The sequence below is a fragment of the Leptospira limi genome, assembly GCF_026151395.1.
GTDB lineage: Bacteria > Spirochaetota > Leptospiria > Leptospirales > Leptospiraceae > Leptospira_A > Leptospira_A limi.
Genome location: NZ_JAMQPV010000001.1, coordinates 2,727,571 through 2,892,476, shown reverse-complemented (window position 1 = coordinate 2,892,476; position 164,906 = coordinate 2,727,571). Strand labels below are relative to the sequence as shown.

Annotated in this window: 157 protein-coding genes and 1 pseudogene (1 of these 158 running past the window's edge); 106 read left to right on the top strand and 52 right to left on the bottom strand. The window is 37.8% G+C overall.

Annotation, left to right across the window (positions count from 1 at the left end):
- The 6 genes and pseudogenes from ND812_RS18450 to ND812_RS13530 form a co-directional block, all read right to left on the bottom strand.
- Positions 1-217 (bottom strand): annotated as a pseudogene (locus tag ND812_RS18450) (hypothetical protein); the annotation flags it as partial.
- A gap of 222 nt (positions 218-439) precedes the next feature.
- Entirely contained in the window at positions 440-1,342 is a 903-nt protein-coding gene (locus ND812_RS13550; protein WP_265375875.1) for a GDSL-type esterase/lipase family protein, read from the bottom strand.
- 388 nt (positions 1,343-1,730) lie between these two features.
- Positions 1,731-4,340 carry a DNA polymerase domain-containing protein gene (locus ND812_RS13545; RefSeq protein WP_265375874.1) on the bottom strand — a complete coding sequence of 870 codons (2,610 nt, stop codon included), beginning with the start codon at positions 4,338-4,340 and terminating at the stop codon, positions 1,731-1,733.
- A gap of 53 nt (positions 4,341-4,393) precedes the next feature.
- Positions 4,394-4,651: a DUF8156 family protein gene (locus tag ND812_RS13540; RefSeq protein ID WP_265375873.1), complete on the bottom strand. Its 258-nt coding sequence runs from the start codon at positions 4,649-4,651 to the stop codon at positions 4,394-4,396.
- Between the two features lies 1 nt (position 4,652).
- Positions 4,653-5,261: a hypothetical protein gene (locus ND812_RS13535; protein ID WP_265375872.1), complete on the bottom strand. Its 609-nt coding sequence runs from the start codon at positions 5,259-5,261 to the stop codon at positions 4,653-4,655.
- 303 nt (positions 5,262-5,564) lie between these two features.
- Positions 5,565-5,942, bottom strand: coding sequence for a hypothetical protein (locus ND812_RS13530; RefSeq protein ID WP_265375871.1), 378 nt, complete (start codon positions 5,940-5,942; stop codon positions 5,565-5,567).
- A gap of 276 nt (positions 5,943-6,218) precedes the next feature.
- Here ND812_RS13530 and ND812_RS13525 point away from each other — a divergent pair, with 276 nt between their 5' ends.
- Complete coding sequence (locus tag ND812_RS13525) at positions 6,219-6,905, top strand: penicillin-binding protein activator LpoB (protein WP_265375870.1); 687 nt, start codon at positions 6,219-6,221, stop codon at positions 6,903-6,905.
- On the opposite strand, the gene ND812_RS13520 is transcribed toward ND812_RS13525, so the two are convergent.
- The 3 genes from ND812_RS13520 to ND812_RS13510 are packed head-to-tail and all read right to left on the bottom strand — an operon-like array spanning position 6,893 to position 10,947.
- Positions 6,893-8,179: a hypothetical protein gene (locus tag ND812_RS13520; protein ID WP_265375869.1), complete on the bottom strand. Its 1,287-nt coding sequence runs from the start codon at positions 8,177-8,179 to the stop codon at positions 6,893-6,895. The genes ND812_RS13525 and ND812_RS13520 overlap by 13 nt on opposite strands.
- A gap of 32 nt (positions 8,180-8,211) precedes the next feature.
- Positions 8,212-10,458 (bottom strand): phosphoribosylformylglycinamidine synthase subunit PurL, encoded by a 2,247-nt coding sequence (purL, locus tag ND812_RS13515; RefSeq protein WP_265375868.1) that lies wholly within the window; start codon positions 10,456-10,458, stop codon positions 8,212-8,214.
- Between the two features lie 9 nt (positions 10,459-10,467).
- Entirely contained in the window at positions 10,468-10,947 is a 480-nt protein-coding gene (locus tag ND812_RS13510) for a flavin reductase family protein (RefSeq protein ID WP_265375867.1), read from the bottom strand.
- 106 nt (positions 10,948-11,053) lie between these two features.
- Here ND812_RS13510 and ND812_RS13505 point away from each other — a divergent pair, with 106 nt between their 5' ends.
- From ND812_RS13505 to ND812_RS13490, 4 genes are read left to right on the top strand one after another with little or no spacing between them, the layout of a single operon-like run.
- Positions 11,054-11,428 carry a Fur family transcriptional regulator gene (locus ND812_RS13505; protein WP_265375866.1) on the top strand — a complete coding sequence of 125 codons (375 nt, stop codon included), beginning with the start codon at positions 11,054-11,056 and terminating at the stop codon, positions 11,426-11,428.
- Positions 11,429-11,471: 43 nt separating this feature from the next.
- Positions 11,472-13,292, top strand: a complete 1,821-nt coding sequence (mutL, locus tag ND812_RS13500) for a DNA mismatch repair endonuclease MutL (protein ID WP_265375865.1) — start codon at positions 11,472-11,474, stop codon at positions 13,290-13,292.
- 60 nt (positions 13,293-13,352) lie between these two features.
- Positions 13,353-13,958, top strand: coding sequence for an RNA polymerase sigma factor (locus tag ND812_RS13495; RefSeq protein ID WP_233440819.1), 606 nt, complete (start codon positions 13,353-13,355; stop codon positions 13,956-13,958).
- 4 nt (positions 13,959-13,962) lie between these two features.
- The gene (locus ND812_RS13490) at positions 13,963-14,517 is read left to right on the top strand and encodes an LIMLP_12425 family protein (RefSeq protein WP_265357548.1); all 555 of its coding nucleotides are present in this window, start codon (positions 13,963-13,965) and stop codon (positions 14,515-14,517) included.
- Positions 14,518-14,531: 14 nt separating this feature from the next.
- On the opposite strand, the gene ND812_RS13485 is transcribed toward ND812_RS13490, so the two are convergent.
- Positions 14,532-15,404: a hypothetical protein gene (locus tag ND812_RS13485; RefSeq protein WP_265375864.1), complete on the bottom strand. Its 873-nt coding sequence runs from the start codon at positions 15,402-15,404 to the stop codon at positions 14,532-14,534.
- A 6-nt stretch (positions 15,405-15,410) separates the two neighbouring features.
- Positions 15,411-15,698 (bottom strand): ribosome hibernation-promoting factor, HPF/YfiA family, encoded by a 288-nt coding sequence (gene hpf, locus ND812_RS13480; RefSeq protein ID WP_100719583.1) that lies wholly within the window; start codon positions 15,696-15,698, stop codon positions 15,411-15,413.
- A gap of 104 nt (positions 15,699-15,802) precedes the next feature.
- On the opposite strand from hpf, the gene ND812_RS13475 reads away from it, so the two are divergent.
- The 3 genes from ND812_RS13475 (at position 15,803) to ND812_RS13465 (ending at position 18,412) form a co-directional block, all read left to right on the top strand.
- Positions 15,803-16,552: a hypothetical protein gene (locus tag ND812_RS13475; protein ID WP_265375863.1), complete on the top strand. Its 750-nt coding sequence runs from the start codon at positions 15,803-15,805 to the stop codon at positions 16,550-16,552.
- On the top strand, positions 16,552-18,138 hold the full coding sequence (locus tag ND812_RS13470) for a glycoside hydrolase family 57 protein (RefSeq protein ID WP_265375862.1): 1,587 nt from the start codon (positions 16,552-16,554) through the stop codon (positions 18,136-18,138). Before ND812_RS13475 ends, ND812_RS13470 begins: the two co-directional genes overlap by 1 nt.
- 67 nt (positions 18,139-18,205) lie before the next feature.
- Positions 18,206-18,412, top strand: coding sequence for a hypothetical protein (locus tag ND812_RS13465; protein WP_265375861.1), 207 nt, complete (start codon positions 18,206-18,208; stop codon positions 18,410-18,412).
- Positions 18,413-18,494: 82 nt separating this feature from the next.
- On the opposite strand, the gene ND812_RS13460 is transcribed toward ND812_RS13465, so the two are convergent.
- Complete coding sequence (locus ND812_RS13460; protein ID WP_174705010.1) at positions 18,495-18,938, bottom strand: SET domain-containing protein; 444 nt, start codon at positions 18,936-18,938, stop codon at positions 18,495-18,497.
- A 100-nt stretch (positions 18,939-19,038) separates the two neighbouring features.
- Between ND812_RS13460 and ND812_RS13455 the strand changes: the two genes are divergently transcribed.
- The 13 genes from ND812_RS13455 (at position 19,039) to ND812_RS13395 (ending at position 32,148) form a co-directional block, all read left to right on the top strand.
- Positions 19,039-19,191, top strand: a complete 153-nt coding sequence (locus ND812_RS13455) for a hypothetical protein (protein WP_167396496.1) — start codon at positions 19,039-19,041, stop codon at positions 19,189-19,191.
- 23 nt (positions 19,192-19,214) lie between these two features.
- The gene (gene ribH / locus ND812_RS13450) at positions 19,215-19,682 is read left to right on the top strand and encodes a 6,7-dimethyl-8-ribityllumazine synthase (RefSeq protein WP_100719588.1); all 468 of its coding nucleotides are present in this window, start codon (positions 19,215-19,217) and stop codon (positions 19,680-19,682) included.
- Complete coding sequence (nusB, locus tag ND812_RS13445) at positions 19,679-20,101, top strand: transcription antitermination factor NusB (protein ID WP_100719589.1); 423 nt, start codon at positions 19,679-19,681, stop codon at positions 20,099-20,101. The genes ribH and nusB overlap by 4 nt, the downstream gene beginning before the upstream one ends.
- 8 nt (positions 20,102-20,109) lie before the next feature.
- Entirely contained in the window at positions 20,110-22,212 is a 2,103-nt protein-coding gene (locus ND812_RS13440; RefSeq protein WP_265375860.1) for a tetratricopeptide repeat protein, read from the top strand.
- The gene (locus ND812_RS13435) at positions 22,209-23,051 is read left to right on the top strand and encodes a class I SAM-dependent methyltransferase (protein WP_265375859.1); all 843 of its coding nucleotides are present in this window, start codon (positions 22,209-22,211) and stop codon (positions 23,049-23,051) included. The genes ND812_RS13440 and ND812_RS13435 overlap by 4 nt, the downstream gene beginning before the upstream one ends.
- A gap of 8 nt (positions 23,052-23,059) precedes the next feature.
- Positions 23,060-24,670 (top strand): DEAD/DEAH box helicase, encoded by a 1,611-nt coding sequence (locus ND812_RS13430; RefSeq protein WP_265375858.1) that lies wholly within the window; start codon positions 23,060-23,062, stop codon positions 24,668-24,670.
- A complete protein-coding gene (locus ND812_RS13425) occupies positions 24,634-25,746 on the top strand; it encodes an N-acetylmuramoyl-L-alanine amidase family protein (RefSeq protein ID WP_265375857.1) in 1,113 nt (370 codons plus the stop codon). The genes ND812_RS13430 and ND812_RS13425 overlap by 37 nt, the downstream gene beginning before the upstream one ends.
- Positions 25,721-26,548 carry an LIC_10740 family protein gene (locus ND812_RS13420; RefSeq protein WP_265375856.1) on the top strand — a complete coding sequence of 276 codons (828 nt, stop codon included), beginning with the start codon at positions 25,721-25,723 and terminating at the stop codon, positions 26,546-26,548. The genes ND812_RS13425 and ND812_RS13420 overlap by 26 nt, the downstream gene beginning before the upstream one ends.
- Positions 26,549-26,877: 329 nt before the next feature.
- Complete coding sequence (locus tag ND812_RS13415) at positions 26,878-27,723, top strand: flagellin N-terminal helical domain-containing protein (protein WP_265375855.1); 846 nt, start codon at positions 26,878-26,880, stop codon at positions 27,721-27,723.
- A gap of 174 nt (positions 27,724-27,897) precedes the next feature.
- The gene (locus ND812_RS13410; RefSeq protein WP_135576302.1) at positions 27,898-28,746 is read left to right on the top strand and encodes a flagellin N-terminal helical domain-containing protein; all 849 of its coding nucleotides are present in this window, start codon (positions 27,898-27,900) and stop codon (positions 28,744-28,746) included.
- An 849-nt stretch (positions 28,747-29,595) separates the two neighbouring features.
- Positions 29,596-30,888 carry an adenylate/guanylate cyclase domain-containing protein gene (locus tag ND812_RS13405; protein ID WP_265375854.1) on the top strand — a complete coding sequence of 431 codons (1,293 nt, stop codon included), beginning with the start codon at positions 29,596-29,598 and terminating at the stop codon, positions 30,886-30,888.
- The gene (locus ND812_RS13400; RefSeq protein ID WP_407658525.1) at positions 30,872-31,744 is read left to right on the top strand and encodes an alpha/beta fold hydrolase; all 873 of its coding nucleotides are present in this window, start codon (positions 30,872-30,874) and stop codon (positions 31,742-31,744) included. The genes ND812_RS13405 and ND812_RS13400 overlap by 17 nt, the downstream gene beginning before the upstream one ends.
- The gene (locus ND812_RS13395; protein WP_265375852.1) at positions 31,741-32,148 is read left to right on the top strand and encodes a DoxX family protein; all 408 of its coding nucleotides are present in this window, start codon (positions 31,741-31,743) and stop codon (positions 32,146-32,148) included. The genes ND812_RS13400 and ND812_RS13395 overlap by 4 nt, the downstream gene beginning before the upstream one ends.
- On the opposite strand, the gene ND812_RS13390 is transcribed toward ND812_RS13395, so the two are convergent.
- The gene (locus tag ND812_RS13390; RefSeq protein WP_265375851.1) at positions 32,123-33,763 is read right to left on the bottom strand and encodes a VTT domain-containing protein; all 1,641 of its coding nucleotides are present in this window, start codon (positions 33,761-33,763) and stop codon (positions 32,123-32,125) included. The two genes, ND812_RS13395 and ND812_RS13390, sit on opposite strands and share 26 nt — an antisense overlap.
- A 57-nt stretch (positions 33,764-33,820) precedes the next feature.
- Between ND812_RS13390 and ND812_RS13385 the strand changes: the two genes are divergently transcribed.
- Together ND812_RS13385 and ND812_RS13380 are read left to right on the top strand one after the other, a co-directional pair.
- Positions 33,821-34,363, top strand: coding sequence for an NAD(P)H-dependent oxidoreductase (locus ND812_RS13385; protein WP_265375850.1), 543 nt, complete (start codon positions 33,821-33,823; stop codon positions 34,361-34,363).
- On the top strand, positions 34,356-36,212 hold the full coding sequence (locus ND812_RS13380; protein WP_265375849.1) for a monovalent cation:proton antiporter-2 (CPA2) family protein: 1,857 nt from the start codon (positions 34,356-34,358) through the stop codon (positions 36,210-36,212). Before ND812_RS13385 ends, ND812_RS13380 begins: the two co-directional genes overlap by 8 nt.
- Before the next feature lie 210 nt (positions 36,213-36,422).
- On the opposite strand, the gene ND812_RS13375 is transcribed toward ND812_RS13380, so the two are convergent.
- Positions 36,423-36,935 (bottom strand): peptidylprolyl isomerase, encoded by a 513-nt coding sequence (locus ND812_RS13375; RefSeq protein WP_135638381.1) that lies wholly within the window; start codon positions 36,933-36,935, stop codon positions 36,423-36,425.
- A gap of 106 nt (positions 36,936-37,041) precedes the next feature.
- On the opposite strand from ND812_RS13375, the gene ND812_RS13370 reads away from it, so the two are divergent.
- On the top strand, positions 37,042-37,596 hold the full coding sequence (locus ND812_RS13370) for a rhodanese-like domain-containing protein (protein ID WP_265375848.1): 555 nt from the start codon (positions 37,042-37,044) through the stop codon (positions 37,594-37,596).
- A 133-nt stretch (positions 37,597-37,729) separates the two neighbouring features.
- On the opposite strand, the gene ND812_RS13365 is transcribed toward ND812_RS13370, so the two are convergent.
- Positions 37,730-38,956, bottom strand: a complete 1,227-nt coding sequence (locus tag ND812_RS13365) for a lipoprotein LipL46 (RefSeq protein ID WP_265375847.1) — start codon at positions 38,954-38,956, stop codon at positions 37,730-37,732.
- 51 nt (positions 38,957-39,007) lie between these two features.
- Here ND812_RS13365 and ND812_RS13360 point away from each other — a divergent pair, with 51 nt between their 5' ends.
- From ND812_RS13360 to ychF, 6 genes are read left to right on the top strand one after another with little or no spacing between them, the layout of a single operon-like run.
- Positions 39,008-40,252, top strand: a complete 1,245-nt coding sequence (locus ND812_RS13360) for an exo-beta-N-acetylmuramidase NamZ family protein (protein ID WP_265375846.1) — start codon at positions 39,008-39,010, stop codon at positions 40,250-40,252.
- A gap of 9 nt (positions 40,253-40,261) precedes the next feature.
- Positions 40,262-40,858 carry an LIC_11883 family protein gene (locus tag ND812_RS13355; protein WP_265375845.1) on the top strand — a complete coding sequence of 199 codons (597 nt, stop codon included), beginning with the start codon at positions 40,262-40,264 and terminating at the stop codon, positions 40,856-40,858.
- A 3-nt stretch (positions 40,859-40,861) separates the two neighbouring features.
- Positions 40,862-41,737 carry a DUF2797 domain-containing protein gene (locus ND812_RS13350; RefSeq protein WP_265375844.1) on the top strand — a complete coding sequence of 292 codons (876 nt, stop codon included), beginning with the start codon at positions 40,862-40,864 and terminating at the stop codon, positions 41,735-41,737.
- Positions 41,721-42,440: an RluA family pseudouridine synthase gene (locus ND812_RS13345; RefSeq protein ID WP_265375843.1), complete on the top strand. Its 720-nt coding sequence runs from the start codon at positions 41,721-41,723 to the stop codon at positions 42,438-42,440. The genes ND812_RS13350 and ND812_RS13345 overlap by 17 nt, the downstream gene beginning before the upstream one ends.
- Positions 42,430-42,921 (top strand): hypothetical protein, encoded by a 492-nt coding sequence (locus tag ND812_RS13340; RefSeq protein ID WP_265375842.1) that lies wholly within the window; start codon positions 42,430-42,432, stop codon positions 42,919-42,921. The genes ND812_RS13345 and ND812_RS13340 overlap by 11 nt, the downstream gene beginning before the upstream one ends.
- A gap of 49 nt (positions 42,922-42,970) precedes the next feature.
- Positions 42,971-44,068 carry a redox-regulated ATPase YchF gene (gene ychF / locus ND812_RS13335; RefSeq protein ID WP_265375841.1) on the top strand — a complete coding sequence of 366 codons (1,098 nt, stop codon included), beginning with the start codon at positions 42,971-42,973 and terminating at the stop codon, positions 44,066-44,068.
- A gap of 140 nt (positions 44,069-44,208) precedes the next feature.
- Here ychF and ND812_RS13330 read toward each other — a convergent pair whose 3' ends face one another.
- The 6 genes from ND812_RS13330 to ND812_RS13305 are packed head-to-tail and all read right to left on the bottom strand — an operon-like array spanning position 44,209 to position 50,076.
- Positions 44,209-44,739, bottom strand: a complete 531-nt coding sequence (locus ND812_RS13330) for a hypothetical protein (RefSeq protein WP_265375840.1) — start codon at positions 44,737-44,739, stop codon at positions 44,209-44,211.
- A gap of 18 nt (positions 44,740-44,757) precedes the next feature.
- Positions 44,758-45,327, bottom strand: coding sequence for an RNA polymerase sigma factor (locus tag ND812_RS13325; protein ID WP_265355956.1), 570 nt, complete (start codon positions 45,325-45,327; stop codon positions 44,758-44,760).
- Positions 45,324-46,352, bottom strand: coding sequence for a hypothetical protein (locus ND812_RS13320; RefSeq protein ID WP_265375839.1), 1,029 nt, complete (start codon positions 46,350-46,352; stop codon positions 45,324-45,326). Before ND812_RS13320 ends, ND812_RS13325 begins: the two co-directional genes overlap by 4 nt.
- The gene (locus tag ND812_RS13315) at positions 46,349-47,704 is read right to left on the bottom strand and encodes a CHAT domain-containing protein (RefSeq protein WP_265375838.1); all 1,356 of its coding nucleotides are present in this window, start codon (positions 47,702-47,704) and stop codon (positions 46,349-46,351) included. Before ND812_RS13315 ends, ND812_RS13320 begins: the two co-directional genes overlap by 4 nt.
- Positions 47,705-47,711: 7 nt before the next feature.
- Complete coding sequence (locus ND812_RS13310) at positions 47,712-48,842, bottom strand: cysteine desulfurase family protein (RefSeq protein ID WP_265375837.1); 1,131 nt, start codon at positions 48,840-48,842, stop codon at positions 47,712-47,714.
- Positions 48,820-50,076, bottom strand: coding sequence for a hypothetical protein (locus ND812_RS13305; RefSeq protein ID WP_265375836.1), 1,257 nt, complete (start codon positions 50,074-50,076; stop codon positions 48,820-48,822). The genes ND812_RS13310 and ND812_RS13305 overlap by 23 nt, the downstream gene beginning before the upstream one ends.
- Before the next feature lie 38 nt (positions 50,077-50,114).
- Between ND812_RS13305 and ND812_RS13300 the strand changes: the two genes are divergently transcribed.
- From ND812_RS13300 to ND812_RS13290, 3 genes are read left to right on the top strand one after another with little or no spacing between them, the layout of a single operon-like run.
- Positions 50,115-52,109, top strand: coding sequence for a tetratricopeptide repeat protein (locus ND812_RS13300; RefSeq protein ID WP_265375835.1), 1,995 nt, complete (start codon positions 50,115-50,117; stop codon positions 52,107-52,109).
- On the top strand, positions 52,106-52,894 hold the full coding sequence (locus ND812_RS13295) for a hypothetical protein (protein ID WP_265375834.1): 789 nt from the start codon (positions 52,106-52,108) through the stop codon (positions 52,892-52,894). The genes ND812_RS13300 and ND812_RS13295 overlap by 4 nt, the downstream gene beginning before the upstream one ends.
- 3 nt (positions 52,895-52,897) lie before the next feature.
- On the top strand, positions 52,898-54,040 hold the full coding sequence (locus ND812_RS13290) for a CapA family protein (RefSeq protein ID WP_265375833.1): 1,143 nt from the start codon (positions 52,898-52,900) through the stop codon (positions 54,038-54,040).
- Here ND812_RS13290 and ND812_RS13285 read toward each other — a convergent pair.
- The gene (locus ND812_RS13285) at positions 53,995-54,717 is read right to left on the bottom strand and encodes a hypothetical protein (protein ID WP_100727243.1); all 723 of its coding nucleotides are present in this window, start codon (positions 54,715-54,717) and stop codon (positions 53,995-53,997) included. The genes ND812_RS13290 and ND812_RS13285 overlap by 46 nt on opposite strands.
- Positions 54,718-54,868: 151 nt before the next feature.
- On the opposite strand from ND812_RS13285, the gene rpsF reads away from it, so the two are divergent.
- From rpsF to ND812_RS13215, 14 genes are all read left to right on the top strand, one after another.
- Complete coding sequence (gene rpsF / locus ND812_RS13280; protein WP_265375832.1) at positions 54,869-55,144, top strand: 30S ribosomal protein S6; 276 nt, start codon at positions 54,869-54,871, stop codon at positions 55,142-55,144.
- Positions 55,137-55,574: a single-stranded DNA-binding protein gene (locus ND812_RS13275; RefSeq protein ID WP_015678373.1), complete on the top strand. Its 438-nt coding sequence runs from the start codon at positions 55,137-55,139 to the stop codon at positions 55,572-55,574. Before rpsF ends, ND812_RS13275 begins: the two co-directional genes overlap by 8 nt.
- A gap of 72 nt (positions 55,575-55,646) precedes the next feature.
- Complete coding sequence (rpsR, locus tag ND812_RS13270) at positions 55,647-55,931, top strand: 30S ribosomal protein S18 (protein WP_174705011.1); 285 nt, start codon at positions 55,647-55,649, stop codon at positions 55,929-55,931.
- A gap of 9 nt (positions 55,932-55,940) precedes the next feature.
- Positions 55,941-56,387 carry a 50S ribosomal protein L9 gene (gene rplI / locus ND812_RS13265; protein ID WP_265375831.1) on the top strand — a complete coding sequence of 149 codons (447 nt, stop codon included), beginning with the start codon at positions 55,941-55,943 and terminating at the stop codon, positions 56,385-56,387.
- A gap of 21 nt (positions 56,388-56,408) precedes the next feature.
- The gene (dnaB, locus tag ND812_RS13260) at positions 56,409-57,752 is read left to right on the top strand and encodes a replicative DNA helicase (RefSeq protein ID WP_265357580.1); all 1,344 of its coding nucleotides are present in this window, start codon (positions 56,409-56,411) and stop codon (positions 57,750-57,752) included.
- An 11-nt stretch (positions 57,753-57,763) separates the two neighbouring features.
- The gene (gene aspS / locus ND812_RS13255; RefSeq protein ID WP_265375830.1) at positions 57,764-59,569 is read left to right on the top strand and encodes an aspartate--tRNA ligase; all 1,806 of its coding nucleotides are present in this window, start codon (positions 57,764-57,766) and stop codon (positions 59,567-59,569) included.
- 1 nt (position 59,570) lies between these two features.
- Positions 59,571-60,578 (top strand): PhoH family protein, encoded by a 1,008-nt coding sequence (locus ND812_RS13250; protein WP_265375829.1) that lies wholly within the window; start codon positions 59,571-59,573, stop codon positions 60,576-60,578.
- Positions 60,575-62,941, top strand: coding sequence for an HD family phosphohydrolase (locus ND812_RS13245; protein ID WP_265375828.1), 2,367 nt, complete (start codon positions 60,575-60,577; stop codon positions 62,939-62,941). Before ND812_RS13250 ends, ND812_RS13245 begins: the two co-directional genes overlap by 4 nt.
- Positions 62,938-63,402 carry an rRNA maturation RNase YbeY gene (ybeY, locus tag ND812_RS13240; RefSeq protein WP_265375827.1) on the top strand — a complete coding sequence of 155 codons (465 nt, stop codon included), beginning with the start codon at positions 62,938-62,940 and terminating at the stop codon, positions 63,400-63,402. Before ND812_RS13245 ends, ybeY begins: the two co-directional genes overlap by 4 nt.
- Entirely contained in the window at positions 63,403-64,152 is a 750-nt protein-coding gene (gene recO, locus ND812_RS13235; RefSeq protein ID WP_265375826.1) for a DNA repair protein RecO, read from the top strand.
- Positions 64,149-64,403, top strand: a complete 255-nt coding sequence (locus ND812_RS13230; RefSeq protein WP_265375825.1) for a hypothetical protein — start codon at positions 64,149-64,151, stop codon at positions 64,401-64,403. The genes recO and ND812_RS13230 overlap by 4 nt, the downstream gene beginning before the upstream one ends.
- Position 64,404: 1 nt before the next feature.
- Positions 64,405-66,180 (top strand): arginine--tRNA ligase, encoded by a 1,776-nt coding sequence (gene argS / locus ND812_RS13225; RefSeq protein WP_265375824.1) that lies wholly within the window; start codon positions 64,405-64,407, stop codon positions 66,178-66,180.
- Positions 66,181-66,185: 5 nt separating this feature from the next.
- Positions 66,186-67,439 (top strand): nicotinamide-nucleotide amidohydrolase family protein, encoded by a 1,254-nt coding sequence (locus tag ND812_RS13220; RefSeq protein WP_265375823.1) that lies wholly within the window; start codon positions 66,186-66,188, stop codon positions 67,437-67,439.
- A 3-nt stretch (positions 67,440-67,442) separates the two neighbouring features.
- Positions 67,443-68,510 (top strand): hypothetical protein, encoded by a 1,068-nt coding sequence (locus tag ND812_RS13215; protein ID WP_265375822.1) that lies wholly within the window; start codon positions 67,443-67,445, stop codon positions 68,508-68,510.
- Positions 68,511-68,516: 6 nt separating this feature from the next.
- Here ND812_RS13215 and ND812_RS13210 read toward each other — a convergent pair whose 3' ends face one another.
- From ND812_RS13210 to ND812_RS13170, 9 genes are all read right to left on the bottom strand, one after another.
- The gene (locus tag ND812_RS13210; protein ID WP_265375821.1) at positions 68,517-69,509 is read right to left on the bottom strand and encodes a response regulator transcription factor; all 993 of its coding nucleotides are present in this window, start codon (positions 69,507-69,509) and stop codon (positions 68,517-68,519) included.
- Positions 69,506-70,624, bottom strand: coding sequence for an LIC_12097 family sensor histidine kinase (locus ND812_RS13205; RefSeq protein WP_265375960.1), 1,119 nt, complete (start codon positions 70,622-70,624; stop codon positions 69,506-69,508). The genes ND812_RS13210 and ND812_RS13205 overlap by 4 nt, the downstream gene beginning before the upstream one ends.
- A gap of 37 nt (positions 70,625-70,661) precedes the next feature.
- Positions 70,662-71,330, bottom strand: coding sequence for an LIC_12096 family protein (locus ND812_RS13200; RefSeq protein WP_265357590.1), 669 nt, complete (start codon positions 71,328-71,330; stop codon positions 70,662-70,664).
- Complete coding sequence (secG, locus tag ND812_RS13195; protein ID WP_100727228.1) at positions 71,290-71,622, bottom strand: preprotein translocase subunit SecG; 333 nt, start codon at positions 71,620-71,622, stop codon at positions 71,290-71,292. Before secG ends, ND812_RS13200 begins: the two co-directional genes overlap by 41 nt.
- A gap of 9 nt (positions 71,623-71,631) precedes the next feature.
- The gene (gene tpiA, locus ND812_RS13190; protein WP_265375820.1) at positions 71,632-72,381 is read right to left on the bottom strand and encodes a triose-phosphate isomerase; all 750 of its coding nucleotides are present in this window, start codon (positions 72,379-72,381) and stop codon (positions 71,632-71,634) included.
- 1 nt (position 72,382) lies between these two features.
- Complete coding sequence (locus tag ND812_RS13185) at positions 72,383-73,573, bottom strand: phosphoglycerate kinase (protein ID WP_265357592.1); 1,191 nt, start codon at positions 73,571-73,573, stop codon at positions 72,383-72,385.
- Position 73,574: 1 nt separating this feature from the next.
- On the bottom strand, positions 73,575-74,582 hold the full coding sequence (gap, locus tag ND812_RS13180) for a type I glyceraldehyde-3-phosphate dehydrogenase (RefSeq protein ID WP_265375819.1): 1,008 nt from the start codon (positions 74,580-74,582) through the stop codon (positions 73,575-73,577).
- A 186-nt stretch (positions 74,583-74,768) separates the two neighbouring features.
- A complete protein-coding gene (gene lepB / locus ND812_RS13175; protein ID WP_265375818.1) occupies positions 74,769-75,299 on the bottom strand; it encodes a signal peptidase I in 531 nt (176 codons plus the stop codon).
- The gene (locus ND812_RS13170) at positions 75,292-77,787 is read right to left on the bottom strand and encodes a methyl-accepting chemotaxis protein (RefSeq protein ID WP_265375817.1); all 2,496 of its coding nucleotides are present in this window, start codon (positions 77,785-77,787) and stop codon (positions 75,292-75,294) included. Before ND812_RS13170 ends, lepB begins: the two co-directional genes overlap by 8 nt.
- A gap of 75 nt (positions 77,788-77,862) precedes the next feature.
- Between ND812_RS13170 and uvrC the strand changes: the two genes are divergently transcribed.
- The 4 genes from uvrC to ND812_RS13150 are packed head-to-tail and all read left to right on the top strand — an operon-like array spanning position 77,863 to position 85,636.
- Complete coding sequence (gene uvrC / locus ND812_RS13165) at positions 77,863-79,707, top strand: excinuclease ABC subunit UvrC (protein WP_265375816.1); 1,845 nt, start codon at positions 77,863-77,865, stop codon at positions 79,705-79,707.
- 36 nt (positions 79,708-79,743) lie between these two features.
- A complete protein-coding gene (locus ND812_RS13160; RefSeq protein ID WP_265375815.1) occupies positions 79,744-82,569 on the top strand; it encodes an LIC11755 family lipoprotein in 2,826 nt (941 codons plus the stop codon).
- A 17-nt stretch (positions 82,570-82,586) separates the two neighbouring features.
- Positions 82,587-84,002, top strand: a complete 1,416-nt coding sequence (locus ND812_RS13155) for an LA_2168 family protein (protein ID WP_407658549.1) — start codon at positions 82,587-82,589, stop codon at positions 84,000-84,002.
- A gap of 2 nt (positions 84,003-84,004) precedes the next feature.
- A complete protein-coding gene (locus ND812_RS13150) occupies positions 84,005-85,636 on the top strand; it encodes a phospholipase D-like domain-containing protein (protein WP_265375813.1) in 1,632 nt (543 codons plus the stop codon).
- Here the strand turns inward: ND812_RS13150 and ND812_RS13145 are convergent, their stop codons facing one another.
- The 5 genes from ND812_RS13145 to ND812_RS13125 form a co-directional block, all read right to left on the bottom strand.
- Complete coding sequence (locus ND812_RS13145) at positions 85,637-85,822, bottom strand: hypothetical protein (RefSeq protein ID WP_100727218.1); 186 nt, start codon at positions 85,820-85,822, stop codon at positions 85,637-85,639.
- A gap of 43 nt (positions 85,823-85,865) precedes the next feature.
- Positions 85,866-87,107: an MFS transporter gene (locus ND812_RS13140; RefSeq protein WP_265375812.1), complete on the bottom strand. Its 1,242-nt coding sequence runs from the start codon at positions 87,105-87,107 to the stop codon at positions 85,866-85,868.
- 61 nt (positions 87,108-87,168) lie between these two features.
- Complete coding sequence (locus ND812_RS13135; protein ID WP_265375811.1) at positions 87,169-88,152, bottom strand: LBF_2017 N-terminal domain-containing protein; 984 nt, start codon at positions 88,150-88,152, stop codon at positions 87,169-87,171.
- Positions 88,153-88,159: 7 nt separating this feature from the next.
- The gene (locus tag ND812_RS13130; protein WP_265375810.1) at positions 88,160-88,948 is read right to left on the bottom strand and encodes a FecR family protein; all 789 of its coding nucleotides are present in this window, start codon (positions 88,946-88,948) and stop codon (positions 88,160-88,162) included.
- A gap of 158 nt (positions 88,949-89,106) precedes the next feature.
- The gene (locus tag ND812_RS13125; RefSeq protein WP_265375809.1) at positions 89,107-89,649 is read right to left on the bottom strand and encodes an NUDIX hydrolase; all 543 of its coding nucleotides are present in this window, start codon (positions 89,647-89,649) and stop codon (positions 89,107-89,109) included.
- A gap of 132 nt (positions 89,650-89,781) precedes the next feature.
- Between ND812_RS13125 and ND812_RS13120 the strand changes: the two genes are divergently transcribed.
- From ND812_RS13120 to ND812_RS13100, 5 genes are all read left to right on the top strand, one after another.
- Positions 89,782-90,378 (top strand): glutathione S-transferase family protein, encoded by a 597-nt coding sequence (locus ND812_RS13120; RefSeq protein ID WP_265375808.1) that lies wholly within the window; start codon positions 89,782-89,784, stop codon positions 90,376-90,378.
- A gap of 67 nt (positions 90,379-90,445) precedes the next feature.
- Positions 90,446-92,461, top strand: a complete 2,016-nt coding sequence (locus tag ND812_RS13115) for an ATP-dependent helicase (protein ID WP_265357605.1) — start codon at positions 90,446-90,448, stop codon at positions 92,459-92,461.
- A complete protein-coding gene (locus ND812_RS13110; protein ID WP_265375807.1) occupies positions 92,461-93,150 on the top strand; it encodes an LIC12587 family lipoprotein in 690 nt (229 codons plus the stop codon). The genes ND812_RS13115 and ND812_RS13110 overlap by 1 nt, the downstream gene beginning before the upstream one ends.
- Before the next feature lie 6 nt (positions 93,151-93,156).
- Complete coding sequence (locus tag ND812_RS13105; RefSeq protein ID WP_265375806.1) at positions 93,157-95,346, top strand: LIC_12586 family protein; 2,190 nt, start codon at positions 93,157-93,159, stop codon at positions 95,344-95,346.
- Positions 95,331-95,693: a hypothetical protein gene (locus ND812_RS13100; RefSeq protein ID WP_265375805.1), complete on the top strand. Its 363-nt coding sequence runs from the start codon at positions 95,331-95,333 to the stop codon at positions 95,691-95,693. The genes ND812_RS13105 and ND812_RS13100 overlap by 16 nt, the downstream gene beginning before the upstream one ends.
- Here ND812_RS13100 and lpxB read toward each other — a convergent pair.
- From lpxB to ND812_RS13040, 12 genes are all read right to left on the bottom strand, one after another.
- Positions 95,676-96,890: a lipid-A-disaccharide synthase gene (lpxB, locus tag ND812_RS13095; protein WP_265375804.1), complete on the bottom strand. Its 1,215-nt coding sequence runs from the start codon at positions 96,888-96,890 to the stop codon at positions 95,676-95,678. The two genes, ND812_RS13100 and lpxB, sit on opposite strands and share 18 nt — an antisense overlap.
- Positions 96,859-97,725 carry an LpxI family protein gene (locus ND812_RS13090; protein WP_265375803.1) on the bottom strand — a complete coding sequence of 289 codons (867 nt, stop codon included), beginning with the start codon at positions 97,723-97,725 and terminating at the stop codon, positions 96,859-96,861. Before ND812_RS13090 ends, lpxB begins: the two co-directional genes overlap by 32 nt.
- 11 nt (positions 97,726-97,736) lie before the next feature.
- Entirely contained in the window at positions 97,737-97,967 is a 231-nt protein-coding gene (locus ND812_RS13085; protein WP_265375802.1) for an FmdB family zinc ribbon protein, read from the bottom strand.
- Positions 97,968-97,977: 10 nt separating this feature from the next.
- A complete protein-coding gene (locus ND812_RS13080; RefSeq protein WP_265375801.1) occupies positions 97,978-99,432 on the bottom strand; it encodes an SH3 domain-containing protein in 1,455 nt (484 codons plus the stop codon).
- Positions 99,433-99,453: 21 nt separating this feature from the next.
- Positions 99,454-100,995: a TolC family protein gene (locus ND812_RS13075; protein WP_265375800.1), complete on the bottom strand. Its 1,542-nt coding sequence runs from the start codon at positions 100,993-100,995 to the stop codon at positions 99,454-99,456.
- A 57-nt stretch (positions 100,996-101,052) separates the two neighbouring features.
- Positions 101,053-101,943, bottom strand: a complete 891-nt coding sequence (gene sucD, locus ND812_RS13070; protein ID WP_100727205.1) for a succinate--CoA ligase subunit alpha — start codon at positions 101,941-101,943, stop codon at positions 101,053-101,055.
- Positions 101,944-101,955: 12 nt separating this feature from the next.
- Positions 101,956-103,125 carry an ADP-forming succinate--CoA ligase subunit beta gene (gene sucC, locus ND812_RS13065; RefSeq protein WP_100727204.1) on the bottom strand — a complete coding sequence of 390 codons (1,170 nt, stop codon included), beginning with the start codon at positions 103,123-103,125 and terminating at the stop codon, positions 101,956-101,958.
- A gap of 171 nt (positions 103,126-103,296) precedes the next feature.
- The gene (locus ND812_RS13060; protein ID WP_265375799.1) at positions 103,297-105,204 is read right to left on the bottom strand and encodes a sensor histidine kinase; all 1,908 of its coding nucleotides are present in this window, start codon (positions 105,202-105,204) and stop codon (positions 103,297-103,299) included.
- 87 nt (positions 105,205-105,291) lie between these two features.
- Positions 105,292-106,563, bottom strand: a complete 1,272-nt coding sequence (locus ND812_RS13055) for a Vgb family protein (RefSeq protein ID WP_265375798.1) — start codon at positions 106,561-106,563, stop codon at positions 105,292-105,294.
- Positions 106,564-106,690: 127 nt separating this feature from the next.
- A complete protein-coding gene (locus ND812_RS13050) occupies positions 106,691-107,365 on the bottom strand; it encodes a hypothetical protein (RefSeq protein ID WP_265375797.1) in 675 nt (224 codons plus the stop codon).
- A gap of 15 nt (positions 107,366-107,380) precedes the next feature.
- Positions 107,381-108,787, bottom strand: coding sequence for an Lcl C-terminal domain-containing protein (locus ND812_RS13045; protein WP_265375796.1), 1,407 nt, complete (start codon positions 108,785-108,787; stop codon positions 107,381-107,383).
- Positions 108,788-108,825: 38 nt separating this feature from the next.
- Complete coding sequence (locus ND812_RS13040; RefSeq protein WP_265375795.1) at positions 108,826-111,138, bottom strand: SpoIIE family protein phosphatase; 2,313 nt, start codon at positions 111,136-111,138, stop codon at positions 108,826-108,828.
- A gap of 134 nt (positions 111,139-111,272) precedes the next feature.
- On the opposite strand from ND812_RS13040, the gene ND812_RS13035 reads away from it, so the two are divergent.
- The gene (locus ND812_RS13035) at positions 111,273-112,031 is read left to right on the top strand and encodes an SDR family NAD(P)-dependent oxidoreductase (protein ID WP_265375794.1); all 759 of its coding nucleotides are present in this window, start codon (positions 111,273-111,275) and stop codon (positions 112,029-112,031) included.
- A gap of 45 nt (positions 112,032-112,076) precedes the next feature.
- Positions 112,077-114,725, top strand: coding sequence for a PAS domain S-box protein (locus ND812_RS13030; protein ID WP_265375793.1), 2,649 nt, complete (start codon positions 112,077-112,079; stop codon positions 114,723-114,725).
- Here ND812_RS13030 and ND812_RS13025 read toward each other — a convergent pair.
- Entirely contained in the window at positions 114,719-115,135 is a 417-nt protein-coding gene (locus ND812_RS13025) for a response regulator (RefSeq protein ID WP_265375959.1), read from the bottom strand. The two genes, ND812_RS13030 and ND812_RS13025, sit on opposite strands and share 7 nt — an antisense overlap.
- A 79-nt stretch (positions 115,136-115,214) precedes the next feature.
- On the opposite strand from ND812_RS13025, the gene ND812_RS13020 reads away from it, so the two are divergent.
- Positions 115,215-117,230 carry an NADPH-dependent 2,4-dienoyl-CoA reductase gene (locus tag ND812_RS13020; RefSeq protein ID WP_265375792.1) on the top strand — a complete coding sequence of 672 codons (2,016 nt, stop codon included), beginning with the start codon at positions 115,215-115,217 and terminating at the stop codon, positions 117,228-117,230.
- 33 nt (positions 117,231-117,263) lie between these two features.
- Positions 117,264-118,124: a TrmH family RNA methyltransferase gene (locus ND812_RS13015; protein WP_265375958.1), complete on the top strand. Its 861-nt coding sequence runs from the start codon at positions 117,264-117,266 to the stop codon at positions 118,122-118,124.
- Here the strand turns inward: ND812_RS13015 and ND812_RS13010 are convergent.
- The 3 genes from ND812_RS13010 to ND812_RS13000 are packed head-to-tail and all read right to left on the bottom strand — an operon-like array spanning position 118,121 to position 119,617.
- Entirely contained in the window at positions 118,121-118,306 is a 186-nt protein-coding gene (locus ND812_RS13010) for a hypothetical protein (protein WP_265375791.1), read from the bottom strand. The genes ND812_RS13015 and ND812_RS13010 overlap by 4 nt on opposite strands.
- 5 nt (positions 118,307-118,311) lie before the next feature.
- The gene (locus ND812_RS13005) at positions 118,312-119,433 is read right to left on the bottom strand and encodes a lysophospholipid acyltransferase family protein (RefSeq protein WP_265375790.1); all 1,122 of its coding nucleotides are present in this window, start codon (positions 119,431-119,433) and stop codon (positions 118,312-118,314) included.
- Complete coding sequence (locus ND812_RS13000) at positions 119,423-119,617, bottom strand: hypothetical protein (RefSeq protein WP_265375789.1); 195 nt, start codon at positions 119,615-119,617, stop codon at positions 119,423-119,425. The genes ND812_RS13005 and ND812_RS13000 overlap by 11 nt, the downstream gene beginning before the upstream one ends.
- Positions 119,618-119,852: 235 nt before the next feature.
- Between ND812_RS13000 and ND812_RS12995 the strand changes: the two genes are divergently transcribed.
- The 46 genes from ND812_RS12995 to ND812_RS12770 form a co-directional block, all read left to right on the top strand.
- On the top strand, positions 119,853-120,191 hold the full coding sequence (locus tag ND812_RS12995; RefSeq protein ID WP_135663333.1) for a MarR family EPS-associated transcriptional regulator: 339 nt from the start codon (positions 119,853-119,855) through the stop codon (positions 120,189-120,191).
- 84 nt (positions 120,192-120,275) lie between these two features.
- A complete protein-coding gene (locus tag ND812_RS12990; protein ID WP_265375788.1) occupies positions 120,276-121,223 on the top strand; it encodes a GDP-L-fucose synthase family protein in 948 nt (315 codons plus the stop codon).
- A gap of 6 nt (positions 121,224-121,229) precedes the next feature.
- Positions 121,230-122,306, top strand: coding sequence for an NAD(P)/FAD-dependent oxidoreductase (locus ND812_RS12985; protein ID WP_265375787.1), 1,077 nt, complete (start codon positions 121,230-121,232; stop codon positions 122,304-122,306).
- Between the two features lie 42 nt (positions 122,307-122,348).
- Positions 122,349-122,906 carry an SIS domain-containing protein gene (locus ND812_RS12980; RefSeq protein ID WP_265375786.1) on the top strand — a complete coding sequence of 186 codons (558 nt, stop codon included), beginning with the start codon at positions 122,349-122,351 and terminating at the stop codon, positions 122,904-122,906.
- A gap of 5 nt (positions 122,907-122,911) precedes the next feature.
- A complete protein-coding gene (locus tag ND812_RS12975) occupies positions 122,912-123,898 on the top strand; it encodes an SDR family oxidoreductase (protein WP_265375785.1) in 987 nt (328 codons plus the stop codon).
- Complete coding sequence (locus tag ND812_RS12970; RefSeq protein ID WP_407658548.1) at positions 123,879-124,682, top strand: nucleotidyltransferase family protein; 804 nt, start codon at positions 123,879-123,881, stop codon at positions 124,680-124,682. Before ND812_RS12975 ends, ND812_RS12970 begins: the two co-directional genes overlap by 20 nt.
- Positions 124,679-126,214, top strand: a complete 1,536-nt coding sequence (locus ND812_RS12965) for a PfkB family carbohydrate kinase (RefSeq protein WP_265375783.1) — start codon at positions 124,679-124,681, stop codon at positions 126,212-126,214. Before ND812_RS12970 ends, ND812_RS12965 begins: the two co-directional genes overlap by 4 nt.
- A complete protein-coding gene (locus ND812_RS12960; RefSeq protein ID WP_265375782.1) occupies positions 126,211-127,203 on the top strand; it encodes an NAD-dependent epimerase/dehydratase family protein in 993 nt (330 codons plus the stop codon). The genes ND812_RS12965 and ND812_RS12960 overlap by 4 nt, the downstream gene beginning before the upstream one ends.
- A 6-nt stretch (positions 127,204-127,209) precedes the next feature.
- Positions 127,210-128,316 carry a DegT/DnrJ/EryC1/StrS family aminotransferase gene (locus ND812_RS12955; protein WP_265375781.1) on the top strand — a complete coding sequence of 369 codons (1,107 nt, stop codon included), beginning with the start codon at positions 127,210-127,212 and terminating at the stop codon, positions 128,314-128,316.
- 9 nt (positions 128,317-128,325) lie between these two features.
- On the top strand, positions 128,326-129,429 hold the full coding sequence (locus ND812_RS12950; RefSeq protein WP_265375780.1) for a DegT/DnrJ/EryC1/StrS family aminotransferase: 1,104 nt from the start codon (positions 128,326-128,328) through the stop codon (positions 129,427-129,429).
- A 16-nt stretch (positions 129,430-129,445) separates the two neighbouring features.
- Positions 129,446-130,405 carry a thiamine pyrophosphate-dependent dehydrogenase E1 component subunit alpha gene (locus tag ND812_RS12945; protein ID WP_265375779.1) on the top strand — a complete coding sequence of 320 codons (960 nt, stop codon included), beginning with the start codon at positions 129,446-129,448 and terminating at the stop codon, positions 130,403-130,405.
- 2 nt (positions 130,406-130,407) lie between these two features.
- Positions 130,408-131,466, top strand: coding sequence for an alpha-ketoacid dehydrogenase subunit beta (locus ND812_RS12940; protein WP_265375778.1), 1,059 nt, complete (start codon positions 130,408-130,410; stop codon positions 131,464-131,466).
- Between the two features lie 26 nt (positions 131,467-131,492).
- Positions 131,493-132,290 (top strand): sporadic carbohydrate cluster 2OG-Fe(II) oxygenase, encoded by a 798-nt coding sequence (locus ND812_RS12935; protein WP_265375777.1) that lies wholly within the window; start codon positions 131,493-131,495, stop codon positions 132,288-132,290.
- Complete coding sequence (locus tag ND812_RS12930) at positions 132,287-132,691, top strand: LIC12192 family sporadic carbohydrate cluster protein (protein ID WP_265375776.1); 405 nt, start codon at positions 132,287-132,289, stop codon at positions 132,689-132,691. The genes ND812_RS12935 and ND812_RS12930 overlap by 4 nt, the downstream gene beginning before the upstream one ends.
- 1 nt (position 132,692) lies before the next feature.
- Positions 132,693-133,355: a class I SAM-dependent methyltransferase gene (locus tag ND812_RS12925; protein WP_265375775.1), complete on the top strand. Its 663-nt coding sequence runs from the start codon at positions 132,693-132,695 to the stop codon at positions 133,353-133,355.
- A gap of 55 nt (positions 133,356-133,410) precedes the next feature.
- The gene (locus ND812_RS12920) at positions 133,411-134,268 is read left to right on the top strand and encodes a sugar nucleotide-binding protein (RefSeq protein WP_265375774.1); all 858 of its coding nucleotides are present in this window, start codon (positions 133,411-133,413) and stop codon (positions 134,266-134,268) included.
- An 18-nt stretch (positions 134,269-134,286) separates the two neighbouring features.
- On the top strand, positions 134,287-135,525 hold the full coding sequence (locus tag ND812_RS12915) for a TIGR04372 family glycosyltransferase (protein WP_265375773.1): 1,239 nt from the start codon (positions 134,287-134,289) through the stop codon (positions 135,523-135,525).
- A gap of 42 nt (positions 135,526-135,567) precedes the next feature.
- Positions 135,568-136,797 (top strand): class I SAM-dependent methyltransferase, encoded by a 1,230-nt coding sequence (locus tag ND812_RS12910; RefSeq protein ID WP_265375772.1) that lies wholly within the window; start codon positions 135,568-135,570, stop codon positions 136,795-136,797.
- The gene (locus tag ND812_RS12905) at positions 136,794-137,891 is read left to right on the top strand and encodes a DegT/DnrJ/EryC1/StrS family aminotransferase (RefSeq protein ID WP_265375771.1); all 1,098 of its coding nucleotides are present in this window, start codon (positions 136,794-136,796) and stop codon (positions 137,889-137,891) included. The genes ND812_RS12910 and ND812_RS12905 overlap by 4 nt, the downstream gene beginning before the upstream one ends.
- 15 nt (positions 137,892-137,906) lie before the next feature.
- Complete coding sequence (locus tag ND812_RS12900) at positions 137,907-138,683, top strand: methyltransferase, TIGR04325 family (RefSeq protein WP_265375770.1); 777 nt, start codon at positions 137,907-137,909, stop codon at positions 138,681-138,683.
- A gap of 4 nt (positions 138,684-138,687) precedes the next feature.
- Entirely contained in the window at positions 138,688-139,218 is a 531-nt protein-coding gene (gene rfbC / locus ND812_RS12895; protein ID WP_265375769.1) for a dTDP-4-dehydrorhamnose 3,5-epimerase, read from the top strand.
- Between the two features lie 6 nt (positions 139,219-139,224).
- Entirely contained in the window at positions 139,225-140,151 is a 927-nt protein-coding gene (locus ND812_RS12890) for an NAD-dependent epimerase/dehydratase family protein (RefSeq protein ID WP_265375768.1), read from the top strand.
- A gap of 7 nt (positions 140,152-140,158) precedes the next feature.
- Positions 140,159-140,560: a sugar 3,4-ketoisomerase gene (locus ND812_RS12885; protein ID WP_265375767.1), complete on the top strand. Its 402-nt coding sequence runs from the start codon at positions 140,159-140,161 to the stop codon at positions 140,558-140,560.
- Positions 140,560-141,495 (top strand): SDR family oxidoreductase, encoded by a 936-nt coding sequence (locus ND812_RS12880; protein ID WP_265375766.1) that lies wholly within the window; start codon positions 140,560-140,562, stop codon positions 141,493-141,495. The genes ND812_RS12885 and ND812_RS12880 overlap by 1 nt, the downstream gene beginning before the upstream one ends.
- Positions 141,482-142,567: a glycosyltransferase gene (locus ND812_RS12875; RefSeq protein ID WP_265375765.1), complete on the top strand. Its 1,086-nt coding sequence runs from the start codon at positions 141,482-141,484 to the stop codon at positions 142,565-142,567. Before ND812_RS12880 ends, ND812_RS12875 begins: the two co-directional genes overlap by 14 nt.
- Positions 142,568-142,579: 12 nt before the next feature.
- A complete protein-coding gene (locus ND812_RS12870) occupies positions 142,580-144,355 on the top strand; it encodes an ABC transporter ATP-binding protein (protein WP_265375764.1) in 1,776 nt (591 codons plus the stop codon).
- A gap of 10 nt (positions 144,356-144,365) precedes the next feature.
- Positions 144,366-145,049, top strand: coding sequence for an acylneuraminate cytidylyltransferase family protein (locus tag ND812_RS12865; protein ID WP_265375763.1), 684 nt, complete (start codon positions 144,366-144,368; stop codon positions 145,047-145,049).
- Between the two features lie 2 nt (positions 145,050-145,051).
- The gene (locus ND812_RS12860; RefSeq protein ID WP_265375762.1) at positions 145,052-146,044 is read left to right on the top strand and encodes an NAD-dependent 4,6-dehydratase LegB; all 993 of its coding nucleotides are present in this window, start codon (positions 145,052-145,054) and stop codon (positions 146,042-146,044) included.
- Entirely contained in the window at positions 146,045-147,208 is a 1,164-nt protein-coding gene (locus ND812_RS12855) for a LegC family aminotransferase (RefSeq protein WP_265375761.1), read from the top strand.
- Entirely contained in the window at positions 147,201-147,827 is a 627-nt protein-coding gene (locus ND812_RS12850; protein ID WP_265375760.1) for an acetyltransferase, read from the top strand. The genes ND812_RS12855 and ND812_RS12850 overlap by 8 nt, the downstream gene beginning before the upstream one ends.
- The gene (gene neuB / locus ND812_RS12845) at positions 147,824-148,825 is read left to right on the top strand and encodes an N-acetylneuraminate synthase (RefSeq protein WP_265375759.1); all 1,002 of its coding nucleotides are present in this window, start codon (positions 147,824-147,826) and stop codon (positions 148,823-148,825) included. Before ND812_RS12850 ends, neuB begins: the two co-directional genes overlap by 4 nt.
- Positions 148,822-149,988, top strand: coding sequence for a UDP-N-acetylglucosamine 2-epimerase (gene neuC / locus ND812_RS12840; protein ID WP_265375758.1), 1,167 nt, complete (start codon positions 148,822-148,824; stop codon positions 149,986-149,988). The genes neuB and neuC overlap by 4 nt, the downstream gene beginning before the upstream one ends.
- Positions 149,989-149,994: 6 nt before the next feature.
- On the top strand, positions 149,995-151,062 hold the full coding sequence (locus tag ND812_RS12835; protein WP_265375757.1) for a nucleotidyltransferase family protein: 1,068 nt from the start codon (positions 149,995-149,997) through the stop codon (positions 151,060-151,062).
- Positions 151,062-152,204: an LA_1612 family putative O-antigen biosynthesis protein gene (locus ND812_RS12830; RefSeq protein WP_265375756.1), complete on the top strand. Its 1,143-nt coding sequence runs from the start codon at positions 151,062-151,064 to the stop codon at positions 152,202-152,204. Before ND812_RS12835 ends, ND812_RS12830 begins: the two co-directional genes overlap by 1 nt.
- Before the next feature lie 39 nt (positions 152,205-152,243).
- Positions 152,244-152,924, top strand: a complete 681-nt coding sequence (locus ND812_RS12825; protein WP_265375755.1) for an acylneuraminate cytidylyltransferase family protein — start codon at positions 152,244-152,246, stop codon at positions 152,922-152,924.
- A gap of 33 nt (positions 152,925-152,957) precedes the next feature.
- Positions 152,958-153,803, top strand: a complete 846-nt coding sequence (locus ND812_RS12820; protein WP_265375754.1) for a class I SAM-dependent methyltransferase — start codon at positions 152,958-152,960, stop codon at positions 153,801-153,803.
- Between the two features lie 8 nt (positions 153,804-153,811).
- On the top strand, positions 153,812-156,061 hold the full coding sequence (locus ND812_RS12815; RefSeq protein WP_265375753.1) for an N-acetylneuraminate synthase family protein: 2,250 nt from the start codon (positions 153,812-153,814) through the stop codon (positions 156,059-156,061).
- Between the two features lie 12 nt (positions 156,062-156,073).
- Positions 156,074-157,846 (top strand): LIC12162 family transferase, encoded by a 1,773-nt coding sequence (locus tag ND812_RS12810; RefSeq protein WP_265375752.1) that lies wholly within the window; start codon positions 156,074-156,076, stop codon positions 157,844-157,846.
- 58 nt (positions 157,847-157,904) lie between these two features.
- Complete coding sequence (locus ND812_RS12805) at positions 157,905-158,741, top strand: FkbM family methyltransferase (protein WP_265375751.1); 837 nt, start codon at positions 157,905-157,907, stop codon at positions 158,739-158,741.
- Complete coding sequence (locus ND812_RS12800; protein WP_265375750.1) at positions 158,738-159,424, top strand: cyclase family protein; 687 nt, start codon at positions 158,738-158,740, stop codon at positions 159,422-159,424. The genes ND812_RS12805 and ND812_RS12800 overlap by 4 nt, the downstream gene beginning before the upstream one ends.
- 22 nt (positions 159,425-159,446) lie before the next feature.
- A complete protein-coding gene (locus ND812_RS12795; RefSeq protein ID WP_265375749.1) occupies positions 159,447-160,190 on the top strand; it encodes a class I SAM-dependent methyltransferase in 744 nt (247 codons plus the stop codon).
- A gap of 29 nt (positions 160,191-160,219) precedes the next feature.
- Positions 160,220-161,308: a pyridoxal phosphate-dependent aminotransferase gene (locus ND812_RS12790; RefSeq protein WP_265375748.1), complete on the top strand. Its 1,089-nt coding sequence runs from the start codon at positions 160,220-160,222 to the stop codon at positions 161,306-161,308.
- Positions 161,301-162,404 carry a Gfo/Idh/MocA family protein gene (locus ND812_RS12785; protein WP_265375747.1) on the top strand — a complete coding sequence of 368 codons (1,104 nt, stop codon included), beginning with the start codon at positions 161,301-161,303 and terminating at the stop codon, positions 162,402-162,404. Before ND812_RS12790 ends, ND812_RS12785 begins: the two co-directional genes overlap by 8 nt.
- 29 nt (positions 162,405-162,433) lie before the next feature.
- On the top strand, positions 162,434-163,201 hold the full coding sequence (locus tag ND812_RS12780) for a 3-deoxy-manno-octulosonate cytidylyltransferase (RefSeq protein WP_265375746.1): 768 nt from the start codon (positions 162,434-162,436) through the stop codon (positions 163,199-163,201).
- 21 nt (positions 163,202-163,222) lie between these two features.
- Positions 163,223-164,266 carry a Gfo/Idh/MocA family protein gene (locus ND812_RS12775; RefSeq protein ID WP_265375745.1) on the top strand — a complete coding sequence of 348 codons (1,044 nt, stop codon included), beginning with the start codon at positions 163,223-163,225 and terminating at the stop codon, positions 164,264-164,266.
- Between the two features lie 9 nt (positions 164,267-164,275).
- On the top strand, positions 164,276-164,906 hold the 5' portion of the coding sequence (locus ND812_RS12770; protein ID WP_265375744.1) for an SDR family NAD(P)-dependent oxidoreductase. It continues 101 nt past the right edge of the window; 631 of the gene's 732 nt are visible here — the first part of the coding sequence; the start codon lies at positions 164,276-164,278; its stop codon lies beyond the right edge, outside the window.

The window sequence follows — 164,906 nt, the reverse complement described above, 5'->3', positions numbered from 1 at the left end:
TCAAAAGTACGTTTAAATCGAAATCTTCCGTTCTTGTTCTAAAAGAACTGTATTTGTATCTATTTAAAGTATAAGGAGTTGAATATATATGAAGTCTTTTTCGGCTTTGTTTATCTTCTTTAGTTTCGATGTTTTCTTCTGAAAAAATTTGATATGGTAAAAGAAGTAGAAGTAGAAATATAAACAGAATTTGAAAATTCTTCTTATTTTTTTTCATTTTTTGGTTTCCTAATAAAATTTTAAAATATTTCGCATAACGAACTAGACTTACCGAAGTTCCCTGCCCCTGAGTCCCGGAACGGGACGTTAGGGACTGGCATGTAGCTTGCGTAAGCAAGGCGAATGCCAGAAAGGGAATTTGCCGTAGGCCGAGCGAGGCCTTGTGCCGAAGCGAAGCGGTAAGTCGCTGTTATACGACGTTCGGAGTTAGAGAGGGGAACTACAGTTCTCCTTTTATAAGTTTTTCTATTTTATCTTTTGGCGAATTATAATCATTGTCATCAAAACCTTTAGAATTCATTTGCATTTTTAATTTTTCGAAATTTAATCCAGTACATGGTCCAGAAGGATTTGAATTGTTTATTCCCGCCATCCAATTACATGCCATTTTGAAATATCCGCTGGCATTTGGATGAATGCCGTCTTGAGAGTAATCATTTTGATCATTTAAGAGGTTAAACATATTTACTAACCTGACTCTAGCTTTTATGATTGGCGGTAGAGCGTTATATTTACTATCAATAAGACTATTGTATAATTGTATTTGCGAATTTAGATTTGAAAACTGTTGATTAATGGAGGAAATTTGAATTATTTTTGCAACAACAACTGTAGTATTTGTATTTGCTGCTAGAATGTTATTAATAATAATAAATAAGTTATTTGCAGCTGTTTCGTAAGACTTATTTTGTAGAATGTCATTTGTACCAGCATGTAATAATGTGAAGTTTGAAAAACTAGCGAAGGTTGAGATTTGAATTAGCTGGTCTGTTCGATATCCTGGATAACCATCATGAGTTTGAGTATTAGTTATCCATTGTAAATAATAGGATCCACCGCTTTGGTAACCTTCAGTAGTAAAATATAATCCTAAGCCTTGAGTAGCAAGTAAAGTCAACCATCCTCTATATCCACCTCCAGCCAATGCAGGAGGCATACAAAGTTGTTGGTTAATTTGTGAAACGTAACAATTACCCCAATCAGAAAAACCAACACCATAAGTGATAGAATCACCGAAAGGTCGAATAAGAATGGGCTGTAACGATTGTGCAGTTAAACTAGTTAAGTTGGAATAGATGACTAATAGACCGGCAAATAGGATTTTTTTAATATTTTCTTTCATATTTTTCTCTTTTTTTAAAATTTATTCCGACGAATGTCGTATAACGAACAATATCTGTATGTCGTTTATTAAGCGTAGTTGTTGTATATTTCTATGTTTAATATATTTATTTCGTTTAACATTCGTGATCGGTGTTTTCTTTGCATTGTATTTTTGATTCTATTTTTGTATAAAATTAGCGTCTCTTGTTTAATGGGACATAATAAACTGATCGTCGGCCCTCTGGTTTTTCTGGGATTGGCATAGCTTCGCCCCCTCAGTCCCATTGAGTAAAAAGTGAATCTGATTCTTATTTCGAACATTTTGAGTTCAAATATTTTTTTGTTTGGTGGTCTTTTTTTCGTTTAACAAGAAAATATTTTGAAATTTTTTTTAAAAAATTTATGATTTATGCAATAAAAATGGAATTTGTTTTATTGATGGTTTTGCTATAATTTTCATCTTTTTGGAATGAGAAAGGTAAAAATGTTTCTTCGCTAATTAGTATATCAAAGTTTTTGAAAGTGGAGATTCCGATCCAAATTTCTTTGAAACATTTGACTAATAGATTTCTGTAGTATTTTTCATCATATTTTGGCGTTTGGTTGCTCATTTGTTTTAAATTCGGTATCCAATTAGTAGATTTGTTTTGTGGATTGCTTAGAATCTGATCAATTCCATTTGAATGTGAGATTGTAGTATTCGCGCTTATTCTATTTTTCTTTTCTCTTGTTTGGGAACTAGGATGAGTTGCAATTTCGTCTGCTTTCTGTGTTTGGTTCGTGAATCGATTTATTTCAGAATTGATTGTTGGGGGAGGCTCCATTTTGGTTTCTTTTCTTGTGGAATTGGTTTTTTCATTATGATTTATTTTTTTTTCCATTCGTTCTAAGGTTAGATAACGTTCTCCTTTTTTTTCAGATTTTTGGTTGATTACAATGTATTTGATTTTTTCTCCAGCTTGGACACGAACACCCATACCAAGTAGGTCTTTAACGGCAATGGTGCTAGGTGCATCAACGCTATAATCTTCTGGTTCCATTGAAGTCGATTTTTGGATAACCAAATCTTTCCAGTTAAGATCACCTGTTACAAGTTTGTTGTCGTGACGATAAAAGATTTTCATGATTTCAGATTCTTTTTTTTGCATTTCAGCAATTGTTTTGAATTGGCACATCCATTGGATCATTTGGTTTTGTGCATCACGAATTAATTTTGGAAAGTCTTTCCTTCTTGTGATGATGCCTCTGCCTTTGAATTGACCATTGGTAAATCTTCCCATATAACGGTTTGCTACTGGTAGTTTTTCATCTTGTGTAGAAGGTGGAAAACATATCCAAGAATAAATTCCTTCTACTTCCATCCGTATCTTCGTGCGCTTTTCAATTTCTAAACAAAGGAATGTTAGGTCTTCTTTTGTAATGGAACTATGATCCTTTTTCTGAATGAAGATACTATCTGTGATTCCATGTACAACCTTGTAATTATATTCTTCTGATACTTCTTTGGCGGTGATCAGTTTTTCTCGGCCAAAAGCGGTAACAGCTTCATGGCTTTCGAGTTTCCCAAATTTTGCATTTCGATAACCTAAATAACCAAAGGAGGTAACTAACATCCATTTTAAACTTGATTGTTTTGATTGGATGTTAATGGCATTGGGATGATTGTTTTTTTTTTGTTCTTTATAGTGATTACGTCTTTGGACTATGTGAGCCAATGCTTCCGAAACGATGCCTTTCCTTTTCGAACAAATTCGATAACCAAGTGAAGGAACCCTTTCTATGTCGGTTGAGTTTTCGCAACAGAGACAGTTGATGGTTTCAGGCGAGATGTTATGAGTTACCATGATACTGGGGTACATTTGGGAAAAATCAAGTTGGGCTACGTTTTCTAACACAAATCCATTTGATATATCGGCTTGGAAAACAAGACCTCCTTTATCAGCATTTAACAACTGCAAGGCAGATTTTTCTGATTCAAGAGCACTTTTTTGCCAAGGAACAAGGTAGTTCATACGAAGGGCAACATCAACCTCAATGTAAGTGAGTGCTTTTCCTGTGGAAGCTCTTGCCATTTTTTGAACAGGTAATCTAGAAATACGAGAAAGCTCAATGATTCCGATTAGTTCGGCTTCTTTGTATACAAAACTATTTCGGGAATCGATATGCCATCTACCAAACAATGGATAGGAAGGTGCTCTATACACTATGGTTCCGTAAGTATTGAAACTTGTTCCCTGTGTTTGGATGGAACGCCGAATCAAACTTGTTTTATCTCTATCGAATTCTGTTGTTAGGTGGTTTTCTTGAGCTGTTTTGAATAAATAGGGAAAAATGACTTGGTCACCAAAAGATGATAAAACAATATCTGGATTGTGTTTTAGAAAGATTTCGTTTAGCTTTTTGATGAGTGTGATTCCATTGCTTGTGGGGATTTTGTAGTTTTCATTGGAAGTTTCGATGATTAAGTTATTTTCACAGAAGGGATGTCTATGGCTTTTTTCTAAGTAAAGAGAAATTGCGCGTAGTTCTGGTACTTCATAGTCCAATTCGTTTATGTCGGTGAGGGACGTAATGGTTTTGATTTGATTTAATCTATTTTTAGAAACTTCATATTCTATTGTAACATAACAAAGAGGATAAATTTTTTTTTCTACCATGTATCCTGTGGTAATTTCAATATCGGAATGGTAGATATCATATTTACCGTACAGGTTAAAAAGTTTGTTTGTGATTTTTGGAAGGAGTTGTGGTTTTGAGATGACAAGTTTTAAAACGGGTATTTTTTTGTTTTGGTAAAACAGTATTTTTTCTGTGAAGTTTGGAATTTCTGCTAAGGCATCTAATTCATACAATCGTTTGACTAGTTTTTTTAAAATAGTAGGGGAAGCATTTGCATAAATGACGGGAAAGTATTCATCAACAAATAGTTTTAATTCACCTGAGTTAGATTTGATCCAAATATAGATTTTTTGTTCTGAATGATAGATATCAAATAGATAACCATTGTAAGTTTCCATTTTGAGTTGGACTTTAATTTATTTCAGAAGTATGTTTTGGGATTTAATATTCCCTAAAGTTTAGTTTCTTCCGGAATTTTCTTTTTTAATTCATTTAACTCTTTTTTTAATTCAATCATCATTGATAAAAGCATGGAATCGATTGGGTAGGGGAGTGATGCCATCACACCAGCTTGCACCTGTAATTTGGCGATTCGAATGAGATCATCATAAATCTCTTGGTCCACTTTTCTGAGTGCTCTTCTGAAATCAGATAAGTTTTCTTCGATTTGTAACATTTGGCGTGAATAAGGGGAAATGGTTCTGCCCATTTTATGCTCCAGTGATAGATGTTTTTCTTGTGCGGATCCTTGAGAGTCCTTTTTCTGTTTTGAGTTCCCATAGGGTTTGAGAAGCCCGTAAAAGTTTTGGGAAAAAAAGTTTAAAATTTTTATGAGAATAAGTCCATGATTCAATGATAAGGAGAGGGACATTTTCTGTTGGAAATTTTTCAATAAAACCAAGCATCAAATTTAATAAATAAATTCCTTCGTCATCTTTTACGTCCCCATCCAGAAATTGTTTACAAGGGGCTAACAAGAAATAGATGGTGTTTTCTCTTTTTTCTTTCAAAATATGTTGCAGAGCGTCTAGGATTTGGTAAGGAGTGAAGGCCCTTTGGATCTGAATTTGTTCTAAAAAAGGTTCTGGTGCGAGGTTTTGTTTTCTTGTTTCTTCTGTGATGGTGAAGGGATTGAAGCGGATGGCACAATCCAAGTTAAACACCTGGAAACCTGAACAAACCAGTGCGTATTGCCAATAGTGGGCAAGTTTGTACATTCCCCTTTCTCCCGTCAGAAGTCCCAAATCCTTTTGGTTCCAATTTTGTATTGGTTCGTAGATATTTGTGGAAGAGTAGTGGGTTTGTTCCGCGAGATCCATAATACTATTTATATGTATAGTAAAAATATGTAAAGTGAAATTTCCCTCGTTATCTTTTTTCACTCCCTGTAAAAATCCGAAGAACAGGATTTAAAGAGACATAATTCGAAAAAAATATTTAAGATCGGTTCTAAAACCATAGCGAATCCAACGGTTACTCAATGAAAATCAAATGTTGGAACGGTAGTAATCGAGTAGAGGGAGGAATGGAAACATTCAAATAAACGTTGGATACAAAAAAAAATGGAAAACGACCAACATCAATGAATGCACGTTTGGTGGTCGTTTGTTTGTGAGGGAATTTTAAAGAGGAGGAACTTCTCCAACCGTTTTTACACCAGTCACAAAATACCTGGTTTCGGCAAAACAACTGAAGGGAACACCAATGTGTTCTTCATATTCTAATACCACACGTTTGCCAATAGAACCATTCAATTGTTCGGCAATCGATTCATCACGAATACTGAAATAAAATTTTTCGGTCATAGTGCCTGGCATGGTCACTAGTGCCATTTCACCTTCCCAAGTTTTACAAACCCAACCCTTTTTGGAGAGTTTTTGGATGTAACCTGCACGGTCCCCTTCCGAATAACTCCAAGTGAGAGTAAGCCAAGTATAACCCGCAAACAGAATCGCGAGTAGGATGAGGAATAAACTGAAACGAAAGAGGAATTTGCCCATATATTAATGCTGAAGTATGCCACTGGAAGTAAAACTTTCAAGACAATATTTCTTCGAAACTTGGAAACAAAAGTTTGGAAATTGAGTTTGCGCCAAGGATACGGAGGGCTTGGTCTGCCTATGGCAGACGGGAGCGAACGCGCACCCCGGAGTAGCCTGGTCCTTTCACGGGAATGGTTTGGTGGTGGATCGAATGAGGCGCCAAAACCATACGCCAACCAAAAGATGAACAAATTTTCAAAAAAATAGGGAATTGAAGGGAAACGATTGTAAAAAATGGAACTTCGTGGTAGAGGAGACTCATTGGGTGGCGGGTCCAGTTCCCCACCCAAATCGGGCGGGGATACCACCGCAAACTTCTTGCCAAACTCCAATTCCCATCCCAAACTAACACCTATGCATCATAAATTTTTGATTTTTTTCATTTCGTTTATTCTTGTTAGTTGTTCGACTGGGGCATCTTACCAAAAACCAGAAAACGCCAAGGCCACCAAACAATGGGGTGTTGTGGAAGTAAAAGAAACTGCAAAAAGTATGAGTCATTCTTTATCAGTATATTATAAAACAGAAATGAAGACTGGTTTTTTGGAATGGAGAAAGTTACAAAATAGTACTTCGGAACATATTGATACAAAACTCATTACAAATGAAATTCTAAACCAACTTACGAAGGACAAGGTTCCTTTTGTTGATACCTCTGTTCGTGAAGATGCAACCAGGGAAATAGCATTTGGAAAAACAGGAATGGTTTTTTCCGATTCTCGTTTGGCCGTTGGAAAGTTTAAATCACCATCCCACCAAATCAAAGGTGAAATCAATGAGGTCGTTAATTTTGAATCAGGAACAAAAATTCAATACATCACAGTGACTCTATTTCTTGTGAGTTTGGAAACAAATCAAATCGTTTGGAGTGAACAAACTAACTTTCTTAAAAAAAGCAGAGTAGAAGGTTATGGGTTCTGAACATCTGGTACAAATCCAAACCTAACTTTGATTTTTCCCATAGCGGGCGTAAGGTGGTATGTGACGGGGCCTTGGTTAGAAGTTAGGATTGGTTCGTTTAGTTTTGATTTTGATTTACCAATCCAAACATATTCAGGGAAAAATCGGACGTATCTGTATTCATTGGATACATCTAAATCTTCTTTGATATTTTCTTTTGTTTGTCGAATTGATGTTTTCACCCATTCGCTTCCAAGTTGAAACCCAACAATCATTGTGATGAATCCAAGACCAACAACATGCTCAGAATGGACTTCTCCACCCACATAAACGAGTCCTGCACCTAATGCAATGATGCTGGCGCTCGCTAGGATGGAACCTGTGACCTTTAATGTTCCATTGGTCCCTTCCTTAATTGCAGTAGCAGATATCAATTGGAAGTATTTGGAATCTTCGACAAGTTCTGAGATTTCATTGTCTCGGATGAGATGACGTTCGTACCATCCTATAGTTCCTTTTTCTAAATTCAATTGTATGGATTTGGATTTGTCAACAAGTAGGAGGGAACTTTGTTTTCCGGAAGTTGTAAACTTAAGATTCCTTAGTCCTCGGATAAAGTTGAGATTGGCTGAAGGGTCCATTTCTGGTTCGGCACCTGGGCCTCCAAAAACAAAAATAAACTCACCGTCTATTGGAACCATCTCGTTTGCAAACGAACGAATTGCCGAAGATTGTGGTTTGATTTGAGTGGCTCTTCGAAAATCCACCATTGCTTCTTCTCTGGCCCCAGTTGAAAGCCAAAGAGATGCAAGTAATAGCCGTAAGGTGGGATCATCAAACTGGCCTTCCGCGCTCCATTCTCCACTTAACAAATTGCCTGCATACCTTGCTTGGATTTTTGCTTCTTCGTACTGTTCGACTCGTGAATAGTAGAGTCCAAGTAAAATGTGTAAGTAGATGATTTCTGCTTCTGATGCATAATATCCATCTTCTGATTCCATGTAAAAAAAAGATTTTAGAGTTCTAGAAGCACTAAATCTTAGGCGTTCTTTACTTGTTTCCGCGAGAGATTCCAGGTCACGGAATTCTCTTCCTCCAGAAAGAAAGGAAAGATGAGCTTTTTCTAATACGGCAATAAAACCTTTTCGTTCGTTTTGAGGTAATGTTGTGAGTGCATTGTCAATCGCTGCTTTTTTGTAGGAACGAAGGGAATCTTCATAGTCTTGGCGTTTCGCAAGACTTGTACATTGGATTGTGAAAATGAGAAAAAGGAACCAAACAGGAAGAATACGCATCAGGCATATCCTTCCTGCAATTTGAAACTTGTCTATTCGAAATACGATTTTAATCCAGTTTCAAATTCCACTTCTAGTGATTTGGTTGTCCATTCCCAATGGAAACCCTCTCCTTTGACGGAAAGGGAATTTTTAGAACTTGATGTTCCCAAGGAATAAAATGACAAACCATTCTTTTCAAACGATTCTTTCGCTTTTGCTTCATCCTTTGGTAGATAACTCACGATAAAACTAGCACCTGTTTCACCAAAACACAAAGTATCTAACCTTGGAATTTTTGTTTGTAATTCATTTAGGTTGGCTTCGATACCTTTTTTCCCAACAATTACAATCTTTGCGAGTGCTACAAGGAGACCACCAAGTGACAAGTCTTTGGCGGACGTCAAAAGTCCTTGTTTGCGGCATTGGATCAGGGCATCAATGGTTTGTTTTTCCTTTGCTAACGAAATTTTCGGAATGGCTCCTGTATCAAGGCCTTGGGATCTATACAAATACTCAGAGGCAGAAATCGTGGGTATAAAATCACCAACAAGTGCATACTTCACCACTTCGTTTGTTTTGGGGTAAGTGCGTAGTCCCTTTGATACATCGTCGATCACTCCCACCATACCAATGGTAGGTGTTGGAAACACAGGTCCTTCGGGGGATTCGTTGTAAAAGGAAACGTTTCCACCCGTAACGGGGAGTCCGAGGAAACGACATGCATCCCCAAGGCCTCTCACACATTCACTGAACACATAATAGTTCTCCGGGATGTAGGGATTTCCAAAGTTGAGGTTGTTTGTCACTCCATAAGGTTCAGCACCAGTCGCGGCAACGTTTCTTGCTGATTCACAAACTGCAATTTGTGCCCCTTCGTATGGGTTTAAATACGTATAACGCGAGTTACAGTCGGTTGCAACTGCAATTCCTTTTTTGGTTCCAGGGATTCGGACAAGACCACCGTCTTCACCAGGTTCTACTACTTTGACAAGACCCACTTCTGTGTCGTATTGTTCGTAAAGTGGCCTTCTAGAACTGATGTTTAGGGAAGATAGTAGACTATTGAGAGATTGAGGGACTGTGTCAGGTTTTAGATCGGGGATTTTGTTTGGATCAAATTGTACCACCTCATCTAAGTAAGATGGTCTTTTTTCTTCCCTCACATACCTTGGGGCGCCACCTCCGAGTACAAGGGATTCCGCTGGGATTTCCGCTTTGAGAGATCCGTTTTTACGGATGCGCAAAATTCCGTCACCCGTGACCGTTCCGATCTCAACTGCATTTAACCCCCATTTGTGGAAGATGGAAACGAGTTCTCCTTCTTTGCCCACTTCAGGGATCACAAGCATCCGTTCTTGGGATTCCGATAACATGATTTCATATGCATTCATATCTTGTTCACGGAGTGGGACTTTATCAAGATCCACATCCATTCCCGTTTTCCCTTTGGCACTCATCTCTGATGTGGCACAAGAGATTCCTGCTGCACCCATATCTTGGATTCCGACAAGGAGTTTCTTTTGGATGGCTTCGAGGGATGCTTCCATCAGAAGTTTTTCCATAAACGGATCACCCACCTGTACTGCAGAACGTTTTTCTTCTGATTCTTTGGTGAGGTCTTTGGAGGCGAAACTCGCACCATGGATCCCGTCACGACCAGTGGTCGCACCCACGATGTACACTTTGTTTCCCACTTGGCCTTTGGTCGAGGCAGAAGCCATTTCATCGTGTTTGGCGATTCCCACAGTCATTGCATTCACAAGTGGGTTTTTGGTAAAGGTAGGGTGGATAAAAAGTTCACCACCACCCACAGCGATTCCAAGTGAATTCCCATAATCACCAATCCCTTTGACCGCACGAGTGAGTAAGTATTTATTGCGAGGTTCTTTTGGATCACCAAACCGAAGTGAGTTGAGTGACGTAATGGGACGAGCACCCATCGTAAAAATATCACGCATGATCCCACCAACGCCAGTTGCGGCACCTTGGTATGGTTCCACAGCCGTTGGGTGGTTGTGGCTTTCAATTTTAAAAACAACCGCAAGGCCATCCCCGATGTCCATAGCTCCTGCGTTTTCTTCACCCGCTTGTGCCAAGAGTTTGTCTGATTTTGTAGGCAGTGTTTTTAGTTTTAAAATAGAATTTTTATAAGAGCAGTGTTCCGACCACATGGCGGAAAAAATTCCGAGTTCTGTTGAATTGGGAATCCTTCCTAAGATTTTTTGAATTTCAACAAATTCAGTTTCGGTAAGTCCGTGTTCTTTTGCTTCTTCCAGACTGACTTTCTCTTTTTCCATGGTATATCCTTAAATGAGTTCTCTATAATTGCGATTGAAATAGAGAAGGGGTGAACCTTCCTTTGTGGCCACAGCTTCCACAAGTCCGAGGAAAATCCAGTGGTCACCTGCATCGATGATTTGGTGCACCAGGCAATCCAAAGAAGCTAAGGAACCCTCTAAGATGGGGGCTCCGGTGGAAAGAGTTCCTGGGTTTAGGCCTTCCAAAACAACCGCTTTGTCCAGAGAACCAGAAGCAAAATCAGCGGAAATTTGTTTTTGTTCGGCAGAAAGAATATTCACCGCAAAGTTTCCAGCCGTTTCGATGGCTTCTTTTGCCTTGGAATGTTTTGCCAGACAAAATAAAACTAACGGTGGTTCTAAGGAAACAGAAGAAAAACTAGAAACAGTCACTCCCCCTTTTATGGCCTTTGACGCATAGGTAATGACGGATACTCCTGATGCCCAATGGGAAAGAGAAGATTTGAATTGGTCTGTGGCTACTGGCATAATGGCTCCGTATTGACAAATATCAATTTCTGGAAGGATTCTAAAATCGAAATTCCAATTGACCCCACACTATTTTTGAGAGTCTCATTAGGGAAAGGGATTTCCTATGAAAGCACTGACAAAACACAGAGAATTGATTTTACAAGACTTGAAAGAAAGACACGACCATCCAACTGCAAAAATGGTATTTGAGTCGGTCAGGGACAAAGCAGATAAAATTAGTTTTGCCACTGTTTACAATTCTCTCGAGTATTTAGTAGGCCATAAACTCGTGAACAAACTCAATATTGAATCGGAATCCGTTCGTTATGATGCCTTCCTTGACGACCATTCGCATTTGATTTGCCATTCTTGTGGGATCATCCTTGACGTTCCTGCACTCAAACTAGACGAAAGCACAGACTGGAAAGCGATGGGATTTGTGGCAGACCATATTGACATTGTGGTTTCTGGCACTTGTTCTTCTTGTAAGTCCCACTAAAATGTAATAGAAAGGGAGGTTTCCCCTCCCAAGCTTGCCCTATATGGGCATCATCCATTCCCTTTCTCCCGACCTCATCAACCAAATTGCGGCGGGAGAAGTCATTGAATCCACACATTCCATCTTAAAAGAACTCATCGAAAATTCCATCGATGCAGGTGCTTCCAAAATTGAAATCGCAACAGAAAGTGCTGGCCTTGGCCGTATCCTTGTTTCCGACGATGGACATGGGATATCAAAAGAGGATTTGCCTCTTGCCATCAAACGGTATGCCACAAGTAAAATCCAAAACTTCCATGACTTAGAACACCTCTTTACCTTTGGGTTTCGAGGGGAGGCACTTGCTTCGATTGCTTCCGTGGCAAGGCTTGTGATTGAGTCTGGAACGGAAGGAAACCGCACTGCAAACCGTGTGGTGGTTGAAGAGGGGAAAATTGTTTCTGAAGAAGAGATCCCGTTTTTCCAAGGAACAAAAATTGAAATTAAAGATTTATTCTATAATACACCCGTTAGGCGGAAATTTCTAAAAACCGAATCAGGGGAAGAGAAAAAAAATAGAACTCGAGTGCAGACAATGGCACTCGGAGAACCGAGTATCAGCTTTCGGTACGTACAAAATGGGAAGGAAGTATTTTTTGTCCAAAAAGAAGAACCTTTGGAGCGAGTGCTTTCCATTTATGGTGAAAATCTCCGTGACCATCTTTTGCCTGTTCATACAAGTCGGAATGGGATGACCTTACGAGGATTTATCTCCCATCCTGATTTTTATAAATCCTCAAGGACAGGTCAGTTCTTTTTCGTGAACAACCGTTCGGTGGAACTCAAATTTTCAGCACAGATATTAAAACGTTGTTATGGGGAGTTATTACCTAGTGGTGCCTTTCCCTATGCATTTTTGTTTTTTGACCTCCCTCGTGAGTTTGTGGATGTGAACGTCCACCCTCAAAAAAAAGAAGTTCGGTTTTTATCAGAAGAAACCATCACAGGGATCCTTTTCCAAGGAATCACAGAAGTTTTACGCTCATCCACTCCCGTTGAATTTTTAGAAATGCGCCGAAGGCTTTCCATGCCAATCCCGTATGAAAATCGGGGAGGAGAGTCTTCTTTTGGATCTGGATTCGGTGGCCCAGGATTTGGTGTAGGCCAAGGGATGTTTGGCAATCTCCAAACAGAGGGTGAGTCTCTCATTGGCCCAAGTTCCATTGAAGGCAGACAAGGATTTTCTTTGGAAGGAATTGGGGCTGGGACAAACTTACATTTATTAGGTGAAAATGTATCCAAACACCATTTGTTTGTTCCCAAAAAACACTTCGGTGTGATTTTTGAAACCTTTATCCTAGCCGAAGCGGAAGATGGTCTCTACATCATTGACCAACACACGGCCCACGAACGGATCCGATACGAGGAAGTATTACGGGATCTTAAATCCAAAGCCTATAAATCCCAAAGCCTACTCACTCCCATCCGTCTCGAACTCACAAAAGAAGAAGCCGAAGAGATGATCGCAGAAAAACAAAGGTTTAGTGAACTTGGGATCACCCTCGAACCTTTTTCCGGAGGTACAATCCTCATCCGTGAGGTCCCTTCTTATATTGATCCCGGGAAAGAAACGGAAACTATCCTCGACCTTTGGGAGCGGTTCAAGTCCAAAGACCCAGAAGAAAGAGAGTTGTATGACGAAATGGCAAAATGTGTGGCTTGTCGCTCCGCCATCAAAAAAGGGGACCAAGTCTCAGACCCCATCATTGGGGAACTCTTACAAAGGCTTTCGTACTGCGAAAATCCTTCCCTTTGCCCTCACGGCAGACCCACCCTCATCAAACTGACACGAAAAGACCTAGAGACCATGTTCCACAGGATCTAAACTGCCAAACGAATCCGAAAAACATTGATTGATTTATCGCTTTCGAAATTCTAGGTTCTGATGCCAAGACCCTTAGAAGGCAAAAACATGACCCTGCGTGAGAAGGAAAAAATCCTACTCCAAAAAATCAAAGCAGGGGATCCGACTGCCTATATGACACTAGTCTCTCCTTTCCGAGAGAGACTCTTCCGAAAAGCAGTTTCCATGGTCAAAGACGGCGATGACGCCGAAGACATTGTCCAAGACGCTCTCATTTCTGGTTACAAATCCATCCAAAACTTCCGTGCCGAGGCAGGCGTTTACACTTGGCTCTACCGCATTGTGGTCAATAAGTCCAAAGACTTACTTGCCAAAAAGAAACGCGGGCGTGAAAAACCCATGGATGACTCAGGGGATAACCAATTTGTGGATTCCCGTGTCGGATATGAAAAAAAATTGGAACTTTCTGAAGAATCGAGTTATCTAATGAGTAAGATTGCACTCTTAGAAGATTCCTACAAACAAGTCCTCGAACTCCGTTATTTTGAAAACCTTTCTTATAACGAAATTGCCGAGATTATGGAATGTAATGTAGGAACGGTTAAGAGTCGTCTCTTTAAGGCGAAGGAGTTTTTAAAGCACCTCATCCAGAAAGACGAAAAAGGAGAAGGTTTCTTTGAAAAATAGGTTTATGAATTTAAAAGATTGGTTTCGTGCTCAATACCCAGGTCTTTTCCCAGAAGACACGGATTCAGTGGTTTTAGAGAATAAAATTTGTTCTCTGTTCCAACACATCAAGGAAAAGGAAGATACCATCCTACCTCGAATGTCAAATGACTTTGATGTCCGATTGCTGAACCTCTTAGAATCAGTTTCCATTGATCGTCCCACAGAAAAAACCTCCTTCTCCTTCCGGGATCTCATTGAAAACCGCACAGTTCAGTATTCTTTTTCTGCAGTGATGGCTGTGAGTTTGGTATTTGTTCTCTTGAACCGTTCCCAATCGGAAACTACCTTCACAAAAAATGATTCTGCTGGAGTTGTGATTGAACAAAACAATTACCAATATGAACCTACAAGCATTGATTTAAGTGAACCTTACCAAAAACGAGTGTTACTCGATCATTTACGTTCGGCACCAGGTTCCGTCTATGGACTTCGCGAACTAGAACTATACTACGAAAAAACAGGTAGGGATGCTGCAGCTGAAGAGCTCCATCTCCTCATTGAATCCGTAGAAAAATAATTTAGAAACTAAAATTAAACTAAGTTTTTAGCAAACAAAACGGCATCCCGTGAACGGATGTCGTCAGCAGTTTTGAGGATAGCAAGTGCAAATTGTTCAATCCTTGCTTCCAATCGAAAACTCCCTCCACTCCTTTCTTTACTCTCTGTAAGGCGTTTTAATTCACTAAACCAAATCTGAATGGTGGCTTCTTCCTTTTTGCCACCGGTGACAAAGAGTCCTTCTCTCCATGCAAGTACAGGCACGAGTTCTTTCATATCTTCTTCTTTTTGGCTAAAGGAATTTGCTTTTTCGATGAGTTGGAGTAAAGGTGGCCAGCGTACAATGGTATAGGGAAAGAGTTGTGGGTCATTTAAAAAGGCAATGCGGTAATTATCGATACCTTCTTTTTCTTTTCCAGTCATCACCTGGGATTCTGCTAGATAATACAAAAGGACAGGAGATTGTTTGTTTCCACCATATAAAAGTACTTCAATGGCCATCGAATAGTCTTGGATTTTGATGAGACTTCGGGCGAGGTCACCTAGCAACTCTTTGTCGAGAGCATTTGATCCTTCCCATTGGTAAGCAAGTTTGAGATGGTCTCTTGCTTCTTTTAAGATACAATCTTGTGTGACAATAAAACTGTCTGTGTTTTGAAACCCACGTTTTCGCACTTCCGTTTCAAAATCAGAAAAAAGTTGGAGGAGTAATTTACCCCGTTCCTTTCCTTCCCTTGTTTTTAATATGAGATCGAGTCTGTGATCCCAAAAACTTGCGATATAAAATCCACTGATGGTGGCAATGTCCTCGGGATCACGATCCAGAAGTACAGAAAAGATAGATTTAGCAGTTTGAAACTCACCATTTCCAAGATAGGTGAGTGCTTCTTCCGACTTCTGGATCATAAGAGATTAGTGTTGGCTTTTTTTGTCGTGGTGTTTGCTTGTTTGGGAGATGATTTTGTCTTCTAAACCATCGATACACACATAAATGTCTTTGTCTTGGTTATGTGCGTTAAAATTATTTCCATCAGCGTGTAACTTGAGGTTAGCGTTGATTTCTCCATGGATGGCTTCAAAGGAAACTTCACAAGATACAACTTTTTGTACGAATTTTGTCACTCGTTCTAGTTTTTCATCTGCATATTTTTCAGCAGCTTCGGATCGGTCTAAATGTTTCCAAGTATAATTGATTTTCATAGTTTGTCCCAATTTGGTATGGAATGATTGTATTTTGGAAAAAAAGCTAACGTCAAATAAAAAAGAATTGAAGGTGGGTGTTTCGAGGCATACTCCTTGTATGCATGGCAGAGGAAGAAAAGAAAGAGAAAGCCGCCAAAAAAAAAGTGGCCAAAAAAAAATCAGCATCTCCTGCAAAACCTAAGGCAAAAGATGAATCCAAGGTACTATCTAAAAATGAACTCGTAAAACCACCTGGTGAAACACGATCTTTGCTACCAAACAAACTTCCTAAAATTTACAATGATTCCAAATATACAAAACATCCCAGTTACCCAACTGAAGATTTAATTAAGGTACTAGTTCGGTCGCCAAAAGAAGCCTTTGTATTTTGGAAATTTTCAGAAAACACCATGGAACGAATGACCAAAGAATTGGAAGTGCAAACTACCGATGTTTTAAAGTTTCGTTTGAAAGTAGAATACCAAAACGTTTTTGGGAGTGACCGTATAGAATGGTACGACCTTCCACCCTTTACAGAATCTTACTATTTAAAGTTTATGTTTCCTGTGAAAATGATCCAATGCACTATTTTTGTTTCTTATTTAGAAAAGGAAATTCCTTCCTTACATTCCACCGGAAAAGACTTACCCCTAGGCACTGAGTCTTTTCGGTTGGACAAAGAATGGATCCACCCTGAATGGATTAGCGCAGGTCTTGTCACCCAAAGCCCGAGTGGTGAATTTTACTTTCGAGAAACAAACGCAAGTGGATATTATGTAAACCCAAGAAACAAACAGGCAAACCAAGATTCTTTGCCTAATGAAAATTTTCCTTTTGTCAATGGGTCGGGTTCTGGAAAGGGAATTCTTTGATGAACCATTCGATCAAGGGGCATTTGGTTTTTGTATTACATGCCCACCTACCATTTGTTAGACACCCTGGTTATGACACTCCGTTTATTGAAGAAAATTGGTTAAACGAAGCGATCCTCGAAACCTATATCCCTCTGATCAGAGTGTTTCGAAATTTAAAAAAGGAATCAGTTCGGTTTCGGATTACCATGTCGTTTACACCGACTCTCTCACAAATGTTAGTGGACCCATACTTACAAAATCAATTTCGTAAGTACATCAAAAACCTAATCTCACTTGCAAACCATGAAACCAAACGAACAAAATCGGATCCGCATTTACACTATTTGGCAACTCGGTATCTGGAACATTTTTTAGATACGGAATCAATCTTCGAGGAATCTAACGGAGATTTGACGAAATTGTTTTTGCCGTTTATCGAATCGGGTGAACTCGAAGCGATGACAAGCCCTGCCACTCATGCTTTTTTACCATTTTATGATTCTGAAAAGTCGGTCTTTCGTTCCCAATTGAAAAATGGACGCAGGACTTTTCGTAGGATTTGGGGTAGGGACCCAAAAGGGATTTGGCTTTCGGAATGTGGTTATACGGAATCATTAGAAGAGGAACTCGACCGAGAAGGGTTTCGTTATTTTTTTGTGGACACACATGGCATTACCCATGCAAGCCCAAGACCCAAGTTTGGAGTCTATGCACCCGTGGAAGTGGGGTATGGAGTGTTTGCATTTGGCCGAGACCCCGAGAGTAGCAAACAAGTATGGAGTTCGATTGATGGGTACCCAGGGGACTTCCGTTACCGTGAATACTACCGTGACATCGGTCACGACCTTCCTTGGGAAGATATCTCTCCTTACCTTCATTCGAATGGGATCCGCATCAATACGAGTATCAAATACTACCGCATCACAGGAAAAACGGGGGACAAAGCATACTACCACCCTGATTGGGCAATGGAAGCTTGTGGAAACCACGCTGAAGATTTTTTACGCAATCGAATCAAACAAGCAGAACATTTGTTTGCAACAAACAAACAACCGTCAGTGGTAGTTTCTCCGTATGACGCCGAGTTATATGGTCACTGGTGGTATGAAGGCCCACAGTTCATCGAATTTTTATTTAAAAAAATCCACTTCAACCAAAACACCATCCAACTTTCCCATCCACTGGAAGCGGCACGAGTGTTACCAAGGATACAATCTGTGGAAATGAAGATGTCGAGTTGGGGAGAAAATGGGTATGGTGATGTTTGGTTAAATGAAACCAATGATTGGATTTATCCCCTCATCCATGACCTTAGCATTCGGATGCACAAACGGGTTCATGAATTTGGATCGGGAACAGAAACACAAATCCGCATCCTAAAACAAATGGGAAGGGAACTCCTCCTCTTACAAAGTAGTGACTGGGCCTTTATTATGAAAACGGGAACCATGGTGGAGTATGCGGTTCGTCGTACCAATGTGCATACCAATTTGTTTCTCACTCTCGAGGCCATGCTCACAGGTCCCATTGACCTGACCATTTTGGAGGCAGCCGAAGCCGAAAATAACGCCTTCCCGGACATCAGACCCGAAGATTTTCGCTAGAATCATTCTAAAAGAAATTGCCTAGAGAAACTAGGTTTTGGAAACTGGAAGAGATCGGAGGGTATGTATGACGAATTTTTACCGTTTTCCCTTAGTTCTCATCGCATTGTTCGTATTGGCAAATGTTGTGTTCTGCCAATGGAACCACCGCGAAACCCAGGAAGGAGTTTTCCGTATGGATGATTCGGTCATTCGGTATGTGGAAACTCTGGAACGAGCTGATAAAACCCAGGTGACACGAAAACCTTCTGGATTTGGCCAAGGCATATTATAATACAAAATCGATCTTAGATTCACCCGCAAAATAAAAACTGTTTTTGCGGGTTTTCGTTTTTGTTCACAAGCGAAACACCGAATCACTTCGGTTTGAAATCTACATTATCCCAATAATCCTTTCCATAATCAAAAAAGATCTCTTCGCCTTCTTTGATGGTTTTTAAGACCTTGAACCTTGCAGTTTTCCAACGAACAGACGTGATGAGTTCAGCATTGGGTTTGGAAGAGTGGTTGATATAACGAGTGTAATTTGACTCACGTCCTTCCCCGTAAATCCACCAATCCTTACAGATCCAAAGTAGGTATTTTGAATCTACATATTTATTCGATTCCGCTTGTTCATCGGTAATGATTTTACCCATGTAATAACCAACGGTATCACCCTTATATAATGTTTGTTTGGTGAAAAGTCCCATACCAATATTGGGAACAGAAGACGGTTTTACGATAAAATCCTTTTCGGTGTACACAACCGGTTTTCTCTTTTTGGCCTTCTTAACAGATTTCTTTTTCTTCATTTTCATCCTATATGACATAAGAGGAAAACAATTCTCGCTTGTAAAGTCATTGGTATTTAAGATTCACTATGACCGACTCCGAACTTAAAGAGTAAGAGGGGGGCCTATGAAACGGGAACCACAAAAACAAACGGAAGACAAAACCAATGTTGTGAATTTGGCCATTTACCGAGCCAAAAAGGCACTGGAACGAGATGGTTTTGAAGTCGTGGAAAATCCGGATGGCAAAATTACCCTCGTCATTCGTCTTGCGAAATAACCCCTCTTTAGGAACTTGGATACATGACAGCTTTATTGGAAGGCACACGAATCGGAAACGGACAAAAACATTGTGTCATTGTTTCAAAGTTCAATGAATTCATTACCGAGTCCCTCTTAAAAGGGGCAAAAGACGCTTACAGACAACATGGAGTAGCAGACTCTGATGTGACCGTCATCTATGTTCCAGGAGCATTTGAGCTCCCGCAAACTGTCAAACGAGTCTTACAATCTAAAAAGTACCAATTCTCTGCCATCGTTTGCCTCGGTGCTGTGATCCGTGGAGCTACCTCTCACTATGACTTAGTCTCTGGGGAAGCAGCAAAAGTAGGATCCGTAGCAGATGGATCCGTTCCTGTGATCTTTGGTGTCATCACCACAGAATCCATCGAACAAGCGATTGAACGAGCAGGGACCAAAGCGGGAAACAAAGGATACGAAGCAGCAACTACAGCCATAGAAATGGCAAATCTTTTCAAAGAGATCGGATGAGTTCTAGACACCGTGGGCGTAGCCTTGCCCTCATGTGCCTCTACCAAATTGATTTAGTGGGAACAGACCCCGATCGTGCCATGAAATTTGATTGGTACGACAAAAAAATCACCCGAGAAGAAAAGGATTATGCTGTCTTTCTTGTGAAAGGAGTGGTCGAAAATCGAAAAGCGATCGATACTCTTATTAAGAAGTATTCGGAGAATTGGGAACTTTCGCGTATTTCCGTTGTCAATCGTTGTATTTTGCGTTTATCAATCCTAAGTTTGCAAAAGGAACCTTTCCTTGCTGCTCCCGTTGTCATCAATGAAGCGGTGGAACTCACAAAGGAATTTGAAACAGACGAATCTGCACAATTCATCAACGGACTACTCGATGCCTTCTATAAGAAGGAGATCTTAACAAAAGAGTCCCACTAACAAAAGAAATGGATCCTATCCAAAAAAACCGCTTTCGCATTGAGGAACAAACCTCCAAGCCAAGTTATTACCAGGAAGATCCATACTTAAGGAACCTGGGAAAAGAAAAAGAAACGACGTATGAATCAGAAACAACGGTAAGGCGACCAGTTTTATCGTTTTTGTTTTGGTCGTTTCTTGTTTTATTGATCCTTGGGTTTTTAACCGCCGCTTACTGGTGGTATTTACAAAAAAAACAAAATCCTGAAGAAATTGCCAAAGTCCTGAAAGACCTTCCCACAGACAAAAAAGCACTGAGCCTTCTTGTCGATAAACCGTATCTGCCAGATGATTCGGTGAATCCGAAACTTGCAGCCTGTCTCAATGCCTATCACAACCGTTATGTGAACCGAGTGGGCACGGTTTGTGAAGAGTTTCTCAATTCCCCTGGCAGTGACGAAGACAAATCCATTGCCCTGACTGTGCTTGGGGTGATGTATGATGAAGCAGGGCGTTACATCAATGCCATCGAACGATTGGAAAAAGCCATCCAATACGATTCCAAAAACTATTTTGCCTTTTATAATTTGTCCCTCGCTTTCAAACACGCAGGGAAATTTGAAGAAGCAAGGCGTGCCGCCCAGCGTGCCAAAGAAATTGCACCTAACGACTACCGTGTGGCCCTCTTACAAGGAAACCTGTTCCAAGAAATTGGGGACCCGACAAGTGCCATTGAAGCTTATAAAGAAGGACAAGCCCTTGCTCCAAGTGATGTCACACTTACCTATAACCTTGCGATCAGTTATCTAAAACAAGGGAATATGGCCGAAGCTATCTCCGAGTTCCAAAAAGTGGTACAAACGGCACCGAATTCCCAAACTGCTGTTTTGTCTTATGGCCACTTGGGAACTATCTTTTACCAAAGAGAAGACTATGACCGTGCGGAGTATTACTTCCGAGAAGTGATTCGCCTGAAAACGGGAGATGCCAAAGCTTACTATAACTTAGGTTTGGTGTATTTGAAGAAAAAAGTCCCAGAAGAGGCGGCCAAATACTTCCAAAAGGCACTCGATTCGAATGCAAACGAACCAGAGGTGTATCGTTACATCGCTGATGCGTTTTTGTCCATGGGACAAACCAATATGGCAATCACTGCTTTAAAAAAAGCGTTACTCTTAAAACCTTCGGATGTGGATTCCCTTTTTGCTCTTGCTGAGCTTTATTATAAAAAAGGGGAACTTGTGGAAGCGGAGAGTTTATTTCGTAGGATCATCCGCCTTACCCCTGGGGATACGTATTCAGAAACAGCCTATGTGAATTTAGGGATCATCTTGGATGAAATGGAACGGTACTCGGAAAGTATAGCGGCCTTTGAAGGAGCCCTTGCTTTAAATCCCAAAAACCAATCAGCCTATTACAATTTGGGTCTTTCCTATTTACACGCGGGAAAACCAACGATGGCAATCGAGTCCTTACGAAAGTCCCAAGCCCTGGATCCGAATCATGTTCCGTCAAGACTTGCCATCGCCGATTATTATTTAGAAAACCGTTTTTATAACGAAGCCATTTCCGAATACGAAGAAGCCATTGCATGGAAACCCGAACTCTATGAAGCAAGACTGAAACTGGCAGATGTTTACATCCAAACCAAAAATTACCCTGCTGCCGAGAAGATGTTAGTGTATGTGTTGGAAAATGCCAAAGACCCAAAAGAAATCAAACTCGCTCATAGAAAACTTGCCTTAAGTTATGCGAGTAGTGGAAACTCAGGGTTATCACGAAAAGCAAAAGAAGAAGCCTTTCGTGCCACTCACATTGATCCAGAGGATATGGAATCAAGGTTAGTACTCGCCAAAATCCTCATCGATTCGGGTTCCCTTGTGGACAGAGAAAAAGCAATTGAAGAGTTAACTGTCATTACACGCTCGGATGTGACACCTACCATTTCCTCCAAAGCACATAATTATTTGGGTGTTTGTTATTTTAAAAACGGGGAATTCAAACGAGCACTTTCCAGTTTCCAAACGGCCATTGATCTAAATCCCAGTTTGTCAGAAGCCTATGAAAACAAACGAGCCGCTCGAGCTCAGTATGAAAAATCTTTAGAATCCAAAAAGAGAACTTTTTATTGAGTTTGTTTGATTTTATCCCTCATCCTAAATTCCCGGAATATTACGAAATCTGCCGGCATACGGGCGTTCTGCGATTTCTTCCCGCAAAACAAAGAGAATACGGGGACAGTTATTTTATGGAAGAATACAAGTCCCAATACAAAAAGTCCTATTACGAAGATGAACCCAATCTTCGTGCTATGGCAAAACGCAGGCTCGCAAACTTGTCAAAGTTTGCTCCTGTCCCTAAAGTAGAAAAAGTTGATTCCAAGAAGAGTTCTCCCTTCTTAAACCAAACACTACTCGAGATTGGTTCGGCTGCTGGATTTTTTTTAGACGAAGCAAGGATTGCCGGTTACCAAACGAAGGGCCTCGAACTCTCTCCAAAAGAAGTGGAATATTCGAGAAACACTCTTGGGCTCGATGTCGAAAGTTCATCTGTTCTCTCGATAGAAGAGGGGGAATGGAAAGAATCCTTCTCTGTGGTATCTGCTTTTTTTGTAATCGAACACATTGATGACATCGAAGGGATTTGGAAGAGGTTGCAGACTTGGCTGAAACCTGGTGGGTTTTTGTATTTGGCAGTTCCTTCTAGTTTTGGGCCAAGTTTTCAGACCAATCCTAAGGAATGGTTTAGGACCCATCCCTCAGACCACTTTTTTGACTACTCAGTCCACTCCCTGAAAAAACTCTTGTCAATCCTTGGCTTTGAAGTGAACTATGTTAGACCTATGTCGTATCACTCCTACCGGGATTTAGGCCTCCGAGGCAAACTCCCTGAATGGCTGTATCGGCTATACGCAAACCAATTTGCCTATGGTGATACCATCGAACTGATTGCCAGAAAAAGAACACACTGAAATCCAATATGAAATTTAACGAATTACCTTTCCACGAGTCTCTAAAGAAAGCCTTAGACAAAATCGGCTACACAGAGCTCACACCCATCCAAGCCAAATCCATCCCGTTCGCCATGGAAGGACATGACCTCACTGGTCTTGCCCAAACTGGTACCGGAAAAACGATGGCCTTTTTACTTCCCACTTTGCATAGACTTCTCTCTGCAGAGGAAGAGGAAGCACTTCCGTATGCACTTGTCCTTGCACCCACAAGAGAACTCACGATCCAGATCGCAGAAGAAGCAAAAAAATTACTAGAGTTTACCGACCTCGGTGTGGCTACCATCATCGGAGGAACTGATTACAAATCGCAAGAACAAGCCCTTGGAAACAAAGCTTGTATCATCGTGGCAACTCCAGGACGACTCATTGACTTTGTGAAAAACCATGGACTTTCTTTGGAAAACATCAAAGTGGTGATCCTCGATGAAGCGGACAGAATGTTCGATATGGGATTTGTGCAAGACCTCAAGTACATCTTCCACAAATGTAAAAACAGAAAACAATCCTTACTCTTTAGTGCCACCCTCAGTTACGAAGTGGTACGACTTGCCAGCAGGTATTTGAACGAACCCATTGAAGTTCACATCAATCCGGAAAAAGTCATCACAGAACGGATCGACCAAACCCTCTTACACTTGGGGAGGGAAGAAAAACTCCCTTACCTCGTCAATTCTTTGTTAAACTATCAGATCGAAGGCCTTGGGATCATTTTTACAAACTACAAAATGAATATCCCTAAAATTGTTTCTGTATTACGAAGATACGGAATCACTGCCACGGGACTTTCCTCCGAACTGGACCAAAAGAAACGGATACGTCTCCTTCGTGATTTCAAAGCGGGCAAGTACAAATACCTCATCGCAACAGATGTTGCTTCTCGTGGGATAGACATAGAAAATATTGATGTGGTTTATAATTATGACCTTCCACAAGATGCAGAAAACTATGTGCACCGAATTGGTCGTACCGCTCGTGCAGGTAGGAAAGGTCAATCGATTGGCCTTTGTTCCGAAACAGATTATACAGAACTGGAACGCATTGAAAAGTATCTTAACTCGAAAATCCCTGTGGGTGAAATCCGGGAAGAGTATCTAGAATTCCCAACTGGTGAATTCACTCCTGTGTTTGCCGACGAAGTGATCCCTGGTGAAAAAAAATACCAAGACCGCGAACGAGGTGGAAGGGGTGGAAAACCAAGACGGGGAGACCAGTCTGGGCGAGGGGATCGCACAGAACGGGGTGGCGAGAGAGGCGAACATCGGTCAGGTGACAGGAATCGCCATAAAGGAAAATCGGGTGGACACCTACCTGCAAAGATGTCCCATCCAGAAGGCCATAGTCATGGACACCCAAGTGATCACAAACACCCAGCGAAGATGACCCACCATGAATTCAAACATGGACACCAAACGAAAGATGGTAAGGGCAAACCTGGGCATAAGAAAAACCAACAAGGGAAATCTTTCCAAAAGAATGACCCAAGACGGAATCTCTTCGATATCAACGAAGTGAAACAATCCAAAAAACAGAAACAATCGATTTGGAAACGAATCCTTTCTTTTTTCAAAAAAGATTAATCCTTCTTTTACTGATTGTTTTCCCGTGTCTCGTAAACGCTGAAGTCACAAAACTTCCGCTTTACGGGAAAGGGAATTATGTTGGTTTTTCAGATTTAAAAACCATATTACCTGAACTTTCCACCAAACTAAAGAAATACACAAATGTGGGTTCCATTTACACACCACAAGGGAATATCCAATTCAGGATTGGCAGTAGTTTTTACACTTTGGATGGTAAGATTTATAAAATCCCAAAAGCTATTTTAAAGAAGGAGGATGAAGTTTACCTTCCTCTCGATTTAGTGGAAGCGATTTTACTCAATTTAATCGCGTATGATGTTCGTTACCAATTCAAAGAAACTGAACTCATGGTTCTTGTTCCCAAGGAAAATACCCCCAAACGAAACTTAGGTGTAAAAGCCATCATCATAGATGCTGGGCATGGAGGAAAGGACCCAGGGACTTCGGACACGACGGGGTATTTTGAAAAAGAAGTAAGCCTTGGTGTTGCCCGTTATACCTATTTGTACTTACGTAAATACTATCCAGAAATTCGAGTAGAGATGGTAAGAAAGGACGATCGATTTGTGGAACTCGAAGATCGTTCCAAATTTGCCAATCGTGTATTGTCTGATACAAGAGATGTGATTTTTATCAGTTTCCATTGTAATGCCTCTCTTTCCGAAAAAGCAGCTGGGTTCGAAGTGTATTACTTATCGCAAAGCCCAAGTACAGAAAACGCAAGGGAAACGGCTCTCATCGAAAATCGGTATATCGGAAAACACAAAAATCCTGTGGTTTCACAAATCCAGTCCCAAATGTTATCGAGTGTGACCCAAAGGCGTTCCAAAAAATTGGCAGATTCCGTCGCAAACCAATACGAAAAAGCCCTTAGCCCTGAAATTCCCGCAAGAGGAGTGAAAAAGGCCGATTTTTCCGTCTTGCGAGGAAGCCTTATGCCTGCTGTACTTGTGGAAATGGGGTATCTCACAAACCCTGAAGAAAGTAAAAAACTGCGAGATAAAACCTTCCAAAAGAAAATTGCTCGGAGTGTGATTAAAGGAATTCATGAATACGCATCTGCAAAAGATTAAAGAGTTACTTAAGAACTATTGGGAATTTTTAAAAATCGTTTCCATTCGGTTTTATAAAATTGGAACAGGCGAAACCAAACTCACTCGTGATTTTATTTTTTTATTTGGTTCATGGTTTAGTTTACTTTTGTTTTTTAGTTTTTTCATCTTGGCGGAACAAAATCCATTCCGTCTGTTAGTTCCCTTCCAATTGTATTCCTATCCTTCTTTGGACCATAGGGAATCCATCATTGTCTATATTTCCAACGGAGAAGGGGAACAAATCCCAATTCACAGAAAGGTATTAAAACAAGAAGAACCTACGGCTCTCATTTACCAAATTGTTGGTGAGGTTGGTGCACCACCTTATTTTGATTCGGTGGAAGCATTGGCAAAAGATGGGAAACTTTTTTCCCCTAAAAAACTTTTGGACATTCGGTTTGCGATCAAACAATCTTGGTTTCTTGATCAAAATCAAAAATTGGTAATTGATTGGAATACAAATCGTTTAGAGTCCATCATGGAAAAATACCGATTACCACGTACCAAATCAGAAGATGATTCGGCCGATGCCGACGAAGAAAATTCCAATGCACCTGTTGACACCATCACTTATTACACTGGTGGTATGGAAACTGGTCCCAAAGAATCCGAAGAAGTATTAAACAAACGAAGGATCCAAGCAATGGATCAAACCTTACGTGCGTTAAATGCAAGTCTTTTTGAAAACTTCAAAGAAGTCAAAACCATCGAACATAAATTTTCAGGAAATTCCAATCCCGTATACCAATGGGAAACCATTTCTCCTCTCGCCACTCGTTAATTTAGGGCTTTCCCTCTGGATTTTCTCCATTTTTCAAAATTTGCTCATGGAAAATGGAGAAATACCGATGATCGTATCGGGAAAAATAGAATTTTTTTTAAAAAAAATAAAACGCTAAAGTAGCCAAAAATTGCCAGAAACAGGCAATTAACCCCAAAAATCTCCGAAAACTACTCAATTTCTTCGAATTAATTTCTTCTATCCAAGCACCGACATACTAAGGGAATAAATAGAGATTTTAGGCACCTATGGGGCCTGAAAGCCAGACACAAAAAAAGCGAGAGAAGGGATTCTCTTGTTTGCCAGATCAAGTTTCAAGGAGGAAACCAATGATCATAAACCACAATTTAGCCGCGATCAACTCACATCGCGTCCTCAAGTTCCAAAACGAGGAAGTTTCCAAGAACATGGAAAAACTATCCTCTGGTATGCGAATCAACCGAGCAGGTGATGATGCATCAGGCCTTGCCGTTTCGGAAAAAATGAGAACGCAAGTGAATGGTCTTAGACAAGCAGAAAGAAATACCGAAGACGGTATGAGCCTTATCCAAACAACGGAAGGGTATTTGCAAGAATCGAATGATATCATTCAAAGAATTCGAACTCTTGCAATTCAATCGTCTAACGGTATTTATACTGAAGAAGACAGACAAATGATCCAAGTTGAAGTTTCACAACTTATCGACGAAGTGGACAGAATTGCTTCTCAAGCTGAATTCAATAAAATGAATTTACTTCAAGGGGATTTTGCACGTGGATCTAGAACAACCTCCATGTGGTTTCATTTGGGACCAAACATGCACCAAAGAGAAAGAGTGTTCATTGCTACAATGACAGCACGTTCACTTAATCTTAAAGGTCAAAGTGGAGAACTCTTGTCTTTGTCAACTGCTGATAAGTCAAATGATGCGATCGGAACTTTGGATGCTGCGTTAACACGTATTAGCAAACAAAGAGCAAACTTAGGTGCTTACTTTAACCGTCTTGAGCATACTGCAAAAGGGCTCATGAACGCTTATGAGAATACCCAAGCTTCCGAGTCTAGGATCCGTGATGCGGATATGGCAGAAGAAACTGTGGCTTTCACAAAGAACCAGATTTTAGTTCAATCTGGAACTGCTATGTTAGCTCAGGCGAATGTTCGTCCACAAGGAGTTCTTTCTCTCCTTCGTTAACATTAGTTAACGAAGAGGGTGGTTAGTGTAACTGAAGAGTTGTAATTAGATAATCAGCCGGCTTTCCCCTGCCAGGTGGCAAAATGAAAGCTCATCCTTGACACCGGACAGGGATTGTCCGGCTAAGAACGAAAGACATACCGTTCTTGGTTATACACAAAGGAGTGTAGGCCAATGATTATCAATCACAACATGAGTGCGATACAATCACATCGTGCTCTCAAGTTTACACAATGGGATGTAGATAAGACCATGAGGAACCTCTCCACTGGGCAAAGGATTAACCTTGCCGGTGATGATGCTTCTGGTCTTGCTGTTTCGGAAAAACTACGAACACAAATTCGTGGTTTACGTCAGGCGGAAAGGAATACGGAAGATGGACTTAGTTTCATCCAGACTGCAGAGGGTTACCTTGACCAGTCGGCTGAAATCATCCAACGAATCCGGACCTTAGCGATCCAGACTTCGAACGGAATCTACACACCTGAGGACAGGCAACTCGTGCAGGTAGAAGTATCTGCGCTGGTGGATGAGATCGATCGAATCGCTTCGCAAGCAGAGTTCAACAAAATGAAACTGTTTGAAGGAGACTTCGCTCGAAAGTCAACGAAAGCATCGATGTGGTTTCACATGGGAGCAAACGCAAGGCAAAGAGAGCGTTTCTACATTGGAACTATGACTTCGAAAGCTCTTAAGATGTCAGAAGGGGCAATTAAAATTGCACTCTCTACACCTGGAAAAGCAGACGAAGCGATTGCAAAAGCGGACTTCGCCTTGAACAAGATCATGAAGCAGAGAGCAGATATGGGAGCTTATCAAAATAGGCTCGAAAGTACTGCAAAAGGCCTCATGGGTGCATACGAAAATATGCAAGCATCCGAATCAAGGATTAGGGACGCAGATATGGCTGAGGAAATGGTAGCGCTCACGACGAAACAAATTCTCGTGCAAAGCGGTACGGCAATGCTAGCGCAAGCCAGCCTCAGACCAAATTCTGTACTACGACTTTTGAATAACGCTTAAGTTGTAGAAGGCAAGAGTTGCCTTAAGACGGTTGCCTCTTCTCGAAGGAAACTTTGAGGAGGGGCTTTTTTATTGTTTCCCTTATCATGAGAATCATGATTGGGATGAATCTACTTAGATTGTAATTCTAAATCCGTATAAATATTGTTTGGTTGTCCAAAGACAAAAAGTCTTTTACCGATCAAAACTGCCCGATTGGCGATGGGATTGAATCCAGAATTAAAACTGATATTTGGATTGGAACAAGTCCATTTTTCCCATGGAGTAAATAGACTTTTCCATTTGCATATAGACAGGGCCAGGACGTTCGTGAAGGATATGCGGGGGTAGTGATGAGTGTATTAGTGCAAACTCCAGAATCAGTGGTTCTATCGACAAGACCATCTCCCATTATATACGCACTTGTGCTATTGTATTTCACCATACAATAACCTTGGATCAATACAGTTGAATTCCAATTTAATCCATTGTCTAGTGAATTTTAATGCGACAATTGGAATCGACCTGTAAAAGCTACAAAAATATTTGTATTGGCATTGTTGATCAAGACACCTAATAGAGAGTAAGTGGTTCCATTCGTACTGGAATAGAGTCCTGTTGTTAAGTTTGAATTCCTAATATAAACCGCATAGGTTGTTAGGCTATTTTGGTCAAACACCACTGAATCAGTTGGATCGGTAGTCCCAAAGGGAGATGTAATAGTTGTCGAATCTTGAATGGTACCATTGTTGATGAAATCGTTTAAGAGGAGGGACGGTATAAATCGTTGGAAATCTTAAAAATCAAAAAGAATCATTTTGAAAAAAGGTTGAATTCGTTTGGTTTTTAAGGTGATACTGATCAATTACAATGAAATTGATATACCTCTTACTCGGAGACCCCAAAAAACATTCACTCGAACATCGACTATTTAATACAGTATCCCTCATAAATGGAGTATTAAATTTACTGGGAGTTTTTGGTGTTTTGTATTTAGAGAATTATTTGGTTCTCATCTGTTTGAATGTAGGTTCTGGGTTTCTCATGCTTGTCATGTACTACTTAAGCCGAGTCAAAAGTATCTACTTCATATTGTATTGGCCTTTTAACTTAACGATTTTATTTTATCTTGCATCAATGTGGTTTTTTAATGGAGGTTCTATTGGTGGAAATCATTATTATTTGATTCCTTCGCTTGTGATTGCACTGATCCTCATTCGGAATCATAATATATGGATTGTTTATTCCATTTATATTGGTGTCTCTGCTTCTCTTTATATAGTGGAATACTTTCACAAAGATTGGGTCACAGGGTATGCCACTGAAATGGATCGTTACATGGATGCTGGTGGAAATTATTTATTCGTACAAATCCTGACAGGGATTTTAATTTTTATCCTAAGTCGTAATTTGAATATAGAAAGAAAAAAATCTGAAGCTTTGCTCCTCAATATCCTTCCCGAACCCATTGCCGATGAATTAAAAAGAGAAGCAAGAGTGGTACCAAAACGATATGAGAAATCTTCTGTCTTATTTTGTGATATGGTTGGGTTTACCAAAATTGCAGAAACAATGAATGCTGAAGTTTTAGTCCACGAACTCGATCAAATCTTTCGTGCCTTTGATCGAATTTGTAAAGAAAATCGAATGGAAAAAATCAAAACCATAGGTGATGCCTATATGGCAGTTGGGGGAATTCCAAAGGAAAATTCTACCAATGCCGTAGATGCAGTGTTATGTGGCTTGGGATTCCAGTCATATATGGCTGAACAAAAAGAAATCCATCAATTACATGGTAGAGCATTTTGGGAAATCCGATTGGGAATTCATATCGGACCACTTGTTGCGGGTGTTGTGGGAAGTGATAAATTTGCCTATGATGTTTGGGGTGATACAGTGAATACCGCAAGTAGGCTTGAGAGTAGTGGTGTTGTTGCCGAAGTGAATATTTCGCGTTCCGTGTATGAAGAAGTTCAAAAAATCTTCGAATGTGAACCAAGAGGATTTGTTTCAATTAAAAACAAAGCTGACATTGAAATGTATTTGGTGAAGGGTTTTTTACCTGAATATGCAAGTCCCATCGACTCCAAACTACCCAACGAATTATTCCAAAGACTTTATAAAACCGGTGCTTTGTTTTATACAAATGAAGTTGAATCATAACCGAATCCATTTGCTCCTGGTGGGTACTAAAAAATGGATCCAAATGGTAATTTGGATCCAGGTAATGTTTCTCCAATGTGTTCCGCATCTAGAAGGAAAGGAGAAGATCGAGAAATTTACAATTCAAACGAAAGAAGGAAACATATTCACGTTAACGAATGATTGCCGATCGAAGTCAAAATTAATGGTCTTTGTTCATGGGTCTCCAGGGAATGGTTCCGATTTTTTGCCGTATTTAAAAGATAAGGATTTCCAAACTCATTTTTGTATGTTGTCTCCTGATCGGCTTGGATTTGGTTTATCAGAACAAGAGAAATTTATTCCCAGTGTGAATGCCCAAGGCAAAGGAATTTCGGAAATGATCCAATCCTTTATAGAGAACCAAAAACTTTCAGTGACTTCCATTATCATTGTTGGACATTCCTATGGAGGACCCGTTTCTATGAAGTCCTTCCACTTACTAAGTGAAAACTTGAAGAAGAATGGAAAGGTTTTTTTACTCTCGGCACCAATGGATCCCAAATATGAAGAACTTAGATTTTATAACCACATTGCTAAGAGTGTTATGATTGAATGGATTTTGCCCAAGTCTTGGGTACGAAGTAACGAAGAAATGTTTCAATTAAAACAAGACTTAATCGATTTGGGATTTGAATTGAAACAATCTCGGTTTCCGGTTGTCATGGTACACGGTGATTCGGATGGGCTTGTCCCTTGGGAACACACAAATTATTTAAATCATGAATCATACAAAGGTGAATCGAAAGTGTATCTTCTTTCGGGAGGGAGTCATTTTATCCCTTGGACAAGGTTTTCTGAAATCAAATCAATTGTATTCAAAGAGGTCTCCATATGAAATTAATCCTATTCCATCCTTATAGTTTTTATATCGCTAGAACATTGATTGTTCTGATCATCGGGCAAACTTTATACTTTAAATTTACTGGTTCAGAAGAATCTAAATACATCTTTACCGTTCTTGCGATGGAACCGTGGGGGAGAATTGGTTTGGGGATTTTAGAAACCATTTGTATTATCCTCCTATTGTTCCCACGTTTGGTTTGGTTAGGTGCTCTATTGGCATCAAACCTGATGTTCGGTGCAATTTTATCTCATTTAGTGTTTTTGGGCATTGTTGTCCAAAATGATGGTGGATTACTCTTTATTTTGGCCCTTTTGGTATTCCTATTGTCTCTGTATGTTGTGTATTATGAGAGAAAAAAAATTCCTTATCTTAGGGACTTATTTCCAATCGACTGAATTTTTTTCGGTATTGGTTGTGTTGTCGAATCAATTGAACCAATTTCCCATATGGGTATAAATGAATTCCTCTTTGGTAGTTTTGGTACCCAATTTCAAAGATGAATTTCCATTGTTTCCATAAAATGGAATAACTTTGTCTGATCGAAAACTTGGGATCATATAGATTGGTAGATTCACTTGTCACTCCATTCAGTTCGATGATTTTAAATCCATTTCCTTCTTGGAATTTTTTTACATCTTGGAACCGTATATCAAACCTTCCGAAATAGAATCCTTTGGTATTGTCTCCTATTTTGATCAATTCTGTTTCTAGTTTATTTGTGAGGAGATAACCTCCGTCCTGGAACATACAACCTTGGATATGGTTTCCTATGGAACCTATCCTTCGTTTTTCTCCAAGTGGTATGATTTGCTGTAATTTTCCAAGATTGTGTTTTTTATGAGTTTCCATTTGGAAACGGAATCTAGGATGAGTTTCAATCAATGATTCTAAGGTTGAAATTCCATCTCCGATGATTTCAGGAAACACTTTGTCAGTCACAGAAAAAATCACTCCCTGCGATTCATTGGGATACCTGCAGTAAAAGATACCCACTTCAAATGGTCCTTCTATCCATTCTTGTAATAACCAATCGATAGGATATGTTTGTAAAACGTTTGTGAGTTCACTCATAGTATGGATTTTTTGTACCAAAAAGCCTCTTTCACCTTTGTCTGGTTTTGCGATGATTGGAAACTTAATTTTGTTTTTGGTGAGCCACTGTTTGATCAATGTTTCTGGTTCTTGTGTGCCAGACGAAACCAAACAAGATTTGGCTATGTATTTGTTTGGAATGAGGTTTAAGATATCATATTTCGATTCACCAGCGATCCCTGAGGCGATGATTCCTGGATTTGTTGCTGTGAGATATCGTATTCCTCTATACCGAATGGACAAATAGAAGAGATAAGGTATGAGTGGAAGATAAAAGATTGTACTTGGCCAAAATTCCATTTGGGATAACTTGGTCCATTGCAGTGTAACCCTTTTTCTCTTTTCGGGAATGAGAATGGTTTGGAAAAGAAGATAGAACCCGTAAAAACTTAGTCCAATTCCAATACTTGTCCACAAATTGGATTGGTTGAAATAATATTCACTGATCCACTTTCCATAATAAAATACCAAGGATACGAATAGAGTGGTCCAAATCAAAACAGCTAAAAAACTGCTCCATACAAAAACGAGAAATGGCATTTTAAAATACCCACTCATGAGGTAGAGGGGTAACCTAGTGCCCGGTAAAAAACGAGAAATCATCACCGAAAGACTAAACTTTGATTGCCAATGTTTGTAAAGAGTTTGGGAACTAATTTTGGATTCCCAGTTCTTCATTGGTTTCCATAATTTTAAATACGATCCAAAAAAGAATCCCACAAAATAAAGCAGTAAATCACCTACGAAGATTCCAAGTCCAGTCACAAGGATTGCAGGTAATAATAGAAGTTTCCCTTCTTTCGCAAGTAAACCAGAGCTGATACAGGTTAAGTCTTCTGATACAAAGGTAGAAAAAAAGAGAATTAGAAATAAATTTCCCACTACAGACGAATTTAGTATTTTTTTGGAATTGGTCAATTGAAATCATATTTTTAATGTTTGCAACCAAACTTCTGATTTGATGACTTAATCCAAATGCCAAAAATATTGATCCAGTTGTTCCATCCATTTTTGGAAAAATCGAAAGCAAATCAAATGTTATTAGATTCCATACCCATCTCAGATCATATCACCTTACGAGACTTATATGAAATTTATCCTAATTTTACGATTGATGTCAAGTTAGAGCAAAAGATTCTTTTGGAACATGATGTAATCCTCTTCCAACATCCTTTTTATTGGTACAGTTGCCCGCCACTGATGAAACAATGGTTCGATTTTGTTTTGGAAGATGGTTGGGCCTATGGTAAAAATGGAAATTCATTAAATGGTAAAAAATGGATCCAAACCATTACCACAGGTGGATCCGAAATGGCATATAAGGAAGACGGCTTTCATAAACATCGTATTGAGGATTTTCTTTTACCTTTTCGAAGGACAGCAGAGCTTTGTAAGATGGATTACCAACCTCCTTTTTTAGTCCAAGGGACATTCCAATTAAAAGAAGGAGATTTCCAAAAAGAATCCCTTCGTTATCGAAATTTCATTCTTTCATTCTTAGAGGCAAAACATGGGTGAGGTCAATTTTTTCATTCAAGCAATCATTTATCTTACAAGTGCCATCATTATGGTTCCCATTGCCAATCGATTGGGACTTGGTTCAGTCCTTGGTTATTTGGTTGCAGGTATTGTCATCGGGCCATTTGTTTTTGGTTTTGTGGGAACGGAAGGAAAAGACCTTTTGCATTTTGCAGAATTTGGTGTTGTGATGATGTTATTTGCAATTGGTTTAGAATTGGAACTAAACCTTTTATGGAGGTTAAAGTTCTGGTTACTCGGCTTAGGTGGTCTTCAGTTAGTATTGACTACTGTTTTTGTATTTTTATTTTCCATAGGTTTTCAATTTTCTTGGAAATCCTCAATTGCGCTCGGATTCATCTTATCTCTCTCTTCTACAGCGATTGTTTTACAAACATTAAAAGAGAAAGGATTGATGAAATCCATCTCAGGGCAAGCTTCGTTTTCGATCCTTCTTTTCCAAGATATGGCAGTGATTCCGATTCTTGCCATCTTCCCAATGTTAAGTGAAGGAGATGTGATCACAAACGACCATGGACATTCTCTTGTAGACCATTTACCTGGTTACCAAAAAACACTCGTTGTCCTTTTTGTGGTAATTGGGATTATCTTAATCGGTAGGTATATCTTAAGTCCTATTTTCCGATTGATCGCCAAGTCTGGAAGCCGTGAGATTTTTACAGGTGCAAGTTTGTTACTTGTGATTGCCATCTCAGTCCTCATGACTTCTGTGGGGGTTTCTGCAGCACTTGGAACATTCCTTGCGGGAGTTGTGCTTGCGAGTAGCGAATTTCGTCATGAATTAGAAAGTAATATAGAACCTTTTAAAGGTTTGTTACTTGGTTTGTTTTTTTTAAGTGTGGGTGCTTCCATGGAACTCCCTGTCGTTTTCCAACACCCGATGAAAATTGTTGGCATTGTTGTTGGTATTATCTTTCTAAAAGCTCTCGTCTTACTCCTACTTGGTTTTTTGTTTAAACTTCCCTTGGACCAAAATTTATACATGGCTTTGGCATTATCACAAGTAGGAGAATTTTCATTCGTTTTATTTGGTTATTCCGAAGGATTGGGAATTTTTGATAAGGACACAATTGTCATCCTTGTTGCTTGTGTGGCTCTCAGTATGGCATTTACACCCATATTATTATTGTTATATGAGAAAACAATTTTTGAAGCCTTACAATCGAAGGCACCAAAGAAACAAACAAACCAAACCTTAGAAAAAGAAGAAAATCCAGTCATCATATGTGGATTTGGTCGTTTTGGAAATATGGTTGGTAGATTTTTACGATCAAATGGGATTGGAATTACAATTTTAGATTATGATGCGGATCGAGTGGAGATGCTTGGACGATTTGGATTTAAGGTTTTTTTTGGAGATGCAACACGCATTGAACTATTGGAGAGTGCTGGTTTAGAACATGCAAAAGTTTTAATTGCTGCCCTTGACCATCCTGAAAAACAACACGAACTCATTCGTAATGTAAAACACCATTATCCAAATTTACAAATTGTTGCCAGAGCCGGCGATCGAGAAGAAGCATATGACTTAAAAGAAATGGGACTTTCCTTCATTTACCGCGAAACCAGAGAAACCGCTGTGAAACTGGGAGGAGATGTTTTAAAATTACTGGGAACGAGATCCTATGCAGCGGAACGTGCTAAAAATTTATTCTTAGCACATGATGATGAAACCTTCCATGAACTATTTGACTTACGCAAAGACCGAGTCCAGTACATTAGCCTTGCCAAACAAAGGAATTCAGAATTAGAACGATTGATGTTTGTTGATTTAGGAAAAGAAGACGAATTGGATTTGGATTCTTGGAGTGAAATGGAACGAATGTAACTTGGTTAGAAAAAGAATGGTTTAAAAAAAAGAATTCCCGAAAGGTCATTTTTACCTTTTCGGGAATAAATTTTTTTCGATGGTTTGATTTTCGTTGGCTTCAGGTTAAAAATTGTACGAGAAGCCAATTTGATTGGGACGATAGGGTTTGGTTTCCGTTTCTCTTTCATAATCTTTAGACTAAAAAGAAATTAGAAACGAAAACAACCTTTATTTTTTAGAATCTAAGATTTGGTTCCACTCATCCAAATATGGTTTTGCCACTTCCAATACAGAAGAGGCATCTCCTTCAATCGTAATGGATTCAATTTTATCCCCTTGTTGGATGGAATTCACAACTTCTTGGTCAGAGGCATCAACCACGGAACCAAACACTGAATGTTTTCCATCAAGCCAAGGTGTGGGAACATGTGTGATAAAAAATTGACTTCCATTGGTTCCAGGGCCTGCATTTGCCATAGAAAGGATACCTGGCTTGTTGTGTTTTAAACTGGAATCAAATTCATCGCGGAATTTATACCCGGGTCCACCCGTTCCAGTTCCCTGTGGACAACCACCTTGGATCATAAAATCAGCAATGACTCGGTGGAATTTTAATCCATCGTAGAATTTCCTTTGTGCCAAATTCACAAAGTTGGCAACCGTATTCGGTGTTTTGTCAGGAGTAAGATCGATTCGGATTTCACCTTTATTGGTTTTGATAACAGCGCGTAAAGTACTCATACCTTTCACTCAATTTCTTTAAATTCCCCTGGCAAGTCGAAAAAAGGTTTGAGTTCTGATAGAAATAGAAGTTATACTTTTAGCGATTTTGGAAATGGGTAAAGTTATGAATCGAACCATCATTGTTTCTCTCCTACTGATCACAGTTTCACTAGTGGCAAAACCCGTTGAAAAACAAAAAAAACAACCAAAAGGAAAACCCATTCCAAATCGGCTTATCGACTATGGTGAATTCAAAAAAATTGTCAATCGATCTGAGTCAGAACGCGAAAACCACCGCCTAACGGAGGATCAGTTTTTAAAGATGATGTCAGAAGATGGTGTTGTTGTCCTTGATGCAAGGAGCGAAAATCGGTTTCGTTTATTGCATATCAAAGGTGCAGTGAATTTACCTTTTACCGAATTTACCAAAGACAGTTTGGCTACAGTGATCCCAGAACCAAAATCCAAAATTCTCATTTATTGTAATAATAATTTTGAAGGCAACGAACAAGCGTTTGCAGCCAAAAGCCCAGCGGCTTCCTTAAATTTATCGACTTACAATTCTCTAAAAGCGTATGGTTATTCAAATATTTTCGAATTGGGTCCACTACTGGATGTGAACCAAACCAAATTACCTCTAGTGAGTGAACCAAAAGAAAACCAAGCTCCCGCGGAATGAACCAAATCGAAATCTATACTTGTGAGTTTGGATCCTAGTTGATTGGATTTGAGATTGGAAATGGGTGAGAAGGTGGGATAAGCTGCAGAGAAAAACATTCGATTCTCTGCAGGAAAATCTGATAAAAGAAAATTTATTTATTTTTGAATTCGATTTCCACAACTCCACGTTTGGAACTGTTGATGTTGAGAGTTTTGCTACTCAAAAAACGGAAACTAGAATCCTTTTTATACATGAGCTCTTCTGCAAACATTGATTCCTTTCCTGGATAAGTAAGTTCCCATTCAGATCCATTCATTTCTGTTTTACGATCATTGATTTGTTTCACCGATGTGTATTCCATCAAATCGTTTTTGAAATTGATTGCATCTTCCAAAGCAAGTCCTTTGAACTTTAAGATCACAGTGTTTTGTTCTGTGAGTTTAAACCATTCGTCTTTGATTTGTTTTCCCACTTTTACAGAAACAAGGTTTGCCCAGTCTTTCACAGCTTGTTCTCTGGAAACTTCTTGGGTGATGTCAGCACCTCGGCCTTCCAAACTCCCTGATCCAAAAATTTTTCCATCACCCCATAATTGGATGATACGGTAAGGGCCTGTTGCCGCTGAACTTAAAAAATCAGTTTTTTTACCGCCAGGTAAAACTACAGGTTTTTGGTCAGTGGTTGTAACTTTTGCTACAATCAAAACTTCCGCACCTGAATCTTGTGCCAGTGTGAGAAGGGGGCTACCTTCTTCTACAGAGGTAAGGTCAAGTTTTGCAAGACTTGGATTTTTTTTGAGAAGGGCAGTGAGTTGGGAACTATCGACAACTTTATTCCCTTTGGTACGGAGTTTTTCAATGAGTTCCGCCTCTGCAATGTTAGTTGCTGATCCAATGGGAAAGGATTTTCCATTCACAACGGTTTGGACAAGGACAGCGATCCTTGGGTTCCCTACATCATCGAGGAGAGCATCCACAGCTGTAGAAAGTTTTGTTGCTTCTACTTCACAACGGACATTGAGACGGATCATGTCTTGGGTATCCAATTTCCATTGTTCTTCACTGATGATGTCGTATTTTTTGACAAAACTATCGGTTTTCCCGTAGAGTTTGGATCCTAGGGATTGCCCATCAGAGACTCCCGACTTTTCTGTGATTTGTTCGCCCACTAGTTTACGGATGGCATTGAGTTTTGCATCTTTGAGTGCCTTGTTACGAGCTAGGGCCAAGTCTCCTTGGTAAATGGGAGCCTCTCCCATAGCAGTGACCACATTGTCAGGTAAAGACGGGTTTTTTTGCGCGGAATTGGACCCAGCACATGCCAAGATGGTGAGGACTAGAATCCCAGTATAGGGAGCAATTCGAAGTCGATGAAGCATGAAGGACATTTCTCCTTGAAGATTTGCTATATTATAGAAACATATACTTACATGACCAATTACTTTTTTAGGTTTTCTCTCTCGTTTCTTGTCCTTGCTTGCCATGGGAACACGGTTCCGCAGTTTCGTGTCCACCCTGCTGATTCCAAAGTTCGATTGTCCCAGGACATTTTTTACGAAAAAATCCTTCCTACCATGGCGGGAAAAAAATTGATGCTTGCGACAAACCCTTCTGGAATTGGAACAAATCCAAAAAAGATCATCTCATCTCTCGAAAAACATAAAATAACATTAGAACATTTGATTGGTTTGGAACATGGATTTCTTGGTTTAGAAGAAGAGTTTAGCCAAACTCCTGTTACTATGGACTCAACTTTTAATCGTCCACTTTATCATATTTATCGAATCAAAGATTCCGAACTAAGAGACTTAGTGAAGGAAGTGGATTTTGTTTTATTTGATGTACAAGATGTGGGAATGCGTTGTTACACTTATTTAAGCGTACTCAAACGTTTGATGGATGCATTAAAAAATACAAAAACCAAACTCATCGTTCTTGATCATATCCATGTGGCGATGCACCTCCCACCCATGGGAGAAAAGATGAGTCCTAAACACCTAAACTTTGCAGGAGAATTTCCTTCCTTACTCATTACGGGGATGACAACAGGAGAAGCTGCACTATTTTATAATAAAGAATACTTAAAAGAATCTGTGGATTTGGATGTGATTCCAGTGGAAGGTTATAAACGTGGGATGTACTTTGAAGATACCGGAATCCCTTGGACAACACCTTCACCTAACTTACCAATGGTGGATTCTGCAAGGAATTATTTATCCCTTGTGTTACTCGAAGGTGTGAATGTATCAGTCGGACGAGGAACCCAAGCTCCTTTTGTTTATTTTGGTGCACCATGGATGACAAATCCTGAAGAACTTGCTTCAAAACTCAGTGCCATCGGCAACAAATCGTATTATTTTTCAACTGTGTATTTTAAACCTACCTTTGGTCCCCATAAAGGAAAAATTTGTTCTGGTTTACGGATGAATTTAGTTAGACCCGATTATGATCCTATGTTACTTGCATATGAACTCATTCGGCTTATGAAAGAAACGTATCCAAACGATTTTAAATGGAGTAAAGGTTCAACAAACCACTGGGTTGACCAATTATGGGGGAATGATCATTTTCGTTCTGCCATCAACGATGGAAAAACCTATATTGAGTTTCATAATACGTATCTTAGTGATGAAGAAAAAGAACGAAAAAAAATTGAACCCTATTTAATCTACTAAGGATCCAAAATGAAGTTTAAATTTACTTTTTTATTATCCATTACTGTTTTGTTAGGTGTTACTTACGCATCGGAAACCAAAATCAAACAAATACCCAAACAAAAAACCGCAAAAGTATTAAAGTCTGTCGCCTATGCAACCATACGATCCACTGTAATGGCAACTCATACTAAATTTGATGAAAAAGAAGCCACTCACCAAACCTGTTCCAATGATTTTCCGAATATGCCAGGTGACTTTCCATGTAATTTTTTGGATGTAACAGGGTCTACCGACCAAGTGCACACTGAGTCCGAAGTGAGTGATGCAGAATTTGCAACAGGAAGGGATCCTGAAGATTTGAATCCAAGTGGAAAAATCCACATCAAAGTATCCAAGGAAAAATCACGAAATTTAAATGGGACTGTGATTTACCTTGGTGAAGGTGAAAACCAGTTATCTCTTTTTTATTCACCCAAAGGACAGATCTCACATTATCTGTACCAAAAAATGATAGTGATCTTTGTATGGAAAAAAATAGAAGAATCACCTTCATTGGCCCAACTTTATTTTGTGAAAGTGAACGATGAATTTTTTCCAGAAGAAGTGAAGGAATTTACCTTTTAGTCCATGCCAAGTTTCCAAGGTTATGTTCGAAAGATGTCCCATAAAGGGACAAAACCTGTTTCCTATTTTTGGGAATATGCAAATTATACTGAGGACAAAAAAACAAAAACAATTGAAGGTAAAGAACTAACTTCAGATGTACCAATCGAATCCTTTCTAGGCAAAAAAATTTCACTCACCACAAATGATGAAATTCGATGTATGCACTGCGGAAAAAAAACAAAAAAGTCATTTAACCAAGGTTATTGTTTTGTTTGTTTTTCAAAATTAGCAGAAAATGATCTTTGTATCATGCGCCCAGAAACATGCCACCATCACAAAGGAACTTGTCGTGATCCTGAATGGGGGAGTACTCATTGTTTTAAAAAACACATTGTATACTTTGCCAATTCCAGTGGCATGAAAGTTGGAATCACAAAAGAAAATCCTGTCACAAACCGATGGGTGGACCAAGGTGCAAAGTTTGGAATCCCAATTTTGGAAGTGAGTTCCAGAAGGGACGCAGGTATTTTAGAACATTTTCTCAGTCAATTTTTACCAGATAAAACATCCTGGCAAAAAATGGTAGCAGGAGACCCTGGAATCATTGATCTCAAAAAAGAAGCTGTCAAATTTTTAAACCATTTAGAAAAAAATGAATTTTTTTCTCCTATCGAAACCAAACAAAAGTTAATCTGGAAACCTATCCTTACAGAAGAAATGATGGAAATCGAGTATCCGATTTTATCTTATCCTTCTAAAATTAAATCTCTAAAACTCACAAAAGAAACACCAGTTGAAGGAACCCTTGTTGGAATCAAAGGTCAATACTTATTATTTGATACTGGTGTCATCAATATACGAAGTTTAGGTGGTCTTTGGATTGAATTCTCCGCCTAACCTCATTCCATTAGGAAATCAGTATACCACCCGTATCTTATTTGAATGTGAGGATTTTTTACTCGCAGAAAAACCAGAAGGAATTCCTGTCCATGAAACAAAAGACCCAAATCGTCTGGACTTTACTCGTTTACTTGCAAATCATTTACAAATTCCTGAACTAAGGACTGTCAATCGATTGGATCTTGGTACGAGTGGAATTGTCTTACTCGGAAAAAATAAAGACAAAAACCTGGAACTAGACCAGTTATTAAAAAATGCAGAGAAAACCTATATTTTTTTATGTGATGGGATTCCAAATTGGAAAGAATACCGAATGGAATGTTTTATAAAAGATGGGAATAAACAAGTAAGTATCGTAAGGAGTGGAGGTAAAAAAGCAATCACGGAGTTTACCATCCTCGAATCTGATGAAAAAAAGAATATATCTTTTGGGCTTGCAAAAATTTTAACAGGAAGAAGGCACCAAATTCGTGTTATGCTTTCTTCTTTGGGTTTTCCTGTCCTAGGAGATACTTTGTATGGGAAAAAAGAAAAAGGAGAAAAACGAATGTATCTCCATTCGTTTCGATTTTCCTTTACTGACTTACAGGGCCAAAATCATATGGTAGAGACAGGTGTTCCTTCTGATTGGATGGGAAGAATGCCATCAATATCTAAATCTCAAATTCCAATGACAAGTCAAATTCGCTATGAATCGTGAACCATTTATTTTGTTTCTAAAAGAACAAAAACTTTATAAAAATCTTACATCAGTTTCCAAATTGATCTCGATTAGTTTTTTAGCCATCTATTTGTATTTATTGTTTAGCTCACGTTATACGGCAAGTCCCTTGATTGTAGTAATTAATTATTTGGCTATTTTTACTGGATTTTCTGGACTTATTCGGTTTAAATACTTTGAAATTCCTAGTATATTATTGTCTGTTTCTGAGTTGGGTTTGGATTCTCCTTTTTATCAATTGAAGTTTGATGAAAAAAAACATGTTTGGAGAAAGTCAGGGAAAGAAGTTGAGTTACCCTTAAATCCAAGTCCCGATTGGATTGTCAGTACTTTGCAATTGGATGACAGATTTCCTTGGAAACGGATTGGAAAATATTATTTGGGTTTTTATCTCATTGTCATCAGTATTTCGGTGTATTATCTCACTTCTATTTATTTAGAGACAGGATTTCAAAACTAAGACAACATTTTTCCTTGTCCCTTAGGCTTGGTTCAAAAAACCTATCCTTATGGCTTTGAATTGTGGCATTGTAGGTCTCCCGAACGTCGGTAAGTCGACTATTTTTAACGCACTCACGAAGGCAGGCGCTCAGGCTGCGAATTATCCTTTTTGTACCATCGAACCAAATACTGGTGTTGTGGAAGTTCCTGACGAAAGGTTAAACCGCCTGGCTGAGATCTACAAACCAAAACGTACTGTTCCCACAATGATTGAGTTTGTGGACATTGCAGGCCTTGTAAAAGGGGCAAGCCAAGGAGAAGGGCTTGGAAACCAATTTTTATCCCACATCCGGGAAGTTGATGCGATTTGCCATGTTGTGAGAGCCTTCCAAGATGAAAATATAACACATGTTCATGGGAAAGTTGATCCTATCGAAGACATTACTGTCATCAATTACGAACTCATCCTTGCCGATTTGGACAGTTTAGAAAAACAACAACAACGAGTTTCAAAAACTGCCAAAACTGGAAATAAAGAAGCAGCAGAAATTTTATCAGTGATGGATAAAATTTTGGAGGCACTTAAAAAAGGGAACAGGGCTTCTACTGTTGAATTAAACGAAGAAGAAGTAAAAATCGCAAAAAAATTCAATTTAATCACCATTAAGCCCGTGTTATACGTAGCTAATATTCTTGATTCGGATGTAAAATCAACAGACAACCCACTTGTTAAAACCATCACCGACTTTGCAAACAAAGAAGGAGCACCAGTTGTCGTTTTATGTGGTCGTTTTGAAGAAGAAATCTCTGGACTTGAAAAAGAAGACCAATTGGCATTTTTAGAAGAGATTGGAGAAAAAGAATCAGGCCTTTCTCGTATGATTCGTGCTTCTTACCAACTCTTAGGCCTACTCACATTTTTTACTGCGGGAGTGGAGGAAGTAAGAGCTTGGACAACCAAACAAGGTAGTTCTGGTCCCGTTGCTGCTAGTGTTATCCATTCTGATTTTGAAAAAGGTTACATCCGTGCGGAAGTGATGCGTTACGAAGATTTAGATCGTACGGGAGACGCTGCAAAAGTAAAAGAAGAAGGGAAACTCCGCGTGGAAGGAAAGGAATACATTGTCCAAGATGGAGATGTGATTTATTTCCGAGTGAATGCTTAAAAAAAAAATCCCGACTTTCGCCGGGATGTCTTTAAGTGTGAACTAGTTTGGAAAAAGAAAGTAGTTACCGAAAGGTAGATCCACTTCTCAAACTATCAATTGCTTATTGTTTCCAGTTTATTGCACACCTTCCAAAAAAATTACGATTGTAGCATAAAATGATACCTACCAATTTCTTTGCCAGATTCAAAAATGGCAAGTTCTGGGCTGGAATCCAAGGTGATGGGTGAGTCAAACATCGATTGGGTACCTAGTTTGGTTAAGGTTTCCACTGGAGTTCCATCCAAAAATAATTTGGCAGACAACCTTTCTGCATTGGATGCTTCCACTGATAAAAAAACTTGGTTTTTTTCTGGATTTGGTTGGAAAACAAAATCCAGATCCCTTCCTGCTACCTGTCTGTGGACTCGGAAAGCACCAAGGTTTCCTTGCCCTCGGAGAGCCAATTGGGAGGTATGTAGGATGGTATTTTCCCAGTCACTCATGAGTACCTTCCAGGAATCGTTTAAAAACTGTAAGTAAATCCGAATTTTGGAATCAGGATTTGGGACTACCGTTTGTAAGATCCTACTGAGAGTGGAAGGATCAACTTCTTCCCCTTGGGACATGAGATACATGGCTTCTTTCAGTTTGAGTCGGTTCATAAATGGATTCGGATCTTTTGTCTCCATACTATTGATGTCCCCCCATTACGGCTTTATTTCCTTGGTTTGTAATTTTTTTATCTTTTCTTTGGCGCGATTGGCTCTAGCTAGTACTGTTCCGATAGGAACTTCTAAAATTTCAGCAATTTCTTTGAATTTATACCCTTTCAGTCGTAAGATGAGGATTTCCTTATGGGGTTCATCTAATGATTCAATGAGATCGTAAAACTCCTTTTTTTCTTCCCATTCGAAATAAACATCCTCTTGGGTTAACCTTTCATCCAGAATATCAATGCTCAAATCGAGAGAAATCCCTTCTCTGTATTCGGTTCGGCGAATGCTCCGTGTTTGGGACATACTGATGTTTTTGGCAATTTCGTTTAAATAGATAATAAAGGCGGGTAAACTTTCTCCCTTGAACTTACGCAATAATTGGTAGTCATTTTCGGTGAGTTTTAAATACACAAGTTGCGAAGTATCTACCACTTCTTCTCTTGGTACGTAATGTGCACAAGTTCCGATGATTAGGCGATGGAATTTTTGGATGAGTGTTTGCCATGCCTCTCTTTTCCCGAGTAAACAATTATCGATTAAACTCCGTATCTCATCACTCATAGTTCTTTCTTCGATTCGACGGAATTTTTGCAATTTATCATTACATTTTCTAATCTTTTTTGAAAATGATGGGATTGGAATAACGTTTGGCGGATGTATAACAACTTTGTTAGGTTTTCTTTCGTTTCAAAACTTGGGTTTTCTACTGAGAATCTTCCATAATCGGAGAAAAAACCAAAAAAACCGAATATTCGAATTTTCTTTTCCTCCGTTGGGAGTTTTTCTAAACAAATTTGTAATTCGTTCAGTTGAAGTTTTTGCCAATCGGAAAACAGAGGGTCAATTTTCCATGAGGAAAGGATTTGTAAAAAATAGGATTTAGACTTCTCATTTTCCGATTTTAAGTCTGCGAGATTCCAAGGGTTTTGTTTTGAATAGTAAAACAGTTGGTAGGTGGATTTTTGATTTGTTTTGATGTCTTGTAATAAGCGAAGTAAAGAGGATCTTCTTTTGGATTCTGGCATATCGGAATACAGAATACGATTGAGACTTAACGTATATTCTCGTTCTTTTCCAAACAATAGAACCTCGTGAGGTTTATAAAAATTGGAATAGAGATAAACTGTTTTTTCCCATTCAGATTGTAATTCACGAACTAAATTTAAATTTTCCGCATTGGAAATCTCGGATGATAAAATTTCTAATTTGGGAAATACTGTCAGTTCAAATAGTTTTTTTTTGATCTGCTTTTCTAAGTTCGCTGTTTCATGTTTAGTTATTTCTGTACATCGTTTGATTTGTAATAATGCATCATAAAAGGAAAGGTAGGAAAGGATTTCTGTGAGTTCTCTGATTTCTTGGAATTTACAAAGTTGAAAATAATAATCATACTCTTCATTTTCTTTGGTTTCTACTTCCCGTAAAATGGGAAAACTCGAAATGGTATAGGCTTCCGAAACGATATTTGGAGTTATTTGGAAGTTTGACCAGATGGATTCAAAAGTCGCTGATTTTGTAAACCATTGGGGTAAAATTGGATTTAAAAAAAAGAAAAACCCAAAAACAAAGAAACCCCTATATTTCAAAACCCACTCCTTGTTTTGAATTCATAATACATTTTTTCTTCAGAAGATCCTTCTGAAAGGATCGACTCTAAGATATCTCGTTTTTGAGTTTCGTCAAGTAACTCATGTTTTGTTTCCAAAAAGAGAAGTGCTTTTTTTCGAAATTCTGGATGAGTGATTTTTTGGATTCTTAATACCAATGGGTCTTTGGGCTGGTTTTTTGGTTGGGACACCACCGAGTTCTCGTTTACAGAATTTCCCTTTGTGTTTTCCATTTGCATTGGAGTTCCAACTGGGTTTTCATTTTGAGGTTCTTTTGTGAAAAGAAGAAAACATAAAATCAGTAATAAACTTGAGACAATGCTTACTATCCTTTTTGGAAGTGGGTTTGGTGCCAAAGTAGAAAATTGCACCAAACTAATGGCTGTTATGATCTCTTTTCCAGATCCTTTTTGTAATTGTTTCCTTATTTTTTCTAAACTTTTTTCTGCATTTTTAGATTCTAAAAAATATTTCCAAAAGGAAATTCCAATTTCCTTGGCTACATTTGTTTCCACCGGATATAAAAATCCAATGACTTGTTTGGCACCAGCTTTTAGAAAACTGGTTGTTAGACCCGCTTGCTTTATGGAGTCAAATGACGAGTAACAGCTATTAAAGAATACTAAGTCTAAATGACTAAATGATCTTGATGCAATTTCATTCATGGAAATGAATTGATCTTTTCCAATAGGGATTCCTTTTTTTTCAGAATGGCCTGCATAGTGTAAATATTTAACAGAATTTAGTTCTTCGATGAAACGAATTTTAGTTAGGTGATTTTGTTTTAGGATTCTGAGGGGAAGTTTTTTTTCGAAAATTGGATATAGGCTGACACATTCTTCATTTACAGTGTTTTCTAAACTGGGAATGACTGGATTACAGATGATCAAGGCAACATTTGTTTTTTTTGAGATTTCCCTTTGGTTTTTTTGAATCCGAATCCCTCGTTTGAAATTTTTATCTTGGAATAAAAATCCATTTGTAGATCTTAAGATTTCCCAAGGAATTGGAGAAAATTCTGGATCAACTAACAACTCGATGGTGCCCCGAAATCCAGGAGTCCTCCAAAAGGGAAGGGATTCACCAAATACGATTTGTTCTAAACTATCCGACTTTTTACCTAGTTTGTCTAAAAATTCCTCCTTTTTGGGATTTTGAGATAAAATTCGTTCTACAAAAATGGACCAATCATTTTGAAATTCCTTCAGTAATTGCCCTGAAAATGGAGTCGTTTTTTCGACGGACCCAAATTGGGACTGTTTTTCTTCCCAAAAACATTCACCATCAGAGATACCTTGGTCAGAGTATTTAGAAATGATTCGGATTTTCATTAGGGTGTCATTTTAGTTTTTGGATGAGGATTTTGATTTGGTCTATCAGTAAATTCACATCTTCTAAAGTTGTAAAACTGCCAGTAGAAATCCGAATTGCTCTAAGGGCTTCTTCTTCAGAATAACCCATTTGAAGTAGAGATTTAGAAGCTTCTCTGGCTCTTGATTTGCAGGAACTTCCCGTAGATACAATGATTCCCTTTTCTTCCAATCCCAGAAGGAAAAAATCAACAGTTTGGATGGGTAAAATGAGAAAGGTTGTATTGGGTAGTCTCGTTTCATTTTTCGCAATGATTTCACAGCCAAAGGATTCTAACTGGTCTTCTAAAATTTTTTGGAAACCTTTTAGTTTTATATTTTTTTCTTCTAAGTTGGTGAGTTGATTTTCTGTTACTTTCTGTAGGCAATTAATTGCAAATGTATTTTCAGTTCCAGCTCTATGTTCATTTTCTTGGTTTCCACCACCAAACAGACGAAAGTTTTTGTTTTCAGTTGGTAAGTAAGTGACGGCGGCACCCATACCTGCACCAATTTTATGACCAGAGAATGTATAACCATCAAACAATTCAAATGGTACAGGGATTTTGCAGAATGCTTGCATCAAATCACTATAAAAAAGTTGGCCATGTTCTTTAGTCAAAGAATGAATTAACTTTGCAGGTTGAATCACTCCTGTTTCATTGCCAGCATACAAACAAATGACAGGTTTTGGATTTTCTTTTAATAACCTTTCCAAATGATTCAAATCGATAGTTCCCGATTTGTTCGTGTGAACCAATAGGGGTGAAAATCCAAAGGAATCTAAGGCAGCGTACATGCTCGCATGTTCAAAGGGGGACACAATCACAGACTCTAAATTTGGGTATAAAATTCGTATACTTTGGATGAGTAAAAAGTTTGCCTCAGTTCCAGTGGAGGAAAAGATAAATTGTTTTTCCTTACCTTTTGTTACTTGGCTCAGATACTTTCTCGTTTGTTCAATTTTGCCTTGGTTTTTAAGAGAATAACGTGTAATTCCCGAAGGATTGTAAAAGTTTTCTAAGTATTCTTTTAAACACGACTCTAAAATTTCTTGGTAGGGGGGGTGAGTCGCATTATAATCAAAATACTTTATATCATTCGCTAAATGGGATTTCATCTGCTTCTTCGTAACGTCCGAGTTTGCGGAGAACGGACCTGGTTAGGTTATGGTATGCCTTTAAGATTTCATCTTTTTTACCACCAACACTTCGTTCGTCGACGTTTCGCAGTTTTGGTTTTAATGAATCGAGAATGGTCAAACTTTTGTTATTTTCTTTTAGTTTGTGGTAACTTTCTGCTTGTTTAAGTTTGGCCTCAAACTCATGAACAAGTAACGCAGGTAAATTGATATCTTCTATTTCAGAAGCTAGTTGGATGTTTGCAGATTCCTTAAATTCAATGGCTGCTTTTTGGTAATAGTTTTCTTCTTCACTGCCTAGTTGGAAATACAGTTCAGCGCGACGAAATTTAAATTTTAAATACTCTCTTTCATCTGCACCAACGAAGTATAAAATTCGTTCGTAAATATCGTCCATTTCTCTCGGAGAAAAATTTTTCATTCCTGTGAGAAGGATTTGCCTAAGCAAGGATTCCAAATAATCATTTGCCGAAACTTCTGAAAAATCACTTCTTTTGATGGAAGATAATACCACACTTCGTTTTTGGACTGCACTGAGGCCACTCGGAACTTTTTCAAGCTCTGTTAGTTTTTTGAGAACATAGGTTTCTGTTTCGACCATATGTGTTTTGTAGGCGAGTAGGATCTCACTTGGCCTACAACTTGCCCATGCGACAGATTCTATTTTTTTTGGTGCGATGAGTTCGGGACCTGAAAATCGTAAGGCACGTTTGTAATAATCAAGAGCCGTTAAAACGGCTTCAATGTGTGAGTTCCAATACTCTTTGGGATTGGGACCGAGTGTTAATTCCCCTTGTGGTGCCATTCTTTGGAAAAGAGGAGACTCCCAATCACTTGCTTTTTCCCGCCATGTGAGTTCTAAAAAATGGTCCTCCACATGTTCTTTGCTACGAAAGTAGAGGCAGGCTTTTTCCATGAGGGTCAGGTCTAGTGGCAAAATGGTGCCTTTTCCATTTTCTTCTGCACTAAAAAATTGGCTAATGGTTTGGAGGAGGTTCGTACCACCTTCCTTTCTGCCTTCGAGAACTGCATCCCCTTTGGCAATCAGAGAGTGGGCGATCCGTGGATTGGGATAACCAAAAAACGAATTGTAAGTGAGGGTGATTTTGGCAAGGATCGTGTCCTTGTTTCTCAGAATCCATGGGAAAGTGATTGCCCACACGAGGAGAACAGCCAGAATGTATTTTAAATTTTCTCGGAAGATTTGGTTCAAGGATTGTCCCTGTACCCGATCTTTGCCGGAATCTACTGATGTTTCAAGCAATTAAAACTCTAAACTACCAATTCCTCTTTGTTTTCTTATGTTTTCTTTCTGTTTTTCCAAACCAGGCAGATCCAACCTCCAAACAGAAAGATTGTTCCCTCCTTGAACCTGGTGTTCCAAGTGAATACTTACTCTCTCGCGCCATCTACGAACAAATTGATGGTTACCAAGCAAACAACCGTAAAAAGACAGCAGAGGCAAAACTTGGCTTTGAAAACTCCGTGTCGTTTTTAGACAAATACCACTCTTGTTTAAAAGAAAAAGGGCAAGGTCCAAGTGCCCAATCAGCGGAAATCCAAGCACAAAATTATTTGGAGTTAGGAAATCCAGGCAAAGCTTGGGAATGGTCTGAGATTGCAAAACAAAACACGAAAGAAGTCACAAAAGAACTTGTTATTTTACAAATGAGGATTCGCCTTCGGGAACAAGACTTAACGAAGGCAACTGAAGTATTGGAACATGATTTGGTCTCTTTTCCCAATGATCCTGATTTTTTGTATTTACTTGGAAATTTGTACTTTGAACGAAAAATGTGGAACCAATCCTTATTGTACTACACCGCTCTTTCTTTTGTCATTGAAAGAAGGGACAATCATTCCAAATACAAATACATCACAGCAAAATCGTTAGGTGAACTGAATTATAAGTTAGATTACCCAAAAATTGCCATCAAACGTTATAATGAATACAATTCAGTTAATAAAAATGATATGGAAGTATTGTTTCGTTTGGCACAAATTTATTTTGTTTTAGGTGATTTTAAGATGTCCAAATTTTATTTGGAACAAATTAGGGAAAAAAATTCGAGAGACATTGACGCCTCTCACATGTTAGCTGAAATTTATTTTTTAGAAGCCCGTGATTTAGCACCTCAGTTTTTTGATACTTTAAAAAATGAGAAAAAAATTCCAAAAGACGGCATCATCCCCATTTTATACCAATTGGTGAACGGCCGTACCACTGGCTTAGATGAAAAACTACGAAATTTTATCAAATCAAATCCAGGTAGATTGTCACCACGTGTCGCTTTCCTTGAGTTAGCTGATAAACTGAATGACCCCGATTACGAACAAATTAATGCAGAAACAGCTCAGTATGCTTACGAATATAGACAATACGGGCTTGCTGAAAAAATCCTCAAACGAGGGAAACATAGACTGAACTCAACCCGATTGGAAGAACAGGCAAGTTACTTAGAAAAAATTGCAAACTGCCAAGAGATGTTAGGACAGTGGAACCATGCAATCCTTTCCATGAAAGAAGCAATTGTTTTGAGTTCGGACCTTGAAAAAAAATTCCGTATGCGATTCCGTTTGGCTTATTTGTATCTGCAAGGTAATTTAAAAAAAGAAAAAGTTTCTGTAGATATTTTGTCCGAAACCATTTCTGAAAATCCGAACCCAACTCATTATTATTTGCGTGGATTGTCTTATTTCCAATTGGAAAAGTACAAAGAAAGTATTAATGATTACACGCAAGCCATCCAAATGGATCCAACCAATCCTAATTTTTATTTTTATAGAGCGACTGCTTACGATAAACTCAAACAATTTCCTGAAACAGAATCAGATCTTAAAAAAACCATTTCTCTCAATCCAAATGCATCCAATGCTATGAATTATTTAGGTTATTTGTATGCTGAAAAAGATATGTTTCCTGAAGAAGCCAAACAATTGTTAACTCAAGCTGTTACATTAGAACCAGATAATCCCGCCTACCAGGACAGTTTGGGTTGGGTGTACTACCGAAAAAAAGACTTTAATTTGGCTTTATTACATCTAAACTTTGCAGCCTCATTGGCTTTGGAACGAGGGTTTGAGGACCCAGTGATTTATGAACATCTGGGAGATGTGTATTTAGCAAAAAAAGACCCAGTCAATGCCGTCCAATTTTTTAAACTTTCACTATCCAAAGACAAAGAGACGTCTAACAAAAACTTGGTGTCAAAAATCAAACGAGTGGAAAAGGAAATTTCAGAATGATTTCTCGTTATCTAACAATTGTTTCCATTTTACTTTTACTCAGCTGCCAATCGGCAGAAGTAGAAGATCCTAATTTTTTAGGAAAAGCAAATGGAAAGTATTTACCCGCAAAGGATAATTCCTCTCAGTCTTTTTTAAAAGAGGTTTTGGACAAAAATCCCGATTTCCCTAGTTTTAAATCAGAATTTTCAATGCAGATCCAAACTTTTGTCCCTAAGAAAGAAAATGTAAATTTGGATGGAAAGGTATTTTTTGCCAAAGATTCAAAACAAATCAAAATCCAATTAATGGATAGTTTTTTTGGAATGGTTTTTACTGAACTCATAGCAAACGAAAACCAAATCCAAATCAAACCAACCAGTACAAAAGAAATCCAAACTTTACCAATGGGTGATATCCTCATCCAAGATCCAAATTCGGGCAAAAAATATACAATTCCCTTTCCTGTGATTTATGCATACCTTACAGGTAATTATTTAAATGAAATCCAGAACCCAAAGGCAAAATTCAATCTAAGTGAAACTAGAGTTGCCCTTTCCAAAGCAGATGGGGATTACGAATATTTTTTTAAAGATGGTAATTTGGACCGATTGGAGTTATCAAGTGGTAAACGGGGACTAAAGGCCATCGCCATTGTGAAAACAAGTGTGAACCAAATTCACCCACCTAAAGAAATCACAACCAAAGTTGTGAGCCTTGATACGGAAAAGGAAAATGTTCTCATCCAAATCAAATTGAAAAAATCACAAATCACCGAAGTATCCCCACAAGTATTTCGTTTTTAAGAGATGAAACATAAGTTTTTTGTTTCGCTTCTATTATTTCCGATCCTTCTTTTTTCTGCGGATTTTCCAGAACATTTGGAAGATCCATTGGAATTACCAATCAAATACTTATATCAGTTTCAAACAGAAACTGGTGAGTCTCTACAAATTTCAAACTCCACTAAACTTTGGTTTGGTGGTGATGTGATGTTCAATTGGGGAGTTCGAGATTCCATGCGTTCTGAGGATGTGTTTTTTCCCTTTCGGAGTTTTTTTCATTACCTCGACCAATTTGACTTTCGCTTTATCAATTTAGAAACACCTATATTACACAAAGCACCTACAGCAGACCAAAGAAAATCCTATGTGTTTTATGGGGAAAGAAGGGATCTTACTGTCTTACGTGCTCTCGGCATCAATGGAGTTTTCCTTGGAAACAATCATACAATGGATTTTGGTGAAAATGGACTTTTTGAAACCTTAGATCTGTTAGATGAATTTAAAATCCTCCATACAGGTGCAGGGAAAAACACCGACCATGCGCTGTTACCTATCCTTGTGAAAAAGGGAAATACCGAATTTCGATTGTTTTCCTTTTCTGATACAGGTGAAACCAGGTTATTTTCTGGAACCAATTCCCCAGGTGCCGCTTATTTCCGTGTGGCCACAGCAGAAAGGATCATCAAAAAAACAAAACCTGGGCAAGTGAATGTATTATCTGTACATTGGGGAGTGGAATACAATCCCACACCCATGGACACGGAACGAAATGCTGCTAAATATTTGGTGAATGCTGGTTATAAGGTGATCATTGGCCACCATCCCCATGTGCCGCAAGGGATCGAGGTATTCCCTAAAGGGATTGTGGTGTATTCACTTGGTAATTTTTTCTTTGGATCCAAAAACCAATACTTAAAACACAATATTTCTGTTGTGACTCATTTTGATGGCGACAAACTTTTGTTTGTGGAAGTGATTCCTGTGTTTGGAAAACACCAAAACCTCCCAGGGGATCATTACTTTTTTCCATTGGGTCCAAAAGAAGCAGAAACGTTTTTAAAAGAATATGCCATTCTTTGTAAACAACTGGGAACAGAACTTGTGATTTCAGGGGGAAGGGGTTATGTTTTTTTTGAAAAGGAACTAAAAGCCAAACTGAAACCGTAGTGGAACCAACTGCACACCATTCCCAATGCAAAAAAGGGAAAACTGAGTTCGAGTAAATTGGTGCGGATGATAGAAAACACCTGCAAAAAAAAACCTGTAAAAAAGAGAAGGGCCGCACTCCTTAAAATCCAACCTTTTTCGTATAACCAAAAGTATACGGAAACAATCGCCACATAAGAAAACAAACAAAACCATTTGAGTTGGGAAGTGGGTTTGAGATACTCCAAAGAAGGTGTCATTTCCTCTGCAGTTTTTGCATCTAAGATATTGAGGATGAGAATGTTTTCGATGAGGTCAGCAAACCCTGCAATCACAAGGAGAAGGATCATTCCCATAAAAATTTTGAGAAAAATGGGACGCACTTTCCGTCCCGCATAATGGCCCGTATACGTTAAAAACGCTAAATAACAAAAGATAAAACCAAAGTCAAAATAGTGAACCCTGCGGTATTCTGTGGATAGGTGGAAAAAATCGATAGTGTCGGGGATACCAATGAGGTCCTGGACTTGTTTTGGTGTTTCAGCCATCTCCAGACCGAGTAGTGTGGATTCAAATCCAGAATGGTTGTCGAGAGCGGGTTCTTTGGGAGTGATGTGGTTTAAAAAACCAGCATATAGTGCTAAAAAGAGACCTAGGCCCAGGCCCCAAACTTCTGGAAAATTTGATTTTTCACCCATAAACTGTCAGAAATTACATAGAATGCGAAGGGATTCAAGGCTCCAAGAAGAAATTCCATTGACCCAAGGCCCCATAACCAAAACCCTAGTGGAAACTAACAAATTCTTCTACCTACAAGTGTTTCTATGTAGGTATACCCATAGGAGAAATATGAGAAACTACGAAATCACGAATATTCTTCGTGAAGGGAATGTAGAAGAGACGAAGTCTGCCGTTAAGGAACTTCTCTCTAAATACAACTTCACGATCCAAGGCGAAGAGGATTGGGGTTCTAAAAGACTCTGGCATCCCGTTGGACAAGACGAACAAGGTCACTTTATACTCACTAAGTGTTCTGGATCTCCCGCAGAAGTTATCAAGATTGAGCATGAATTTAAACTCAATGGCAACATCTTAAAAACCCTCGTAATTAGGGCAAATGGCTAACGATCTAAACAAAGTACTACTCATCGGTCGTATGACTCGTGATCCGGAATTTAAATCGGTGAACGGGAGTTCTGTTGTCAATTTTTCAATTGCAAATAACAGAGTTTATGTGACGAACGGCGAAAAAAAAGAGGAAACTCATTATTTCGACTGTGTTGCATGGGGCCGACTTGCTGACATTTTAAAACAATATGCAGGCAAGGGTAAACAAGTAGCAATCGAAGGTAGACTCCAACAACAGTCATGGGAAACTCCTGAAGGCAAAAAAGCCTCAAAGATCCGCGTATATGTCGAGACCGCACAACTATTAGGTGGTCAAGGACAAGGTGGTGGATCCGGAGACCGATCTGACAGTTCCAATTCTTATGATTCCGGCGTAAGTAGTGGTTATGATGATTATCCAGCCGGTGATGACGACATTCCTTTTTGATAGGTGATGACAATGAGCGAAACAGCAAATATTGATGATACAAGAATAGATTCCCGTGACAGTATGGACGGGATGGATGACGACGAAAAAGGTGGTTTCCGTGGTAAAGACGGAGAAGGTAAGTTCGGTCGTAAAAACGCAAAATACAAAAAGAAAGTATGTAAGTTCTGCGCTGACAAAGCGTTACTTGCAGGTCTTGATTACAAACGAGTTGATATCTTAGAAAGATTTGTTACCAACCGTGGTAAAATCATTCCAAGAAGGATCACAGGAACTTGTGGCAAACACCAAAGAGCCCTTGCTCGTGAAATCAGAAAATCCAGATCCATCGGTTTATTACCGTTTAAAGTTCTGTAGGAGTTACGGATGAAAGTTGTATTACAAAAAGACGTATTAAATCTTGGTGATGCTGGGGATGTAAAAGAAGTTGCTGATGGTTATGCACGTAACTTCCTCATTCCAAGAAGACTTGCCGTACGTGCAAACGACGGAAACACAAAAGCAGCTATCCACCAAAAAAGACTCGCTGAATTAAAACGTGACAAACGTGTAAAGGTGATGAAAGAACTTTCTTCTTCGATTGATGGTAAAACATACGAAGTGAAAGTGAAAGTGGGTGAGAACGACAAACTTTTTGGTTCTGTAACAGCGAATGATATTGCTCTTGCAATTAAAAACACTGGAGTAGAGCTCGACAAACGTAAGTTAGATTTAGGCGAACCAATCAAATCGGTTGGTGAGTTCAAGATCAAAGTTCGTTTGGCTGAAGGTGTTGTGCCTCAAATCGTAGTGAAAGTCGTCGGCCAAGCATAGTCTTACACTAACGCTTTTTCGATGAATTCTAACCCCCTTCAGGAGATAGAGTCTGAGAAGAACTTAATCGGTTACCTACTCATGCGAGGGGTAGCCGGGCAGGAAGACTTAGGTCTAAGCCCAGAAGACTTTTACATGGATACCCATAGAAGAGTCTTTGAAGCAGTCACAGACCTTATCAATGAAGGGACAAACATTGACCTAGTTACGGTCACGAACCAAATGCGAGAAAAACGTCTATTTAAAGACGAATCTCGCGACTTGGAATACATTACCTCTCTCTATAAAGATACTGTCCCCTTTCAACCGTTAGACTATTATGTGCGTCGTGTGAAACGTGTTTCTGACAGACGGAAGTATGTCGAAGCATTAAACCAAGCCATTGACAAAGTAAAAATTGAACCTGGCGAAAACGATTCCGTTTTTAGTCTTGTGGAACAGTCCCTTATGGACATCTCTCGCCAAGAGAGATCCAAAGGTTTACGGAAAGTCAAAGACGATGCCAATGCCCTTATCGATTACATCAAAAATGTGGTGGCGGCAAGCCAAAACGGAACTGGCGGAATCAATGGTTTAAAAACACATTTTACTGGTCTTGATATGGCTACCACTGGTCTTAAGTCACACGAACTTATGATCCTTGCGGCCCGTCCAGGAAATGGGAAAACAACATTTGCTTTGAACATCGCAGCAAATGCTGCTTTGAAAGAGCGTAAAACAGTTGTTATTTTTTCGTTAGAGATGAGTCGGATCGAACTCCTTCTCAAACTCATCAGTGCTGACGCAAGGATTGATTCCTATGCTTTAAAAGCGGGAACACTCACGTCCGCACAGATGACACAATTAAAAGACAGTATTGGAAATATCACTTCGGCAAGTCTTTACATCGATGATTCAGGGTATTTGACGATCCAAGAATTTTCGGCAAGGTTACGCCAACTTCGAACCACAGAAGAAGTGGGACTTGTGATTGTGGATTACTTGCAGCTGATGAGTGATCCGAAAGCTGCGATGGGTGGACGCCAACAAGAGGTTGCCAATATTTCCAGAGGGCTCAAACAAATGGCACGGGAAGTGGGATGCCCCATCATCGCTTTATCGCAGATGAACCGTTCCATTGAAAATCGCTCCAAAGACCAAAGACCACAACTCTCCGACTTACGAGAGTCAGGTGCTATTGAGCAGGATGCGGATATTGTATGTTTTATTTATCGGGAAGAAATGGTGAAACCTCCCGAAGAGCTTGACCCAAACAAAAGGGGGATGGCTGAGATCATCATCGCCAAAAACAGAGCGGGAGCAACGGCCGATTTTCCATTGATGTTCAATCCGAAAATCAGTCGTTTCGATAACGTTCCATTATAAGAGGTTTTCAATTGAATCACTGGGTAACATCAGAATACAAAAATAGAATTAGCGCAACGAGTGTCTCAGATGCTTCGGTTGGTAAAACATTATTCCTATCAGGTTGGGCTTTCCGTTACCGCGACCAAGGGGGGGTGATCTTCATCGACCTTAGGGATCGTTCTGGAATTTTACAAATTGTTGCAAGAAAAGAAATCTTGGGAGATGACTTTTCCAAAGTCGAAAAAATTCGTTCTGAGTATGTGATTGCCGTCAAAGGAAAACTTTCCCTTCGTGATGCAGAATCCATCAATCCCAAAATGGAAACTGGGAAATATGAACTCATTGCTGAGTCTATTGAAATCTTAAATACATCCAAAACTCCTCCATTTACTTTAGATGAGTTTGATCCATCGGGCGAAGAAATTCGTTTGAAGTATCGTTACCTGGATATGCGCCGTGAGGAACTTCGGGATCGTTTGGTATGGCGACACAAACTAACTTTTGCTCTGCGAGAATACTTGGACCAACATTCCTTTTTGGAAATCGAAACTCCCATTCTCAATAAATCCACTCCCGAAGGAGCCCGTGACTTTCTTGTGCCTTCTCGTTTGAATGCTGGTGAGTTTTATGCACTCCCACAATCACCACAACTTTTCAAACAGATCCTCATGATTGGGGGGATGGAACGATACTTCCAAATCGTAAAATGTTTTCGGGATGAAGACTTACGTGCGGACCGCCAACCTGAATTCACTCAGTTAGATATGGAATTTTCTTTTGTTACGGAAGAAGACATCCGTCGTGAAATCGAAGCTATGTGGGCATATGCTTTAAAAAAAGTATTCCAATTAGAAGTAAACGCACCCTTTATGACCATGCCTTACCATGTGGCGATGGAAGAATACGGGTCCGACAAACCAGACATTCGGTTCGGAATGAAACTTGTGAATGTATCGGAACTTGTGAAATCATGTGACTTTCAAGTGTTCACGGGTGCCATCGCTGGTGGTGGTGTGGTGAAAGCCATTTCTGTACCTGGTGGTTCTACCATCTCACGAAAAGAAATTGAAGACCTCACTGCATGGCTTTCTCGGGACTTTCGTGCCAAAGGACTTGCTTACATGAAACATGGAGCAAACGGACTCGAATCAACGATCACAAAACGTTTCACTCCTGAAACCTTAGAGGCCATCGCAAAAGCAGTTGGTTCCAAAGAAGGGGATATGGTATTTTTTGGGGCAGATTCGTCTAAGATTGTGAATGCCTCTCTTGGTGCTTTACGTTTGAAATTATCAGAAAAATACGATCCACCTAAGGTCCCTTATAGTTTCCATTGGGTAGTTGATTTTCCTATGTTTGAGTTGGATGAAACCACAAAAACTTGGACCTTCCTCCACCACCCATTCACATCTCCGAAAGAAGAAGACTTCCAAAAACTAAGAGATTGGAAAGCTGGGAAAGAAGTTGACCTTTCTTCGATTGGTGCGAAAGCATATGATCTAGTTTTGAATGGAACAGAAATTGGTGGTGGTTCGATTCGTATTCACAACCCAGAAATCCAAAGCCTCGTACTTGAGGCAATTGGGATTGGAGAAGAAGATGCAAAATCCAAGTTTGGATTTTTACTTGATGCGTTATCGTTCGGTGCTCCTCCTCATGGTGGGATTGCCTTTGGTGTGGACCGCATCATGATGTTACTCACAGGTGGCACTTCCATCCGTGATGTGATTGCCTTTCCAAAAACTCAAAAAGGAACTTGTATGATGAGTGAAGCTCCAGGTCCAGTGGAAGCAAAACAATTAGAAGAACTCAAACTCAGGGTAGTCACAATTTAGTATGGATGAAAGTTTTACATTCCAGGAAGAATCCCTCTACCAAACGGTCTGTGGGATTAGCGACAGCAAACTCCCGTTATGGGAAAGCAGACTGAATGTAAAACTCATCCCCCGAGGAAAATCTCTCATCATCCAAGGGAGTGAAGACCACGTACAAGTGGCCCTTGACACCTTTCAGAAAGTAGAAGAAAACTTCAAACGAAGACCTGACAAATCCGAATATTCTTTTTTTGACATCGATTACTTGGTGAATAAGGTAAAAGATTCAAGTGGTGGATGGCCAACACCTGGTTCCTCTGACTTCCAAAAGGAAGGAGAATCTTGGACACCGAAAGACAAAATTTTTGTTACCTTCAAAGGAAAACCAATTTTTCCAAGGACCAAAAACCAAGAAAGTTTTGTCGATAGCCTTCATAAAAACTACATCACCATTGCCATGGGACCTGCGGGAACAGGAAAAACCTTTTTGTCCATCGCCACAGCTTGTCGTATGATGCAAACGGGAGAAGTGGACAGGCTCATCCTCACAAGGCCTGCTGTGGAAGCAGGAGAAAACTTGGGTTTTTTACCTGGTGACCTGACACAAAAAGTAAACCCGTATTTACGTCCCATCTATGATGCGTTACACGAATGTATCGGTTTCGAAAAAACAAGTGAATACTTACAAGTGGGTAAAATTGAAATTGCACCGATTGCCTTTATGAGAGGCCGAACCCTTTCCCATTCCTTTATCATTTTAGATGAAGCCCAAAACTGTACTTTGCCACAACTTAAAATGTTCCTCACTCGGTTTGGGAAAAATTCCAAAATGGCAATTTCGGGAGATGCCACACAAATTGACCTTGCCCATGGTCGGTCAGGCCTTGAAAAAACAGTTTACACTCTTCGAAATTTGAATGGAATAGAGACAATTTTTTTCGGAAGGGAAGACATTACCCGTCACCCGATTGTGGAATCGATTGTCCGACGATTTGAAGAAAACGAAAGCTTATTTAACAAAAAACAATGAAAGCGATCTTTGATTCCTCTATGACGAGTGTGACTGACTTTTTAACAAAAGTTAGACCTGTCTCTGTCGTTCGTAACATCCAAATCATTTTGGTTTCGCTTACGTTATTATTTGTGACCTATGTCCTTTCGATTCCTTTTTTTGGGCAATCCAAAGTGAATACGGATCCAGATGGTCTTTTTTCAGAAGGAAAAATTGCACCAGAAACCATCCAATCGGTAAAAGAATTTTCCTACGAAGATATCGAAAAAACCAATTTAGAAAAACAAAAAGCAAAATCGAATGTTCCCTTTGCTTTTGACAAAGATTTTGGAGTACTAGTTGCTGGGATTGACACCAATTTATCAGAAGATTTAGAAATCCTTCGGATCTTACTCCAAGAAGGAAAATCCAATCCTGCTATTGTGAAAGACCGTATCCCACGATGGCGTAATCGTACAAACGAAGAAATCCAAGCGATCTTAGAGTATCCGAGAAAAGACAAATTAAAAAACTTCATCCAACAATACACCAATCTGATATTTTCAAAGTATTGTATTGTCAAAGAAGATTTACCATTTGCGAAGGAACTAGACAAAGCAGGAGCTAAAATTCGTAACATTGGAACACAAGACCATACCACCATCATTGATGGAAATTTAGTGATTCCGCGTTCCCAAATCTACAAAGATGGGCCTGTTACTGCCGTCTTATCTAAGTTAGCCTCTGAAAAATTACCAAACGTTTCTGACTCACTTCTTAAGGCAGTTTCAAGGATTGGATTGTACTATGTGTATTCTTATCCTGCTTGTAATTATAACCCAGAAGAAACAGAAAATGCAAGGGTAAAAGCGGCAAGTGCTGTCGTTGTACAAAAAAGCAGAATCCAAGCAAATGAAATCATCGTTAGAGCAGGGGATGTCATCACTCCAGAGGTGAAGTTAAAACTGGATATGATGAATTTATATGCGACTCGGGCAAACCTTGCTTCTATCATTTCTATTTTTCTCACTCAATGTGTTCTCATCGTAATTGTAGGCTTTTATTTGATTCGTTATAGGCCAAACAGATTGAATGACCTTTCGAGTAACCTTATCATCTTTTTTACACTTTGGATTGTGATTGCTTCGATTTATTTGTTATCGAAAGTATTTTATGCAACTGACAGTGATTTGTCGGCAGTGTATTATTTTGGAATGTTTGTCCCCGTAGGAATGCTTTGTTTGTTACTTGGATTTGTTTACGACGAACAACTTTCCATAGCGATTGGGTTTTTCTTAGCCTTTGCAGTGTTTTTTGCTTCGAGATACAATCCAACTTCGTTTATGTTAGCATTCACGGTAGCTGTCATGAGTTCCATTTATGGCAGAAGGTTACTCAAACGAATCGATTTTTTAAAAGCAGGGTTTTTACTCACATTTGTTCAAATCCTTGTGACAACTGCGGGTTATCTATTTGATGGTAGAGAGTTTTTTGTATCCAGTGGTGCTGGATTTTTTAAGGATTTAACAAATTCCAATCTCTTCCGAATCACTGTGATGTGTTTCGTGAATGGATTTGCAAGTGCCACTGCGGTTCAGTTTTTACTGCCTTTGTATGAGTACATTTTTAATATCCCAACACGATTTAAGTTGATTGAACTGGCTGATACGGGCCACCCATTATTACAACAACTTCTCACCAAAGCTCCTTCTACCTATACTCATACGTTTATGGTGGCGGCACTCTCCGAAAGAGCAGCCCAAAATCTTAATTTAGATAGACTTCTTGTGCGAGTGGGAGTGTACTTCCATGACATTGGTAAAATTCCAAATGCTGGTTTTTTTGTGGAAAACCAACATTTAATCCCAAAACCAGAACACATTGATAAAAATAATCCGGCACTTGCTGCAAAAACTGTCATCGACCACGTGTTAGATGGGATTGAAATGGCGAAAAAAGCAAGGCTTCCACGGGAGATCATTAGTTTTATCCCAGAACACCATGGAACTTCCACTATGGCATTCTTTTATCATAAAGCATTACAAGAAATCTCTAGTAGCGCACGAAAAAATATAAACAAAAAAGATTTCCAATACCCAGGACCAAAACCTCAAAGTAAGGAAACTGCAATTGTGATGATTGCCGATTCATTAGAAGCTGCATCACGTTCGTTAGATGAGGTTTCTCAGGAAAGTTTGGATGAGTTAATTCGTAAAATCATCAATTCAAAATTAGCAGAGAACCAGTTAGATGAAAGTGGTCTAACTATTGGTGATTTAGAGATCATCAAAGCAAGTTTTAAAGAAGTTTTACTTTCCAGTTTACACCAAAGACCTAAATATCCGAAACCAGAAGATACAAAGGCATTGGAAACAGCGAATACTAAAAAACCAAAATCATGAATCCTAAACTTCAGGTTTTCACAAATTGGAATGACGAAACAGACCAAGAGGAAATCGATCCAGAGTTAGTCATCCAAAACTGTGAACTCATTTTGCAGCACATGGCTCCCAAATTTTTACATTCGTTGGAACTTTCCGTGTTCGTTGTGAATGACCAAATGATGTTAGAAATTAATGAGGAACGTCGAGGAAAACCAAAAACAACAGATGTGTTGTCGTTTCCATTGTTTGACGAATCATTAAAAATTCCGGTCCAAATTTTAGGCGAAGTTGTGATTTCTATGGAGACATGCAAAAAACAAGCAATTGAAATAGGTCATTCAGTTATTGATGAATTTTATCGTTTGCTTGTGCATGGGATCTTACATCTATTTGGTTATGATCATGAAACTAATGAAGCGGATGCTGTTTTAATGAGAAAAATGGAAGATGAATGTTTGGATTTGGTATTTGCAACGTAAATGGCAATACGAAAAGAAACAGGAATCATCATCCAAAGTAAAGACATCGGTGATAGTGACCGAATGATTAGTCTTGCCGGGGAATCCCAAGTGCGGATGAATTTTATCAGTAAAGGGATTCGTAAATCCAAACGACGTGCTATCATTTCAACAGAAATAGGTTGTTTAGTGGAAGTGGATTTTTACGACCAAGCAGAGAAGGACTGGAAATCGACAAAAGAAATCCATTTGATCAAACGTTTTGATGAACTAAAGTCTGATTATATTGGAACCCTTTTTGTTTTGTACATGACGGAACTTACTTCTCATTTGTATCCCGAAGGGGAAAGTCATCCTTTTTTATTCCAGTTACTTTCTGGGAGTTTGGAATCAAGTAATACAAATGGTTTTCGAAAGGAAATTTTGCCATTTTTTAAAATCAGAGCACTTACTCATATGGGACATTTCCCTTCGGAATTTTATTGCCATACTTGCGGGGAGGAAGTCCTCACAAAATCCAAGGCTTATTTTTCTGTTGATTCCCGAGAATTTTTGTGTTCGGATTGCCATCCCATTTCCAAAGATCATTTGCCTGTTTTAAAACTATTTCATACAATGTTATCTAAGAAATTTTCAAATGTTTTGGCTATTTTTCCGAGAGAGTTTGAATACAGAGAAGGTGATATGATCCTGAATCAATTTATCCGTTCCCTTTTTGGAAAAGAATTAAAATCTTATTTTGAGTTTTATCGAACGATTGGGGATTTATGAATTTTATTACTAAAACTACCTTACTTGTAATGACCTTCTCGGTTTTCCTCGCATTGTTCCAAATTTTACTCAAATCAGAGAATCTAAAACAGAATTCCTTTAACCCTAAGACAAAACCAAAGAATGAAGTGTTCCAAGTGATCCTCCGAGAGAAAGCAGAATCCATTCCCAATTTTGTATCCCGATTTAAAATCAAAAGTTTTGAACTATGGGAAAATTCAGACAAATTAAAAATGGAAATTAAATATTAAAATGAAAGCCAATCAATTATTAAAGAATATTGTCCTCGCAGAATTAGAATCTGCAGTTAAGTCTTATATACAAAAGCTGAATGTCGAGATCCCATTTGAAGATTTTAAAATTCGAATTGAATATTCGAGAGACGAAAAGTTTGGAGATTACTCCTCTCCCTTTGCCTTAGAGAATAAAAATCTTTTAAAATTGAACCCAAAGGAGATTGCCGAAGGAGTACTTTCTGAAATCAAAAATGATTCACTTTTTGATTTTGTTTCTTTTTCTCCGCCTGGTTTTATCAATTTTAGAATTCGTCCTTCTTATTTAATTGGGTATGTTGCAAAAGTCATGTCACCTGTTGTTTCCTTTGCAAAAACAGATAATTTGGAAACAATATTATTAGAATTTGTTTCTGCTAACCCAACGGGTCCCATGAATATTGTATCGGCTCGTTCTGCTGCATATGGTGATGCATTGGCAAACTTATTATTGAGTTTGGGCCATACCGTCAAACGAGAGTTTTATGTAAATGATTATGGAAACCAAGTGTATTTACTCGGGGTGGCTGTTTTACTTCGAATTTTTGAATGTAAGGGTGATCATATCACCTTCCAAGAGGAAGAATCTGACGAGGCCGTATTTTCACTGATAGAAAAACGTGTATTACCCAAAGAAAGTTACAGAGGGGAATACATTAAAGATATTGCCAATGAATTACTAAAAGACTCAGAGCATTCAAAACAAGTTTCTGATTGGATCCAAAATAAAAATTGGGAAGATTGTATCCAGTTTTTATCCAAGTATGCAGTTGAATACAACCTGAGCCGACAAAAAGAAGACTTAAATCTCTTTGGTGTTCAATTTGATAAATTCTATAGTGAAAGAAGCTTACACGAATCAGGTGAAGTGGAAAATGTGCCTTCCCTATTAAAAAAAGAAGATGTAACCACCATCGATGGTAAACTTCATTTTTTATCAACCCACTATGGTGATGACAAAGACCGTGTGATCCGAAGGGAAGACGGAAGGCCAACTTATCTTATGGCTGATATTGCCTATCATTTTGATAAATACAAAAGAGGATTTACTAAACTCATCGATATTTGGGGGCCTGATCATTATGGTTACATTGCTCGATTGAAAGGGGCAGTGGAATCCTTCGGAAAATCAAAAGAGAGTTTTATGGTTCTCATTGCCCAACAAGTGAATCTGATCGAAAACAAAGAAAAGGTTAAGATGAGTAAACGGTTGGGAATTTTCCAAACGATGCGGGATTTGTTAACCTATCTAGGTAAAAATGGAAAAGATGTGGGACGATATTTTTTCCTAATGAGAAGTTCGGATGCACCACTCGATTTTGATTTGGATTTAGCCAAAGATGAATCAGATAAAAATCCTGTATTTTATATCCAATATGCCCATGCAAGAGTTTGTTCCATCTTCCGTGAATTACAAATGAATATTACGGAATGGAAGTTTCCTGCTGAATTAAAAGTGGAACAATTCCAACAAGAGGAACGAGTTCGCCTTCTTTTTTGGGTTTCCCGTTTTCAGGAAGAAGTGTATGATACAGCAACGCATCTCGAACCGCATCGCCTAACAAACTATCTCCAATCACTGAGTAAGGCATTTACTAAATTTTATTCTCATAAAGATAACCGCATCAAAGAGAAAGTAGGTGAGGAAAGAGAACAATTATTGTTACTGATCTATGTTACAAAATTGGCAATTGCTTCTGGTTTAGAACTTCTTGGAATCTCTTCACCTGAAAAAATGTCCAAAGAAGAAGTATAAGGATGATGTCACCTTTTATTGTAATCCTTTCCACTGGATCTGAGTTAACCGCTGGTCGTAGTCTAGATACAAATTCTGGATGGATTGCGAATCAATTGTTTGAACTTGGTTGGAAGGTTAAAAAGTTTATCACTTTGCCTGATGATCCAAATTTGATTTTTTCTGAATTACAATCACTACAAACTCTCGCAAAAGAAAAACCGGTGCTTGCAATCATGACAGGTGGCCTTGGCCCAACAGAAGACGATTATACTTTGGAAACGGTTTTGAAATTAACCGGAAAAACTTCTTATTCTGTCGAAAAAGCAAAACTTCGTCTCACAAAAATTTATGAATCAAGAGGAAAGGAATATAAAGATATCCTTCCCAATGTATTTCGCCAGACATTTGTTCCCGAAGGATGTAAAACTTTAGACAACTCAGTCGGCATTGCTGTAGGATTTGTAGAATCCATAGGAGAAAATTCCTATTTGGTATGTATGCCAGGAGTTCCTTCCGAGATGACTGAAATGTTTAAACGTAGGTTAGTTCCTGAACTGAAAAAACTTTACCCTCGGGAAAACTTACTCCAAAAAACAAAATGGTTGTGGAACATTGGCGAATCATTATTCCAAAATGATTTTATAGAACCCAATCGGGATGAATTCTTTAAGGAAGCGGAATGGGGTGTTACGGCTAACCGAGGTTATATTAAATGTATATTCCAATCTACAAATCAAAATTTACTGGATCAAATCATCAATCGATTGGAAACTCAATATCCAAAAATCATTTCAGACGATGTGTTTAGTAATGTACATGATCGCTTAGTAGCTCTTCAATTGACAATCTCTGTTGTGGAAAGTTGTACTGGTGGATTACTCGGCAAAAAAATGACAGAACAACCTGGTTCTAGTTCCTATTTTATGGGTGGTTTTTTAACGTATTCGAATGAGATGAAATCCAATTTACTTGGGATTCCTATCGAGACGATTAACACATATGGTGCCGTGAGTGAAGAAGTGGCAAAAGCGATGGTGGATGGACTTTGCCAAAAAACAGGAACACATTATGGAATATCCATCACAGGGATTGCGGGTCCAGATGGCGGTAGTGATGGAAAACCTGTAGGCACAGTTTGTATTGGTATCAAAGAACCAAATGGTCAGATCACAGTGCACCGTTATGTGTTTCCTGGTAACAGAGAAGCAATTCGTGAAAATGCAAGTAATACTGCAATATTTTTGATTTACCAATCTTTAAAAAGTAAGGTTATATAATTTATGCTTCAAAACATATTCTATTCCATCGGTTTTTTTCTATTGTTCTATTTTAGTTGGGATGTGGATTTGAATTTTGTTCCGAGTATTCGTGAAACTTGGATTTGGAATTTGGAAGGAAAATTTGGTACCAATCCTCCGAAGCTCGGAGAAGATCCAGTCAAATCAATCAATGGTTATTTATACAACAAACAGTTTTATTCCTTCAAAACAAGTTCCCGCCCAGAAATTGACCCTAAATACCTAATCGATTTCCCATTATTAGGGAATGGGTATTTGTTGTATGAAAAAATTGGAGATGAAGTTAACTTTTTTTCAGATAGCAGCGAGTTGTTTTGGAAAAAGCCAATCAATTCATACCCTCGTAGTGGTTATTATGCATCACCTGTTTTGTATCTATCAGGAGATAATAACACAGTATTTTTACTCGATGAAAGCGGAAATAGAATCGGTAAACAAGAATTAAATGGCAGGTTTTTGACTGATTACCGATTTGATACTAAGAACAAAGGTTGTGTTGTATTGTTTTCTGGTGGAGAAATTTACAGATTGGATGAAAAGGCCAATTTAAAATATGGATTTGATTTATCGAAAGAGAAAGAAAATTCATTTTTTAAATCTTTGTCTATCTCACCCGATGGTCGATTTGTATCGGTTCATTTTTCGGTGAATGATAAAGATTGGATCCTAATCTTAGATGAAAAAGGTAAAGTTGTAGAAGAATTTCCACTGGCCAAATTTTACCCACATCAATTGTATTTGGCTACAAGTAACGATGGGAATCTATTTTTGCAAACACCAGACTCATTTCAGTTTTATAAAGATGGGAAATTGGTATGGGAAAAAATCAAAACAAAACAAGTAGGTGTTTACCAATCCATTTTTGCGAGTGATCAATTTGTTGTGGCGGCTGTGGATTCAGAACTTCAGTTTTATACTACGAATGGAAATTTGATTCGTAAAAAGAGAATTTCACCATCTGAATTTCCCGTTCGATTTTTCCCAGGAAAAACAGAATCTGTTTTTTATATGGAAACAAAAACGGACTTAGTACAGTTTCAAATGTTATAATCCTATTTATACTTCGTAAATGGACAAAGACTTAAAACCAGTTCTGCCTTCTCTGTTGATCATGGCAATGGTTTCTGTACAAACACCTGGTTTGATATTAAAGATCAATTGGTCTGAAATTTCTCTACAGATATAAAGTCCACGTCCATGGCTGTCTTCTAAACCTTTTGGAAATCCAGTGGTTTCATCAATACTGATATGGCGATCCAAACGGTGTAAAATTTCTTCCTTACGTAGGGATCCAAATTGGTCGCGAACCACTATAAAAATCGTACTTTCAGTGGATCCATACCCAATTAAAAAATAATCATCTGGCATCAGTTGGATATTATCGAGTGGAACTACCATGTCATGGCTCGGTATTTCAAATTGGTATTTGTACTCTCCTTCGTTTGTGCGAGGGGCGCGGATCATTGCATTGGAAGTGAGTTCTTCTAACACCTGTTGGATCGCTTTTGGAGCTCCCAATTGGATTAAATTTTTGGAGATTTTACCACATAGGATGGACCTGTCTTGGTCTGATTTTATTTGTTTATAAACAATTCCATTGTTAGGTGCTTCTTCAAATTCACTATTAATGTTTTGGTCTAATACTTGGAAATCTTTTGCAAAATACTTTTCAATTCCAAAGATATCGTTTGATAATAATTTTTCTACCATCACTTCAATCAGATGGATATCCAAAAAACTATACTTGGGTATGATGTTCCAAATTTGAAGGTCTTTTGCATATTTGATGTATTCATTGATATTGTATGCGGTCATCAATGCATATTGAACACTGGGAAACTCTTTTTGGATAAGTTTCACAAGGTCAATGCCAGATTTACCAGGTAGTCGAATGTCGGTAATGGTTAAGTCAATTTTTTCATTTGATAAATACCAAACGGCCTCTTCAAAATGTTCTGCACCAAACACATTGAATTTTACACTTAATAAATCCATGATGGCTTCACGTATCGAATGGATATCTTCAACAATAAGAATGGACTGTTTCATGAACTTGGCTCCGTGATGTCGTTTGTGAGCGGGAAAGAGATCGTAAATCTTGTTTTTTGTTCCACTGATTTAACAGAGATATTTCCATCATGTTCCTTCACAATGGAATGGCAGATCGAAAGTCCAAGTCCAGTACCAGTTCCCGATTTATTACTCGTGAAAAAAGGATCGAAGATCTTTTGGATGATCGCATCAGGAATTCCTCCTGCATTATCTTCCACGATGATATGAAGCCAGTTTTTGGTTTTGCGAATTTCGATTGTGATTTCGCCAGGCCTGTAATCAAACGCTTGCAGTGAGTTGCGAAATAAATTCATAAATAACCTTTCCATCTTTCCTGGATGAAAAGGGAATTGGTATTCATGATCACATGTTATGCGCCAGTTGATGTTTTTACTTAGATGTGGATAAAGCCGAATGACTGTATCTTTCGCGCGGTTAATGGTTTCAACGATATCACCTAAAGTGACTTTGACCTTATCTGTTTTGGCAAAGGAAATAATATCCGATACGATGATCGCTGCACGAGAGATATCATTCCTAATCATATCCAATCTTTTTTCAATTTGTTCTGGTGGTTGGTTTTGCCAGTTTGCTTTTAAATTTTGTAATGTAAGGCTAATCCCGGTTAAAGGGTTATTTAATTCGTGAGCAATTCCTGAAATTAAGATTCCTAAGGAGGCGAGGTTACGCATTCGGAAAGATTCTTCTTCTTTGTCCCTTTGTTTGGTAACATCCGATATTTTTTCCACCATCCAAAACAAATCTTCTTGTTTCGGGTAGGGGTAAAATTCCAAAAGTAGTGTTTGTTTTTTGTCTTCAGAACGAAAAAAAATTTCTCTGGTGATAGGAGCAGACGAAGTATGGTTTTTGTCCTTTGATTTTACATTAATTTTGGGGCAATATGGACAAACGTCTGTTCGTTGGTATAATACTTCGTAACATTTTCTGTCTAACAGCTCGTCATATTTATTGTTCTTTGCAAACAAAATGGTAGCAAGATTGGCTCTTTGGATGTTGAAATCGGAATCGATAAGAACGAGTGGGTCTTGTACAACATCATAAATGGCTTCCAATTCTCGGGCTTTTTCTGCTACTTTTTCGATGTTTTCCATCGATTGAGAATCACCATTGTTTCTGTTTTCTGACAAATTAGTATCCCAGTGATTGGTTCAATTGTTTGAACATTTTCTTTTGGCTTTGGTTTCCGTTTGTTTTCTGGAGTGCACTAATCGAGATGAGTTGGCTATGGAAATCTAATAAAAATTTGATATAAAAATCTTTTTTGAAATCATTCCTTTCCTGTTTAATGGAATCATTTCTGAGAGAGGAAAGTGGGAAACTTTCTGATCCATCAAGACCTGAGAATTGGATGACCATATCATTTACGGATTCATCAAGTGGGGTAGAATCAGTAATTTTTGTTCTCGTTTTTTGTTCGATTTCCGTGTCTTCTGAAGTGATTTGGATTTCTACTTTGGATAGAACGGATCCATTAAATTCAAGTAGGATAGATTTTTCTTCCGAATGTTTGATTCGGTTTTTGTTCTGAGGGTCTGGATCGACTTTGAACTTACGAATCCGGATACCTGTTCGATTTGGATAAGATCCAATGAATTGAATGGTGGTATTGGCTGGTAAAGACGAAAGTTGTTCGTAGGACAAAAGTTCCCTAGCCTTGGCGATGTCTCGGTAAAGGCTAAGGATTTCCTTGTCTAATCGGTTTTCTTTTTCGGTAATGTCGACCTCAGCGAAGAGACCGACACTCAGTAAAAAAAGACTAAGGAGTGCTAGGTGCCGGAACTTCGGGAGTTGTTCCATCAGTTTCTACCGGAGTTTCCAAACTTGGTTCCACATCTGGTACCAATACTTCATCTTTCTTTGCAAAAACAAAGGAAAGAGCAAGTGATAAAACAATAAACAAAATTGCCGCAACTCTTGTTGTTTTTGTCATCACGTCAGCTGTTGAAGCTCCAAACACGGATTGGCTAGCGGTTGATCCGCCAAGCATTCCCGCACTTCCACCTTTTCCCGTTTGGATCATCACAAGAAGGATGAGGAAAAGTGAAAGTAAAACAAATAGAGTGAGAATGGTTCCTGCAAAAAATCCCATATAATTTCCTTATTTTAAAAGTCCTAAAAATGATTCTAATTTTTGACTGGCTCCACCCACAAGGCCACCGTCAATGTTTGGTTTGGCGAGAAGTTCTTTGATGTTATCTGGTTTCACAGATCCACCATAAAGAATTTGGATGTTTTCAGCCACGTAGTCTGCACCCACAAAGAGTTTGCCAATTTCTTTACGGATAAATGCATGAGCTTCTTCTGCTTCCGCGGGAGTTGCCACTTTTCCAGTTCCAATCGCCCAAACAGGTTCGTATGCGATGACAAGATTGGAAAAGAGGTCACTTGTAATGTCTTTGAGACCTTTTTTGATTTGGTCTTCTAACACAGAGAAAGTTTGGCCTTTTTCTCTTTCAGCCCAAGTTTCACCCACACAGTAGACAACACGAAGTCCTGCTTTTAAAAAGTAGGAAATCTTTGCATTGTCAAACTCTGATGTTTCTCCGAGGAATTGTCTTCTTTCGGAATGGCCAACAAGGACAGTTTTGATCCCGAGTTCTGCGAGTTGCACAGGCGAAATTTCTCCCGTCATGGCAGTAAGACCTGATTGGTATGCATTTTGTGCCCCAACGATGAGTTTGGATCCATTGGCGAGGGAAGAAACCGATTCCAAATGGAGAGCACTTGGGAACACCATCACTTCAAAGGAAGAAGAATCACTGGCAACTTTGAGACCAGACGTGATGGTTTTCGCCTCAGAAAGAGTCAGATTCATCTTCCAGTTTCCGGCTATGATTTTCTTTCTCATCTTATTTATCTTCCTTTGGGAGTAAACATTGAACTCCTGGGAGAGTGCGTCCTTCCAAAAATTCTAAGGAAGCACCACCACCAGTGGAGATATGAGTGATTTTATCAGCAACCCCTGCTTTATTCACCGCAGCGATGGAGTCTCCACCACCCACAACGGTTTTTGCTTTGGATTTACTAATGGCTTTTGCAATTTCAATCGTTCCTTTGGAGAACTTATCCATTTCAAACACACCCATCGGTCCGTTCCATAAGATGGTCTTTGCTTCTTTGATGGCTTTTACATAATTGTCGATGGTTTTTGGCCCGATGTCCATTCCCATCCATCCGTCCAAAATCCCCATTTTGTCCACAGACTTGGTTTTTGCATTGGGATCAAAATTGTCAGCAATGATGTGGTCCACAGGGATTTGGAGGTCAACTCCTTGTACACCTGCACGGTCAATGAGTTGGAAGGCTTGGGATTCAAATTCAGGTTCTACAAGGGATTTACCCACAGGTACAGCTCTGGATTTGAGAAAGGTATATGCCATACCGCCCCCGATGAGGAGGTGGTCCACTTTTTCGAGAAGGTTTTTTAAAATTGCGAATTTGGAACTGACTTTTGATCCACCAACGATCGCCACAAATGGACGTTCTGGTCTTGCAAGAAGCCCACTTAATACTTCAATTTCTTTCCGCATCAGAAGTCCTGCAAAGGCAGGAAGAAGATGAGCCACACCTTCTGTCGAAGCGTGGGCTCTATGTGCGGTTCCGAATGCATCGTTGACATATACGTCAGCGAGTTTTGCCAGTTCCTTACAGAAACCGGCATCATTTGCCTCTTCTTCCTTATGGAAACGAAGGTTTTCTAAAAGTAAAATTTCACCTTCCCCAAGTTCATTTGATAACTTCACAACAGGAGCCCCAATCACAGCTTCTGAGAAACTGACTTTGGTTTTTACGAGTGTAGATAAAACATCAAACACAGGTTTCATGGAATATTTTGGTTCCGGTCCACCTTTTGGTCGGCCCAAATGGCTTCCCAAAATGATCTTTGCTCCTTTGGAAATGAGTAATTCCAAAGTAGGGAGGGTTTTTTCAATCCGAGTTTTGTCCGTGGCGATTCCGTTTTCCACAGGGACATTGAAGTCCACACGAACAAAGACTCGTTTTCCTTTTAGATTTTGTTCTTCGAGAAGAGGTAATTTCATCTTAGCCTTTTTTTGCCATGTAACGTACGAGGTCGAGAACTCGGTTGGAGTATCCCATTTCGTTGTCATACCAAGACACGAGTTTGAAAAAAGTAGGGCTTAGTTCTATACAAGCATCTGCATCAAAGATAGAAGAACGAATGTCTCCGAGGAAATCGTTTGAAACCACCATATCTTCTGTATAACCAAGGATTCCTTTCATAGAACCTTCACTCGCTTCTTTCATTTTCTTTTTGATTTCGGCAAGGCTTGTTGGTTTTTCCGTGCGAACAGTTAAGTCAACAACTGATACGTCTGGAGTCGGAACTCGGAAACTCATACCTGTAAGTTTTCCATTGACTTCTGGGATACATAGTCCTACCGCTTTTGCAGCTCCAGTGGAGGCAGGGATGATGTTTTGTGCAGCACCACGACCACCACGGAAATCTTTTTTAGAAGGTCCGTCTACCGTTGGTTGGGTTGCTGTCATCGCGTGGATGGTAGTCATGAGTCCTTCCACGATTCCGAAGTTGTCAAGAACCACTTTGGTGATAGGAGCAAGGCAGTTTGTTGTACACGATGCATTGGAGACAACATTGTCTTTTCCTGCATCATATTTCTCGTGGTTCACACCCATGACAAAGGTAGGGATGTCTTTGTCCTTTGCAGGAGCTGAGATCACCACTTTTTTGGCACCAGCTTTGATGTGTTTTTCAGCACCCACTCGGTCTGTGAAAAGACCAGTTGATTCGATCACAAAGTCCACTCCGAGTTCTTTCCATGGGAGTTTTTCTGGGTCTCTTTCGGAGAAAGTTTTTACTTTTTTGCCATCGATGATGATTTCATTTTCTGTGTGAGAAACTTCCCCATTGAAACGACCATGAGTTGAGTCGTACTTAAAAAGATAAGAAAGGTTGTCTGGGGTGACTAGGTCGTTGATTGCGACAAATTCTAAATTGGGGTCTTTGATTCCGGAACGAAGCACAAGTCGTCCGATGCGACCAAAACCATTAATTGCGATTTTTACCATTGAGTTTCTCCTAAAAGGCTCGTATCTAGAGATAAAACGATTTTTTAATTACAGAATTTCGAGTTCGGGGTCTATGTCACTCATTTTAAAGGGCATAGGAGCAAACGAAAAGCTAGAAATTGACATTTTTGATGGAAAACCCAAACACCCGGATTGTACGAATTTTTGCCATTTTACAGGCAAAAATCACCACATAACAGCAATAATTTGGGATTCTTGGATGGTGCCGAGGGTTCTCGAATCCACTCCTAATTCGCGATTGTCAGTGAGTAAAAAGAAATGTTTTTCAGGAACTGTCACTGGGTTCATATCATCATGTTCCGTTTTCCCTGCTGGGATGAGAGAGATCGATTGTGTACTTGCTTCAGGAAACATGGTGGGATCTAAGATGGTCCCATTCCGAAAAACCATTCGTTTTTGGATGGAAATGGAATCTCCAGGTTTGCCAATGATCCTCGCAATGATGGTTGCATTCGGGTCAAGTGGGGAAGTGGCTATGACCACATCTCCAATTCCCAGTTGGCTTTTACGGTAAAAACGATTGAAGTAAGCGGTGTCCCCTTTTTTCAAAGTAGGTTCCATATAGGAATTGGGAATGGCGACAGGAAGGAGAACCTTGTACTTCACAAACAAAGCAGAGACGAGACCGATTCCCATCGGAAGTAAAATCACAATGAGTTTTGTTTTGAGTGGGACTTTATTTTTTGGCTTAGACATGGAAATAATTGATCTCTTTTCGTAAACTTTCTGTTAGTTGGTTCATGTTTTGTGAATTGGATTTTGTGCCGTCACTGGAAACCGCTGTGGTTTGAGCATGGTTATTGATTTCGGCAATGGAACGTGAAATTTCCATCATCGCTGTTTTTTGTTCTTCTGTTGCTTCTCGGATCATTTCAGAAAGTTCTCGGATTTGAGACACACCTTCGTTAACCTCTTCGTTGGTCTCAATTTGTTTTTGGACTACCATGCGGATTTCTTTTGTCATTTGGTTGATCGAATTCACACCAGTAATGGTTTTACTCAAGATCGAAATGGATTGGTCAATTTTTTCTTGGCCTTGGCTGATTTCGACTTCATTCTGTTTGATGAGTTCTTCGATGTCTTCGATGGATTTTGCTGTTTTGTCAGCAAGTTTTGAAATCTCATCGGCAACGACGGCAAACCCGCGCCCACTGGCACCAGCCCTAGCAGCTTCAATGGCTGCATTTAGAGCCAGTAAATTGATTTGTTCGGAAATGGTATGGATGATCTCTACTACATTTGTCATCTCAGAAGATGACTCATAAATTTTATCCATGGAAAGTTTCATCTCGCCAAGAGATGATTCCCCTTTTTTGGCATCCTTTGTGATTTCTTCTACTCGTACGTCTGCAATCTGGAATTTTTTATCAATTTCGGAAACAACTTGGTTGAGTTCCGTCATCTTTTTCATGAGAGAAACCAAGGTAAAGGATTGGGTTTCCGTACGTTGTGCTACACTTTCAATCCCGGCAGTGATTTCTTCAATGGAAGCAGAAATTTCTTCGCTACTAGCTGCTTGGTTTTGTGCGGCATCCGAAAGGGTTAACATGGATTCGTAAATATCGGAACTTGTATTGGTAAGTTCATTGGAAACCGATTGTGTTTGGTTAACAATTTGGCGGAGTTTGGATTGGAATTCAAACATAGCATTTGCCATACTTCCAATTTCATCTCGGCTCGGGTCATAAAAATCGGACTTTAGATTTCCTTTTACCATTTCACTGATGCGTACTTTGATGCGCTCTAATGGTTTTAATTTGGATTCAATCACAAGTACTGTTACAATTCCGATAATGACAACAACCAAAATCGATATCCCAAGTGTCATCATAAGGCTTGTTAATGTTTTTTCATACAATTCAGAATTTTCAAAAATGCAGTAGATGAGATAATTGAACTCAGGGTTTTTAACAAAAAAGATTCTTTTTTGAGTTCCATCTTCTGTGGAATCAATAAACCCAAGTGCTTCATTAGTTTTGAACGGAGTATCAAAAACTAACATTGATTTGGCGTTATTGCCTATGTCTCGTTTGTCCGTGAAATAAACTATGGTTCCGTCACCATCAAAAAATCCAACTTTTCCTGATGTTCCAATTTTTAAATTTCCTAAGATAAAACTAGATAATTTGCCTATGTTCAGAAATCCACCTACATAACCTTGGAATTGGTTGTTTTCGTAGACAGGTAAGGTGTAAGGGGAAACAATATCTCCTGAAATTTTGGAACGAATGCTTGTATGTCTGACTGGCCCTTGCCTTGCCAAGTTTCCATCTTCAATGTAAAAAATGGATCCGGTTTTGGAGCGATCATATTCATTGGTTGAGATAAAAATTCCATCATCAGGTTTATAATAAAACAATGCCTCAACTGCATGGTTTGTACTTTTTAATTGGATTTCGTTTAGGACATTTCGAATTCCATTCAAATTGCGTTTCACAATTTGATCTTTTAGTTTGTTCTCTGTAAAAATAGAAAGGGTAAGGCGATCACGAAAATCAACTAAAGTGAGGCGCATGAGGGATTCCGAATCCATTACGGATTGTTGCATACTTGAGTTCACAAGATCTAACTCTTGTTTGAAGTTCATGCGGTAGTTGATGATAAAAAGTAATAAAATTGCTGCTAAAAACGAAAGTACAGTTTGGAAACCTAAATTCCTCGATAACTTTCTTGTATTGATCCTCGAGTTTTTATCTAACCGAATGGAAAGTAAAATTCCTTTTGTGTTAAATTTTGTTTCTACATATCCAATAAAAATTGATTGGAACAAAATCGTAAAGGCGACTGTCATGCCAAGTCCTATGGCAAGTTCACTGAGTAGAACAAAATTTTTGGTTTTTTGGTAAAAGAGAAGGGCACCGAGAACAAAAAGATACCCAACGGAATAACGGACGATGACATCGATCATCGAGACTTTTTCTAAATGATCGAGCCAAAAGTAAGCTTTGTGGTTGTCTTTGTTGGAAGCGGTTCCATTGAAAATTCTGTAAACGGGTGAAAAACGTATCCAATAAAAAGAAATAGCAAAACTTATAATGAAAAAGACAACAACTGCGGTAGAAATTAGAATGATTTGAAGTTCTTCACTGGTCCATTGTGTGAAAAAATAAATATATGACAGTAAAATCGGGAATCCAATTAAATAGTTAAATCCTTCAAGACCAAAAATTATAAATTTGATCATTTTCCGTATGTCCATACCCTAGGGATACAGATTGTCTAAGAATTGTAAACGTAAAATTCCCGACGGTTCCTCTTTATGAAAGATGCCCTGATACTCAAAACCATCCAAGAAAAAATAAAAAACTTAGGCAGTTTACCAGGGTGTTATCTTTGGAAAAACCAATTGGGGCAAGTAATCTATGTGGGAAAAGCCCTGAAACTCCAATCACGAGTTAGGTCCTATCTCAATCCCAACCAAAAAGACAGAAAAACAAGAGCACTTTATGTAGAATTGTATGATTTAGATTGGATTGCAACAAGAACAGAAAAAGAAGCCTTATTACTCGAAGCGACACTCATCAAAAAATACAACCCTAAGTTCAATGTTAGGTTAAAGGATGATAAAAAATATCCCTTCTTATGTGTCTCCACAAGTGAAGACTATCCAATGGTCTTTTTGACAAGGAAGGTAAAAGACAATGGAGACAGATACTTTGGACCATTTACGGATGTCAAAGCAGCAAGGGATACGTTAGAGCTTATCCATCGCATTTTTCCTGTTAGGAAAACGAAATTAAAACTTCCTCTTTCAAAACCACAAAGGCCATGCCTTAATTTTCATATGGGACGTTGCCTTGGTCCTTGCCAAGGAAATATCACAAAAGAAACCTATGCCGAGTTAGTGGATGAAATCCTTCGGTTTTTAGAAGGTAAAAAAGATCGCCTTGTTGCGGATTTAAAATCTGCGATGTTAGATGCTTCGACCAAAATGGAATATGAGCGAGCAGGATTTCTCAAACAAAGGATTGAAAAAATCAATCAAATTCGAGAAAAACAAACTGTTGTCAGTTTAGATGGTGGAGATGAAGATATTTTAGGGATTAGCAAAAGAGATGATGAAGGTCAGATTGTCATCCTCGAAGTGAGAGGAGGTAGGTTAGAAGGTAAAAAATCTTTCCCATTAACAGGACTTTCTTTTTCAGATGATGAAGAAGCTTTTAATTCTTTCCTACGTGATTATTATCTAAACGTCACTATATTGCCAAGTGTTGTGTACTTACCAACTTCGGCAAAAGGCAATCACGATGTATTTTTAGAAACAATTCTGGAGAAATACGGAACATCCATTAAATTAAAATTCCCTGAGATGGGTCCGAAAAAATCCTTACTTCGCCTAGCAGAAAAAAATGCGGAATTGAGTTTAACAGAAAGGATCCTTGCGACAAAACTTCGTGACCAAACTGTCGCCATGAAGGAGTTACAAGAAAAGTTAAATTTACCAACTTTACCTAGGACAATTGAATGTTATGATATCTCTCATTTCCAAGGGAGTTCCCCTGTTGCCAGTGGTGTCATGTTTGTGGAAGGAAAACCTTTTAAATCCGGGTATCGGCATTATAAGATGAGAGGTTATGATGGGATCAACGATCCTGGTATGATCCATGAAGTGATTGCAAGAAGGTTAAGCCACTTGGTGAACGAAGAAGAACCACTCCCTGATTTGATTGTGATCGATGGAGGACTTACCCAATTATCACGTGCTGCAGAAGCGGCGAATGCTCTGGATCTAGGCCATATTCCAATGGTAGGCCTTGCAAAAAAACGAGAAGAGATTTATTTTCCAGGGGAAAAACACCCTTATAGTTTTGATATCCATTCACCCATGATGAGACTCCTTCGTAATGTAAGAGACGAAGCCCACAGGTTTGGTGTTACCTTCCAAAGATTACAAAGGAAGAAAAAAGCACTCAAATCCATTTTGGATGATATCCCCGATATCGGAGCAAATAGAAGGAAAAATATCCTAATGTATTTCCAATCGAAAAAGAAAGTCACTGATGCAACAAAGGAAGAATTGGAAAATGTACAGGGCATAGGTCCTGTTCTTGCTGAAAAAATTTATAATAACATTCAATCTTTAAAAAAAATAGAACCGAAATAAAGATTCTTAACTCCTTCTTTGACAAGGAGTGGTTAAGTGAAAAAATGTTTACTCATCTTTATTATCTTCGTAGTTTCTTGTTCTTCACAGAACCAATCTCCGTTTTATTTTTATGATGATTCTTTAGGAGAGATTCCTGAATTATTTTTTGAATATGGAACGAAGGATTCTTCACTCAGTTTGCCAGATTCAAATGAAATATTCCATTATGAAAATGGGATTTTTTGTGTGTATTCAATTCCTATCTCTTTATACAAACTAGAATTAGGTGCAAAATTCAGAATTTGTTCCAAACTGGATGAAGAGAGTTCCAAACGTTGGAAAACAGGGTTTTCTCTCTTAAAAAATCAAACATTAGAATATCCAACTTTTTTAGAATCTGGCAAGGGATGGAATCTCTCCTTCACGACATTTGCGAAATGGAAAGAAAAACGAAAGGAGATTATACCTATTCTAGAGTGGAAGGAACAAGTGTTCTCAACAGGCCTTGTGACATACCAAAGTTTTGCAATCCCTCATCCCATTTTTTTGCAAAAATCAAATACAGAGTGTGAGGTTGTTTACCGTTCGTATTCGCTCTCTGTTTCGGAAAACCAAACCCCAACGATTGTATTCGAAATTCCTTGCCCTCATGTGGAGAAAGTTCTCGATATAGTCTTAAGCCAGAACCAAACCTGGATTTCCAATTGTGAGATTGATTCACCTAACATCTCTGAGATCTTCCGTCATTCCGAATCTGATTACATACGTTATTTAGAATGGGAGAACACAAAAGACAAGGTCATTTGTCCTTATGCGGAAACAATCGAAAGGGAAAAGGATGGAGTCACAATCACATTCCAATCGGAAGACTTTCGAAAACGTAGCCGTGTGATGTTACCCAACGGAATTTTACTCTTATCCGACCATCCAAAATACCAAGGAATATACATTCCCAAACAATTTTTATCACAGCTGGGATCTAAGGAAACCATCCGATTTGGGGAATCGATTTTGAATGATACCTCGTTTGATTTCCACCAAGGAGGGGAATATTTTGCAAAACAGTGGAGAACCAATTCTTGCCGTGACCAAAAAAAACTATGGGAGAGTGAAACATCCTTTTGTGGGAATCCTGGTTTACCTAACAACCTAGAACAAAATATGGAACCAAATACAATCCCTCAGTGTATTCCAAGTCAAATCCAACTCACGGAATTTTATCCGGGAAATGATTCTGATCCAAACTTCCCTTTCCCTGCTTATTTTGAATTTCGCAATGAAGGAAGTTCTTGTGATTTATCTTCTTTAAATTGGATTTTGAATGGAAATCTTTATCCATTTTCAGCAAAAGAGGAAATTTTAAAACAGAATGGAATATTCCTATTCACGAGGGAACTTTGGTTAGGTTGGAATCATTTAGAACGAGAAAAACCATTTTATATCCCCAAACAAGTGTTCCAAATCCCTTCTTTTCTCATCCAAAATCGAAAAACGGAAGAAAGTATTTCCTTTCAGTTTGATCCAAGTCGTTTCCATTTGCTCCGGAAAGGAAACCAAAATCGTTTTTCCATCCTTGTCCAAGAGAAAGAATACCCTCATCCCCGAATGACGAGTGATCCAAGATTACTCAATTATGGATTTCAGCTTAGCCCAGGTGTACATGAAACAAACCAAATACAAATGATTGGCAGTTCCCTATTAGAATTTGCACAAAACCCATATCCATTTCTTGATTTCGGATTCTTTGAAGGGGAAGAGGGCATTGGTTTCTTTCAATCGAGTGAAAAGAAAGACTATTTCTATTGGAAGCAGAGTGGCAGAAAAACGGAAACGTTTGGTTACGAACCAAATCTATGTAACGGTGAAAATATTTACCATTTACCTACTGGTTTTTTTGGTGAATCATTTAAATCTTTGTTGTATACCGATAAAGATACATTTAACAACCGTTTAACTGTCTGGAATGATTCCCTCTTAAAAGAAAAATCATACGATGGTTCTCGTTCCCTTCACCCCGAAATTACACCCATTCTTTTTTCATCCTCAATGGTGAGTTCGATTCCTTGTCCAGGGTTATGGAGGAGTCCAGGTTCTGAAAAAATTTCCAGTTTGGAAATTGTAAAATTAAAAGACCAAGCAGGTTTCTTGGCAAATTCAACGTTAGGAAACCTTGGTTCTATTTATTTTGGAAACCAAAGACAGAAATCGGTAATTTCTGTGATACCGATGTTTAGTTTACAGTTTAACTTAGATTTGACGAATCTTCTCTTTGGTCATCCCGAAGAACAGATGTATGTTTATTTCACACATCCCAATCTTATCAAACCAGTTGGATTTTTGGAGAAAAAAGGACCAATACAAATTGAAGCTATTTATCCGAATCCTTTTCTTTCGCAGAATGAATGGGTTTACGTATGCAATCGCTCTGGAAACACAGAGGATTTAAGTTTGTATAGTATAGAAGATGAAACTTCAACGGATGATTTGGTTTCTTACCAATCACGGTTTCCGAATGAATCTCCTATTGGTAAAAATGGGAAAGGATTTATCACAAACGATACCGTTTTACCACCTTCCAGTTGTGCCTGGATAGTAGATCCTGATGGTAAAGATTGGTATTTGCCGATCTTTCATTCAGAATCGGATCGATTGTTCACGGTTGTCACAACACAGACTATCGGAAATGGAATCTCTTCTGGTGAATTCCTCCAACTGAGAAAAAAAAATAATGGGGTTCCCATCCTCATTTCTTCCTTCGGACATAAGGAAAGTCCATCAAACTTTCGTAAAACGGTGAATACAGGAGAATACCTTTGGTTAAAAACGAATGCAGATGGGACATCTCCAGATGACTTTGAAGTTTACCGTGAGGAAAATTGAAACCGTTTCCTTGTTTAATGCGAGTTATACTCTATTTTCTTGTTTTGACTTCTATTCCTTTGACAAGAGTTTATGGAGTTGGCCTTGAGTTTGGTATATATGGATTCGAATTATTCTTAAAAGAAAAACAAAATACCAAACCATTGGAAGTTCCCAATTGGGATTTTCATAACCAAAGATGGGGGCAAGTATTTCGTAACGATGCCTATTTGAATCGAAGCTCGGGAGAGTCAGGTTTTGTTGGTTTAAAAGATAAGAATAACCGAAACCAAATCCATTGGGATCTGGATGCCAAGCTCACAACAGGACCAGAAACTGGATTACGTAATTATTACTTAGGAAAAAATCATTTTTTAGGTTACCAATCCAAATTGTTTTTTTTAGGTGTGGGCCGAAGGGAACACTTGTTTTCACCTAAAAGTTTTTCCACTCAATATGATGGAAGTGAAGGATTATTTTTAGAAATAAAACCTGAATCAAATCTTACATTTCAATTGATGATTTGGGATTTTTATTCTGGTTCACTTCTCCTCTCGAAAGACCAATTTCATGGTTTACTTCGTAAGGAATCTTCTTCCGAATTTTTGACATCCGAAAAAAAGAATGAAGGGTTTAGTCGTTCCCATCATAGGAGGCATAGTTTTGGAATCCATTATGGTGAATCTAATTCTTTACGATTCGGTGTTCATTACTTGGAACTAGGAAGTTTTGGGCCTAATACAAAAGACCATCCAAGTGAAACAAAGAAGAATTCTGCAGATGGGGATTCTCTCTTTTCGGGGAATTTTGGATTTGGAATTCAATTTGAAACCTTATCCTTTGCATTTGATTTTTTGTGGTGTAAGGGGAGTGATAGGACTCGTTCCCAAATCGCAGAGAAACCAGGAACTATTCCAATTGCAGGTGAGGCAATCCAAATTGGCACTGAATTAAAGTTAGGTGATTTTAAAATAAGAAGTTCTCATTTTCTCTCCGATACTGCAGAAACAAATCAAAACCATCAAATTGTAAAAGAAGGTTATATATCCATGGGAACACACCCAAGCCAAACTCCCTATTTATCCCAGATCTTTCGAATGTTTCCGTCGGCCGCCGTCACTGAATCTGGGTACGAAAAAAACTTTGCCCTGATCGAAGGAAGAGCCTTTGGGTATTTAACGGAATTGGTCCTTTCTTACCAATACCAACAAGTCATTGTTAAGTTAATCGGAAATTATTTTGTGCCTTACCACCAAAATGGTTTGCTAGATGGTCGGATCCATTTTCAAAAAAGACAATTTGAGAAATTTTTTGTGGCAGAAGGAATGTTGGAAGTGGCACTCAAAACTGAGGAAGGGTTTGAATTAGGAGTTGGGCTTTCTCAGTTATATCTACCGGAATCCATGGGTATCAGCTCTAATTTTGGATATGTCTATGGAAGGTACCAAATTTGAAAATGGATAGAGATATAAAGTTTGTTCCTTTCGTTTCATTTCTGAGTGTATGGTTTGTTTTGAATTGCCATCCGTCAAAATCAAAACTAGATTTATCTGCATTTTTATTTCCAAGTCCACTGAGTGAAATTTATTTCTCTTATCCAGGTCGGAATGTAGCAAAAGAAAAAAAAAGAATCGTAAGAGATGTGATTCTTTCTGAAATTCAAAAGTCAAATGAATCCATTCGTATGTATCTATATTCGATTGATGACTATGAAATCATCTCTGCCCTTTATTCCAAAAAAAGAGCAGGAGTGAATATCCAAATTTATGGCGACAAAGATGAGGATTACAAGGAACTAGAATCGTTTGGATTCCAAGTACAACGTTGGGAAGGTTCAGGGATTCACCATACAAAGATTATGTTATTCGATCGAAAAAGAATGTTCCTTGGTACAGGAAATTTTACCTCGCATGGATTGGAAACAGATCACAATGTCTATTGGATCCAAAATTTAAAACTTCCAGAATACGATGCACTTGTAACCACATTGGAAGGTAAAAATCCTCTGGGAACGGTCGAAGTAGGTGATTTAAGATATATATTTGCACCAGACGCAGGGTTTGAAATCCAAACTCAGATCCTTGAGGCAATTGATTCGGCAAAAGTATCCATACAATATTTGATTTATTCTCACTACGATCCGGTCATAAGTTTAAAGTTATTAGAAGCATCAAAACGTGGTGTGCGGGTTTGGGGAATTTATAACTCACCAAAACAAACAAATCCTGAGGCAATTTATCTAAGCCAACATTTGCCTTTCCCTTCTCAAATCTGGGAAGACGGTAATGTCGACTTTGTGTATGAAGAGAATACATACAAAGGTGGACTCTTACACCACAAAACAATGATAATCGACGAAAGGGATGTTTATGTTGGGTCTTATAATTATTCTGTATCAGCAAGGGACAATAACAAAGAAGTTTTTGTCAAAATGAGTCACCCTCTCATTACGAAAGAATTTTTACAGGAATGGAAACGGATCGAAACAAATGCCATTCCACTCTCAGTGGACAATGTTTCTCCCAATACAGACCAAACTTGGGAGTTACATTCTTTTAAGATAAAACGATTTTATAATCCCTTGTACGAAACAAATTTGTTTTTCCAAGAAACAGGAAATTTTGACTCTAACTCCAATGCCCTTGCAAAACCATACGAACAATCGTTAGGTTTGGTTGGGATTCCAAAAAACAATGGTTTGGAAAAGGAGTGGGGAAGGTTTGATAGGGAAAGTGTCGAAACAGATCCAATTTGGGAAACGAGTGAAGGAACGGATATAACCTTACGTTTACAAAATTACTTCCTTGGAACACGTGTGAGTCTTTCCAATGGAGAAAAAATCCAATCCATTTCCATTTGGGACGGAAGTAATCCAAAAGAATTGATTCCAATCGATCCTAACTCCATAGCAGTGGGAAGGTCAAACTTTAGGCAGGGTAAAAATCTTTGGATGTGGGTTCGTACAGAAAAACGAACCATATCCTTTTGCCATACCAAACAAAAAAATACCATTCCAAGATGGATGGTATTTCTGTTAAACCGTTTGCAGGTTAAACAGAAGCAATCTTTAGTATGTTCTAATGACTAGTCATTCCATTTTATCTTCAATGATGGGAACCAAAATTTTGGCGATATCCTCTTGCAATTTCATGTAGTTATTGATTCCTAAATGTGTGATCTGTTTATTCACATCATTTAACATCGTTTGTATGAGAAGGATAAGAGTGTGTTTTTTATCTTCGGGAAGTTTCGAATCATGGATCAAATCAGACATGGCTTGTCCAATTTGTCATGGAAATGAGAATTTCCAAGCATTTTTAAACCCAGTTTTTAAGCTCTAGTTCTTTTAGTTTGGGTGCCATCCGATACGTAAACATCACAATGAATACCGTCATCGTGGCTCCAAACACAACAGAACCAACTGTCCCTAAAAATTTAGCAGAAATACCTGATTCAAAGGCACCAATTTCATTGGAGGAACCAATGAACACTTTATTGATAGCACTCACTCGACCACGCATATCTTCCGGAGTCATCGTTTGCATGATGGTCGAACGGACTACGACCGAAACACTATCGAATACACCTGATAAAAATAAAGCGAATAGGGAGAGATAAAAAGAATGGGATAAACCAAATACCAACATACAGATCCCAAATCCAAACACACACGAGAGTAAAACCTTTCCTGATTTTTCTAGTGGTGGTTTGTAAGTTAGGTAATAGGCCATAATCAAAGCACCAAAAGAAGGTGCTGCCCGCAAATACCCAAGTCCTTCCGAACCAACAAATAAAATATCCTTTGCAAATACAGGAAGAAGGGCAACGGCTCCACCAAATAAAACAGCAAACATATCGAGTGCCATGGCACCTAACATGATCTCATTTTTTAAAACAAATTTTAAACCTTTGAGTAAGCTATCTTTTAGTGGTTCTTTCACTTTTGATTCAGGTAAACTTCGTTTTTTAATCCAAAAGAATAACAGGAAGGGTAAACCAATGCAAATGGAATCTAGTCCATAAGCCCAATGAATCCCCAAACTCCCATACACAATTCCACCAAGAGCAGGACCAATCACAGCACCAGCTTGGAAAGATGTTCCCATCCAAGCTGCTGAATGTGGGTAATGTTCTCTTGGCACAAGTTGGGTAACAAAACTAAATATAGCAGGGGAGATAAACCCTCGAGCAATCCCGGAAACCAAAATCACTAAAAATATCGGATATGCTTTATAAGTTTCCAAGAGATAAAACAATGGACCCGTAAATGCAAATAAGGTAAGGGAACAAACGAGTAAAAAAAACAGACAGACAACAATGATATTTCTGCGGTCTCTAAGGTCTGCTAGGTGGCCAGCATAAAGAGAGACAAGGATTGAGGGAATGGCTTCAAATAATCCAACGAGACCGAGATCCAAAACACTCCCAGTGAGTTCATAAACCTGCCAACCAACAATTGTTGCTTGGATATTGATCGCAAGGACCATAAAAAATCTTGCGACAATAAAAAACCGAAAGTCTTTATGTTGGAAAATGGCTAAAGAAAGATTTTTTTTCATCTCTATTCAGCCAATGTTTTCTTACAAAATCAGGGTGCAATTCACAAATTGTGGACTAGGATTAATTCGATTCACTTCCCAATTGGAAATTTAAAGTTTTTACTGGTTCTTCATTTCCTACATTATCCACTGCATAATAAAACAATTGGAAGGAACCTTTACATTCCGATTTTAAACCCAATACCGAAACATCCGTTGTAAAAGATTTAAACTCAGATTGGGTTCCTGATTGGCAGGTGACCGAATACAGAATGTCTTTGACTCCACTTCGATTGTCTTTTGCTACCAATCGGATGGCAGAAGTTGGGGATAAAAAGTTTGTATTCCCTTTTCCTTTGGTCATCGTACCCATCCATTCTACATTGGAAGTTGGAGGAATCGTATCTCTAATAAATTCAACGATTTGAATTGGTTCCTTGTTTCCCGCCATGTCCACAGAGAAGTAAAATAATTTGTATTCTCCTTCTTCTGTAAAAGGAATCGAAGCTAAGGATTTCGCAGAATTCCATTGTCCATCATTCACTCGGTAACGAACTTCTGCAATTCCCGATGCATCATCGGTAGGTGATACATTGATATGGTCTCTCGTTAAATACCGAGAACCAACTTCCTTTTCTTTGATAATCACAAAACTATCGTTAGAGATGACGGAGACTTGTTTTTTCGGAACTGGTTTTGGTTCAAATGTTTTTTTGGTTACAAATTCTTTTGGAACAGACAAAGGAGAACCAGGGTCCACATTTGTAGAGAACACTTGGGTCCAGAATCCTTTTGCTCCATATTCACCTAACCTGCGAACACGAAAGTATTCGAAGTCATCTTTCGGAGTTATAGTGATTCGGTTCCCTTTGAACTGAATCACCTCTGGTGGTTTTGGCGCAATTGATGCTTCCGTTTCACTTGGTTTTTCTTGCCAAAGTTCCAATTCAAAATTGGCATCGGCTTCCGCATCGATCAGGATTCTTAGTTCCCTTTTTGGTTTAGAATCTACGGAACTAAATATCAGTAATAATAAACTGAGGACTAATGTTAATTTTTGTTTCATATCCCTTCTATTCTTCTTTGATACGAGGTGCTTCTGGAATTTTATAAGGTTGTACAGGTGACTTTCCTTTTTCGACGAAGGTTGCCATTCCTTGTGTGAGTTCTACTGTTTTCCCTTGTGCATTTACATCCACAACACCTTCGAAACAAGAGATTGTGGAACTTAATTTTTCATCGAGTTCTACTCTGAACTCAGTCCCTCTCACACCGGCAGTAGAAGAAGGGCTAACAATATTGAATTTATGGTTGGCAGTTGGTGGATCACTTTTCGTCACTTTTGCATCGAGGCTTCCTTTAAAGAGAGCCACTGTAACAGGACCACCTTTTTTCTCTTCACCTCTCACTTCAAAATGGCTATTGTTTAAGATGCGAACCATTCCAACTTGGTTGATGTGGATGTCCGTTTTTCCTTTTCCATTTGTTTTGATTTGATCATTCGGATGTAATTCTTGGCCAAGTTTGAGTGGAGTCCAAGGTCCTTTTCCACCAGTACCATTCCATTCCACTTGTCCCATCACAAATTCCGTCACACCTACAACTGCCTTTCTTAAAAAAACAGGCACCACAAGAGAAAGACCTGGTTTGATCAAATCAGGATTGGGGATTTTATTGTATTTCAGAAGTTCTGGCCAACGTTTCGGGTCTGATAGGTGGCGTTCCGATATGAGAGAAAGAGTTTCTCCCTTTTGGACGGTGATGGTAATGGGTTCCAATGCCGCATCTGGTTCTGCCATCACTGGGAATTGGCATAACATTATGATAAGTACTAGGATAGTTTGTACGATGGACTTTCTCATATACATACTCTCTCAAACTTCTGTTTAAATTTCCAGCGATTTCGTAAATCTTGGGGATTTTTCTAAACGAAGATTTCCATCAAAGGATTCGAATGATCTAAAGAATCGAACCAAAATTTCCGAATCCAATGAAAATGTACCCTTATCGAAGTTAGTTTCTAGCCTTCTTGTAAAAAATAAATTCCAAGTGCAGCGGCCATATGAGGGTGATGGATTATTCCATCAAGTAACAGTTGTTTGACTTCGTCTGGAGATTTTAAAACGATTTCAATGTCTTCTCCTTCATCAAACTCAACATCGTGGAGTTGTTCCACATCATAGGCTACGTAAGAATACGACCAGTTGGTGAACATTGCCGGATTGCCAGAAAATTTTGACAATAATTTGATTTTCTTTGGATCAGTTGCATAACCTGTTTCTTCTCGTAACTCTCGGATGACGGATGTTAACTCACTATCTGGTCCTTCTTCATCCACGATGCCACCTGGAATTTCTAAACTGTCTTCACCAATCCCATGTCTGTATTGTTTGATGAGTAAAATTTCACCAGATTTGGTGACGGGAACCACATTCACCCAGTTTTTTGATTTTAATACATAATAGGTTTTTTCTTGTTCCGAACGTGGCAGTTTGATATCGAAAGATGCCAGAGTGTAAATGGGAGTAGGGAATAGGTCTTTCCAATTTTTTCGTTCTTTCAATTGATTTCGTTCCTTAGTTTCAATTTGGTACCACCTCCAATGCAATCTTGTGTTCAAAGGATTGACTAGCTTTTTTTAGAAGTTCCAATCTTACTCCTTGCTAGAAGAAGCATAGTTTGAAAACCTTTCCTTATGAAATTATACGGTAGCATCACTTCCCCTTACGTCAGACGCATTCGTTTCCTTTGTTTAGAACTCGGGATTCCTTTCCAACTGGTTGATACGATGACAGAATCTGGGCAAAAAGAACTCAGGGAAAAAAATCCACTTTGGAAAGTGCCATACTTAGAAACAGATGATGTCAAAATCTGGGATAGCCACACCATCACTGATTATATTTTGGAAACAAAAGGACCTGGTAAGTTTCGTCCGAAAGCAGGTGACCATTTTTACCGAGAGGCAAATCTACTCACAGCCATTGACCAAGCTCTTGACAATGCCATTCTCCTCTTTTATTTGAATAAGGAGGGGATCAAACCGGATGCCGCTCCTTACCTAACTAAAAATGCACTTCGGATCAGTTCTATTTTGGAATTCATTAAACGGGAGTTAAGTGGTAACTATTTCTTTTCCGATGGGAAAGTGGGTTTATCTGAGATCGCACTGTATTCCACATTGGATTGGATGCGATTTCGTTCTGTATTGCCTATTCTCGAAGAGGAAATTTTTGTCAATTTTCTGAATTTCCATGGTCCTAACAAATCTTGGATGGAAACGGCACCTAAGTAAACTTCTCAAACCTTTTTTACTCGACCCCATTTGATTTCACTGGATTATGTCCCTTACTGGACTCCCTATGAAATTGAATGCGGCACAAATGGAAGCTGTTTCCACCATCCAAGGTCCCCTTCTTGTCTTTGCCGGAGCAGGGTCAGGGAAAACCCGCGTCATTACCAACCGGATCGCCCATATGGTGGAGGGAGTGAAAATTCCAGCGAGTAAAATCGTCGCTCTCTCTTTTACCAATAAAAGTGCAAAGGAAATGGCTGAACGTCTGCGAAAGATGGTTCCAAGGGAAAAACTGAAAGGGATCACACTTTCTACCTTCCATTCGTTAGGCCTAAAGATCCTAAAAGAACACATCACAAAACTAGGTTACAACGAAACGTTTTTACTCTTTAACGGGACTGACCAAGAAGCCTTTGTTTCCGACCTTTTAAAATCCAAACGCCTGGATCCGAAAAAAGTTCCCCCGAAAGAAATCCTGCGACGTATCTCGTATGCTAAAAATACGCAAGTCCACCCCAAGGACAATGGCCTCACAGGTGAGTTTGATTTAGTAGCTGCTGAAGTTTTTTCCCTGTATGAAGAGGGACTCAAAGAAAAAAATGCCATCGACTTTGACGATTTGATTTTACTTCCCAAACGGCTGTTAGCTGAATTTCCTGAAATTGCAGCCTATTACCAAAGAAAACACGAATACTTCCTTGTGGATGAGTTCCAAGACACAAACCAACTCCAATATGAATTTTTATCTCTCTTTCGTGGGAACAGTGATAACCTTTGTGTGGTAGGCGACGATGACCAAAGTATCTATGCTTTCCGCGGATCCAATGTGCAACTCATCCTCAATTTTGAAAGGGAATTCCCTCATGCAAAAGTGGTGAGGTTACTTGAAAATTATAGGTCAACATCACTCATCATCCAAGCTGCAAACTCTCTCATCCAAAACAACAAAGGCAGAAAGGAAAAAACCTTGTACAGCCGGATTCCTTCCGCCGAACGAGTGGAATACTATGAAACTGCGGATGAAAGGGAAGAAGCCATCTTTGTAGCAGGCAGAATCCAAACCTTACTCATCAAAAATGAATTTAAGGGAAAAGAAATTGCCATCCTCTTTCGTACGAACTTCCAATCACGCCCGTTTGAGGAGGAACTTCGTAACCGTAGTATCCCTTACAAAGTAGTGGGTGGTTATAATTTTTTTGATCGGAAGGAAATCCGCGATTGTATTTCTTACCTTCGTTACGTGGCAAACCCAAAGGATGATTATTCCCTCCTTCGCATCATCAACTACCCAAAACGGGGGATTGGTCCAGGAACCATGCAAAAACTCCAGGAAGAAGCCTTTACCCACAAACTCTCATTGTATGAAATCTTCCATAAAATGATTGAGAGTCCCGACTATTTGCCCGAAGTAAAGGCTAAGGTCAGACAAGAAATTTACCAATTTGTGGAACTAGTGGATGCTTTCAAAAAGAAGTTTGCCATGTCTCCGAAACTAGCTCCAGTCCTTCGGGAAATGATCACCCAGATTGGCTTCGAACGGGAAATTTCCATGGAAGAGACCGAAGAGAAGGTGGTCAAAGCCCGGATCTATAATTTGAGTGAACTTGTGAACATGTTGTCCTTTTTTGAAGAAGAAGAGGGCAGGGAAGGAAAGGCCACGATTTTTGACTTCCTACAAAGGTTAGTCCTCCTCATGGAAGACGAACCGAAAGAAGATGAAGAGGACAGACGGGTGCAACTCCTCACCATGCACCAGTCCAAAGGACTCGAATACGATTTAGTATTTTTAGTGGGACTTGAAGAGGGAATTTTACCGAACTCACGTGTTATAGAAGAAGAAGGGGAAGTTGTCGATGAAGAACGACGCCTTCTCTACGTGGGTATGACTCGCCCAAGGCGAAAATTGTACTTGACTTCGGCTCGTACAAGACGCAAATTTGGGGAGCAAATCGAGAGTGCCCCCTCTCGGTTTTTAAACGAGCTGTCTCAGGACGCTGTTCTTTTTTTCCCAATGGAAACGAAGGATAGAGACACGGAAACTAAGAATTTCTTAGAGGAATTAGACAAACTAAAGGTAGGCTAATGAAATCGATTCTCCCACTCACCCTCCTATTGTTGGTAGTGGCATTTGAAAATTGCGCATCAAACAAGGAAACCATCCGCCCAGGAGTTTCCAAAATCAACACAGGGTCTCATTTGGCCCAAATCGAAGCAATCGATGCTGATCTCAAATCCTCTACACTATCTGACGAATCCCGTGACAAATTAATCATCAAAAAGGGAAAGTTATTACTCGATTTAGGTCGTTATGAAGAAACGATCACAACCCTCAGCCAAGTGAACCAGGCAAAAGCAAATCCTGTGCAATTGTCTGAGTGGAATTTGGCAATGGGAAAAGCCTATATTGGAAAAAACGAATATAGCAAAGCCATCCAATTCTTAAACCAATCGGAAAAACTCGATAAAAACACGAACCTAATGGAACGTAAAAAACTTGTGGTGCAATCCCTTGTGGCAGAAAGAGAGTATTACCCCGCACTTGCGACTCTTACCAAAACCTACACAAAAGGGAATCAGAAAAAAGACGAATTCTATTATGAAACGGCTGCAAAGACCTATCTCAAAATGGGTTTCGAATACAAAAACACTGGTTTTTACCAAAAAGGATTACAAGTAGCAAACCTTGGTTTGGAAGAATTTCCAAACAATGAAACCTTAAAGTCCATTCAAAAAGAATGTTTGGAAGTGTTACAGCCGGAGGGCAAACTCTAAGATTTTTTGGAACGTTTTTTCCCAACACATCGTTTCCTTGAATGGAAACAAAACTTAGAATTCGTACTCAATAGAATCCGTGAAAACAAACGGGTTCTATTTTCATTTATAGCTCTTGGTTTTGTATTTTTTCTTTTTGTCCTCTCATACTATGGTTTAGAATTTTACCTTCGTAACTACAGGATTCCACTCGTAAAACTTCGTAAGGTTGTGGCGGCAACCATCAACCAAGAATTAGGCAAAGCCGTTGACATCGGTGTACTCGATTTTTCGTTAAGGGAAGGTCTGATCATTGAAGATTTGGTTGTTTCAAACGAAGAAGACTTTTCGTTTAACGACCATATGTTGAAGGTTAAAAAGGTAACCTTTCGACTCTCAAGTTATTTCAAAGAATCTCCTACGGTGGAACGGATTGATTTTTACAGTCCACAATTAGTTTTAAACGAAGATACCAGTTTAAGGAATCGGTTAATCGAGTATGCACAAACGAGTCGGATCAAAGACATCCGATTCCACGATGCAAAACTCACAGTTAAAAAATCAGATACAACTTTGGTGGATTGGAAAGAAGGTTGGGATATCGATTTACTTCGAAAAAACAAACGTCTTTATCTAAAATATACAAATGGTTGGTTTTGGGTTCCGAATACAACTCGAATCAAAGGTGAAGGTGAGTTTTCCGAGACCAATTTGAATGAATATCAATTTGAATTTTTTTGGAAAAATTATCCTTCAGAGGAAGCAATTTTACTCACCAATTATTTGTTTGGTGCTAATGTTCAATCTGCAGTTTTATCGGGGGAAGGTAAAATATCTTCCAATCCAAATTCTGGTTTTGTGATGGATGGGGAGGTTGAATTCGAAAACTCATTCATCATCATTCCATTTTTTGAAAACTATCTCCTGGAAGGTTTCCGGTTTCGTGAGAAGTTCCATTTTACCGAAAATTTAGAAGAGCGAGAATTCATTGGGAATGAGTTCCAAATCAAATCACAAGTATTGTCTCAGATGGCGAAGGAAACTTTGCTTTTTCGCAAAATTGAATTTCAGATTGGGGCTTTAGAAGATATATTTGAACATGTTACTGACATTTCTGGATTTGTTCGTTTCCCATTGTTTGGTGAATTGCGTGGAAATATTGAATTAAAGGAAACGGGTGAAAAAAACAAATGGTTTTCTCTTTCTGGGGAAGTGAATGGAAATGAGATTAAACTTGATTCTTCACTTGTGCAAATTGAAAATACAAAACTTTCATTCAAATTTAAACCAAACCAAGAATGGGATTTAAACTTAGATGCTGAAATATTTGGGAAACCTTCTCATTTAGTAGGATCTGGATCTTCTGATTGGAGTCGTTCCAAAAAAATAGATGGATCTTATTATTACCCAATGACTTCCAAATCCAAACTTAGTTTTCAGACTACGGAACTAACGGCGAATGATTGGAAACCATTATATGAAGATTGGAAAAAAGAAACTTTAGAAGAAATTCGAGAAAGGCAAGAAAAACTAATTCCAGAAGAGTATTTTTACCAAACAAAACTCTACAAATACTTTTTAGAATCCATGAATTTTGATTTAGGTATCCACATTACAAATTTTTATCCTTACCGAGGGGCAAAATCTTTAGGAGAATCAAAAGGTAATTTTACAGTCAAAGATGGTAGGTTTAATTTCAACTTAGGTTTGGGAAATGTAGATTCGAAAGTTTCCATGGTTTCTTATTTCGCAAGTAAAACACCTAACTTTAGTTTGAACTTACTATTAAAAGAATACCCATGGTCGGAACCTTGGATGGTCATGTGTGGCACCGAACTTAAACCTACCAATGTGAGTATGGATTTTAGTTTCAATAGCATTGGAAGTGATTATTATATGTTGCATAAGGATGCTAGGACATCCTATTCCTTAAAATTATTTGGAATCAATTTAAAGGATGGAGATTTGATTGTAAAGGGCAATGTGGATTTAAAACCATTACAGTCACCATTTGATATGGAATTTACTCTCAATCGATATTCCGATTTGGATTATTTATCCGATGTTGTTGTCACCAGTGGAAGTGGGGCCATCGATCTAAAAGGGTATGGTAATAATAAAAATGGCAATTACCAGATGACAGTGTATGGCCTGATTGGTGATACTAGAGGGAATTTTTCGATTTCAGAGGAGGAGAACAAATGCTTGTTCAAATGAGATTTTTAGTATTATTTTCCATTTTGATCTTAGGTATGTTTCAATGTTCTGAAAAGTCAAACCCAGCTGACACTGTCCCGAGCCTAAGCAGTTTACCAAATTTTAAAGGTGAGTGGACCCTGGAATGGGAAAACAAAATCCACCAACTCCAAATTGATCCAGAAGAGAAAAATGTATTCATCGATGGGAAGGAAGGTTTGGAACTTGATATGGATTCGGTTGGGATTCGGATTCGGGCTTTCGACGAAGAGTCAGTCAAAGGTTATTTTTTGTATTCTGATATCAAACCAAAATCATGGATTGGCACTTGGGAAAACCGTGTTGTTCGATTAATCCGAAGGAATTGATTTTAAAAGATTTTGGATTTCTCTTGCCGCTTTTTTCGAAGCATTATTTGTTCCCAGTTCTCTTTCTTTAGCCTCTCGTAAAATACCTTTGATTTTATTTCTGAGTTTTGTATTGGAAAGGATTTTCCAAGCCTCAGAAACAATGTATTCTGGTTTACACTCATTTTGAGTGATTTCACGGCAAACTTCTTCCCCACTCAGAATATTGGCAAGACCTATGAACTTGGACTTCATGAGTAGTGAACCTAAAAAATAGGTAAATAAACTGACTTTATACAAAATCACCATTGGAGTTTCAAAATACAAACCTTCTAATGTTGCTGTCCCTGAAGCAATGAGGAGTAGGTCACTTGCTTCCATCACACGAAGAGAGGAATTCCAAAGATAGTGGATTTGGATATCTGGATGTGTTGTTTTGACAAGATTGATTTTATCTAAGATAAAACTTTCTTCCTTCTGGTTGATATTCGGAAGTAAAAATACAATTTTCTTTTTTTCTACCTTACATTGTTCGTGGAGTAAAACTGCGGTTCCTAGAATGGGATCTATGAGTCGATGGATTTCTCCTTTTCTGGATCCAGGTAATAAACCCACCGTATAACCATGGTGAGGGTCCGGAAGTTTTTCTGGAATCACTGGCTCTTTTTTTAATTTTTCTGGAATCCTTTTGGTAATGGGGTGGCCTACAAATTTTGCATTCACACCATACTCATTGTATATCTCTTCTTCAAATCGAAAAAGTGTTAGCATTAATGCAATGTGTTCTTTGATAAAAAAGATTCGTTTGAATTTCCAAGCCCAAATTTGTGGAGATACATAAAATACGGTTGGAATCCCACGTAATTTTAGCTCCTTCGCCAAACGTAAGTTAAATCCAGGGTAATCGATTAGGATGGCAAGCTGAGTTGGTCTGTGTGTGGTTTCGTCTAACAATCGATAAAAAACTTTTTTTAGAAAACTGTACTTTTTAATCGCTTCAGAAAATCCAATCACACTGAGATTTTCCATTTCTTCCAATGACTCAAGGCCATTTTGGATCATTCCTTCTCCACCTATCCCATAAAAATGGTAATCAGGTTCGATTAGTTTTAATTCTTGCAAAAGATCTGCGCCAATGAGGTCACCTGAATGTTCTCCTGCGATGACTAGAATGTTTTTTTTAGAATTAGATCGATGTGACTTTTTTTTGGCTACCATTGAGAACCTTACTTCCATTTTTACCGAGGACACAAAAGTTTAATTTGTGTTTTGTGGCAAATTCGATTGTTTCTTTCGGATTGACAACAAGCGTTTCACCTTCCCTGATGCACAATGTTTTACATCCACTTTCTAACATCACTTGGAAGGTGTGAATTCCGATGGTTGGTAAATCAAATCGTTCGTCCTGTTTTGCTTTTGGACTTTTGCAAACAACTGCATCACCTTTTTTTTTGGTGTAATGGCCACCACGACGAATGGTTTCGTCCGTTCCTTCCACTGCTTCCACAGCGATGACCGATTCATCACTCACAACAACCATTTGGCCGATATCCAAATCAGCCATTTTTTCAGCGTAGAACATTCCAAATTCAATGTCCTTTAGTTCTTGGGTGCTGAATTTTTTGGGTGTGTATCTTCCTTCTTTGAGGAGGAGAGACTGTAAGTAGATCTTTTGTGAAATCACTTTTACTCCCATCGCTTCAAACTCATCGGCAATCGCAAGGAAAATGGGGTAATCATTTCGGTTGATAGTTTTGGCAAGGATGGAAAGTGCTTTGAGATCAAATTTGAGTTTTTGGAAAAGGAGATCCTTTCTCACTTTTCCAAGCATCAGGATTCGCGAGATTTTTTCTTTCTGGATGGTTTTTAAAATTTTCCCGACTTGGGTGATGTGGACGGGAATGGTCCTAGACTCGTGTCCTCGTGGAGAAAAATCTGATTCGATGAGTCCCAAAAACAATGGATCCTCGCCGCTAGCGAGAGCTTCCAACATTCCTATATGGGGGAGCTCTCCACCACCAGCGATGATTGCCAATCTACCTTTTGAAGCCAATGCTGGTCCTTTTATGCGTTACCAGAATCGCTAGTAGAAGGTGTGGATGGGGTACTTTCTTTTTTGTAGTCTGTGACGTAAAATCCTGATCCTTTGAAAATGATCCCTGCACTTGCCGAGATTCGTCTTTCTACAGAACCTTTTTGTCCACAAAGGCATTCCGTTAAAGCATCTTCCTTCATGGATTGTACGTGTTCAAAGTCTTTTCCGCATGTGTTACAGTGGTAGTCGTAAGTTGCCATAGTATCTCCTCTAATGGATTCCTGTTCTCACTTCAAATAATAAGACATGGTCTCTGTTTGGTTTGGTCGCAAGCGGAAGGCAAATCTCCCAAGAATACTTGCCTGCTTCAAGCATGGTTTCAGAGAGAGGATAGGATCGAATGGATTGGATGAGGCCAGTATTCCTCCTCCAGAGGCTTGCGCTCCATTTGTCACCTTGCCTGTTTTCTATATGTAAGGACAGATTTTCTCTCCTTTTGGCACCGTCGAGGACATAACGGTTTTTATTGACCCAAATCGAAGTTTGGTCGAGAGAGATTGAGTATGCTAAATGTTCTAAGTGGTTGTATTGGACGTGAATTTCGATAAAGGGAATGGGAGTCTCTGAATCGGTTGGCATAAAAGAGAATTCAAAATAGTTTTTGTTCCCGGAAAGTTTTTTACAGATCCTTTGTGAACTTGGGTTTTTGGTGTCTGATCCATAAATGGGAAATCCTGTTTCTCCATATACGCGAATGGATTCCCTCGGAATGTAATTTCCAAAAAAAGTTTGTGGGATTTTTTTCCCGTCCCATCCTTCAAAATCAATCCGAATCTCATTGTCTACCGCTTTGAAACGTTTTTCAAATTCACTTGTGAGAGTTTCATCCGCTAAGGTTTCCTTTAAAAACCCAGAAAAAACCCATGCTGTTTTTTGTGTGTTTGGAAAATAACATCGTTTCCAATGTCCTTCGTTTCCGGCGATGGTTTCTTCTGCACCATCTTCTTCCAAACAGATTGTAGGTTCTGGTTCACTTACTTTTCCCACTTCACTATTTTCCCTTCCAGGCCCACTACGAAGGTTTACATTTTTTCCTCGAATGGTGGCTGTTTGGTGGTAAAGATTGGTCCCTGAAACTTGTGATAAAAAATGTAAGGTTTGTAAGAGAAATCCTGTTTCAATTTCGCCTATCGGTTCAAAAGGAAAGGTAAGTAAGTGTGATAATGCATCACTGAAACTTTCTTCCATACCTCTCGGATCTTCTAAAATCAATAAAAGTAGGAAATGTGTGACTTCCGCCTTAGGTATGGGTTTGATGATGGAATTGATTTTTGTGATGAGTGCACGTTTGTAACCAGTTCCATGTTTTTTCAAATGAGAAAAATATGGATCTTCAATATGGTAATAAGTCCCTCTTGTGGTGTCCCATTCTAAAAGTTTCGTATCATTTCTTTTTTGGAAAAACTGTAAGAGTTCTTTTTGGTTGTCTTTCCCATTGATTTGTTTTTCCAATTGGGATAAGGATTGGGATAAAATCGTTAGTTCTAACTCACTTGTTGGAATTTCGGATTCCTTATACAGTTTTAAAACTTTTAAATAAGAACCTGATTGGTGGAGATCGTAAGCTTTATCATCTCGTTCTCGGAAATCAACAAAGGTGTAAGTGAAAAGGATAACGAGTAAAAAAAGGAATCCAATAACAAAAAAAACACGGGAGCGAATCAAACGTTACCTCCCGTTTTTCTCTTAAAGATTTTCAGGAAGGAGTTTGGCTCGGTCCACTCCGTATTCTTCGAATAATGCATTTTTTGCCACATAGTATCTGTGTAAATTGATGTTGTAGTCAACTTTTGCTCTTACAAGTGATAACTGGTCTTGTACCAATGTGTCCAGTGCATTTTTTACGGCAAGTGCATTGAACCTGCCTTGTTGGAAGGAACGTAAAACACCATTATAGTATTTTTTAGATTCCTCTTCCGTACGTTTTGCATTTTCCATCACTCGGAAAGATGCTTTTAAAATATCAATTCTTGTTTTGACATCATCCGAAACGGCTTTGACCAAATCAGCTTCCTCTAACGAAACCTGTCTTTTTTGGATTTCTGCATCACGGATTCCAACTTTGACCCCTTTGTCCATGATGGGGTAACTCAAGTCAAGAGACCCTTGCATCACTGGGTACTGGTAGGAAAAAACGCCATGGCGGCTGTCTGAATAATTATTTTGAGGGCTAATGGTATTTTGAGCTTGGTAACCATACGTTCCCGCTGCTTTTAACGATGGTAGGGCTTCGTTTTTTGCCATCTTCATAGCAAGTTCTGCGTTTTCTTTTTTCCTTTGGATGGCACGGAAATCAGCTCTGTGTTTGTAGGCGTAGTCGATATCAGATTGGTAGTCCAATTTGTCTGGTAAAGTTTCAGAAAGTGGAGTTGTCTTTTGGAACACAGTGTCTTCAGGAAGGTTCAGGGAACGAATGAGTTTTCGTCTCGCTTCTTCCTTTTCGGCACTTGCTTGGGCCATTTGGCCTTCCACTTGGGAAAGTAGGGCATTCCATTGGTTCACTTCGAAACTTTCCGAAAGTCCAAGCCCTTGTTTACGAATCGTTAGATCCCTTACATTTTTTGTATTTTTTAACAATTGTTCGAAGGTTTGGTATCCCGATTCTTTTACAGAGTAATTCCAATAATCAACAAGAGTAGATACCACTTTGGAAGCAACTTGGTCTTCCATTTGTTCCCGCATGATTTCTGTTTGGTTTTCTAGGATTTTTTCCATATTCCTTTCATTGGCACCAAACGCATTTTTAAGTAAGTCTTGGGCAATGGTAACAGATAAGGAATCCGTATAAAGAGGAGGGAGGCCTAAAGCTGTAAATCCAGCAGGAGTTTGGTTTGGATTTTCAAACGCATTTGAGTCAAAACGTTGTGACCTTGCTTCTAGTTTGAAGTAAGTTCCTGTTGTGAAGAGTTTTTCAAGACCAGCACTGTATGTGTTGGTTTGGGTTTTTGTTCCCGTGAAGATGTTGTTTTGGTTAAAAGGAAACTTCTTTTGGTCGATTTCTGCTTTGGAAATCGCACGCCAAGAATACTTGGCTTCAAATTTCATCAAATTGGTATCAGCTTTTGCTAATTCCAAACGTGCTTGTAACACTTCGCGGTTGTTTTCAATGGCATACCGAACCGCATCCTTTAAACTTAAGGTAAACCCTTTTTCGTCCGATTCGGCAGCGAGAAGGCCGAAGGAAATGAAGAGAACCAATGCACTAGAAACCCATGAACGTTGTTCCATACTCTTAATTCAGACTCCTCATTTCCCCTGCAAAGTTGTTTTTTTTGAAAAAAGCCCTTATTTTTTAAGGGCCAATTTCATTTTATCTCCTACTTCCCCAATATGAGCACAAATACTCACACCAGCATCTTGCATTGCTGCAATTTTGGAAGTGGCAGTTCCCATTCCCCCTGAAATGATCGCACCGGCATGGCCCATACGTTTTCCTGGAGGAGCAGTTTGACCTGCAATAAAACCTACAACTGGTTTTTTCACATGAGCTTTGATGTAAGCAGCAGCTTCTTCTTCCGAAGTTCCACCAATTTCACCAATCATCACAATCCCTTCTGTATCTGGGTCTTCGTTGAGGAGACGAACCGCTTCTACGTGGTTCATCCCTGGAACTGGGTCTCCCCCGATCCCAATACATGTGGACTGGCCAAGGCCTGCCGCTGTGAGAGAAGCAACGGATTCATATGTTAAGGTTCCTGAACGGGAAACGATTCCGATGTTTCCTGGAGTGTGGATAAATCCTGGCATAATTCCCATCTTTACATTATAACGAGGGTTAATGACACCTGGGCAGTTAGGTCCCACAAGTTTTGTTTTGGAATTTCGTAACACACTGTACACTTTTAACATGTCGTGAGTTGGGATTCCTTCTGTGATACAAACCACAAGAGGGATTTCAGCAAAGATTCCTTCTAGGATGGCATCCGCAGCAAATGGAGGCGGAACAAAAATGACAGCAGCGTTTGCTCCGTCTTCCTTCATTGCGTCTTTGATGGTATTGCGTACTGGTGCAGTTTTTCCGAACTCAGAAGTCCAAATTTGTCCACCCTTTCCTGGTGTAACACCTGCTACCACTTTGGTACCATATTCTAACATTTGCGTTGCATGGAAGGATCCTTCTTTTCCAGTGATCCCTTGTACAACGACTCTTGTATTTTCATCTACTAATACAGCCATGTTTTTAGTTTCCTATTTTTTGATTAGGGAGACAATTTTGTCTGCCGCGTCACGGAGTCCTTCTACTCCCACAATGTTCATACCAGATTCGTTCAGGATTTTTTTCCCTTCTTCTGCGTTGGTTCCTTTCAATCGAACCACAACTGGTACCGATACGTTTACTTTTTTAGTAGCTTCGATGATACCAACCGCAACACGGTCACATCGAACAATTCCACCAAATACGTTCACAAAAATTCCTTTCACATTTGGATCGGAAAGGATGAGTCTAAATCCGTTTTCCACAGTAGTAGGGTTTGCTCCACCTCCCACATCGAGGAAGTTAGCAGGTTCTGCACCAGCAAGTTTTACGATGTCCATAGTTGCCATTGCAAGACCGGCACCATTCACCATACAACCGATGTTTCCATCTAACTTCACGTAGTTGAGGTTGTATTCTTTTGCTTTTACTTCGTAAGGATCTTCTTCCGAAATGTCACGGAGTGCTTCGTTGTCTGGGTGACGATAGAGTGCGTTTTCATCCAAGTCCATCTTACAGTCACCTGCAATGATTTCGTTTTGTTTGGTAAGGATGAGGGGGTTGATCTCTAAAAGTGCTGCATCTTCTTTGATGTAAGCATTGTAGACAGAATTCACAAGGGCAGTGAATGATTTTTGTGCTTCTGCAGGGATTCCAAGAGCAAATGCAAGTTCTCTGACTTGGGAACCTTGGATTCCAATTCCTGGATCAATTTGGATTTTGATGATTTTTTCTGGGTGGGTTTCCGCAACTTCTTCAATTTCCATACCACCTTCAGTGGAAGCCATGATAATGGTTTTGCGAATTGCTCTGTCGAGGAGGATGGAAAGGTAATATTCTTTTGCGATTTCAAGTCCTTGTTCTAAATACACCTTGAGGACTTTTTTCCCTTCTGGACCCGTTTGTGGGGTGATGAGTTGCATTCCGAGAATTTTCTCAGCTGCTGCTTTGGCATCGTCTTTTGTCTTCGCGACCTTAACTCCGCCACCTTTTCCTCGTCCACCTGCGTGGATTTGGGCTTTTACCACCACTACTGGTGATTTTTGGACAACTTCGCTGTATGCCTTTTCGAAATCACCGACTGTGTCGATGACCTTTCCGAATGGAACGTTGGCATTGTGTCTACGTAGGATTTCTTTGGCCTGGTATTCGTGGACTTTCATGGATTTCCTTATGTCATTGGTTCGTCCGAAAGCTTTCGCCAACGGATCACTAGGGTAAGCCTCAAGGGTTGGGTGAGATTGTCAAGACGGATTGAAAGGAAGTGAACAAAGAGAAAAGTGGGAACGCAAGAAGTGAGATGTGAAAGCTGATGGATGAATCCGATTTCCTTTTTACACCCGAAGAGTTTCCTCTGGGTTTTTGGGGAGCCTTACAAAAAAACGTGAACCTTTCTGTTCTTCACTTTCCACAATGATCTCACCACCGAGAACTTCTACTTGTGATTTGGTGATAAAAAGGCCAATTCCTCTCGCATCTTCATTACGGTGGAATGTTTTGAACATCCCAAAGATTTTGTTCCCATGTTTCTCCAAATTGATCCCAAGACCATTGTCTTCGACCAAAATGGTGATTTGTTCATTATTTTCTTCGATTCCTACTTTGATCCAAGCACCCTGTTTCAAACGAACATATTTTACGGCATTCGATAGAAGGTTGAGTAAGATGCTTTCTAAATAAGCAGGGATAGTTCTTATGGTAAGCCCTTCTGGAATTTGTACATCCACTTGGATCTTTCGTAATTCAATGGAACCGCTGAGGATCGAAAGCGTTTTATCCACTTCTTTTTTTAAAGAACAATCTTCCATTGGTTTATTCAATGTTTGGTTGATGGAGATGATATCATTCAGATGGGAAATGGTTTCTTCTAATTGGATGGAGGAAACATGCAACATCTCGATCAGATTCTTTTTATCTTCTTCTGACTTGGATTCTTCCAATAACTGGATGAGAGAAGTGAAATTGGATGAATGTTGTCTGATGTTGTGAGATATAATGTAAGCAAAGTTTTGTAATCGATTGTTTTGGATCCCGGTGAAATGTAACATCCGATTGGTATTTTCCAAGGCTTCAATTTCTTCAGTGATATCAAATCGTATGGATAGATATGCTTCAATTTCATCTTGAAGATTGTATAAAGGGTGGATAAAGGTTTGAAGCCAAAAATAATTACCATCTTTGGATTTGTTTTTAATGACCCCTTCCCAGGTTTTTCCTTTTTTGATTTGTTCCCAAAGCCCTTGCCAAAATTCTTTTTTATGATAATCTGAACTAAGGATTTTATGGTCCGATCCAATGATCTCGGATTCTGTAAACCCAGAAATTTTAATAAATTTTGGATTTGCTCGTATGATGATCCCTTCGGGATTTGTGACACTCACAATGGCTGATCTTTCAATTGCATTTAAAATAGAGGTTAGTTTACGATTTTGTTGTTCGATTGTATTTTGTGTGTTTTTTAATTCGGTGATATCTAAAAAACTAGCTGTGGCTCCTTCTAAATTTCCATGTTCATCAAAAAGCGGAGTCGCATTCACATTTAGCCATTTTACATGACCATCTTCCGATATGATTCCATGTTCACAATTGTAGACTGTGATTTGTTTACCAAGAGCTAATGCTAACGGTAGTTTGTCTGCGGGGAATGGGCTTCCATCTTCACTGATTTGTTTCCATTCCTTTGAACTGAAGTATCGGTTTTCAATTTTTTCTAATTCCAAATCTAAAATTTCGGATGCACTCTCATTTGCGTAAAGGATTTGTCCTTCCAAATTCACTACAACCACACCGTTGATCATTGTCTTTAGTAAACGATCAAGTTTTGTTTCTTTTTGTCTTAGGATTTTTTCTGCAAGGATGGCATCTGTTAACTCTTCCAACGAAATTGTATAATGGATAGAATCCAGTCGAGTTAGTTTGAGTAAGTAAGTTTGGTTTTGGAATCCAAAGTACTGGAACGTATTTTTTGTGATCACTTCTTCCCATTGTTTGTATTCGTTCCAAACAGCTTGGATATTTTTAAATAATTCGGATTCGAATAAAAATGGAAATAGAGATCCAATGTTTAAATGAGTACTCCCAAGTTTAGGAGTTCTTTGGAGTTCCATCGCTTTGGAGTTTGAAAATAATAAAGAATTCTCTTTTGCAAACGTTTGTGATTTTGATTTAAATAAAAAAACAGAATAGGGCAATTGGTTTGCGAAGGAATAGAAGAACTCTGATTGATTGATCGTTTCTTTCATAAGGAATCAGTAGCCATTCCAAATGAATCGCTATCTTCTCAAGAACCATGAGACGAAACAATTGGTGAAGAATTGTGATTTTTTCGACTAAAATTTATTCCAATAAGGCGAAAGCCGGACGGAATCACAAAAACTTCCATTCGATTTTGTGTCGAGTAAATCAAAACGATTTGCATTGTGGGGCGAGAGGTAAATTTCTCCAGTTTGCCCAATGACTCCACCCCGGTAGGAATTTGAACTTGGATTTGCCATTAACAGTTTGATTTCGGAGCTATTGGAATCGATAGAGAGAAAATTCGCATAATTCAAGGGAATAGGGTAGAGTTTTCCGTTGGGTGCCAGTACGACTCCGTTAAACATTGCGGAGCTCGCACTTGGAATGGTTCCTACATTAACAACATTGTTGTTATCTTTTGTGTCTACGTAATAGACTGTCGAAGCATTATATGGTATGATATAAATACGCCCGTTAGGTGTATAAATTCCTGAAATATAATTGGCAGCCCCACCAAAAGAAAATGGAATCGTAGTGACTGATTCTGTAACTGTGTCGAGGATATGTATGTTGGTTGCCGTATGTGGAATAAAGTAGATTTTACCTTCGGGAGTTAACACACCATTGGCGAAGATTCCTCCACTCACAGGAGTTGCAACAGAACCAATGGTTCCTGTGATTGTATTATAATACCGGATCGTGGTTTCCCCACTTGGTACGTAATATATTTTTCCATTGGGAGCAAAAACTCCTCCATTATAGGCAGCCCCTCCCATCGAAATACTCGTGATACTCGCCAACGTATGATTGGATGTATCAAATTTATAGAATGTATTATTGGTGTGAGGGGAAAGGTAAATGATTCCACTTGGACCTAAGGTTCCTCCAATAAAATCAACGGCTCCAGGAACAGTTGCTGCTAGTTCATAATTTTTTGTTTTTGGGTTAATCGCGACAATTTTAGTTGAGTTATAAGGTAAGAGGTATACATTTCCATTTGGTGCACTGAGAGCACCTTGGAATGCAGTTGTGCCCGTACCTACTGCCGTCGCAATAGAAGTAAGATTGTATTGTACTAATGTTTCTGACCCACTGGAACCAAGTGCAAATTGAGTTTCTACTTCTTGTTTGACCTGAGTCCAGTTTTCAGGTAAATGTGTTTCCTCATATTTTAAGGAACAGGCAGGGATTTTAGGAGGGTTAATCTTGTAACCACATTGGTAACTTTTGTCCTGTACCGAGATTCGGAATAGTAATGTACTTAAAAAAGTATCCGAGCCCACATCACAATTGTTAGAGATATTTCCATTTGTACAATGGGATAAAAAAATGACAAAAATGAACAGAGTGAGATTTCGGAGCATAAACGTTCTGAATTGGACGTTACTGGCAACCGCATTCGAATCGCAATCAAGTTTAGAAAAATCCCCAAAGATTACTTGCGGAATTGTCCGCATCGCAGTTGGTAAAGTTTTTGACATTGTGACGAACTCAATTTGGTCTTTTTAAGATCTTTTTTCCAGAAGTATTTATGACGGGAAAAAAGGTGGGATCTCTATTTGGATCAGATAACAAAAGTTTAACGTCTTTTATCCTTTCATAACATTCTTTCATGAATAATTGGTGGCCACAACCAAGCAAATGGTAACCTTCATGAACCAAAGTGGAATTTGGACTTGTGAATAACAACTGTATGGTGGATATGTATTTGGCTTTGATATATCCTTTTGTATTGGTCTCCGTTTCGACCGCACCTTGTAATTCTAATTTGATACCAACTCCAACAAAAATTCCAAGTGTGACAATTTCAAAAACAATGTCCCCCCAAGTTCGGCCTTTTAAATACAAAAGTCGGTCACATCCATCAGGCATTCTCATATTCATCATGTATTCGAGTATGTCTGTACCATAAAAACCAGGTCGTTCCATTGCAAAAAGAACTACGGGAATTGCCTTTAATTGGTAAAGTTTTAATTCCTCGTTCCAATTTTCAAAAAGATTGGCAACATCTTTGTCCAAAATTCCTGTTTCTTTGACAACACAGACGCGAAAGGTTGTCTGTTCTCCAAAAGACATAGATTCTCGAATGGAGTTTTGGTGGAATCCAACGGTTGTGCAAGTATTGAGAATCAGAAGTAAGTAACAAAATTTGAGTTTGGAAAACAATGAAATACGTATCCTTTAATAATCTGTGACACATCGAGTTCGATTGGTTGTATCCGATTTTAGAGCTGGTCCACCACCGGAACCTCCAAAATCAGTCACATATGCTTGTGTAGATGGTGATCCAATGACAGGGCTTGAAGACCAAAATGAGGCAGAGGCAGTATTGGGAAAGAAGAGAGAATTAAAACCAGGAGTTCCGAAATTAAATCGGTAATCCTTTAGTGAAATTAATTCTGTAGCGTTGGGAAGTCTCCACGTTTTACCAGCAAGTGATAAAGTTTGGCAGTAATTAATGGCCGCAGACCATTGCAATGCACTATCAGTTCCACCTGAACAAGTAGCAACATTGGGTTGGCCTGCTGTACATTTTTGCCAAACAAGAGCAGTATCTAAATCCAAGATAGTTCCATCGGATTGGTCGATGAATCGTTTGATAAATGTATTTCTCGGTGTGGCCACACATCGAAGGTAATGTAAGTCTGAATAATTTCCAAATCCAATCGAAGATTGGATATATGTAGGATAAAATGCACCTGTATTTGCTGCATTAGAAGTATTGGATTTATAATTAAAACTGGCTGTTTGTGGAAAGTATGTCGAATTAATCGAAGGGTTTTCTGTGGTGTGATCAAAGGTAGTTAAGTATTCTTCCATCTCGGGAACACGCCAATCCGTTCGATCTGCAAATCCAGAACCTGCATTCAAACTAGTACATTCAGTTTGTGCATCAGAATAAGTAAAGGTATCGGTTCCTACAGTTCCACAACCAATTCCTGTTCTTCCTCGGTTACAACTTGTCCAAACGAGACCAGTCACTAAATCGGTTGTGATCTCAACTCCAGAGACAAGAGTTGGTCCCACAAAACTCGTGTTAATTCCTTTTTGCAGTTGGCCATCTTGGCCTGGAATCACAGTACAAGTTGCATCAATATTACCCGAACCATCATAACACACTGTGATATTGGTCTTAGGAGGGGTTTTCCCCATCCATGCTGGTTTGTAAACACAACTTGCACTTCCTTTTGGGTTACTGGCTGTGATTGTGAATTGGACTTGGTTTGCCTTCCAACCATTATAAGTGCCTTCGAGTGAATTTGAAAAAAAAGAAAAAACCACACCAGGAGGAAGAGGAGGATTACTTGAAAAACTTAGCCGATTCCCATCTGTTTCAAATGCTTCCAAAAAAAAGGTTCCATTTCGTTTTGGTATGAGTGGGGGACAAATCAAGTAGGTTGGTGGATTTACTTTTAAAACGACACCACAATGAGGTGACTCATCAAAGCTAATGTAACGTAAAAGTAAACTGTTTTTGTATAAGTCCGATTTTGGATCACATAAGTTTTCTAAATCAGACCTTTTACAAGAGAAGAATGTAATCACACAGAGACAAAGTAGAGATAACCAAATTTGGAACTGTGTCATAATATGAATGCTAAATGGTAATTCTGATAATTCCCCCTTTAGGTCGGAATTTCATCAACAATTTTCTGTCTAAAAGTCTCAATTTGCGATTTTAATTGCTCAATTCGAATTGTATCTGAAGGGATAAACGATGTTAGTTGTAACGTCTTTTCCGCTTTGGGCAAATTGCCAATGATGAGGTACAATTGAACAAGTTGTATCAAATTTGATAAATGACCAGGGTTACGTAATCGGATTCTCTCACCCATATCAATGGCCTTACCGTACTCTTTCGTTTGTTTGTAAGTAAAGGATGCCAAATAAATTAAATCTGTGTCACCAGGGTATTCTTCGAGATAGGTGTTTAAGTTTTCCGCAGCTAAATTGTATTCTTTCATTCGTACAAGGAGGCGTATCAATGCCCTTTGGATTTCTCTATTTTCTGGGTTGATTCTGTTGGCATCTAAAAGACTGGTTTTTGCTTCTTCCAATTGGTCTAATTTAATTTGCGACTTTGCCTTTCGCATCAATTCGTAGGATTCTTTTCGAATGGCTCTTGGTGGTTGGCTGAGATTTTCTTTAAACGTAATCCGCATTAGGCTTAAATCATCAGTGAGTTCTCCCATGGACAAAATGGATTGGTAAATTTCTTTTAAGAGGCCATTCCCTCGTTCCACGTGACGCAAAAATAATTCCTCATCATGGTTGATTTTTCTAGCTGTGGTTTCCGTAACAAACTCGATATCATCCCTTCCATCGGATCCGAGGATGAGTACATCTCCTGGAATCAATTGAAGAGTAGAGATTTCGAGTGATTTTTCGGAAAAGGGAGTTCCTAACTTGCGGAGCTCCGAATTGTTTTTAATAAATTCTGCAGTACCTTTTCTGTACAATACCGACCATGGATGTTCTGCGTTTAAGTAATACATAAGGCCAGTTTCGTCATCGATCAGTCCCATTACCATGGAAACTAACATAGAACAGTCGAAGCTCTCAAATATATGATGGAGTTCTTGGTATGCGTTTTTAATCCAACGTTCCGCATACAATAATTTAACAGACTCAACTGCATTGGATCGTTCCAAGATGGATTGTACAGCCGCTCCAAGTACAAGAACCCCACCGGCACCTTGTAACGATTTTCCCATGGCATCTGCATTGAGAAAAAATGTATAATCTTTGCCTCGCAATGTAATGGTGCGTGTGATACAGATATCACCACCAATTTCATTTTCCCTTCCATGGAACAAAAACGTCTTTTTTTGTTTGATCAAAAAATCTGTTTTGACATGAGTACCAATGGTTTTGTTCAAGCTAAGAGGTTTGATTAAAAGGGAAGTGAGAAAATAATCTCCATCTTGTTGTTTTTTTAAGGATTCAACAGTTTCTAAACTGTTTCTTAATTCTGATGTTTTTGCCTCAACTAATTCTTGTAAGTTTTCCCTAATCCTGCCAACTTCCCTTGTTGCCTTTTCGTAATTTTCTGCAAACAAAATAAATTCTTTGTCAATGGATAAGATGGGAAGGGCACCTCTACCTCCAGTAGCAAGGCTATTGGCTGATTCATTGATTTGTTCCAATGTCAAATTAATAGATTGAAAAAACATATAAATCAAAATCACTGCTTCAACAAATGTCATTCCAATGAAAGCGGTAATTTTGAATAAACTTGCATTCCCAAAGGAAATAAATACTGAAAGTACACTGAGCGATAATAAGATTAAAATTAATAAAAAAACAAATTTTCCCTTTAAACTTAGGATTCCATAGTTTTTATGAATCGATACATCTCGGTATGCTAAGATTTTTTTGATCTCAACTCTTTTGTTACCAGTAAAATAATCGGAGATGATGTATGAAAATCCTCCGTAAACAAAGACTGCCGAAAGCCAACCAATGGAAACTAATACTAACTCGTACATGGGGTGGTGGCAAATGATATGGGTAATGGAAACAGAAACAAAGACCATGACCGCATAACGAATGGCAGCATACATGTTTTCCTTTGGTAAATGGATCAGTGTATTCAAATTGTTTTCTAATTCTAAAATATCTTTGTGGCGAATGGTGTCGTTGTATCGTAAAAACAGATTTAGTTTTTTTAAGTCATTACGGAATCCACCATAACCAAGAGGAGTGAGGATTCCAAACTCAATGCTATGTCCGACAGCTGCAAGGAAGGTAGCAAAGACAAAAACGTACACAACTTCCGGATGGTTCTCGATGGAAAAATCGGGGATGAGTGCTGATCCAAAAAAATAGGCATAAAAAGCGCCAAAAAAGGCACCTTGGAGAGAGAAGAATACAATAGCAAAACTGTAAGAAATGAATCTGTGTAAGAATTTGAATAATTGATCAAAGAATCGACTCATTGTGATCCCCAAGGAAGACAAAGTATACGGTTGTCTCGAACCTAAGTAAAGATATTTTTAACGAATGTGAAAAAAAGTTAGATATCTCATTAAAAAAAACTTTCAACAAGATCCATACAAGTTAGGTTTCGCCAATGGAATTAAAAAACAAAAGAATTGTAGTTACGGGTGCAGGATCAGGTATTGGAAAGGAAACCGTCTTGCAGATGTTAAAACATGAAAACGTGAAAATTTTAGCCTGTGACTTGAATGAAAAAAATGTAGTGTCTCATCCCAATGTAATTCCTTATAAATGTGATGTTTCAAAACCAGAAAATTTAGATAAACTCATTAAAGATGCTAATAAAAAATTAGGTGGGATTGATATTTTTTTTGCGAATGCAGGTTTTGCCTATTATGAAATCATCCAAGAGGCAAGTTGGGACCGAATCGATCGAATCTTTCGAACGAATGTTTATTCTCCATTTTATACGTTAGTGAGTTTGAACAAACACAGAAATTCTCCTTGTTTATTTGTTGTCACTGCGTCTGCAATGAGTCACTTGCCTCTGCCTGGTTATGCTTTGTATTCGGCTACCAAAGCATCGGTTCGCTCCTTTCTGGATGCCTACCAAAGTGAACTAAGACCAGGAAATCGTACGATGATCGTTTACCCAATCGCCACTAGGACACAATTTTTTGACTCAGCTGGGAATAAAGTCCCTGTACCATTTCCAAGCCAATCGGCTGAAACAGTAGCAAAACAAATTGTGAATGGGATTTTAAGAGACAAAAGGGAAGTTTTTCCGTCCTTTTTGTTTCGATTCATTCAAATCTTGGATCGATTTTTATTTTTTCCGCTAAAAATTTACCAAAAAATAGAGGCAGTAAAATTGAATTCGCATAAATCCTAAGTCTACTGCATAGTGGACACTATGCAGTCTTCTCAGGAAGGATCAATGCCTAATATTTCGAGAGAGGTGGGAGACCATCTGAATGTCGAAGTTGATCTTTTGAAAACAATCATGGATGTAAGTTCCACGGCGATTGTTTTGCTGAACCCACAAGGACAGATTCTCTATGCAAACCCAGCATCAGAGAATGTTCTTGCCATTAAACTGAAAGACATACTTTCCAGAACATATGATGCACCGCAATGGAAGAATACTTCTCTTGATGGTGGTCCATGGCGAGAAGAAGACCAACCTTTCAATATTGTATTAAAAACGAAAAAACCGGTCACAGACATTCGGCATGCGATCGAAGATTCGTTTGGTGTCAAAAAATACTTATCCATTAATGGTTCGCCTGTTTTTGACGAAGTAGGAGAACTTCGTTCCCTTGTATTTTTAATCACTGACATTACGGAAAATGTTTTAAAACAAAAAGCGTTAGAAGATAGCGAAGCAAAATATAGATCGATCACCGAACTTTCGTTAAGTATGGTGTATGATTTGGATATCCAAACTGGCGTGAACCAATGGGCTGGTGCCATCCAAGAAATTACTGGTTTTACTCCGGAAGAATATAGGGCCATTGGTTATGAAGCTTGGATGGTCCTGATCCATCCAGAAGATAAAGAACAAGCCATCCAATTATTTAAAGAGGCGATGGCCAAAAAGACAAAATTTTCCTGTGTGTATCGGTACCGTACCAAAGATGGAAAATATGTATATATAGAAGATAATGGAATCTTTTTATATGATATAAATGGTAACGCCTATCGAATGTTTGGTGCAATGGTCAACAGAACAGAACAAATTGAAGCAAACTTAGCTCTAAAAGAATCTGAGTCTAGGCTTCTTATGTCTTTGGATGCTGTCAAAATGGGGATATGGAGTTGGGATATCGACCTACGAAATATTTATTGGTCACCCCAAACCTATGAAATTTACGGACTTGATCCAGATGGCCCTGCCATCACTGTGGAAAAGTATCTCACTTTAAATGATCTAGATGATTTACAAAAGGTCTCAGCTGAAATCCAACTCCTAAAAGACGATCCCTCAAGGTCTGGATACAAAATCCAACAACGAATTTTTCATGCGGATGGATTTGTACATTGGGTAGAGTCTCGTGGAAATTTAATCCGAGATAAAGATGGAAAACCAGTTCGATTGATGGGAACCATACTCGATGTCACGGAATCAAAATTGGCGGAGGAAGCACTCCGAACTTCTGATGAAAGATTTCGTGCCTTTTACCAATTTTCGACGGAAGCGTTTTTGATCTTTGATGAAAATTCTCTCAGAGCTAAAGACTCCAATTTTGCCTTTCAGAATTTATTTGGATATTCAAGTGATGACACAAAAAATTTAAAAGTTCGTTCTTTACTCACACCTGACTCACTCCAAAAAATTAGAGAGAAAATTGCAGACAATTCGAGTGATTCAATTGAGATCCTATGTAAAAGAAAAAATGGGGAAGTGTTTCCTGCTTTAGTCTCTATCAAACGATTTAAATACAACCAAACAAATTCAATCGCGTATAGTATTTTTGATTTGAGTCCTATCAAAGAAGTGGAAGAACTCCGCCAAATCAATTCGGAGATACGTGAAAAAAACAAACTCATAGAGAAACAAAAAATCGAACTTGAGATGGCGTTTGAGAATTTAAAGCGCACCCAAGAACAACTTGTACAATCCGAAAAACTGGCAGCACTCGGGCAGTTGATTGCAGGGATTGCTCACGAAATTAATAATCCGATTGGTGCGGTAAAAGCATCCAATCAAAATATGCTGGATTGGCAAAAACGATATGGGATTGCATCACAGTTGTTTCGAGAAGCAATCCTGAGTGTTCCCAGAGAAGAACAAGTGATTCTCAAAACGATTCTTTCGAACCTAGACCATCCAATCGAATTTTATACAGGAAAAGAAGAAAGGTTACGGAAAAAGAGGAACAAAGAAATTTTGATCCAAAATGGATTTAAATCAGACGATGCTGACGAATTTGCAGAAGCATGGGTAGAATTAGGGATCGGAGAATTAGAAGATAAATACATACCACTTTTCAGGTCTCATTATTTAAGAGTTTTCCTCGACTATTTAGCACTTGAAATCCAATTCCGTCGGAATACACGTTCCATCCAATTGGCGGTTGATCGTGTATCGAAAATCATGTATGCATTGAAGAACTTTTCGCATTTTGATTCCACAGGGAAAAAAATCAAAGCATCCATTCAAGAAACCATTGAGACAGTTCTCACAATTTACCAAAATCAATTGAAGAGGGGAATCACCTTAGTCAAAAATTATGATGAAATTTCACCTATTGATTGTTATCCTGATGATTTATTGCATGTCTGGACGAATCTAATTTATAATTCCTTACAAGCCATGTCTTTTACGGGAAATTTGATGATCACAATCAAAGATTGTGATAACGAAGTTTTGGTATCCTTACAAGATTCTGGACCAGGGATTGATCCTGGGATACGTTCCAAAATCTTTGAGCCTTTTTTTACAACGAAACCTCCTGGAGAAGGAAGTGGACTTGGTCTAGACATCGTGAATAAAATTGTAAAACGCCATGGTGGTAGGATTGATTTGTCTTCCAAACCAGGGGAAACTATATTTTCGATTTATTTACCAAAAGGTTCTTATTGATCGACGGCTTGTGTGATGGCTGTAATGAGTTCTATTTCGTCCCAAGGTTTTTTCAAACAAGTGACTAGCCCTATCTCTTTTTCCAAAGCTGTTATTAATTTTTCATCGGCAAAACCTGTGATGATGACTTTTTCTATAGCTGGAAATCGTTTGTGAACTTTTCGTAAAAATTCATCACCATTCATTCCTGGCATCGACCAATCGGAAATGACAACTGCAACAGAATTTCCTTCTTCTTCTAATTCTAAAATTAAATCCCAGGCTTCGTTGGCATTTTCTGCCGTTAGGTATTTGAACCGTTCTCCGAAATGGTGTTTCACTTGGGATTTCATGCTCAGTAAAATGATGGACTCATCATCTACGAAGAGAATTCCCTTTTTCCCATTTTTATTTTCCGTGAGAATTTCCACAGGACAAAGTTTTATCCGTTTTCTTTTAGATTGCAAGTAAATCTTGCCAAAATCCTAGAATTTCTACACTTGGGTCTTTATGACAGCTTACCCAACTTTACTTTCTCCTTTATCCCTTGGATTCACTACATTAAAAAACCGAACCATTATGGGTTCCATGCACACAGGCCTCGAAGAGGCTCCGAATGGATACGAACGTATGGCGGCTTTTTATGGGGAAAGGGCAAAGGGTGGAGTTGCTCTCATTGTGACGGGTGGTATTGCACCAAATGAGGCCGGACGTGTATCGAAGGGTGGCAGTGTGATGGACACGGAAGAAGAAGCAATGCACCACCGTGTTGTCACAGAAGCAGTCCACAAAGAAGGTGGAAAAATTGCCATGCAGATTTTGCATACAGGCAGATATGGATACCATGATAAAATTGTAGGTGCTTCTAATTTACGGGCGCCCATCAATATGTTCAAACCTCATCCCTTGACAGAAGAAGAAATCTTGAAAACCATCGACGACTTTGTTAGATGTTCCGAATTAGCTAAATTAGCTGGTTATGATGGAGTCGAAATCATGGGCAGTGAAGGTTATCTCATCAATCAGTTTATTGCCAAAAGAACCAATAACAGAACTGATGATTGGGGAGGGAGATTTGAAAACCGTATCAAATTCCCAATTGAAATCATAAAAGCAGTTAGAAAACGAGTGGGAACTGATTTTATCATCATCTACCGTCTGTCGATGTTAGACTTAGTGGATGAAGGTGGTAATATTGATGAAGTTTTACACCTGGCTAAAGAAATTGAAAAAGCTGGTGCCACTATCATCAACACTGGAATCGGTTGGCATGAAGCAAGAATTCCAACAATTGCGATGATGGTACCAAGAGCTGCCTTTACTTGGGTCACTGCAAAAGTGAAAGGGCATGTCTCCATTCCTCTCGTAACATCCAATCGAATTAATACTCCTGAAGTAGCAGAATCAGTTTTATCTCGAGGTGATGCTGATTTGGTATCAATGGCACGTCCATTCCTTGCCGATTCCTTTTTTGTCGAAAAGGCAATGGCAGGAAAACCAGAAGAGATCAATACTTGTATTGCTTGTAACCAAGCTTGTTTAGATCATATTTTCCAAGGAAAAACTGCAAGTTGTTTGGTGAACCCAAGAGCTTGTCATGAAACCGAATTAAACATTCAAAAAACGGATCGCGTAAAAAAGGTAGCGGTTGTCGGTGCAGGTCCTGGAGGAATGTCTTGTGCCAAAACACTGGCGGAACGTGGACATTCTGTAACACTTTTTGATGCACAACCAGAGTTAGGTGGTCAATTGAATATTGCTAGGCGTATCCCTGGTAAAGAAGAGTTTAAAGAAACCATTCGCTATTTTGGCACGATGTTAAAAAAATATGGAGTGGAAGTAAAACTCAATACTTATATCTCCAGTGAAACATTGATCGAACAAGGATATGAAGAAGTGGTCCTTGCAACAGGTGTGATTCCAAGAATTCCTGAGATTCCAGGTATCAACGGACCAAATGTTCTTAGTTATGTGGACGTTGTTTTAAAAGGGAAACCTGTTGGAAAACGTGCTGTGGTGATGGGTGCAGGCGGGATTGGATTTGATGTGAGTATTTTACTCACTGATCCTGGTCATGCTTTTACAACTGATAATTACTTAAAAGAATGGGGAATTCGCAAAACCATTGATAAAGATGGGGGTCTTGGTTCCAAGGAAACGCCAACGGGTGTTAGGGAAGTGACCATGTTAAAACGTTCCAATAGTAAATTTGGAGCAACACTTGGGAAAACAACTGGTTGGATCCATAAAACATCTTTAGAGGACAGAAAGGTAAACCAAATTTCCGGAGTTACTTACAAGGCAATTGAATCAGATGGAATTGTGATTGAGGTCAAAGGGGAAACTAAAAAAATTCCATGTGATACCGTTGTGATTTGTGCAGGCCAAGACCCAAACCGTGCTTTACTCGAACCCTTACAAAAAGCAAAAATTCCTGTACACTTAATTGGGGGTGCCGACCTTGCTTCTGAATTAGATGCAAAACGTGCGATAGACCAAGGAACAAGGCTTGCCGTTTCCATTTAGAGAACTATAGTTCTTTATGGAACTTGGAATCAAATTATAAAATTGAAACCTTTAAAGATGTCGGTTCGGAATGCAGAATTTCAAATCATTTCTGCACTCCAAACAAACCGAACCAAACGGAGTCAGGAAAAAGAAGTTTTTGTTGAAGGTACTGAACCCATAAAGCAGTTGTTAACTGCAGGTTGGAAAATCACACGGATTTTGTTCCGAGAAAACAGTAACTTATCTTCTTGGGCGAAGGAAGTGATCCAAAACCAGAGAGATGCACTCGTATTTGAAGTGAAAGATGAATTGTATGTAGAACTTTCAGAAAAAGAAAATCCATCTGAACTCATTGTAACTGCCAAAATAAAAAACCAATTTGATCTCAGTAAACTCAGTAAAGAAGTTTCCATATTACCAAAAGAGAAACCATTTTATCTCTTATTTGATCGGCCCAGTGATTATGGCAATTTTGGAACTCTGTTACGTTCCGCAGATGCATTTTTAGTCGATATCGTGTTTGTCATTGGGCATTCCATTGATGTGTATGATCCTAAGGTCATTCGTTCTAGTTTAGGCAGTTTGTTTCACACAAAACTTGTGTTTGTTCCCAATTTTGAAACTTTGGTTCGTTTTGTGGATTCGGAAAAAAAACGTATCGGAATCAGAGTGATTGGAACCGATTCTAGTGGTGAATTTGATTTACGAGAAACAACACTTAAGTCCCCGATATTTTTGGTCCTAGGAAATGAAAAAAAAGGGATGAGTGTACAATTACAATCCCTCTGTGACCAAAGGGTTAAAATTCCCATGTTTGGTGTTGTGAATTCATTAAATGTTTCTTGTGCTGGATCCATCCTACTTTGGGAAGTCACCAAAGGTAGGTTAGACACCAAATCAAATGAGTGTTAGCGACAAGTCGCGATCGTTCCATCGGGATTGTATTTGACGCTTGCACCTGAAGTAAACTGGATGTAACGAACTCCATCCACACAAACTTCATCATATCCAAAGTATTTAGCACACCCTCTGGAAATCGAACCACAACCGATGAAAAAAAGTGTGGAAACTAAAATGAGTTTTATTGGTTTCATTGGCCTCATGTTTTTACTTCAAATCCTTTTTCTAATGGCAGTTGGTTCCAAATGGTTTCCAATTTTGCCAAGTGTGCAGTGAGTTGGTTTTTATGATACAGTACGATATTGGATTTTTTTAAATTGTGTAAAGATTTGGGAATATGATACAAAACTTCTTTTGTGCGAATGATCTCGTCTTCCCAATCAATCAAATTTACTTTTTTCAGTTTGGCAAAAAGAATTTCTAATTGTGACACAAACGTTTCTTTTTGTAATTCGGAAGCAATTGTAATTTCTGGAAATTGGTTTTCGATATGCGATTTAAATTGGGATAATAATTGGATGATTTGTTGTTTTTTGATTTTGGTTTCTTTTTCTAATTTGAGTAGTAAGAAGGATGTTAGATTTCCAATTGTCACTGTGTAGTGTTTTCCTAATGTATCCGCAACGAGTTTCACCACTTGGTCCGCTGGCATCTCATTTGGAATTTCAAAAGGTTTACCATACTTAATGTATAGTTTTGTTTTTTGGTAAGACAAGTGGTCATAGGTAAGTGTAAAACTATTAAAATGAAGTTTATCTATCTTTGATTTGATGTGGTAAGCACCACGTTTGACTTGGTTTAGAAATCCATCATGGTTGTATGTTCCCTCAGGAAACATAAACAAATTTCGACCTTTTCGAATGTGAGTTACCATTTCGGTCCATTCACTATCTACTTTGTCACGAAGTTCTCCTTTTTTAATGAGTTCTCTAGCATTGTCACGAAACGGACGTTTGATGGGAACTGCTCCAATATAACGTAATAAAATTGGGATGATATTTGTGGCATCAATGAATTTGAAAATCCACTTCATGAGTCCTTTTGCACGAAATTCTTTTTGTAAAAACCCGGGTTGGAGGATATCTTCTCTAGCAGGAATGATCATTTTGATTTTCGGATTGAGTCTTGGGTATACCATGGAAAGGGAAACAACGTCTGCTTCTGATACATGGTTACAAAGGAGAGCTGAAGGATAAGGGGCTTCTAATTCTTCTTTTGTTTCTGGGAAGTTTTCTTCTATCGAATGGAAAACAAGTCCTTTTGCTAAACTTACGAGTTTGATGAGAAAGTCATATGGGATCGTATGTTTTTTAGGTTTCATTGAGGTAGATTTCAATTGAAAAGGAAGAAAAGTCAATAGCATTCTCTTTGGATACAACAGGGTTTGTTTTTTTGCCTTTGGTAGAACCATCCTGAATATGAGAACGAAGCCAATCGCATGTATTGAGTGGAAAGAGCATTTTGACATTGAGCAATTCATATCCCACATGTTTGATTCTTCTCACATATCCCCGAAGTGGTTTTGTTTTTTGTTGGTAGAGTTAGCCTTTTGCAACAGATTATGGAAGGCGTTGACAGTTTTTTTAGTTCATAAAATGAACAAAAAATTCTTTACTTTGTTCAAAGACTGAACACATTTTGACAAAGAATGGGACTCAGGGGGCGAAGCTATACCTGGGGTCCAGTCTGAACGTGACATTCCTTTTCCACTTTGGTGCGCAAACGGACACAGATTCCTCCATGAAAGAACAATACGAATACAGTGACCACCACCTCAAGTTACTCCAGTTACTTGATGAGAATCCGCATTTATCACAACGAGATGCATCGGATGTGTTGGGACTTAGTTTAGGAAAGGTGAATTATATTTTGAAAGCATTCCTCGACAAGGGGCTTATCAAAATGAATAATTTTCGTAATAATAAAAACAAACTTGCATACACATATTTACTCACACCACAAGGAATCGAAGAAAAAGCTAGAATGACTCTTCATTTTTATGAAAAGAAAAAAAGAGAATACGAAGCACTTCGAGCTGAGGTAGAGAAGTTGGGTGAAAGTTTAGAAAGTTTAGGCTAAATCAATCTAATTTGAAATCTAACTGATTTAAAAATACTCTGAAACTATCTCTTCAAGAAATATTAAAATAAATACAAAATAATGATGCATAAACAATCCAAAATCTATGTAGCAGGCCATAAGGGACTCGTTGGATCTGCGATTGTAAAAATTCTAAACCAAAATGGATTTATGAATGTAATTGGTAAATCTCATGCAGAGATGGACTTACAAAACCAATCTCAAGTATTAGAATTTTTTCAAACTGAAAAACCTGAATATGTATTCCTTGCCGCTGCAAAAGTAGGCGGCATTCATGCAAACAATACCTATCCTGCTGAATTTATCTTTTCAAATCTACAAATCCAAAACAATATCATCGATGCATCTTACCGGTATGGAATCAAAAAACTTTGTTTTTTGGGATCTTCTTGTATATATCCAAAATTTGCCAAACAACCCATGGACGAAGGCCAACTCCTCGATGGAAAATTAGAACCAACAAACGAACCGTATGCGGTTGCAAAAATTGCAGGGATTGTAATGTGTCAATCTTACAACCGTCAGTATGGTACAAATTTTATCTCGGTGATGCCAACAAATTTATATGGCCCAGGGGATAACTACCATCCAGAGAATTCACATGTGTTACCAGCACTCATCAGAAGGTTCCACGAGGCAAAAGTGAACAATTTACCTGAGGTTGTGATATGGGGAACGGGTAAACCTCTTCGTGAGTTTTTATACTCAGAAGATATGGCTAGGGCCTGTGTGTTTCTTATGCAAAATTACGATTTATCAGGAGATCCGAAAGGGGGCGAACATATCAATGTTGGTTCTGGGATTGAGGTAAGTATCAAAGAGTTAGCTGAAACCGTGAAGGAAGTAGTTGGTTACCAAGGAAGTTTAATTTTTGACCTAACAAAGCCAGATGGTACGCCAAGGAAATTACTCGATGTATCAAAACTCCATAAAATGGGTTGGAAACACCAGGTGGAACTCCGGGATGGAGTTGATTTGGCTTATAAAGATTATTTAGGAAATCATAGATAATCAAATATGATCATAGTTGTTGGATCAGGAATTATTGGCTCTTGGATTGCATATACTCTTGCGAAAGCTGGCGAAGAGGTATATGTTTTTGAAAAGTCTTTCCATGCTGGGGACGGAATCAGTGGAAGGAATTCTGGAGTATTACATTCTGGAATTTATTATGATGATACCTCTCTAAAATCAAAGTTATGTTTTCGTGGTTACGAAATCGGCATTCCTTTTTTTGAAAAATATAATATTCCTCATTCCATTTGTGGTAAAGTGATTACAACAGGCGTTTCTGTTTCTAAAAATGATGAAACGGAAAAAATCGAAACCATTGAAAGTTTATATGAAAATGGAAAAAGGCTAGGAATTCCCGAAATAGAATTGCGGAAAGATCCGGCTAAACATTGGAAACATATACTCGGTTCTCATGCACTTTGGATTCCGAAAACAGGAATTGTAGATGTTTCTTCTTATTTAAAAGTAATTTGGTATTTGTGTGAAGAAGCTGGTGTTGTTTTTTTGAAGAACAAAAAGGTGATTAGAGAGAATGGCTGTGTTTTTGCAGTAGATTCCAATACAAATGAGAAAGAGGAATTAGAAGCCACTCAATTCATAAATGCAGGAGGATTGTATTCAGACGATTTATTGGATACAAGCGAAAATAGGGAATTCGAAATACGGCCCAATAAGGGAGAGTATTATCGGCTTAAGACTCAACTGCCTTATGAAACTCTTGTTTATCCTTTACCTATGAAAACTTCCACTGCCTTAGGCGTTCATTATACTTTTCATTTCGGTGGAGATGCGTATGTTGGTCCAAATTCTAATTGGGCAAATTCCAAAGAAGATTATTCTATCCAAACATCTCGTTCCGAATACTTTAATTCTTTAAAAAACATTATCGATTTTTTTAAGGAAGATGATTTGTCTGAAGGTTACGTGGGACTCCGCCCCCGTTTATTTTATAAAGGCGAAGCAATCAAAGATTTTGTAATTCATAAGGAATCGAATTGGATTCATTTATTGGGAATAGAAAGCCCTGGATTGACCTCTGCCCCCGCAATCGCCGAAAAGATATTTGGTATGATTGTTTGAAGTTTTTATTTTTAAAGTTTTTTGTTTAATAGGAGAAATTAGATGTTGGAACATTACAACGCATATATAGCTCGACTACAATCGGCATTAGTGCCTGAACGCGCCGCTGAAATTGAAAAATTAGCTCATTCATTAAAAGATGCTTGGGACAATAAGAGACAAGTGTTCTTCTGTGGGAATGGTGGAAGTGCAGGCAATGCAATCCATTTGGCTAACGATTTTAATTATGGTATTGATAAAAAAAATGGTATAGGGCTTAGAGTCGAGGCATTACCAGCTAATGCTGCTGTAATTACTTGTCTTGCGAATGATGAAGGTTATGACTCAATTTTTTCCCAACAATTGGAAGTGAAAGCAGATCCTGGCGATGTTCTCATTGTTCTTTCAGGAAGTGGAAACTCTCCTAACGTAGTAAAGGCTTTGGAAGTAGGGAATCGATTGGGAATGGTTACTTACGCTATTTTAGGTTTTTCTGGTGGTAAATGTAAAAAAATTGCGAAACACCCGATCCATTTCCCAATTGATGATATGCAAATATCAGAAGATTTGCAGGTGATTGTTGGCCATATGTGTATGCAATGGTTGTGCGGAGCTAAATAGATTTTATGAAAGCTTTAGTAACCGGCGGTGCAGGTTTTATTGGCAGCCACCTTGTTGATGTACTTTTAGAAAATAATTTTGAAGTAACTGTTCTTGATAATTTCAGCACAGGACGATCGCTCAATTTAGATCATGTAAAAAGCCAAATTAATTTAGTGGAATGTGATTTGTCTGTCCAAGGTGATTGGATTAAACATTTTCAATCTGTTGACTACGTATTCCATCTTGCAGCACTTGCAGACATTGTTCCAAGTATTCAAAATCCGGAAGGTTACTTCCAGTCAAATGTTAATGCTACTTTGAATGTATTACAAGCTAGCAGGCATCAGAATATCAAACGATTCGTATATGCTGCCTCTTCGTCTTGTTATGGTATCCCTGAAGTTTATCCTACACCTGAAACTTCACCTATACTTCCTCAGTATCCTTATGCATTAACAAAAAGGATGGGTGAGGAATTGGTGATGCACTGGGCTCAAGTTTACAAATTCCCTGCATTATCTTTGCGATTTTTTAATGTGTATGGACCACGATCTAGAACCTCTGGAACATATGGTGCCGTATTCGGTGTATTCCTTGCTCAAAAATTGGCCGGCAAACCCTACACAGTGGTAGGAGATGGAGAACAAACTAGAGATTTTACTTATGTAAGAGATGTTGCAGAGGCAGTATTTGCTGCCGGAAAAAGTGATAAAGTTTGTGAAATTTATAATGTGGGAAGTGGAGCAACCATTTCTATCAATCGTATTGTTGATCTTTTGGGTGGAGAGGTAACTTATATACCTAAACGTCCAGGTGAACCCGATTCTACTTTTGCTGATATCTCTAAAATCAAAAAAGATTTAGGTTGGTCTCCGCGTATTTCTATTGAAGAAGGAATCTCAGAGCTAATGAAAAATATTGATTATTGGCGAGATGCTCCTGTATGGACACCGGATAAGATTGAGCAGGCGACCACTGATTGGTTTAAATATCTTGGTGAATCCAAATAATCGAATAATTAACGTACTAATTCTTGCTGCTGGACTAGGCACAAGATTGAAACCACTTACTGATGAATGGCCAAAATGTCTGATGCCAATTTCAGGAAAACCTTTACTTGAGATTTGGCTCGAACAAATCCTGAAATTGGATGTTTCGAAAGTATTGGTAAACCTTCATTACTTAAAAGATGAAGTTTTATCTTTTTTACAAAGACCTAAATATAAAAACTGGGTTCAATCTGTATTTGAAGCTGAACTTTTAGGAACTGCTGGAACCTTCAAAAACAATTATACTTTTTTTCAAGGTGAAACGACACTTCTTGTTCACGGTGATAACCTTTGTGTTTGTGATTTAGAATCCTTTGTTAAATTTCATTTTTCCGAGAGGCCAAAAGGTTGTTCCATTACCATGATGACATTCCGTACCGATTCACCAAAAACATGTGGAATCGTTGAGTTGGATCAGCATGGAATTGTTCAAAAATTTCATGAAAAAGTAGAAAACCCGCCAGGGAATCTTGCGAATGCTGCTATTTATTTGATTGAACCAGAAGTATTAAATTGGATTAACGAACGAAATTCTGTAAATGATTTCAGTAACCAAGTTTTGCCTGAATTTTTAGGCAAAATTTCAACATGGGAGAACAAAGGAATCATGAGAGATATCGGAAATCCGGAATCGTTGGCGAAAGCGCAGAAAGAAGTTACCTTCCCAATAGATTCTGATCTTGATGAATGGCAAATTGCATTTGCATCTAATCCAATACATAAATCTATTTCAAATCTAAAATGATATCAAATTCTCATAAAATTATTTCAGTTACCAACTTATCTGAGCTAAGTGAAGTTGGTATTGAAGAGTCGTTTGTAATGTGTTACGGACATTTTAACGTAATTCATCCTGGTCACATTCGGTTTTTACAATATGCTAAGACTTTAGGTAAAAAATTAAAAGTCGCGGTACTCGGTGATAGAAGTATTGCTGAATCCCAAAGAAGTAAATATTTTCATCAAATGGAAAGAGCTGAAGGTGTTGCTTCCCTTAACTTTGTAGACTCAGTTTATGTTTTGGATCAAATCACTTTAGCGGAACTACTCACAAAAATTAAACCTTCAAACTTGGTTCTTGGAAAAGAATTGGAGCATACGGATCGTAAAGATATACTCGATGCACAGTCTGTCTTAGAAAATAACAATGGAAAAGTTATTTTTCATGCTGGTGATATTCATTATGCGAGTGTTGATTTACTTCATGGCAGCCAACAAGATTTAGAATTAGAAAGAAAACAACTATTTACGCAAGCCTGTAAAAGGCAAGGTATTGATTTGGTCAAATTGTCAGATCAAATTAATCAATTTTCGAATTCACGAATTCTTGTGTTAGGTGATACAATCGTAGATCAATATGTTGCTTGTGATGCAATTGGTATGAGTGCAGAAGCACCTGTTCTTGTAGTAAAAGAACTGGAAACAAGAGAATTTGTCGGTGGTGCAGGTGTAGTTGCAGCCCATGTAAAGGCACTTGGAACAGATTGTACATTTCTTTCCGTTGTTGGTGAAGATCAAAATGCAAATTTAGTAAGAAAAAATTTGGAAGAACAAGGAATCGATGTTCAACTGATTAATGATAGCAGTCGGCCAACTACTTTCAAAATAAGATATATGGTGGAAAACCAAAAACTGTTTAGAGTGAGTCGGCTGAAAGAACATTCTCTATCTAAAAATATAGAAGACCAATTCATTGAGAGACTTAGAAAAATTGTCAAAAACTATGACGGAATATTAGTTTGCGATTTTGTTTATGGCGTAATCACACCAAGAATTCTTTCAGAAATTCAACAACTTGCTAAAGAGAATGAGATTCTTTTGTTCGGCGATTTACAATGTAGTAGCCAGGTTGGAAATGTTGCAAAATTTGAAGAATTTGACCTAATTTGTCCTACAGAAAGAGAAGCACGTATTGCCTTAAGTAACCATGAAGATGGTGTGGAATGGATTGCCAATACTCTGCTTGAGAAAACTAGATCTAAAAATCTACTAGTTAAGTTAGGTGCGGAAGGCTTTATTTCATATTCAAACGAGTCACCAGGTGACTTTAAAAAGAAAGAACATTTTCCTGCATTAGTTTCCAATCCTGTGGATGTCGCAGGAGCTGGCGATTCTTTACTTGCTGCGATGGCGGCAAGTATGTGTTCTGGCGCTAGTTTAATGGAAGCATCAGCTATTGGTGCCTGTATGGCGGCCTTGGCAGTACAAACTGTCGGTAATATTCCCGTTTCTCATCAGAAGTTAGAAAATTATATTAAAAAATTGGAGCGAATATGACTCAAGATATTAAAAGCATTTATATAACCGGTGGTGCCGGTTATGTCGGAGCAATGTTGGTACCTCGCCTTTTGAAAGAGGGCTATAAAGTGACTGTCCTTGATCTTATGATTTATGGTGAAGAAGTTCTAAAAGATCATACAAACCTAACTAAAATTACTGGAGATATTAGAGACCAGGATGTGTTGAAAAAAACAATTCCTGGTCATGATTCTGTGATTCATCTTGCTTGTATCTCTAACGACCCAAGTTTCGAGTTAAATCCAAATCTTGGAAAGTCGATTAATTTAGATGCATTCCGACCACTTGTCGAAATTAGTAAAAACAATGGTGTAAAAAGATTTATATATGCTTCATCATCATCTGTTTACGGAATTAAAGATGAACCTAATGTAACTGAAGATTTTACATTAGAGCCTCTCACTGATTATTCTAAATTTAAAGCTGATTGCGAAAAAATCTTAGCTGAATATCAAACTGATAAATTTACTACAGCTACTATTCGTCCAGCTACGGTATGCGGTTACTCTCCAAGACAACGATTAGACGTGGTTGTAAACATATTAACCAATCTGGCTTATCATAAAAGAGAAATCAGCGTGTTTGGAGGAGCTCAACTTCGTCCGAACATCCATATCGAAGATATGGTGGATGCTTACCTTGTATTATTAAATGCTCCAAAAGAAAAAATTGCAGGTGAAATTTTTAATGCAGGTTATTTGAATTTTACTGTTTCTGAAATAGCAAATATGGTTAAGGAAGTGATTGGAGATGATGTAAAACTTATCACAACTCCGACGAATGATAATAGATCGTACCATATCTCCTCGGATAAAATATTTAATAAATTGGGTTTTAGAGCAAACCGTTCCATAAAAGTAGCTGCAGAAGATTTAAAAAAAGCTTTTGATGCTGGTTTGCTTCCAAATTCCTTAACAGATGAAAAATATTTTAACATCAAAAGAATGCAATCGGTACAATTGAGGTAATTTGAAATGCAAGTTAGATACTCTTATTTAAAACAACAATTCGACAATTGTGAAGATCTTTGGGAGGAACTAAAAAGATTTGTTCCCACCGGTGATTTTACTTTAGGCAAACCTCTTACTGAATTTGAGAATGGTTTTGCAAAATTAATTGGAACAAAATACGCAATCGGAGTGAATTCGGGAACTGATGCTATTAAGTTATCGCTAAAAGCATTAGGTGTCGGATTTGGAGATGAAGTAATAACAACAGCAAATACATTTGTAGCTACAGTTGGTGCAATTGCGGAGCTTGGTGCAATACCAGTTTTCGTTGACTGTGATGACACTTTTTGTATGAATGTCGATCTAGTTGAAAATGCAATAACCAAAAAAACAAAGGCAATCGTGCCAGTGCATTTTACAGGTTATATGACAGATATGCGTAAACTGATGCCTATTGCTAAAAAATATAATTTACCTGTCGTTGAAGATTCTTGCCAATCTATCTTAGGTGCCATTGAAAATAAAAAAGCAGGCACTTGGGGAAATACAGGAGCATTTTCACTACACCCATTGAAGAATCTAAATGTTTGGTCAGATGGAGGAGTCATTGTTACTGACGATGATGATCTCGCGAAAACATTACGCCTACTAAGAAATCATGGATTGATTGATCGTGATAATGTAGAAATTTTAGGATGTAACTCACGTTTAGATACCATCCAAGCGGTAGTGGGAAATTGGTTGATTCCAAGAGCCGTAGATATTTCAAACAAAAGAATCGAAAACGCAAATTATTACGACAAAAACCTAAGCACCATTCCTCAAATCACAATCCCTCCTAGACCGAAAGATTTTAGAATTGTCTATCATCTATACATAGTTTTTGCGGAGAAGAGAGATGAACTATTGGAATACTGTGTGAAAAAAGGAATTGAAGCCAAGGTTCACTATCCGATCCCAATTTATAGACAAAGGGCTTTAGCATCTTACGGGTATAAGGAAGGTGACTTTCCAGTCACTGATGCTCATACTAAAAAAATAATTACATTCCCATGTGACCAACATTTATCTAAAGAAGAGATGGATTATGTGGTTTCTACAGTAAAAGAGTTTTATTCTAAAGGGGAGTGATTAAATAGTATGGAAAAAATCCCTTATGTAAATCTTCCGAAACAATGGGCCATGGACAGGGATGAACTCCTGCCAATATTAGAAGCCGTTTTTAATTCCGGAAACTATATCGGTGGAGATCAAGTTGTCAATTTTGAAGAATCAGCTGCGGCACTATGTAATACTCGTTTTGCGGTTGCATTAAATAGTGGAACGGATGCCCTAATTTACGGAATGTTAGCAATGGGGATCGGCAAGGGGGATGAGGTCATTACTCCGCCAAATTCATTTATAGCATCAACTGCGGCAATAGTACATATCGGTGCTGTTCCCGTTTTTGTAGATGTTTGTGATGATCAAAATATTGATCCTGAAAAAATAGAAAAAGCCATCACTAAAAAAACGAAAGCAATTATGCCCGTTCATTTAACGGGAAGAGTTGCTGCAATGAAGGAAATTTTAGAAATTTCTGAAAAACACTCGCTTACAATTGTAGAAGACGCAGCGCAGTCAATTGGTTCCAAACTTTATGATAAACCAAGTGGTTCGTTTGGCAGAATTGCTGGTTTTTCAGCGCACCCATTAAAGAATTTAAATGCTGCTGGTGATGCAGGTTTTTTAACTACAAATGATGAAAAAATTTACGAGAACATCTGTAAAGTTCGTAATCATGGTTTAATTGATAGAAATACTGTAGAAATTTTTGGTGTTGTTTCTCGTATGGATGCCTTACAAGCTGCGATCTTAAATTATCGATTAAAAAAACTTCCTGAGTTGATGGAGGCTCGTAGAACAAACGCTAAGTTGTACCAACAGCTTTTAAACAAAGAACATGTTTTTTTTCCTGAAGATAAACCAGAGGAATTTAATACTTATCATACTTTTGTGATTCAGGTCAATCGTCGTGATGAACTTAAAGAATATTTGCTTTCGAAAGGAATTGAAACTTCGATTCATTATCCAATCCCCATTCACTTACAACCTGCAAGTAAAAGTTTAGGTTATAAACTTGGAGATTTCCCAAAAGTAGAAGCACAGGCTTCTAGAATTCTCACCCTACCTATCAATCAATTTTTAAAACAGGATCAGATAGAATATATTTCTGCTACTGTTAACGAGTTCTATAGCAAATGATTTTCTGGAGATTCAATTGAGTAAATTATTAATAGATTTATATACTTCTGCATTACGTATCAGATTAACAGAGCAGGAAATTTCAGCCCGTTATAGTCAGAATAGAATGAGGTGCCCTACGCATCTTAGTATTGGTCAAGAAGGTGTGGCAGCTGCTGTGGGCCTTGCTCTTAGAAATGATGATTTTGCTGTTAGTACGCATAGAGCACATGCTCACTACCTTGGTAAAGGCGGTAATCTTAATACGATGATGGCCGAAATTTATGGAAAAAAAACCGGATGTAGTGGTGGTCACGGTGGTTCAATGCACTTGAGCGACCTCTCCTGTGGTTTTATTGGTTCCACTTCTATTGTTGGTAATAGTATTCCCATTGGCGTGGGTTTAGGCCTCTCAATTCAATTAAACGAAACAGACCAAGTTAGTTGTATTTATTTTGGAGATGGTTCTGTAGAGGAAGGCGCATTTTACGAATCCGTGAATTACGCTGCTGTGAGAAATCTTCCCGTTTTATTTATGTGTGAGAATAATTTCTTTTCCGTATATTCTCCGTTAGATGTTCGTCAGCCAAAAGATAGAAAAATTCATGAAATGGTTCGAGCTATGGGAGTTCGGAGTGATGTAGGTGATGGAAATGACACTCTAGGAATTTATAATAAAGTGTCTGATACAGTAAAAGAAATGAGGAATGGAAAAGGGCCTTTTTTCTGGGAATTTTATACTTATCGTCATCTTGAACATTGTGGTCCTAATTGGGATGATAATTTAGGTTATAGATCTGAAGTAGAAGTAAAAGAATGGTTGGGCAAAGATCCTTTAGTTAAATTAAAAAATGATTTAATATCAAATGGTGTGACTGAACAAACAATTAACGAGATCAAATTGAAGTTAGTGGCAGAAATCAATGTTGCCTTTGATTTTGCTGAGAACTCCGAGTTTCCGACTATGGAAGAATCTTACAAATCGGAGTACAAATAAATATGAAAAGATCTATCCCTTTTTCAAAAGCTATCAATGAAGCAATCCATATTGCGATGGAAAAAAGTAAATCTGTCATTTGTTTTGGTTTAGGTGCAAATGATCCTAAAAGAATTTTTGGAACTACTGAAGGTCTTGTAGAAAAATTTGGTGAATCCAGAGTTTTTGATATGCCCACCTCGGAAAATGGAATGACCGGAGTAGGAGTAGGTGCGTCCTTAAATGGGATTCGTCCGATTATGATTCACCAAAGATTAGATTTTTTTCTTTATGCTTTGGATCAGGTAGTGAACTCAGCAGCAAAATGGTATTTTATGTTTGGTTTGAAAAAATCTGCACCAATCACCATTAGACTTATTATTGGTCATGGCTGGGGACAGGGACCAACTCATTCTCAAAACCTCCAGTCTTGGTTTGCGCATATCCCAGGTTTGAAAGTCGTAATGCCTACATCTGCAGATGATGCAAAGGGATTACTATTATCTTCTGTATTTGATGAAAATCCTGTTATATTTTTGGAACATCGTTGGTTACATAACGTACATAGCGAAGTACCAGAAGAGTATTATGAAATTCCTATTGGGAAAGCAAAAATAGTTTCAGAAGGTTCTGATATTACTATTGTTTCTTATTCCTATATGACATTAGAGGCAACTCATGCAGCTAAGGTTTTAAAGAAATACGGAATATCCTGCGAGATTGTTGATCTTCGTACGATTCGTCCTTTGGATTGGGAAACGGTTTTTACTTCAGTAAAAAAGACGGGTAAACTACTCGCATTGGATTCATCTTCTCCTTTTGCTTCTGTTGCTAGCGAAATTGTATCTAGAGTTTGTTTGGATATCTTTGACTCACTAAAAATGTCACCGCTAAGAATCACTCAACCTGATTATGCATCTCCTTCTAGTTTCGGTCTTACAAAGCATTATTACCGTGGAGCTAAGGAAATCGTTATGGAAGTCTGTAAAGCCTTTGGAGTGAATCCAGATGATAATGATCTAACAGAACTTGAGAAAAAACCGCATGATGTTCCTGGAGACTGGTTTAAAGGGCCTTTTTAAGTTATATTTTATCAAATAGAGGGTGTATGTTTTTCTCAGAGAAAGAATTAGAGTTATCAAAACAGTATTTTGAAGAAGGATACGTTATTGCCGAAGCAGCAAATCAAGATTCATTAAATTGGATCCGAGGAAAATATGTTTCCATCATAAAGGATATCCTTTCCATTTCGAAAGATATTTCCTCCGATGAAGATTTGTTTGGGAAAATTCATGAAAAAGTAAAAGTTTCAGAACTAAATGATTTTCGACTTAAAGTAATCCAATCAATCAATTCAGAAAAAGACTTTCGTTTTCATTATTTCCAAGTTGCAAAACCCTATTTGGAAGCATTAGTCGGAAACGAATTGGCTATGCAATTGAGAGTTAATTTAAGCATTCAATTTCCTAATGATGACAGTTCTTTACTTCCCGTTCATTCTGATACTTGGTCAGGCGACTCACCATATGAAGTGGTTGTTTGGTTGCCTTTGGTTGATTGTTATAAAACAAAATCAATGTATATTCTTCCTCCTAAGGAAACGGATATTTTATTCAGGAACTTTGGTAAGAAGGCTGGTGTTTCCAGCGAAGAACTATATCAATCGATTTCAAAAGATGTTAAATTTTTAGAAATCAATTACGGACAAGTTCTACTTTTTAATCAAGGGTTACCTCATGGTAATAGAATCAATCTGGAACCATTAACTCGATGGACAATGAACTGCAGATTCAAAGGAGTTTTTACTCCTTATGGAGATAAAAAATTAGGCGAATTTTTTGAACCGATTACGCTTAGATCCGCATCCAGAGTGGGAATGGATTATTTTTTCCCTACAATCCAATGAAAAGATTAAGAGGATATATTTTTAGTAGACCTTTCCTGGGAGAGCGTGTTCCACAGCATGTTCAGAATATTGTAATTCGCGATTATTGTAAAAAATTTAATTTTCAATATTTACTCAGTGCGACAGAATACGCGATGGAAAATTCCTTTCTAATGATGGAAGAAACTCTGAATGAGCTGAAACATATTGATGGAATTGTAGCTTACAGTATGTATCAACTTCCAAGTGATACTGAAAAAAGGTCTGCGATATATAAACGAGTTCTTTCTGAAGGGAAAAGTTTGCATTTCGCCGTGGAAGGAATTAGTCTTTATGATGAAGTTAGCTGCAAACGTATAGAAGATATTTGGAAGATTCGACTTACATTGCCGAATTGTTTGAATTATAAGCAGGTAGTTTAGTATGGGAAAATTATTAGAATTTGTAACTCCATTGCATACCGCAACAAAAAGAGATGTTGTCGCACGGATGTTAGATGACAAAGCAAATTGTGCGAAAAAAGCAAAAGAATATGGTTTCGATTATTGGGACGGAGATCGTCGTTTCGGATATGGCGGATATAAGTATATTCCTGGAAGATGGAAACCTGTAGCTGAAGCGTTAATTAAAGAATACGATTTAAAAGATGGATCCAAAGTTTTAGATGTTGGGTGTGGTAAAGGTTTTTTACTGTATGAAATGCTTCAGATTGAACCCAAACTTGAAATTGTAGGTTTTGATATCTCCCGTTATGGAATTGAAAATGCAAAAGAAGAATTGAGACCATATCTTTTTCAATACAAGGCTCAGGATCCTTATCCGTTTAGCGATAATGAATTTGACTTAGTATTTTCGATGTGTGCATTTCATAATCTTCGATTGTTTGAACTCAAAACTGCACTTTCTGAAATGGAGAGAGTAGGAAAAAGAGCCTACTTGATGTTGGAAAGTTATAGAAACGAACAAGAACTTTTTAATTTGCAATGTTGGGCTTTGACATGTGAAAGTTTTTTTGATGTAGCAGAATGGATCTGGTTATACCGCGAATTCGGTTATACTGGTGACTATGAGTTTATCTATTTTTGAAAATTATGTATTAGGGCCAATTCAGTAAAATTTGAAATGATAAAAGGTCTTTTGTTTGGAAAGTAATGTTTTGATAGTCGGTGGAGATAGCCAAATTGGTTTGGCTATTGCTTCGGAATTAAAATCTAAAAATATTTCTTATTGGAAAACCACTCGCAGAGAAGAAGACTTAGGAAACAAAACTCTATATTTAGATTTAGACAAGAATGTTGAAAATTGGAATCCACCTGAATTTATATCAACAGTAATATTCTGTGCTACGGTGAAACCAAAAGAAAAACAAAATAGTGGTCTGAATACATTAAATAATTCCTCTACGATTTTACTTGCAAAAAAATTTCAATCTCAAGGCAGTTTTGTTATATTTTTATCTACAAATTCTGTTTACGATGGTTCGGTAGCATTTACTAATTCAACTGTTGAAGTTTGCCCTCGAAATAATTACGGTTTTGATAAGGCAGTGACGGAAAAGGAATTGATTGGTCTTGGTGACAATATTTCTATATTAAGAATTTCTAAAGTCGTTACTTCTAATATGCCCATTTTTTTATCCTGGATTCATTCATGGGGAGAAGGGAAACCTGTTTTTCCATTTGATGATATGGTAATGGCACCAATTTCAATTTCTTTTGTAGTAATTCTGGTTCTTACTATTATGAAGAATAAAATAAAGGGAATTGTCCAAGCTAGTGCAGACAGAGATATCACGTATTCTGAAGCTGCATTTTATTTAGCGGAGCAACTTGGCATTGAGAAATCATTAATTAGTCCTTCTTCCTATATAAATGCAGGTATTTCCTTTTCACCTGCTCACACAACTTTAGATTCGGTTAGATTAAAGAATGATTTGTTGATTGATCCCCCGTCTCCATTTGAAGCAATTGATGAATTTTTAACACATATCAAAAATTAATTTAAGATTATAGTTTAGATGGATTTTAAAAGAAAAATAAAACTCTATACTTCTCTAGTGGCTAGAACTATTTTTTTCCCAGTTTGTTTTGTCATAGTGCTTTTGCTTCGTCTGATCCGGCCAATTTTAGTGATACGTTGGGGAGGGCTGATCTCACATCGAATAGGACACTTTGCAGCAAATACAGAATTATATTTATGTGAGAAAGAAAACGGAATCAATATCCCTAAAGGTTCGTTTTTAGATATTCATTATTTTTTAGTAAAACCAGTTTGTAACCACCAATTAGCTCTTATGTGGAAAAGAACTCTGCGGATTTGGCCAACGTGGATATTTAATTTATTAAATCCTGTGAATCGTTTGATTCCAGGTTGGGAAATTCATGAGATTGGAAATAATACTCAAGGTGATAGGGATGTCCATAATTTGTTGGATACTTCGAAACCTCATTTATCCTTTAATAAAGATGAAATAGAATTTGGTGAGTTACAATTGCGGAAAATGGGAATCCCTGAACAGGCTAAAATTGTTTGTATAATTGTTAGAGATAATATATATTTGCAATCGCAATTTCCAGGAGAATGGAGTTACCATAATTATAGAGATAGTAATATTCAAAATTTCCTAATGGCTGCAGAAGAATTAACTAAAAAAGGTTATTATGTACTGCGAATGGGTGCTAAAGTAAAGGATGCTTTGCAAACTTCAAATCCTATGATTATTGATTACGGATTTAATGGCATGCGTACTGATTTTATGGACATTTATATCGGATATAAATGTACTTTTTGTATATCAACAGCTACTGGCTGGGATGCCGTTCCGGATCATTTATTTCGGCGTCCTATTGTTTACGTAAATAATGTTCCATTAGGAATTATCGCAACATATAGAGAAAAAAATCTGATAATCACAAAGATGTCTTATTCTGCGGAAGAAAAACGTAATTTAACAATGAAAGAAATTTTTTCAAGAGATGTTGGATTTGCTATGGCAACAAACGATTATTCTTCCAAAGGAATTCAGCTAATTGAAAACACGGCAGAAGAGATATGTTCAGTTGTTATGGAAATGGAACATCGTTTGAATGGAACTTGGACACCAAAAGAAAATGACGAAAGTTTACAAAGTCAATTCTGGAATATATTCCCGACCGATGCAACAGATCCAGTGAGAGGAAAACCATATCATGGAAAAATTAAGGCCAGATTTGGTGCTGATTTTTTAAGAAATAATGAATGGTGGCTTAAGTCTTAAGTTTTTCAAAGAATTAATAACAATATAAAGACGAGAATAAAAATGAAAACAGTAAATTGTAGAGTGAGCGGAAAGCCGCTAACGGAAGTAGTAGATTTCGGTAAACAGCCATTAGGTAACGGTTTTTTGACACCTTATCAATACAAAGATGAATATTTTTTCAATATGGCAGTGGCTTATTGCGAAACTAGTAAAATGTTTCAATTGGTGGATCAACCTGAGCCTGAAAAAATGTTTCATGACCAATATGCTTTTTTTTCCAGTACTTCTAAATATATGGAAAAACATTTTAAGGAATTTGCAGATTTAATTCTTGGTTCCAAATACATTTCGAAAGAAAATCCATTTGTAGTGGAGTTAGGTTGTAATGATGGGATTATGCTTAAGAATTTTGCTCAAAACAAAATTAACCATTTAGGCATTGAACCTTCTACTAATGTAGCTAAAGTTGCAAATCAAAACGGCGTGAAAACAATTTCAGAATTTTTTGATGCCAATGTTGCGGAAAAAATTGTAAAAGAACATGGCCAGGCGGATGCATTTTTGTCTGCCAATGTAATGTGTCATATTCCAGACATTAAGAGTGTAGTGAAAGGAATTGCGACCCTACTAAAACCTACTGGGGTTGTGATGTTCGAAGATCCTTATTTGGGAGATGTAGTAGAAAAAACTTCTTACGATCAAATTTACGACGAACACGTATTTTTGTTCTCTGCCCATTCCGTACAATACTTATTCAGACTTTATGATTTAGAACTTATTGATTTACTACCTCAAAAAACACATGGCGGTTCTATGAGATATGTACTGGCACATAAAGGTGCTTATCCTGTCAGTGAAGCCGTTCATAAGATTCTAGAAAAAGAAAAACAACAAGGTTTGGATAAATTAGAAACTTTCACAAAATTCAGACAGAATGTCGAAAAGTCTAAATCAGATTTGGTCTCTCTTTTAAAAGAAATCAAATCCACAGGCAAAAGAGTTATTGGTTATGCTGCAACTTCTAAAAGTACCACCATTCTGAATTATTGTGGAATCGGCCCAGACTTAATCGATTTTATTTCTGATACAACTCCGATCAAACAAGGAAAATTTTCTCCTGGAGTTCATATCCCGGTAAAAGCATACTCTGAGTTTAAGTCTGCATATCCAGAATATGCATTTTTGTTAGCTTGGAACCACTCGGAAGAGATCATGGCAAACGAACAAGCGTTCATGCAGTCTGGCGGCAAATGGATCACTCATGTGCCAACGGTAAGAGTTGTAAAATGATTCTTTGCGCTAACCCTTTAGCACAAAACACTTCTTATTTGGATGAAATCCAAAAAGCAGTTTCCTCTGTCATTCATAGCAATCGATATATACTCGGTCCTGAAGTAGAGGCTTTGGAATCTGAGTTTGCTTCTTATATTGGAACCAAATTTTCTATCGGCGTTGCCAATGGAACAGATGCACTGGAAATCGCACTTCGTGCTTTGGGAATTGGACCTGGTGCAGAGGTAATCACTGTTTCTCATACGGCAGTTGCTACTGTAGCAGCCATTGAGGCAGTAGGTGCAGATCCTGTTCTTGTTGATGTTGATCCGAAGTATTTCACTTTAGATCCTACACAATTGGAATCTGTTTATTCGCCTAAAACAAAGGCAGTGATCGCAGTTCATCTTTATGGTCAGTCCGCCGATTTAGATTCTATTCAACGTTTTTGTAAAGAGAAAGGCATTTTTCTAATTGAAGATACTTCTCAAGCTCATGGTGCAAAATGGAATGGGAAAAGATTGGGAAGTATTGGTGATATAGGATGTTACAGTTGTTACCCTACAAAAAACTTGGGTGCCATTGGTGACGGTGGATTAATCACCACAAGTGATCCGTCTCTCGCAGCAAAGATGAAAATGTTGAGGGAATATGGCTGGAAAGATCGTTACATTAGCGAATTTGCAGGTAGGAATTCCCGATTGGATGAATTACAAGCAGCAATTTTAAGAGTTAAACTTCGTCATTTAAATACGGATAATGGAAAAAGAAAAACAATAGCCTCTATTTATGATGGTGAACTTTCAAAACTTAATCTGAAGACTCCCGTAAAACATAATGTAGCAGAACATGTTTATCATTTGTATGTAATTCAGTTGGAATCTAGAGAAAAAATGATTTCTCATTTGAAAGAAGCAAATATATTTCCAGGGGTTCATTACCCTATGCCAATTCATCTGCAGCCCGCGTATATCGGAAAGATTAAAACATCTACTTCCATGAAAGTAACGGAGAATCTGTCCAAAACGGTTCTCTCTTTGCCAATGTATCCAGAATTGCCGTTAGATGATGTAAAGAAAGTAGTTACTTCTGTTCGTTCCTTTTTTAACTAACAAAGATTAAACTATATGAGTAAAAAAATAAATACTGATTCTAAATCGATCCGAATTTGGGATGGTGTTTATTCTACTTGGGAAAAGGCTGTTTCTTCTGCAGGAGGCCAGGACGGCAAAAAGGGATTTTCGAACGAAAGATGGTTTGATCGTATTGTCGATCAACTGATTTCATTCAGGGAAGAAATCAAAAAGTTTGGAATTGCGGTTCCTCCTAGGCCCACAAATTTACCTACTGTTTGTTCTATGGTAAAACCGGAAATAATCGTTGATTTAGGTGGCTCTTCTGGATGGATTTATGATTATCTAACTTCTGTTTATCTTCCAAATAAGATAAAAAAATATACCATTTTAGAAGTTCCAGATATTGTTTCTAGGCATAAAAAATTCACTCACACAAGTAAAGTTAAGTATTCATCTGATTATTCCAAATTATCGAATTGCGATTTATTTTATACCAATAGCGTAATTCAATACTTCCCCACCAATGAACATTTGCTAAATATTTTAAGTCATTTGAATCCAAAATATATTTTGGTTGATGATTTATACGCGGGTGATAATAAAGAGTTTTTTTCGAATCAAATTTCTTATGAAAAAAGAATTCCTCATCGTTTTCTGAATTTTAGAAAATTTAAAAAGGATGTTGAGTCGTTAGGTTATAAACTCATACTAAAACAACCTTTCCACACTCCAATTCTTGGTGTTTATCAATCTAAGCCAATGGATCATTTTCCTAAAGAGTATAGACTCAGATATTCTCTTTCTGTTCTTTTTCAAAGGATTCGATAGTATTATGGAATTTGAAAAAACACCAATAGAAGGATTACTTATTTTACATCCCAAAGTATTTAAGGATGACCGAGGATATTTTTTGGAAACCTTTGAGGAAACCAGATATAAATCATTTGGTATTCCTGACAAATTCATTCAGGATAACCATTCCCATTCTATAAAGAATGTTATTAGAGGGATGCACTTCACAATAAAACGACCACAGGCCCAAATACTAACTGTGATTCGTGGTCAGATTTTTGATGTGGTTGTCGATATCAGAAAAGATTCAGCCAGTTTTGGTAAGTGGTTTGGATTAGAACTGAGTGAAAACGGAGTCAGACAAGTTTATATGTCGCCTGGACTTGCTCATGGCTTTTGTACGTTATCAGATCATGCGGATTTACATTACAAGGTAAGCGAAAAATATGATCCTCACGATGATGCAGGTTTGAATCATGCTGATCCTGAAGTGGGAATCGTATGGCCAGTTTCTCATCCGATTGTTTCTGCCAAAGATTCGAAGTTACCTTTTTTAAAAGATTTATATTAAAAATTTATGCCAGTTTTGATTACAGGTTCGAGTGGACTCATTGGTTCAGCTTTGGCGGAAAGGCTGGAAGCTTTAGGCAAAGAAATATATTATCATTCTCGTAAACCTGTTCCCAGTGAAAAAAAGAATGTAGTGTTCGATTTGGAAAATCCTGATTTTGAAGGTTTAAGTTTACCAGAGTTCGATATCGTTTATCATCTGGCTGGCCAAACAAGCATACCGCGGGCAAAGTTAGATCCATTGTATGATTTACAAGTGAATTTGCTTGGTTTCTTGAAATTACTACTTCACCTTAGGAATCAGAAAAAAAAACCAATTGTGATTCTTGCGGCTACAACCACCCAAGCAGGAATTCATAAAGCTCCGTTATTGAATGAATTATTTCGTGACGAGCCTGTTAGTTTTTATGACATCAGTAAATTGTCTGCTGAAAATTATCTCAAACAATTTATAAGAGAAGGTTGGCTCTTGGGATGTTCTTTGCGACTTGCCAATGTTTATGGCGGAACCAAGCCTGGCCAAGAACAAGACAGAGGAGTTTTAGACAAAATTTTTCATCGTGCTTTAAAGGGAGAAACTATCCAAATTTTTGGAGATGGTTTCTCACTAAGAGATTATATTCATATTGAAGATGTTGTATCTGCATTTACACATGCTTCTGATTTTATTGAAAAAACGAATGGAAAACATTTTCTAATTGGAACAGGACAATCTCATTCTTTAGCTGATGCATTTTCTGCTGCTGTACAAATTGCTTCTGAAATCAGCGGAGAAAAATCGAAGATAGAATATGTAAATCCACCTGCTGGTTCTTCTCTAGTTGATTCTAGAAGTGTTGTTTATGATGTAAGTTCGTTTAAATCTGCAGCGAATTGGAATCCGAAATTCTCTTTAGAATCCGGTTTGCGTTATTCTTACGGAAAAGGAATATAAAATTAATATGTTAAAACCAAGTTTGATACGTTTCCCTTCTTTTTCGGAAGATAACGGATCTCTAAGTGTTTTCGAATCGGGAAAAGAAGTGCCTTTTTTGATTCAAAGGGTTTTTACCGTTACTGCTAATGTAAATGATATCAGAGGAGAACATTCTCATCGTAAATGTTCTCAGCTTCTGATTTGTGTGAATGGGAAAATTAAAGTAACATGTGATAATGGTAGTTCTAAATCTGAATTTGATTTAGAAAAGATGAGCGATGGATTGTTAATTCCACCGGGTATTTGGGCAACTCAAGCTTATGTTAATGAAAATTCGGTACTAATGGTATTATGCGATAGAGGATATGAAGCGGAAGACTATATACGTGAGTATTCCGATTTTTTAGAGTGGGTAAGGAATAAATAATGAAAATCATCGTTACTGGAGCCTTAGGGCATATTGGGTCGTTACTGGTTAGATCACTCCCGGAATCTTTTCCGGACTCGGAAATAGTTATGATCGATAACCTGATGACGCAGAGATATTGTTCTCTGTTTGATCTTCCAAAAAATGCAAAGTATAAATTTGTAGAAGGTGATATAACAAAGCTCAATCTGGAAGAAATTTTTTCAGGAGCACAAGTAGTTATTCATTTGGCAGCTATTACTGATGCCGCAGGAAGTTTTGATAAGGCAGATGCGGTAGAAAACAATAACTTCAATTCCACCAAAAGAGTAGCAGAAGCTTGTTTAAATGAGAATGTAAGATTAATAACTCTTTCTTCAACGAGCGTATATGGGACTCAAAATGCTTTAGTCGATGAAAATTGTTCTGAAGATGAGCTAAAACCACAGAGCCCTTATGCGACTACGAAATTAAAGGAAGAAAAATTGGTTCGTTCTATGTTTAAAGAAAAGAACTTAAAAGTAGTTACCTTTCGTTTCGGAACGATTGTAGGAGTTTCTCCAGGCATTAGGTTCCACACGGCAGTAAATAAGTTTTGTTGGCAGGCATCGTTTCGAAAACCAATTACCGTATGGAAAACTGCATACGAACAAATGCGTCCTTATTTAGAATTAAAAGACGCTTGTAAGACTATTGTTGAATTTATTAAAAAAGATATTTTTGATGGTGAGATATATAATGTTTTAACAACAAACGCTACTGTTAGGGACATTGTAGAAAATATTCAGAAATATGTACCTGAATTAAAAGTAGAATTTGTTGATAGCCCAATTATGAATCAGTTAAGTTATGAAGTAAGTTCTGAAAAAGTCCGAAACAAAATAAACATTCAATGGGCGTCAAATTTGGATGCAAGCATACGAAGTGAATTAGATTTGTTAAATGTTTTTAGATAAATATACAGAATTCCCTCATAAATACTTTCCTGCAAAAAAAGAGAACTATGTTTCAGGAAAACCTGTTTTAACAATCATCCAGGATGCATTTTATAATCTTCCGTTAGTTAAGCAAGCTATTGAATCAATTTTAAATCAAACATATTCAAATGTGGAATTGATGTTAATTGATAATGGTGCAGTGGAAGATGTGGCTCTTTATCTTCGAGAAGTATATGAAACTAAGGAAAATGTTTCTTTTGTTAAATTCGATAAGAACGTTTTTTCATGGAATGACCCCTGTATTAATGTAAGCGTTTGTTGGAATGTTGGTTTGTCCTACTGCAAAGGAGACTATGTATCTCATCTTGCTTATGATGATATGATGAGTCCAAACTACGCTGACAAAATGGTTGGATTGTTTTTAGAGAATCCTAATTGTGTAACAGCATCCCCAGCAATATTTTCCATTGATTCAAACGGAAAAGTAAACGGTAACTACATCGACAAAAATTTAAGAGGACGATTCACTAAGGGTTTGGATTTAGCACTTGATTTTTTAAACGGCAATCCGAAAAAACTTTTCTCCGCACCCGGCGAGATCTTTTCCATTAGAAAAGAGGTGTTACTCAGAGAAGGTGGGTTTGATCGAAATGTTGATGTGTCGCAGTTGTTAAAATATGCGATTTTTGGTGATAGCGGATATGATCCGGAAGCAAAGGTTTTTTGGCGTCATCATCCAACTCAGGTAAATAAACTTTCAAAGGCTAGGGGAGAAGTTTTTTACCAATCTTTGACAAAGGGTTGGGATGAATCGAGAATTTTGGAAATCTGGGAAAGTCTTTTTGATGAACAAACTTCTTCATTAGTTAAAAAATTTAAGAAGAATCAAATTTCATCAACCGTATATGGTATTGTGGAAGAAAATGTTTCTGATTATAGAATTATTGCTATTTTACTTTCTCTTAAAAATGTCCTAAAAGACTGTCCGCAATTTTTTATTCCATCTTGTCTCATCGTTTTGAAGGGAGTCCTAAAATTTCCTTTTGTGTTTACATCGATTCTTTTAAGAAAATTAAAATTTACGATTTAAAATCTAGATAAAGTGAAAAATCGAATATTAATTTCCCTTTTATATAATTTTATAACCAAACATCCTTTTCTTTTTTGTGGATTAATTTTTTCCGTAGTCATGAGCGGTGCATTATCAATGATCGTTGCCGTCTGCGTTGCTCCACTTGCTGATTACCTTTTGGATCCTAGTTTAACAAACGCAAATAATATCACTAAAAAGTTTATCTTAGTTTTGAATTTGTTTCGAATTCCCATTGGGGTATTGTCGTTTTCTGCAATATTTGCTATCGGGAATATGTTGAATTCTTTGTTTGTAATTCTGATATTTTATATTAATAGAAGTATAGGTTATGCAGTTTTGCGCGATTTGAATGTAGAAGGATTTCGGAATTTTCTTGGAGCTCGGTGGGGGTTTTTTGGTTCACTGAGTCAGGGAAAAATTTTAAACACTTTCCAACATGAAATCATTAAAGTGGGAGATGCGATGACATCTCTTGCAAATCAATTTGCAATTTCTTTTCAATTATTACTAATTATGGCTCTTCCTGTCTTTCTTATGCCTCTAATGGTCGGGACAAGTATTTTGACTTTGGGCATTCTGACAGTTCCGTTTTTACTTTTACAACCTTTAAATAATAAGTTAGGAGCTTTGAATACTTCGACTTCTGGAAGAGTTATGGAACTTTTACATGAAACATTCCAAGGTATAAAAATTGTTCAGGGATATGGAAGACAGGAATCTTCGATAACAAGGTATTTATCTGCTTACGATGACCACGTTAAAATAACACTGAAAACACAAGTTCTATCCACAGGGGTTTCTAATCTTCACTATACCATTGGGATTTTGGCAGCACTGGCTGGGATGGGTGTTGCTATTGCTAACGGAGGTGCTTTGTCTGAAATTGCGATTACTCTTTGGAGCTTACAAAGAGCCATTCCTCTCGCAAATTCGATGTTAGTCAATAAAGTCAATTTGGATAATTTTACAGGAAGTTATGAACAATTACAGGCCATCTATAAAAAAGCAAATGATTATAAAGAAGTAATTGGTGAGAAAGTTTTTGAAAAATTTGAGATTGAAATTAAGTTCGAAAGTATTCATTTTTCTTACCCTGGTAGACCAGAGTTATTTAAAAATTTGAATATTCTAATTCCTAAAGGTGAAATGGTTGCATTCGTTGGAGAATCCGGCTCTGGAAAATCGACGATTGTAGACTTGATTTTGGGTCTACAGGTTCCTACGAAGGGAAAAATCACCGTAGATGGGATTAATTTTGAAGATTGGAATAAAAATAGTTTTCGGGAAAAAATCGGTTATGTTCCGCAGGATCCAATTTTATTTCATTCTTCCATTAGAGATAATTTGTTATGGTCTAGAGAAAATTCTACTGAAGATGAACTTTGGAAAGCTTGTCAGATTGCAAATGCTGATCAGTTTATAAAAAAACTTCCGGAAGGTTTAGATACCATTGTAGGTGACAGGGGAGTTCTTTTGTCAGGTGGACAAAGACAAAGGATCGCTTTAGCGCGAGCAATTCTGCGAAAACCGCCCATACTGATTTTGGATGAAGCTACAAGTTCTTTGGATACGGAATCTGAACAATTGATCCAGGAATCCGTTGATTCGATCGCAAAAGAGACAACAATCATTGTGATTGCACATCGTTTGTCTACAATTGTCAAAGCCGATAGAATTTACGTTATGAAAATGGGTGAACTATTGGAAGAGGGCAGTTTTTCCGAATTAATGCAAAAATCAAAAGGATATTTTGCTTCTATGTTTGAAATTCAGAGGGGAGCATAGTTTTAGTTAGGTGACAATTCCAAAAATACTTGGAATAATTCCGGCACGTGGTGGTTCCAAGGGAATTCCAAGGAAAAACATAAAACAGATTGCAGGAAAACCTTTAATTTCTTGGACTATTGAGGCAGCCTTGGCTTCACAGTGTTTAACATCTGTTATTGTTTCCACTGATGATGCAGAAATTGCAGGAATTTCAAAAAGTGCCGGAGCTTCTGTTCCTTTCCTTCGTCCAACTGATTTAGCAACAGACCATTCTCCTGGGACAGATCCAGTAATGCATGCTCTAGATTTTTTTCCGGAAATGGATTATATCCTTCTGTTACAACCGACTTCGCCCCTTCGAACCAATTATGATATCGATGCTTGCATTCGCTTTGCTATGGAGAATCACTCAAAATCAGTAGTTTCTGTTTGTGAGTCACAAGAAAACCCTTTTTGGATGTTTTATATGAACGAATCATTTAAGATGTCTAAACTTTTGGATAGGGAAGAATTCTCACGTAGACAAGATAGTCCAAAAACTTTTTCATTAAACGGTTCATTGTATTTTTCTGAAGTAAAATACTTTCGTGAAAAGAAAAAATTTATAACAGAAGACACTTTGGCTTTTCTGATGAGTAAGGAAAGGTCAGTGGATATTGATGATATGATAGATTGGAAATTGGCTGAAACTTTACTTTTGGAAAGAAAATAGATATGATTTTAGTTACTGGTGCTGATGGATTTATCGGCTCACATCTTGTAGAAACACTTGTGAGAAGTGGAAAACAAGTAAGAGCATTCGTTCTTTATAATTCCTTTAATTCATGGGGATGGTTGGATCAATGTTCTGATGATGTGAAAGGAAAATTTGAAATTTTTTCTGGTGATATTCGCGATCCAAACGGTGTCAGATCAGCTATGAAAGGATGTGAATCTGTTTTGCACCTGGCTGCATTGATTGCAATACCTTATTCATATCATTCGCCCGATACTTATATAGATACAAATATTAAAGGAACTTTGAATGTTTTGCAAGCAGCGAAGGATCTAAACATAAAAAGAGTGATTGTAACTTCTACAAGTGAAGTTTATGGGACTGCAAAATTTGTTCCTATTACAGAAGACCACCCTTTGCAAGGTCAATCACCTTATTCTGCAAGCAAAATCGGAGCTGATCAATTAGCAATGTCCTTTTATCATTCTTTTGAAACACCTGTAACTATCATTAGGCCATTTAACACTTACGGTCCAAGGCAGTCAGCTAGAGCAATCATTCCTACGATCATCACTCAAATTGCTCAGGGTAAAAAGAAAATTAAGCTAGGTTCGGTTCATCCTACAAGGGATTTTAATTATGTATCCGACACGGTTAGAGGGTTTTTAAAAATATTAGATTCGAATCAAAGTATTGGTGAAGTTATTAATATCGGAAGCAATTTTGAGGTTTCAGTGGGTGAAACCGTTCAATTAATTTCCGAAATTATGAAAACAGAAATCACCATTGAATCGGATGATGCCCGTATTCGACCTTCCGGAAGTGAAGTGGAAAGGTTATGGGCCTCCAACGAAAAAGCAAAAAACTTAGTAGGTTGGGCTCCGGAATACGGTGGAAAGGATGGATTTAAACGAGGATTGGCCGAAACAATACAGTGGTTCACCAATCCGAAAAATTTATCTAGTTATAAATCGGATATTTATAATATATAAATGATTAAAGATGAGATTGTATCTATTCTAAAATCCGTTTTAGGTAACGGAAAAGAATTCATTCCTTTACACGAACCTGTTTTTAATGGAAACGAATGGAACTATGTAAAAGAATGTTTAGATACTACATTTGTTTCCTCTGTAGGTAAATTTGTAGATCGGTTTGAAAAAGACCTCGCTGAATTTACTGGTGCAAAACATGCTGTAGCAGTTGTTAACGGAACTGCCGCCCTGCAGATTGCTTTAAAATTAGCGGGCGTGGAAGAGAACGATGAAGTCTTTATTCCTTCACTGACTTTTATTGCTACTGCAAATTCTGTAAGTTATTTAAAAGCACACCCGCACTTTATAGAAAATGAAGAAAAAACATTAGGTGTATCTCCGACTTCTTTAAGAGAATACTTAAATTCAATTGCAGAGGTTAGATCCGGTCAGTGTTTTAATAAAAAAACTGGCAATAGAATTTCTGCAATTGTCCCGATGCATACTTTCGGGCATCCTGTTGCTATGGATGAATTGTTAGCAGTGGCTAATGATTTCCATTTTAAAGTAGTGGAAGATGCTGCGGAATCTTTGGGCAGTTATTACTTTGGCAAACATACCGGAACTTTGGGGTTACTCGGAACCCTTAGTTTTAATGGAAACAAAACCATTACAACAGGGGGGGGGGGCGCAATTCTTACAAACAATAAAGAATTAGCCATTTTGGCAAAACATATCACTACCACAGCAAAAATACCACATCCATGGGAATATACTCATGATGTTATCGGTTATAACTATAGACTGCCTAATTTGAATGCAGCTTTAGGATGCGCTCAGTTAGAGAAACTTCCTGAGTTACTCGAATCGAAAAGAAAACTGTTTCATCTTTATGAAAATGCATTTTCAACTATGGCAGAAGTAAAGATTCAAAAGGAACCTAACGGTTGCAAAAGTAACTATTGGCTTCAAACTTTAGTTTTGAAGCCTTCCTTGGTCGGAGAAAGAGATAATATTCTTTCTGCGACAAATTCAGCCGGGATTATGACTCGTCCTGCTTGGACATTACTTCATAAATTAAAGCCTTATAGTCATTGTTCGAAGATGAATTTACCTGTTTCTGAATCTTTAGAAATGAGATTAATTAATATTCCTAGTAGTTCTAATTTAATTCATGCATAAAAAAGAAATATTGTTAATTGGAGCAGGTGGACACGCAAAATCCTGTATTGATGTAATTGAAGCCGAGGGAAAGTTCCAAATCGTCGGTTTGATTGGTGGTGAATCCGAGAAAGGTAAAACGGTTTTGAATTATGATGTGATTGGGGATGATTCCGATCTACCTTCTCTTGGTCAAAAGATACGGAATGCAATCGTTGTTATCGGGCAAATTAAAACGTTTGAGATTAGAAAGAATATATATTTGAAATTAAAATCATTAGGATATAATTTGCCGTCGATTGTTTCACCTTTGGCATATGTATCAAAATACGCTAAAATAGGTGACGGTACTATGTTATTGCATCATTCCATTGTAAATGCAGGAGCCATAGTTGGGGAAAATTGTATAATCAATAGTCGCTCATTGATCGAACACGATGTTAAAATTGAAGATCATTGCCATGTTTCTACTTCTGCCGTTTTAAACGGACATTGCCAGGTGGGAGAAGGTTCGTTTATTGGAAGTGGCTCCATTTTAAAAGAAGGAGTTTCCATTGGAAGTGGTTGTATTGTAGGAATGGGATCGATAGTAATTAAAAATGTCTCTGACCGTGAAACTTTTGTGAGTCGATTCGCATGAAAACGTTGATCATTGCGGAAGCTGGGGTCAATCATAATGGTGATATAAACATCGCTAAACAAATGATTGAGATTGCGAAAGAAGCCGGTGCAGATATTGTGAAATTTCAAACATTTCAGGCAGATGCTATTGCTTCCGCCAAAGCAACTAGAGCAAATTACCAAATTCAAAATATGAAGGAAGATGGTTCTCAGTTGTCAATGTTGAAAAAACTAGAACTTGATCATTCTGCTCATAAAGAATTGATTTCATATTGTGGAAAAGTTGGGATCGAATTTTTATCTACTGCTTTTGACTTAAAAAGTTTGGATCTTTTGAAATCATTAGGAATTACTCTTTGGAAAATCCCTTCAGGGGAAATTACCAATCTTCCATATTTGAGAAAAATTGGAAGTTTCAAAGAACAGATTATTTTATCTACTGGAATGTCTAATTTGGCTGAAATTGAAAATGCAATTTCGGTTCTAGAAAAAAGTGGAACAGAAAGAAAAAATATTACTGTATTACATTGTAATACAGACTATCCTACACCCTTTGAAGACGTAAATTTAAATGCTATGAATTCTATAAAATCGGCATTTCATGTCAATGTTGGTTATTCGGATCATACTGCGGGGATCGAAGTATCAATTGCCGCAGTTGCTTTAGGTGCCTCTTTAATTGAAAAACATTTTACATTGGATAAAAATATGTCCGGCCCGGATCATAAAGCTTCTTTGGAGCCAAAAGAATTAAAAGCAATGATATCATCCATTCGTAATATTGAAAAATCAATGGGCAATGGAATTAAGGTTCCTAGCCAAAGTGAAACCAAAAATATTACTATTGCTAGAAAATCTATTATTGCATCGAAAGATATTTCTGTTGGAGAATTATTTTCAGAAGATAATCTTACAACGAAAAGACCAGGCACAGGCATTTCTCCAATGAACTGGGATTTAGTGATAGGCCAGCCAGCGAAAAGAAACTTTCAAGCCGATGAACTTATCGAATTATGAAAAAGAGAATTTCTGTTGTCACTAGTACTCGTGCTGACTACGGATTACTTCGTTGGGTCATACAAGGAATTCATGAGTCGGATTATCTCGATTTACAAATCATTGTTACAGGTATGCACTTATCCCCTGAGTTTGGATTAACCTATAAAGAAATTGAAAACGATGGTTTTAAAATTCAGAAGAAAATTGAAATTTTATTAAGTTCGGATACTCCTGTTGGTATCTCCAAATCAATGGGTCTTGGATTGATCGGATTTTCAGAAGCATATTCTGAATTAAAACCTGATTTAATCCTTGTTCTTGGGGATCGTTATGAAATTCTTTCGTCTGTCTCTGCCGCCTTAATTTCAAGAATTCCTGTCGCTCATTTACACGGTGGAGAAACTACGGAAGGAGCATTTGATGAAGGGATACGGCATTCCATTTCGAAAATGTCTCACCTACATTTTGTAGCGGCGGAAGAATATAAAAACCGAGTCCTTCAGTTGGGCGAAAATCCCGATCATATTCATTTAGTAGGTGGATTAGGAATCGATGGAATTAAAAAATTGAAATTACTAAGTAGAGACGAATTAGAATCATCACTCAACTTTAAATTTAAAAAGAAGAATTTATTGATCACGTTTCATCCAGCGACTCTCGAAGGTCAAACTGCGGAATATCAAATAAGGCAATTACTTTCTTATTTGGCAACTTTGTCAGATACCGGTTTGATTTTTACTATGCCCAATTCGGATACGGATAGTCGAATCATCTTTGAATTGATCCATGAATTCGTAAGTTCCCATTCCAATTCATGTTCTTATGCATCTCTTGGTCATTTGCGTTATTTGTCCTGTTTACAGTTTGTTGACGCAGTGGTTGGAAATTCATCCAGCGGTATCATTGAGGCACCTAGTTTTCGTATTGGTACAATCAATATCGGTGATAGACAAAAAGGGCGATTAAAAGCCACCAGTGTCATTGACTGCGATCCAAATTATGAGAATATTAAATCTGCCTTTTTAAAACTTTATTCCTCAGAGTTTCAGTCATTTTTACCCAATGTGATGAATCCTTATGGAGAAGGTGGAGCTAGCGAAAAGATTGTGAAAGTATTGGAAAAGTTTGACTTAACAGGCATTCTTAAAAAGAAATTTTTTGATCTAAAGTTTGTTTTGTAATAGAATATGGAAATATCATCGATAGAAACATTGTTAATCGACTCTGAGTCTTTTCTCAAAACTGCCATGAAGAGATTAGATGAAGCGGGAAGAAGAGTTGTATTTGTATTAGACTCTAATTCTAAACTTTTGGGTTCACTGACTGACGGTGACATCCGCAGATGGATTCTATCCGGCGGAAGTTTGGATGTTAAGGTTTCAGAAATTTGTAATCAAAATTGTTTCTTCGTAGAACAAAACTACGATTTCGAAACTGTAAAACAGAGAATGTCTGAATCTAAAATAGATGTTGTTCCTGTAGTGGACAAAAACCATGAAGTGAAGGACTATCTCGTTTGGGAATTATTCATTGAAAATAAACTTACTAGAAAACTGAAACAAAAATTAAACCATCCTGTTGTTATTATGGCAGGAGGGAAGGGAACTAGGCTTGATCCTCTCACCAAAGTTCTTCCTAAACCTTTAATTCCTGTAGGCGATAAAACCATATTGGAAGTCATTATCGATAAATTTAGAGAGTATGATATCGATGATTTTTATTTATCAGTAAATCATAAGTCAGGTATCATTAAAGCATATATGGAAGAACTATCACCTCCATATAAAGTAAGTTATGTTCATGAAGAAAAACCGTTAGGAACAGCGGGCGCACTAAAGTATTTAGAAGGGAAACTTTCTTTACCTTTTTTTGTTTCGAATTGTGATATTTTAATAGATGCCGATTATAAAAATATCATGGATCATCATTTAAATTCAGGCAATCTACTGACACTGATTGCATCCATTAAACACTATAGCATTCCTTACGGTGTTTGTGAGATTGAGAAAGATGAATTAGTTAGAATTCAAGAAAAACCAGAGTATAATTTTTTAGTTAATACTGGAATGTATGTTTTGAATCCTGAAGTATTTTCCTATATACCAGCGGATACTTTTTTCCATATGACAGATCTAATATCTGCAGTGCAGGCAGCAAAAGGTAGAGTCGGAGTTTATCCAATCAGAGAAGGCTCTTGGACAGATACTGGAGAATGGGATGAATATAAAAAAGCTTTGAATAAAATAGGATATTAGTGGCTAAACTTTCCAAGTTATTCCTTTTTTTTCTCTATGTAATTAAGGCAAAAAAAAGATGGTTTCGACCACCAAAAAATCAATACCTCATTTTTGATTTTTGTGGATCGGATGATATCCTAAAAGAATTTCCTTCTTCAGATCCTGTTGCTATATTTCATAACAGAGGAGAGGAGATTAATTTATTTGTTTTGTTTCTATCTTTTTTTGGCGGTGGCAAAAGAGGGCTTTTCCGAAATTATATTGATACTTACCTTAAGAATGTTTCTCCAAATTTAGTTCTAACTTTCATTGATAACTCCAATTATTTTTATGAAATCAAAAGAGTTCATGAAAATATCAAAACCGTATCCGTACAAAATGGTATTAGAGATTCTTCTTTTTTTCGGCAATTGGGTGACCGTTCATTAGAAAACCATCATACTGACTATTTATGTTTGTTTGGATCTGGTATTTCTCAATTGTATTCCAAACATATTGCAGGTAAGACTATTTCGATTGGATCGATTAAAAACAATCGTGTTCCTGTTTCTGGTACTAAAAATAAGGATTTAATTTGTTTTATCTCTCAACATAGAGAGAAAGGCGAAATTAGAATTCAAGATCGACTATTTTCCTTTGAGGATTTTTTTACTCGTCCTGATTCCATTGTTCTTTCCTCTTTATCTAAATATGCGGAAAAAAACAATAAGGAAGTTGCGATCATAATGAGTGGAAAAGGTTCCTTTGAGAAGGAATATTTTCTTTCATTAGCTTCGACAAATCTTCGGTTTATCGAAAATTCAAATTCTGATACCGCTTATCATGCTGTTGATGAAGCGGAAGTAGTGGTTTCTTTGGATTCTACGCTTGGATACGAATCTGCAATACGTGGAAATAAAACTGCATTTTTTCCTATTCGTTCTTCTTTATTAAATATGGAAGATAGAAAATTTGGGTGGCCTTCTGTTTATCCTGATCAGGGTAAATTTTGGTGCAATCTTCCTGATGAAAATCATTTGATTTCTGTATTGGATCATTTGTTTTCCATTGATCATTCTGAATGGCAAAAGGAATTAAATTTCTCTAACTTCGAGCAGTTGATGGTTTTTGATCCGGGAAATAGTAAATTTCAAACTCTTCTTTCTGAAATTATAAACTGAGATTTTTATACTAATGATGAACAGACGAATGGATTCCAGATGAAAGATAAAAAAATAAGGGCAATTATTGCCGCCCGGGGCGGCTCAAAAGGTGTACCTGGGAAAAACATTCGAAATTTAGGTGGTAAACCACTGATCGAATGGAGTATCGAAGATGCATTGGAGTCAAAATACATTCAGGAAGTTTATGTTTCTACAGATGATGAGAAAATAGCTAATATTTCAAAATCAGCAGGGGCAAAAATAATCAATCGACCGGCAATGTATGCTACCGATAAATCAAGTTCAGAAGAAGCAATTATACATGCCATTAGCGAATGGGATGAAATGGATCCGGAAAATGATATCATTGTCTTTATGCAATGTACTTCACCGATTCGAAGTTCCGCTGATTTGGATGAAGCAATCGAAAAATTGATTTCAATGAAAGCAGATTCTTTGTTATCAGTTTGCGAATTTCATGGATTTCTTTGGAAAGAAGACGGAAACAATGCGATTCCCTGGCACCATGATTACAAAATTCGACCTATGCGACAAGACATGGAAAAACGTTTTAAAGAAAATGGGTCCTTTTATATTTTTAAACCTTGGGTAATCTTAAAAGATAAAAACCGGTTAGGTGGAAAAATAATTACATATGAAATGGATCAATCTTCTTCAATTGATATAGATACTGAATTTGATTTTAAGTTAGCCGAAATATTTATTAAAAATGCTTAAATTTTTGCTGTTACCTTGTTACGGAGAACCAAATTGAATTGTTATATTTGTTCATCAGAAAAGTGGAGTGTCCGACCAGGAAAGGTTCGCGATAATCCAAGTTTAGAGATTCGAGAATGTAGTCATTGTGGTTTGGTTTATTTATCATCACAAATTCAATCTGAAGAAGAATTTTATCAAAATTCTGGGATGCACGATGGGAATGTTCCTATAGATGAATGGATTCGAAATACGGAAATGGATGATAATCGCCGTTTTCAGGATTTACGGCTATCATTACCGAATCAAACTCTTCTGGATTTTGGCTGCGGTAATGGGGCTTTTTTAAAATTGGTTACTCCGTTATGTAAGGAAGTTGCAGGTGTTGAACTTGAAAAACGTTTGCAGCCTTATTTTTTAAGCCAAGGACTAAAGGTTTACGAATCACTATCTGAACTTGAAGGTGAGTATGATTGGATTACAGCTTTTCATGTGATAGAACATTTATCTGATCCTGTTCCAATTTTAAAAAAACTAAGTATGCATCTCAAATCAAACTCAGGGAAATTACTTGTAGAAGTGCCTTCCAGTCAAGATGCACTTTTGACTTTATATGGAAGTATCCCATTTCAAGAATTTACATACTGGAGTTGTCATCTTTATTTATATAACGAATTTACACTTAGAAAACTTGCTGAAATGGCTGGACTCAAAGTCCAAATGATCAAACAAATTCAGCGTTATCCTTTATCTAATCATTTGTATTGGTTGTCGAAATCGAAACCAGGTGGTCATAAAGCATGGCCATTATTAAATAACCCCGATTTACAGTCTGCTTATGCGAATGTCCTAGCTTCCATTGGGGCTTGTGATACTATAAGTGCAATTTTAGTAAAATAGATTTATATATGAATATTACAAAAGATATTTCAAATTTTATAGTTTTTTCAGAAGAAAGTATAGCATCTGCTCTTAAAAAAATCAGTGATAGTAAATCTAAAATTGTTTTTTCAGTTACTGAAAATGGAGTTTTAGAAGGTGTATTGACTGACGGTGATTTTAGAAGATGGTTACTACAGCAAACTAACATCGATTTAAATATTCCCGTTTCCAATATAACGAATAAAAAATTCAAATTTTTCTTTTATTCAGATCCGACAGATAAAATTGCAACTGCATTTGGTAATGGTGTCGATTACATCCCGTTAATTGATAAAGAACATCATTTAGTTGCAATTGCAAAACGAGAATCTGAATTAGTAAAAATTGGTGAGTTCATCATAGATGATAAATCGCCGGCTTTTGTTATTGCTGAAATTGGAAACAATCATAATGGGAGTATTGAATTAGCAAAACGTTTGGTTGATGAGGCTATTGAAGCAGGAGCTGATTGTATTAAATTCCAAATGAGAAATCTTGAATCCTTGTATAATAATCAAGGAAATGCAGATGATGCAAGTGAAGATTTGGGTTCTCAATATGTATTGGATTTATTAAATAAATTTCAGTTAAACAATGAATCTCTTTTTCAAGTATTTGATTACTGCAAATCAAAGGGAGCATTACCTTTGTGCACACCATGGGATTTGGAGAGTTTAGAAATTCTCGAAAAATATGGAATGCCAGCGTATAAAATTGCATCAGCGGATCTAACGAATCATGAACTACTATCTGCGGTGATAAAAACAGGAAAAACTGTTATCTGTTCTACGGGTATGTCTAGTGAAGATGAAATTATTGAATCGGTAGGATTGATGAAACATTTGGGAGGAAATTTCATTCTTCTCCATTGTAATTCTACATACCCGACTCCATTTAAGGACGTGAACTTACTTTACATTCATCGTTTAAAGGAAATAGGCAATTGTTTTGTTGGATACTCTGGTCATGAGCGCGGAACAAGCATTGCAATCGCTTCTGTTTTATTAGGTGCTAAGGTGATTGAAAAACATATCACTTTGGATAAATCTATGGAAGGAAACGACCATAAAGTAAGCCTGTTGCCTTCAGAGTTTAAAGCAATGGTGCAGGGGATTCGCGAAGTAGAGCAGTCCTTAGGTAACAGAAATTTAAGAGTGATTTCACAAGGCGAATTTATGAATCGCGAAGCACTCGCAAAAAGTTTGGTTATCAATTGTAATTTAAAAGAGGGTGAGACAATCAAACAAGAGATGATTTCCATAAAAAGCCCTGGAAAAGGATTACAACCGAATAGAAAAAAAGAACTGATTGGAAGAACTGCAAAACGAAATTTCAATGCAGGAGATTTTTTCTTTGCCAGTGATTTAGAAGAAGGTATCGTTAAAGCTAGAAATTTTAAATTCAAGCGACCTTGGGGTGTTCCAGTTCGTTATCATGATTTTCAAAGTATTTTATCAAAGACAAGCCCGGATCTTTTAGAATTTCATTTAAGTTATAAAGATATGGAATTGGACTTAAATCGATTCTTTAAGGAACCATATAAAACGTTAGGTTATGTAGTTCACAGTCCAGAATTGTTTGCAGGTGATCATCTACTTGATCTTTGCTCTAAGGACAAAGAATATAGAATGCACTCCATTGCAGAATTGCAGAAAGTAATTGAAATCACTAAAAAACTCAATCATTATTTCCCATCCACAACGAAGCCTTTAATCGTTACGAATGTAGGGGGATTTACAGAAGATGCTCCATTAAGTGAAAGTGAGCGTGAAACTTTGTATGAAATATTAGTGGATAGTCTTTCTAAACTAGACCAAAAAGAGGTAGAAATCATTCCTCAAACTATGCCGCCTTTCCCTTGGCATTTTGGCGGACAACGTTACCATAATTTATTTGTAGATCCTGATGATACAGCTAGATTCTGCGAAAAATATGGTTACCGAGTTTGTTTCGATACATCTCATTCTAAATTAGCTTGTAACCATCATAGATTTTCCTTTAAAGAATTTGTAGAGAAAGTTGGACCATATACAGCACATTTACATCTTGCGGATGCTGTTGGAGTGGATGGGGAAGGGTTGCAAGTTGGTACAGGAGATATCGACTTTCATGCATTAGCTGATGATCTGACTCAAAATTCTCCAAAAGCCTCTTTCATTCCTGAAATATGGCAAGGACATAAAAATGAAGGGGAAGGCTTTTGGATTGCTTTAGATCGTATGGAAAAGTGGTTTTAGGGAATTGAATTTTTGAAGTCCTTATTTTTAGTAACTACTGCGTTAGAAGAAACATGGCCGGAAAACTCTCCAATATTATTTTTAGGGGAGTGGTGCAAAATTTATTCAAGAAAAAATAAATGGCAAAATTTAGAGACGGAAGTTTTGCCAAACCATTGGGATGATCGAAATAAACTTTACCATGATTATCTTTATTTAAAAGAATTTCATGAGCGTTTGCTTTCTGATTTAGCGGTTAAGTTAAATGAAATTCATGGTGTAAATCATTCGAAAAGGTATTGGAGAATTTTAATCGGTCCTTGGCTCGGATATTTTTCTCAAATGTTGTTCGATCGCTGGGTGACGATCCATCAGGCATTAGATCGTTATAATTTATCAGAGACGATCATTATCAAACAGCCTGAAGAAGATATGATTCCTAACGGAATGGTAGAATTTCCTCATTTTTTTCTAAGTGATGAATGGAATCATTATCTGTATGCAACTATTCTGGAAAAAACAAATAGACTGAAGCTTAGGTATATTACTGTCTCTGATCGATTTACGGAAAAATTTCGCATCTCTACTAAGAACTCGCAGAAGAGAAATAAGAAGCAGTTTCTTCTTTCTATTTATAATAAAATTGCAGGTTTTTGTTCTTTTCAGACAGATGCTTTTTTTATTTCTTCTTACCTGCCGTTACGAAAAGAAATACAATTGAATTTTCGCTTTCGACAGATTCCTCAGATCAGAAGACTTGTGCCTGTGGAATCCTCCGAGACGGACGTCCATAAGCGCGATTGGTATTTAAGTGGAGAAAGTAAATCAGAGTTTGAATCTTTTGTTAGATCAATGATTCCTAGACAGATACCGAAATCGTATTTGGAAGGATATGCAAAATTAGTAGATAAGGCAAATTCACTTCCTTGGCCTTCTTCTCCAAAAATCATTTGGACATCTAATGCGCATAATGCGGATGATGTTTTTAAAGCTTGGGCTGCAGATAAGACAGAGAAAGGTTGTCCTCTTGTGATTGGCCAACACGGAGGACATTACGGATCAGGGAAATGGACTTTTGTCGAAGACCATGAAGTTGAAATTTCAGATCGATACTTAAGTTGGGGATGGAATGATCCAAAGAGAAGTAAAGTTTACCCTTTAGGGCAGATCAAGGGCAAACGCCCCCTAGGAATCGACCATTCCGCACAGAAAAGAACTTTATTAGTCTCAGCTATTCTTCCTAGATACAGTTATCATATGTACAGTTCCGTTGTTGCTGGACAATGGTTGTCCTATCAACAAGATCTTTTTCATTTTGTTTCAGAACTTCCTAAATTCATCCAGGATACTTTAATTATACGTTTGCATTCGGAAGATTATAAATGGAATCAAAGACTGCGTTGGCAGGAAAAATTTCCAAATATTGAACTTGATGAGGGTTTTGTTTCGATGGATCATCTGATTTCACAAAGTAGATTGTATATTTCCACATATAATGCTACTACCTTTCTGGAATCATTTACCATGAATATACCCACAATTGTTTTTTGGAACCCTGAACATTGGGAACTAAGAGAATCCGCAGTTCCCTATTTTGAAGAATTAAAGCGAGTTGGTATCTTTCATGATACTCCAAAATCAGCTGCATTACACGCGGAAAAAATTTGGGATCATTTGGATGTATGGTGGAATTCCGAAATTGTTCAGTTAGTTCGAGAAAGGTTCTGTAGACGGTATTCTCATCTAACGGAAGATATTCTAGATAGATTGGAAATTGCTTTGAAAGAAGTTGTCGCTTCTGTGTAGAAAATTATTCTACGGAATTGTTATTAAATCAATTTGTATTAAAATTAAAGGAAATTTTATGAAATCATTACTTCGTCGTTTTGTCATTTGGGCCTTTGCAAACCCTATATCAAGAAGGATCATTAATTTGGAACTTTATAATTTCTTTGAAAACGTAAAAGTAAAAACAGATAAAAAGGATATTAGTTTTTTTGGTTTTGGTGATGTTCCCGTTTGGAGAGCAAAAACTTTATTCACAAAGGAACCTGAAACTATCGATTGGATCAATACTTTTCCAGAAGGATCTGTTTTTTGGGATATTGGTGCCAATGTAGGAAGTTATTCAGTATACGCGGCAAGTAGAGACAAGGGTTTGAAGGTTCTTGCTTTTGAACCTTCTGCAGCAAATTATTTTTTACTTAACCGTAATATATTTTTAAATCGCATGGATGATGCCATTAGTGCGTATGCTGTTGCATTCAATGATCAAGATTCTTTAGGTTTTTTTCATATGAATTCTGACCTTCCTGGTGGAGCAATGAATCTTTTTAGTGAAGAAGCTGTTCAGGAAACAAAGATAGGTTTGGATATGATTCAAATGAATTGTAAACAAGCAATGGTTTCCTATTCTATAGATTCCTTTGTCGAACTATATAAACCTCCGTTTCCAAATTATATAAAAATAGATGTGGATAACATTGAAGATAAAATTGTGAAAGGCGGACTAAAAACAATTAGAAATCCTAAAGTAAAATCCGTTTTAATAGAATTAGATGATAATGACGTGGAATATGGAAAAAAGGTTCTACAAATGATGAAGAAAGCTGGTTTTCACAATTATGAGAAAAAACATTCTCCTATGTTCGAAAATAGTAAATTTTCATCTTTTTATAACTATATTTTCTATAGAAAATGACGCATATTTACCTAAATCATATTTTAGGCTTAGATACTCCTTCTTACGCGAATTCCGGTAAGATGGAGATTTTAAGGACTCGTTCTATCTCCAAAGGGGACAGTTCGAACGAGGCCGAGTTGTCTTTTACAAACCATATGGGAACTCATATTGATGCTCCCTATCATTTCGGTTCGGAAGGAAAAGCGCTCGATGAATATCCTGCAAATTTTTGGGTTTGTGAGTCTCCTTATATCATTGAATATAATGCGGCTCCTGCTGAAAGATTAGGTTTGGAAACCTTACTTCCTTTTTTGAAAAATATTCCAGACCCAACGGATGTATTGATTTTAAAAACAGATTTCGAAAAATACCGAAAAGATAATTTAGAATACTATTGTTTTCAAAATCCAGCGATTGAACCGGAAGTAGGGATTTGGCTTAGAAAAAATAAAAATTTAAAGTTTTTTGGATTTGATTACATTTCATTAAGCAGCCGTTCACATAGAGCCATGGGGAGAGAGTCTCACCAGGCCTTTCTTTGTGCCAAGGTGAATGATATTGAGATTAAAGGGGATTCTATTCTTTTGATTGAAGATATGAAATTATCCGAACTGAAACAACCGGTTACAAAATTGATAATATCACCACTTCTTTTTGAAAAAGCAGACGGCGCCCCCGTGACAGTGATTGCAGAAGTCTAAATCTATTTTTGGTGAGTGAGTTATGACAGAGAATATTAAATATAATAATGAAAACATAAGTAACTATTTTAAGGAAAACCGAGTTCAATGGAACCAGTTTTATGAATCGGAAAAAAATGTTATCGAAAAGGTATGGCCAGGTGGAAATCCAAAGGTATTAGATATTGGTTGTGGTTGCGCCGGATTGGGACTTGCTTTGAAAGAAAGATTCGGACATACACTTTATACTGGAATTGAAATCAATTCACAGGCTGCTATTATTGCCAAAGAAATATATCCAGAAGCTTTAGTTTTAGATGAGGATTTTTTAAAACTCAAACATCCTTCTATTAAAGAAAACGACTTCGATATTGTATTTTCTTTAAGTTGTATCGACTGGCAGTTAAATTTCGAAGTTATGTTAAAGAAAGCATGGGCCATGGTAAAAGAAGGTGGAGTGTTTATCGCAAGTTTTCGGATTACTGCTGGTGAAACAGTTAACGACATTAAAAAATCTTATCAATATATTAATTATGACGGAATTGAGGAAGGAGAAATTGCTCCTTATGTTGTGTTAAATGCGAAAGAACTAATGTCTCACTTCGAAAATTTAGGAGCAGGAGATATTTATGCATATGGTTATTATGGACCTCCTAGCAAAACAGCAAAAACTCCTTACATAAAATTATGTTTTGGTGTTCTGGCCGTTACAAAACCAAAATCTAATGAAACAAAATTTAATAGAGAGTTTTTACTCCCTGAAGATCTTCTTAGCATTATTGGTTAACTCAGTATTTAGGAAATTATTTTATTACAATGAATTCTAATTTAAGAAAACCATTATTAGATCCGAGTTTAGAAAGGCCAGACTGGCAAAAGTCAACACCAAGGACGAATGAAAAACTTTGGTTAGATAAAAATGAAAACTTAGATCCTTACTTATTGGAAGTCACATCTTCAATTCTATCTGAATTGAATCCAATGACATTGTCTACTTACCCGGAATGTGCTGAATTATATAGAAAAATAGCGAAATGGACAAATACATCTCCTGATTCATTGATTCTTACTCCTGGAAGTGATGGTGCGATTCGTTTGGCCTTCGAGGCCTTTATCAACGAAGGCGATTCTGTAATCCATACTTTGCCCACATTCGCTATGTATCCTGTATATTCTAAAATGTTCGGGGCAAAAACATATCCTCTTGTTTATGAAAAGTCTGAAGATGGACCAAAACTTACTCTTGAAAAAATACTTTCTCATATCAATGAAATTAAACCTAAATTGTTTTGCCTTCCGAATCCGGACAGCCCTACTGGAACTGTTTTAGAATTAAAGGATATAAAAAGAATTTTAGCAGTATGTATCGAAACAAATACGATTGTTCTTATTGATGAAGCGTACCATCCATTTTATGAAGACACTTGCGTTGGATTGATCCATGAATTTAAGAATATGATAGTTGCAAGGACATTTGCAAAAGCTTGGGGACTAGCTGGTCTTAGAATCGGTTATGCAGTTGGAAATCCTGAGATCATTAAGTTTTATCATAAGTTGAGACCTATGTATGAAGTAAGCACAATAAGCATTGCCTTTATGGAAAAAATGATGGATCATGCGGATGCTATGTATGATTCGGTGAGAAGACTGAGTGAAGGTAAAAAATACTTTTGTGAAGAGATGAAGTCGCTTGGATTTAAAGTTTTGAAAACACATGGTAATTTTCAGCATGTAAGTTTTGGAAACTCTGCAGAAAAAATTCATGAAGTTTTAAAAAACCATGTTTTATATAGAGAAGATTTTAAAGAGGAATGTTTGTCCGGATATAGTCGTTTTTCTATAACAACCATTGAAAAATTTAGACCGATTGTCGATTTAATTAAAAAGGAAATGAAAAATGGATAATTTAAATCAGAAAATTGCAAAAGTGGCAATTATAGGATGCGGAAGAGTATCCGGTCACCATTGCAGATCTGTTATTGAAACGGAAGGAGCTGAGTTAATTGCTGTTTGTGATTTAGATGAAAATAAAGCAAACGCATATAGAGATCAGTATGGAGCAAAATCTTATACTAATTACCATAAGATGCTCGCTGAGAATCCTGAAATCAATACTGTTGCTATTATTACTCCTTCCGGAATGCATTTTGAGCATGGATTGGAAATTTTAGAGAAATACAAAAAAAATCTAATCATTGAAAAACCTACGTTTATGAAACCTTCCCAGTTAGATCAGGTTTTTGATTTAGCTAAGAAAAATGGAGTTCATATATTCCCTGTTTTTCAAAACCGACATAACCTTGCCGTTCAAAGGGTAAAACAAGGTTTGATTTCAGGAGAATTGGGCAAAATCAGAATTGTTTCTGTTCGTGTTAGATGGTGTCGTCCACAACATTATTACGACCTAGCTCCTTGGAGAGGAACTTATTCCATGGATGGTGGTTGTTTGACGAATCAAGGAATTCATCATATTGATTTAATGCGTTTTTTTGGTGGAGATGCCGTTGAAGTATGTGCAAAGATGAATACTCAAGGTGCAAAAATCGAAGTGGAAGATACTGCCGTTGGTTCCGTTCTTTTTAAAAATGGAGCATTAGGTTCTGTTGAAGTTACAACTGCAGCAAGGCCAATTGATTTTGAAGCTAGTTTATCCATAGTCTGTGAAAATGGTTTGGCACAAATTGGCGGAATTGCAGTTAATGAACTTCAGATTTATACACCTGATCCAACGGTTTGTTCCGTAAATTCAGAAGACTTTTCAGGAAACGTATATGGTCGAGGTCATTTTAAGTTATATCAGGAGATTGTTAATTTTTATCAAAAAAATGAACCATTTTCTGTTAGTAATGATGATGCTAAATCAACAATTCGACTTTTGAATGCCTTTTACTTAGCAGATGAAAAAAATAGTTGGATAAATGTAGATAAAGCAACCGAAAGTTATAGATTGGGTTCGGCTAATGAAAATTTAGCGAATCTTTATCGCACTCCCAAAAATTAAATTACGGAATTAATAACTAGGATTTTATTATGAGAACAATTGGTATCGTACCTGCAAGAATGGCTGCATCTAGATTTCCCGGAAAGCCAATGTATCCTATATTAGGAAAACCTATGGTAGAACACGTATTTCGTAGAGCAAAACTATATGAAGGTTGGGATGAATTGGTAATCGCCACATGTGATGAAGAAATTGCTAACTTTGCAAAAAGTCAAAACTTTCCTGTGTTTATGACTGGTTCACACCATACAAGAGCTTTGGATCGAGTGGCTGAGGCGGGAACAAAGTTCGATACAAAATTAGAAGATGATGACATTGTAGTTTGTGTTCAAGGTGATGAACCTATGTTATCACCTGATATGATGGATGCCGTCGTTGCTCCTCTTAAAAAAGATAAATCCATTCCTGCAACCGTTCTTGCAATGCATATTACGGAAGAAGATATTTGGAGAAACCCGGATACTGTGAAAATTATACACAATGCAAAGGGTCAAGTATTGTATACTTCTCGGATGCCACTGCCTTATTCTAAGGGTAGTTTTTCACCTGAATTAGGAGCTAGAAGAATTTACGGAATATTTGCTTTCCGTTGGAAATACTTACAAGATTTTACGAACCATCCTGAAACTCGTTTGGAACAATTAGAAGCTTGTGACAGCAATCGGATTTTGGATATGGACTTTACGCAATACATTGCTCCTTACCCATATGTGAAGTCCTATTCAGTTGATAGTCCAAGTGATATCACTTTGGTGGAAAATCATATCAAAGAAGATAAATACTTCGGATTGTATTAATCCCTTTAGAAAAATATAACTATGGATAAATTGAGAGTAGGCATCGCGGGTTATGGAGTCGTCGGTAAAAGACGGAGGGATTGTGTCGATAGACATCCTAATATGAAAGTTGTTGCCGTTTGTGATAAGGTTTTCCAAGAAGAAGGCGAGTTTTCTGATAAAGTTAGATACTATTCTGATTACAATCGCCTTCTGAATGAAGACCTGGATTTACTGATCGTTTGTCTCACAAATGATATTGCACCAGATGCAACCATTGCCGGTTTGAATAAAGGTCTACATGTTTTCTGTGAAAAACCTCCGGGAAAAAATTTAGATGATATCAAAAGAGTCATTCAAACAGCAGAAAACAATCCAAAACTCAAACTCATGTATGGATTCAATCATAGATACCATGAGTCGATAAAAGAAGCATTGCAGATTATACATTCTGGCAAACTTGGAAAAATTATCAACCTACGTGGTGTATACGGAAAATCGAAGTTAATTACATTCAACCAACCAGATTGGAGAACAAAAAGGGAAATTGCGGGAGGCGGAGTTTTGTTAGACCAAGGCATTCATATGGTGGATCTAATGAGGCTTTTTGCTGGAGATTTCACGGAAGTTCATAGTTTTATTTCCAATGATTTTTGGAAATATGATGTAGAAGATAATGCTTATGCAATCATGAGAACACCTGAAGGTGTTGTTGGTATGTTAAATTCCTCTGCAACCCAGTGGAGACATCGATTCCATTTGGATATTAATTTGGAAAAGGGAAGTATCATCTTAGGCGGTATTCTTTCCGGTTCAAAAAGTTATGGTGCTGAAACAATGACGATTGTCACTGCGGATCCCGATAACGACAATGGCGATCCGATCGAACAAACCACTCGTTATAATAAAGATTTTTCTTGGGATGAAGAAATTTCATATTTTTCTGATGCAATCCTTCAAAATAAAGAAATCAAAAGTGGGTCTTACATTGAAGCATTTGAAACAATGAGACTTGTTTACCGAATATATTATGCGGATCCTAATTGGCGTAAAACTTATTCCATTCCAAATCCTGATTCTATTTAATTACTATTTATGCAGATTCAATTCAAAGACAAAGTAGTTTTGGTCACAGGCGGAACGAGAGGGATTGGAAAAAAAATCGCGGATGATTTTTTAGCTTTGGGTGCGAAAGTCATTATTACTGGAACAAATTCAGAACCATCCACGGAAATTAAGGAATCTGCTTTTATATATTGTTCTGTTGACTTCCAAAGTAAGGAAAGTTTAAAACAGTTTGTCCAATATTTGGAATCTTTGAATCAAATTGATGTATGTATCAATAATGCTGGTATCAATCGAATTAACTATCTCGAAAATACTTTGGATGAAGATTGGGACGATATGTTGAGTGTAAATTTAAACGCTCCCTTTTTTGTAACTCGAGCAGTTTCCAGAATAATGAAAAAACAATCTTACGGAAGAATTGTAAATATTTCCTCTATATTTGGTAAGGTGAGTCGTGAAAAAAGAAGCATCTACTCAATCACAAAATATGCAGTTAGAGGTTTGACAGTATCTTCGTCAATTGAATTGGCAAAACACAATGTACTAGTGAATACAGTTTCTCCTGGATTTGTAATGACAGATTTAACTAAAAAAAATCTGAGCGAAGTGGAGATGAAACAATTAGAATCTCAAATTCCAATTGGGAGACTTGCTCAAC

Excerpts from the sequence above, each read along its gene's own strand:
- ND812_RS13120 (WP_265375808.1), top strand. The coding sequence starts at position 89,782 with ATGAAATTATACGGTAGCATCACTTCCCCTTACGTCAGACGCATTCGT.
- ND812_RS12835 (WP_265375757.1), top strand. The coding sequence starts at position 149,995 with ATGGAAATATCATCGATAGAAACATTGTTAATCGACTCTGAGTCTTTT.
- ND812_RS12940 (WP_265375778.1), top strand. The coding sequence starts at position 130,408 with ATGAAAAGATCTATCCCTTTTTCAAAAGCTATCAATGAAGCAATCCAT.
- rpsF (WP_265375832.1), top strand. The coding sequence starts at position 54,869 with ATGAGAAACTACGAAATCACGAATATTCTTCGTGAAGGGAATGTAGAA.
- ND812_RS12955 (WP_265375781.1), top strand. The coding sequence starts at position 127,210 with ATGCAAGTTAGATACTCTTATTTAAAACAACAATTCGACAATTGTGAA.
- ND812_RS13040 (WP_265375795.1), bottom strand. The coding sequence starts at position 111,138 with ATGAGTCGATTCTTTGATCAATTATTCAAATTCTTACACAGATTCATT.
- ND812_RS13485 (WP_265375864.1), bottom strand. The coding sequence starts at position 15,404 with ATGATCCAGAAGTCGGAAGAAGCACTCACCTATCTTGGAAATGGTGAG.
- gap (WP_265375819.1), bottom strand. The coding sequence starts at position 74,582 with ATGGTAAAAATCGCAATTAATGGTTTTGGTCGCATCGGACGACTTGTG.
- ND812_RS12980 (WP_265375786.1), top strand. The coding sequence starts at position 122,349 with ATGTTGGAACATTACAACGCATATATAGCTCGACTACAATCGGCATTA.
- ND812_RS13145 (WP_100727218.1), bottom strand. The coding sequence starts at position 85,822 with ATGTCTGATTTGATCCATGATTCGAAACTTCCCGAAGATAAAAAACAC.
- ND812_RS13550 (WP_265375875.1), bottom strand. The coding sequence starts at position 1,342 with ATGAAAGAAAATATTAAAAAAATCCTATTTGCCGGTCTATTAGTCATC.
- ND812_RS13465 (WP_265375861.1), top strand. The coding sequence starts at position 18,206 with ATGACGAATTTTTACCGTTTTCCCTTAGTTCTCATCGCATTGTTCGTA.
- rfbC (WP_265375769.1), top strand. The coding sequence starts at position 138,688 with ATGGAATTTGAAAAAACACCAATAGAAGGATTACTTATTTTACATCCC.
- ND812_RS13135 (WP_265375811.1), bottom strand. The coding sequence starts at position 88,152 with ATGAAACAAAAATTAACATTAGTCCTCAGTTTATTATTACTGATATTT.
- ribH (WP_100719588.1), top strand. The coding sequence starts at position 19,215 with ATGACAGCTTTATTGGAAGGCACACGAATCGGAAACGGACAAAAACAT.
- sucC (WP_100727204.1), bottom strand. The coding sequence starts at position 103,125 with ATGAAAGTCCACGAATACCAGGCCAAAGAAATCCTACGTAGACACAAT.
- ND812_RS12815 (WP_265375753.1), top strand. The coding sequence starts at position 153,812 with ATGAATATTACAAAAGATATTTCAAATTTTATAGTTTTTTCAGAAGAA.
- ND812_RS13170 (WP_265375817.1), bottom strand. The coding sequence starts at position 77,787 with ATGATCAAATTTATAATTTTTGGTCTTGAAGGATTTAACTATTTAATT.
- ND812_RS13380 (WP_265375849.1), top strand. The coding sequence starts at position 34,356 with ATGGGTGAGGTCAATTTTTTCATTCAAGCAATCATTTATCTTACAAGT.
- ND812_RS13440 (WP_265375860.1), top strand. The coding sequence starts at position 20,110 with ATGGATCCTATCCAAAAAAACCGCTTTCGCATTGAGGAACAAACCTCC.
- ND812_RS12935 (WP_265375777.1), top strand. The coding sequence starts at position 131,493 with ATGTTTTTCTCAGAGAAAGAATTAGAGTTATCAAAACAGTATTTTGAA.
- ND812_RS13285 (WP_100727243.1), bottom strand. The coding sequence starts at position 54,717 with ATGGGTGAAAAATCAAATTTTCCAGAAGTTTGGGGCCTGGGCCTAGGT.
- ND812_RS13140 (WP_265375812.1), bottom strand. The coding sequence starts at position 87,107 with ATGAAAAAAAATCTTTCTTTAGCCATTTTCCAACATAAAGACTTTCGG.
- ND812_RS12790 (WP_265375748.1), top strand. The coding sequence starts at position 160,220 with ATGAATTCTAATTTAAGAAAACCATTATTAGATCCGAGTTTAGAAAGG.
- ND812_RS12785 (WP_265375747.1), top strand. The coding sequence starts at position 161,301 with ATGGATAATTTAAATCAGAAAATTGCAAAAGTGGCAATTATAGGATGC.
- ND812_RS12880 (WP_265375766.1), top strand. The coding sequence starts at position 140,560 with ATGAAAATCATCGTTACTGGAGCCTTAGGGCATATTGGGTCGTTACTG.
- ND812_RS13385 (WP_265375850.1), top strand. The coding sequence starts at position 33,821 with ATGCCAAAAATATTGATCCAGTTGTTCCATCCATTTTTGGAAAAATCG.
- ND812_RS13130 (WP_265375810.1), bottom strand. The coding sequence starts at position 88,948 with ATGAGAAAGTCCATCGTACAAACTATCCTAGTACTTATCATAATGTTA.
- ND812_RS13530 (WP_265375871.1), bottom strand. The coding sequence starts at position 5,942 with ATGGGCAAATTCCTCTTTCGTTTCAGTTTATTCCTCATCCTACTCGCG.
- ND812_RS13220 (WP_265375823.1), top strand. The coding sequence starts at position 66,186 with ATGTCACCTTTTATTGTAATCCTTTCCACTGGATCTGAGTTAACCGCT.
- ND812_RS13010 (WP_265375791.1), bottom strand. The coding sequence starts at position 118,306 with ATGAAACCAATAAAACTCATTTTAGTTTCCACACTTTTTTTCATCGGT.
- ND812_RS13215 (WP_265375822.1), top strand. The coding sequence starts at position 67,443 with ATGCTTCAAAACATATTCTATTCCATCGGTTTTTTTCTATTGTTCTAT.
- ND812_RS13415 (WP_265375855.1), top strand. The coding sequence starts at position 26,878 with ATGATCATAAACCACAATTTAGCCGCGATCAACTCACATCGCGTCCTC.
- ND812_RS13035 (WP_265375794.1), top strand. The coding sequence starts at position 111,273 with ATGGAATTAAAAAACAAAAGAATTGTAGTTACGGGTGCAGGATCAGGT.
- rpsR (WP_174705011.1), top strand. The coding sequence starts at position 55,647 with ATGGATGACGACGAAAAAGGTGGTTTCCGTGGTAAAGACGGAGAAGGT.
- ND812_RS13330 (WP_265375840.1), bottom strand. The coding sequence starts at position 44,739 with ATGGAGACAAAAGATCCGAATCCATTTATGAACCGACTCAAACTGAAA.
- mutL (WP_265375865.1), top strand. The coding sequence starts at position 11,472 with ATGGGCATCATCCATTCCCTTTCTCCCGACCTCATCAACCAAATTGCG.
- ND812_RS13230 (WP_265375825.1), top strand. The coding sequence starts at position 64,149 with ATGAATTTTATTACTAAAACTACCTTACTTGTAATGACCTTCTCGGTT.
- recO (WP_265375826.1), top strand. The coding sequence starts at position 63,403 with ATGGCAATACGAAAAGAAACAGGAATCATCATCCAAAGTAAAGACATC.
- ND812_RS12800 (WP_265375750.1), top strand. The coding sequence starts at position 158,738 with ATGACGCATATTTACCTAAATCATATTTTAGGCTTAGATACTCCTTCT.
- ND812_RS13055 (WP_265375798.1), bottom strand. The coding sequence starts at position 106,563 with ATGCTCCGAAATCTCACTCTGTTCATTTTTGTCATTTTTTTATCCCAT.
- ND812_RS13150 (WP_265375813.1), top strand. The coding sequence starts at position 84,005 with ATGGATAGAGATATAAAGTTTGTTCCTTTCGTTTCATTTCTGAGTGTA.
- ND812_RS12855 (WP_265375761.1), top strand. The coding sequence starts at position 146,045 with ATGATTAAAGATGAGATTGTATCTATTCTAAAATCCGTTTTAGGTAAC.
- ND812_RS13405 (WP_265375854.1), top strand. The coding sequence starts at position 29,596 with ATGAAATTGATATACCTCTTACTCGGAGACCCCAAAAAACATTCACTC.
- ND812_RS13110 (WP_265375807.1), top strand. The coding sequence starts at position 92,461 with ATGAAATCGATTCTCCCACTCACCCTCCTATTGTTGGTAGTGGCATTT.
- ND812_RS13525 (WP_265375870.1), top strand. The coding sequence starts at position 6,219 with ATGGAACTTCGTGGTAGAGGAGACTCATTGGGTGGCGGGTCCAGTTCC.
- uvrC (WP_265375816.1), top strand. The coding sequence starts at position 77,863 with ATGAAAGATGCCCTGATACTCAAAACCATCCAAGAAAAAATAAAAAAC.
- ND812_RS12975 (WP_265375785.1), top strand. The coding sequence starts at position 122,912 with ATGAAAGCTTTAGTAACCGGCGGTGCAGGTTTTATTGGCAGCCACCTT.
- ND812_RS13360 (WP_265375846.1), top strand. The coding sequence starts at position 39,008 with ATGACCAATTACTTTTTTAGGTTTTCTCTCTCGTTTCTTGTCCTTGCT.
- hpf (WP_100719583.1), bottom strand. The coding sequence starts at position 15,698 with ATGAAAATCAATTATACTTGGAAACATTTAGACCGATCCGAAGCTGCT.
- ND812_RS13185 (WP_265357592.1), bottom strand. The coding sequence starts at position 73,573 with ATGAAATTACCTCTTCTCGAAGAACAAAATCTAAAAGGAAAACGAGTC.
- ND812_RS12925 (WP_265375775.1), top strand. The coding sequence starts at position 132,693 with ATGGGAAAATTATTAGAATTTGTAACTCCATTGCATACCGCAACAAAA.
- ND812_RS12910 (WP_265375772.1), top strand. The coding sequence starts at position 135,568 with ATGAAAACAGTAAATTGTAGAGTGAGCGGAAAGCCGCTAACGGAAGTA.
- ND812_RS12965 (WP_265375783.1), top strand. The coding sequence starts at position 124,679 with ATGATATCAAATTCTCATAAAATTATTTCAGTTACCAACTTATCTGAG.
- ND812_RS12930 (WP_265375776.1), top strand. The coding sequence starts at position 132,287 with ATGAAAAGATTAAGAGGATATATTTTTAGTAGACCTTTCCTGGGAGAG.
- ND812_RS13115 (WP_265357605.1), top strand. The coding sequence starts at position 90,446 with ATGAAATTGAATGCGGCACAAATGGAAGCTGTTTCCACCATCCAAGGT.
- ND812_RS12885 (WP_265375767.1), top strand. The coding sequence starts at position 140,159 with ATGTTAAAACCAAGTTTGATACGTTTCCCTTCTTTTTCGGAAGATAAC.
- ND812_RS13075 (WP_265375800.1), bottom strand. The coding sequence starts at position 100,995 with ATGGAACAACGTTCATGGGTTTCTAGTGCATTGGTTCTCTTCATTTCC.
- ND812_RS13060 (WP_265375799.1), bottom strand. The coding sequence starts at position 105,204 with ATGAAAGAAACGATCAATCAATCAGAGTTCTTCTATTCCTTCGCAAAC.
- purL (WP_265375868.1), bottom strand. The coding sequence starts at position 10,458 with ATGGAAAAAGAGAAAGTCAGTCTGGAAGAAGCAAAAGAACACGGACTT.
- ND812_RS13475 (WP_265375863.1), top strand. The coding sequence starts at position 15,803 with ATGGCAGAGGAAGAAAAGAAAGAGAAAGCCGCCAAAAAAAAAGTGGCC.
- ND812_RS13460 (WP_174705010.1), bottom strand. The coding sequence starts at position 18,938 with ATGAAAATGAAGAAAAAGAAATCTGTTAAGAAGGCCAAAAAGAGAAAA.
- ND812_RS12825 (WP_265375755.1), top strand. The coding sequence starts at position 152,244 with ATGAAAGATAAAAAAATAAGGGCAATTATTGCCGCCCGGGGCGGCTCA.
- ND812_RS13375 (WP_135638381.1), bottom strand. The coding sequence starts at position 36,935 with ATGAGTACTTTACGCGCTGTTATCAAAACCAATAAAGGTGAAATCCGA.
- ND812_RS13250 (WP_265375829.1), top strand. The coding sequence starts at position 59,571 with ATGGATGAAAGTTTTACATTCCAGGAAGAATCCCTCTACCAAACGGTC.
- ND812_RS13470 (WP_265375862.1), top strand. The coding sequence starts at position 16,552 with ATGAACCATTCGATCAAGGGGCATTTGGTTTTTGTATTACATGCCCAC.
- ychF (WP_265375841.1), top strand. The coding sequence starts at position 42,971 with ATGGCTTTGAATTGTGGCATTGTAGGTCTCCCGAACGTCGGTAAGTCG.
- ND812_RS13400 (WP_407658525.1), top strand. The coding sequence starts at position 30,872 with ATGAAGTTGAATCATAACCGAATCCATTTGCTCCTGGTGGGTACTAAA.
- ND812_RS13245 (WP_265375828.1), top strand. The coding sequence starts at position 60,575 with ATGAAAGCGATCTTTGATTCCTCTATGACGAGTGTGACTGACTTTTTA.
- ND812_RS13315 (WP_265375838.1), bottom strand. The coding sequence starts at position 47,704 with ATGAAAATCCGAATCATTTCTAAATACTCTGACCAAGGTATCTCTGAT.
- ND812_RS13520 (WP_265375869.1), bottom strand. The coding sequence starts at position 8,179 with ATGCGTATTCTTCCTGTTTGGTTCCTTTTTCTCATTTTCACAATCCAA.
- ND812_RS13540 (WP_265375873.1), bottom strand. The coding sequence starts at position 4,651 with ATGGGCAGAACCATTTCCCCTTATTCACGCCAAATGTTACAAATCGAA.
- ND812_RS13490 (WP_265357548.1), top strand. The coding sequence starts at position 13,963 with ATGAATTTAAAAGATTGGTTTCGTGCTCAATACCCAGGTCTTTTCCCA.
- ND812_RS12795 (WP_265375749.1), top strand. The coding sequence starts at position 159,447 with ATGACAGAGAATATTAAATATAATAATGAAAACATAAGTAACTATTTT.
- nusB (WP_100719589.1), top strand. The coding sequence starts at position 19,679 with ATGAGTTCTAGACACCGTGGGCGTAGCCTTGCCCTCATGTGCCTCTAC.
- ND812_RS12775 (WP_265375745.1), top strand. The coding sequence starts at position 163,223 with ATGGATAAATTGAGAGTAGGCATCGCGGGTTATGGAGTCGTCGGTAAA.
- ND812_RS13295 (WP_265375834.1), top strand. The coding sequence starts at position 52,106 with ATGATTTCTCGTTATCTAACAATTGTTTCCATTTTACTTTTACTCAGC.
- ND812_RS13350 (WP_265375844.1), top strand. The coding sequence starts at position 40,862 with ATGCCAAGTTTCCAAGGTTATGTTCGAAAGATGTCCCATAAAGGGACA.
- ND812_RS12890 (WP_265375768.1), top strand. The coding sequence starts at position 139,225 with ATGCCAGTTTTGATTACAGGTTCGAGTGGACTCATTGGTTCAGCTTTG.
- ND812_RS13535 (WP_265375872.1), bottom strand. The coding sequence starts at position 5,261 with ATGGATCTCGCGGAACAAACCCACTACTCTTCCACAAATATCTACGAA.
- ND812_RS12995 (WP_135663333.1), top strand. The coding sequence starts at position 119,853 with ATGAAAGAACAATACGAATACAGTGACCACCACCTCAAGTTACTCCAG.
- ybeY (WP_265375827.1), top strand. The coding sequence starts at position 62,938 with ATGAATCCTAAACTTCAGGTTTTCACAAATTGGAATGACGAAACAGAC.
- rplI (WP_265375831.1), top strand. The coding sequence starts at position 55,941 with ATGAAAGTTGTATTACAAAAAGACGTATTAAATCTTGGTGATGCTGGG.
- ND812_RS13545 (WP_265375874.1), bottom strand. The coding sequence starts at position 4,340 with ATGGAAACTTACAATGGTTATCTATTTGATATCTATCATTCAGAACAA.
- ND812_RS13030 (WP_265375793.1), top strand. The coding sequence starts at position 112,077 with ATGCCTAATATTTCGAGAGAGGTGGGAGACCATCTGAATGTCGAAGTT.
- ND812_RS13155 (WP_407658549.1), top strand. The coding sequence starts at position 82,587 with ATGCGAGTTATACTCTATTTTCTTGTTTTGACTTCTATTCCTTTGACA.
- ND812_RS12960 (WP_265375782.1), top strand. The coding sequence starts at position 126,211 with ATGACTCAAGATATTAAAAGCATTTATATAACCGGTGGTGCCGGTTAT.
- ND812_RS13420 (WP_265375856.1), top strand. The coding sequence starts at position 25,721 with ATGAATACGCATCTGCAAAAGATTAAAGAGTTACTTAAGAACTATTGG.
- ND812_RS12900 (WP_265375770.1), top strand. The coding sequence starts at position 137,907 with ATGAGTAAAAAAATAAATACTGATTCTAAATCGATCCGAATTTGGGAT.
- neuC (WP_265375758.1), top strand. The coding sequence starts at position 148,822 with ATGAAAAAGAGAATTTCTGTTGTCACTAGTACTCGTGCTGACTACGGA.
- ND812_RS13505 (WP_265375866.1), top strand. The coding sequence starts at position 11,054 with ATGAAAGCACTGACAAAACACAGAGAATTGATTTTACAAGACTTGAAA.
- ND812_RS12905 (WP_265375771.1), top strand. The coding sequence starts at position 136,794 with ATGATTCTTTGCGCTAACCCTTTAGCACAAAACACTTCTTATTTGGAT.
- ND812_RS13325 (WP_265355956.1), bottom strand. The coding sequence starts at position 45,327 with ATGAGTGATGAGATACGGAGTTTAATCGATAATTGTTTACTCGGGAAA.
- ND812_RS13085 (WP_265375802.1), bottom strand. The coding sequence starts at position 97,967 with ATGGCAACTTACGACTACCACTGTAACACATGCGGAAAAGACTTTGAA.
- sucD (WP_100727205.1), bottom strand. The coding sequence starts at position 101,943 with ATGGCTGTATTAGTAGATGAAAATACAAGAGTCGTTGTACAAGGGATC.
- ND812_RS13310 (WP_265375837.1), bottom strand. The coding sequence starts at position 48,842 with ATGAAATCCCATTTAGCGAATGATATAAAGTATTTTGATTATAATGCG.
- ND812_RS12780 (WP_265375746.1), top strand. The coding sequence starts at position 162,434 with ATGAGAACAATTGGTATCGTACCTGCAAGAATGGCTGCATCTAGATTT.
- ND812_RS13300 (WP_265375835.1), top strand. The coding sequence starts at position 50,115 with ATGTTTCAAGCAATTAAAACTCTAAACTACCAATTCCTCTTTGTTTTC.
- ND812_RS13370 (WP_265375848.1), top strand. The coding sequence starts at position 37,042 with ATGAATCGAACCATCATTGTTTCTCTCCTACTGATCACAGTTTCACTA.
- ND812_RS13430 (WP_265375858.1), top strand. The coding sequence starts at position 23,060 with ATGAAATTTAACGAATTACCTTTCCACGAGTCTCTAAAGAAAGCCTTA.
- ND812_RS13395 (WP_265375852.1), top strand. The coding sequence starts at position 31,741 with ATGAAATTAATCCTATTCCATCCTTATAGTTTTTATATCGCTAGAACA.
- ND812_RS13365 (WP_265375847.1), bottom strand. The coding sequence starts at position 38,956 with ATGCTTCATCGACTTCGAATTGCTCCCTATACTGGGATTCTAGTCCTC.
- ND812_RS13045 (WP_265375796.1), bottom strand. The coding sequence starts at position 108,787 with ATGACACAGTTCCAAATTTGGTTATCTCTACTTTGTCTCTGTGTGATT.
- lpxB (WP_265375804.1), bottom strand. The coding sequence starts at position 96,890 with ATGGTAGCCAAAAAAAAGTCACATCGATCTAATTCTAAAAAAAACATT.
- tpiA (WP_265375820.1), bottom strand. The coding sequence starts at position 72,381 with ATGAGAAAGAAAATCATAGCCGGAAACTGGAAGATGAATCTGACTCTT.
- ND812_RS13005 (WP_265375790.1), bottom strand. The coding sequence starts at position 119,433 with ATGAAACCTAAAAAACATACGATCCCATATGACTTTCTCATCAAACTC.
- secG (WP_100727228.1), bottom strand. The coding sequence starts at position 71,622 with ATGGGATTTTTTGCAGGAACCATTCTCACTCTATTTGTTTTACTTTCA.
- ND812_RS12950 (WP_265375780.1), top strand. The coding sequence starts at position 128,326 with ATGGAAAAAATCCCTTATGTAAATCTTCCGAAACAATGGGCCATGGAC.
- ND812_RS13275 (WP_015678373.1), top strand. The coding sequence starts at position 55,137 with ATGGCTAACGATCTAAACAAAGTACTACTCATCGGTCGTATGACTCGT.
- ND812_RS12850 (WP_265375760.1), top strand. The coding sequence starts at position 147,201 with ATGCATAAAAAAGAAATATTGTTAATTGGAGCAGGTGGACACGCAAAA.
- ND812_RS13510 (WP_265375867.1), bottom strand. The coding sequence starts at position 10,947 with ATGCCAGTAGCCACAGACCAATTCAAATCTTCTCTTTCCCATTGGGCA.
- ND812_RS13340 (WP_265375842.1), top strand. The coding sequence starts at position 42,430 with ATGAATCGTGAACCATTTATTTTGTTTCTAAAAGAACAAAAACTTTAT.
- ND812_RS12875 (WP_265375765.1), top strand. The coding sequence starts at position 141,482 with ATGTTTTTAGATAAATATACAGAATTCCCTCATAAATACTTTCCTGCA.
- ND812_RS12985 (WP_265375787.1), top strand. The coding sequence starts at position 121,230 with ATGATCATAGTTGTTGGATCAGGAATTATTGGCTCTTGGATTGCATAT.
- ND812_RS13290 (WP_265375833.1), top strand. The coding sequence starts at position 52,898 with ATGAAACATAAGTTTTTTGTTTCGCTTCTATTATTTCCGATCCTTCTT.
- ND812_RS13455 (WP_167396496.1), top strand. The coding sequence starts at position 19,039 with ATGAAACGGGAACCACAAAAACAAACGGAAGACAAAACCAATGTTGTG.
- ND812_RS12990 (WP_265375788.1), top strand. The coding sequence starts at position 120,276 with ATGCATAAACAATCCAAAATCTATGTAGCAGGCCATAAGGGACTCGTT.
- ND812_RS13205 (WP_265375960.1), bottom strand. The coding sequence starts at position 70,624 with ATGGAAAACATCGAAAAAGTAGCAGAAAAAGCCCGAGAATTGGAAGCC.
- neuB (WP_265375759.1), top strand. The coding sequence starts at position 147,824 with ATGAAAACGTTGATCATTGCGGAAGCTGGGGTCAATCATAATGGTGAT.
- ND812_RS13495 (WP_233440819.1), top strand. The coding sequence starts at position 13,353 with ATGCCAAGACCCTTAGAAGGCAAAAACATGACCCTGCGTGAGAAGGAA.
- argS (WP_265375824.1), top strand. The coding sequence starts at position 64,405 with ATGAAAGCCAATCAATTATTAAAGAATATTGTCCTCGCAGAATTAGAA.
- lepB (WP_265375818.1), bottom strand. The coding sequence starts at position 75,299 with ATGTCTAAGCCAAAAAATAAAGTCCCACTCAAAACAAAACTCATTGTG.
- ND812_RS13100 (WP_265375805.1), top strand. The coding sequence starts at position 95,331 with ATGCTTGTTCAAATGAGATTTTTAGTATTATTTTCCATTTTGATCTTA.
- ND812_RS12915 (WP_265375773.1), top strand. The coding sequence starts at position 134,287 with ATGGATTTTAAAAGAAAAATAAAACTCTATACTTCTCTAGTGGCTAGA.
- ND812_RS13200 (WP_265357590.1), bottom strand. The coding sequence starts at position 71,330 with ATGGAACAACTCCCGAAGTTCCGGCACCTAGCACTCCTTAGTCTTTTT.
- ND812_RS13355 (WP_265375845.1), top strand. The coding sequence starts at position 40,262 with ATGAAGTTTAAATTTACTTTTTTATTATCCATTACTGTTTTGTTAGGT.
- ND812_RS12860 (WP_265375762.1), top strand. The coding sequence starts at position 145,052 with ATGATTTTAGTTACTGGTGCTGATGGATTTATCGGCTCACATCTTGTA.
- ND812_RS13210 (WP_265375821.1), bottom strand. The coding sequence starts at position 69,509 with ATGAAACAGTCCATTCTTATTGTTGAAGATATCCATTCGATACGTGAA.
- dnaB (WP_265357580.1), top strand. The coding sequence starts at position 56,409 with ATGAATTCTAACCCCCTTCAGGAGATAGAGTCTGAGAAGAACTTAATC.
- ND812_RS13020 (WP_265375792.1), top strand. The coding sequence starts at position 115,215 with ATGACAGCTTACCCAACTTTACTTTCTCCTTTATCCCTTGGATTCACT.
- ND812_RS13410 (WP_135576302.1), top strand. The coding sequence starts at position 27,898 with ATGATTATCAATCACAACATGAGTGCGATACAATCACATCGTGCTCTC.
- ND812_RS12805 (WP_265375751.1), top strand. The coding sequence starts at position 157,905 with ATGAAATCATTACTTCGTCGTTTTGTCATTTGGGCCTTTGCAAACCCT.